The organism is Micromonospora rifamycinica (assembly GCF_900090265.1).
GTDB classification, from domain to species: Bacteria; Actinomycetota; Actinomycetes; order Mycobacteriales; family Micromonosporaceae; genus Micromonospora; species Micromonospora rifamycinica.
The window spans coordinates 5,691,171-5,917,600 of the sequence record NZ_LT607752.1; the positions used below are offsets into that span (position 1 = coordinate 5,691,171).

Sequence of the window (226,430 nt, forward strand, 5' to 3'; positions counted from 1 at the left end):
TCAGCTGGAGGGCGGCGACCACCGGGATGGCGATCAGCGCGCCGACCACCCCCATCAGGGCCACCCCGAGCAGCGCGGCGAGCAGCGCGGCCACCTCGTTGACCTGCACCGAGCGCCGCATGATCTTGGGGTAGATGAGGTAGTTCTCCACCTGCTGGTAGAGCACGAAGAAGACCGCGCAGGCGATACCGATCGGCAGCCCGGTGGCGAACCCGACCAGACTGACGATCACCGCGCCGAGGGTGGCCCCGATCTGCGGGATCAGGTCGGTCACCGCCACCACCACGGCCAGCGCGAACGGGTAGGGCAGCTCGACCACCAGCGCGAAGACGAAGGTGCTCGCACCGGCCAGGACCGCGATGCTCAGCGCCCCCACCATGTACGCGCCGACCTTGGCCAGGATCTCGTCGCCGATCAGGCTGACCCGCTGCCGGCGTGACCTCGGCACCAGGGCGTAACCGAGGTCGCGCAGCCGGTCGAAGTAGGCCAGGAAGTAGATCGTCAGCACCAGCACGGTGAGCACCCGGAAGATGGTCCCGAAGATCAACTGTGCGCCGCCGAGGACCCCGCCGAGCGCCCGGCCGACGGTGTCCGCGTTCGCCAGTTCCTGCACCCGCTGCATCACGTCGTACCGCACCACGAGGTCGTTGACCGTTCGGTTGCGGCGCAGCTCCTCGACGTAGCTGGGCAACTGGTCGATGAACTGCCCGGTCTGCGTCAACACCGGCGGCACCAGCGCCACCAACCCGGCGACGATCAGCAGGATCAGGGTCAGCACCACCACCGTCACGGCCAGGCCGTGCGGCAGCCCCCAACGCCGCAACCGGACCACGGCCGGGTTGAGCCCCACCGCCAGGAAGAGCGCGATCACCACCAGGACCAGGATCCCGTCGGCGTTGCGGATCCCCAGGAACACGGTGTACGCCAGCAGCACGCCGAGCGCGCCGGTGAAGCCGACCAGGAAACTGCTGCGGCGCAACGGTCGACCGGGCCGACCGAACCGCCCCGAGCCGAGGGCGGTCGATTCGGCGGACCGGTGGTCCTCCCGGTCGCCGCCCACCGCCACATCGCCCGGCCCGACCTCCGCTGTGCGGGTGACGCCGCCCCCGTGCCTGGTCGGGGCGTCGCCCGCCGGCCCGGCCGGGGTGTCGCCGTGCCCGGTCGGAGTGTCGCTCATCGGTCCCGTCATGGTGCCCCCCTGCCGGGTCGGGGTGTGGCCGCCTTGCTCGGTCGGGGTGGCGTCCGCCGGCCCGGTCGGGGTTCCGCCGTCCGGCCGGGTCGGTGGGGTCGACCGGCCGGGTCGGCCCGACGCCGGCTCCGGGCCGGGCCGGGGCGCCGGCAGGCCCCGGGAGGCGTCGTCCCGGGTCACGTCGTCGCGCGCCGGGTCCTGCTGTGTCACCGAGCCTCCCTGCCGTACCCGGACCGCCGCCGGCGCTCCGGTCTCGCTCCGGTGCCGCGCACCGGGGCAGCCCGCCCGGTCCAGGTTGCTGGACACCTACCGTACGAGCCCCTGCCCGCAGGGTAGTGGCCGCCCGCCGGCACCGGCCACCCGGCCCGTCGGGGCAGCCGACCCGGCCACCCGGCCCGTCGGGGCAGCCGACCCGGCCACCCGGCCCGTCGGGGCAGCCGACCGGCCGCCGCGGGTCACTCCGACTCGACTGTCACCGTGCTCGGTGTGGCGCTGCGTTCGTCGGTGGTCGGCTTGGTGGGCCGCTTGCCGTTCTCACCGGTGCTGGTGATCTTCGTCGGGGTGGCCTCCCGGCCGGCGGTGCCCGGCACCGCGGCGACGGTCGGCTCGCCGTCCACCCCGGCGCTGGCCGTCCCTCCGTCCACCGTGGTCACCGGCTCCGCCTTCGGTTTCCTGCCGTTGCCGCGGGAACCCGTCCCGGGCCGGCCGCCGTCCGGCACCGCCGCGTCGAGGACCGCCGGTGCGGTGGCGCGCACCCGGAGCTCGGTGACCTCCCGCTGGAGTTCGTCGTGCTCCTGCCGCGCCTGCCAGGTCTCCTGACGCAGGTCGGCCAGCTGCTGCTGGGCCTGGGCGATCTCCAGCATCACCCGGGCGAGCTGCTGCCGGCCCGCCGCCGCCTCCTGCTGGGTGGCGGCGAGGTGCTGCTGGGTGGTGGCCAGGTGCTGCTGGGTGGTGGCCGCGTACTCGTCGAACTGCCGGCGCGAGGCGGCGACGTGCTCGTCGGCCTGGCGACGCTTGTCGGCGGTCTCCCGCTCGGCCCGGTCGCGCAGCTCGGCGGTCTCCTGTTCCACCCGCCGACGCAGCTCGGTGGTCTCCTGCTCGGCCGTGCGGCGCAGCGTCGCCGCGTCCGCCTCGGCGGCCCGGCGGATCTCCGCCGCGCCCTGCTCGATCTCGTCGCGCCGGGCGGTCCACTCCCGCTCCAGCTCCGCCTGCCGGGCCTGGTGCTGCTGCGCCAACTCGTCGTGCCGGGCCTGGTGCTTGCGGTCCAGCTCGTCGCGGCGCTTGGCGAACTCCTGCTCGACGGCGGCGCGACGCTGGGCCAGCTCCCGGTCGGCGGCCTCCCGCCGACCGTTGACCTCCTGCTCCACCCCCGCGCGCCAGGCGCCCAGCTCCTGCTGCGTCTGGGCACGGGACTGCCGGACGTACTCCTCGGTCTCGGTGTGCATCCGCTGCACGTACGCCTCGGCCTCGGCCCGGCTGCGCTTTGCCGCCTCGGTCGCCTCGGTGACCAGCCGGTGCGCCTCCTGGCGGGCCTGGTTCCGGGTCGCCTTCGCCGCCTCGCCGGCGTCGTCGGTGACCTGCTTCGCCTCCTGCTGCGCCCTGGCGTGGGTGGCCCGGCTGGTCTCGGTGGCCGTCTCGGTGAGCCGCCTGGCCTCCTGCTGCGCCTTGGTGTGCACCTCCTTGGCGGCGTCCCGCAGGTCGGTGGCCTCCTTCTGGGCCTTGGCCAGCGCCGCCTTGGCCATCTCGCGGAGCTTGGCGGCCTCCTGCTGGGCCCGGCTGTGGATCTCCCGAGCGGTGTCGCGGAGCTGGGTGGCCTCCTGCTTGGCCTTCTCCAGGGCCTCCCGGGCGGTGCTCCGCAGCCGGTTCGACTCCTCCTCGGCGGCGGCGCGCAGCCGGTTCGACTCCTCTTCGGCGGTGGCGCGCAGCAGGGTCGACTCGTCCCTGGCGGTGGCGCGCAGCCGGCCGGCCTCCTGCTTGGCCGTACGCACGGCGGCGTCCGCCTCGGCCTTGCGGGCGCTCGTGTGCCGCTCCTCCTCGGCCCGCCGGGCGGCAAGCGCGATCTCGAAGTCCTTGAGTGCCCTGGCGGCCTGCTCGCGGGCCTCGACGATGATGTGCTCGGCGGCGGCCCGGCGGGCCTCGATCTCCTCGTTGGCGGCGACCAGGATGGCGTCCGCCTGCTCCTCGGCGAGGGCGAGGATCTGCTCGACCCGGGGGCCGAGATGTTTGAAGGAGGCCCGGTCCACCACGCCGACCTGCTTGCGCACCTGGGCGAGATCCCGCTGGAGGTGCTCGACCTGGCCGGCCAGCTTGTGGATCTGGGTGTACGCCTGTTCCCGCTCACCCGTGAGGGTGGTGATCTCGTGCTCCGCGCGAGCGACGTACCGGTCGACCTGTCGTTTGTCGTATCCCCGCAGGGCGGACTCGAAGCTGGGCTCCGTGGTCACATCCCCGCCGAGAGCGAACAGTTCCTCGCCGTGCGACATGCCCCCATCCTCACACGCATCCGGCCCTCCTGGGGCGATACGGACGCCGCTGTGGGGAGCTGTTTCACTGTGGTCGCGCGACAGGGTGTCACAGCGGGAAAACGGGCGCGGCGCGGGGGTCCACCGGTCTTCCGGTGTCCGCCCGCGCCGCGACACATGCCCCGTCGATGCAGTCGGTCAGCTGGCGGTCTCCGCGGTGGCCCGGGACTCGGCGTCGGCCTTGGCCGGCTCCGCCTTGGCCGGCGCGGCGGCCGGCTGCTGGGCCGGCACACCCGGCACGATCCCGGCCAGGCCGGAGAGCATCTGGCCGAGCTGGGAGGTGACCGCGTCCTTCTGGCGGGTGAGGTCCTCCACCTCGCGGCGGGCCGCCTGGGTGGTCAGGTCCGCCTCGGTACGCGCCTCGGTGAGCAGCCGCTTCGCCTCGGCCTTGGCCTCGTTGAGGGTCTTCTCGGACAGCGCCTTGGCCTTGTCGACGGTCTCGTTGGCGGTGCGCTCGGACTCGATCCGGCGGGCCTCGGCGCGCTGCTCGATCTCCTTGGCGCGCTCCTGGGCGGCCCGTGCCCGCTGCTCGGCCTCGCCGACCAGCTTCTGGGTCTGCGCCACCTGGGCGGCGTGCCGCTCCGACTCCTCGCGCTCGGCCTTCTCCCGGCGCTCGGCGAGCTGCAGCTCCAGGGCCTGGAGGTCCTTGTCCCGCTTGTCGCGGGCGTCGGTGAGCAGCTTGGTCGCCTCGGCGCGCTTCTCCTCGGCCTCCCGGGCCGCCTTCGCCCGCTGCTGGGTGATCTCCCGCTCGGCGGTGGCGCGCAGGGTGGCGACCTCACGCTCGACGGTCGACTTCAGCTCGGCCACCTCGTGCGCGGTGACCGTACGCAGCTGCTTGGTCTCCCGGTCGGCGTCGGCGCGCAGCGTGTCGGCCTCCCGACGGGCCTGCACCCGGGCCTCGGCGGCCTCCCGCTCGGCGGCGGTACGGACGGTGCCGGCCTCCCGCTCGGCGGTGGCCTTCATCGCGGCGGCCTCCGCGCGGGCCTTGTCGGTGATCTCCCGCGCCTCCAGCCGGGCGGCGGAGAGGATCCCCTCGGATTCGCGCTTGGCCTCGTTGCGGTGGTCGTTGGCCTGCTCCTCGGCCAGCCGGAGAATCTGCTCGACCCGGGTGCCGAGACCGGAGAGGGTCGGCCGGCTGTTCTCCTCGAGCTGCTTGTTGGTGTCGGTGAGCTTCTGCTCGAGCGCGGCCTGCCGCTGCTCGGCCTGGCGGAGCCGACGCTGGGCGTCGTTCATCCGCTGCTCGGCCTCGGCGCGGGCCTGCTCCGACTGGGTCAGCGCGGCCGTCATCCGGCCGAGGAAGTCGTCGACCTGGTGGGTGTTGTATCCGCGCAGGCCGACCGTGAAGTCCGGCTGAGAGTTCGCGTTATCGAAGAACGCGAGAGGGGAGGACTGCTGCTGGGGCATTGGGACATACTCGCAGACCCACCGGGGTCGTTCGCAAGAGCGGTGCCGAGCTTTCGTGTCCTCTTTACAGGGTCTGCCGGATCGTCGCCCCGATCCGGCCCATAGGGCGATCTTGCCAGGTCCCGGCAGTGCCCCGAGCCCTCATCGGGACGACGGAACACGTCACCTGCGGCCCCTTTACCACCACTCTCCCGAACCCTACTCCCACCAATCCCCCACCCCTCATGCCTCAGCCCCCAACCCCGCTCACCCGCGCCGCGCCCGCGCGCGCCCCACCGCTCGGTTGATCAAGAGGTTCGCGTCAGGCCGATCGGAAAACCTGACGTAAACCTCTTGATCAACGTCGACGGGCGCGGGCGGGCGGGCGGGGGCGGGGCGGGGGCGAGGGCGGGCGGTAGCGGGGGTGGGGGTCAGTGGGGGGTGGGGGCGGGTTCCACGAGTTCTATGAGGACGCCGCCGGCGGCCTTCGGGTGGACAAAGTTGACCCGGGAGTTGGCGGTGCCGCGCTTCGGGGTGTCGTAGAGGAGCCGGACGCCGCGTTCGCGCAGCGTCGCGCAGGCGGCGTCGATGTCGGCCACGGTGTAGGCGAGCTGTTGCAGGCCGGGGCCGTTGCGGTTGAGGAACTTGGCGATGGTCGACTCCGGCGTGAGCGGGGCGAGCAGCTGCACGCAGCCGCCCTCGGCGGTCGGGCCGACCGCCATCATCGCCTCGCGGACACCCTGCTCGGTGTTGGTCTCCTCGTGGATGCAGCGCATCCCGAAGGTGCGCTGGTAGAAGTCGATCGCGACGTCCAGGTCGGGGACCGCCACGCCGACGTGGTCGATACGGCGCAGCCCGATGTCTGTGACGCAGTCGGCAGCGGGCTCGACGGGGGAGTTCTCAGCCATGAGGCTAGTCTGGCCGAACAGCCGTTAAGGCGTACAGTTCGGTACCCCCTCGGAGGCAGGCAGTGGCATCGGTGATCGTCAGCGGCGCGCGGACCCCGATGGGCCGGCTGCTGGGCAACCTCAAGGACCTCCCGGCGACGAAGCTCGGCGGGATCGCGATCAAGGCGGCCCTGGAGCGCGCCGGGGTCGCCCCCGACCAGGTGCAGTACGTGATCATGGGCCAGGTGCTCCAGGCGGGTACCGGGCAGATCCCGGCCCGGCAGGCGGCCGTCGAGGCCGGCGTCCCGATGTCGGTGCCCGCGCTGACCATCAACAAGGTGTGCCTCTCCGGCCTGGACGCGATCGCCCTGGCCGACCAGCTCATCCGGGCCGGCGAGTTCGACATCGTGGTGGCCGGCGGCATGGAGTCGATGACCAACGCCCCGCACCTGCTGCTCGGCCAGCGCACCGGTTACAAGTACGGCGACGTCACGATCAAGGACCACATGGCCCACGACGGCCTCAGCGACGCCTGGGACTGCTGCTCGATGGGCGAGTCCACCGAGCGGCTCGGCGCCCGGCACGGCATCACCCGGACGGAACAGGACGCGTTCGCCGCGGCCAGCCACCAGCGGGCCGCGGCCGCCCAGAAGAACGGGCACTTCGCCGACGAGATCACCCCGGTGGTCATCCCGCAGCGCAAGGGTGAGCCGCTGGTGATCACCGAGGACGAGGGCATCCGGCCGGACACCACCGTCGAGTCGCTGGCCAAGCTGCGGCCGGCGTTCGCCACCGACGGCACGATCACCGCCGGCTCCTCGTCGCCGATCTCGGACGGCGCGGCGGCGGTCGTGGTGATGAGCAAGGCCAAGGCGAACGAGCTGGGCCTGACCTGGCTGGCCGAGGTCGGCGCGCACGGCAACGTGGCCGGCCCGGACAACTCCCTGCACTCGCAGCCGTCGAACGCCATCCAGCACGCCCTGAAGAAGGGGGGCCTGAGCATCGAGGACCTCGACCTGATCGAGATCAACGAGGCGTTCGCCCAGGTCGGCATCCAGTCCGCGCGGGACCTCGGGGTCAGCACCGACAAGATCAACGTCAACGGCGGGGCCATCGCGCTCGGTCACCCCATCGGGATGTCCGGCGCCCGGCTGGTGCTCACCCTCGCGCTGGAACTCCAGCGGCGCGGCGGCGGCACCGGCGCGGCGGCGCTCTGCGGCGGCGGCGGCCAGGGCGACGCGCTGATCATCCACGTCCCCGCCGACGCCCGGAGCTGACCGGCCGTCGAGCCTGGCAGTGAGGGTTGGCGAGCACCGCAGTCGTGAGTGAAGGTGACCCAGTGAGTGTCGAGAACGCCCCCACCGTGGCCGCCGTCGGGGTGCGCCGAAGTCGGGACGTACCGATGCTGGTGCGACGGGCGCGCGAGGGTGACCCCCGGGCGGTGGCCCGGCTGATCACCCTGGTCGAGTCCGGTGACGCGGTGCTGCCGCAGGTGGCGGCGGCGCTCGCGCCGTACGCCGGGCAGGCCCAGGTGGTCGGGTTGACCGGCTCTCCGGGGGTGGGCAAGTCGACCACCACCAACGAGCTGGTCCGGGCGCTGCGGGCGGCCGGGCGGCGGGTCGGGGTGCTGGCCATCGACCCGTCCAGCCCGTTCACCGGCGGGGCGATCCTCGGCGACCGGGTGCGGATGCAGGACCACGCCACCGACCCGGGCGTCTACATCCGGTCGATGTCCAGCCGGGGCCACCTCGGCGGGCTCTCCGCGGCGACCCCGCAGGCGGTCCGGGTGCTGGAGGGCGCCGGCTGCGACGTGGTGCTTGTGGAGACCGTCGGCGTCGGCCAGGCCGAGGTGGAGGTGGCCTCCCTCGCCGACACCACGCTGGTGCTGCTCGCCCCGGGCATGGGTGACGCGATCCAGGCGGTCAAGGCGGGCATCCTGGAGATCGCCGACGTCTTCGTGGTCAACAAGGCCGACCGGGACGGCGTTGACGCCACCGTCCGCGACATCCAGGGCATGATCGCGCTGGGCGAGCGTGGGCCGGGCGAGTGGCGTCCGCAGGTGGTCCGGTCGGTCGCCGCGCGCGGCGAGGGGATCGACGACGTCGCCGCCGCGATCGACAAGCACCGCGCCTGGCTGGAGCAGCACGACCAGCTCCGCCTACGTCGGGAGAAGCGGGCCGCCGCCGAGATCGAGGCGATCGCGCTGGGCGCCCTGCGCGCCCGCATCGGTTCCCTGCGCGACGGTACGCAGCTGAGCACGCTCGCCGCGAAGGTGGCCGAGGGTGCCCTCGACCCGTACGCGGCGGCGGACGAGTTGTTGGCCCAGCTCAGCTCCTGACCCACCGCCCCCTGCCCATCCTCGCTCCCACCCCGCCCCCACCGCGGCGATCATGGAGTTGTGGTGCCAGAAGAAAGCCGCGAAAGCAGGCATCCGCGGCACCATAACTCCATGATCGTCGGCTGGGGTGGTGGCTTGTAGGGTTCGGGGGTCATTGGGTGCGGGTGGGGGAGGGGCAGGGGTGTCGATGGATCACGAGGCGACGCAGGAGTTGTCGGTGACGGCGGACGCGGTGGCGGGCGGGACCACGCAGGTCTCCGACGAGGTGGTGGAGAAGATCGCGGTGGCCGCCGCGAAGTCCGTCCCCGGGGTGGCCGAGCTGGGTGGTGACGTGGCCCGGTTCTTCAACGCCGTGCTCGACAGGGTTGGGTTGGACCGGGTGGGCGACGCCCGACGGGGCTGCTCGGCGCATGTCACCAACGGCGCGGTCGTGGTCAACCTGGTCCTGGTGATCTCTGCAGGCCACCCGGTACCCCAGGTCACCGACGCGGTCCGGGCTGCCGTCACGGCAGCCGTCGAGTCGTACGGCCTCCGCGCCGACGAGATCAACATCCGGGTCGACGACGTAGCCTTGAGCGATTCAGGAGCATCCGTCGCCTGAGTGGCCGGGTGTGCAACGGCGAAGCCCCCTGTCTCCGCGAGGGAGGCCAGGGGGCTGCGTTGGTCCGGTCAGCTTGGTTGCAACTCGCGGATGTGCTGCTGGCTCGGCGCGAACCGTGGCCACTCCGCCGTGTTGCAGCCAGCCGCATGCAGGGCGGTGCGCAGGTCCATCATGAAGCCGGCACCAGCGATGTTGAAGTCGGCCGCCTCCACCGTCGTCTCGAACTCGGCGTACCGCTCGGTCAGTCTGGCGGCGAGGTCGACGTCCGCACGTCCGATGGCACCCAGTTGATCCATCACCTCGTCCAGGAACGCCTCGAACTGCTCGTCGGTGCCCTCCGGGTCGGAGAAGAAGGTCATCTCGGCAGCGAGACGAATCTCGATCTTCATTTGTCCTCCCAACAAGTCACTCGATGGAGCTGTGCCCGCATGTTCCGCAGGTAGTTTGGGTCAGATGGCGTCGTCGACATGGTCTTCATGCACTTGCACGGATTCGGGCACTTCAGCTTGAAGTGCTTGTTTCCCCCACCTGCGACGGTCCAACCGGCCCGCTCTGCCTCCTTCAGTAGATCCTCGTATGCACCGCCCTTAGCGTGACGTGGTCGTGTCACTGGGTAAACGCCTTCTCTGCTGCAATGGTGGCACGGGCGCTACGCCAGGGGAACCGCCATCCGGCTATGTCACGCTGAGTGGTGAAGCCTTCCTGGGCAGGGGTCTGGCCAGGCACTCTCTGTGTGCGGGCGATGGCATGCATAGATCAGCCTCCCTGAAGTCTGGCGAAGTTGGTCGGACATGGGCCTGCCCCAGGGCAGCCCGGCCGAGTGATGCCGGCGAGGTAGCAACCGCCGAACCCGGCAAGAGAGGCCATTATTCAGACACCAGGGTCGCAGTCGCAATATTCTTCCCTGTCGGGTAGCTGTCGCTCAGCCGGCCCGATGTCGGTCGACGGCCTACCGGCCGACGAGATCAACATGGCCGATGTGGTGCTGAAATTGGTTCAGGTGCATTAGCCGGCTGGGTGGTCTGAACGGGAAGCCCAGATGGTGGCCCTGTCGCAGTCCCCTGGATGGATTCCCTGTCTACGCGAACCGGTAAGCTCTTTCCTTCGGCGAGGGGCGACGGAGGCGGCGTGGGCGACCGGGTGATTGACAACCCCATCATCAACTCGCCCTACGAGGCACCCAGCCGATACTTCGATTTTGACCGGGACGGCATCACCGATCGGGTGCTCGATGGTCGCCGTCCGTCCAGCTTCTTCATTCCGGTGCCCCGGCCACGCAAGCGCGGCGGCCAGATGGAGCTGACCGTCTTCACCCAGGACGACATCACCCAGAACCGGCAGGTGAACGAGGTAGGACTTCGCGACGGTTGCCGAGCAGCGTCAGGTCGGCCGGCTGCCGATCCTCATGGTCCGGATGAACGCGGACCTCGCCATGGGCGACACGCTGCTCAAGAAGACCGGCACGGCCAACCTCTTTACGGTGTTCGGTGAGCCGGACATCGCCACCGACTCGACCCGGGACGGGCTGGTGGTCGACATCCGGGGAGTGGACGTCTACAACCCCACCACCGGCGAGCTACGCGGCGACGGCGGCACCGACGACATCGCCATGTGGATGCTCGACACCGCCTATGACGAGGAAGAGTTCTTCGTCCGGCACATCTACTTCGCCGGCAGCGAGGGCAAGCCGGATGCCCTTGATCCCTACACTCGACTGCGCAAGGCGCTCCGGAACGACATCGACGAGTCGGCGTGGGCGTCGCTCTACTCCACCCGCTCCCGCCCCTTCCCGCGCCCCGACTCCGGCAAGATCGCGGTAAAGGTCATCAACCACTACGGCGACGAGGTACTCAAGGTCTACGACGTCTGACGGATCAGGATGGTCGCCGCAGCAGCGGCCACCCTCTCGGTCGCTTGGGCCAGCTCGGTCCGGCGGCTCAGTCGTGTTTCGGTCGGATCAGTTCGACCTCGTCGCCCGGTAGCAGTTCCACGTCGCCCTGCGGGCCGTGGACTTCGAGGATCGGTACGCCCTCGTCGAGCTGCATGCTGCGCCGCTCCGCACCACTCGGCATCCGCGTGATCACCCTCGCGCCTCCCGCCAACTCCACCCTCCTGCGCTGTGGCAGATCGCGAACCCGTGTTCCGAAGGGTCGGCTGGTGGTGACCAGTCCCTCCGATCGCAGCAGCGCGATGGCCATCCGGACGGCGTCACGGCCGATCCCGTACTCCTGGCTCAACCGGGTCTCGCTGCCGACGCTCGACCCAGCCGGCAGGTCACCGGATTCGATCTGCCCCCGAAGGAGTTCGGCGAGCTGCACGTAGACCGGCGTGTGTGAGCGCGGATCGATGGTCATCCCGCAAGCCTTATGCCCCCGTTGCCGCCTTCGAACAAGGCTTCATTGCAATGATGGATTGTGGCCACGTTGAATCGTTGCTACTTTCTCTTGTGGCAACGCGTGCTCGTGAGGTTACGAAGGGTGTTCACTCCTTCGGGTTCGCTGGCTGGTTGAGCTGCTCCGCCGCCGTACTGCCGACGAGGGCTGCGGTCGCGGGGCGGGGTGGGTCCGCCCGTGCGAGGCGGGCGGGCGGACCCACCCCTTCCAGCCCGTGCGACCCCAATCCCTGCGACTGTGCGTCTTTGGATGGCGAACCCCTGTGGCAGTGAATTCCCAGCGACACAACCCAACCCCCAATACAGAGAGGTGGATCGTCGTGCGGTTGATCCTCCGTTTACTCGGTCGACCCGGGTGGACCCGGCACCCCCGCCGGCCGCGCTGCTACCGCTCGGCTGCCTACCGCCCGCTGCGGCCGTGGCAGGTGCGGGAGTGGCAGTTCCGCTGGACCCGATTCGGTCGGCGTGGGCTCGACCCGGCGGAGGTGCAGGAGTTCCTCGACCGGGTCGCCGTCGACCTGGCCGCCGCCTACCAGGCGCTCGGCGACAGCCGGCACGAGGCCGCCCGGGTTCGGGACGCGCTGCGCCGCTGGCAGTCCGCGCAGTTCCGGCAGCGGGTGAACGAGGGGTGGTACCGGTGACCGCCGGCCGGGAGCGGTTCGTCGTCCACCTGCCCGTGGTCGCCGTGGACCTGCCCGGTGCCGTCCGGCTGGCCCGGGTGCTGGCCCGCTGGGCGGGGGTGCTCGCCCAGGCCGACCCCGGCGAGACCACCGTGTCGGCGGAGGACGAGCAGGGCGTACACCATCGGGTCTTCTGTGACCTGCGGCTGGACACCGGCCGACGCTGCCTGCTGCGCGCCGACCACGACGGCCCCTGCTCCCGCCGACCGGCTACCGTCCGGTACGAGTTTCCTTAGCGATCGTTCAGGTTTTCGTTCTACACTCGGGGCTCGGTCGAGGACTCGAGGAGGAGCCCCGCGGATGAACGCCGACGAGATCGCCGCCGGACGGGCGCGCTGGCAGGCCCGGTACGACGCCGCGCGCAAGCGGGACGCGGACTTCACCACCCTGTCCGGGGCCACCGTGCAACCGGTGTACGGACCACCCGAGGGGACCGCGTACCCCGGGTTCGAGCGGATCGGCTGGCCGGGCGAGTTCCCGTACACCCGGGGGTTGCATCCGACCGGCTACCGGGGTCGGGCCTGGACGATCCGGCAGTTCGCCGGGTTCGGCAACGCCCAGCAGACCAACGAGCGGTACAAGATGATCCTGGGCGCCGGCGGCGGTGGGCTCTCCGTCGCGTTCGACATGCCGACCCTGATGGGGCGCGACTCCGACGACCCGCAGGCGCTCGGCGAGGTCGGGCACTGCGGGGTCGCGGTGGACACCGCCGCCGACATGGAAGCGCTCTTCGACGGCATCGACCTGGCCGGCGTCACCACCTCGATGACCATCTCCGGCCCGGCGGTGCCGGTCTTCTGCATGTACCTGGTCGCCGCCGAGCGGCAGGGCGTCGACCCGTCCCGGCTGGACGGCACGTTGCAGACCGACATCTTCAAGGAGTACATCGCGCAGAAGGAATGGCTGTTCGACCCCGAGCCGCACCTGCGCCTGATCGGCGACCTGATGGAGTACTGCGCCGCGGAGATCCCGCGCTACAAGCCGTTGTCGGTCTCGGGCTACCACATCCGCGAGGCCGGCTCGACCGCCGCGCAGGAGTTGGCGTACACCCTGGCCGACGGGTTCGGCTACGTCGAGCTGGGGCTCTCGCGCGGGCTCGACGTCAACGTCTTCGCCCCGGGGCTAAGCTTCTTCTTCGACGCGCACCTGGACTTCTTCGAGGAGATCGCCAAGTTCCGGGCCGCCCGCCGGATCTGGGCCCGCTGGCTGCGCGACGTCTACGGCGCCACCAGCGAGAAGGCCCTCTGGCTGCGGTTCCACACCCAGACCGCCGGGGTGTCGCTGACCGCGCAACAGCCGGTCAACAACGTGGTACGCACCGCGGTGGAGGCTCTCGCGGCGGTGCTCGGCGGCACCAACTCGCTGCACACCAACGCCCTCGACGAGACGTTGGCCCTGCCCACCGACGAGTCCGCTGAGATCGCCCTGCGCACCCAGCAGGTGCTGATGGAGGAGATCGGGGTGACCAACGTGGCCGACCCGCTCGGCGGCTCCTGGTACGTCGAGGCGCTCACCGACGCCATCGAGGCCGAGGCGGAGGAGATCTTCGCCCGGATCCGCCAACTCGGCGGCGACGGGCCGCACCGGATCGGCCCGATGACCTCCGGCATCCTGCGCGGCATCGAGGACGGCTGGTTCACCGGCCACATCGCCGAATCGGCCTTCGTCTACCAGCAGGCCCTCGAAAAGGGCGACAAGAAGATCGTCGGGGTCAACTGCCACACCGGTACTGTCGCCAAGGAGCTGGAGATCCTGCGTATCTCGCACGAGGTGGAGCTGGAGCAGCGCCGGGTCCTCGCCGGGCGTAAGGCCGCCCGCGACGACGCGGCGGTGACGGCGGCGGTGACCCGGATGATCGAGGTCAGCCGCACCGGCGGCAACATGATCCCGCCCATGCTCGACGCCGTCCGCGCCGAAGCCACCCTCGGTGAAATCTGCGACGCCCTACGCGCCGAATGGGGCACCTACCGCGAACCCCCCCGCTTCTGACCCCCACCCGCCCTCCCCTCTCCACCCTCCCCACCCTCTCCACTCTCCCCACCCTCCCCACACCCGCCCCCCTCACCCAACCTCCCTACTCGCCCCGCCCGCCGCACCCTCCCTGCGCCCCACCCTCCCCACCCGCCGCACCCTCCCATTGCCCCGCCCGCCCCCGCCCCCGGCCCCGCCCGCCCCACCCGCCCTACGGTCGATCATGGAGTTGTGGCGGCGGCAGATCCGGATAAAAGGGGCGCTGCGCCCACCGCAACTCCATGATCGACGGAGTGGGGGGTGGGGGAGGGTGCGGGGTGGGGGGAGAGGGGGAGGGCGCGGGGTGGGCGGGGAGGGGGAAAGGAGGAAGGGGGAGAGGAGGAAGGGCGAGGGGAGGGGAGAGGAGGAAGGGCGAGGGGAGGGGAGAGGAGGAAGGGCGAGGGGAGGGGAGAGGAGGAAGGGGGAGGGGGAGGTGAGAGTGGCAACTGTGGGCGTTGCGGCTGAGCTGAGAACGCTGGGGCTCGTGCGAGACTAGGTAACCATGAGCGACCCACGGATCACCTCGTCGATCTTCACCCGCGGCGCGGTCGACCTCAGCGCGCTGCGCGGCACCGCCCCGGCCAGTTCCCGTCCCGCCACACCGAGCCAGACCGGCGCACCCACCGGGGTGCCGGGTGGCCCCGCCGCAGCTGGCGGCGCCCTCGACGTGACCGAGGCGAACATCCAGGCCGAGGTGCTCGAACGATCGTTGACCACCCCGGTGGTGGTCTTCTTCGGCGCGGCCGGCTACCCCGACAGCGACCAGTTCGCCCCGGTGCTGGAGCGGTTGGCGGCCGAGGGCGCCGGCCAGTGGGTTCTCGCCCGGGTGGACGTCCAGGAGAATCCCCGGATCGCGCAGATGTTCCAGATCCAGGCGATCCCGACCGTCTACGCGGTCGTCGGTGGGCGGCCGATCGACGCCTTCCCCGGCGTGATCCCCGAGCCGCAGCTGCGCCAGTGGCTCGCCGCCGTGCTGAAGGCCGGTGGGGTCACCGTGGCCGAGCCGGAGGACCCGCGCCTCGACGAGGCCGACGACGCGTTGATGAGCGGCGACCTGGACGCCGCCGAGCAGGCGTACCGCAAGATCCTGGCCGAGTCCCCGGCGGACGCCGCGGCCGAGGCCGGGCTGGCCCAGGTCGGGGTGGCCCGGCGGGTCGCGGGTGCGGACCCGCAGGCCGCGCTGGCCGCCGCGCAGGCCAACCCCGACGACGTCGACGCGCAGCTGCTCGCCGCCGACATCGAGGTGCTCAGCGGGATGGCCGAGCAGGCGTACGCCCGGCTGGTCGGGCTGGTCCGCCGGAGCAGCGGCGACGACCGGGACCGGGCCCGCCAGCACCTGGTCTCGCTGTTCAGCATCGCCGGCCCGGACGACCCCGCCGTGGCCTCCGCCCGACGTGCCCTGGCCAGCGCCCTGTTCTGAACCCCTGACACCCGTGCGGGCCGGCCACCCGGCCGGCCCGCCGACCATCGAGGACGGGAGCCTGTGATGCGCCGAATCGCCGTCCTCGACGCGCCGACCAATCTCGGTCTGCGCCCGCCCACCGCCACCTCCGTCCCCGGCTGTGGCAAGGCCCCCGGGGCGCTGCGCGACCACGGCCTGCTGGCCCGGCTGGGCGCGCGGGACGCCGGCTGCCTCACCGCCCCCCGGTACGACCCGGGCGACTGGCGGCCCGGCGACGGGGTCTGTCACGCCCGGGAGATCTCCGGCTACTCGACGGTGCTCGCCGACCGGATCGGCGCGATCATCGACCGGGGCGAGTTCCCCCTGGTCCTCGGTGGGGACTGTTCGGTGCTGCTCGGTTCGGCCCTGGCCATGCACCGGCTCGGCGAGGCCGTCGGCGGGCGGATCGGGCTGGTCTTCGTCGACGGCCACTCCGACTTCCGGCACCCCGGCAACGCCTCGTACGTCGGTGCGGCGGCCGGCGAGGACCTGGCCCTGGTCACCGGGCGCGGGCAGGCCGACCTGGCCGCCATCGAGGGCCGCCGACCGTACTTCCGGGACATCGACGTGGTGGTGCTCGGCATCCGGGCGCAGGACGAGTACCGCCTCGACCTCCAGGCCGCCGGGATCACCACCCGACCGGTGCCGGCGCTGCGCGCCGAGGGGGCCGCCCGCAGCGCCCAGTGGGCGCACGAGCAACTGGCCGACTGCGCCGGTTACTGGGTGCACATCGACGTGGACGTGCTGGACCCGGCGGTGATGCCGGCGGTGGACGCCCCCGACCCCGGCGGGATCGCCTTCGCCGAGCTGGAGATCCTGCTCGCCGGGCTGGTGGACACCCCGCACTGCCTCGGTGTGGAGCTGACCGTCTTCGATCCCGACTACGACCCGGACGGCGCGTACGCCGCCGAGATCGTCAACACCGTCGTCGCCGGGCTGGCCCCGGTCGTCGCCCCGGACGCGGTCGCGCCCCGCCTGCTGCCACCCCGGGCGGCCCACCCCGACCCGGTCCCGGCGCAGCCGGACCCGAGCGGGAGCGCAGGGCTGGCCGGCGGCGCAGGGCTGGCCGGCGGCGCAGGGCTGGCCGGCGGCGCAGGGCTGGCCGGCGGCGCAGGGCTGGCCGGCGGCGCAGGGCTGGCCGGCGGCGCAGGGCTGGCCGGCGGCGCAGGGCTGGCCGGGGAGCCGAACCCGGCCTGGGAGTCGGGGCGGGCCGGGCAGTTGGGTCGGGTCGAGGGGCAGGACCGGGCCGGGGAGCCGGGCGGCCGGGCCGAAGGGGCGGGCCGGGCCGAGGAGCCGGTGGCCTGACCGCCGGGTCAGCTCAGGGCGCGGAGGAAGCGTTCGGCGATCGGGACGGCGCTGGCCGTGCTCGATCCACCCTGCTCGACGAAGACGGCGAACGCGACGTCCCCCCGCCAACCGACGAACCAGGCGTGGGTGTGCGTCGGGTCGTTGTCGTACTCGGCGGTGCCGGTCTTGCCGTACACCGGATCCCCCGGCACGTCGGCCAGCGTCCTACCGGAACCGGCGGTGACCACCTCGCGCATCATCGTCTTCAGCCCGGCCACCGACTCGGCCTTCAGCGGCGGGCCGGACCCGGCGGGCGCGGCCGGGGCCGGGTCGAGCACCAGCTTGGGCTGCTCCCACCGGCCGCGGGCGACGGCGGCGGTCGCCCCGGCCATGGCCAGCGGGCTGACCACTGTGGTGCCCTGGCCGATCGCCGCGGCGGCCTGCTCGGTCGGGCCGCCGCCGGTGGAGACCTTGCCGGTGAAGACGTCGGCGCCGAGGTCCCAGCGGCCCTCCAGGCCCAGGGTACGGCCGGTGGCGGCCAGCCCGTCCGGACCGAGCTGCGGGGCCAGCGCGACGAACGCGGTGTTGCAGGACTTCGCGAAGTCGGTCCGGAACGGCACCCGGCCGAGGACGAAGTCGTCGGAGTTCTTGAACGACCGACCGTCCACCACGCGGGTCTTCGGGCAGTCGACGACGGTCTGCGGGGTCACCGCGCCCCGGTCCAGCAGGCCGAGGGCGCTGACCGTCTTGAAGGTGGAGCCCGGCGGCACCTGGGCGGTGAAGGCGAGGTTCTCGCCGGCCGCCCCGGGGCCGTTGGCGGCGGCGAGCACCGCGCCGTCGCTGATCCGTAGCGCCACCACCGCCGACCGTCGCTTCTCGGCCCGCAACGCGGCGTCGGCGGCGTTCTGGGTGGCCACGTCGAGGCTGGTGCGTACCGGCTGACCGGCGGTGGGCTCCTGCCGGAACGCCTCGGTGACCACCGTGCTGCCCCCCTCGGGGGTGGGCCGGCGGATCTCCACGGTCGTCCCGGGGGCGCCGCGCAGCCGCTCGTCGTAGCGGCCCTGGAGGCCGCCGTGCCCCACCAGGTCACCCTTGGCGTAGAGGTCGGGGTGGGCGGCCAGGTCGTCGGCCTGCGCCTGGTCGACCGTGCCGAGCAGGGCGCGGGCGAACTCCCGGGTGGGGGCCAGGTCGAGCTTCTCGGCCCGGAACGTCGTCCCCGGCAGGTCGTAGATCCGGGACCGGATCTGCCGGTACGCCTCGTCGCGCAACGTCACCACCTCGACGAAGGCGTCGGGGTCGGCCGCGCTGAGCCGCTGCGGCAGATCGGTCAGGTCGACCGGTGGGCTGATCGGCGGCCGAACCGCCTTGAACGCCGCGTCCAGCCGGGCGACCAGGGCCTTGACGTCGCCGGCCTCGCTCGGCTGCACCCCGATCCGGACCACCGGCCGGGGCGTCACGATCGGTTGGCCCGCGCCGTCGAGCACCCCCGCCCGGGGCGCGGCGGTCCGCCGCAGCGCCAGCCGGTCGCCTCTGGCCAGCTGCTCGTGCAGCACCTGGGGCTCCCAGATCACCTGCCACTGGTCGCCGCTGTTCTGGCGCAACCGGACCGGCCGCTGGTAGGCCCAGGTCGCCCCGCCCGGCAGCGCCCACCGGATGTCGACCCGGGCGGTGGCCAGGTTCTTGGTGATCTCGACGTCACCGACGCGGTCCAGGGTGGGTGGGGTGGCGGCGAGGTCACCGGAGAGCTTCTTGATCTCCTCGGCGACGGTGGCGGCGGGCACCCTGGCCCCGGTGGCCTCGACGAAGCCCACCTCGTCGAGCTTGCCGGAGCGCCAACCCGCGAGGAACGCGTCCACGCTGTCGTCCAGCCCGTCGTCGCCGGAGCAGCCGACGAGGGTGGCCGCCGCCAGCGCGCAGGCGGCCAGGGCGGCGAGCCACCGCCGAGGGGGAGTGCCAGGGCGGCGGTACGGGTACGACAGGGGCATGGAGCTGCACCTTCCGGAGGGCGGGCTGCCCTGCACGCTAGTACGCGCCCGCCGCCGGCACTGCCCCGCGCCACCGGCCCGGCCGCCGGGGCGCACCTGACGGCTGCCGGATCCGGGCGCTCCGTGACCGCCCGGTGGGCGGATCGCGACGGGCCGGCGGCGGGCGGGGACGCGGACCCGCGGGTGTTCGGCGGCGGGCGAAGACGCGGACCCGCAGGTGTGATGAACATCCCGAGACGGGGTACTCGGCACCCGGCCGCTCGGGCATCTGCAACGGATGCCAGGCCAGCGTCTCGAACCGGACGTCCCACCGGTGGTCCGCCGACGCAGACACGCAACGGCAGGGCCTATGGTGGGGCGGCAGAGTGACCCACAACGCGGTGGGTCGTCGAGGGGAGTGGCACCGATGGACCGGCGTCCGGCGATCAAACCGGTACCCGACCTCCGGCAGGGCGACACGGGCCGGGACGACAGCTTCGATTCGGCGACCGACGGGGACAGCCCGCCCGCCGGGGACGGCTACGGTCGACTCGACACAGGCGTGACCGGGATGACCGGTTCGAGTATCGACACCCTCTACGACCTGGGGCTTCCGGTGGAAGCGCTCGGCGACGACGTGGAGGACGCGGCACTCGACGAGCCGGTGCCCAACGCGGAACGCCTGGTCGCCCAGGCGGTGGCGCTGGCCGGCGACGACCACGACGCGGCGACCCTGGTGGGGCGGTTCTGGCGGTTCGCGCCGGACGAGGAGCTGATCGGGTTCACCGCCGAGGAGATGCTCGACGCGGCCCGCGCGCACCGGGACCTGGCCCAGCAGCGGGTGCCGGGCGAGCTGAAGCTGCGCATCCACTCGCCCGACGCCGACCAGCACCACACCGTCGTCGAGATCGTCACCGACGACATGCCGTTCCTGGTGGACTCGGTGACCGCCCTGCTCAACGCGCACCACCTCGACGTACACCTGCTGGTGCACCCGCTGGTGGTGGTCCGGCGGGAGCCGCTGGGCCGGCTGACCGAGGTCTCCGCCGACGTGGAGCCGGACGACGCGATCGCCGGTGACCTGGTCGAGAGCTGGATGCGGATCGAGATCGACCCGGTCCGCGACGCGGACCAGCGCGACCAGTTGCGCCGCGAGTTGCAGCGGGTGCTCACCGACGTGCGGGAGGCCGTCGAGGACTGGCCCAAGATGCGTCAGCGGGCGCTGGCCCTGGCCGACGAGCTGGCCGCGGCCCGGACGGCGGACGACCGCCCGCCGGTGCCGGAGAAGGACATCACCGACTCGGTGGAGCTGCTGCGCTGGCTGGCCCACGACCACTTCACCTTCCTCGGCTACCGGGAGTACCGGCTGGTCGACTCCGGTGGTCAGGGCGGCCCGGCGCTGGAGGCGGTGCTCGGCACCGGCCTGGGCATCCTGCGGTCGGACTCGCCGGAGGCGCGGGCGCTGTCGTCGATGACGCCGGAGGCGCACGAGAAGGTGATGGAGAAGCGGCTGCTGATCATCACCAAGGCGAACTCCCGGGCCACCGTGCACCGTTCGGCCTACCTGGACTACATCGGGTTCAAGATCTTCGATGAGGCCGGCGAGGTGGTCGGCGAGCGGCGGTTCCTGGGCCTGTTCTCCACCGCGGCGTACCGGACCAGCGTGCGGGAACTGCCGGTGGTCCGCCGCAAGGTGGCCGAGGTGCTGGACCGCTCCGGCCTGAGCCAGCGCAGCCACTCCGGCAAGGACCTGCTCCAGATCCTGGAGACCTACCCGCGTGACGAGTTGTTCCAGATCAAGACCGACGACCTGTACCACGCGGTGGTCGGCGTGCTGCGGATGGCCGGCCGCCGGCAGCTGCGGGTGTTCCTGCGCCGCGACGCGTACGGGCGGTTCATCTCCTGCCTGATCTACCTGCCCCGGGACCGGTTCACCACCCAGAACCGGCTACGCATGCAGGACATCCTGCTGCGCGAGCTGAACGGCGTCGGGGTGGACTACACCACCCGGGTCACCGAGTCGATGCTGGCCCGGGTGCACTTCATCGTCCGGACCGACCCGAACCGGCCGCCGGGGGAGATCGACGCCGACCTGCTCGCCGAGGAGCTGGCCGACGCCACCCGGCTCTGGGACGACGACTACCGCCTGGTGCTGGAGCGCAAGCTCGGCGACGAGCAGTCGAAGCACCTGTTCACCCGGTACGCCGACGCGTTCCCGGAGGGCTACAAGGACGGGCACACGCCGTACGAGGCGATGAAGGATCTGGCCAAGCTGGAGCTGCTGGAGGAGCCCGGCCAGCTGGAGATGCACCTGTTCCGCAAGCAGTGGGCGCCCCGGCCGGGGCAGCGCGACACCGGCGCGGACGAGGCGATGGACGTGCGGTTCAAGGTCTACCGCTACGGCGAGCCGATGATGCTCTCCGCCGTGCTGCCGGTGCTGCACTCGTTGGGCGTCCGGGTGGTCGACGAGCACCCGTACGAGGTGGACCGGATCGACGGCCGGGTCTTCCTGTACGACTTCGGGCTGCGGCTGCCCGAGGGGCACCAGGAGCTGGCCGAGGTGCGCCCGCACGTGGAGAACGCCTTCGCCGCCGCCTGGCGGGGTGAGGCCGAGGTGGACGGCTTCAACGAGCTGGTGCTGCGCGGCGGTCTCACCTGGCGGCAGGTGGTGGTGCTGCGGGCCTACGCGAAGTACCTGCGGCAGACCGGGGCGGTGTTCTCGCAGGAGTACATGGAGCAGACCTTCATCGCGTACCCGCGGATCGCGGCGCTGCTGGTGGAGCTGTTCGAGGTGCGGTTCGCCCCGGACGGGCGCGACGCCGGGCAGCGCCGGGAGCGCAGCGGCGAACTGGTCGACGCGGTCGGCGTCGCCCTGGACGACGTGGCCAGCCTCGACCAGGACCGCATCCTGCGCGCCTACCTGACGCTGATCCAGGCCACCCTGCGGACCAGCTTCTACCAGAAGCGCGCCGACGGGCGGCCCAAGCCGTACGTGGCGTTCAAGCTGGACCCGCAGTCCATTCCGGACCTGCCGGCGCCCCGGCCCAAGTTCGAGATCTTCGTGTACTCGCCCCGGTTCGAGGGCGTGCACCTGCGGTACGGGCCGGTGGCCCGGGGCGGGCTGCGCTGGTCCGACCGGCGGGAGGACTTCCGGACCGAGGTGCTCGGCCTGGTCAAGGCGCAGATGGTGAAGAACGCGGTGATCGTGCCGGTGGGCGCCAAGGGCGGCTTCGTGCTCAAGCAGAAGCCGGGCGACCGGGACGAGGCGGTCGCCTGCTACCAGGAGTTCGTCGGCGCGATGCTCGACGTCACCGACAACATCGTCGCCGGGGAGATCGTCCCCCCGGCGGACGTGGTGCGGCACGACCCGGACGACCCCTACCTGGTGGTCGCGGCGGACAAGGGCACCGCCACGTTCTCCGACATCGCCAACCAGATCTCGGCGGCGCACGGCTTCTGGCTGGGCGACGCGTTCGCCTCCGGTGGCTCCGCCGGCTACGACCACAAGAAGATGGGCATCACCGCCCGGGGCGCCTGGGAGTCGGTCAAGCGGCACTTCCGCGAGCTGGGCCACGACACCCAGACGGCTGACTTCACCGTGGTCGGGGTCGGCGACATGTCCGGCGACGTGTTCGGCAACGGGATGCTGCTCTCCGAGCACATCCGGCTGGTGGCCGCGTTCGACCACCGGCACATCTTCCTCGACCCGGATCCGGACGCCGCGACGTCGTTCCGGGAGCGCAAGCGCCTGTTCGACCTGCCCCGCTCGTCCTGGGAGGACTACGACCGCGCGCTGATCAGCGAGGGTGGCGGGATCTACCCGCGTACCGCCAAGTCGGTGCCGCTCTCGCCGCAGGTGCGCGCGGTGCTCGGCCTCGACGACGACGTCACGCAGCTCAGCCCGGCGGAGCTGATGAAGGCGATCCTCACCGCGCCGGTGGACCTGTTCTGGAACGGCGGCATCGGCACCTACGTCAAGGCGTCCAGCCAGACCAACGCCGAGGTCGGCGACAAGTCCAACGACGCGATCCGGGTGGACGGCAGGAGCCTGCGGTGCCGGGTCGTCGGCGAGGGCGGCAACCTGGGCTGCACCCAGCACGGCCGGATCGAGTACGCGGCTGGCGGCGGCCGGATCTACACCGACTTCATCGACAACGCGGCCGGGGTGGACTGCTCCGACCACGAGGTGAACATCAAGATCCTGCTCAACACGGCGGTCGCCGACGGCGCGCTGGACGTCCCCGCCCGCGACGAGCTGCTGGCCCAGATGACCGACGAGGTCGCCGAGCTGGTGCTGCGGGACAACTACGACCAGGCGCGGGCGATCAACAACTCGCAGGCCCAGGCCGCCTCGCTGCTGCCGGTGCACCGCCGGATGATCAGCGAGCTGGAACGGGCCGGCCAGCTCGACCGGGCGCTGGAGGCGCTGCCCCCGGACGAGGAGCTGGCGGTACGCACCGAGTCCGGGTTGACCGCGCCGGAGTTCGCCGTGCTCCTGGCGTACGTGAAGATCGTGCTGGAGCGGGAGATCCTCGCCGAGGGCCTCGCGGACGAGGAGTGGACGACCAGGGTGCTGGTCGACTACTTCCCCACGCCGATGCGCGAGCGGTTCGCCGACCGGATGGCCCAGCACCGGCTGCGCCGGGACATCGTCACCACCGTCCTGGTCAACGAGGCGATCAACCGGGGCGGCATCTCGTTCGTCTTCCGGGTCGTCGAGGAGACGGCCGCGTCGGCGGCCGACGTGATCCGGGCGTACGTGGTGGTCCGGGAGGTCTTCGGGCTGCGGGAGCTGTGGGACGCCGTCGAGGCGCTGGACAACCGGGTCTCGCCGGAGCTGCAGACCAGCGTCTACCTGGACACCCGGCGGCTGCTCGACCGGGCGGTGCGCTGGCTGGTGAGCAACCGGCGCTCGCCGATCGACGTGCCGGCCGAGATCGAGCGGCTCCGCGACGGGGTGGCCCGGCTGCTGCCCGACCTGGAGGACCGGTTCCACGGCAGCGAACGGGAGTCGCTGCGGGCGCACATCGACGCGATGACCGCCCGGGGTCTGCCGTCCGGCCTGGCCGAGCAGGCGACCCGGCTGATGTACAGCTTCGGGTTGCTGGACGTGGTGGAGACGGCGCGCACCAGCGGGCGGGACGTCGGCGAGGTGGCCTCGGTCTACTTCGTGCTCTCCGACCGGTTCCGGGTGGATTCGCTGCTGTCGAAGATCTCCCTGCTGCCCCGGGAGGACCGCTGGCAGACGCTGGCCCGGATGGCGCTGCGGTACGACCTGTACGCCGCGTTGGCCGCGCTCACCGGGGAGGTGCTCGACTCCACGGCCGGCGACCTGTCGCCGCAGGAGCGGGTGCTCCAGTGGGAGCAGTCGAACGCCACCTCGATCCACCGGGCGCACCGGGCGATGGGGGAGTTCGACGAGTCGCGGGCCGACCTCGCGTCGCTGTCGGTGCTGCTCCGGCAGATCCGTACCCTGGTGCGGACGTCGGCGGCGGCCTGACGGTACGGCGACCCGCGCCCCCGGTTCGTCACCGGGGACGCGGGTCGGTGTGCTGCCTCGGGGTGCGGTGCCCACGCGGCGGTGGACGGGTGCCGGGTCAGGACGTCAGCGTCGCGAAGACGATCACGTTGTCCCGGTAGCTGGCGGCGCTCTCGTCGAACTGGCCGCCGCAGGTCACCACCCGCAGTCCGGGCCGGTCGTTCGGGCCGTACACCAGCTCGGTGGGGAACTGCTCCTTGGGGTAGGACCGCACCTCGTCGACGGTGAAGGTGGCCGTGCTGCCGTCGGCCCGGGAGACCGCGACGAGGTCGCCCGGCAGGAGCGCGCCGAGTTGGAAGAAGACCGCCGGCCCGAGCTTCGCCGAGTCGACGTGCCCGACGATCACCGCGTTGCCGGTCTCGCCGGGGCTGGTGCCGGGCTCGTACCAGCCGGCCCGCTGGGCCTGCTCCAGCGGGGGCACCTGGACCGTGCCGTCCGGGTTGGTGCCCAGCGGCATGATCTCCGCGTTCACCCCGATCTTCGGGATCGTGATGGTGGTGGGGGCGGACCGGGGCAGCGGGTCGGGGCCCGCCGGCGCGCCGGCGTCGGCCGGGATCCCGGCGTCCGGGTCGTCGACCGGCCCGGCGTCCGGGTCGGTGGCCGCCGGGGCGGTCTGCGGCGCGGCCTGGGCCGCCGGCTGCGGCGGACGCGGCGGGGGCGTGGTACGCAGGGACGCGCCGACGAGGCCGGAACCGGCCATGGCGAGCAGGACGACGACGGCCGCGCCGGCGGCTCGCCACGGTCTCCCGTGACGGCCGCCGGCCCGTGTCGCCGTCAGGTCAGCCGAGCTCATCGACCCGACGCCGACGCATCAGCACGATGCCGCCGAGGGCAGCCGCGCCGATCATGCCCGCCCCGCCGGCGACCATGCTCCGGTCGGCACCGGTGGTGGTCATCCCACCGTCGCCGCCGTCGACGTGCCCCCTCGGCAGGACGACGAGTTCGCCCTCGCCGCACGAGCCGTTCAGCTCGTACCGGCCCGGACGGGCGTCCCGGGAGACCTCGGCCTCGCCGTAGTAGACGAAGTCCTTCTTGTGCTCCCAGCCGCCCTCGTCCTTGCCGTGGTCGTACTCCTCGTCCTCGCCGTACCCGTCGTGGCCCAGCCAGTCGTCCTCGTCGGACTCCTCGCCGTAGCCCGGCTTGCCGTGTTCGCCGGACTCTTCGCCGGGCTTGCCGTGCTCTTCACCGGGCTTGCCGTGCTCTTCGCCGGGCTTGCCGTGCTCACCGGACTCCTCGCCGGGCTTGCCGTGCTCTTCGCCGGGCTTGCCGTGCTCGTCGCCCTTGCCCTCGTCGCCCTTGCCGCCGTGGTCCGGACCCTGGTCGGCGGCCATGAAGCCACCGCCCCGGCCGCCGGCCGGTGGCTGCCCGCCGTCGGCCGGCGGCTGTCCACCCTCGGCCGGCGGTTGCGGCTTGGGGCCGTTGTCGTCGGGGCCCTTGCCGTCAGGACCCTTGCCGTGGTCCTCGCCCTTGCCTTCTTCGCCCTTGCCGTGGTCCTCGCCCTTGCCGTGGTCCTCGCCCTTGCCGTGGTCCTCGCCCTTGCCTTCGTCGTCCTTCCAGTCACCGTGGTCCTCACCCCGGCCCTCAGCCGGCTTGAGCTTGACCTTGCCGGTGACCTTGGACCAGACGAAGGCGTGCTCCTGCGCCTCCGGGCAGATCTCGATGAGCTTGACCTCTTCGCCGGGCTTGACGACGTGCGGCTTGGCGAAGACCTTGCCGTCCCGGCTCTCGCCGTCGTGGTGACCGTCCGCGAACGCGATCCCCGGCGTGAATACCAGAAGGGACGCGCCACCGAGAGCGGCACCCGCGACGACCTTCCCGAGCATCTTGTTAGCCATGACCTGCGTCACTCCATCCCCTGTTGTCCTGAGCCCGACGACAGTCGAGCTATGACCAACGTTAGACGGTTTCACGACTTATTCGGGGAAAGATTCGTGTTTTCGGCTTTAACGATGGTGCGGGGCATAAGGGGGCTAGGGGGCTTGTGTTGGCATTTGCCACCCCGACGCGCGGTTGGTGCGCTGCCGGCCGAGCTGGGCGGGGATACCCTCGTCGGGGGCCGGAGTGCCGGTCCGGGCGTTGCGGGCAGGTTGCCGCAAGGTATCGAGCCATTGCCATGGAAGCGCTCCCATGCAAGAATCCCTACACGCGGTTCGGGGAGCCACACCGCGCACGGCAGAGGTCGAGGGCAACCGGTGCACCGGACGACATCGCCGCCGACCGGTCCCACGGGGCCGGTGCAGCTCGCCACCACCACGCCCGCCCCCCGGGTCGGGCACCCCCCGAGATGTCCCGTTGGCGCCGGGCTCGTCCGTACCCCAGGACGCTCACGCGCCACTTGCCGGTCCCCATGCGGTGCCGGTCTCGCCCAAGGAGTGCAAAAGGCATGAATCTGTGGAGAAGTATGTCCGCCCGACGCCGGGCGTTCGCCCTCACCGGGGCGAGCGTGCTGGTCGCGGGCGGGCTGGTGACCATCCCGGTCACCGCGGCGCAGGCCGCCACCCAGTGCAGCATCGACTACACCACCAACGACTGGTCCGGCGGCTTCACCGCGAACGTCACCATCCGCAACGTGGGTGACCCGATCAGCAACTGGACCCTCGGCTTCACCTTCCCCAACAGCAGCCAGCGGGTGACCCAGGGCTGGTCGGCCAAGTGGTCGCAGAGCGGCCAGAACGTGACCGCCACCAACGAGTCCTACAACGGCTCGCTGGGTCGCGGCGGCAGCACCACCCTCGGCTTCAACGGCTCGTGGAGCGGCAGCAACCCCAAGCCGACCTCGTTCACCCTGAACGGGGTGGTCTGCGGCGGTGTCACGCCGACGACGCCTCCGCCCACCACGCCTCCGCCGACGACGCCCCCGCCCACCACGCCCCCGCCGACCACGCCTCCGCCGACGACGCCCCCGCCCACCACGCCCCCGCCGGGGCAGAAGGTGGACAACCCGTACGCCGGGGTCAAGGGTTACGTGAACCCGGAGTGGAAGGCCAAGGCGGACGCCGAGGCCGGTGGCAGCCGGGTCTCCAACAACCCGACCGCCGTGTGGCTGGACCGGATCGCCGCGATCAACGGGACCCCGGACAGCAGCTCCAACGGCGCGATGGGCGTCAAGGACCACCTGGACGCCGCCCTCGCCCAGGGTGCCGGCTACATCCAGTTCGTGATCTACAACCTGCCCGGCCGGGACTGCTCGGCGCTCGCCTCCAACGGTGAGCTGGCCGCCGACGAACTGCCGCGCTACAAGGCGGAGTACATCGACCCGATCGCCGCGATCCAGAGCCAGGCCAAGTACGCCAGCCTGCGGATCATCAACATCATCGAGATCGACTCGCTGCCGAACCTGGTCACCAACACCTCCGGCAACGCCGGTGGCACGGTGCAGTGTGACGTGGTGAAGGCCAACGGCGCGTACGTCAACGGTGTCGGCTACGCCCTGGCCAAGCTGGGCCCGATCGGCAACGTGTACAACTACATCGACGCCGGCCACCACGGCTGGCTGGGTTGGGACACCAACTTCGGCCCGACCGCCGACATCCTGAAGACCGCCGCGGTCGCCTCCGGCAGCACCGTGAACAACGTGCACGGCTTCATCACCAACACGGCGAACTACTCCGCCCTGAAGGAGCCGTACGTCAAGATCACCGACACGGTGAACGGCCAGACCGTCCGGCAGTCCAAGTGGATCGACTGGAACTACTACGTCGACGAGCTGTCGTTCGCCCAGGCGTTCCGCACCAAGCTGGTCTCGGTCGGCTTCAACAGCAACATCGGCATGCTGATCGACACCTCCCGTAACGGCTGGGGCGGCACCGCCCGGCCCACCGGCCCGGGCGCGACGACCAGCGTCGACACCTATGTCAACGGTGGCCGTGTCGACCGCCGCTTCCACGCCGGCAACTGGTGCAACCAGGCCGGTGCGGGTCTGGGCGAGCGGCCGAAGGCCAACCCCGAGCCGGGCATCGACGCCTACGTCTGGGTCAAGCCCCCGGGTGAGTCCGACGGCTCCAGCTCGCTCATCCCGAACAACGAGGGCAAGGGCTTCGACCGGATGTGCGACCCGACCTACACCGGTAACGCCCGTAACGGCAACAGCATGAGCGGCGCACTGCCCAACGCGCCGATCTCCGGTGCCTGGTTCTCCGCTCAGTTCCAGGAGCTCATGAAGAACGCCTACCCGGCGCTCTGACGGACCTGCCCGCCGCGGCTGGAGTGAGGCACTGACGCGGTAGGGCGCACCCGGGCCCCCGGTCCGACCGAGAGGTCGGACCGGGGGCCCACCCGTGGTACCGGCGTCCCCGTGGGGTGATGGATGGCGCGCGGGCACGCCGTGGCACGGACCCGGCGCGAAGCCCGCAGCGGAGCCGGATCCGCCCGGCGCGACGCCCGCAGCGGAGCCGCATGCGCCCCGGCGCGGCAGCGCCCGCAGCGGAGCGGGATCCGCAGGGTCAGGGCACCGTCCGCTCCACCGCGGCCCGGCCCAGTTCGGCCAGGTCACGGCGAGCCCGTTCCAGGTTCGCGGGCGTCAGGTCCTGACCGCGTGCCATCACCAGGTCCTCCGGCTCCCAGGGCTGTTCGGCCCCGGTGCGGATCTCGTCCCCACCGGCCCCGGTGCCGGTGCCGGTCGCCCCGGTGCCGGCGGCGTACGGGTCACCGATCAGGTCCGCGGTCGGAGCGTCGGCCGCCGCCGTCGGGCCGTCCGGCTCGACGAACGACGGGTTCGCCGGGTCGACGCCACCGGCCCGGGTCATCCGTGGCACGGTGGAGTCGTCGTCCACCGCGGCGGCCACCTCCGGGCGCTCCTCCAGCGGTCGGTTCGGGTCGCGATCGGTCATGGTGCCGCCCTCCTGTCCCAGACGCGTTGCCGCGCCCCGGGTACCCCGTCCGGGCGACCCCATGCCGGGCGCGGATCAGACCTCCCGGGCCTCCTCGGCGGTGGGCGGCACGACCGGGCGCAGCCACTGCCAGGCCAGCATGAGCAGTCCGAAGACCAGCATCGCCAGCCCGGCCCACAGGTTGATCCGGACGCCCTGCGCCTTGTCGATCTCGGCAGCCGAGTCGAAGAGGCCGACCAGCCCGACGATCACGCCGTACGCGACGAAGAGGCCACCGATCACCCGGCGGATGTCGAACAGCCGGGCGGCGGCGGACCGCTTCCGTTCGTTCTCGGTCTCGGCGACCTGCGGGTCGTCCGCCCGCTCGCTGTGCTGGTCCATGGCCTACGCCTCCCTCTCGTGACGGACCGGGCTCAGAAGACCGGGATGTAGAAGAGCACGGCCAGCACCAGCGCGATCGCACCGAGCAGCACCGGCGACCGCCACCAGACCTGGTCCCCGGCGAGCACGTCGCCCTTCAGGTCGATCCCGCCCATCCCGTAGACCAGGCCGTGCAACTCCTCGGCCCGCTTGGGGCGGGTCAGTGGGGTGACCACCGCCGCCACCACGGCGACCGTGACGAACGCGATGCCCGCGCCCCAGAAGCTCTCCTCCAGGTCGGAGTTGAAGTGCACCACGCCGGCCTTGTAGAGCAGGTAGGTCGCCAGCGCGGCCAGCGTGCCCGCCAGCAGCGACCAGAAACCGGCCAACGCGCTCATCCGCCGCCAGAACATGCCGATGATGAACGTCGCGAAGAGCGGGGCGTTGAACAGCGAGAAGAGCGCCTGGATGTAGTTCATGATGTTGCTGAACCCGGCGGCGATGAACGCGGTGCCAATGCCGACCACCACGCCGACGACGGTGGCGATCCGGCCGATCCGGATGTAGTACTCGTCGGACCGCTCCCTGCGGACGTACGCCTGCCAGATGTCGTAGGTGAAGACGGTGTTGAAGCCGCTGATGTTGGCCGCCATGCCGGCCATGAACGAGGCGACCAGGCCGGTGACCGCGATCCCGAGCACCCCGTTGGGCAGCAGGTCGCGCATCAGCAGCGGGATCGCGTTGTTGTAGACCAGGTCACCGGACTCGGCACCGAGCCCCTTGACGGTGACCAGCGCGATCAGGCCGGGGATCACGGTGACCACCGGGATGACCAGCTTCGGGTACGCGGCGATGATCGGCGTACGCCGGGCGGCGCTCATGTTCTTGGCCGACAACGCCCGCTGCACCTCGGCGAAGTTGGTGGTCCAGTAGCCGAAGGAGAGCACGAAACCGAGCCCGAACACGATGCCCAGCCAGTGCGCGCCGAGCGGGTTGGCGGTGCTGCCGGTGCCCTCCCAGGCGTGCAGCCCGGCCTCACCCAGCTTGGAGTCGCGGACCGACGCCATCAGGCCGGACCAGCCGCCCACCTTGACCAGGCCGATGACGGTGATCGGCACCAGGCCGGCGATGATGACGAAGAACTGGAGCACCTCGTTGTAGATCGCGCCGGAGAGCCCGCCGACGGTGATGTAGGCCAGCACGATCGCCGCGCCGACGACGATCGCCAGCCAGAGCGGCCAGCCGAGCAGCGCCTGCATGATCAGCGCCAGCGCGTACAGGTTGACCCCGGCGATCAGCACCTGGGCCACCGCGAAGCTGATCGCGTTCAGCAGGTGGGTCGGGCGGTTGAACCGCAGCCGCAGGTACTCCGGGACGCTGCGGACCCGGGAGCCGTAGTAGAACGGCATCATCACGATGCCCAGGAAGATCATCGCCGGTACGGCGCCGATCCAGTAGTAGTGGACCGTCATGATGCCGTACTGCGCGCCGTTGGCGGCCATCCCGATGATCTCCAGGGCGCCCAGGTTGGCCGAGACGAAGGCCAGACCGGTCACCCAGGCGGGTAGCGAGCGCCCGGAGAGGAAGAAGTCGACGCTGGTACGGATCGCCCGGCGGGCGGCGAAGCCGACGCCCAGCACGGTGACGAAGTAGAGCGCCAGGATCCCGTAGTCCAGCGCGTTCATGTCGAGTCTGAGCCCGGCACCGTCCATCGCCCGCCACCCTTCCGCCGCGTCGTCGGCACTCGCCGGGCGCGCTATTACCCTCCGTGCGGGCTTTCATGCCGTCCGTCCGGGTCGATTCGGCGTCGATCCGGCGACGCCCCGGCCGGGAGTGGCTCCGGCCGGGGCGTCGCGTGTCGGTGTCGTCGGTCCGGCGCCGGTCAGCGACCCAGCACCCGGTCCAGGAAGTCGCGGTACTGGCGGACCGCCACCCGGAGCTGCTCGGTGTCGGCCTCGCCGGCACCCTGCCAGCCACCCAGCTTCTCCTTCTGCGCGGCGAGCGCCTCGGAGAGGGAGCGGATGGCCTCCTCGACGAGCGACTGCGCCTCGCCGGCGGCGGCCCGGGGGTCGTCGACGAACCGGAGCTGCACGTCGCGCCACCGGTCCCGGAAGCCCTGCGCGGCGTCCGTCTCGAACAGGGTGGCGGCGTCGCTGGGCACGTTCCCGGTGCCGGGTCCGTCGGTCTCCGCCGCGCCGCCGGCCGCCGCTGTCGCCGTCACCCCGGCGGGGGTCGGGTCCGGGTCGGCCACGACCGGGGTGGCGCTGCCGTCATCGGCCAGGTCGGTGGTGTCCCGGTCGGGCGTCGCCGGGGCGCCGCCGCCGGCCGTCCACCGGTCCCGGTCGTGGATCCGGTCCGCCGCGGTGGGGTCGGCCCGCTCGTCGTCGAACGGCCCGGTCCGCCCCGGAGCCCCGTCGCCGGGCAGCGCGGTGTGCTCGTCCCGGGCGTCCCGCTCGTCCTGCGCTCCGCCGGCCAGGGCCGACGCGGCGACCGCGTCGCCCACGCTGGTCGCCCCGAAGGCGGTCGGCAGCGGGGCCGGCTCGTGGAACTCCGGCCGCCGGTCCCCGTCGCGGTCGGCCACACCGTCGCGCTCGGCCGGGGCATCCCGTTCGCCCACGGCGTCCCGGTCGACCACGATGTCCCGGTCGCCGGTGCGCTCCCGGTCGTGCGCGTCGTCCCGGTCGACCACGGTGTCCGGGTCGTTCGCTCGGTGCCGGTCGTGCGCGTCGTCCCGGTCGGCGTCGTCCAGCGGGTACGGGCGGGTGCCGTCCCGGTCGTCGTCGGTCCCCGGCCCGTCGAAGGTGCCCCGGTCGTCGAGCGCGTCCTCGGGCGTCCCGGCGTGCCGGTCCCGGCCGTGCCGGCCGGTGGTGGCGTCCCCGGCGGCCGGCGGCGGAACCGCCACCGGAGTGGACCGGACGACCTCCGGGTGGTCGTTGTTGAGCTGCTGCTCGTCCTGGCGCATGGCGGTGGTCTCCTCAGCGGGTGGTGGCGTCCTGCGGGCTGTCCGGGTGCGGCTGCTGCTGGGGGCGGGGTCCGACCGGTTCCTCACCCAGCAGGTCGGCGAAGAGCGCCCGGTAGTGGACGACGGCCTGGCGGAGGTCCTCGGTGCCGGCCTCGCCGCGCTCGTTGCGCAGCCGGATCTCGTGCGCCTCCCGGTAGTGGGTCAGCGTGCGGGCGTGCTCCACGGAGAGGTGGGCGACCTGCTCGGAGAACTCGCCGGTCGGGTAGCCGCGATCGGCGATCAGCCGGCTGACCAGCTCGTCGGCGTCGGCGACGGTCTCGGCCGGGGCGTCGACGAAACGGACCTGGAGCTCCTCCCAGGCGGCGGCGTAGCGGGCGCGGTCCTGCGGGTCGAGCGGGGTGAGTTCCAGCTCCGCGTGGCGGCGCTCCCGCTCGCGCAGCTCCCGTTCGGCGGCGCCCCGGCTGTCCTGCTCCGCGACCACCCGGTCGTACTCCGGGCCGAACCGGGACCTCAGGGCACGTCGGCGGTTGGCCACCACGGCCACGGCGACCAGCGCCGCCACCACCAGTACGACGAGAACCAGTAGGACTATCTGCGTGGGCGACATGGCTCCTCCTTCGCCCCGGGGTATTCCCTCCCCGCACTGATCACCAATCCCGATCCGGCGAATTTCCTCCGCCGCCCGCCCACCGGAGCATGACGAACCGGGCACGGCGCCCGTCCGCGGGCGATCGGGTGACGAATGCCCGGCAGGTTTTTCCGCCGCTCCGCACGGACGGACGGCGGCCGTCGCGTGGGCCGACGGGCCGCCGCCGATGCCTGATCAGCCCGGCTGCGGCCGGCTCCGGTGTCAGGAACCGGGCGTTGCGGCACCAACGACGCAGCGGTGACGCCGGGGGACGCACGGTAGTGCTGGGCGTCAGGATTACGTATTCTGCCCACGGTGCCGCGCCGGTGCCCGGCGCCGATGCCGGACCCGCCCGGTCGGTGCCGGCGTCACCGCCGACACACCCGCCCAGGCGAGGATTCATGGACACCCGCGACTGGCCGATCCGCGCCAAGCTGACCGCCCTGGTCGTCACCCCGGTGGCCGCCCTGCTGGCGCTCTGGATCTTCGCCACCACGCTGACCTTCGGGCCGGCGCTGGATCTGCTCGCCGCCCGTACCCTGCTGGCGGACTTCGGCCGCCCCGGCGAACGGGTGGTGGCCGAGCTGCAACGCGAGCGCCGGGCCTCGGTGATCCAACTGGCCGGCACCGACACTCTGCCCGCCCTCGCCGAGCAGCGGCGACGGACCGACGAGGCGATCGTCGAGCTGCGTCGGCGGATGGATAGCGAGGCGCTCCGCGACGCGGCCGGCGACCTGCTCGACGCCCGGCTCACCGCGCTCGGGGCCGCTCTGGAGGCGCTGCCGGCCGGTCGGGGCTTCATCGACCGCCGACAGGTCGACCGGGCCGGCGTGATCGGCCTGTACAGCGGCATGATCTCGTCGGCGTTCCAGGCGTTCGCCGCCACCGCGGCCCTGCCCGACGCCGAGCTGAACCGGCAGGCGCTCGCCCTGACCGCGATCGGCCGTTCCCGCGAGCTGCTCGGCCAGACCGACGCGGTGCTGGCCGGCGCGCTGGTCACCGGCCGGTTCACCGAGGGGGAGCACCTGCGGCTGGTCCGGACCATCGCCAACGAGAGGTTCCTCGCCGAGACGGCCGTGGCCGACCTGCCGCCCGCCGGTCGGGCCGCCTACCAGCGGCTGGTGGCGGGGGAGGCGTTCGTCCGGCTGCGCACCATGCAGGAGCGGGTGCTGAGCGCCGGCCCGTCCGCCGCCCCGCCGGTCGACGCGCGGGAGTGGCAGACCAGTCAGGAGGCGGTCCAGCAGGAGCTGCGCGACTTCGAGCTGAGCCAGGCCGACCGGCTGGCCGAGCGCTCCGTGCCGGTCGCCGTGACGATCCTGGTCCGGCTCGGTGTCGCCGGGGTGCTGGGGCTGGCCGCGATCGTGGTCTCGCTGCTGGTCGCCTTCCGGGTCGGCCGGACGCTGGCCCGCCGGTTGACCGCGGTACGCGGGGCCGCGCTGGAGCTGGCCGAGCACCGGCTGCCCGACGTGGTGGCCCGGTTGCGCCGGGGCGAGCAGGTCGACGTGGCCCGGGAGGCCCCGCCGCTGTCCTACGGCGCGGACGAGATCGGCGACGTCAGCCGGGCGTTCACCGACGTCAGCCGGGTGGCGGTCCGGTCGGCGATCGACGAGGTGACGCTGCGCCGGGGGTTGAACGAGGTCTTCCTCAACCTCGCCCGGCGCAGCCAGGGGCTGGTGCACCGGCAGCTCGCCGTGCTCGACCGGATGGAGCGCCGCGCCGAGGATCCGGACGAGCTGGCCGAGCTGTTCCGGGTCGACCACCTGGCCACCCGGCTGCGCCGGCACGCCGAGGACCTGGTCATCCTGGCCGGGGCCGCGCCGGGGCGGGGCTGGCGACAGCCGGTCGCCCTGCTGGACGTGCTGCGGGGCGCGACCTCCGAGGTCGAGGCGTACGAGCGGGTGGACATCGGTCGGGTCGAGCCGGCCGGGCTGCTCGGCCGGGCCGTCGCCGACGTCATCCACCTGCTCGCCGAGCTGATCGAGAACGCCACCGCGTTCTCGCCGCCGGAGCGCCGGGTCGAGGTGACCGGGACGGCGACGGTCGACGGCTACCTGGTCGAGATCGTCGACCACGGGCTCGGGATGTCCCCGCAGGCCGTCGAGGACGCCAACCGCCGACTGGCCACGCCGCCGGAGTTCGACCCGGCCGACAGCGCCCGGCTCGGCCTGTTCGTGGTGTCCCGGCTGGCCGCCCGGCACGACGTCGGGGTCACCCTGCGCGCCGGGATGCCGGTCGGGCTCACCGCGCTGGTGCGCCTCCCGGCCGACCTGATCACCGAGGAACCGGAGATCTCCCCGCCGGCCCGGGACCGGCCGGCGACGTCGGTGTCCCGGCTGACCACCCTGCCCCGGCCGCCCCGCACCGCCCCGGACCGGGCGGAGCAGACTGCGCTGCCGTTCGCCCCGGCCGGTACCTCGTCGGTGGAGGCCGCCGTCGACGGTGACAGCCTGCCCCGGCGGGTCCGGCGGCGCGGGCCGGCGGCCCGGCCGCGTACCCCGGCCGGGCACGACACGCCCAGCGCCCGGTCGCCCGAGGAGGTGCGGCGGCAGATGTCGGCCCTCCAGGCCGGCACCGCCCGGGGACGCCTGGACAGCAGCGGCGTCCACCCGGTGTCGACGGCCCGGCCCGGCCCGGCCGGCGGCGACCCGGGGCGGGCCGGCGACGCCGGGCCACCCCTGCCGCCTTCCGGCGACGCCGGAGCATCCCCGCCGCCTTCCGGCCCGGCGGCGACGCCCGATTCGACCGCGACTGAGAGGGACGCCTAGTGGTGCACACGACACGGCAGAACGCCGACCTCGGCTGGTTGCTCGACGAACTGGTGGACCGGGTGCCGGCGGCCCGGCAGGCGGTGGTCCTCTCCGCCGACGGCCTGCTGCTCGGCGCGTCCGCCGGGCTGGAACGCTCGGACGCCGAGCACCTCTGTGCGCTGGCGTCGGGCTTCTCCAGCCTGGCCAAGGGGGCCAGCCGGCAGCTCGCCGCCGGGGGCGTCCGGCAGACGGTGGTGGAGATGGAGGAGGCGTACCTCTTCGTGACCGCCGCCGGGCAGGGTGCCTGCCTGGCGGTGGCCTGCGCGGCGGACGCCGACATCGGCCTGGTGGCGTACGAGATGGCGATGCTGGTCGTCCGGGTCGGCGAGAACCTGACCGCACCGACCAGAGCGGCGGCGGGGATCGCCGATGCGGGCTGAGCAGCCGGGTTCCCAGCACGAGTGGCTGGACGCCGCGGCCGGCCCGGTCGTCCGCCCGTACACCCTCACCGGCGGTCGGGTGCGGCCCGCCGTCGGTGGCTTCGACCTGGTGGCCTTCGTCCTGGCCGCGAGCAGTGTCGACCCGTACGGCCAGTCGGGTCTGCAACCGGAGCACCGCCGGCTGGTGGAGTGCGCCCGGCAGCCGGTGGCGGTCGTGGATCTCGCCGCCGACCTGGACCTCGCCCTCGGGGTGGTCCAGGTCCTCCTCGGTGACCTGATCGCCCGCGGGCTGGTCACCGTGCACCAACCGCCGGCCGCCGCCGGCCTTCCCGACGACGACATTCTCAAGGCGGTGGTCAGTGGACTACGTGCGCTCTGATCGCGACTCCTCAGCGGGCCGGCTCCCCCTGGCTCTCAAGATCCTCATTGCCGGTGGCTTCGGTGCCGGCAAGACGACGCTGGTGAGTGCGCTCAGCGAGGTACGGCCGTTGCAGACCGAGGAGGTGCTGACCGACGCCGGCATCGGCACCGACGACCTCTCCGGGGTGGAGGGGAAGTCGACCACCACGGTGGCGATGGACTTCGGTCGGATCACCATCACCGACGATCTCCAGGTCTACCTGTTCGGCACCCCGGGGCAGGACCGGTTCTGGTTCCTCTGGGACGAGTTGGCCTTCGGCGCGCTCGGCGCGGTGGTGCTGGCCGACACCCGCCGGCTGGCCGACTGCTTCCCGTCGATCGACTACTTCGAGCAGCGTGGCATCCCGTTCGTGGTTGGGGTCAACTGCTTCGAGGACACCCGCCGGTTCGGCGCCGAAGCGGTCCGGCAGGCGCTGGACATCGAACCGGATGTGCCGGTGGTGCTCTGCGACGCGCGGGACCGGCAGTCCGGCAAACTGGTGTTGATCTCGCTGGTGGAGCACGTGGCCCGGCAGCGCGGCGAACCGGTGCCGGTAGGCTGACCCGCCCGGCCTCCCGGCCCCGGCCCGGCGCTGCGTGGTGCGGTGGGGCCGGGCGGGCCGGCCGCCGGTGCGGCGGGGAAATCCGGGAATCAGGGGTGACGGCCGGCGATTCCGGGAAGCCTGGGGGTCGACGGCGCGGATCGACGGAGGGTGGTTCGGTGACGGGCACGATCGTCCACATCGGCGGTTACACGGCGGACATGGGTGGACGCGGGGAGGGTATCGTCGCCGCCCGGCGGGATCCGGAGTCGGGAAGGCTGACCCCGCTCGGCACGGTCGCGGTGACCCCGGCGCCGTCCTTCCTCGTGCGGCATCCCGCCCGGCCGGTGCTGTACGCGGTCAACGAGCTGCCCGAGGGGCAGGTCAGCGCCTTCGACGTCGACCCCGACGGCGGCCTGACCCCGCTGGGGGTGTGGTCCACCGGGGGCGCCGAGCCGGCCCACCTGGCGGTCGCCCCCGACGGCGGGCACCTCTTCGTCGCCAACTACGGCGGGGGCAGCGTCGCCGTCCTGCCGCTGGACGCCCGGGGGGTGCCCGGGGAGCGCACCGACCTGCTGGTCCACCAGGGGCACGGCCCGGATCCGGAGCGTCAGGAGCAGGCGCACTGCCACATGGTGTCGCCCGACCCCGGCGGCGGCCCGCTGCTCGCCGTCGACCTGGGCACCGATTCGATCTACCGGTACGACCTGGACGCCGTCACCGGCCGGCTCGTCCCGCGTGATCCCCGGGTACGGACGGTCCCCGGCACCGGCCCCCGTCATCTGGCCCGGCACCCGGACGGGCGGCGCTGCTGGCTCGCCGGTGAGCTGGACGCGACGGTGACCGCCTACCAGCTGACCGACGAGGCGACGCTGCACCAGCGGGGGCGGGTGGACGCCAGCGCGCGGACCGGTCACGTCCAGCCGTCGGAGATCCTGGTCGGGCCGGACGGCCGGTTCCTCTACCTGGGCAACCGCGGGGTGGGCACGGTGGCGGTCTTCGCCCTCGACGGGGAGCTGCCCCGACTGGTCGACGAGGTGGAGACCGGCGGGGAGTGGCCCCGGCACTTCGCGCTGACCGGCGGGCACCTCTATGTGGCCGACGAGCGGGCTGACATGATCCGGGTGTTTTGGGTCGACCCCGACTCGGGCGTGCCGTCACCGGTGGGCGAGCCGGTGTCCGTTCCCAGCCCGACCTGCGTGCTGCCCTGACGTACGGCCGTCTGACGTGCGGCCGCCCGGTTTGGACCGGGCCACGTCACGAGATGGCTCGATTACGCAGAGTGCCAAATTAGTGATCAACTGTTTCTCCTGCGTAACTTTCGTCCGAACGGTCATGGCAGAAAGCGAACGAGATACGCAAGATGGTCAGCGTGTCTGGCCGCCATCGCATGCGAACAAGTATCCGTGGAGCAGGCGCCGCCGCGGCGGCGACCGCGCTCGTCGTCGTGGTCGGCGGCTCCTGGGTCGGTTACCAGCAGTTGGCCGGACCGTCCTGTTCCGGTGAGATCCAGCTCGGCGTGGCCGCCGCGCCCGAGGTCGCCCCGGCCGTCGAGGGGGCGGCGGCCCAGTGGGTGGCCGACGGGGCGGCGGTCGGTGGCACCTGCATCAAGGTGAACGTCACCGCCTCCGAGCCGGTCGAGGTGGCCGCCGCGGTGGCCAGCAAGCACGGGGCCAGCCTCGCCGGGGTGGGGCAGGCGAGCGGCACCGCGGTCACCCCCGACGTCTGGATCCCCGACTCGTCGACCTGGCTGCTGCGCCTCAAGAGCGGCGGCGCCACCGCGTTCGCCCCGGGCAACGGGGCCTCGATCGCCCGCAGCCCGGTCGTGGTGGCCGTGCCGCAGCCGGTGGCCACCACCAAGTTCGGCTGGCCCGACAAGAAGCTCACCTGGAACGACATGCTGCGGGCCGTCCGCAGCGACAAGCCGCTGCGGGCCGGCATCGTCGAGCCCACCCAGGACGCCGCCGGGCTCTCCGGCCTGCTCTCCCTGACCGCCGCCGCCAGTGGTGGTGGCGGCGACGCCCAGCAGGCCACCACGGCCGCCCTGCGGGCGCTGGCCACCGGCCGTTCCGCACTGCGGCAGGACCTGCTGGCCCGGTTCCCGCGCTCCAACGACCCGACGTCCATCGCCAGCGCGCTCGGTGCCGCCGCGCTCTCCGAGGAAGACGTCATCGCGTACAACAACACCAAGCCGCCGATCCCGCTGGCCGCGCTCTACCTGGAGCCGTCGCCGATGCCGTTGGACTACCCGTACGCGGTGCTGCCCGGGATCGACCAGGCCAAGTCGTCGGCCGCGAAGGTGCTCTTCGAACTGCTCACCACGCAGGGCTTCAAGAACCGGCTGGCCGTCCAGTCGTTGCGCGCCCCGGACGGCAACTGGGGTGACGGCTTCAAGGCCCCGCCGGGTGCGCCGAGCCCGGCCGGTGGCGGTACGGCGGTGCCCCCGTCGGGCGGGACCGCCGCCGGTGGCCTGGACCCGGTGGCCATAGACCGTGCGGTCTCCGGCTGGTCGATCGCCACCCAGTCCGGGCGGATGCTCTGCGTCATCGACGTCTCCGGCTCGATGAAGACCCCCGTCCCGTCGGCCAACAACGCCAGCCGGGAACAGGTGACCGTGGCGGCGGCCAGCCGGGGCCTGAACCTGTTCGACGACTCCTGGTCGATCGGGCTGTGGACCTTCTCCACCGAGCTGGTCGGCTCGCGGGACTGGCGGGAGATCGAGCCGATCAACCCGCTCTCCGGCAACCGGGGCAAGCTGGAGCAGGGGCTCGCCGGCATCCGCCCGTCCAGCGGCGACACCGGCCTGTACGACACCATGCTGGCGGCCTACAAGAACGTCCGGGACGGCTGGGAGCCCGGCCGGGTGAACTCGGTGGTGCTCTTCACCGACGGCAAGAACGAGGACAAGAACGGCATCTCGCAGTCCGCTCTGGTCAGTCGGCTCAAGGAGCTCAACGACCCGGAGCGGCCGGTGCAGGTGGTCATTATCGGTATCGGTAGCGAGGTCTCCAAGACCGAACTCCAATCGATCACCAACGTCACCGGTGGCGGCGCGTTCGTCACCGAGGACCCGTCCAAGATCGGTGACATCTTCCTGAAGGCCATCGCGTTGCGTCCTAACGCACCCCGCTGAGCCCTTGCACAGTGCACATAGGCCACCGCATTCGGTGAGAATTGGTGCGGCGGTGGGATTTCTCCACCTCGGCGGCGAAAGAAAACTGACAGTAATGCGTCCGAAGCAATAGGTGAGCATCATTGTGGGGCAGGATGTCGGGAGCGCTCCGGCCGGCGGCCCTCTCCAGAGGTGAGCATCGGGCTCGGAGCCGACCAGTGTGATGTGGGGGAGGTTGGGTGACCTCGGCGACGCTGTCCACGCCTGTCCGCACCCCGTCGTCGGCGCCCGGTGGCCGGTCGACGGGTACCCGGTCCCGGGTGAGCCAACGGAGCTACGTACGAACGCTGGTGGTGCTGGACACCGCCGTGCTGTCGTTCGCCGTCCTCGCCGGCTACGCCACCCGGTTCGGCGACGCGGTGCCGCGCGGCTCCGAGATCCCGTACGTGCTGGTCGCGCCGGCCCTGGTGCTGGTCTGGCTGATCTCGCTGAAGGCGCTGCGCTGCTACGACGACCGGGTGCTCGGCTACGGCGCGGACGAGTACCGCCGGGTCAGCGGGGCCAGTTTGCGACTGGCCGGCGGGGTGGCCATCGCCGGCTACATCTTCGACGTCGGGGTCTCCCGGGGCTTCCTCGGCATCTCCTTCGCCGTCGGCACGGTGGGCCTGGTGGCCACCCGGTTCGCCGCTCGCAAGGCACTGCACCGGGCCCGCTGCCGGGGCGACGGTTGGTCCCGCCGGGTCCTGGTGGTGGGGGACACCGCGCACGTGCTGGAGCTGGTGCACACCCTGCGGCGGGAGCCCTACGCCGGCTACGCCGTGGTCGGCGCGTGCATCCCCGACGCCCTGCTCGCCCCGGTGCCGCAGCGGCTCAGCGACGTACCGGTGGTGGGCTCCCTGCGGGGCATCCCGGAGGCGGCCTGCGCGATCGGCGCGGACACCGTGGCGGTCACCGCGTCCGGTGAGCTGACCGCGACCCGGCTGCGCCGGCTGGGCTGGCAGTTGGAGGGCACCGGAATCGACCTGGTCGTCGCGCCCGCCCTCACCGACGTCGCCGGTCCCCGGATCCACACCCGGCCGGTGGCCGGTCTGCCGCTGATCCACGTCGAGGCGCCCGAGTTCCGGGGTGCCCGCAAGGTGGTCAAGGAGTTCGTCGACCGGTCCGCCGCCGCGCTGGCGCTGGCGCTGCTGCTGCCGCTGGTGGCGGTGATCGCGCTGGCCGTCAAGCTGGACAGCCGGGGGCCGGTGCTGTTCCGGCAGACCCGGGTGGGGCAGGGCGGCCGGGAGTTCGGGGTGCTGAAGTTCCGCACCATGGTGGTCAACGCCGACGCCCTCCTCGCCGAGCTGGTCGCCCGCAACGAGACCAACGGGCTGATGTTCAAGATGCGCGACGACCCGCGGGTCACCCGGATCGGGCGGCTGCTGCGCAAGTGGTCGCTCGACGAGCTGCCCCAACTGGTCAACGTGTTGCTCGGTCAGATGAGCCTGGTCGGCCCCCGCCCGCCGCTGCCCTCCGAGGTGGCCCGCTACGACGGCGACGTGGCCCGCCGGCTGCTGGTCAAGCCCGGCATGACCGGCCTCTGGCAGGTCAGTGGCCGGTCCGACCTGAGCTGGGAGGACGGCATCCGGCTGGATCTCTACTACGTGGAGAACTGGTCGCTCGCCGCCGACCTGACCATCCTGTGGAAGACCTTCGGCGCGGTGCTGCGGGGCCGCGGGGCCTACTGACCCCCGCCCCCGCCGCCCGGCGTCGGACCGGCCTTGTCCGGCGTCGGACCCGGCCCGGCCCGGCGTCGGAGCGACCCCGCCCGGCGTCGGACCGGACCCGCCCGGACCGGTTCACGGCTGCGGGCCGGTCCAGTCCAGGCAGACCACCACCGCGTCGTCGATCAGGTCACCGGCGACGAAGGCGCGCAGGTCGCCGATGAGCGAGCGGACCGCGTCCAACGGCGTCATCGGGCCGGTCCGCCGTAGGAAACGGTCCAGCGCCGTCTCCCCGTAGCGGACGTGCTGGTCGGTCGCGTCGATCACACCGTCGCTGAGCACGAAGAGCCGGTCGTCACGGCGCAGGTCGAAGCGCTGCGCCCGGTAGTCGGTGTCCTCGAACATGCCCAGCGGGAACTGCTTGTCCAGCGTCTGCTCGCTGACCTCGCCGCCCCGCAGCAGCACCAGCCTCGGCGAGCCGGCGTCCACCACCGTCAACACCCCGGAGGCCAGGTCCAGCTCCATCACCAGGGCGGACAGGTGCTGCTCGCCCCGGTGCAGGGCGTAGATCGCCTGGTCGGCCAGGGCAACCTGGTCGGCGAGGTCGAGCCCGCCCCGGCGCGCGTTGCGCAGGGCGTGGGTGGCCAGTGCGGTGAGCATCGAGGCGGCCACCCCCTCACCCGTGCCGTTGATGGTCGACAACCACAACCGGTCACCGTCGTCGGACCAGTCGAAGCTGTCCCCGCGCACCGCGTACGCCGGTTCGAGCTGGCCGGCGAGGCGGAACGAGGGCCGGTCCCGACTGCGCCCCGGCAGCAGCTCCCACTGCATCTCGGCGGCCAGGGTGAGCCGGCGGGCTCGGCGGGAGGCGCGGTAGACGTCGGTGCCGGCGGTGACCGCGGCCAGCTCGTGCCCCAGGGCGGTGGCGATGCGGGTCAGCTCCCCGACGGTCGTCCGGTCGTCCGGCACCGGGCTCAACCGCAGCACTCCGCGCCGTTCACCCCGCATCCCGACCGGGAACCAGCCGGTGCCGTCGACGAGCACCGGCTGCTGGTGGTCGAAGCAGCGCCAGGCCGGGTGGCCGGGTGCGGTCAGCGGCTCGCCGTCCCCGAGCGGCAGCAGCACCGACAGCCGGTAGTCGACCTGGAACAGCTCCACCCCGGTGATCCGGTGGGACCGTGCCAGCTCGTCGGCGAGCCGGTCCAGCAACAGGTCCGCCGGTGCCTCGGTCAGCACCCGGCGGGCCTGGGCCTCGCCTCCGCTGGTCATCACGCCTCCTGACAGCGTAGATCCCCTGGTAAGGGGGGTAGTCTCAAGCTCACCATGGCCGAAGAAAATGGTCCGCACGGACCAGACGTGAGTATGGTCGCCGAGCTGGACGCCGCGACGGGAGCCCTGCTGTCCGTCTGGGAGGCGGCCCGGGAGAGCACCACCAGCCGGCTGTCCAGCGCGCAGCTGCGCGCCGTCATGGCGGTCGAACGGCACGACGGGATCAACCTGCGCCGGCTCGCCACCCTGCTGGACATGCTGCTCTCGTCGGCGAGCCGGCTCTGCGACCGGTTGGTCGCCGCCGGCATGTTGGAGCGGGAGCCGGGTCGGGTGGACCGGCGGGAGATCGCCCTGCACCTGACCCCGGAGGCGGCTCGCCTCCTCGCCGAGCTGCGCCGGGACCGCCGGCAGCGGCTCGCCGAGGTGCTGGCCGAGATGAGCGGCGAGGGACGACAGGCGTTGCTGCACGGTCTGGTGGAGTTCGACCGGGTGGCGCGGGCGCGCAAGCGGGGCACCGGCCCGGTGGCCGACTTCCGGGCGGCGGCGTCCCCGCCGGTCCGTCCCCGCCGTTCCCCGGACGGCCCGTCGGCGGTCCGCTCGGCCTGACCCCGACGGAGCCGGTCAGGCACCGTCGGCCGCGCAGATGGCCAGCATCGCGATGTCGTCGTGGCTCTCTCCGCCCAGCCACTCGTCGACCAGGCGCAACAGCCGGTCGACCACGGTGCCGGGCGGCAGCCCGGAGAGGGTGGCGAGCGCCCGGCGCAACCGGTGCTCACCGAACATCTCGACCGCCGCCGCGCCGCCGCGGGCCTCGGTCACCCCGTCGGTGTACGCCAACAGCAGCTCCCCCGGGGCGAGCCGGACCTCGGCCTGGGCGAAAGTCGCCGAGGCGAACGCCCCGATCGGCATCCCGCCCACCCGGACCTCGACCACGCTCCCGTCGGCGCGCACCACCAGCGGGGACGGGTGCCCACCACCGGCGACGCGGACCAGCACACCACCGCCGGGCTCCGGCTCGGTGGTACCCAGCAGCAGGGTGGTGAACTGCCCGCGCCGGGCGGTGTCGGGGAAGTCGAACAGCGCCCGGTTGAGCAGTTCGACGAGTTCCCGGGGGCGCTGCTCGACCAGCCGCAGGGTCTGCAACGACTGGCGGACCCGCCCGGTGAGCACGGCCGCGCCGACCCCCTTGCCGCAGACGTCCCCGAGGGCGAACAGCGCGCCGCTGGCGGTGGGGAAGACCTCGTAGAAGTCGCCGCCGATCCGCAGGGTGTCCCCGGCGGCCCGGTAACCGCCGGCGAGGGTGACCCCCGGCACCCGGGGCAGCCGCGGCGGCAGCAGGCTGTGCTGGAGCACCCTGGCCAGGTGCGCCTGCTCGCCGTAGAGCTCGGCGGCGGCGATCGCCGACCCGGCGCGGGCGGTGAACTCCCTGACCAGGCCGATGTCGCGCTGGTCGAAGCCGGCCCGGTCCGCCCGGCGGACCAAAAGCAACGCGCCGACCGGCCCGCCGGCGCTGGGCATCGGGGCGACGAGTACGGCGTCGGGGCGGCCGAAGGTCGTCGGCAGCACGGTGCCCAGCGCCGCCGGGTCGGTGTCGAGCCAGGGAGCACCGGTGGTCTCGCCCCCGAGCGCCTCGCCGAGCCGGGGGACCGCACCGGCCAGCTCCGCGCCGCCGGAGACCTCGACCGGGCCGGGTTCGCCGTCGGTGTACCGGAGCCAGCTCGGCGGGTCTCCGCTGGCGTGCGGAGGGCGGTGCACGACCAGTGCGGCGTCTGCCAGGTAGGGCACCGGCAGGGTGACCACGGCCTGCAGCGTCTGCTCCCGGTGCAGGGAGAGGCCGAGCCTGCTGCCGGCGCGGGCCAGGAATGCGGTGCGGTGCCGTTCGGCGAGCAGCGCGTCGGCACGGGCCTGGTCGTCGGTGACGTCCCGCACGTACCAGGCGTAGCCACCGGCGGCCAGGGGGCGGCAGGTGCCCCGTAACCGGCGGCCGTGGTGCTCGGCGTCGAACGTCCCGGTGCCCTGGGCGACCGCCCGGGCGAGTGCCGGCACGCCGCCACGGGCCAGGTCGGTGCCGGAAGGCAGCTCCGGGAGCAGCCGTCCGGCCATCGCGTTGGTCAGGGTGACCCGGCCGGCGTGGTCGGTGGTGAGCACCGCCTCGGCGAGGCCGTCGAGCAGCTCACGGGCGAGTTGCGGGTCGTTCGGTGCCGGTCGGCCCGGTGGCGGGTCGGCCGGCGTACGCGCCGCCCGGGCGGCTGCGCTCACCGGATCGGCGGACCCGTCCCGGTGGGTCGCCGTCACCGCCGGTGGCCGGGCGCGTCGGCCTGTCGACCTTTGCGCATGCTGGAAGTGCTCTCCTCGGTGGAAAACCGTTGCCGGAGGGAAAGCGTACCGAGGCGGGGCGACGATCGCCCAGCACCCGGTGGGTTCAGCCGGGGCGGGACAGCCACCCGGAGGGGCGGGCGATGATCCGACGGACCACCGAACCGGCCCCGCCGACGGCGGCGGACTCGGCACCGAGCGCCGCCGGACGGACCGTCACCGGGGACCAGCCGCTGGTGAGCACCCGGTCGTCGAGTTCGGCCAGCACCGGCGGGCACAGCCACGGCGCGAGGGTCGCGTATCCGCCGCCGAGCACGACGGTGTCCAGGTCGAGCAGGTTCACCACGCCGGAGACGGCGACCCCGAGGGCGGTGCCGGCGGACCGGAGCGCGGCGAGCGTGGCCGGATCGCCGGAGCCGGCCAGGTCGGCCAGCCGGTGGGCGGCGGTGTCGGCGGGCAGGTCCGCGCCGGCCAGCCCGGCCGCCGCCAGCACGGCCTCCTGCCCGGCGTACGTCTCCAGGCAGCCCCGGGCGCCGCAGCGACAGGTGGGGCCGCCCGGATCCACAGGTACGTGGCCCAGCTCGCCGCTCCAGCCCCGCGAGCCCCGGAACAGCGCACCGTCGAGCACGATCCCGGCACCGATGCCGATCTCGCCGGAGACGTGCAGGAAACTCTCCGGTCCGCCCGGGCGGGCGTGCAGTTCGCCCAGCGCGGCGAGGTTCGCCTCGTTCTCCACCACCAGCGGCGGCACCCCGTCGACCGGGACGGTGAGGGCGGGGTGACCGGCGAGCAGGGCCGGCACGTCGACGTCCCGCCAGCCGAGGTTGGGGGCGAGCCGGACCAGCCCCCGGGAGTCGACCAGCCCCGGCACGGCCAGGGCCGCCCCGGCCAGTCCGAGCCCGGCGGCGTCGGCGACGGCGTGCGCCCGCCGGGCCAGGGCGACCAGGGCGGTGAGCGCATCGGCGGGGGAGAGGGGGCGCAGGTCGAGCCGGCGAACCTCGTGGTGCCGGACCGCGCCGGTGAGGTCGACCACGCAGGCGGCCAGGTAGTCGACGTTGACCTCGAGGCCGAGCCCGGCCGGGCCGGTGTCGCCGAGCAGCAGCCCGCGGGCGGGTCGGCCGGCGCCGGTGCGGGGTGCGGGGTCGGCCTCGGTGACCAGTCGGCCGGCGATGAGGTCGTCGACGACGGCCGACACGGTGGCCCGGGTCAGCCCGGTGTCGGCGGCGATCTCGGCCCGGGAGGGCGGCCGGGCGGTGTTGGCGATCCGCCGCAGCACCACGGCGAGGTTGAGTTCGCGCAGGCTTCCCTGGCGGACCGCGCCGGCGGTCCGGGTGTCGGTCACCCCTTGACAGTGCCACAGCCCGGCCATTTAATTCAACCACTGAACAAATTGCGTCACCACACCACCGCCACCATCATCACCGGAGGTCTGCCATGGCACCCCGTCCCACTCCCGCCGACAAGTTCTCCTTCGGGCTCTGGACGGTGGGCTGGCAGGCCCGTGACCCGTTCGGTGACGCCACCCGCCCCGAGCTGGACGCCGTCGAGGCGGTGCACCGGCTCGCCGAGCTGGGCGCGTACGGCATCACCTTCCACGACGACGACCTGATCCCGTTCGGCGCCGACAACGCCGCCCGGGAGGCCCAGCTCGCCCGGTTCCGTAAGGCGCTCGACGAGACCGGCCTGGTCGTGCCGATGGTCACCACCAACCTCTTCACCCACCCGGTGTTCAAGGACGGCGGCTTCACCAGCAACGACCGCGACGTCCGCCGCTACGCGCTGCGCAAGGTACTGCGCAACGTCGACCTCGCCGCCGAGCTGGGTGCCAAGACCTTCGTCATGTGGGGCGGCCGGGAGGGCTCCGAGTACGACGTGGCCAAGGACATCCGGGCCGCGCTGGACCGCTACCGCGAGGCCGTCGACGTGCTCTGCCAGTACGTCGTCGACCAGGGCTACGACCTGCGGTTCGCCATCGAGCCCAAGCCGAACGAGCCGCGCGGTGACATCCTGCTCCCCACCGTCGGTCACGCGCTGGCGTTCATCTCCGAGCTGGAGCGCCCCGAGATGGTCGGTCTCAACCCGGAGGTCGGGCACGAGCAGATGGCCGGCCTCAACTACGCCCACGGCATCGCCCAGGCGCTCTGGCAGGGCAAGCTGTTCCACCTCGACCTCAACGGCCAGCGGGGCATCAAGTACGACCAGGACCTGGTCTTCGGCCACGGCGACCTGATGAACGCGTTCGCCCTGGTCGACCTGCTCGAGAACGGCGGCCCCGGCGGCGGCCCGGCGTACGACGGCCCGCGTCACTTCGACTACAAGCCCTCCCGCACCGAGGACATCGCCGGGGTGTGGGCGTCGGCCGAGGCCAACATGGCGACCTACCTGCTGCTCAAGGAGCGGGCGGCCGCGTTCCGGGCCGACCCGGAGGTGGTCGAGGCGCTCGCCGCCAGCAAGGTCGGCGAGTTGGCCAGCCCCACGCTGGGCGAGGGTGAGGGCTACGCCGGGCTGCTCGCCGACCGGTCCGCGTTCGAGGAGTTCGACGTGGACGCGACGGCCGCCAAGGGCTTCGGCTTCGTCCGGCTCAACCAGCTCGCCGTCGAGCACCTGCTCGGCGCACGCTGAGGCGGGCCGGCATGCCGCTCGTCGCCGGGGTGGACTCGTCCACCCAGTCCTGCAAGGTGGTGATCCGGGACGCGGAGACCGGCGCGCTGGTCCGGCAGGGCCGCGCGCCGCACCCGGACGGCACCGAGGTCGACCCACGGGCCTGGTGGGATGCCCTGCTGGCCGCCGTCGAGGCGGCCGGCGGGCTGGCCGACGTGGTGGCCGTGTCGGTCGCCGGCCAGCAGCACGGCATGGTCTGCCTGGACGGGTCGGGCGAGGTCGTCCGGCCGGCGCTGCTGTGGAACGACACCCGGTCGGCCGACGCCGCCCGGGAGCTGATCGCCGAGGCCGGCGACGGGGAGGCCGGCCGCCGGTTCTGGGCCGACGCGGTCGGCCTGGTCCCGGTGGCCAGCTTCACCGCCACCAAGCTGCGTTGGCTGGCCCGGCACGAGCCGGAGCACGCCGACCGGGTCGCCGCCGTCTGCCTGCCGCACGACTGGCTGACCTGGCGGTTGGCGGGTGCCCCCGGCCTGGCGGCGCTGCGCACCGACCGGGGCGACGCCAGTGGCACCGGCTACTGGTCCCCGGCGACCGGTCAGTACCGACCCGACCTGCTGGAACGGGCGTTCGGTCGGGTCGTCGAGGTGCCCACGGTGCTCGGCCCGGCCGAGCGGGCCGGCGTGCTCGACCCGGCCGTGCTGCCCGGCGGCCCGGCGGCCCCGGTCGGAGCCGCCGGCCCCGGCAGCGGGGAGATCCTGCTCGGCCCCGGTACCGGGGACAACGCCGCCGCCGCGCTGGGCGTGGGGGCCGGTCCGGGCGACGTGGTCGTCTCGATCGGCACCTCCGGCACGGTCTTCGCGGTGGCGGACACCCCGGCCGCCGACGCCGGTGGCGCGGTGGCCGGCTTCGCCGACGCGACGGGCCGGTTCCTGCCGCTGGTCTGCACGCTCAACGCGGCCCGGGTGCTCGACTCGGCGGCGACGCTGCTCGGCGTCGACCTCGACGAGCTGTCCGCGCTGGCGCTGGACGCCCCGCCCGGGGCGGACGGCCTGGTCATGGTCCCCTACCTGGAGGGGGAGCGGACCCCGGACCGCCCCACCGCCACCGGCTCGGTGCACGGGCTGACCCTGCGCACCGCCACCCCGGCCCACCTGGCCCGGGCGGCGGTGGAGGGGATGCTCTGCGCGCTGGCCGACGGGCTCGACGCGCTGGTCGCCCAGGGGGCCACGGTCGAGCGGGTGATCCTGGTCGGCGGCGGGGCCCGCTCGGCGGCGGTCCGCCGGATCGCACCGCAGGTCTTCGGCCGTCCGGTGGTCGTCCCCCCGCCCGGGGAGTACGTCGCGGACGGCGCGGCCCGCCAGGCCGCCTGGGTCGCCCTGGGCGGGGAGCAGCCGCCCACCTGGGCGGTGCAGGACACCGAGGAGTACGTGGCGGAGCCCGTCCCCGCCATCCGGCAGCGGTACGCCGAGGCCCGCGACCACGTCCTCGACCGGGTCGCCCCGGCCGGGAAGCCCGACGAGGTGGGTGCGCCCGGGGAGTGAGTCCCCCGAACGACGTCGCCGGCCGGTGACCGACGCACGGGGGTCGGTCACCGGCCGACGACCGGGGCCGCCCCCGGTGGGCCGGTCCCCGGGGCGGTGCCGCCGGTCCGGCGGGGGCGCTCGCGGGGCCGGTGTCCCCACCTGGTTGGCTGCCCGACATGACCGGTAGCAGGTTCCCCCGGCGCGGGAACGCGGCGCACCGCATCTACAGCGTCGTGGTGTTCGTGGTGCTCGCCTCGCTGGACAACGTGGCGATCGGCCTGGTGCCCCCGTTGTACGGGCCGATCTCCGGGGCGCTGGGGGTGCCGCAGCGGATGCTCGGCCTGGTCACGGCGGTGAGCTTCCTGGTCAGCGCGGTCGCGGCGGTGGGCTGGGCGTACGTCGGCGACCGGGGCAACCGCAAGCCGCTGCTGATGGTGGGCACGCTGGTCTGGGCGGCGGGCACCGGTGGCAGCGCGTTCGCCACCGGGTTCCCGACCTTCCTCGCCGCGCAACTGGTCGCCGCGGTCGGGTTGGGCGCGGTCGGCTCGGTCGGGTTCTCCGTGGTCACCGACCTGATCTCGCCGCGTCGCCGGGGCCTGGTGATGAGCTTCTGGGGGCTGTCCCAGGGGGTCGGCACCCTGGCCGGCACGCTCACCGGCGGGCTGCTCGGTGCCGCCGACTGGCGACGCCCGTTCCTGCTGCTCACCGTGGTCGGCCTGGCCGCCACGGTGGCCTACCTGCTGACGTACGACATCCGGCGCGGGCAGAGCGAGCCGGAGCTGGCCGGGGCGATCGACGCCGGCGTCGAGTACGACTACCGGATCACCCGGGCCGACCTGCCGCGCATCCTGGGCCGGCGGACCAACCGGTGGCTGATCCTCCAGGGGCTCACCGCGCAGGCGGCGTTCGGCTCGCTGGTGTGGCTGCCGGTGCTGTTCGCCGAGCGGGCGCAGGGGCAGGGCTACTCGGCGGCGACGGCGGTCGTGGTGGGCAGCGTCTTCGCCACCCTCTTCCAGCTCGGCGGGGTGTTCTCCATCGTCGGCGGGCTGGTCGGGGACGCGCTGCAACGGCGTACCCCGAGGGGCCGGGCGCTGGTCGCGGCGGTGGGTGTGCTCGCGGCGCTGCCGTTCTACCTGGTGCTGTTCTTCGTGCCGATCCGGATCGACGTGCCCGACGGCGGCGGCACCGGCGCGGTGGTGGGTGCCGTGCTGGCCAGCGTGGTGACCGAGCCGACGGTCGGGCTGAGCCTGCTGACCGCCCTGGTGGCGTTGGCGCTGACCTCGGCGAACTCGCCGAACTGGTTCGCTCTGATCGCCGACGTCAACCCGCCGGAGCACCGGGGCACCGTGTACAGCCTGGGCAACCTGGTGAACGGGGTCGGCCGGGCGGCCGGCAACGGGCTGGTCGGGGCGGTCTTCCACAGCCTGCGGGCGGCCTTCCCGCCGCCGCTCAACTACGCCGTCGGGCTGGCGGCGTTCCAGCTCTTCTTCATCCCCACCGGGCTGATGTACTGGCTGGCCTCCCGCACCTCGCCGCACGACATCGCGGCGGTACGCGACCTGCTGCACGACCGCGCCGACCGCCGCTGAGCCCGCCGTCCGCACTCCGCCGTGCCGGCCGACCGGTCCGTGCCGACCGCTCCCGGTCGGTCCGTGCCTGACCGCACCGGCCCCGGACGAGCGTCGCGTCGTCCGGGGCCGGGCGTCGGTCAGTGGCGGACCCAGACCGTCACGTCGGTGGGCACCCGGCCGTCGGCGTCCAGCGGGGCGCTGCCGTGCAGCAGCTCCCCGGCCGGCGGCGGCACCGCGGCGGCGCCGAAGTTGGTCAGCACGGTCAGCCCGCCGTTGCGGAAGACCAGCGTCTCGTCGCCGGAGGAGAGCCATTCCAGGGTGCCCCGCCCCAGGCCGTGCTCGCGGCGCAGCCGCAACGCGGTGCGGTACGTCTCATAGGTCGAGCCGGCCACCCCCTGCTGCCGGTCCAGCGCGTACTCGGCCCACAGGGACGGCTGCGGCAGCCAGCTGGCGTCGGTCGGGCCGAAGCCGTACGACGGGGCGTCGGCCTCCCACGGGATCGGCACCCGGCAGCCGTCCCGGCCGCGCTGGGTGTGGCCGCTGCGTTCCCAGGTCGGGTCCTGCCGGGCCTCGTCGGGCAGCGTGGTGTGCTCGGGGAGCCCCAGCTCCTCGCCCTGGTAGAGGTAGGCCGAGCCGGGCAGGGCCAGCATCAGCAGGGTGGCCGCCCTGGCCCGGCGCAGGCCCAGCGCGGCGTCCGGCTGCGGGTCGCCGATGCCGATGCCGTTGGGTCGGCCGCCCTTGGCCGACAGGCCCATCCGGGAGGCGTGCCGGATGACGTCGTGGTTGGAGAGCACCCAGGTGGTGGGGGCGCCGACGGCGTCGGTGGCCTCCAGCGAGCGGGTGATCACCGCGTACTGGGCGGGGGCCGTCCACGCGGCGAGCAGGTACTCGAAGTTGAACGCCTGGTGCATCTCGTCGGGGCGGACGTAGCGGGCGATCCGCTCGGCCGGCTCCACCCACGCCTCGGCGACCAGGATCCGGTCGCCGTCGTAGGAGTCCAGCACCCGCCGCCAGTCCCGGTAGATCTCGTGCACGCCGTCCTGGTCCCACATGGGCGGGCGGGGCTTGTCCGCCTCGTTGCCGGAGAGGATCTCCTGCGGCTCCTCCCAGTTGGCCAGGTCGGCCTGCTTGATCAGGCCGTGCGCCACGTCCACCCGGAAGCCGTCGACGCCCCGGTCCAGCCAGAACCGGAGCACGTCGAGGAACTCGGCGCGGATCTCCGGGTTGTCCCAGTTGAGGTCCGGCTGGGCGGTGTCGAACAGGTGCAGGTACCACTGGCCGGGCCGGCCGTCGGGCTCGACGAGCCGGGTCCAGGCGGGACCGCCGAAGACGCTCTGCCAGTCGTTCGGCGGTTCCGCGCCGTCCGGGCCGAGGCCGTCGCGGAAGACGTACCGGTCCCGTTCCGGGCTGCCGGGGGCGGCGGCGACGGCGGCCTGGAACCACCGGTGCGCCGACGAGGTGTGGTTGGGCACCAGGTCGACGATGACCTTCAACCCCTTGGCCCGGGCCTCGGCGATCAGCGTGTCGGCGTCCGCCAGGCTCCCGAACAGCGGGTCGACGTCGCGGTAGTCGGCGACGTCGTACCCGGCGTCGGCCTGCGGCGACGGGTAGAACGGCGACAGCCAGACGGCGTCGACGCCCAGCTCGGCCAGGTGGCCCAACCGGGCCGTGATGCCGGGCAGGTCACCGATGCCGTCGCCGTCGGAGTCGGCGAAGGAACGCGGGTAGATCTGGTAGATGACGGCCTCGGTCCACCATCCGGGGGGCACGCCCACGGACTGGTCCTGCTGCCTCGCGTCGGTGTTCAGAGCCTTCTCCCTGTGTCGAGCCGGGTGTCGTGTCGAGCCGGTCGCGTCCTGCCGGACCGTGCGGTCGAATCCGTTCAGTGTGCCCGGGGCGGCGCGGTCGATTCCCGTACCACCAGTCGAGTGGGCAGGATCACCGGCGGGCTCGTCGTGGCGTCGTCGGCGCCGGCTCCGCGGGGGGTGGGCACCCGGCCGGCGTACGGCTCGACGGTGCCGGCGACCAGCGGGTCGAGCAGCAGTCGGGCGGCGAGCCGGCCCTGTTCGGCGGCGGGCTGGGCGATGGTGCTCAACCCGAGTACGCCGGACAGGTCGTGGTCGTCCACGCCGATCACGCTGACGTCCTGCGGAACCCGCAGCCCGGCGTCGCGCAGCGCGGTCAGCGCGCCCATCGCGATCTCGTCGCAGGCCGCGAAGATCGCCGTCGGCGGTTCGCCCCGGGCCAGTAGCTCGGTGGTCGCCTGGTTGCCGCCGGCGATGGTGAACTGCGACTCCATGTCCAGGCTGGGGTCGGGGCGCAGACCGGCGTGGCGCAGCGCCTCCTGGTAGCCCCGACGACGGTCGGTGTGGGTGGTGAACGCCAGTTCGTCGGTCGGATCGCCGGAGATGTGGGCGATCCGCCGGTGGCCGAGGTCGAGCAGGTGCCGGGTGGCCGTCCGGGCCGCCGCCACGTCGTCGATCCGGACGCAGGGCCAGCCGGGCACCGTGCTGCCGGAGCTGATCGTGATGCCGGGCAGGTCCAGCTCGGCCAGGGCGGTCAGGTCGGCCGGTCGCAGCGGGGTGGCGACCAGCATGATCGCGTCGACCCGCTTGTGCAGGTTGGCGGTGCGCAGCACCCGTTGCCGGACCTGCTCGCGCCCGCCGAGGTTGTAGAGCAGCAGGTCGTAGCCGGCCTGGTGGAGGAACTCCTCGACCGCCTCCACGACGGTGCCGAAGAACCAGCGGGTGATCCGGGGCACCACCACGGCGACCGTGCCGGTCCGGCCGCCGGCCAGCCGGGACGCGCTCGGCGAGACCGCGTACTGGAGCTGTTCGGCGGCGGCGAGCACCCGGCGGCGCGTCGCGGCCGACACCGTCGGCAGGCCGCGCAACGCCCGGGAGACGGTGGCGGTGGAGACCCCGGCCAGCCGGGCCACGTCGTCGATCCTCGTCACGCTGTCGTTCCCCCGCTCCGCGCCGACCTCCCGCCGCCACCCGGTGCTGCCGGGCGGCGGCGGGACGGCCGTCAACCCTTGACGCTGCCGGCGAGCAGGCCGCGCACGAAGAAGCGCTGCAACGACAGGAACACGACCAGCGGTACGACGATCGAGACGAACGCGCCGGCCGTGAGCCGCTGCCACTCGTTGCCCCGGGTGCCGGCCATCTCGGCCAGCCGGACGGTGAGCGGGGCGGTCTCGTTGCCGCCCCCGGCGAAGATCAGCGCGACCAACAGGTCGTTCCAGACCCAGAGGAACTGGAAGATGCCGAACGCCGCCAGCGCCGGGGTGATCAGCGGCAGCACGATGGTGCGGAAGATCTTGGGGTGGGTGGCCCCGTCGACCCGGGCCGCCTCCATCAGGTCCCGGGGGAGCTGCGAGACGAAGTTGTGCAGCAGGAACACCGCGAAGGGCAGGGCGAAACAGGTGTGCGCGAACCACACCTGGGCGAACTTCTGCTCGTCGACCAGGTTCCAGGCCGGCATCAGCTGCACGCCGGCCACGGTGACCCCGGTGGAGAAGAACTTCAGCAGCGGCACCAGGGCCATCTGCAACGGCACGATCTGCATCGCGAAGATCGCGATGTAGAGCCAGTCCCGCCCCCGGAAGTTGATCCAGGCCAGCGCGTACGCGGCGAGCGAGGCGAAGGCCAGCGGGAACAGCACCGACGGGATGGTGATGGCCAGCGAGTTGATGAAGTAGCTGGCCAGCTGCCCCGACGAGGAGGAGGACCCGAAGAGCACGTCCTGGTAGTTCTCCAGGGTGAACTCCGGGTTGGTGAAGAACGTCCACCAGCCGGTGGACTTGATGTCGGCCTCGGGGCGGAACGAGGAGACGAACAGGCCGAAGGTCGGGATCGTCCAGAGCAGCGCGATCACGATCGAGACCAGGGTGGCGGTGCGGCTGTTCAGCCGGTTGCGGACCCGGCCGGCCGTGGTGGTGGGCTTCCCGGCGGCCTGGGCGCCGGCTCCGACGGTGGGCGTGGCGGTGGTCATCTCAGCCCTCCCGCTGCTGACGCAGGTTGCGGATCTGGTAGATCACGATCGGGATGACCAGGATGAAGAGGAAGACCGCCAGGGCGGAGCCCTGCCCGTTCTCGCCGTACCGGAAAGCCTGGTTGTACATCTCGTTGGCGATCACGCTGGTGTCGTAGTTGCCGTTGGTGGCGGTCCGGACGATGTCGAAGACCTTGAGGGTGGCGATCGACAGGGTCACCACCACCACGATCAGCGCCGGCCGGATGCTGGGCATGGTGATCTGCCAGAACATCTGCCACGGGGTGACCCCGTCGAGGCGGGCCGCCTCCACGATGTCGCCGGGGATCGCCTTGATCGCGGCGGCGAGCACCACCATGGCGAAACCGGCCTGGATCCAGACCATGATGACGATGAGCAGGAAGGTGTTCAGCGGTGAGTCCAGCAGCCACTGCCTCGGCTCGCCGCCTAGGGTGACCACGATCTGGTTGAGCAGGCCGATCTGGTCCTGGTCCTCGCTGCGGTAGGCGTAGACGAACTTCCAGATGATGCTGGCCCCGACGAACGAGATCGCCATCGGCAGGAAGATCAGTGACTTGGCGACCGACTCGAACCGCGCCTTGTCCACCATGACGGCGTAGAGCAGGCCGAACGTGGTGGCCACCAGCGGCACCAGCAGCACCCAGATCAGGGTGTTGAGCAGGACCCGGACGATCGAGTCCTCGGAGAACATCCAGCTGTAGTTGCGCAGCCCCACCCACTCGGTGCTGCCGGAGTCCATGAACGAGAGCAGGACGGTCCGCAGCGCCGGCACCACCAGGCCGATGGTGAGCAGCAGCAGCGTCGGCAGCAGGAAGAAGAGCGCGAACAGCCCCTCCCGGGGCTTGCGCCGGCGGGGCAGGGGGCCACCGCCGGTCGAGGCGGCGACCAGCTGCGCCTCCCGACGGCGGGCGAACCAGGCCGGCACCACGTCGAGGAGCAGGAGCAGACCGCCCACCACCGCGACGAAAGCGATCAGCCCGTACATCAGCATGAGGAACTTCGGCTGTTCCTCAGCGAAGTCGAACTCCATCGACCCTCCCTCTCAAGGGCTCGGGATCAGACGGTGGCCCGGTCCGTGGGTACGGACCGGGCCACCGTCTCAGCTCACTTCCAGGTGGTCTCGATGCCGTTCAGCACCGTGTTGGTGTCCTTGCCGTTGATCCAGTCGACCATGCCCTTCCAGAAGGTGCCGTTGCCGACGGCGGCCGGCATCAGGTCGGAACCGTCGAAGCGGAACACGGTCTTCGGGTCCTGGAGGATGCCCACGGAGAGCTTGTCCACCGGGTTGGGCACGTTGGCCAGGTCGAGCTTCTTGTTCGCCGACACCCAGTCGCCGATCTTGGCGCGGCTGTTGGCGTACTCGCCGGAGGCGAGGTAGGTCTGCACCGCCTGGACCTCGGGGCGGTCGGTGAAGGCCGCGACGAACTCGCCGCCGCCCAGCACCGGCTTGCCCTTGGCCGCGTCGATGGCCGGGAAGTAGAACGCGAAGACGTCGCCGTCCTCGGCCACCTTGGTGCCCTCGGGCCACTGGTTGGCGTAGAAGGACGCCTGCCGGTGCAGGGCGCACTTGCCGGTGGTGATCGGGACGCCGGCCTCCTGGAAGGAGGTGGTGGCGATGCTCTTCACGCCGCCGAAGCCGCCGTTGACGTACTTGTCGTTCTTGAGGATGGTGCCGGCCCGGTTGAGCGCGTCGACGACCTGCGGGTCGTTGAACGGGATGCCGTGGGTGGTCCACTGGTCGTAGACCTCGGGGCCGGCCGTACGCAGCAGCACGTCCTCGATCCAGTCGGTGGCCGGCCAGCCGGTGGCGTCACCGGACTCGATGCCGGCGCACCACGGCTTGGTGCCGCTGGCCGCGATGGTGTCGGAGAGCTTGATCAGCTCGTCCCAGGTGGTGGGGGTCTGCCAGCCCTTCTCCTTGAAGGTCTTCGGCGAGTACCAGACGAACGACTTGACGTTCGAGCCCAACGGGGCACCGTAGAACTGGCCGTTGATGGTGGTGTACTTCAGCCAGTCGGGGGAGTAGTTCGCCTCGGCCTCGGCCTTGGTGGCGGCGGCGACCGGCTTGAGGTTGTTGCCGTCGACGAAGCGCTTGATCAGGCCCGGCTGCGGGATGAAGGCGATGTCGGGCGCGTTGCCACCCTGCACCCGGACGGGGAGCTGGGCCTCGAACTCGCCGGAGCCCTCGTGGTCGATCTCGACGCCGGTGCAGTCCTCGAACTGCTTCCAGGACTGGGCCAGCCGGTCGGCCTCGATGTCCCGGATCGACGAGTAGGCGGTGACCTTCTTGCCGTCGAGGTCGCCGTACTTCTCATATGCGGCGCACTCGGCCGAGCCCGCGTCGCTGCTCTTCTTGTCATTGCCGGTGCCACAGGCGGTGGCGCCGAGCGCCAGCCCCAGCACGCCGGCGATCGCGAGAGCCTGGCGTGATCTGGCAAACGCCATGCCGTTCTCCTTCCTTGCCGGCGCGCCCACAGGTGGGGGAAACCCGACGCCGGTCCGATGAGTCGTCCCCACATGTAAGCGCTTGCATCCCGATCGGTCCACCCCCTGGCGGACACGGCCCGGTAACAATCACGAAACCCCCTCACCGCTGCTGGGTGCGCTCCCAGTCGCCCGGGTCGGATCGCGGTGGCCAGCGGGTTCGGAAGCTTCCCATCGATGGAGATATCTGCCAAGCTCGGCACAGGTGATCGAAGGATCTCGACATCGGAGGTGTTGGATGCGTCAACGGTGGTGGAGCCTGACGGCGGCAGCCCTGCTGGTCGCCGGGGCGGTGGTCCCGGCGAGCCCGGCGTGGGCCGCCGCGCCCACGTTCAAGGTGCCGTTCCCCTGCAACCAGTCCTGGTCCGGCCAGACCCGCTCGGACCACAGCCCGGCGAACGCGATCGACTTCAACCGCACCGACGATCTCGGTGACCCGGTGGTCGCCAGCGCCCCGGGCACCGTCGACCGGGTGACCGACCTCGGCGGGACGAGCTACGGCAAGTACGTCCGGATCGACCACGGCGGCGGCTACACGACCTACTACGCCCACCTCAACGGCTTCAACGTCTCGGTCGGCCAACAGGTCGGCTACGGCAAGGTGATCGGCTGGGTCGGCTCCACCGGCGGCTCCACCGGCCCGCACCTGCACTACGAGCAGCGCCTCGACGGCGCGGACATCAAGGTCAAGTTCAACGGCACGGTCGCGCTGTACTGGGGCACCAAGACGTACACCAGCGGGAACGGCTGCTCCAGCGGCACCGGGTCGGGCACTGTCGACACCGCCGGCTCCCCGCTGACCGTGCGCTCCGGGCCGGGCACCGGCTACTCGTCGGTCGGCACGGTCGCCGACGGCGCCACGGTCACCATCGGCTGCCAGACCAGCGGCACCACGGTCACCGGCACCTTCGGCACCAGCTCGATCTGGGACCGGATCGGCTCCGGCCGGTTCATCGCCGACGCCTACGTCTACACCGGCCACGACGGGTACATTCCGAACGTGCCCCGCTGCTGAGACGCGACCCGTCGGGCCGGGGGCGGACCCGCCCCCGGCCCGACGACGACCCGGAGCGGCGGGTGGGCGGCGCCGTCAGCGGTTGAGCTGCCAGATCGAGAGGTTCAGCGCGGCGGCGAAGGTGACCCAGGCCCAGTAGGGCAGCAGCAGCGCCGCCGCCGGTCGGGAGACCCGCCGGAAGGCGACCACCGTCGCCGCGATCGCCAGCCACATCAGCACGATCTCGGCGAACGCCAGCCCGTACCGGCCGGCACCGAAGAAGAGCGGGGTCCAGATCGCGTTCAGCACCAGCTGGACCGACCAGGCCCAGAGCGCGGGGCCGAAGCCGACCCGCCGCCAGACCAGCCAGCCGGCGACCGCGATCGTCGCGTAGAGCAGGGTCCAGACCGGGCCGAACAGCCACGAGGGCGGAGCCCAGACCGGTTGCCGCAGGCTGGCGTACTCGTCGCTGGTGCCGGACACTCCCAGCCCGCCGATCGCGGCGGCGACGGCGACCGCCGCGCCGAAGCCGAGCAGCGCCCACCAGGTCCGCGCGGTGCCGGTCCGCCGGCCGCTCCGGGTTGTCTCCATGGTCAAGATATTTCCCGGGTACGCCGCCGCAAAACCGTCATCCGCGCCGGTCGCGGGTCACCGGCGGACCCCGGACGACAGAACGCCGGGACCGTCGGCACCGGAGGCCCCAGTCTGGGAGGACGAGGCTTCCGGGAGCGACGGTCCCGGCGGGTCAGGTGCGGGTACCGGCGTCAATTGAAGATGCTGACACCACCCGGGCCGACCAGAAGGCCTACCACGATGAGGACGATGCCCCACAGAATCTGCCGCCGGAACAGCGCGAGGATGCCGGCGACCACGAGGACGACTGCGAGAATCCAGAGAATCAGCTCCATGGCCGCTGAATACCCGGCCGTCCGATCCTGAAAACCTGCTTCTCAGTCGACCTGATCTCCCAGGTGGAAGACGCTGTACGCCTGCTTGATCACCGGATGGGCGACGTTGCGTACCCGTACCCCGCCGGGGGTGACCCCCCGCTCGGTGCCGGCGTGCGCGTGCCCGTGCAGGGCGAGCGCCGTCGGCGCCGAGTCGATCGCCTGCCCGAGCTGGTACGACCCGAGGAACGGGTAGATCTCCAACGGCTCGCCGGCCAGGGTGTCCGGCACCGGGGCGTAGTGGGTCAGCGCGACCAGCAGGTCGCAGTCCAGCCCGCGCAGCGCCTCGCCCAACGCCGCCGCGCTCTCGTTGCTGGTGCGGACGAAGGACTTCATCTCCGGCTCGCCGAAGTCGCTGGCGCACCGGCCGGCGAACCCGCCACCGAAGCCCTTGACCCCGGCCACGCCGAGCCGGCCGCCGGGGCACTCCAGCACCGTGCCGGTCCCCTCCAGCACCGTGATGCCGGCGTCCTGGAGCACCTTGACCACCTGCGGCACCTGGTCGCACTGGTGGTCGTGGTTGCCCAGCACGGTGATCACCGGCACCCCCAGGCCGCCGAACTCCTGGGCGACGCAGCGGGCCTCGGCCTCGGTGCCGTGCCGGGTCAGGTCGCCGGCGAGCAGCAGCACGTCGGCGCAGTCGGGCAGCTCCTCCAGGGCCGGGCGGAACCGGCCCAGCACGTCGGCGTCCAGGTGCACGTCGCCGACGGCGGCGATCCTGATCATCGGGTCCTCCTCACGGCAGCTCCTCCACCTGGGCCGGCGCCTGGGCGCGGATCACCCCGATGTCGCTGGTGACCGCCTCGTCCGGGAACCGTTCGGCCACCCGCCGCAGGATCTCCGCCCGCCGGTGCGGGCTCTCCACCTCGCCGGTGAGGACCAGGCCCCGCTCCCGGCGGACCACGGTGATCCCCTGCTCGGCGACGTCCGGGTCCTCGGCCAGCAGCCGCTGGATCGCCGCCTCGACGTACTCGTCCGGTGGGCCGGCGCTCTGCTCGGTCACGGGATCTCCTTCCCCTCGGGGATGCGCGCGTACGGCACCGGCGTGCCCCCGTAGGGGACGACGTCGAGCCGGTCCAGCAGCATCAGGAACGCTTCGGCGTACGGCGAGTGCTGGGTCTCCTTGCGGACCCGCTCCCAGTCGATCTGCTCCCGCAACGACCGCGCCAGCGGCAGCCCCCGGGCGAAGTCGCAGTAGTGCTGGGAGAAGCTGAGCAGCTTGTGCACCATCAGCCGGGTCGCCGACAGCACCGGCATCCGGATGGCGTCCACCGGGCGGACCACCGTGTCGGCCAGGGTCTCGTGGGTCACCGGGGTCTCCACCGGCCGGTGGATCAGGTCCACCATCCGCCCGTCGTCGTAGACCTTGACCAGCCAGTCCTCCGGGGGGCGCTCGGCGGTGAAGCCCTCGTCGGTCAGCGCCTGGAGGGCCCGCTCGACGTCCGCCTCCTGGAGCAGGAAGTCCACGTCGTGCTCGCTGGAGTGGCCGCCGTGCGCGTAGACGGCGAAGCTGCCGCCGAGGGCGAAGGGAATCTCGTTCTGCTTGAGCACGGCCGCGACCCGCTTGAGGGTGTGCAGGAGGCTGACGTCCCCGCGCTCGGCCATCTGGTCTCTCCTGTCGTGGATGGTCGGTGGGAAATGACGTTGCGTACCCGGCTGTCCGCCCCTCCACACCTGCGCCCGGCCGACGATCCGGTCACCGGGTGAGGAAAGCGGATCAAACAGACAGCGGGGAGCGCGGGTCGGATAGCCTGTGGAGGGTGGCCAGCACACGGCGCGCGACCGACCGTCCGGCCCGGCTGCGTCGTGTCGCGCTGATCGGCATCGACGGTTCGGGCAAGACCACCCAGGCTCACCGGCTCGCCGTCGCCCTCACCTCGGCCGGGCGGCCGGCCACCTACCACCGCAACGCCGGCGGCCGACGCTGGCTGGGCCGGCTCGCCCAGCGGTTCGGCCGGGCCGACCCGCAACTGCTGCTGGGCCGTAACGGGCTGCTCGCGGCGGAGTCCGTGCTGCGCTGGCTGGCCATCGCCGCCGCGCTGCTGAGTTGCCTGGCGACCGGTCGCACCGCGGTGATGGACCGCTACTCCGCCTGCCAGTACGCCAGTATCCGGGCGCACGGTGGGCAGCGCTGGGAACGGCTGGCCCGGGTCGGCTACCGGGTCTTCCCCGCGCCGCAGGTCACCTTCCTGCTCGCCGTCGACCCGGTCGAGGCCTACCAGCGGATCGAGCGGCGGGGTGAGGACCACGAGACGATGGGCTGGCTGACCGCCGCCGACGCGGCGTACCGGTCGCTGCCCGAGTACCCGGCCTTCGTGGTGATCGACGCCGGTGGCGGGCCGGACGAGGTGTCCCGGCGGATCCGGGCGCACCTGAGCCGGTGGCTGCCGCCGGAGGGGACCGGACCGGTGGTCGGCGGTCCACCGGACGGCGGCGGCGGTTCGTCCGCCGCGGAGCCCGACGACGTGGCCCGGGAGCCGGTCGTGGCCCAGGCCGGACCGTAGACCGGCCGATTCCACCGGACCGGCCGAGGTCGCCCGGGCCGGGGAAGTGGCACTCTGGGCCGGAACATCCCCACGTCAGGGGGATACTTCCGGTCGGATCCGCGTGGTCGTGGTTGACGCTCGCGGCTCATGAAAGTAAGTTTCATCCGTGGCGAATAGTCCGAAGATTTCTGCGAGTCACGAGCCGGGTGGGCTGATCGTCCACATCAGTGGCCTGCTCCCCTCGCTGTCCCCCGCCGAGCAGCGGGTCGCCCGGCTGGTCGTCGCGGACCCGGCCGATGCCGCCCGACGGACCATCACCGACCTCGCCACCGCCGCCGAGACCTCCGAGGCCACCGTCATCCGGTTCTGCCGGTCCGTCGGTATGGACGGCTACCCGCAGCTACGGATCCGCCTCGCGGCCGAGGCGGCCCGCCGGATCGAGCCGCCGGACGCCCGGGTGGTCGGCGGCGACATCCCGCCCGGAGCCGACCTGGCGCAGATCATCGCCACCATCGCCTTCAACGACGCGCGGGCGGTCGAGGAGACCGCCCAGCAGCTCGACCCCGCCGTCTGCGAGCAGGTCGTCGAGGCGATCGTCGGCGCCGGCCGGATCGAGGTCTACGGCGCCGGCGCGAGCGGCTTCGTCGCCTCCGACTTCCAGCAGAAACTGCACCGCATCGGCCGGGTCGCCTTCTCCTTCCCCGACGTGCACAGCGCGCTGACCTCCGCCGCGCTGCTCGGCAAGAGCGACGTGGCGGTCGGCATCTCCCACACCGGCACCACCTCCGACGTGATCGAGGTGCTCGAACAGGCCCGCTCCCGGGGTGCGGTGACCGTCGCGCTGACCAACTTCCCCCGGTCGCCGATCACCGAGGTCGCCGACTTCGTCCTCACCACCGCCGCCCGCGAGACGACGTACCGCGCGGGGGCGATGGCCAGCCGGCTCGCCCAGCTCACCGTGGTCGACTGCCTCTTCGTCGGGGTGGCCGCCCGGAACCGGACCCGGGCCCGCCGGGCGCTGGAGGTCACCGCCGAGGCGGTCCGCACGCACCGGGTGGGCGGCAGCCGGAGGCGGTCGTGACCGGCGGTCCGGCCGGGCCGGACGACGGGGTCGAGCGGCCCGCCGACGACAGCGTCGTTGAGCTGCACCCGGTGGTCCTCGTCGGTGCCCCCACCGAGCGGCGCAACCCGCGCAGCACCGACCTCGACCTGATGTCGACCCGGGACGTGCTCACCGTCATCAACGACGACGACCGGCGGGTGCCGGCGGCGGTGGCCGCCGTGCTGGACGAGATCGCGGTCACCGTCGACCTGGCGGTGACCGCGCTGCGCACCGGGCACCGGGTGCACTACTTCGGTGCGGGCACCTCCGGTCGGCTCGGGGTGATCGACGCCGCCGAACTGGTCCCCACCTTCAACTCCCCGGACGGCTGGTTCTGCGCGCACCTGGCCGGCGGCCCCGGCGCCATGTGGCGGGCCGTCGAGGACGCCGAGGACGACCTGCGCGGCGGCGCGGCCGAGGCCGCCCGCTGCGTGGCCGCCGGTGACCTGGTGGTGGGTCTGGCGGCCAGCGGACGCACACCGTACGTCCTCGGGGCGCTCGGCGCGGCCGGGGAGCGGGGGGCGGCGACGGTGCTGCTCTGCGCCAATCCGGAGGTTCGGCCCACGGTCCGCCTCGACGTGGTCATCGGGGTCGACACCGGCCCGGAGGTGGTGACCGGTTCGACGCGGATGAAGGCGGGCACCGCGCAGAAGCTGGTGCTGAACGCCTTCTCCACGGCCGTGATGGTGCGCCTGGGCCGGGTCTACTCCAACCTGATGATCGACATGATGGCCACCAACGCCAAGCTGCGGGGTCGCATGATCTCCATCCTGATCGAGGCGACCGGGTGTGGCGAGGAGGTCTCCCGGCGGGCCCTGCACGAGGCGGACGGCGACCTGAAGACCGCCCTCGTCTCGCTGCTGTCCGGGGCCGGGACCGACGCGGCCCGGTCGGCGCTGGCCCGCACCGCGCACCAGGTCCGTGGCGCCCTCGCCCTGCTCGCCTCCTGAACCTGTCGCCGGGCGGCCACCGGCCCCGGTGCCCGGCACGCCGCTCCGGCGTCGCCGCGCCTCCGCCGGGCGGAGTGACCGGAAACACCCCCGGCGGGGGACGTCCACCACGCCCCGGATTGTTGTTCGGGGCGTGGGGTAATCCAGGAGAGCCGGATGAACCAACCGGTCCACCGGCCCGTATCTGGCAATGACCAGGATCGCCGCCGGGTGGTGACGCGGGTCGCTGTGTCCCGGGATGTCGCAATGGTGCGGCGCTTCGGAATCGGCCGACGACCCCCGTGCCACCAGCGGTTGTCGCGGGTCGGCAGGGCGTCCCGAGCGGGCGCTGACAGCAAACGTGGACCGGGCTTTCAGCTGGTACTCAGGCATTCGTGACACTTTCGACTCACGACATGGAATCCCCGACCCGTCCCGACTGTTGTGCAGGTGTCAGCACCGGTGGGCAGCGTGGACGTTGCGGGGGAGGGCTGATGGACGTGGGGATGGCAAGGAACCGGGCAACCGGCGCGAGCGAGGGGACCGTGGACACCGTGGACAAGAACATCGGCATGCGAACCGACGAGGTCGCCGAGGAGCGCGACCTGGTCGGCGTCTACCTTCACGAGATCTCCCGGACGCCACTGCTGGACGCCGCCAAGGAGGTCGATCTCTCCAAGGCGATCGAGGCCGGGCTCTACGCCGAGCACCTGCTCGGTGAGGACCGCGTCCCTGCCGGCGTCGACCGGGAGGACCTGGATCGGCTGGTCGCCGAGGGTGAGCGGGCGAAGGATCTCTTCATCCGCGCCAACCTGCGGCTGGTCGTCTCGATCGCCCGCCGCTACGTGCGGTCGGGCATGCCCATGCTGGACCTGATCCAGGAGGGCAACACCGGTCTCGTCCGGGCGGTCGAGAAGTTCGACTACGAGCGCGGTTACAAGTTCTCCACCTACGCCACCTGGTGGATCCGGCAGGCGATCAGCCGGGCGATCGCCCAGCAGGAGCGCACGGTGCGGCTGCCCGTGCACCTGGTCGAGGACGTCAACCGGATGCGCAACGTGGCCCGCCAGCTCACCCGTGAGCTGGGCAGCGACCCGGAGCCGGAGCAGATCGCGGCGGCGCTCGGCGTCACCGTCGAGCGGGTCAACGAGCTGCGCCGCTGGTCCCAGGACACCGTGTCGCTGGACACGCCGGTCGGCGACGACGGCGACACCAACCTCGGTGACCTGGTCGCCGACAGCGACGCCCCGTCACCGGAGGACATCGTCCTCACCGGGCTGGAGCGGCAGCGCATCGAGGGTCTGCTGAACCACCTCGACGACCGCTCCGCCGGCATCATGCGGGCCCGCTACGGCCTGGAGGACGGGCGGGAGCACTCGCTGACCGAGGTCGCGTCGCGCTTCTCGCTCTCCCGGGAGCGGATCCGGCAGCTGGAGATCCAGGCGCTCGGCCGGCTCCGTGAGCTGGCCCGCGCGGAGGGTCTCCAGGCGGCCTGAGCTGGTATCAATGACGGCGAGCGGCCGGCGTCCGATAGGGGGACGCCGGCCGCTCGCCGTCGTGGTGGTGCCGGTCAGCGGACCCGGCCGTAGCCGGCGATGCTCATCATGTTCATCTTCCGCTTGAGCACGTTGCGACCGGCGCTCGGCGCGTCGATCACCTGACCGCCGCCGACGTAGAGCGCGACGTGCCCCAGCCCCGAATAGAACACCAGGTCACCGGGGCGCAACTCGCTACGGCTGACCCGGGAGGTGGCGTTCCACTGCATCGCCGCGTTGTGCGGCAGCCGCTTGCCGGCCGCCCGCCAGGCGGCCAGGGTCAGGCCGGAGCAGTCGTACCCGTTGGGGCCCTCGGCCCCCCAGACGTACGGCTTGCCGATCGCCCCGTACGCGTACCGGACGGCGGCACCGGCGCTGCCGGAGACGGCCGGTGCGTCGGGGGTGTCGGCGGAGCCGGAGCCGGAACTCTTCGGCTTCTTCACCGGGGCCTCGGTGGCCCGCCCGTACGCCGCCCGGCGCATCTCGTAGAGCTTCGCCAGGTCCTGTTCGATCCGCTTCTTGGTCTTGACCACCGCCCGGGACTGGGCGGCCTGCTTGGCCAGCGTGGCGTCGAGCCGGGCCTTCTGGTCCAGCAGCGCCCGCTGGTCGGCGGTGTACCCGTCGATCTGCTGCTGGCGGTGCCGGGTGAGCTGGTCGAGGGTGCCGAGCCGGTCGACCAGTGAGCCACCGGCCGGGTCGAGGATCGCCTCGGCGGTACGCAGCCCGCCGGTCTTGTAGGCGGTGGCGGCGATCTGGCCCACCGCGGCCCGGCTCTGGGCGGCCTGGGCCTCCAGCGGACCGATCCGCGCGTGCAGGCCGGCCGCGGCGGTCTGGTTCGTCTTGATCTCCTCGGTGAGCTTGTTGTAGGACTCGACGATCCGTTCCAGCTCCGCCGAGGAACTCTCGATCCGGGCGGTGAGGTCGGCGACCGAGGGCTCGGCCCGGACCGGCGCCGACGGGGCGACCAGGGCGGCCGACAGACCGACGACCGCCAGGGTGCGCAGCAGCATCCGTAAGGACGACAAGAGCGGAAGACTCCTCTCCCACCGGTCACCGGAGGATGCTGACGCCTCCGGTGACACCGGCCGGGCCCGTCCGGATGGACGGCCGTTTACCGTGCCGGCCCGCTCAACCTAACCCGTGACGGGAGTGACGCGCAGACAAAGCAGCGGCGAATGTTGCCGGAGCGGTCCGGCGTGTCGTTGTGGCAGGTGGCAACCGGCGCGGCGGGGGAGTGGTCGACGGGTCACTCCTGGGCGTTTGACGAGGAAGGTGGTTTTCGTCGTTCCAGGCGGATACCGATATGGATCGCGGTGGAAAAAAGTGATAAAACCGAAATGGTGGCCAGATGTCGGCGGCGTCGGTAGGCCGCCTCGCCGGAAGTGTCGGAAATCGGGGAGCGACCCGGGCGGTCCGGCAACAGAATGAAGCCTCGGCCGGGAATCCCGTCGCACGCGGGTGGCGTCGCGTGCGGGTCCACCCGGTTCCGTCGGCCCCTCGGAGGACGCCGTGCAGGCAGACCGCGCGAGCACCCGACCACCACGCTGGTCCCGACCCACCACGTTGCTGTACGCCCGGCCCGGGATCGTGGTGACCACCGAACGGTTCACCGCCGGCCGGAGCAGTTACGCCGTGGCCGACCTCACCCACCTGCGCACCGGACGCGGACCGCACGACCGGCTCGCCGCCCGGATCGTCACCCTGGCCGCCCTCGGTGCCGGCGCGACCGGCGTGCTGCTCGGCTTCACCGGCGGGCTGGAACGGCTCACCGCCGGGGCGTACCTGGGGCTGGGCGCGGTGTGCCTGCTGCCCGTGCTGCTGGTGCTGGCCGGGGACCGCTGGCGGCCCCCGCCCCACGAACTGCACGGCCACTGCCACGGCACCGAGCTGCTGCTGTTCAGCAGCGACGACCGGGAGCAGTTCGACCAGGTGGTCGACGCCCTGCGCCAGGCCCGCGAGCAGCACCGCTACGCCGACGCCGACGACCCGTCACCGACCGCCACCTACTGGCGGCCGACCCGCCGGTAGGCGTCGCTCAGCGGACGGCCGGCTCCGGGACGCGGGGACGCGCGCCGGTCGCCAGCTCCCGGGTCACCTTGCGCTCCGCCACGAACGACACGAACGGCACCGTGCCGGCGAGCATCACCAGCAGCATCCGCTTCAGCGGCCAGTCCACCCGCCGGCCCAGGTCGAAGGTGGCGGCCAGGTAGAGCAGGTAGAGCCACCCGTGCGCGGTGCCGACGACCGCCACCACGAGCGGCTCGTCGAACGCGTACTTCAGTGGCATGCCGATCAGCACCAGCACGGCCAGCGCCACGCCCACGATCCAGGCGATCACGCGGTACCGGGTAAGGGCTCCGCCCACCGTCGTCCGTCCTTCCGACCGGCCTCAGCCGGGATAGTCGCCGGGCCTCGCGCCCGGATTGGCGTTCAACCAGGTCAGATAGCGGTTGTACGCGGCCAGGTCGGCGTCGTCCGCGCCGTCGACCGGTGCCGCCGGAACCCGGGCGACCCGCACCGGGCGCCGTACCGCCGGGGTGGTCGGACCGGCGGTCGTGCCGGCCGGTGCCGGCCCGCCCGGCGCGACGGCCGGCGGGGGGACCGCGCGCGTGCCGCGCAGCGCGTGCCGGACCTCCCGCCACCAGACGAAGACCACGAAGCCGGCGAAGATCGGCCACTCCACCGCGTACGCCCAGCTCAGCGTGTTGCCGGAAGCGGCCCGGCTGATCTGCCACCAGCCCAGCGCCAAAAAGCCCGTCACCAGGACGACCAGGGCCACGTGGCGGAGGATCCACGCCGGTGTCCAGAGCCGCTTCATGCCGTCGAGGGTACCGGGACGGGCCGGCGTCTCCGACGCGACGTCGTAGTCACCGCGCCGGAGGGTTTGGTGCCACTCCGGCTGGGCATCCGTCTAGACAGCCAGCGCAGTCGAACCCGAGGGGGCGACATGACCGAATCACTACACCGCTCCGGCGAGGCCAGTCCCGAACAGCTGATGCCCGAGTGGGACGGCGACCACGTCCACCGCACCGACCCCGCGGTCCCCGGAGCCGACGGTGAGCTGATCGGGGTGGACCCGGCCGAACTCGACGAGGCCGACCTGATCCGCGAGCTGCGGAGCCTGCACCGCACCCGGCTGGACACCCTCCGGCACGCCGCCGACGCGGCGCTCGCCAACCACCTGCGCCGCACCGCGGAGCTGGAGACCGAGTACCTGGCCCGGCACCCCGGCCGCGAGGTCGATCCGCACCGGCTGCGGGACGCCTGATGGCTGTGCTCGCCGAGCGCGGCATGTCGGCGCCGCCCGAGGTGGTGTTCAGCACCGCCACCGACCCCGACCGGATCGACGCCTGGTTGCCCGCGCCGTTGCGGGTCGACGGCGCGGCCCCCGCCAGCCGCTCCGACGACGAGCTGAAGGCCCGCTGGGACGGCCCGGACGGCGCGGCCGAACTGCGGGTCGTGGCGGGCGACGCCGGGGGCGCCCGGGTCCGGCTGGAGCTGCCCGCCGGATCGGCCGCCGGACTGGCCGACGAGTCACTGGCCAACCTCGAACGCGAGGTCGCCGAGAACCTGACCGCCGGCTGACCCGCCCCGAGCGGGGCGACGGACATCCCACCGATGCGAACGACTGACCGAGGAGACCCGGTGACGGAGAGCGGCCTGAAGCAGAAGGTGACCCGGTTGCGCCAGGCGTACGCCCCGCACGAGCACCGGCCGCTGGGCGGCTACCTGGCCGCGATGGGCACCTACGCCGGGGTGACCGCGTCGATCGCGGCACTGGTCAGGGCGACCGGCCGACCGGTGCCCGAGCGGCCCGCCCCGGGCGACGTGGTGCTGCTCGCCGTGGCCACCCACAAGCTGAGCCGGCTGCTGTCCAAGGACGCGGTGACCAGCCCGCTGCGCGCCCCGTTCACCCGCTACGACCGCCCCAGCGGCAGCGGTGAGGTGATGGAGCAGGTGCGTGACCAGGGCAGCGCCACCCGGCACGCGATCGGCGAGCTGCTGAGCTGCCCGTTCTGCCTGGCCGTCTGGGTGGCCACCGGGCTCACCGGCGGCCTGGTGCTGGCCCCCCGGCTGACCCGGCTGGTGGCGACCGCGCTGACCGCCGTCGCGGCGTCCGACTTCCTCCAGATGGGCTACGCGATGGCCCAGCAGGCCGCCGAGGGCGGACGGCACGCCGAGGCGTGACCCGGGTACCGGAAGGGGCCGGCGGATCGTGTCCGCCGGCCCCTTTCCGTGTTCCGTCGCCGCTCAGGTGGGGGTGGTGCCGTGGTCCTCCCCGGCCCAACCGCGGGACGTCTCCGGTTCCCGCTCGTCGGCGTCCGCTCCGGTGATCACCTCGCGGTCGACGGCGGTCTGCTCGTGCTCGTTGGCGAAGTCCGGCTCGGGCAGGGTGTCCTGCCCCTCGGGGGGTTGGCCGAGCGCCGGCACCCGCTCGTGGTGCTCCTGCTGGTCGGACATCTCGATCTCCTCTCGCCGGCCGGGGCCGGTCAGCCCGCCGACCCGCCCAGCAGGTCGGCCACCTCGTCGACCGCGTACTCCCCCTCGGGGAGCGCGGCGACCCGGGTGAGCAGCTCCGCAGGCAGGTCCGCGCTGACCGCCGAGCGGTAGATGTCGGCCTGGCTGAGCCGTTCCTGGCCGTGGTAGATCTCGTCCAGCAACTCGTCGAGCTGCCGGAGGTCCGGCTGGTCGGCGCCGGGCAGGTCGCCGGCACCGGGCGCGGCCTGGGTCACGGGTGCGTCGTCGGTCACCCCGCCCTGCTACCCGGGGCCGAAACGGTCAAACCCGTCAGGCCGGGGTGGGCAGGGTGGCCCGGCGGGCACGGACGGCGGCACCGAGGTGCTCCAGCACCTCCGCGGTGGTCTCCCAGTCGATGCAGGCGTCGGTGACCGACTGGCCGTAGGTCAGCTCCCGGGTCGGGTCCAGGTCCTGTCGGCCGGCCAGCAGGAAACTCTCCAGCATGATGCCGACGATGCCGCGCTGCCCGGCGGCGAGCTGGGCGGCCACGTCGGCGGCCACCCGAGGCTGGTTGCGGTGGTCCTTGCCGCTGTTGGCGTGGCTGGCGTCGACCACCAGCCGCTCCGGCAGCCCGGCCGCCCGCAGCAGGTCCAGCGCCCCCGCCACCGACTCGGCGTCGTAGTTCGGCCGACCGCCGCCGCCGCGCAGCACCAGGTGCCCGTCGGCGTTGCCCCGGGTGTGCATGATCGCCGGGGTGCCGGAGACGTCGATGCCGGGGAAGACGTGCGGCACGCCGGCGGCCCGGATCGCGTCCACGGCGGTGCCGATGCTGCCGTCGGGGCGGTTCTTCATCCCGATCGGCATCGACAGGCCGGAGGCGAGCTGCCGGTGCACCTGGCTCTCCACCGTCCGGGCGCCGATCGCGCCCCAGGCCACCGTGTCGGCGATGTACTGCGGGGTGATCGGGTCGAGGAACTCGCAGCCCACCGGGAGGCCCAACCGGACCACGTCGCGCAGCAGCGCCCGCGCGGTCCGCAGGCCGGTGTTCACGTCGCCGGAGCCGTCCAGCGCCGGGTCGTTGATCAGGCCCTTCCAGCCGACCGTGGAACGCGGCTTCTCGAAGTAGACCCGCATCACCACCAGCAGGTCGTCGGCGTGCCGGTCGGCGGCCTCGCGCAGCCGGTGCGCGTAGTCCAGCGCCGCCGCCGGGTCGTGCACCGAGCACGGGCCGACCACCACCAGCAGCCGGTCGTCGGCGCGGTCCAGCACCCGGCCGACCGCGCGTCGACCGGCCAGCACGGCCGAGGCGAGCGGCGGATCCAGCGGCAGCTCGTGCAGGAGCAGGGCGGGGGTGGTCAGCGGCACGACACGGTCGATCCGCTGGTCGATGACCGCGCCGTTGTCCGGGGTGGGCCCGTTGTCCGGGGTCGTCACGGGGGGAGTCCTTCCGCCGACCGTGCCCGGGGCCGGTGCCCGGGTCGAGCCGGCTGCTCGTAAACAGAAGGGCAGGAAGCTGAAGGCTCCTGCCCGGCCGGCTCGAAACGCGGTGACGTCAGCTCATGGTGAGGTCACCGGCTCCGCAGCCGGCTGCCTAAACCATCGATACGAGCGCGTCACGCCGACCAGCGTACCCGACCGGAGGCAAGGACTCATCCGCTCGTCGGTCGACCCTCGCCTGACGTTCACCTCCGTCACTGCCACCGTCGGTAACTTCGGCGGCACCGCTCGCTTCCCCCGGAGGTTCCGATGGACCGTCGTACCGTCCTGCGCGCCACCGTCGCCGGTGGGGCCGCCGCCTTCGCCGGCAGCCTCTGGTCCGGCGCCGCGCTCGCCGCCCCGGCCCAGCCCGGCACCGGCCCCTACGGGCCGCTCGGCAGCGCCGACGGCAACGGCCTCCAGCTCCCCGCCGGCTTCACCAGCCGGGTGATCGCCCGCTCCCGGCAGACGGTGCCCGGCACCTCGTACACCTGGCATCCCGCGCCCGACGGCGGGGCCTGCTTCGCCGCCGGCACCGGCTGGATCTACGTCTCGAACTCGGAGGTCACCCCCGGTGGCGGCGCGTCGGCGGTGCGGTTCGCCGCCGACGGCACGGTCACCGCGGCGTACCGCATCCTCTCCGGGACCAACCAGAACTGCGCCGGCGGCGCGACGCCGTGGGGGACCTGGCTCTCCTGCGAGGAGACCAGCCGGGGCTTCGTCTACGAGACCTACCCGCAGGGCGGCACCCCCGCCGCGCAGCGCCCGGCGCTGGGCCGGTTCAAGCACGAGGCGGCGGCGGCCGATCCGGTCCGCCAGGTGATCTACCTGACCGAGGACGAGACCGACGGCTGCTTCTACCGGTTCCGCCCCACCGTCTGGGGCGACCTCTCCGCCGGCACCCTGGAGGTGCTGGTCGCCGGCGCCGCCACCGACGGCCCGGTGAGCTGGGCCCGGGTTCCCGACCCGGACGGCCTGCCGACGGCGACCCGCAACCAGGTCGCCGGGGCGAAGCGGTTCACCGGCGGCGAGGGCTGCTGGTACGCCGACGGCACCTGCTGGTTCACCACCAAGGGCGACAACCGGGTCTGGGCGTACGACGTGGTCGGCCAGCGCATCGACCTGGCGTACGACGACTCGCTGGTGACCGGTGGCGCCGCCCCGCTGACCGGGGTGGACAACATCACCGGCACCCGCTCCGGCGACCTCTACGTCGCCGAGGACGGCGGCGACATGGAGATCAACCTGATCACCCCGACCGGGGTGGTGACGCCGTTCCTGCGGATCACCGGGCAGTCCTCGTCGGAGATCACCGGGCCGGCGTTCTCGCCGGACGGCAGCCGGCTCTACTTCTCCTCCCAGCGCGGCACGTCCGGCGTCCCCGGCGGTGGCATCACCTACGAGGTGCGCGGCCCGTTCCGCTGACGCCGGGGATCCCGCCGTATCCGGCGTGGCGGACGGGTCGGCGGGGTAACAGGATCCGCATGACGTACGAGCAGAGCGACCAGGAACGGGTGGAATCCCGCGCCCACCTGCTGCCCGAGGAGGCAGCGGTCGGCAGCGACGACCCGCAGGCCCAGGCCGAGGCGATCCTCGCCGAGTCGGACCGCCGCTTGGCCGACCAGCGGGCCGCCCCCGACACGGTGCTGGAGCACCGCACCTCCGCCGAGACCGTCCCCCCGGTCGAACCCCCCGACTGACCCGCACCGACCGACCGTCGCGGTGCCGCCGGGCCACGCCCGGCCGGCACCCCGACGGGACGTCGCCGCGCCGACGTGACCGGGAGGTGACACGTCGCCACGGTCGCGCGGAGATCGGATAGCGTCGGGTCATGCCCGACAGCGGTTACCCCTGGCCCATCGAGACGACCCGACTGGACAACGGCCTGCGCGTGGTGGTGAGCGAGGACCGCACCGCCCCGGCGGTCGCGGTCAACCTCTGGTACGACGTGGGCTCCCGGCACGAGCCGGCCGGCCAGACCGGCTTCGCCCACCTCTTCGAGCACCTGATGTTCGAGGGCTCGGTCAACGTCGCCAAGACCGAACACATGAAGCTGATCCAGGGTTCCGGTGGCTCGCTCAACGCCACCACCAACCCGGACCGGACGAACTACTTCGAGACGGTCCCGGCCGAACACCTGGAACTGGCCCTGTGGCTGGAGGCCGACCGGATGGGCGGGCTGGTCCCCGCGCTGACCCAGGAGACGCTGGACAACCAGCGGGACGTGGTCAAGAACGAGCGGCGGCAGCGCTACGAGAACGTCCCGTACGGCGACGCCTGGCTGCGGCTGCTCCCGCTGCTCTACCCGCCCGGTCACCCGTACCACCACGCGACGATCGGGTCGATGGCCGACCTGAACGCCGCCGACCTGGCCACCTTCCAGGCGTTCCACCAGACGTACTACGCGCCGGACAACGCCGTGCTGACCGTGGTCGGCGACGCCACCGCCGCCGAGGTGTTCGCGCTGGCGCGGCGGTACTTCGGGGCGATCCCGGCACGCGGTGACATCCCCGCCGCGCCGGACGGGCACACCGTCACCGGCACCGGCCGGCCCGCCGTCGAGACGGTCACCGCCGAGGTGCCGGCCGCCCGGGTCTACGTCGCCCACCGCACCCACCCGTTCGGCAGCACCGGCTACGACGTGGCCACGGTGGCCGCGACCGTGCTCGGCAGCGGCCGGGGCAGCCGGCTCTACCAGCGGCTCGCCGACGGCGAACGGCTCGCCCAACCGGACCTGGTCGGCGCGTACGGGGTGGACCTGGCGCACGCCCCGGCACCGCTGATCGCGACCGCCACCGCCCGCCCCGGGGTGAGCGCGCAACAGCTCGCCGCCGGGGTCGCCGAGGTGGTCGACGAACTCGCCACCGTGCCGGTCACCAGCGCCGAGCTGGACCGGGCCAAGGCGCTGCTCAGCACCGCCTGGTGGCGGCAGATGGCCACGGTGGACGGTCGGGCCGACGCGCTCGGCCGGTACGCCACCCAGTTCGGTGACCCGGCGAAGACCGCCGACCGGCTGTCCGGCTGGCTGTCGGTCACCGCCGGGCAGATCGCCGAGCTGGCCGCCGACGTGCTCACCCCGGCCGACCGGGTGACCCTGACCTACCTGCCGGAGGAGACCTCATGACGCTGATCACCACCCGGCCGGGTCCGGGGAACGCCCGCCCGTACCGGTTCCCGACGGTGGTCCGGCGCGACGTCGCCGGGGGCCGGGTGGTCGCCGCGCACCTGCCCGGCCAGACTCTCGCCGTCGCGTTGCTGCTGCTCGACGCGGGTGCCGGCCGGGAGCCGGTCGGCAAGGAGGGGCTCGGCGCGGTGCTGGCCAAGGCGCTGGAGGAGGGCACCGTCCAGCGGGACGCCACCGGTTTCGCGTTGGCCCTGGAGGGCCTGGGCACCGAGCTGGCCACCGGGCTGGACTGGGACAGCTTCCAGGTCAGCGTGCAGGTGCCGGTGGACCGGCTGGTGGCGGCGGTGCGACTGCTCGGCGAGGCGGTGCGGACGCCCCGGCTCGACCCGGACGACGTGCGCCGGGTCCGCGACGACGAGGCGACCGGGCTGCGGATGGACTGGGCCAACCCCGGGCCGCGTGCCGACGCGGTGCTGCGCGCCGACCTGTTCGGCGCGGCGAACCGGTGGGGTCGACCGCTGTACGGCGATCCCGACTCGGTGGCCGGGCTGGACGTGGAGGACGTCACCGTCTTCCACTCCGAGTGGTTCCTCCGCCCCGGCACCCTGATCGTCGCCGGTGACCTGGACCGGCTCAACCTGGACACGCTGGGCGCGGCGGCGTTCGCCGGCACCGGCGGCGGTCCCGCCGAGCGGGGCGGCCCGATCGACGTGCCGCTGCCCGCCGGCCGGCGGATCATCCTGGTGGACCGGCCCGGGTCGGTGCAGTCCACGTTGCGGCTCGGGCACCCGTCGCCGCACCGCGCCCACCCCGACCACGTGCCGATGACGCTCGCCGGCACGGTGCTGGGCGGGGCGTTCACCTCCCGGCTCAACCACCTGATCCGCGAGGTGCGCGGCTACACGTACGGCATCCGGGGCGACTTCGCCTCGTCCCGCCGGTTCGGTCGGTTCGCGGTCAGCTCCGGGGTGCAGACGGCGGTGACCGCTCCGGCCCTGGTCGAGGCGGTCGGCGAGATCGCCCGTACCCGGGAGGGCGGGGTGACCGAGGACGAGTTGGCGGTGGCCCGTTCCTGGCGGGCCGGTCAGCTCTCGGTCGAGTTGCAGAGCCCCCGGGCGATCGCCTCGGCGCTTACCACCCTGGTGGTGCACGACCTGCCGGACGACTACCACGCCCGGTTGCGGGAGGAGCTGCTCGCCGCCGACGTGGCGCAGGTCTCCGCGGCCGCCGCCACCCACCTGCACCCGGACGCGCTGACCCTGGTCATCGAGGGCGACGCGGCGGTGATCCGCGACGACCTGGTCGCCTCCGGGCTCGGCGAGGTGACCGACCACGCGGGCTGACCGGCCCTCGGCGAGGTGACCGACCACGCGGGCTGACCGGCCCCGGGCGGGGTGGCCGGCCCTCGGCGTGACGGCCGGCCACGCGGGTCGAGTGGTTCTCCCTTCCCGGGGCGGTGTGATTCCGGTCGCGCCGCCCCGGGAGCGCCGGGCCGGACCGGCGGTGCGGATGCTGCGGCCGGACGGCCCGGTCGCGGGGGATCTTCCGGGGGTTCCGGGCGTACCGTCGGGTGGTTTGCGGGGCGGGCGGCCGGCACGGGCGGCGGGCGGTGGCCCGGGCGGTGGGAAAGGCTTCCCGTCGTGGGCCTGCGGCTGGGTAGCCTCGCGGGCATGAGGATCGGCATTGTGGGAGCCACCGGCCAGGTCGGTGGCGTCATGCGGCAGGTGCTGGCGGAACGCGAGTTCCCGGCGGAGCAGGTGCGGTTGTTCGCCTCGGCGCGGTCGGCCGGGCGCACGGTGGCCTGGCGGGGCGGCGAGGTCACGGTGGAGGACGCGGCGACGGCCGACTACTCCGGGCTGGACATCGTGCTCTTCTCCGCGGGCAAGGGCACCGCGAAGGAGCTGGCCCCCCGGGTCGCCGCGACCGGTGCGGTGGTGATCGACAACTCGTCGGCGTTCCGCACCGACCCGCAGGTGCCGCTGGTCGTCGCCGAGGTCAACCCGCACGCCCTGGCCGACCGGCCGAAGGGCATCGTCGCCAACCCGAACTGCACCACGATGGCCGCGATGCCGGTGCTGCGCCCGCTGCACGACGAGGCCGGGCTGGTCAGCCTGGTCGTCGCCACCTACCAGGCGGTGTCCGGGGCCGGCCTGGCCGGCGTCGCCGAGCTGGACGAGCAGGTCCGCAAGGTCGTCGAGGGGGCCACCGCGCTGACCCACGACGGGTCGGCCGTCGAGTTCCCCGCGCCGCGTTCCTTCGCCCGGCCGATCGCCTTCAACGTGCTCCCGCTGGCCGGTTCGATCGTCGACGACGGCTCGTTCGAGACCGACGAGGAGCAGAAGCTCCGCCACGAGAGCCGCAAGATCCTGGAGATCCCCGAGCTGAAGGTCTCCGGCACCTGCGTGCGGGTGCCCGTCTTCACCGGCCACTCGTTGCAGATCAACGCCCGGTTCGCCCGGCCGATCACTCCGCAGCGGGCCCGGGAGCTGCTGGACGGTGCGCCCGGGGTGGCGCTGTCGGACGTGCCGACCCCGCTGCAGGCGGCCGGTCAGGACCCGACCTACGTGGGCCGGCTGCGGGCCGACGAGACCGTGGAGCACGGCCTGGCGTTGTTCTGCTCCAACGACAACCTGCGCAAGGGCGCCGCGCTGAACGCGGTGCAGCTCGCCGAGCTGGTCGCCGCCGAGCTGCGCTGACCGGCCCCGGCCCCGGCGCGGGTGCGTTACCTGCGGGTCGGCGGCGGGTAGACGGCGGTGCCGACACCGAGAGGAGAGCGCCATGACGACGGTCGGAGAGTTCATGACGACCCGGCTGGTGACGATGGACGGCGACGACACGCTCACCGCCGCGGCGCAGGAGATGCGGAACAGCGCGATCGGCGACGTGGTGGTGACCAACGGTGACGACGTGATCGGCATCGTGACGGACCGGGACATCGCGGTCCGCGGCGTGGCGGAGAACCGCGACCCGGACCGCACCACGCTCGGCGAGATCACCAGCCGGGACGTGATCACGGTCAGCCAGCACGACGACGCGGTCGCCGCCGCGGACCTGATGCGTACCTACGCCGTGCGCCGGCTGCCGGTGATCGACGACGGCCGGCTGGTGGGCCTGGTGTCGATGGGTGACCTCGCGGTGGAGCGGGAACCCCAGTCGGTGCTGGCGGACATCAGCGCCGACGAGCCCAACAACTGACGCCACGACCACGACGCCGGCCCCCGGATCACCACGGGGGGCCGGCGTCGTCGTCCGCGCCGCCCGCCGTCTTTGTCGCCCGCCGCCCGCCGGCCGGGGGCGCTCACCCGATCCGGGTGAGGTTGACGACGGGCCGGCCGGGGACACCCCTGCGGTCACTGGCAGGCGGACAGGGGAGAGGCCCGATGGTGGACGCGACCACGAGGTTCTTCGAGGGCCTGGACCGGCGGGGTTACGAACCGCTGCTGGACAAGGCCGTCGGGACGCTGCGCTTCGACCTGCACGAGGGGGCGCACACCACCCACTGGCTGCTCCGGGTGGACCGGGGCGAGGTGGCGGTCAGCCAGGAGGACCGGGAGGCCGACACGGTCATCGGGACGACACCGGCGCTGTTCGAGGAGATGGCGGCGGGTCGGGAGGACGGCCTGGCGGCGCTGCTGCGCGGTGACATGACGGTGACCGGGGACGCCCGGCTGGTGGTGCAGATCGAACGGATCTTCCCCGGCCCGCCGGACGCCCAGGGGCCGCGTCGGCTCCACCAGCGGGAGGTGCGGTGATGGGACAGGGCAACACGGTCCGGATCCTGGACGGCAACACGTTCGTCGTCTCCGAGGAGACCGGTGACATCGAGGCGACGCCGAGCGAGCCGACCGGCCTGTTCTCCCTGGACGTCCGGTTCCTGTCCCGCTGGGTGCTGACCGTCAACGGGGAACGGCTCAACGCCCTGTCCTACGACGACCTCCAGTACTTCGAGGCGCGGTTCTTCCTGGTGCCCGGGATGGCCACCCACTATGTCGACGCCAAGCTGTCGATCATCCGGGAGCGCGCGGTCGGCGGCAGCTTCCGCGAGCAGCTGACCATCCTCAACCACGACGAGAAGGCGGTCGACCTGGAGGTCCGGATGGATGCCGGGGCCGACTTCGCCGACCTCTTCCAGGTCAAGGACGAGATCCTCAACAAGAAGGGCGAGCTGTACGCCGAGGCGGAGTCCGACCGGCTGCGACTGGGCTACCGGCGGGGCAACTTCCGCCGCGAGACGGTCATCTCGTCGTCCCGGCCGGCCCGGTACGACCGGAACGGCTTCGCGTACTCGGTGCACCTGGAGCCCAACGAGGAGTGGACCGCCGAGATCGACGTGCAGACCTTCGCGATCGGCCCGGGCGGGCGGGACCTGCGGCTGGGGGTGACGGTGCACGGCCACGAGCGGCTCGCCCTCCAGCACGACCTGGAGGAGTGGATCGCCAAGGCCCCCAAGGTCAACAGTGAGCACGACCAGGTGGCCGCCACCTACCGGCGCAGCCTGGTCGACCTGGCGGCGCTGCGCTTCGCGCCGCTGTCGCTCGGCGGCCAGACCCTGCCCGCCGCCGGCCTGCCCTGGTTCATGACCATGTTCGGCCGGGACAGCATCCTCACCTGCCTCCAGGTGCTGCCGTTCGCCCCGCAGCTGTCCAAGACCACCCTGCGGATCCTGGCGTCCCTCCAGGGCACCCGGTTCGACGACTTCCGCGACGAGGACCCCGGCCGGATCCTGCACGAGATGCGCTACGGCGAGACCGCCGCCTTCGAGGAGCAGCCGCACTCGCCGTACTACGGTTCGGTGGACGCCACCCCGCTCTTCGTCGTCCTGCTCGACGAGTACGAGCGGTGGAGCGGCGACGTCGCACTGGTCAGGGAGCTGGAACGGGAGTGCCGGGCCGCGCTGCGATGGATCGACGACTACGCCGACCTGGCCGGCAACGGCTACATCTGGTACGAACGGCGCAACACCGACACCGGCCTGGAGAACCAGTGCTGGAAGGACTCCTGGGACTCCATCTCGTACGCCGACGGCAGCCTGCCGCCGTTCCCCCGGGCCACCTGCGAGGTGCAGGGGTACGCGTACGACGCGAAGCTGCGGGCGGCCCGGATGGCCCGGGAGTTCTGGGACGACCCGGCGTTCGCCGACCGGCTGGAACGGGAGGCCGCCGCGCTGAAGGAGCGCTTCAACCGGGACTGGTGGGTCGCCGACGGGGAGTACTACGCGCTGGCCCTCGACCCGGACGGCCGGCAGTGCGACGTGCTCACCTCCAACATCGGACACCTGCTGTGGAGCGGGATCGTCGACCCCGACCGGGCCGAGCGGATCGCCGAGCACCTGGTCGGGCCGCGGCTGTTCACCGGCTGGGGCGTACGCACCCTCGCCGAGGGGGAGGTGCGGTACAACCCGATCGGCTACCACAACGGCACGATCTGGCCGTTCGACAACTCCTTCATCGCCTGGGGCCTGCGCCGGTACGGCTTCGCCGAGGAGGCCGCCGTGATCGCCAACGGCATCCTCGACGCGGCCACCTACTTCGACGGGCGGCTGCCCGAGGCGTTCGGTGGCTACCGTCGGGAGCAGACCAAGTTCCCGGTCGAGTACCCGACGGCGTGCAGCCCGCAGGCCTGGTCGACGGGGGCACCGCTGCTGCTGCTGCGGACGATGCTCGGCCTGGAGCCGCACGAGGGGCACCTGGCGGTGGAGCCGGTGCTGCCGGTCGGGATGGGCCGGATCGAGGTGCTGGACATCCCCGGTCGGTGGGGACGGGTCGACGCCTTCGCCCGGGGCCGCCTCGATCTGCACAAGCTGGCCGACTGACCGGAGCGCCGCCGGTACGCCGGCTGTGTCCCTGCGCCGGCTGTGTCCCTGCGCAGGCTGTGTCCCTGAAGCCGGCTGCGCCCCTACGGCGGTGTCGCTCACGCGGGGTAAAGTGCCCGGATGCCGGAACTCGTGTACCCGCCCGTGATCGCCACCGCCAAGACGCTGTTCCGGGTCCTCGACCTGCGGCTGACCGTCGACGGGAGCCACCACGTGCCCCGGACCGGTGGGGCGGTGCTGGCCAGCAACCACGTCAGCTACCTCGACTTCATCTTCTGCGGGTACGGGGCACACGCCTCGCGGCGGCTGGTCCGGTTCATGGCCAAGCACGACGTGTTCGCGCACAAAATCTCCGGCCCGCTGATGCGCGGCATGAAGCACATCCCGGTGAACCGTTCGGCGGGGGTCGGGTCGTACAACACGGCGGTGGACGCGCTGCGGCGCGGCGAGGTGGTGGGGGTCTTCCCGGAGGCGACGATCAGCCGGTCCTTCACGGTCAAGGAGTTGAAGAGCGGGGCGGCCCGGATGGCGCAGACGGCCGGGGTGCCGCTGCTGCCGGTGGCGCTGTGGGGCACCCAGCGGCTGTGGACCAAGGGCCGGCCGAAGACCCTCACCCGGCGGCACACCCCGATCACCATCCTGCTCGGCGAGCCGATGGACCCGGCCGCCTATCCGGACGCCAACACGATGACGGCGGAGCTGAAGACCCGGCTGAGCGCGCTGGTCGACCGGGCCCAGCAGGAGTACCCCGACAAGCCGTCCGGCCCGGACGACACCTGGTGGCAGCCGGCCCACCTGGGCGGCACCGCGCCCAGCCCGCAGGAGGCCGCCGAGCTGGACCGTCGCCCCCGCCGCTCCACCGCCTCCTGACCAGTCCCCACCGCGGCCCGGGTCGTCCGGCCGGTGGCTCAGCTACCGACCGCGGCCCGGTCGGCCCGGCTCAGCTACCGACGGCGTCCCGGCCGGCCGGTTGCGGGCGACGGTAGTAGTCGTCGCGGGACAGGAACTCCACCGGCAGGGAACCCGGCAGGGTCACCCGGGCCTCCCCGGTCATCGGGGCAGCGGTGGCCCGGCGGATCAGCACGTCCCGCTCCGGCGGTGCCAGCTCCACCAGCTCGGGGCGGGAGATCCGGAAGCAGGCCACCGTCCGGCGGATCAGCCGGGCCAGCTCGGTCACCGGGCCGAGCTGACCGCGGAGGGCCAGGGTGGGCTGCTGGATGGTCCGCAGCGCGTCGCAGACCACCAGCAGCTCCGCCTCCTGGGGCGGACCGTCCGTGCCGGACGAGGGGGTGGGCCGCAGCTCCAGCCGGGACGGCCACTGCCAGCAGACCTGCCCGCTGACCAGGCGGGGCAGCCGGACGTTCCGGCGGTGCCGGACCCCTGTCGAGTCGATCTTGCCGGCGACCAGCGCCAGGTCACCGGCGAGGCAGACGTACGCGAGGCGTCGGTCGGTGACGGTGACCGAGGCGGGCGCCGGCAACACCCACTGCCCGCGGGTGCCGGTCGGGCTGAGCAGGCAGCCGGCCACCGACGTGAGGTACCGGCCGAGCACCCGTTCACCGGGCTCCGGGACCACCTCGTGGTGCCTGTCGAGCACCGGGGCGAAGTTGTCCTCCGGTGCGTCGAACCGATGTGGTGCGATGAAGAACGGGGACATGTCCTCGCGCATCGTCACGACCTCTCCCCCGCGCAGTGGTCTTCGACGTTCAGCCTTGTCGACCGGTGACGCACTGTCATGACACCCGTTAGGGGGTCGGCCGGTCGGAGGACGCCTGTGACCGGTAGGTGCCGATCTCCTCCGGCCGGATGAGTCCGTCCTCGATCGCGCGGGCCAGCAGCGCGGCCTTCGTGGCGGCCGGGCGACCCGCACGGGTGTACTTGATCCGCGCCCGGTCGACATATTGTTTGACGGTGTGCTCGCTGATCTGCATCCGGCGGGCCACCGACGCCTTCGACATCGACTGGAACCACAGCAGCAGCGCTTCCCGTTCCTTGTCCGACAGGGCGGGCCGGTCCGGTCGCGGATCCCCCACCATCGCCCCGGCCAGGGTCGGCGGCACGTACGGGCGGTCGCTGGCGGCGGCCAGCACGGTCGCCACGCAGTGCTCCCGCCCCTCGTGCTTGGCCAGGAACGCGGTCGCCCCGGCGTCGAGCGCGGCGAGCATCGTCGCCGGATCGGTGTGTTCGGAGTAGACCACCACCCGGTGGCCGGCGGCGCTCAGCTCGGCCAGCTTGTCGAGCACCATCCGGCCGCGCAGCCGCAGATCCAGCAGGATCACGTCGGCCTGCGGCGCGGTGCGCAGCACCAGGTCGGGGTCGTCACCGGTGGCGAGCACCCGGAGCCGGGGCTCGGTGGTCAGCCACGCCCGTACCCCGTCGATCACCACCGGGTGGTCGTCCACGATCGACACCCCGACGGGCCGCTCCCCGCTCATGGCCTGCGCCATCGGGTCTGCGTCCACCTGATCTCCCCGTCCCGCTCGTGTAGGTGTTCCACCTGCTCGTCGTCGCCGGCCGTCCCGATCGACGGCCCGCTCGTCGCTCCCGGTCCGGCCGCTCGCGGGCCGGTCACGTCGGGGGCGACCAGGCTGACCGCCACCTCGTCCGGACCGGCCACCACGGTCAGCCGCGCCCAGCCGGTGGCGTCCGCCAGCGCGGCGGCGAGCGGATCGGCCAGCCGGCGCCGGACCTCCACCGGCAGCGGCGGCGGCGTGCCGACGGCGATCAGCTCGATCGGCAGGCCGTTGCGTTCGGCCAGGTCGGCGGCGGCCCGCAACTCGTGTAGGAGGGGGTCCGGCACGTCGTCGGCCTCGGCGATCAGCCGGCGCAGCCGGGTCGCGGCCAGCACGCACCGCCGCTGCACGAACGGGTCGGCCGGGTCGGCGCGACCGTCGGCCAGCTCCGCCAGCACCTGCTCGGCGGCCCCGCCGACCAGCGCCAGCCGGCTGCGGCGGTCCGCCCAGGCCCGTTCGGCGGCATCCTGTTCGGCGCGTACGGCCAGGGTCGCCGCCGCCGTGCCGGCCCGGTCCCGGGCGAGGGTGGCGATCACCGCGGCCCCGGTGAAGACCGCCACCGGCAGCGACGACGTGCCGTAGACGTACATCGTGAAGCGGGTCAGGTCGGCGGGGGCGGTCGCGCCGTCGCCGACGAGCGTGGCGAGCGCGATCAGCGCGTGACCGACCAGCAGGAGGATCATCCAGCGGATCGGGCGACCCCAGAGCACCACCACGAGGAACCAGGCCAGCCCGGTCCACGCCCAGTTCGCGGCGGCGAAGAGCTGCCGTTCGCCGGCCGCCGCGAAGACCGCCGCGTCCACCGCCAGCAACACCGTCGCCAGCGGCAACGCCGGTGGCAGCGCGCCGTGCAGCAGCCGGTGCGCGGCGTACCCGCCGACGAGGCCGGCGGTCAGCCAGCCCGCCGCGACCACCGCCGGCGCGGCCAGCTCGGACCACGCACCGAGCACGGCCGGCAGCCCGACGGCGGTGTGCCAGACCAGGGCGATGGCCACCGCCGCGATCCGGGCACCCCGGTCGGAGAACCGGGCCACGTCCGCCGCCGGCCCGTCCACTGCCGGCCCGTCCACCGCTGCCGGCCCGTCGACTGCCGGCCCGTCGACCACTGCCGGGTCCGCCGCCCCGGGCACCGGCCGGAGTACGCGGACCGGTGCCGGCGCGCGGAGGTCAGTCGACATGCGGCCATTCCAACCGGATCCGGGTGCCCTCGCCAGGGGCGGAGGTCACCTCCGCGCGCCCGCCGACGTCGGCCAGCCGGCCCCGGATCGACTCGCGTAGCCCGTACCGGTGGGCCGGGACGGTGGCCGGGTCGAAACCGGGACCGTCGTCGACCACCTCGACCACGACGCCGCCGTCTTCCCGACCCAGCCGCACGGTCACGGCGGCGTCCGGTGCGTGCCGGGCCACGTTGGCCAGTGCGGCGGCGGTGGCGTCGACCAGTGCGGCGGTCACCCCCGCCGGGGCCGAGCAGGGCGGCAACGTGGCGGTCACCCGCAGCTCGGGGTGGGTGTCGAGCACCGCGCGCAGGCCGGCGTCGACACCGGACGGGCCGACCGTGGCCCCGGACGACCCGCCCGCCGCTTCCGGGCCGGCGGCGGCCGGGGGAGGGCCGGCGAGGACGCCGACCGGGCCGGTCGACAGTGCGGACCGGGCGTTCGCGAGCCCGACCAGGGTACGCAGGTCGGCGGCGGCCCGTCGGCGCAGCGCCGCCGAGCCGGCGGCCGGCAGGGCACCCAGCCCGACCATGGTCAACGTGGACAGCACGGTGTCGTGCAGGTCCCGGTTCTGCCGCCGTTCCACCTCGCGGATCGTCCGGGCCAGCACCGCCTCCCGGCGCAGCCGCTGGAACTCGGTGAAGGCGGCGTCGGCCCGGCTGATCCACCGGCGCATCACCGCCGCCATCATCGCCGCGCACCCCGTCTGCACCAGCAGGGTCGCCGCGTGCGCGGACGCCTCGACGGTGTTGCCGGCGGCCGAGGTGCCGACCGCGTACCCGGCGGTGACCAGCAGGCCGGCGGGCACCGACCAGCGGACCGGGGCGGTGGCCTGCGCGTTGATCACGGTGGTGCTGGCCAGCACGGCGAGCCAGCTACCCTCGCCCGGCAGCACCTCCGGGGCGACCAGCAGCGGGGCCAGCAGGCTCGCCGCCACGGTGAGCGCGACGTCCCCGGCGACCATCCCGGGGCCGATGCCGACCCACAGCGCCCGCGCGGCGTAGAAGACCGACCAGCCGGTCAGCACGACCACCGCCGCCAGCAGCAACGGCACCCGGACCGGCGTGGTACGCACCGCCAGCGCGGTCACCGCGCCGAACAGGCCGCAGGTCAACCGGAGCATCGCCGGCAGGGTGGTGAAGATGAGCTGCAACGCGCCACCCGCCGGCCGATCCAGCAACGACGGTGACGAGGTCGGAGCGGAAACGGCCGACATCAAGGGAAGTGCGTCCTTCGGGCGGTGACCCGTCCGGGTCTGCTCGGCGGTGCATCGACGCCGGAGAATAACACGAGCAGCCCTAAATGTTCACCAATGGTATGCGGCGTGTCGCGTTGCGTCCGCTTCCCCGGGTCGTCCGTCGTCGCTGGTCAGTGGCGCAGCCACGCCAGGGTGGCCGCGGGTGGCTCACTGCTCCGCCCAGCCCGCCGGGTTGCTGAACGACTCCCGGGAGATGCCGGAGCCGGTCCGGGGCCAGTCGCCGAACCGCTGGTCGTGCAGGTGGGCGAAGAGGTAGCAGATGCCCTGGAGGTGGCCGTCGGGCACCGCCCGCGTCGGGTCGGCCCGGACCGCCTCGTAGAACTCCCGGCCCAGCGCCACGATGTGCCCCCGGCCGTAGAGGAAACCGTCGTCGGAGCCGTCGATCACCGTGTGCACGTCGGCCCGGTCGATGTCGTACAGCTTGCGCTCGACCACCCGGTCGAGGTCGGTGAGGTCGGGGCTGGACAGGTCGGCGCAGAGCTGGCCCAACTGGTCGAGGAAGGCGTCCCGCCAGGTGTCGAGCGCGGAGGCGCTGTCGTCGTCGGCGGCCGGGTCGCGGGTGAGCAGCGCCCGGCGCAGTGCGGCGGCCTCGGGGCCGAGCTGCTGCCAGGCGGCCTCCACCAGGCCCCAGAACCGGGCCTCCTCCTCGGCCGTGGGCAGGCGGTTCGCGGTCTCCGTGTCACTCATGGGCCGCACGGTAGCGGGCCGCCCCGACGTTTCCGCCCCCGTTCCCGGTGCGGGCAGGGTCGTTGCCGGTGCGGGCGGGGGCGTGCCGGTGGGGGAGTTGCCGGTGCGGGCGGGGCCGCCCGTTGGCGGGCGGCCCCGGAGGCACTCAGCGCAGCCCGTGGCGTGCCTGGTGGACGAAGGCGGACCAGGCGGTCGGGGAGAACCGCAGCGCCGGACCGGCCTGGTCCTTGCTGTCCCGTACGCCGATCACGCCGGGCAGGTTGTCGGCCACCTCGACGCAGTCGCCGCCGCTCCCGCCGCTGCGGGTGCTCTTGCGCCAGACGGCACCGGCCAGGTCGTTCATGCTCGCTCCTCGATGATCGCTGTGATCATTTTCTCTGATGCCGCCTCGTCCGCCGCGAGGGTCTCCAGGTCGACCCAGACGCGGTCGTAGGCGGCGACCTCTGCCGGCTTGTCCAGGTAGAGCGCGCCGGTGATGTTCTCCAGATAGACGGTAGTCGGCTCGGTCGATGCCCGCCCGAACGCCTGCGGGAAGTCCAGCAGGACGAAGGTGCCCGTCTCGCTGGCCAGCGGCGGGCCGGCGGTGAACGGGAGGACGCGCAGGCTGACGTTCGGCAGGGCGGTCATGTCGAGCAGGTGGCGTAACTGCCCGGCCATCGCCTGGCGGTCGGGGATGGTGCGCCGCAGCACCGCCTCGCTCAGCACCACCCTGAGGGTGGGCGCGCTGGGCAGCCGGCGCACCAGGACGTGCTGGCGCTGCATCCGTACCTCGACGAGCTTTTCCCGTTCCTCCGCGCTCATCGTGGGATTCTTGCGGCGGAATAGTTCTGCCGCGTACTCGCGGGTTTGGAGCAGACCCGGTATCAGTTCCGAGTCGTATCGGCGCATGAGTGCGGCAGACGATTCCAGGCCGACGTAGAGCGAGAACCACGATGGGACGACATCGCCGTAGGAATGCCACCAGCCCTTGGCGCGGGTCTCCTTGGCGAGGCCGGCGACGATCGACGTCATCTCTTCCGGCACACGGTACATCGCGCACATGGCGCGGGCGTCCACCACCCGGACCGGCACCAGGCCCTTCTCGATCCGCCACACCTTCTGCCGCGAGCAGTCCAACCCCTCGGCGGCGCTGTCCAGCGAGACCGAGGCGTCCTCGCGGAGCTGGGTGAGCAGCCGGCCGAGCTGCCGGCGGGGGACGGTGGAGCCGCTTGTTTCATCCGTCATGCAACATCACCGCACCGCTGGTGCAACAGCAGTTGTTTCTCCTCCGCTATTTCTCTCCTCCGTTCCTCGTGCGTCAAATCGACCCGACATTAGGGGGAGGGTGAGGTGTTGCGCAAGGTGTTGGTCGTGTCGCAGTGTGTGAATCACCGGACGGGGATCCGGGGGCGTCAGAAAAGGCGCCGACAATAGCCCGCTGTCCCGCTCGTTGCGAATAGCGCGCGGGCGGGGCGGCGCTATTTCCGGGGAAGGAAACCCGATGTGTGCCACCCATGAGGACCCTCTCGTCGCCGCCGCCCTGACCTTGACCCTGGTCCGACGGCACCGGCCGACCCGGAGCCCGACCCGGTGGCGCAGGGTGTGCCGCTGCGGCGCGGAGTTGCCCTACCGTGCGGAGTTGCCCTGCCGCGTCGGCCGCCGCGCTCTGCCCGGCCGCGCCCTGCTCGGCCGCGCCCTGCCCGGTGGCGGAGACCGGCCCGGGGTGGCGTCGTGACGGCCCGAGGCGAGGTGCCGCTGCTGGTCTGGCTGGCGTGGGACTGCCTGGACCAGCACCGGCGCAGCCGTTGCGGGAAGTGTGCCGAGGCCGGGTACTGCCCGGTCGCGGAGGCCGCCCGGCACCGGATCAGGCAGTGGCGCAGGTTCCGGCACGTCTGGGGGCGACGGTGAGCGCGCCGCTGCCCAAGGCGGGTGACCTGGTGATCGTGGGGCGGGCGGCCAGTGTGCAGTTCCTCCGGCCGATCAGTTGCCGGGTGATCCGGGTACTCGACTGGATCACCTATGACGGGTGGTGTTGGCTCGACGTCTACCAGCTCAACGCCAAGGGGGACGCGGTGGCCCGGCGCTCGATCTACGTACAACCGGCGGGGTTGGAGGTGGTGCAGCCCGCGCCGGTAGCTCGCGTGCCGCGCCGGGTGGGGGTGCCGCCCAACGTACGCCGGGGGCCTGCTCCGGCCGGGATGACGGCCGGCGGGCGGGGTGCGGTCGGGGTGCCGGCGGTACGGCGGCCCTCGGACGGCGGGCGGGGTGCGGCCGGTAGAGGGTGATGGAGCGTCAGGGTGTGTCCGCGCTGGCGAAGTGGGGCTCGGCCGCCTCCAGTCGGGGTACCCGCACGCCCAGCCTGCGGGCCTCGGCGAGGGTGTCTCGGCAGACCGCGCGCAACTCCTCGGGGTTGGCGTGGGCCTGCATCACCCTGCGCATCGGCGGGAAACGACTGAACAGCAGGGAGAGCGCCGGTGCCGCCAGCCAGATCGGCGCGGTGAAGGGCCGTAGCTCGGCGCGGTGCCGCCGCAGGTCGACGCCGCGTGCCTCGACGAGCGGTAGCAGCTCGCGGGTGGCGAGGATCGCCTCGCGTACGTCGGCGGTCGTCAGCATGGACAGCGAGCCCCGCCGCAGGCTCTGGGTGTGCAGGCCCGCGTTCTGGGCGAAGTGGACCGACAGCCAGCCCCGGAAGTCGGAGTTCTCCCGGATCCTGAGCCCCGCCCCGCGAAACACCTGGCGGACGGCCTGCTCACGGCCGGTCGGCGGCCGGTCCATGGTGCCGAGGAAGACCACGGGCAGCAGTGCCGCGCGCAGCACCCCGTCGTCGCCGAACCCGCCGCCCGCCCCGGGAAAGCCCCAGGCCACCTGGTCGGCGGGGAGGTGTGCCGTCGCGGTCGACGGCTCGACCCACAGGTTGTTGAAGACGAGCACCGTGGCCCCGCCCACCCGTGGCCCCAGGTAGGCCGCAGCCTCCGCGAAGTGGTAGTGCTGCACGCTCAGCACGATCAGGTCGAAGTCGTGGTCCGGCTCCACCGACTCGCGGTAGTGCACCGGCCACTTCTCGACGACCCGCTTGCCCCACGGCCGCCGCCGCACGTCGAGCAGGTCGAGGTCGATCGAGTCGCCGTACGCCGCCGCCCGCCCGGGTCGGACGTAGAACTCGACCTGGTGCCCGGCCTGCTCCAACGCCCATCCGTACGTCGCGCTGATCACGCCCCGGCCGAACATCAAGATCTTCACGCGCACCTCACCGGTATAATCGGAGGCTATCTCCACTTTCAAAATATGGAGACAGTCTCCACTTGTCAACGTGAGGCCCCGCATGACCGATGCCAAGCCAGTGCGCGCCGACGCCAAGCCGCTGCGGGCCGACGCGCGCCGCAACCGCGAGGCCCTGATCGCCAAGGCCCGCGAACTCTTCGCCGACGGCTGCTTCGACCTGCGCTTCGACGACTTCGCCAAGCTGGCCGGGGTCGGCACCGGCACCCTCTACCGGCACTTCCCCACCCGGGAAGCTCTCGCCGAAGCGGTCTACCGGGAAGAACTCCGGGCCATCTGCGACCGGGCACGGGAGTTGCAGGCCACGCTCCCCGCCGACGAGGCGCTGGAGACCTTCCTGCGCGGCTTCGTCGACCACCTCCACATTCACGAAGGGCTCGCCCGCACCCTGTCGACGCTGATGGCCACCCAGTCGGGCGTCGTGGCCGAGGGTGCCCAGGCGCTGGGGGAGGTCATCGACAACCTGCTGGGGGCCGCCGTCAGGGCGGGGAGCATCCGGGACGACGTGGGTGCGGGTGCGGTCATGATGGCTGTTCAGGGGATTTGTGCGGCGTACGGGCACCCGGCGTATCGGGCCGATGCGGAGGGTGTGGTCACCGTCGTGCTCGCCGGCCTCCGCTGCCGGGCGGGCTGAGGGGGGCCGCCCCTGGGTGGCTCTGTCGGTGGTCTGTTGGTCGAGGTGTCCCGGGTTTAGGGCGTGTGTCGAAGTCGGTCATAGCCACTCGTTGATGGCGGCGAGGTGGATATGGTGGCTTCGTAGCGGACGGCGAGTTTGTCGAATCGGGTGGCCACGGCTCGGTTGCGCTTGAGGCGGTTGATGCCGCACTCCACGGCGTGACGTTGCTGGTAGAGGTGCGGGTCGAAGGCCGGCGGCCGGCCGCCCTTGGACCCTTTGGCCCGCCGGTGGGCGTCCTGGTCGGCCTTGCTCGGGATGGTCGCGGCGATGCCTCGCTGGCGTAGGTAGGCCCGGTTCGCCTTCGACGTGTACGCCCTGTCGGCCAGGACCCGGTCCGGACGGGTCCTCGGCCGGCCAGTAACCAGGCGAGGAACACGGATAGCGGTCAGGACGGGGATGAACTGAGGGCTGTCACCTCGTTGCCCGGCCGTCAGCACGATCGCCAGGGGTTTCTGGCCCTGCTCGCAGCCCAGATGCACCTTCGTGGTCAACCCACCCCGCGACCGGCCGAGCGCGTGGTCTGCCGGCTCGACACTGACCCCACCAGGCGGTTCAACCTGCAGATCCCCCTTTTCCTCGCCCCGGCCGCATGCTGATGGGCCCGAGCGCTGGTGGAGTCCACGGACACGTCCCAGGTGATCCGCCCAGCCGCGTCGGCCAAGGCCTGCAACGCGACAAGCACCTGCTTCCAGGTCCCGTCACGCTGCCACCGCCGGAACAGGGCATACACCGCCGACCAGGACCCGTACTGCGGCGGCACGTCCCGCCACGGAGCACCCACCCGAATCCGCCACCGGATCCCATCGATCAACTGCCGCCTGGTCCAAGACGACGGTCGACCCGGCCGCTTCGGCGCTGGCAGCAACGGCTCCAGCACCGCCCACTGCACATCGGTCAGGTCGAACCGCCTCGTCACCGCTCGGGCACGCCGACCCGTCCGTCACGCTGAAGGTGTACGGGCACGTCCTCGACCACCAGGGCAGCGACGTGTCGGCCGCGTTCGCCGAGCTGCGGGCTACGGCTCGCCAGCAGGTAGCCGCAGCCACCCCGGCACCCGTTCAGCCCGCAGCGTCGACTACAGCGGGCGGCGTCGTTGACCTGGCCGCGTACCGCAGGCGCAGAGCGGTCTAAGAAACCTCTTGAGAAAACTTTAGAAGTTTGTCAGGATCTTCTAAAGCCTGAGGAGGTTCAGTGGCGAAGGAAGCGGTAGGGAAGACCCTCGATGTCCGGATCTGGCTCGATTTGACCGGCGGAGGACATGCCAACGAGCCGCGAATGCGGAGAGTGGTCGAGAAGATCCGACAGGCGGCGCTGGACGCAGCCGAAGAAGAGAGCTTGTCCGTCCAGGAGGTGGGCGGCGATTGGACCTTCTACTACCAGCAGTCCTGGGATGACATCGCCCCGCTCAAGAAGCGGGCCACGAAAGCCCAGTCGGCGGGCTAGCGCCCGAAGGGTTGGCATCGAGGCCGTCCGCCGCTGGTGGACGGCCTTCTTGCTGCCCAGAAAAGATCGCTGGACGGGCCTACTTCATCCATAGCCTTCAAGGCGTGCCGCCACCTGCGGCCTCCGCCGCCCCGATGAGGGCACGTCCAACGAGACAGGAGATAGGCGATGCTCGGTGATGTCGTCCACTACACCTTTGACGCCACGCAGGCGCAGTACGTCCGGATGCGCGGGGCGTCAACCGGCGTGACCCGCTTCCCCGGTGTCCCCGACCCGGAAGCCGGCACCACCCTCCCGGCCGAGGTCGTCCACGAGTACGGCGACGGGACCGTGGATCTGCGGGTGAGCCTGCGCGGTCCCGGCCTCCACTTCGTTCAGAACGTGCCGCAGGGCACGGCCGGGCAGCAGGGCCGTTGGGCGGTGGCCGCCTGATGGACACCAACGAGATGCTCCAGGAGTTCATCACCGCCTTCCCACAGGTCATCGGGGAGCACGTCCGGGCGCAGCTCGGGAAGCCGGTACAGCACACGCTGACCGCAGCGCAGGCGGAGCGGCTCAACCGCTGGCCCGGCCGCAGCTACTCGGCAGGACAGGTCGTGGAGGCCCAGATCTCCGGAATGAAGATTGGCGCCGACTCGGACGGAGCTGTTCGCGAGTACATCGATCTGCGCCTGGCCGGCGGCACTGAGCTCACCACCGTCCCGCGCCCGTGGACGGAGGAGCTGTGACACCCGCCGAACTGGAAGCCATCAGGACCAGCGACCCCGAGCGGTACGAGGCGCTGACCGGGCCGCAGCGTGACCGGCAGTTGGCGGCAGCCGCCGCGCGGCGGGGTGACCCGCTCTACAGCAGCGAGTACGATCCCTGCCGCCCCACGCCCTACGAGCGGCAGGCCAGGGCCGAACGCGAAGCCGCACGCGCGATCGGTGAACCCGAACCGCCGGTTTACGGAGGCAGGTTATAGAACTGATGTTCGATTTTGCGATGCGCCTAGGCTGACAACGAATCAGCCGCAGCCCCACTGTCGGAAATCTGAATCATTTTACTGCCTCTATGTCGCGGTGCTGCACTCCTTCCGAACCTGGGGCTAGCATCTTGCGATGAGGGTCGTTGCCTTCGTCGTCAAGTAATGACCGAAGTGGAGTGCGCACGAGTGGCGGAACCAACGAAGCGAGTGAGCGCTGACAATCCTGACGTTGCCGGGCCGGCACCCGACCCCAAGAGGCAGCGATCACGAGTGTCGCAGGAGGACGTGCCTAGCTACTCCCTTGAGCAGGCTCTCCGTGTGCCAAGAGCAATCGCGGACAACTATGCCTACAAGCCGACCCGGCCGCTGAGCGTGGCGGAAGCGATGCGGATGACCCCGTCGTCTGGGCCGTTCCGGATGATCACGGGTGCTGCAGTCGCATACGGACTGACGACCGGCGGCGCGAAGGCACCCGAGATCGGGATTACACCCCTCGGGATGAGGATTGTCCGGCCCACGAGCGAGGGTGATGACATAGCGGCGATGCGTGAGGCGTTGCTTCGGCCGAAGGTTGTCGGCGAGTTCCTACGTATGTACGACGGCGGTGCCCTTCCGCCGGAGGCAATTGGCAAGAATGTGCTCAAGGAGAAGGGCGTTCCGGCTGACCGAGTGGACGGCGTGCTTGAACTGATCGTTGAAGGGGCGCAAACCCTCGGCTTTCTGAAGGAGTGGGGTGGGAAGCGATACATCGACCTCACTGGGTCAACCGCCACGGCGGACCAAGCTGACGCCGCCGAGGTGGGGCAGACGGACGTGCCGCAAAACGATTCTGTGCCGGTTCCTCCGCAGCGCGACCCCTCGGAGGCGACCAGGGCGGCGGCGGGGACCGCGGGTGGGGTTTCGGTTGCGCCAGGCGTTCACATCAACATTGAGATCCACATCGCGGCCGATGCCTCTTCCGAGACGATCGAGGAGATTTTCCGAAACATGCGCCGGTACGTCCTGACCGGCGACGGGCAGGCTGATGACGTCCAACGGACGAGGTGAAGCACCCGACCCTGACCTGCTGCGGCGGTTGAGGGAGTTCCAGTTGCGAGTACGACAGTCGCGGCGAAGGGTCGACGCTGTCGTACCGGCTAGAGGACCGCTCTCCGGGCGGGACGCAGACATCCTCGCGCGGCTGCGGCACCACGCGCCCACATTGGCCGATTCCCTAGAGCAGGCGCTTAGGGACTTAAACGATCACACCAGGCTGAGCTACGTAGGACCAGCGGGCGAGGCGCGCGAGGTGATGCGGGCAACAGTCCAAATGTTCGCGCCGGACGACGAAGTCCGGAAGCAACCGTGGTATGTGGGGATTGAGCAGGGCGGCAAGCGGAACCCAAGCCAGACTGAGAGGGTTCGCTACGCCGTCCAGCAGCGCGGCGGTAATAAGGACCAGGTCAAGGGCGTGGACGAGCTCATCGACCAGTTAGTGGGCCAGATTGGACGGCAGACCTACTCGACGGGCAGCAGCGCTCTCCATGCAGGCACCATTCAGGCTAAGGTCCGCAAAATGATCGGTTGGGTCTTCGCGATCCTCGATGAAGTTCTCCCGGAGTGACGGGCCAGGACTCCATGCTGGCGGATGGCCGCGAACCCCAGGCATCGGGGCCGTCCCGCCATCCAGGCAGGGGCGGCCCGATCGCATTCAGCGCTGCTCGGCTGGCTCGTGGAGGATGTCCCCGTGCTCGTACCGGAGCTGCGTCAACAGCAGGCTCCCGAGGCCGAGCACGCCGAGGGCGTACCGCTTGGCGTCATCCCGGGTCTGAATCCGGTGCCGGTCAACGTTGCTGAGCGCTTGGGCGAAGCCCATCCCGAGGTACCGCCAGCCCTCCCGCTCGCTGGCCTGTCGGCCGAGCCGGTAGTCGCTGGCGTCGTCGAACACCTTCAGGTATAGAGCCTTGCCGACGAGGTTGTTGTCGTTCCGGTCCTGCGGGTTCCCTGCCCACGTCCGGACGTGGTTTTCAACAAAGATCGCCGTTTGGCTGGCGACCTTGCCCCACTCCCCGTCCTCAACCTCGGTCTTGATGTACGCCCAGAGCTCGGGGTCGTACGCGTGCTCATCCACCGGCTCGTCACCGCCGGTCAGTCCGAGTTCCCAGATAGCGGCATCTATGAGTTCGCACGCTTTCCTGACGCCACGCCGAGTTGCCTCCTGGAAGGCGGCGTCCGGAGTGAGATCCGTGAACACGCCGAGGCTGTACCGAACTTTGTCGAAACGGTCTACCAGGTTGTTGTCAGAGCCGAGCGCACGGACGAAGACCGCACGGGTCCGAGCCTTCCAGGAGTCGAACCCAGGCTTGCGGCCGAAGTAGTCAGCCTCAGCGGCATCCACCTTGAGCTTCTCAAGTTCGGCGATGGCGACAGCAGGGCGCATGGACGCGAGCCTACTTCTCCCCTGCGACATAGACCCCGCGCCCCGGCTGCCCCACGACCAGATCTCTGTCGTGCAGGAGCGAGACGGCGCGATACGCGGTGGCCGGGCTGACGTTGAACTGGTCGGCAAGCTCGCTCGTGCTGGGCAGCTTCGTCCCCGGCGTGAGCTCGCCGCTCTTGATCTTCGTGGTCAGTTCGTCGGCAATACGTCGATATTCGGCAGGTGCAGAGGGCATGGCTTCGTTCCCTTGGTTCGGCCCTGCCATCTGACCATGACCCAACCATCGTCAGCAAGTGATGCAAGAGAATCACGCGCCGTGGCTTTACCTACGTCAGATAGTGACGTAGCTTGCTCTGTGGCTGCCCTTGGTTCGGCAAACGAAGGTCAGCCCCGTCAGGGCGGCGTGGATCCCGTCGCCCTGACGGTCCACGTGGCCTGACCGCCTGGAGTGCTGATGAGTCGGATCCGCTATGAGGACTACCTGATAGCCACCGCGCTGACGCTGGCCCGCCGGCACCGACCGGTCTGGAGTTGGAAGCGCTGGCGCAGGGTGTGCCGCTGCGGCGCGGAACTGCCCTGCCGAGCCCGCCACCGCATCCCGATCAACCGTGGGCACTGGCCCGGCGGTGAGTCGTGATCGATGTCCGCCAAGTGCCGTTCCTGGTTGAGGTGGCCTGGTTCGTGATCGATGACCACCACGTGAAGCCCTGCCGCCGCTGCTACCCGGACGGCTGGTGCCCGCGCTACGCGGCAGCGCGTGCGCGGCTGCTGGTCTGGCGGCTGGCCGGTGATCCGCAATGAGCGCGCAGCTACCGAAGGCCGGCGACCTGGTGCACGTGACCCGCGCGGCCAGCGTGCAGTTCGTCAACCCGATCATGTGCCGAGTCATCCGGGTGCTTGACTGGATCACCTACGACCGGTGGTGCTGGCTCGACGTGTACCAATTGGACGCCAAGGGCGACGCGGTGGCCCGACGGTCGATCTTCGTGCAACCGGCCGGGTTACAGATACAGCGCCCCGCCCCCACGCCCCGCAAGCCGACGCGGTCGGCTGCCATCCCGAACGTGCGCCAAGATCGCCGCCCCGCCGGGGTGCCGGCCACTCCGCAGCGCCGGGCGGCGCAGGCTCGGCGTACGGCTGGCCACGGGTGACGTGGTGGGGCCGAGGTGGGTCCGGTGCTGGTCGAAGATCAGAGGCTAGGGTCGTTTCTCCTGGCAGATATGGGTGCGCCCGGCAGGATTCGAACCTGCGGCCTTGGGATTAGAAGTCCCCTGCTCTATCCGCTGAGCTACGGGCGCGCGGCGTACGTGTCGCGCCAAGAGGGTACCGCCGACCCCCCGCCGTACGGCGGAACGGGTCGCTTCCGGACACGCGTGATCAGCGTCGCACGGCACCCCCGGTCGGGGCACCCCTCATCCGGCTGGCGCGTCGGGCCGTACCCTCGGGTCGTGCTGCTGGAGCCGGATGTCGAGAACGAGGTCGCCTACGAGCTGTGCCAGCTCCTGGGCCGGGCCATCCTGCCGGTCGACGCGGCGGGCGACCCGGGTACCGCCTTCTTCCTCGCGCGTCCCGACGGCGAGTTCCTGCTGACCGCCGACGCCGTGGCGGGGCGGGCGCGGCGGCTCGGCCTGCGGCCCAGCGTCACCGAGCCGGCCGGCGTGGCCGGTGGGTCGGTGCCGCTGGCGGAGCTTGCGGCGCGGTGGGCACGTGACGCGCGGCTCGGGGTGGCGGTCCTGCCGACCGGCGGGCTGCACGCGTTCGCCGACGGGCAGGGCTGGCGGTGGCGGGTGCAGCCGGTGCCGGCCTCCGTGGCCGTGGGGGCGGACGACCTTGCCGGGTTCGGGGCCGGGCCGGTCACCGCGATCGTGTTGGCCCTCGGCGTCGGCGGCGACGGCAGCCGTCCCCTGGAGGTCGCCGTCGAGCGGGCCGTCCGCGACGACGACCGGCTGCGGGTCACCGCCGCGCTCCCCGCCGGCTATCTGGGCGCTCCCGTCTTCGGGGTACGCCCCGACGCCGCCGGGGAGCTTGGCCTGCGCTGCCTGGGCGTGGTGCTGCCCGCCGACGACGGCGGGACCGGACCCGGCCATCCGGTGGCCACCCTCGACCGGGTGCTCGCCGCGCTGCCCGCCACCTGAGTGCCGGCCGGCACCCGTCAGGCGGTCGGGAGGGCGCTGGCGGCCGGGGTCTCGTCGGCGCTGGGGGCGCGGGTGCCGGGCACCGGGGCTTCCGCGTCCGCCGGTGCGGTGTCGGCGGGGCGGGTCGGGCCGGCGCCCAGGAAGGCCTCGGCCCAGCGCCCGACCTCGGTGAAGACCTGCTCGCGTACGGTCGGGCCGGAGAGGACCAGGTCGTGCTTGCCGCCGTCGAAGCGGGCCACGGTGACGTGCCGGCCGAGCCGGGGTGCCCAGCGGACCATGTGCTCCACGTCCAGCACCGCGTCGGCCAGGGCCGCCGAGTCGTGCCAGCGGGTGCCCCGGAAGCTCCGGGTCGAGCAGGCCAGCAGCACCGGGACGCGGATGTCCAGCCCGGCGCGGAGCTGCCGTTGGGCGGTGCGGATCGCGGCCAGCCAACCGGCCCGCACCGGGAACCCGGCGAGCGGCTTCCAGGTCAGGTCGTACGTCCACTCGCCGCGATGGTCGGCGTGCAGGCTCTCGCCGTACACGGTGCCGAGGCCGAAGGGCAGGGCGCGGTGCGGCGCGCGACGGCCCAGCCGGGCGACGGCCGCCGCGAGGGGTCGACGGACCAGCCAGGGGGCGTTGATGTCGAAGAAGGGGCTGTTCAGGACGAGCCCGTCGACCAGGCCGGCGTCGCGGCGGGCGTGTGCCCAGAGCGAGATGATCAGGCCGCCGGTGGAGTGGCCCATGACGAGCAGGGTGTCGTGCCCGTCCCCGGCACGGATGATCTCTGCGGCGGCGTCCAGCTCGGGGAAGTAGTCGCTCAGGTCGCGGCAGAAGTTCGGGGTCTGGTGGGGCAGCAGGCTGCGGCCGTACTTGCGCAGGTCGAGGGCGTAGAAGTCCCAGCCCCGGGCGGCGTAGAAGTCGGCCAGGTGGGTCTGGAAGAAGTAGTCGACGAAGCCGTGCACGTAGAGCACCGCCCGGCCCGTCGGGCGGTCCGCCCGCCGCCGGACCAGCGTCGCGACCACCGGCCCCTCGTCGTCGGTGCCCAGGTCGATCGTCTGCCGCTCGTACGGCGGCCCCAGCACGTCCTGTTCCACAACCGCGACGCTACGCCCGTCGGCCTACCCGGCGGTAGCCCCGGCCCCGGCGGCGCGGGCGACGGCAGCGGTGGGGGTGGGGGCGACGCGGCGGTGCGGGCGACGGCGGCGGGTCGCCGGGGAGCGTCCCCGTCCGGTGGGTACGCGGACGGGGACGCTCCGGTGAGCGGTCAGGCGGTCTCGGCGTCCACCCGGTCGGCGTCGTTGTCGGAGTCGAGGTCCGGCAGCGGAGCGGGCACGGGCGGGGCGGCCATCTCCCGGATGTGCTTGTTGTGCCGGGGCTCCTGCCGGGTCTTGGAGTCGTTGAGCTTGCGGCGCAGGTCGTCCCGGGCGTCGTTGAGGGCGGCCCGCAGGTCCTCCTCGCTCGACGTGGTGACGATCTTCTGCCGGCCGGCGATCCAGCACTCCAGGGTGACCTTCTGCCCGCGGGCCTCCCGGTCCTTGACCGACACCTCCAGCTCGGTGGCGTCGGCGTGGAAGGCGGCCAGCCGGGCGTCCAGGGTGCCGAACTGCTCGACGATCCAGTTCCGGTCGCCCTGGGAGAAGCCCGCGCCCATCCGCAGACACTCGGCCACGGTCGCCGGGTTGGCCACCGCGCTCATCGCCGCCCCTCCCGCTCGGTGCGGACGGAGCCGGTCATGCGGAGCGGGGTCCGAATCATCAGCACTGCCTTTCTCGTCGGACGTCGTGCCTGGTGGCGCTTGGTTGATCAACTCAATACCCAGTCGGGGTCGACCTCACTCCGGGTGATGCCGCCTTCTCGACCCTGCTGTTCCCGATCCCACTGGCCTCCCTCGGTCTCTGGTGGTTTCAGCCTGGTCCGATCCCGGGGCCGCCTCCAGGGCCGGTCGGCCTAGCACACCGGGACCTTGATCAGGTTGTCGTCCACAGCCCGTCCGGTTGTCCACAGGACGGGGTCGGGTGTTCGCGCCGGCATGCCGCGCCGGGCCAGGCTCGGTCCCGAGTCGACTCGGCACCATATCCGCCGGACCCTGGAGAGGGAACGATGTTTGACACCTACGTAACGATCGTCGGCAATGTGCTGACCGCGCCGGAATGGCGTCGTACCGCCCAGAGCAACACCCTGGTCGCCAACTTCAAGGTGGCCTCGACCGCCCGCCGCCTGAACCGGGACAGCGGTCGTTGGGTGGACGGCAACAGCCTCCGCGTCCGGGTCAACTGCTGGCGCAGGCTGGCCGAGGGGGTGGCCGCCTCGATCATGGTCGGCGACCCGGTGGTGGTCGCCGGGCGGCTCTACACCCGCGACTGGACCGACGACGCCGGCAACCACCGGGTCCTCTACGAGTTGGAGGCGGTCGCGGTCGGGCACGACCTCTCCCGGGGCCGGTCCCGCTTCCTGCGCAACCGGCCGAGCATGGCCACCAGCTCCGTGGAGGACGACGAGACGGCCCACCGGGTGCAGGGCGAACCGACCGAGCCGGTGCCGCCGGGGCAGGCCCCCGCCGGGCCGGACGACCGCCCCCTGGACGACGACTTCGGGTTGTCCGGCTTCGGTTTCCCGCGCGCCGGCCACGATCTGCCCGGCACCGGGTACGCCCCGACGGTCGACCCGCTCGACGACGAGCCCGACGACGACCTGACCCCGCTACCCGACGACGAGAGCCGGCCGGATGACGAGGGTCGGCCGGGCGACGAGGGGGAGCCCGGCGACGACCGCCCGTCGGGCGGCCCGGCCGCCCCGACGCCGGCCGAGGTGGCCGGCGGCCCGGCGGGTCGGGGCCGGCGGGGCCGGGGCCGGGTGCCGGTCCCGGCCTGAGAACTCGGCCCCGCGCCGGGGAAGGGACGCGGGGCCGGGTTCGTACGGGCGGGGGCGGGGTGGCGACGGCGACGTGGCCACCCCGCCCAGGGGCTAGGCTGGCCGGCCGGAGGTGGTGCGGGTGGGGCGGCGCACAGCGGCGGCGAACGCGGTCGGACTGGTGGCCGGGTATGCGCTGGACAGCCTGCTCGGCGATCCCCGGCGCGGGCATCCGGTGGCCGGCTTCGGGCGGGCCGCCGGCATCCTGGAACGTCGGGTCTACCGGGCCGATCGCCGCGCGGGAGCGGTCTTCACCGCCGTCGCGGTGGGTGCGCCGGTGCTGCTCGGCGTGGCCGTCGACCGGGCCACCCGGCGGCACCCGGTGGCCCGGGTCCTGGTCGTGGCCGTCGGCACCTGGACGGTGCTCGGCGGTCGGACGCTGCGCCACGAGGCGACGGTGATGGGTAACGCCCTGCGCGCCGGTGACCTGCCGGCGGCCCGCCACCGGCTCGGGCATCTCTGCGGTCGGGATCCGTCCCGCCTCGACGAGGGCGAGTTGGCCCGCGCCACCGTCGAGTCGGTCGCCGAGAACACCTCCGACGCCGTGGTCGCCCCCCTGGTCTGGGGTGCCCTCGCCGGCCTGCCCGGCCTGCTCGGCTACCGGGCGGCGAACACCCTGGACGCGATGGTCGGGCACCGCTCACCCCGCTACGCCCGGTTCGGCACCCCCGCTGCCCGCCTCGACGACCTGCTCAACCTGCTGCCGGCCCGACTGACCGGGCTGCTCACCGTCGCCGCCGCGCCCAGCGTCCACGGCGACCGGGAGCGGGCCTGGCAGGTCTGGCGACGGGACCGCCACGACCACCCCAGCCCCAACGCCGGCCAGTGCGAGGCGGCCATGGCCGGGGCGCTCGGTGTCCGGCTCGGCGGCCGGAACGTCTACTTCGGACGCTCCGAGGTGCGGCCGTTCCTCGGCGACGGCCCGCGCCCCGAGGCCCGGCACCTGAAACGGGCCGCCCGGCTCTCCGGCCGGGTCGGCCTGGCCGCGCTCGCCCTGGCCGCCCTCTGGCCGCTGACCGGTGGCCGGCTGGTCGCCGCCACCGGCCGTAGCCTGCTGCGGCAACCGGTCCGCCGGCTCACCGCCCGCCTCGGCACCCCCGGCCGGGGGAGCGGCCGATGAGCGGCGGGCTGCTCGTCGCGGGCACCACGTCCGACGCGGGCAAGAGCGTGCTCACCGCCGGCATCTGCCGCTGGCTGCACCGGCAGGGCGTCGCCGTCGCGCCGTTCAAGGCGCAGAACATGTCCAACAACTCCGCCGTGGTGGTCGGCCCGGACGGGCGGGGCGGCGAGATCGGTCGGGCCCAGGCGATGCAGGCTGCCGCCTGCGGGATCGCCCCCGACCTGCGGTTCAACCCGGTGCTGCTCAAGCCGGGTAGCGACCTGGCCAGTCAGGTGGTGCTGCTCGGCGAGGCCGTCGACACGGTCACCGCCGGCAACTTCCGCACCCTGCGCCCGAAGCTCGCCGAGACGGCGTACGCGGCCCTGGCCGAGCTGCGGGCGGCGTACGACGTGGTGATCTGTGAGGGGGCCGGCAGCCCCGCCGAGATCAACCTACGGGCCGGTGACTACGTCAACATGGGGCTGGCCCGGCACGCCGAACTCCCCACCATCGTGGTCGGCGACATCGACCGGGGTGGCGTGTTCGCCTCGATGTTCGGCACGGTCGCCCTGCTCGACCCGGCCGACCAGGCCCTGGTCGCCGGCTTCGTGATCAACAAGTTCCGGGGTGACCTGGGCCTGCTCCGCCCCGGGCTGGACATGCTGCACCGGGTGACCGGCCGCCCCACCTACGGGGTGCTGCCCTGGCACCTCGACCTCTGGCTCGACGCCGAGGACTCGCTCGCCTACGGGCGGGTGCTCGGCCGACCCGCCGCCCCGTACGGCACCGCATGGCTCGACGTCGCCGTGGTCCGGCTGCCCCGGATCAGCAACGCCACCGACGTGGAGGCCCTGGCCACCGAGCCGGGCGTCCGGGTCCGGCTCACCGTCGAGCCCGCCGAGCTGGCCGCCGCCGACCTGGTCGTCCTGCCCGGCTCCAAGTCCACCGTCGCCGACCTGGCCTGGCTGCGGGAGACCGGGCTCGCCGAGGCGGTCACCGCGCACGCCGCCGCCGGTCGGCCGCTGCTCGGCATCTGCGGCGGCTTCCAGATGCTGGCCACCGCCATCCACGACCCGGTGGAGAGTCGGCGGGGCAGCGTCCCCGGCCTGGGCCTGCTGCCCATCGAGATCACCTTCGACCCGGCCAAGACCGTCCGGCCCGCCGTCGGCACCGCCGCCCCCGACGTCCCGGTGCGCGGCTACGAGATCCACCACGGGTACGTCTCCACCGCCGACCCGGCGCTGCCCCCGCTGCTGCACCACGCCGACGGTCGCCCCGAAGGAGCCCGGCTCGGCGCGGTTTACGGCACCCACTGGCACGGCGCCTTCGAGTCCGACGAGTTCCGCCGCCGGTTCCTGACCGGGGTGGCCCGGTCGGCCGGCCGGCACGGGTTCACCGTCGCCCCGGACACCACCTTCGCCGCCGCCCGCGAACGCTCCCTCGACCTGCTCGGCGATCTGGTCGAGGAGCACCTCGACACCACCGTGTTGTGGCGGCTCATCGAGGCCGGTCCGCCGGCCGACCTGCCGTTCGTGCCACCCGGTGCCCCACCCACCGCCTGACCGCGCCGCCGCCTGCCGGTCGGGCGTCAGAGACGGAGGTCGGCGGGCTGGTCGGACAGGGGCAGCCCGGCCTCCCGCCACGCCTGCACGCCGCCGGTCATGTCGGTGGCGTTGCGCAGGCCCAGCGCCTGGAGGCTGGCCGCCGCCAGACTGGAGCTGTAGCCGTGCCGGCACACCACCACGATCTCCCGGTCGTAGCCGGTCGCCTCGGGGATCCGCCACTCGCTGGCCGGGTCCAGCCGCCACTCCAGCACCGTGCGGTCGATGACGATCGCGCCGGGCAGCTCCCCCTGCTCACGACGTTGCCTCTCGGTGCGGGTGTCGACCAGCAGCGCACCCGCCCGTACCGCCTCGACCGTCTGCTGAGGACTCAACCGCCGCAGCCCGGCTCGGGCCTGTTCCAGCAGGGCGTCCACGCCGGGACTCATCACGTCATTGAGCACGTCCAGATCATGCCCCGGCACCCTGACCACCGCCCGACGAACAGCACTCCCCGCGGCGGAACCAGGCTCACGGGGGACACCCACTAGCGTCACCGGTGTGACGGTGGTGCTGGTCGAGGCGTACGCGACGCTGGCCCGGCGGGTGCTCGCCGGTCCGGCGCGGTTGGGGCGTACCCGACTGGTGGCCGTCGACGGACCCAGCGGCGCGGGCAAGAGCGCCTTCACCGCGCGCCTCGCGGACGCCCTCGCCGCGCTGCCCGGCGGCGGGCGGCCACCGGTGGTGCACACCGACGACCTGCTCGACGGCTGGGACGACCAGCTCACCTTCTGGACCCGCCTGGAGGAGCGGGTGCTCGCCCCGCTGCGGGCCGGCCGGGCCGGGTCCTACCGGCGTTACAGCTGGGTGCGGCGGGAGTTCCTGCCCCGCGAGGTGCCGGTGCCGGTCGCGCCGGTGCTGCTGCTGGAGGGGGTGAGCGCGGCACGGGCGGCGATCCGGCCGGAGCTGACCCTGTCGGTGCAGGTCACCGCGCCGGCCGGGCTGCGGCTGCGCCGCGCGCTGGACCGGGACGGGCCGCAGCTGCTGCCGGAGCTGCGGCGCTGGCACGCGGGGGAGGAGGCCCACTTCGCGGCCGACCGGACCGCCACCGCCGTCGACCTGGTGGTCGACGGGGCACCGACCCTGCCGCACGACCGCGACCGCTACTACGTCCGCCGCCGGGTGCCGCCTCCGGCCCAGGTCCCGGTTCCGGTCCCGTGAGCCGAGCCCGACCCTGATCCGGTCCCCCGGCTGCGGGTTCCCGCTCGCCGGGTACCGCCCGGTAAGGCCGGCATACGATGCCGGTCATGACCTCTCCGATCATGTCCGAGTCCGAGGTGCGGGCCGCCGTCGCGCGGGAGATGCCCGGCGTCCGTGCCGATCTGGAACGCCTCGTCCGCATTCCCGGCATCGCCTTCGAGGGCTTCGACCACTCCCACGTCGAGCGGTCCGCCGAGGCGGTCGCCGAGCTGCTGCGCGGTTGCGGTCTCGACGTGCGGATCGTGCGCTCCGGCGGTCAGCCTGCGGTGATCGGGACGCGGCCCGCCCCGCCCGGCGCACCCACCGTGCTGCTGTACGCCCACCACGACGTCCAGCCCGTCGGCGACCTGTCGCTGTGGGAGTCCGCGCCGTTCGAGCCGGTCGAGCGGGAGGGTCGCCTCTACGGGCGCGGTGCCGCCGACGACAAGGCCGGCATCATGGCGCACGTCGCCGCCCTGCGCGCCTTCGGCGACCAGCTCCCGGTCGGCGTGGTGCTGTTCATCGAGGGGGAGGAGGAGTACGGCTCCGACTCGCTGGAGCGGCTCCTCACCGAGCACCGCGAGGAGATCGCCTCGGACGTCATCGTGATCGCCGACTCCGCGAACTGGGACGTGGGCGTACCGGCCCTGACCACCTCGCTGCGCGGCCTGGTCAACCTGTTCGTCGAGGTTCGCACCCTGGACCACGCGGTGCACAGCGGGATGTTCGGCGGTGCCGTCCCGGACGCGGTGACCGCCCTGGTCCGGCTGCTGGCCACGCTGCACGACGCCGCCGGGGACGTGGCCGTCGCGGGCCTGGCCGGCCGCACGGGCGCTCCCGTCGACTATCCGGAGGACCGGTTCCGGGCCGAGGCCGGCGTGGTCGACGGGGTGTCGCTGATCGGCACCGGCCGGATCACCGACCGGCTCTGGACCAAACCGGCGGTGGCGGTGCTCGGAATCGACGCCCCGGCCACCGGCGAGGCACCGAACGCGCTGGTCCCGGCCGCGAAGGCCAAGCTGAGCGTACGGCTCGCGCCGGGTGACGACCCCCGGCGGGCGTACGACGCGGTCCGTGCCCACCTGGAGGAGCACGCGCCGTGGGGTGCCCGGGTGACGGTGACCCTGGAGAGCGGCGGCGATCCGTGTGTCATCGACGCCTCGGGGCCGGTGTTCGACGCCGCCCGCGCGGCGTTCCGGGCCGCCTGGGACGGGACCGAGCCGGTGGACATCGGCATCGGGGGCTCGATCCCGTTCATCGCCACCTTCCAGGAGATGTTTCCGCAGGCGGCGATCCTGGTCACCGGGGTGGAGGACCCGCACGCGCGGGCGCACGGCCCGAACGAGAGCCTGCACCTGGGCGAGTTCGCCCGGGTCTGCCTCGCCGAGGCGTTGCTGTTGGCGAAGGTGGCCGGGCAGCGGCAGCCGGCCGGTCAGGTCGCGGAACGGTAACTTCGGGGCCGATGTCGGAGTTTGCGGCGTGTCGGAAGACCACCTGGTATAGCCTTTCGAACATGCGTACGAACGACGTGATGACGCGGCTGGAAGCCGCCGTGAGCGCTCTGGGGGACGTCGACGTCTCCGCGTGGCCCGAGGACACGCTCAAGGAACAGCTCGGCGAGCTTTCGGCGGTGCTGGTCGCCCTGGACGGCGTGCTGTCCCGGGTCGCCGACGGGGTCCGCGCCCGTGGCCTGCGCGTCGAGGAGCCCGTCTCGGCCTGAGCGGGCGGTCCGGGGTGCACCCCGTCGCCGGGGTCGGCCCGGCCGGCCGTCCCGTGCGGACGTGCCCGGCCGGCGACCGGGCGGGGCGTGCCGTGCCCGGACAGGCAGACGGCCCGGGTACGGCAATGCCCGGGTGGTGTCGGGGGTGGCTGGCAGGATGAGGTGCGTGCGGTTCCTCGACCTGGCAGCCACCTCCGCGGCCGTCTCGGCCACCACCGGCCGACGCGCCAAGGTGGAGCTGCTGGCCGGTGCGCTGCGGGCGCTCGACCCGTCCGAGGTGGCGGTCGGCTCCGGCTATCTCGCCGGTGAGCTGCGCCAGCGGCAGACCGGCGTGGGCTGGGCCAGCCTGCGTGACCTGCCGCCGCCGGCCGCGGAGCCGACGCTGACCGTGACCGCCGTCGACGCGGCCGTCGACGGGATCGCCGCCGTGCACGGCCCCGGCTCCCAGGCCCGCCGCCGGCAGCTGCTCACCGCTCTGCTCGGTGCCGCCACCGCCGACGAGCAGCGGTTCCTGGTCGACCTGTTCCGGGGCGAGCTGCGCCAGGGTGCCCAGGCCGGCCTGCTCGCCGACGCCATCGCCCGGGCCGCCGAGGTGCCGGTGGCGGCGGTACGTCGGGCGCTGCTGCTCGTCGGTGACCTGCGGGCGGTCGCGGTGGCCGCCCGCACCGGCGGTGCCGCCGCGCTGGCCGGCTTCGGGCTCCGGGTGGGCCGTCCGCTCGCACCGATGCTGGCGTCGAGCGCCCCGTCGGTCGACGCCGCGCTCGCGGTCACCGGGGTGCCGGCGGTGGTCGACGTGAAACTCGACGGCATCCGTATCCAGGTGCACCGCTCCGGTGACGACGTCGCGGTCTTCACCCGCAGCCTGGACGAGATCACCGCGCGGGTGCCAGAGGTGGTCGCCGCGGTTCGGGCGTTGCCGGTCCGGGAGCTGGTGCTCGACGGCGAGGCGATCGGGCTGGACGCCGCCGGTCGCCCGCTGCCGTTCCCGCAGACCTCCAGCCGGGCCGCCCGCAGGTCTCCCGGCAGGGCGACCGTTCCCGCTGGTCCCGACCCGACCGATCCGGCCGCCACTGATCCGGCCGCCACTGATCCGGCCGCCACTGATCCGGCCGCCACCGATCCGGCCGACCTGGCGGTGCAGGCCGCCACGGACCCGGCCGACCCCGCCGTGCTCACGCCGTACTTCTTCGATCTGTTGCACCTCGACGGCGACGATCTGATCGACCTGCCCGGCCGGCAGCGGTGGACCCGGCTCGCCGAGGTGGTCGACGGGTCGTTGCTGGTGGGCCGGGTCGAGGTCGATGATCCGGGGCAGGCCGGTGCGGCGTTCGCCGCCGCGCTCGACGCCGGCCAGGAGGGGGTCGTGGTCAAGTCGCCGGACGCCCCCTACGACGCCGGTCGGCGCGGTTCGGCCTGGGTCAAGGTCAAGCCCCGGCACACCCTCGACCTGGTGGTGCTGGCGGTCGAGTGGGGCAGTGGCCGGCGGCAGGGTTGGCTGTCCAACCTGCACCTCGGTGCCCGGGATCCGCGTACCGGTGACTTCGTGATGCTCGGCAAGACCTTCAAGGGCCTGACCGACGAGGTGCTGCGCTGGCAGACCGAACGTTTCCTCGGGCTGGCCGTGGAGCGCGGCGACTGGGTGGTGCGGGTGCGTCCCGAGCAGGTGGTCGAGGTCGCCTTCGACGGCGTGCTCGCCAGCAGCCGCTACCCGGGCGGGGTGGCCCTCCGGTTCGCCCGGGTGCTGCGCTACCGCGACGACAAGTCGGCTGCCGAGGCCGACACCATCGACACGGTCCGCGCCCTGCACGCGGGGCGTTCCGCCGGCTGAGCCGGACACCGCGCGCCGGGCAGGTCACCCGCTGAACCGGGCACCGCACGCCGGCTGAGCTGTCGGAAGGTGCCTGCCGAGGGCGGTGCCGGCACCGTTCAGGCGGGGGTGGCGGGTTCGGCGGCCCGGTCGACGGGGAGTTTCGGCGCGTCCAGGCCGGCGGCGCGGCGGGCCTCCCGGCGGGCCACCCAGCCGTAGCCGAACAGCGTCATCACGGCGAACAGCCACCACTGGACGACGTAGCCGAAGTTCTGCCAGTTGTTCGCGTGCCCGATCGGCACCGCCCGGAACGCCGGATCGTTCGCCGGGGTCTGCTCGTCGAGCAGCAGGTACGCCCCGTGCAGCGGGTACGGCAGCTCCCGGGCCAGCTTGTCGACGGTCACCCGACGGGTCTCCAGCCGGCCGTCGCGCCGGTCGACGCCGCTGCCGCCGGTCTCGGTGGGGTGCACCCGGCCGATGACGGTCACCTCCCCGGTCGGCAGCGCGGGCACCTGGGGCACGGCCAGCGCGCCGCCGGGGGCCGGGGGAACCCAGCCCCGGTCGACCAGCACCGCCGTGCCGTCGTCCAGCACCAGCGGGGCGAGCACCTCGAAGCCGACCCGGCTCTCCACCGTCCGGCCCCGGACCAGGACGACGTGCGCGGGGTCGTACCGGCCGGTGGCGGTGACCCTGCTCCACTCGGCCTGCTCGGCGGGGGGCGGGCCGACCGTGCCCGCGCCGCCGGTCGGGGCGGGCAGGGTGGACCGCAGCGGCGCGGGCGTGCCCGCGGTGCCGGCGTCGATGCGTTCGTTGACCGCGGTGCGTTCCCGGTAACGGTCCAGCTGCCAGTTGCCGAGCAGCACCATGACGGCGGCGGCGGCCAGGGTCAGCGCGAGGATGCCCAACCAGCGTGGGGTCAGCAGGAACCGGTACACGGCACGAGGCTACCCGTATGACGGGCACCACCCTCCGCGACGGCCCGGGACCGGTCCGTGCGACGCCGGTTCGGCGGACTTCCGCCGCCGGTGCGGGCGGGTATGGTCACGCGAGCGGATCGCCGCCGGTGTTCCTCCCGGCCGTCCGCGCACCACTGTCCGTCACCACCGAGGAGTCGATGATGACCGCCGTGCCGCGCCTCGTGTTCAGCGCGCCGTCCTCCGGTCACGGCACCAACGCGCTCTCCGTGGGCCTGCTCGCGGCCCTCGCCGACCGGGGGCTGGACGTCGCCGGCTTCAAGGTCGGCCCGGACCACGTCGACGCCGCGTACCTCGGGCTGGCCGCCGGCCGACCCGGGCGCAACCTCGACCCCCGGCTGACCGGCGCCGACCAGCTCGGGCCGCTCTTCGCGCACGGCGCCCAGGGTGCCGCGCTGGCCCTGGTCCAGGGCACCATGGGCCTGTACGACTCGGTCGCCGGCCGTCCCGAGGCGGAGTCCACCGCCGCCGTCGCGACCGCGCTGCGCAGCCCCGTCGTGCTGGCGGTGGACGTGGCGGCGATGGGGCAGTCGGTGGCCGCCCTGGTGCACGGCTTCCGCTCGTACGACGAGCAGCTCTGGCTGGGTGGGGTGATCCTCACCCAGGTGGCGTCCGGCCGGCACGAGGCCATGCTCCGGGAGGCGCTCGACGACGTCGGGGTGCCGGTCTACGGCGCGCTGCGTCGCCACGAGCTGCCCCCGGTGTTGCCCGCCCGCCGGCACGGTGTGGTGCCGGTGCTCGCCCGCGACACGGAGGCGACCCGGGCGGTCCGCCGGCTCGGTGAGGCGGTCGCCGGCACGGTCGACCTGGAGCGCCTGCTCGCGCTGGCCCGCTCCGCCCCGGCGCTCTCCGTCGCGCCGTGGTCGCCGGCCCCCGGGGCTCCGGGCGGGGACGCGCCGGTGGTGGCGCTGGCCGGGGGGCCGGGCGGCAGTTACGGCCACCCGGAGGTCGCCGAGCTGCTCCGGGCCGCCGGGGCGCAGGTGGTCACGGTCGACCCGCTGCGCGACGAGGCACTGCCCGCCGGCACCCGCGCGCTGGTGGTCGGCGGCGCGCTGCCCGAGTCGTACGCGCGGGACCTGTCGGCCAACCGGCGGCTCTGCATCGCGGTGGCGGAGCTGGCCCGCACCGGGCGGCCGGTGATCGCCGAGGGCACCGGCCTGCTGTGGCTGGCCCGCGAGCTGGACGGCCTGCCGATGTGCGGGGTGCTGGACGCGATCGGGGCCAGCCGGGACGGCCTGGTGGTGGGCTACCGGGAGGCGGTCGCCCAGTCCGACAGCGTGGTCGCCGCCGCCGGGACGACGGTGGTGGGTTACAAGCAGCACGGTGCCGTGCTCACGCCCCGGTCGGGTCAGCGGGCCGCGTGGAGCTGGGAGGGCGGCTCGCCCGAGGGCTTCGTCTGGCGGGGCGTGCACGCCTCCCAGCTCGGCCTGCACTGGGCGGCGTACCCCGGGATCGCGACCCGGCTGGTGACGGCGGCGGCGCTGCCGTCGCCGGTCGAGGGTGTCGCCGCCCCGGCCTGACCGCGTCGCGTTCCGGCCGGGCGTCGCCTGGCGGGTCAGCCGACGATGGCGTCCGACGGTGGGGTGAACTGGCGGGTCGGGGTGCCCTTGAGGCCGTCCCGCAGAGTCTGGGCGACCGCGTTGACCGGGATCTGCGACTGTCCGTCGCCGACCGCGTTGAACGGGTTGTCCGGGTCGGCGATGAAGCTCGCCGCCGCCAGCTCCGGGGTGTAGCCGACGAACCAGGCCGACCGGGTGCTGTCGGTGGTGCCGGTCTTGCCGGCCACCGGGCGGCCCACCGTGCGGCGCACGCTGTCCGCCGTCGACCAGCCCCCGCAGCTTCCCTTGGCCGGGGTGTCCCCGGTGGGGCAGCGCGCCGCGTCGGTGGCGGCCCGCGCCGCGTCGGCGTTCACCACCTGCCGGCAGCGGGGCTTGGCGACCTCCCGTTCGATGCCGCCGGCGGTACGGTAGGTGGCCGGGGTGCCGTCCCGGTTGGTGATCGAGTTCACCGGCATCGCCTCGCAGTACCGGCCGTCGGCGGCGATCGCGGCGTACGCGTTGGCCATCTCCAACGGGGTGGCGTCGGAGACGCCCAGGGTGAACGCGCCCCACTTCTTCGCCTTGGCGGGTGACGCCTGCTCCTTGTCGACGTCGGTCCGCCAGCGCAGGCCCAACTGCTCGGCGAGGTGCACCCCCCGGTCCGCGCCGATCTTCTCCTCCAGCTGGACGAAGTAGGTGTTGACCGACTTGCCGAACCCGGACCACATGGTCTGCCGGCCGGTCATCGCCCCGCTGGCGTTGGACGGCGCCCACCCGTCGTAGACGGCGGACCGGTACCGGTACGGCGAGTCGAACGCGGTGGACAGCGGCATGCCGGCGTCGAGCGCGGCCAGCATCGGGAACATCTTGAACGTCGAGCCGGCCTGGTACCCGGGGAGGGTGCCGCCGCCGAGCAGCGGGGCGACCGTGTTCGGGTAGTTCGCCTTCGTCTTCGGGTCGGCCTCCGGGTTCGAGCTGGGGCCGTTGTCGCCGACGTCCAGGGAGTAGGTCCGGTTCACCGCCATCGCCTTGATCCGTCCGGTGCCCGGTTCGGCGACCACGATCCCGTTGGCGAAGGGGCTGCCGACCCGCTCCTTCGCGCCGACGTTCTTCTCGGCGGCGGCCTGGACCTTCGGGTCGAGGCTCAGCACGATCCGGTAGCCGCCCCGGCGCAGCTTGTCCATCCGTTCCAGCCGGTTCTCCCCGAACGCGGGCTGCGCGCTCCACCAGTTCTTCACGTAGTCGCAGGCGAAGCCCCAGGCGTTGTACGCGCCGGGGATCGAGGCGCAGTCGTTGGCCGGGGTGGTGGGTCGGGTCCGGATCGGTTCGTTCTTCGCCACCGCGGCGGCGTCCGGGGACAGGTAGTGGAGCTGGGCCATCTTGTCGAGCACGTAGTTGCGCCGGTCGGTGGCGTCCTTCTGGTCGGAGCTGAGCGGGTCGTACTCGGAGGGGGACTTGACCAGCCCGGCGAGGGTGGCCGCCTCGACCGGGCTGAGGGTGGCCGGGGTCTTGGAGAAGAAGATCTGGGCCGCTGCGTAGATGCCGTACGCCCGGTGGCCGAAGTACGCCGAGTTGAGGTAGCGCTCCAGGATCTGCTCCTTGGTCAGCTCCTTCTCGATGTCGAGCGCCATCCGCATCTCCTTGACCTTGCGCAGGCTGGTCTGCTGGGTGGCCTCCTGCACCTCCTCGGGTGTCTGCGCGCTGTCCCGCAGCGCCATCCGGACGTACTGCATGGTCAGTGTCGACGCGCCCTGGGAGACGCCGCTGGAGCGGGCGTTGGCCACGAAGGCGCGGGCGACGCCCTTGGGGTCGACGCCCGAGTGCTGGTAGAAGCGGTTGTCCTCGGCGGCGACGATGGCCTGCTGGATGTTCGGCGACATGTCCGACAACTTGGTGTACTGCCGGTACTCCTCGTAGAACATGGTCAGGATCGTCTTGCCGTCCGGGGCGTAGAGGTAGGACGTCTCGGCGGGCAGCGCGGTGCGCAGGATGTTCGTCTTGTGCTCCACGGCGTGCGCGGTGGCCTTGGCGCCGAGGCCGGTCACGGCGGCCAGCGGGTACGCCACGGCGGCGAGCACGACGCCGGCGATCAGCCCGGCGCGGAGGAGAGGAACGGAACGACCTGCGGCGGCAAGGGGTCGATTGCTCACCCGGTCAAGTTATGACATTTCCGAATCATTCATGAGAAGAATTCATGAACGCCGTCGGTGTCCCATCGGTGGCCGTGATGTGTCCCACGCCGGGTTCGGCTGTCCACCGCGCCGGCTTCCCGGCAGGATCGCGGTCATGCACGGGCAACCGACCGGCGTCGCGCCGACCACCACCGGCGAACCGGATCTCGCCCACCACGGGGACGTCGAGGCCACCCCCGGCCTGGTCGACCTGGCCGTCAACGTCCGCCGGGATCCGATGCCGGACTGGCTGGCCGCCCCGGTCACCGCCGCCCTGGCCGGGCTGGCCAGCTACCCCGACCCCCGACCGGCCCGGGCCGCCGTCGCCGCCCGGCACGGCCGCCCGCCGGAGGAGGTGCTGCTCACCGCCGGTGCCGCCGAGGGCTTCGTGCTGCTCGCCCGCGCCCTGTCCGGGGTCCACCGGCCGGTGGTGGTGCACCCGCAGTTCACCGAGCCGGAGGCCGCGCTGCGGGCCGCCGGACACCGCGTCGAGCGGGTGCTCCTCGACCCGGACGACGGCTTCCGGCTCGACCCGGCCCTGGTGCCGGCCGACGCCGGGCTGGTCATGATCGGCAACCCGACCAACCCGACCTCGGTGCTGCATCCCGCCACCGACCTGGCCGCGCTGGCCCGGCCGGGCCGGGTGCTCGTCGTCGACGAGGCGTTCGCCGACACCACCGGCGCGCCCGGTGTCCGGGGTGAGCCGGAATCGCTCGCCGGCCGGCGCGACCTGCCCGGCCTGGTGGTGGTGCGCAGCCTCACCAAGACCTGGGGCCTGGCCGGTCTGCGGATCGGCTACCTGCTGGGTGCGCCCGCCCTGCTGGAGCGCCTCGCCGCCGTCCAGCCGCTCTGGCCCGTCTCCACCCCGGCGCTGGCCGCCGCCACGGCCGTCGCGTCGCCGACCGCCGTCGCCGCCGAGCGCGCCATCGCCGCCCGGCTCGCCGCCGACCGCGACCACCTGGTGAGCCGCCTGTCGGCCCTGCCCGGGGTGCGCGTCGCGGGCCGCCCGGCCAGCGCCTTCGTCCTGATCCACCGACCCGGCGGCGACCGGGTACGCGAGGCGTTGCGCGACCGGGGCTGGGCCGTCCGCCGGGGCGACACCTTTCCCGGGCTGGGGCCGGACTGGCTGCGGATCGCCGTGCGCGACCCGGCGACCACCGACGCGTTCATCGAGGTACTGGCGGAGATCCTGGAGGCATGATGGTGGAGACGACGATCGCGGCGATCGGCCCGCCCGACAGGGCGGCGATGACGGCCGCCCGGGACCTCCAGGCCCGGCTCACCAAACCTGCCGGCTCACTCGGTGCCCTGGAGGAGCTGTCGGTACGCCTGGCCGGGCTGGCCGGGACCTGCCCGCCCCCGCTGCCCGAACCGGCGGCGGTGGCGATCTTCGCCGGTGACCACGGCGTGCACGCCCAGCGGGTCACCCCGTGGCCGCAGGAGGTCACCGCCCAGATGATCGGGAACTTCCTGGCCGGCGGGGCGGTGGTCAACGCGTTCGCCCGGCAGGCCGGCGCGTCGGTCACCGTGGTCGACGTCGGGGTGGCCACCCCGCTGCCGTTCCCGACCGTCGGCCCCGCCGACCTGGCCGGCGAGCCCACCGACGTGGCCGCCACCGTGGCGGGCGTGTCCGGCGACCCCGCCCACCGCAGCGGACCCGACCGGACGGCGTCGCGCCTGGTCGACGCGAACGTCCGGCGGGGTACCCGGGACATGACGGTCACCGCCGCGCTCACCCGGGACGAGGCGCGGGCGGCGGTCGAGGTCGGCATCCGGGTCGCCGGTGCGCTGATCGACGCCGGGGCGGGCGTGCTGCTCACCGGGGACATGGGGATCGCCAACACCACGCCGTCCGCCGCGCTGGTCGCCGTGTTCACCGGGGTCGACCCGGCCGGTACGACCGGCCGGGGGACCGGGGTCGACGACGAGACGTACCGGCGCAAGGTCGCGGTGGTGCGGACGGCCCTGGACCGGCACCGGCCCGACCCGGCCGATCCGCTGGGGGTGCTGGCCGCCGTCGGTGGCCTGGAGCACGCGGCGCTGGCCGGGCTGATCCTCGGCGCGGCGGCCCGTCGGGTGCCGGTGCTGCTCGACGGGGTGATCGCGGCCAGCGCCGCACTCGCCGCCACCGCCTTCGCCCCCGACGCGGTCGGCGCGATGGTCGCCGGGCACCGGTCCGCCGAGCCGGGCGCCACCGTGGCGCTGCGGCACCTCGGTCTCGACCCGCTGGTCGACCTGGGCCTGCGGCTCGGCGAGGGCACCGGCGCGCTGCTGGCGCTGCCGGTGGTCACCGGCGCGGTCCGGGTGCTGCACGAGGTGGCCACCTTCGACGCGGCGGGGGTCTCCGAGAAGTGAGCGCCAACCCGTACCCCCTCGGCCTGCGGCTCGCCGGGCGGCGGGTGGTCGTGGTGGGCGGCGGCGCGGTGGCCACCCGCCGGGTGCCCGCTCTGCTGGACGCCGACGCCGAGGTCCTGCTCGTCGCGCCCGAGGTGACCCCGGCGCTGCAAGCGCACGTCGACGCCGGGCGGCTGCACTGGCGACCCCGCCGGTTCGTCCCCGAGGACCTCGACGGCGCGTGGCTGGTGCAGGTCGCGGTGGACGATCCGCACGCCGCCGCCGCGGTCAGCGCGGTCGCCGCCGAACGCCGGATCTTCTGCGTCCGGGCCGACGACCGGGCGGCGGCCACCGCGTGGACGCCGGCGGTCACCCGGCACGGGCCGGTCACCGTCGCCGTGCTCGGCGGGGGCGACCCGCGCCGGGCGGTGGGCGTCCGGGACGCCGTGCGGGAACTGCTCAACGCGCAGGCCGCGGCCGGTGTCGGCCCGGTGGCCGGGGTCGGCGTCGGCCCGCCGGTGCCGGTCGGGTCGGGAGACGCGGTGACGCCGCCCGCCGGCCCGGTCGGGCGGGTGGCGCTCGTCGGCGCGGGACCGGGTGACCCGGAGCTGATCACGGTGAAGGGATGGCGGCTGCTGACCGAGGCGGAGGTGGTGGTCGCCGACCGGCTGGTGCCCGGACTCCTCCTGGACGAGCTGCGCCCCGACGTCGAGCTGGTCGACGCCGCCAAGATCCCCTACGGCCCGTCGCGGACCCAGGAGGAGATCAACCGGATCCTGGTCGACCGGGCGCTCGCCGGGAAGGTGGTGGTCCGGCTCAAGGGCGGCGACCCGTACGTCTTCGGCCGGGGCGGGGAGGAGTTGCTGGCCTGCGCGGCGGCCGGGGTGCCGGTGACCGTGGTGCCGGGGGTGACCAGTGCGATCGCCGTGCCGGCGGCGGCCGGTGTCCCGGTCACCCACCGGGCGGTGGCGCACGAGTTCACCGTGGTCTCCGGGCACGTCGCCCCGGACTCGCCGGCCTCCCTGGTGCGCTGGGAGGCGCTCGCCGGCCTGCGCGGCACCCTGGTGGTGCTGATGGGGCTGAAGAACCTGGCCGCCATCACGGCCACCCTGACCCGGCACGGCCGGGACGCGGCCACCCCGGTCGCGGTGGTCCAGGAGGGCACCACGGGCGCGCAGCGCAGCCTCCGGTCGACCCTCGGCACGGTGGCGGCGGACGTGGCCGGGGCGGGCCTGCGTCCGCCGGCCATCGTGGTGATCGGCGAGGTGGTCGACGCCCTCACCGGCTGACCGCCCGCACCCGGGGCGCGGCGGTGTCGCCTCCCGTGCGCCGAGGTGGCGGTGTCCCCGGCCGGGGACACCGCCACCTCGAACGCGTCCGGGCCGGGTTACTGCTTGAGCATGTTGTCCAGCAGCAGGGCGCAGCGGATCAGCCCGAGATGGCTGTACGCCTGCGGGTGGTTGCCCAGCCCCCGCTCGGCCAGCGGGTCGTACTGCTCGGGGAGCAGCCCGGTCGGGCCGGCGGTGTCGATCATCTGGGCGAACAGCTCCTCAGCGTCGGTGCGTCGACCGGTGCGCAGGTACGCCTCGATCAGCCACGCCGTGCAGATGTGGAAGCCGCCCTCCCGGCCGGGCAGGCCGTCGTCCCAGTGGTAGCGGTAGACGACCGGACCGCTGCGCAGATCCGCCTCGATCCTGAGCACGGTGGAGAGGAAGCGCGGGTCGTCCCCCGGGAGCAGGCCGGAGAGCCCGATCCAGAGCGAGGAGGCGTCCATGTCCTCGTCGCCGTACGCGACGCTGTACGCCTCGACCTCCTCGTGCCAGCCGTTCTCCAGCACGTTGGCGCCGATCCGGTCGCGCAGCTCCACCCACTCCGGCCGGTCCTCGCCGTCGTGCTGGCGTACCACGTGCAGGGCCCGGTCGACGGTCATCCAGCACATCACCTTCGAGAAGATGTGGTGCCGGGGTGGGAGGCGGGCCTCCCAGATGCCGTGGTCGGGCTCGTGCCAGCGGCGGCGGACCGCCTCGACCATGTTGTCCAGCACCCGCCACTCGTCGTCGCGGACCGAGCCCCGGGCGTCGGCGACGGCCGCGATCAGGTCGGCGATCGGGCCGAAGACGTCCAGTTGGAGCTGGTGGTTGGCGAGGTTGCCGACCCGGACCGGCCGGGAGCCGGCGTACCCGGGGAGGGTGTCGATGACCGCCTCGGCGCCCAGCTCGTAGCCGTCCACCGTGTAGAGCGGGTGCAGCCGCTCGGGGTGCCCGCCGGTGCGCTCGATGCAGCCGTCCACCCAGCGCAGCAGCGCCTCGGCCTCCTCGATCGAGCCGAGGTCGACCAGGGCCCGGGCGGTCATCGCCGCGTCCCGTAGCCAGCAGTACCGGTAGTCCCAGTTGCGGACGCCGCCCAGCTCCTCCGGCAGCGAGGTGGTCGCCGCCGCCAGGATCGAGCCGGTCGCCTCGTGGCAGAGCCCGCGCAGGGTGAGCGCGCTACGGGCGACCAGGTCCCGGGCGGTGGCGGGCAGCTTCAGCGAGGCCACCCACTCCTTCCAGGGCTGCTCGGCCTTGGCCTGCCGGTCGTGGATGGCGACCGTGTGGTCCTCCAGGCTGTGCGTGCCGAAGCGCAGCTCCAGCACCACCTGGCCGCCGGTGGCGGAGAGGTCGACCACGGCGTGCGCGGTCTCGTACCCGCCGTCGTTGCGGACCTGCCAGGTCACCCCGGGGGAGTAGAGCGCGACGGGCTCGTTGGAGCCGAGCACCAGCAGGCCGTCCTTCTTCGGCTGGAGCTGGGTGGCGACCTGCCCGAACTCGGGGCGCGGGGCGAACTCGACGCGGGCCCGGCCGGAGCCGCTGAGTACCCGGACCAGGGTGGAGTCGCCGGTGACGACGGCCGGGCCGTCCGGGGTGGTCTCCCGGGCCGGCAGGTCCAGCCAGTCGGTGACGGTGAGCCCGGACCAGCGGGTCTCCACGGTCATCGTGCCGTTGCGGTAGCGCTGGCCCAGCGGGATGCCGCCGCGCTCCGGCCCGACGGTGAAGTGCCCGGCCGGGCTGCCGCCGACCAGGTCGGCGAAGATCGCCGCCGAGTCGGGCTTGGGGTGGCAGAGCCAGCTCACCTTGGCCTCGGGGGTGAGCAGCGCGACGGTACGGCCGTTGGCCAGCATCGAGTGCCGTTCGATCGGCACCGCCCGCTCGCCGAAGAGCCAGTGCCGGCGGGTCTCCAGCAGCAGACCGAGGGCGCGGGCCGCCTCGATCGGCTCGGCCACCCGGTAGTGCGCCTGGGTGTCGCCGGGACCGATCTTGATGCCCAGGTCGGGTCCGTGCAGGTTGCCGAAGGCGTTCTCGTCGGTGACGTCGTCGCCGATGAAGAGCACCGCGCTGGCCGAGAGCTGGGTCCGGAGCTGGTCGACCGCGGTGCCCTTGTGGGTGGCGACCACCGACAGCTCGATGACCTCCTTGCCCTGGGTGACGGTGACGTCGTCCCACGTCGCCGGCCCGGCGCGGACGGCCTCGACGGCGGCGGCGGCGACCTGCGGGTCGACCCCGCGGGTGTGCACCGCGACGCTGGCCGGCTTGCGTTCCAGCCGTACCCCCGGGTGGGCGGCGGCGATCTCGCGCAGCGCGTCGCGCAGCCGGGTGCGGACCGCGACCAGCTCGGGGGAGAGTCGTTCGACGAAGCCGATGTCGAACTCGGAGCCGTGGCTGCCGACGAGGTGGATCTCGTTGGGCAGCCGGGAGAGCGCGGCCAGGTCGCGCAGCGCCCGGCCGGAGACCACCGCGACGGTGGTCTGCGGCAGCGCCGCCAGCGCCCGGACGGCGGCGACCGACTCGGGCAGCGGCACGGCCTTGCTCGGGTCCTCGACGATCGGCGCGAGGGTGCCGTCGTAGTCGCACGCGACCAGGAGCTGTGGTACGCGGGCGATCCGGCCGATCGCGGCGAGCAGCTCCGGGTCCATCGTCCCGGCGGCGGGGGTGACGATCTCGGCGGTGGGGGCGTTCACTCGACCTCCGTCCCCGGTGCGCCCAACTCGGTCAGAAAGGACTTCGCCCAGTGCCCCACGTCGTGGGTGCGCAGATGACGTTGCATGATCCGCATGCGTCTGCGGGCCTCCGGCTTCTCTACGTGTACAGCCCGCAGGAGGGCGTCCTTGACGGCGTCGGGGTCGTGCGGATTGCACAGGAACGCCTGGCGCAGCTCGGTGGCGGCGCCGGCGAACTCGCTGAGCACGAGCGCACCGCCCTGGTCGGCGCGCGATGCGACGTACTCCTTGGCCACCAGGTTCATTCCGTCTCGCAGCGGGGTCACCATCATCACGTCGGCCGCGACGTACATCGCGGCCAGTTCGGAGCGACTGTACGACTGATGCAGATAATGCACCGCCGGCACGCCGACCCTGCCGAATTCGCCATTAATCCGACCAACCTCGCGTTCCACCTTGACACGAAGTGCCTGGTAGTGCTCGACGCGCTCGCGGCTCGGCGTGGCGACCTGCACCATAACCGCGTCCGGAACTGTCAACTTTCCGTCAGCAAGAAGTTCGCGGAAGGCCTTGAGTCGAAGCTCGATGCCCTTCGTGTAGTCGAGCCGGTCCACGCCCAGGATGATCGTCTTCGGGTTGCCCAGCTCCTCGCGGATCTGCTTGGCCCGCGCCTGGATCGCCGGGTCCTCGGCCAGCCGCTCCATCTCCCGGGTCTCGATGGAGATCGGGAACGCGCCGGCCTTCACCTGCCGCCCGTCGACCTGGATCATCTGGCCCTCGTAGCGCAGGCCGAGCAGGTGCCGGGCCAGCCGGACGAAGTTCTGCGCGGCCAGCCGCTGCTGGAAACCGACCAGGTCGCTGCCGAGCAGGCCGCGCAGGATCTCGGTGCGGAACGGCATCTGCATGAACAGCTCGATCGGCGGGAACGGGATGTGCAGGAAGAAGCCGATCTTGAGATCCGGCCGCAGCTCGCGCAGCATCGCCGGGACCAGCTGGAGCTGGTAGTCCTGCACCCAGACCGTCGCCCCCTCGGCCGCCACGTCCGCGGCGGCCTCCGCGAACCGGGCGTTGACCAGCCGGTACGCCTCCCGCCAGCGGCGCTTGTAGGCGGGGGTCTCGACGGCGTCGTGATAGAGCGGCCAGATGGTCGCGTTGGACTGGCCTTCGTAGTAGCGTTCCAACTCCTCGGCACTCAACGGCACCGGGTGCAGTCGGATGCCCTCCAGGTCGAACGGCTCCGGGGCGGCGCCGGTGCCACCGGCCCAGCCGACCCAGGTGCCCCGGTGCTCGGCGAGGACAGGGTGCAGCGCGGTGACCAGCCCACCCGGGCTACGTCGCCACTGCCGCCCCTCGGGTGTGCTCACCTCGTCGACCGGCAGTCGGTTGGCCACAACGACAAAGGAGCTACGGACGGTCACGATCGGCCACCTCCGGGTGCTGACGGGTCCACCGCGATGAGCGTACTGAGCGTAGCTGCGGCCTCTGGGACCCCGTGCCGCAGTTACCTACCCTTCCCGCGTCGGCTGAACCCGTACCGTGATCTTGACGACACCCGCTCCCACCTGGCGGGCCGGACCGCGGCCGGGGCGGGGTGATGTGGGCGCGGCGGGCCCCACCTGTCAGGATTGACGGCGGCGTGCGCGTGGCCGGCCGCCGGCCGGCGGCGGATGGCGGTCGTCACCCGCGCCGCGCCGCCCACGACGACAACCGACGGAGGTAGCCCGCACCGTGGCCCAGTTCATCTACGTCCTGGAAAAGGCGCGCAAGGCGCACGGCGACAAGGTCGTGCTCGACAACGTGACGCTGAACTTCCTGCCGGGGGCCAAGATCGGTGTGGTCGGCCCGAACGGCGCCGGTAAGTCCAGCCTCCTCAAGATCATGGCAGGGCTGGACAAGCCGAGCAACGGCGAGGCCCGGCTGATGCCCGGCTACACCGTCGGGATGCTCGCCCAGGAGCCCCCGCTCAACGACGCGAAGACCGTGCTCGGCAACGTCGAGGAGGCGGTCGCCGAGACCAAGGCCAAGCTGGAGCGGTTCAACGCCATCGCCGAGCAGATGGCCACCGACTACTCCGACGAGCTGATGGAGGAGATGGGCAAGCTCCAGGAGGAGCTGGACCACCTCGACGCCTGGGACATCGACTCCAAGCTCGAACTGGCCATGGACGCGCTGCGCTGCCCGCCGCCGGACGCCGACGTCACCCAGCTCTCCGGCGGTGAGCGCCGCCGGGTCGCGCTGTGCAAGCTGCTGCTGGAGGCGCCCGACCTGCTGCTGCTCGACGAGCCCACCAACCACCTCGACGCGGAGAGCGTCTCCTGGCTGGAGCAGCACCTGGCCAAGTACGCCGGCACCGTCATGGCGATCACCCACGACCGGTACTTCCTGGACAACGTGGCCAACTGGATCCTGGAGCTGGACCGCGGCCGGACGTACCCCTACGAGGGCAACTACTCCACCTACCTGGAGAAGAAGGCCGCCCGGCTGGCCGTCGAGGGTCGCCGTGACGCCAAGATGAAGAAGCGGCTCACCGAGGAGCTGGAGTGGGTCCGCTCCAACGCCAAGGCGCGGCAGACCAAGTCGAAGGCCCGGCTGGACCGCTACGACGAGATGGCCGCCGAGGCGGAGAAGACCCGCAAGCTGGACTTCGAGGAGATCCAGATCCCGCCGGGTCCGCGCCTGGGCAACACCGTCATCGAGGCCAACCACCTCAGCAAGGGCTTCGACGACCGGCTGCTCATCGACGACCTGTCCTTCTCGCTGCCGCGCAACGGCATCGTCGGCATCATCGGCCCGAACGGCGTCGGCAAGACCACCCTGTTCAAGACCATCGTCGGGCTGGAGCAGCCGACCGACGGCCAGGTCCGGGTCGGCGAGACGGTCTCCCTGTCGTACGTCGACCAGAACCGCGAGGGCCTCAACGGCGACAAGACGGTCTGGGAGGTCGTCTCCGACGGGCTGGACCACCTCATGGTCGGCAAGGTCGAGATGCCGTCCCGGGCGTACATCGCCGCGTTCGGGTTCAAGGGGCCGGACCAGCAGAAGCCGACCAAGGTGCTCTCCGGCGGCGAGCGCAACCGGCTCAACCTGGCGCTGACCCTCAAGATCGGCGGCAACGTGATCCTGCTCGACGAGCCGACCAACGACCTCGACGTCGAGACGCTGTCCAGCCTGGAGAACGCGCTGCTGGAGTTCCCCGGCTGCGCGGTGGTCATCTCGCACGACCGGATGTTCCTCGACCGGGTCGCCACCCACATCCTGGCCTGGGAGGGCGACGACGAGAACCCGGCGAAGTGGTTCTGGTTCGAGGGCAACTTCGAAGCGTACGAGAAGAACAAGATCGACCGGCTCGGTGCCGAGGCGGCCCGCCCGCACCGGGTGACCTACCGCAAGCTGACCCGCGACTGAGCATGGCGGAGCGTTTCGTCTACCACTGCACCCTGCGCTGGTCCGACCTGGACGCGTACGGCCACGTCAACAACTCGCGCTTCCTCACCCTGTACGAGGAGGCGCGGGTGGCGTTGATGTTCGCCGGCGGCAAGGCGTGGGGGGTCGGCTCGTTCGCCGACGGGGTGGTCATCCGTCGACACGAGGTCGACTACCTGCGTCCGGTCGACTACGCGCTCGGCCGGGCCACCGCCGAGGCCGCGCCGACCGTCCGGATCGAGCTGTGGGTGGAGCGCATCCGGGCCGCCTCGTTCACCGTCGCCTACGAGCTGTACGACGGGGCGGTGCTGGCCAGCACCGCCCGTTCGGTGCTGGTCCCGTTCGACCTGTTCGAGAAGCGGCCCCGACGGCTCAGTGACGAGGAACGGGCCTTCCTGGAGGCGTGGGCCGTGGCCGACGGGTCGGCGTGACCGGCGGACCGGCCGCCCACCCCGGGGGTGGGGACGCCGTGGACTCCGGGCGCGGGGGCATTGCCGGCCCGGGCCACGAGGGTGTCGCCGACGCGGGGGCCTTCCTCGCCCGGCTGGTGCGTCTCGACCCGGCCGGGGTGGTCCGGATGCGTCCGCTGGCCGACGTCGGCCGTACCGCCCTGTGGGCCCGGTTGCCGTGGGACGTGCTGGTGGTCCGGACGGTGACCGGCCGGGCGCCGGCCGACGTGACCGTGGTCGCCGCCGAGCTGCTGGCCCGGTTGGCGGCGGCCGACCCCGCGCTGCCCCCGGCCCGGGACGACCGCTGGCGCTGGCCGCTGCCACCGGCGGCGAGCCGACCCGTCGAGGTGCTGCCCGCCGCCGAGCTGCGGCGGATCGCCGAGGCCGCGGCGGGCACCCTGCGCACCGCCGCCGCCGAGGGGGTGGGCGGTCGCGCGGTGGGGCAGCGGGTGCTGCGGGACGCGCTGCTCGACCACGTGGCGGTGACCGTCACGCCGGATGCCGCGCCGACCGAGCCGGTGGAGATCACCCAACGGTTGGTGCAGGGTCTGGTCCGGATGGGATTCCTCGGTCCGGCCGGGGCCGGCGGGGCGGGGGAGGTCCAGGTGCGGGTGGCCGGCCGTTGGGTCGGTCTGGTGGGGCCGTACGGAGCCGCCTGGTCGCGGAAAGTCTCGGATCTCGCAATTCGTCCGGCGCGGGATCAGCCGAAAGGATGACCCTGCATCATTCTTCCGGTCTGGTGCTGCCGTTGGGGGGGTGTCTCAACCCGGCTGTCCGGGTACCGTCCATCCTCGGATCCAACGCACCGTAGGCGATTGGATCCGCTGGGGAGTGAGGTGCGCGAGCGATGCCGTGGTGGTCATGGCGCCCTGGTCCCGCCGCTGGCGGCGACACGGAAACTCGAAGCGGGATCACGGTGGACAGTGTCCGGATGGGGCCACCGTCCCCCCGCCAACCGGCGGACGACTGCCCTGTCACCGAGCGACCGGCCGTGACCGACCGGCCGGTCTCCGTGGCACCGGTCACCCTGGCCCGGGTCTGTGACGCGCTCGACCTGCTCGACGTGCGTTACCTGGCCGACGGGGACGGCAACCTGCTGGCCATGTGGGAACGGCACGCGGTGCTGGTCACCCTCGAAGGCCCCGAGGACGAGATCCTGGTGATGCGGGCACGTCCACACGCGACCGTCCCGCCGGACTGGGCCGACCGGGCCTACCGGGTGGTCAACGAGTGGAACCACACCCGCCGGTTCTGCAAGGCCTACATCGGTGACCCGACCGAGCGCGGCCAGCTTCCCATCTACGCCGAGCTGCAGGTGCCGCTCGGCGCCGGGGCACACGACGCGCTGCTGGTGGAGATGCTGGACTGCGGAGCGGCGGTGGCCACCACGTTCGTCGACTGGCTGCACGACGAGGGCGCCCTGCTCTGAGCGGACGCCCGTCGGCCCGAACGGCTGACGAGGAGAGGGGCACGCCGCCCCGGGGCGGACCGGCTGACCCGCGTCGGCCCGGGGTGTCAGCCGGCGGCCGGGTCCTCCATGACGTTGACCATGAAGTAGGCCGAGCGCTCCAGGTAGTCCCAGAGGGCGGTGCCGGTCTCCGGCGGCAGCGCCAGCTCGTCCACCGCGCGCCGCATGTGGCGCAGCCAGGCGTCCCGCTCGGCCGGGCCGATCCGGAACGGCGCGTGCCGCATCCGCAGCCGGGGGTGCCCCCGCTGGGCGGAGTAGGTGGTCGGGCCGCCCCAGTACTGCATCAGGAAGAGCGTCATCCGCTCGGCGGCCGGCCCGAGGTCGCCCTCCGGGTACATCGGCCGCAGCAGCGGGTCGGTGGCGATGCCGGCGTAGAACCTGTCGACCAACCTGCGGAAGGTGGGCTCACCACCGACGGCCTCGAAGAGGGTCGTCGACGGAACGGGCCGGGGCTCGCCTGCGGAATTCACCGTTCCATCCTGCCAGGTGTGGCGGTGCCCCGACCGCCGCCCGTCCGCCGATCACGTCACAGCGTGCCGGTGACCGCTCCGCTCGCCGGCCCGGGCCGCCGCGGGTGAGCCGTCCGGCTGCGGACCGGTGGCGACGTTGGTCAGGTCGGCGGCCGCCACCGCGGCGTCGACGGTGGCCCGGTTCGGCCAGCGCAGCGCGGTGCACAGCATCAGCAGCACCCCCGCGGCGCTCCACACCCCGACCACCGTGGGCACCGAGAAGCGGTCGGCGAGCAGACCGGTGACCAGCACCGCGCCACCCTGGATCACCTGGATCCCGGTCGCCATCACACCGAAGGCGCGGGCCCGGTAGCCGTTGGGCAGTGCCCGCACGAAGAGGCCGTTCGCCGTCGGGATCAGACCCGCGACCGCGAAACCGCAGGCCGCCGCGAGCAGGGCGACCACCACCGGTGGGGGATTCAGCAGCGCCGGCACCAGGGCCAGCGGGGCGAGCACCGCGAGGGGCCGCATCAGGCTGAGCCGGCCGGCGGGCGACACCAACCGCCCCACGAGCAGGCCGCCGACGATGAATCCGACCGGATTGGCCGCCATGATGACGGCCTGGGCGGCACCGGAGTCCAGACCGTTGCCGGAGCGCTCCGCGGCCCAGGCCGCGGCCAGCCCCTCCGGCACGATCGAGAAGAGCATCGCGCTGAACACCAGCAGGCTGATCGCCCGCAGGACCGGGTTGCCGAAGACGATCCGGAAGCCCTCAGCGGTCTCCCGCAGCAGGTGGGTACGGTGTGCCTCGCTGAGCGTCGGCTCCCGGTCGCGGACGCCGAGCCGGACGAGCAGGGCCGACAGGCCGAAGGTGGCCGCGTTGAGCAGCAGCGCCGCCGTCGGGCTGAACACGGCGACCGCCGCCCCAGCCAGATAGCCGACCACCTGGGCGGCCTGGCTGGCGCTGGCGTTGAGCGACAGGCCCAGCACCAACCGGTCGCCGGTGAGGATCGCCGGCAGCAGCGCCGACCGGGCCGCCTGCCCGGGCGGGTTGGCGAGGGTGGCGGCGAAGAGCAGGGCCAGGATCGCCCAGACCGGCAGGTCGGGCAGCACGATCAGGGCGGTCAGCACCATCCGGATCACGTCGCAGGTGACCATCACCTGCCGGTGCCGGTGCCGTTCGGCGAGCGCGGCCAGCAGCGGACCGCCGACCAGCCACGGCAGGTAGCTGACCGCGAACGCGGCGGCGGAGAGGGCGACGGACTGGCTCTCCTGGTAGACCAGCACGGTGACCGCGGCCTTGGCGACGTAGTCGCCGATCCAGGACAGGACGCTGGCGGCGAAGACCGCACGGAACTCGACCCGGCCGAACACCTCACGGAAGGTGGCCGGTCGGTCCGGGCCGGGTCGCTGGTCGGACACCGTGGCCTCCATCGTGCCCCGACACCGGCCACTTGTGGTGGCCCGGCGGGGCGCCGTCGTCAGATTCGCGGATCAGCGATGACGCGATCACGCTCCCGGGAACGCGTGTACCGGATTCTGCCCGATCGTCTGACAACTGACTAGGGCGAACGGATTGATCGTCGCATCCCCGACTGAACGAACGGACGATACCCGAGGGGCCGGCCGGTGCGCGAGTACCGCCCATCGGGCCGCCGCCGTGGTGCGCCTGGCGCCCGTGACCTGCTACCGCCCGTGGGCGCCGCCGGGTCCGGTGCTGCCTGCTCCGGTGGTGCCGGGTCCGGTGCTGCCTGGTCCGCTGCCGGCTGGCCCGGGGGTGTCGGACGGCTCGTGGGTGCCCGTACCGGTGCCGGTCGGGGCGGGGGTGCCGGTCAGGGTGGCGTAGGTGGGGCCGGCCGAGGTGACCGCAGTGGCGCTCGGCGGGGTGGTCGGGGTGGTGAGGACGCCGTTGGGCGGCAGTCCCGGATAGAGCCGGGCCGCGGCGATCCGGGCGGTGATGCCGGAGTTCTCCAGCGCCTCGGCGAGCCGGCGACGCAGCTCCCGACCGACCGCGAACTGCCCCTCCGCCGTGGTCTTGACCACCGTACGGAGCACCGCGCCGTCGACCGTCATCTGCTCCACCCCCAGCACCTCGGGTGGCTCGACGATCTCCGGGGCCAGGTCCGGGTCCATCGCCACCGAGGCGGCGGCCGTCCGCAGCACCGCGTTGGCCTCCTCGGTGCCGGCGAACCCGATCGGCAGGTCGATCACGACCAGCGCCCAGCCCTGGCTCTTGTTGCCCACCCGGATGATCTCGCCGTTGCGGATGTACCAGAGCACCCCCCGGCCGTCGCGGACCGTGGTGACCCGCAGCCCCACCGACTCCACCACCCCGGTCGCCTCGCCCAGGTCGACCGTGTCGCCGACGCCGTACTGGTCCTCGATGAGCATGAACAACCCGGCGATCAGGTCCTTCACCAGGCTCTGCGCGCCGAAACCGAGGGCCACCCCGGCGATCCCGGCGCTGGCCAGCAGCGGGGCCAGGTCGAAGCTGAACTCGCGCAGGATCATCAGCAGGGCGATGCCGAAGACGAACGCGGTGACCATGCTGCGCAGCACCGAACCGATCGCCTCGGCGCGCTGGCGACGTCGTTCGGGGACGAACTCGGTCGGGTCGAGCGCGGCGCTGGGCACCCGCTCACGCAGCGGGCGCAGCAGGGTGGGCACCGACCCGTGCGCGGTGGTGCGGACCAGCCGGTTGATCGTCCGGTGCAGCGCCCAGCGGGCGACGAGCGCCAGCAGCAGGATCAGCACCACCCGCAGCGGCTTGAGCAGGATCCAGTAGCTGCCCTCGGCGAACCAGGCCGATCCGGTCACCCGGTACAGGTACTCGCAGGAGGTGCTGCCCAGACAGTCGGCGCCCGAGCCGCCCCCGGAACCCGGGCTGCTGCCCGGTGTCGGGCTCGGGGCGGCGGACAGGACGACGGACGACAGGCTGACGACGCTCACCCTGTCTTCGTACCGCAGGGGGCCGGACGGCCGACGGCCGACCCTCCACGCCCGTTCCGTCCCATGATCGTACGACGCCGAACCGGACATCTTCCTACACGGCGCGGAGCGTTCAGCGGGTACCCCGGATTAGTACGTGCAATCCCGGGTCCGATCAGGGACGATTGGCGCAGCGGATGACGGTGATCCCGCCGGAGCCGGTCGGTGTTCCCTGCTGCCCGAGGGTCGACCGGTGCTGCCAGCGGTGGGAGCGGCTGGACCGGGAGGGTGAGCACGATGCCTGACATACGACCCACGGTGGGCTCCGGCGCGCTGGTTCTCAACGCCACCTACGAGCCGCTGTGTGTCGTGTCCGTGCGTCGAGCCGCGATCCTGGTGCTCTCCGCCAAGGCGGTCTGCGTCGCCGACGGCGACGGCATCCTGCACAGCGCCCACGACGCGCTGCCCGTCCCCTCGGTGGTGCGGCTGACCCGGTTCGTCCGGGTGCCCTACCGCACCCACGTCGGGCTCTCCCGGCGGGCGATCTTCGCCCGCGACGGCAACCGCTGCGCCTACTGCCGGGGCCCGGCCGAGACCATCGACCACGTCTTCCCGCGCAGCCGGGGTGGCCGGCACGCCTGGGAGAACGTGGTCGCCGCGTGCGCCCGGTGCAACCACACCAAGGGCGACAAGACCCCGGCCGAGCTGGGCTGGCGGCTGCACAGCCTGCCGGCCGCCCCGAAGGGCACCGCCTGGCGGGTGCTCGGCCACCGCGCACCGGATCCGCGCTGGGCGGACTGGCTCGACCTGCGCGACCCGTTCCGCGAGGCCGAGGCGGCCTGACCGACCGCGCCGTCGGTCACGCCCTCGCGCCGCCGGGTCGGGCCGCCGTGCGGTGCCGCTGGCCTGGGCCGGGACCGGTGAGCCGGCCCGGGCCGGTCAGTCGGCCCGGACCAGGGTGGCGTAGACCACCAGGTTGTCGGCGTAACCGGTCGCACCCCCGACCCAGCGCCCGCCGCAGGTGATCAACCGCAGGCGGGGACGGCTGAAGTCACCGTAGATCTGGTCGACCGGCAACCGTTCCTTGCGGTACCGCTGGATCTCGTCGACCTCGAAGACGGCCACCCGGCGGTCGGCGCGGGTCACCTCGATCTCGTCGCCGTCGTGCAGTTCCTTGAGGCCGTGGAAGACCGCCGGACCGGTGGTGGTGTCCACGTGGCCGACGATCACCGCCGGGCCGTACTGGCCGGGGGTGGGGCCCTGGTCGTACCAGCCGGCCTCCTGGGCGCGGGCGGTGTCCGGGACGGCGATGCTGCCGTCCGGGGCGATGCCGACCCGGTGCACCGTCGCCCGGAGGTCGATCCGGGAGATGGCGATCTGGGTCGGTGGACTCCCGGACAACACCGGGAACTTCTTCGGCGGCGGGCGCAGGCCGGCGACGAACCGGTCCGGCAGCACGCTGCGCCCGGTGACCCGTTCCACCCCGAGCATCGTCACGATCAGCAGCATCACGGCGGCTATCGCCAGGACGGGCAACCCCGGCCCGCCTGAGGCGAACCGACCGCCGAAGGCCGGCTGCCGGGGCACCGGGCGTACCGGCCGGGCCTGGGTGACCGGGTCGGCGGTGGTCACGCTGGCGGAGAACGCCTGGCCGGCGACCCGGCGGAACCGGGCCGCGGCCCGGCGGGACCGGCGGTGGATCCGGGCGGCGAGCCGGCGGGACCGGCGGTGGATCCGGGCGGCGGCCCGCATGGTCCGGCGGGCCGCCGCCCGCAGCCGGCGGCCGGCCGGCCGGGACCGGCGGTGACGGGTACGGGCCATGGCGACCGGTGGTCAGGCACCGGGACGGGTCCGTCGGCGGTTGCCGCCGAAGACGCCGAGCCCGGCGGCCACGGCCACCACGGCGAGGCCGCCGACCAGCAGCAGTGAACCGGTGCCCCGGTCGCCCACCGTCCCGCCCCCACCGGTGGCCGGTCCCTTGCTCGGCTGCGCCATGTTGAGCACGGTCAGCATGGTCGAGGCGGTGCTGCCGTTGGGGCACCGCAGGTCGACCGGGTAGTCACCGGGCTGCTTGTTGCCGGCGATGGTGACCGCGCCGGTGAGGAAGCCGTTGTCGGGCCGCAGCACCACCCGCCCGAAGGCGTCCGAGTGCACGGTGGCCTGCTGGTTGTTGGTGTTGTCGCAGCTGGCCCGGACGGTGACCCGGGTGCCGGCCGGCGCGCTGTTCGGCGTGACCTCGACGAAGATGTTCTCGCCGGCCCGCGCTGCTGGTGCCGCGACCAGGACGAACGCCCCGACCAGGGCGAACATCGCCAGTACGGCGAGGACGGCGTGACGGTGCAGAGTGAGCCCCCGCATGATTCCCCCCTCCCGGCGACGGTGCGCCGGAATCCTGCGACGGGTGTGCGGGCCTGCATTCCCGCTGGCCGGGGGGCAAACCCGGAGTCAGCGTTGCCGGGGACCGAGGGCGGCCGGTCCGGGCGGCAACGGCGTGACCGGGTGCCACTGCAACGGGGTGGAGAGCACCATCGTGCTGGACGGCTGCCCGTACGGGGCGAGCCGGTCGATGACCGCCTCGAACTGCCCGATCGACCCGGCGGCGACCTTGAGCACGCTGCACGCGTCCCCGGTGATCCGGTGGATCTCCTGGATCTCCGGCCAGTCGACGACCTGCGGGTCGTGCAGGATGCAGCGGGAGCCGTAACAGGACATCCGGATCAGCGCCACCACCGGACGGCCGGCGCGGGCAAGGTCGACGTGGGCGTGGTACCCGGTGATCACCCCGGACTCCTCCAGCCGGCGGACCCGCTCGGCGACCGCCGGTGGGGACAGGTGCACCCGCCGGGACAGCTCGCTGAACGACAGCCGCGCGTCGGCCTGCAACTCGCGGAGCAGCGCCCAGTCCATCTCGTCCATCCGGCGACCTTACCGGCGGCAGGTCAGAATGCCGAAGCGCCTTCAGGAGTGAAAGTGATCGGTGGGTACCGCCGTCGAATCGGCATTCCGTCACCGGCCCACGCCGGGAGATCATGACGGGACCGGTATCCGGAGGAGGCGAGACGATGGAACAGACGGACCTGCGGGCGCGTACGCCGACCCCGGCGGTGCGTCCGGTCACCCCGCAGCAGCGTCGGGCGCGGGCCGCCCGCAACGGCGGCGAACCCACCCTGGAGTTCGCCGACCGGGTGCCCTACGACGCGTACGTGCACGCCAGCACCCTGCACACCCTCCAGCAGCCGCTCAGCTCCGATCCGGGCGAGATGTCCTTCCTGATGGTCAGCCAGATCATGGAGCTGTACTTCGGGCTGACCTGCCACGAGCTGCGGCAGGCCCGGCACGACCTGCGGGCCGATCGGGTATGGGAGGCGCTCGCCCCGTTGCGCCGGGCCGCCCTGCACCTGGAGGGGCTCAACGCCGCCTGGCGCGGGCTGCGCTGGATGACCCCCGCCGACTTCAACCGGTTCCGCAACCTGCTCGGTGAGGGTTCCGGCTTCCAGTCCGCGATGTACCGGCAGCTCGAGTTCCTGCTCGGGCTGCGCGACCCGGCGCTGATCCGCCCCTTCCGCCGGCAGAGCCAGGTCTACGACGAGCTGCGCGCCGCACTGGCCGTACCGAGCCTCTGGGACGAGGTGGTCGCCCTGCTCGGCCGGCACGGGCACGACCTGCCCGCCGAGCTGCTCGACCGGGACGTCGCCGTCGAGCACCTGCCGCACCCCCGGGTCGAGGCGGCCTGGCTGGCGGTCTACGACGACGACGGACCCGACAACCACCTGCGGCAGCTCGGCGAGGCGTTGGTCGAGGTGGCCGAGCAGTTCGGCGACTGGCGCTGGAACCACGTCAAGGCCGTCCAGCGCACCATGGGCGCGAAGGTCGGCAGTGGCGGGTCGGCCGGGCTGGCCTGGTTGCAGCGCAGCATGTCCCGGGTGGTCTTTCCCGAGCTGTGGTCGGCCCGTACCGCGATGTGATCCTCCCGACGGTCGGACCCGCCGCCTGCCGCGGCGGGTCCGACCGGTGGGGATCAGGAGTGCGGGCAGGTGTCCCGGTACTCCTCGATCGCGCTGCCCCGGGGAGCCGGGCAGAGGAACTGCTCGTAGCGGGTGTCGTCGTCGACGAACCGCTTCAGCCAGGAGATGCTGTACTTCGCCACCGTGACGTTCGCCGAGGTGGGCGCGGAGTGGCCGGCGGCGTTCAGCTCCAGGTACGCCTTGTCCAGGCTGGCCGGCAGGCTGGTGTAGAACGGCTCCGAGTGCGACGACACCGGCGCGGTCGAGTCGTTCTCCGCGCCGACCACCAGCGTCGGCACCCGTACCGACGACCAGTTCTTGACCGTGTGCCAGCCGGTCAGCGGGATGGCCGCCTGCAACGTCGGCCGGGTGTTGGCCGCCGACAGGCTGCCTCCGCCGCCCATCGAGTGCCCCATCACCGCGAGCCGGTTCCGGTCGATCCGGGTACGCACCGCGCTGCTGCCGGTCAGGTAGTCCAGGGCGGCGAGCAGCTGGGTGCCCCGGGAGGCCGGCTGGTCGTACACCGAGAGGGTGTCGATGGTGATCACCACGAAGCCCTGCGAGGCCAGCCGGGGGCCGAGCCAGGCGACGCTGGACTGGCTGGCGGTGTAGCCGGGGGAGATGGCCACCGCGCCGAAGGTGCCCTCGGCGGTGCTGGTGGGGTAGTAGACGGTGCCGCCCCGGAAGCCGCTCACCGCGGACGCGGCGACGGTGCTCTGGGCGATGGCGAACGGACCACGGGCGGCCTCGATGCTGCTCACCGTGGGGGCGGGACCGCGCTCGTACGGGTTGGCGGCGACCGCGGCGGCGCTTCGGCCGTCGCCGGCCGCGGCCGGCGCGCCCGGCGCGGCGAGCGCCCCGCCGCCGACCAGGGCGAGCGCCAGCAGGGGACGGGCGACCAGCCGGGGCCAGGGCCGACGGGGGCCGGACCGGGCGGGGTGGGGGTGCAGGGCGGGCACAGGTTGCACGGGTACTCCCTGGGGTGGCGGGACCGGACGCGACCGACCTCGGTCGATCGACTGGGGTCATCCTCCGCGCCCCGTCGCGCCGTCCGGCAATCCCGATCGGGTCATGTCAGCGGAAGATGGGGCGGACGCCACACCCACCCCGCCCGTGTCGCCCCAGCGCACCGCGCGCCGAACCGGCAGGATGGAGGCGCGCGACACCGGCAGGACGGGGCGCGCGACCCGACTCGTCGCCACCGCGAGGTCACTGGGACACTGGAGTGACAGGTGGGATCGGCACCCCGCAGGCTCGCGGGGGGCCGGCTCCGCTAACGTGAATGGCAGCGGACTCGGGAGCTCGATGCCATGCTCGTCCACCCGACCCGGAAGCTCTGGTCTCTCTTACCGCCTGGGGGCGTTGGGATTGTCTGTCACTGACACGTTGCTGATCTTCGTCGGCATCCCGGCGGCGGTGGTGCTGGTGATCGTCGGGCTGGTCTACGCCGCCAACCACGGCAGCGGCGGCGGCGCCAAGCGCTACCGCCCCGGCCGACGCTTCGACTTCACGCCCGTCTGGTTCCTGGGCCGCCCGGAGCAGCTGGCCGACTCGGCCGGCACCGCCCTGGCCGCCGGTGCCCAGGCGCCGGCGCTGACCAGCCACAAGCAGCAGCAGGCCGGCATCGAGGCGCCGGCCGGTGGAACCGGAGGCGCAAGTGACCGTTGGTGAGCAGGTCGACCAGGCCGGTACGGGCACCCCGCCCGAGGTGCTGGACGGGCCGTTCTCGACCCGCCAGCTGCTGCGGATCGACGAGGCGCTGCGCCTGGCCGACCAGGGCAGCGGCCTGGTCTTCTCGGTCTACGTCGGCGGCCTCGACGAGCCGGTCCGGGAGCACGCCGAGCGGCTGCACCGCCAGCTCGCCGAGCCGGACAGGTCGGTGCTGATCGCCGTGTCGCCCAACCAGCGCCAGCTCGAGGTCGTCACCGGCCGGTACGCCCGCAAGCGCATCCCCGACACGTACGTGAAGCTGGCCGCGCTGTCCATGGTGGCGTCGTTCGGCGGCGGGGACCTGGCCGGCGGCATCATCCAGGGCCTCGACCAGCTCGCCAGCCACGCCGGCCGGGGCTGAGCCCCACCCGCACGTCCCGAACAGCCCGGAGCCCGGCCCGCACCCCGCGGACCGGGCTCCGTCGCGTCCGTTGGTGCCGAAGCGGCCGGCTGCCGGTCAGCGGGGCCAGTCGCGGGGATCGAGTCGCATCGGCCACGGCTCGTCGACCGGTACCGGCTCATCCGGGCCGACGGTGCCGAGCAGGTTGTAGTGCACTCCCTTGACCAGGGTGTACCGGTAGACGACGGGACCGAAGTCGCTCCGCTCCACCCGCCAGTAGGCGGGAATGCCGGACTCCGCGTAGAGCGCCGGTTTGGTCAGGCGGTCGTGGCGACGGCTGTTGGGCGATTCCACCTCGACGACCAGAGCGACGTCCGACGGGTCGGCCCACATCCGGTCCCGGGGGGCACCCGGCCGGAGCACGGTGACGTCCGGGATGAGGTTACCGGCCGGCACCCGGACCCCGATCTCGCGGATCACCCGCCAGTCGGCGGGCGCGCTCTGCCGCAGCGCCATCCGGATGTCGTCCGCGAGTTCGTGATGGTACGGGCCGGCCGGAGGGGTCACGTGCAGACTCCCGTCGATGATCTCGTAGCGGTTCCCGTCCTCGGGCAGCTCGTACAGGTCCTGTTCGCGCCAGTCCCGCTCGGGTGGCCGCCACTCGTACGTCGGCTGTGCCATCGCTCACCTCCTCGGCCCACGATAACGGCCCGGGGCCGGCGTGGGCTCGCACCCGCGCCGGCCCCGGGCCGTGCACCTCGACGTCAGCCGCTGCGGGCGTCCCGGGCGCGGGCCTTCAACGCGCGGACCACCCCGTCGCGCCCCTCGGCCACCAGCCGGCGCAGCGGGGCCGGGTGGCCGTCCCCGGCGAGCCAGGCGTCGGTGGCCGCCACCGTCTCCTCCTCGACCAGATAGGCCGGGTACGCGAGCTGCACGAACTCCTGCGCCGGCTCGCTGTCCCGCTGCGCCCACACCTGCGCCACGGTGGCGAAGTAGCGCTCGCGGTACGGCGCGGTCAGCGCGACCTGCGCCGGGTGGGTCAGCCCCTGCAACAGCGCCCGGTTGCGCCAGTTCGGCAGCGCGTCGGCACCGGTCAGCAGGGACCACACCGCCGCCTTGTTCTCCTCGGTCGGCACCAGCGCGTGCGCGTACGCGGCCTCCCGCTCACCGGAGGCCGTCCGGTCGCCGGCCAGCTCCGCCTCGATCTCGGCGGTGCCGGCGGCCCCGTTGGCCACCAGCGACTGCAACACCGTCCACCGCAGTTCGGTGTCGATGGTCAGCCCGGCCGGCACGCCGGTGCCGGCCAGCCAACCGCGTAACGTCGCCAGGTCCTCGTCGGAGCGGGCCGCCGAGGCGTACGCGCGGGCCCAGGCGAGCTGGAAGCCGCTGCCCGGTTCGGCCGCCGCCAGGGTCGCCTTCGCGGTCCGCGACAGCGCGGCCCAGCCGGTCGGCGCCCAGGCCGGATCGGCGTAGAAGACCAGCGCGGTGCTGGCCTGCCGCAGGGTGGCGGTGACCAGGTTGATGTCGGCCTCGGCGGGCAGGCCGGCCAGCACCAGCGCCACGTAGTCGCGGGCGGACAGCTCGGCGTCCCGGAGCATGTCCCAGGCCGCCGTCCAGCACAGCGCGCGGGCCAGCGACGACTCGAAGCCGGCGATGTGCGGCACCACGGTGGCCATCGACCGCTCGTCGAGCCGCAGCTTGGTGTACGTCAGGTCGTCGTCGTTGAGCAGCAGCACGTCGGCGGCGGGCCGGCCGTGCAGCGCCGACAGCTCGGTCTTCTCGCCGGTGACGTCCACCTCGATCCGTTCCCGGCGGACCAGCCGGCCGTCGGTGAGGTCGTACAGGCCGACCCCGATCCGGTGGGTGCGCAGTGTCGGGTGGCCGGCGGGTGCCTCCTGCCGGACCAGCACCCGCTCGTAGCCGCCGTCGGCCCCGATGGTCACCTCGGGACGCAGGGTGTTGACCTGGGCGGTCTCCAGCCACTGGGCGGCGAACTTGCGCAGCTCCCGGCCGGAGGCCGTCTCCAGCTCGGTGAGCAGGTCGTCGAAGGTGGCGTTGCCCCAGGCGTACTTGGCGAAGTACGCCCGCAGCCCGGCCAGGAACGGCTCCTCGCCGACGTACGCCACGAGCTGCTTGAGCACGCTGGCGCCCTTGGCGTACGTGATGCCGTCGAAGTTGACCTCGACCGCCTCCAGGTCCGGCATCTCGCAGTAGACCGGGTGGGTGGAGGAGAGCTGGTCCTGCCGGTAACCCCAGTTCTTGCGGATCGACAGGAAGGTCGTCCACGCCTCGGAGAACCGGGTGGCGTGGGTGTTGCACCAGTGGCTGGCCCACTCGGCGAACGACTCGTTGAGCCACAGGTCGTTCCACCAGCGCATGGTGACCAGGTCGCCGAACCACATGTGGGCCAGCTCGTGCAGGATCGTGTTGGCCCGCTGCTCGTACTCGAAGTCGGTGACCTGCGAGCGGAACAGGTAGTGCGACTCGGCGTGGGTGACGCAGCCGAAGTTCTCCATCGCGCCGGCGTTGAAGTCGGGCACCCAGAGCTGGTCGTACTTGGGCAGCGGGTAGCGCACCCCGAACTGCTGGTGGAAGAAGTCGAAGCCCTGCCGGGTGACCAGGAACAGGTCGTCGGCGTCCAGGTGGGGCGCCATCGAGGCCCGGCAGAAGACCCCCAGGTCGATGCCGTCGTGGCTGTCCCGCACCTCGTGGTACGGGCCGGCGCAGAGCGCGGTGATGTAGGTGCTCATCCGCGCCGAGGTGGTGAAGTGGACGGTCTTGAGCCCCTCGCCGGCCGGCTCCTCCCGCTCGGCGGGCATGTTGGAGACCACCCGCCAGTGCGTCGGGACGGTGGCGTGCCAGGTGTACACGCTCTTGAGGTCGGGCTGGTCGAAACAGGCGAACACCTTCTGCGCGTCGGCGGTCTCGAACTGGCTGTAGAGGTACGTCTCACCGTCGACCGGGTCGACCGTGCGGTGCAGGCCCTGGCCGCTGTTGGAGTAGCCGAACTCGGCGTCCACCACGAGCACGTTCTCGGCGGCCAGCCCGGTCAGCGCCAGGCCCTTCTCGGCCGACCAGTCGGCGAGGTCCACCGGCTCGCCGTTCAACGTGGCCGCGTGCACCGACTCGGCGGCGGTCTCGATGAAGGTGCCGGCGCCGGGTTCGGCACAGCGGAACCTGACCTCGGTCACCGACCGGAAGGTGCGGCCCTCGGCCTGCACCGCGGTCGACAGGTCGAGGTCGATGTCGTACCCGGTGACCTCCAGCAGGCGGGCCCGCTCGGTGGCCTCGGCCTGGGTCAGGTTGCGCACTCCTGGCACTTTCGTCTCCATCCCACTCTCGCCGCCTCACGGCTGCGCCAGCCCCTGCCGGCCGCTCGTGGCGGCGACCCGAGCCGAGTCTTCCATGCACCGACCGTGCGGTGGTCGACGTCACGCTCTCATTCCGCTACCGATCGGTGCCGTCCGGGGTGAGGATCGAAAGGCCAGCCTGTCGGGCCTGCCGGCCGGCCTGGCCCGAGGAAGGGACCTGACCGTGACCGAACGTGTCGCCGTCGACATGTGGTTCGACCCGCTGTGCCCGTGGGCCTGGATCACCTCCCGCTGGCTCCTGGAGGTCGAGCAGGTCCGGGACGTGGAGATCAGCTATCACGTGATGAGCCTGGCGGTGCTCAACGAGGGCCGGGAGCTGCCCGAGCAGTACCGGGAGATGATGGAGCGGGGCTGGGGGCCGGTGCGGGTCTGCATCGCCGTCGAGCAGGCGCACGGCGGCGCGACCCTGGCGCGGCTCTACACCGCGATGGGCACCCGGATCCACCTCGGCAAGGAACCGCTCGGCCGGGAGATGATCACCGCCGCGCTGGCCGACGTCGGGCTGGACCCGGCTTTCGCCGACGCCGCCGACTCCACCGGGTACGACGAGGCGCTGCGGGCCAGTCACGAGGCCGGCATGCGGCCGGTCGGCACCGACGTCGGCACCCCCGTGGTGCACGCCCCCGGCCCGGACGGCGGCACTGTCGCCTTCTTCGGCCCGGTGGTCACCCCGACCCCGAAGGGCGAGGCCGCCGGCCGGCTCTGGGACGGCGTCCTGCTGGTCGCCGGCACCCCCGGCTTCTACGAGCTGAAGCGCTCCCGCACGCTGGGGCCCATCTTCGAGTGACCCGGCCCGGGGCGGGCCCGGACGACGGGACGGTTCATCTGGTGGACCGGCCCCGGGGTCGGCGTGATGGTGGGTGCCCGCGCCGGTAGCGTCAAGCCCCATGACGGTCGTGCATCCGATCACCCGGGCCTGGATCACCACTGGCGGCACCGGCGCGCAGAACTACGACGAGTTCGCCGACGACGCGGAGATCACCGCGATCATCGAGGCGAACCCGCACAGTGCCCTCGGCATCGAGATGCCCCACCGGGCGCCGGAGAGTCTCGGGAAGTCCTTCCTCGATGCGCTCGGCGACGCGGTGGCCCGGCTCACCGAGGCGAAGGCCGACGGCAGCTACACCCCGGCCGAGCAGGTCGTCGTCCTCTACCGGATCAGCGCCCCGGGCGAGGAGCCGGCGTACGGGCTGTTCGCGATGGTCGACACCGACCAGATCTCCACCAGCGCCGACGAGCCCGGCCTGGTCATCCGCAACGAGGACGTCTTCATCGCCAAGGTGCGGGAGCGGGTCGCCCTGGCCGAGGCGCTGGGTCACCTGCTCTCGCCCGTGCTCCTGTTGCAGACCGGGCGGGGCGACGAGCTGCACGCCGCGCTCGCGGCGGCGACCGACGCGGCGGGCGTGCCGGCGGCCACCGACACCGACCAGGCCGGCCGGACGCACGCCATCTGGCTGCTCGGCCCCGGCCCCGACCAGGACGCGCTGACCGCGCTGGCCGGCGGCGGCGAACTGGTGGTCGCCGACGGCAACCACCGCAGCCTGGCCGCGCAGACCGGCGGCTTCCCGCGCTTCCTCGCGGTGGTCACCACGCCGGCATCGGTCGCCATCCAGCCCTACAACCGGCTGGTCAGCGAGCTGACCAGCACCCCCGACGAGCTGCTCGACCGGCTCCGCGCCGCCGGGGCGCAGCTCGCCCCGATCGACGGCCCGGTCGAGGTCCCGGCGGCCGGCGGCACCGTGCACCTCCGGCTCGCCGGCCAGGGGTACGCGGTGACCCTGCCGCACGACGCCGACGCCGCCCGGCTGGAGAACCTCGACCACGCCCTGGTCGAACGGCTGCTGCTGCGCGACGCCCTCGGCCTCGACCCGGGCGACAAGCGGATCACCTACGTCGGCGGCGACTACCCGGCGAGCTGGCTCACCGGCGAGGTCGACGCCGGCCGGGCCGAGCTGGCCGTCCTGATCGCCCCGGTGACCGTGGACGACTTCGTCGCGGTGAACCTGGCCCGGGAGAAGATGCCCCGCAAGAGCACCTGGTTCACCCCGAAGGCGCGCGGCGGTCTGGTCGTCGCCGAACTGCCCCGCTGACCGTGTGACGAATCCGCCCCGGCACGCCGCCCCCACGGCGGGCCGGGGCGCGGCCCTGACAGACTGCCCGGTATGCGCGTCTACCTGGGATCCGATCACGCCGGCTTCGAGTTGAAGGTGCACCTGGCCAATCACCTGGCCAAGCAGGGATACGAGCTGGTCGACCTCGGCCCGCACGCCTTCGACCCCGACGACGACTACCCGACCTTCTGCCTGCACACCGGGGACCGGGTGGTGGCCGACCCGGGCAGCCTGGGCGTGGTCATCGGCGGCTCCGGCAACGGCGAGCAGATCGCCGCCAACAAGGTCGTCGGCGTCCGGGCAGCGCTGGCCTGGAGCGTCGAGACCGCCCAGCTCGGTCGGCAGCACAACGACGCCAACGTGGTGGCCGTCGGTGCCCGCCAGCACACCCTGGACGAGGCCGCCGCCATCGTCGAGGCGTTCCTCACCACCCCGTTCTCCGGCAACGAGCGGCACGGTCGGCGGATCGCCCAGGTGGCCGAGTACGAGCGCACCCGCGAACTGCCCGACCTGCCCTGACCCGCCCCCGGCACACCGACCGGGCCGGCCGCCGGCTGGCCCGGTCCCGGCCCGCCGCCCGGCCCGGGTGACGCCGGTCACCGTCCCGACCGGTCCTCCGGGTCAGGCCCGGTCACTGGCCCGAGCCGTCCCCGGTGACGCCGGTCACCGGCCCGAGCGGGGCAGGTCCTCCCGGGGCACCCAGTTCCGTCGGATGATCACCAGCCGTTCCTCGGCCTCGGCCAGGTCCCGCTCGGTGGGCCGGGCCGCGTCCCGGGCGCGCAGCGCCGCGCTCACCCCGACCTGCGACGAGCCGGAACCGACCAGCCCCCGCAGCCCCCGCTCGCCGTCCTCGCCGCCCGGGGCGGACCGCCGGGGTCGGGGCGCGGCAACCCCGTCGTGCACCTCCGCGGTGACCGCCGCCGGTGGCCCGTCCGTGCCGTCCCCCGGCTGGGGTGAGTGCCGTAACCGGCGTCGTCGCCGCTCCGCATCCGCCATCTGCCGACCGTACCGCCCGGCGGCCCCGGGCCGGGCCGGCCGCGGCGGTTTGTCCGCTCGCTACCCTCGAAGACGGTGGACCGGTCGACGGCCGGCACCGGTCATGGGGAGGAAACGAAATGGCAGACCAGACACAGCCGTGGGCCGAGCGGACCGTCGAGGTGCCGCCCCAGCCCGGTGTCGGGGTGCCGCCGCAGCGGGATCCGTTCCGCCGGGGCGTCGCCTCGGTGGGGCAGCCCCGGGCTCCGCGCACCGAGCCGTTCCCGGTGGTCGACCACGACGACTCCGGCTGGGCCGAGCCGGCCGCGCCGCGCCGGCCGATGAGCTGGCACGTCGAGCAGTTGCGCCGGGGCGGTGAGTGGAGCGCGGCCGGCGCGCTTTTCGCCTTCGTCTGCTGGGGCATCTGGGCCATCTCCGGCCGGGGCGACCTGGGCGCCCCGCTGCTCGCCTTCCTGCTCAGCCTGCTGGTGGCGGCCGGCCTCTTCGCGCTCTCCCGGCTGCTCGGCCGGGTCGTCCTGGAGCGCCAACTGGGCCGCGTCCGCCGCAGCGCACGCGGTGCCCACCTGGTGACGGGGATCTTCCTGGCCGGGGTCGGCATCGCCTACCTCCAGCAGACCCAGTGGGTGATGGACGCCTGGAACTTCGTCACCGGCAACTGAGTGCCCCCGGCCGCCGGTGACCGGCTGCCCCGCCCGTCGCTGATCGCCTGTCCCGCCGCCGGTGACCGACCGCGCCGCCGGCCGGGCGCGGGTGGTGGCCCGGTACGGCGGGCGGGCCGGGTGGTGTACCCGGTCCGCCCGCGTCCGGTCGCGGGCTGACCCACGACTCCGGTCGACTCCACCAGGCCGGACGCTGTCTTACCCCGCCGAACCCTCTTCATCCCCCTCCGCCGGGTGACCCCACACCCGCGTCGGTGCTGCCCACGGGCGGGGACGTGGTCGTATGACCTCATCAGTATGTTGAGCTTCGTCGATCTATCGCTCTAGGCTCCCGCCATCGAACCGGCGCTCCACCGGCGCCGCCGAGGGTTGGAGGCCCAGTGAACCGTTGGCGCAGTCTCATCGGCCGGACGGCCGCCGCGATGGTGGCGATCACCGCCGGGTCGCTCGTCCTGACCGCCCCGGCCACCGCCGCGCCCATCGCCGACCCCGCGCCGTCGGTCGTCGGCGGCACCCGGGCGGCCCAGGGCGAGTTCCCGTTCATGGTCCGGCTCTCCATGGGCTGCGGCGGGGCGCTCTACAGCCCCCGGCTGGTGCTCACCGCCGCCCACTGCGTGAACCGCACCGGCAACAACACCAGCATCACCGCGACCCTCGGCGCGGTCGACCTCCAGTCGAGCAGCCGGATCCAGGTCAAGTCCAACTACGTCTACCGGGCCCCCGGCTACAACGGCAGCGGCAAGGACTGGGCGCTCATCCGGCTCGCCACCCCGGTCACGTCGCAGGCCACCCTGCCCATCGCCACCACCACCGCGTACGACAGCGGCACCTTCACCGTCGCCGGCTGGGGCGCGGCCCGCGAGGGTGGGGCGCAGCAGCGTTACCTGCTCAAGGCCACCGTGCCCTTCGTCAGTGACGCGAGCTGCTCCGCCTCCTACCCCGGTGAGCTGATCGCCGCCGAGGAGATCTGCGCCGGCTACGCCAGCGGTGGCACCGACACCTGCCAGGGTGACTCCGGTGGCCCGATGTTCCGTCGGGACGCCGCGAACGCCTGGATCCAGGTGGGCATCGTGAGCTGGGGCGACGGCTGTGCCCGGCCCAACGCCCCCGGCGTCTACACCCAGGTGAGCACGTTCGCCGCGTCGATCGCCTCGGCCGCCGCCAGCCTCGGCGGCTGACCGGCCCGGCACCCGTACCCGTTTCCCGCCGCGCCACCGACCGTCACCCCGGCGGTCGGTGGCGCGACGGCGTCCGGTGCTCCGGCCGGCACCCGCACCGGCCGGCTCTCCCGCTCGGCTGTCTTCCGCTCAGCCGTCGCCGGCGAAGCGGTACAGCACGAAGTCGCGCTCGGCCCCGCACACGATCGTCGAGGTGTTCCACGAACACGACTCGCTGCGGACGCCCTGGAGCTGCCCCATCTCGGTCAGGTCACCGGCGGTCGACACCCCGGCGATGCTGCGGTCGTCCTCGAAGCTGCTCGGGGTCTCCGCGAAGACCAGCAGGTTGCCGGCGTCGACCCGGGCCGCCGTACCCTTCCGGTCGGCCAGCACCGTCTTGCCGGCCGGGTCGAAGAGGCTCACCGTGGTCTTCGGCGAATCCCGCCGGACGAGCAGGTGCTCACCCACCGGCACCAGGTCGCGGCCACCCGCCGCCGGCCACCGACGGCTGCCCTTGCCCTCGGTGGCGGCGACCACCTCGGTCCGCTCGGCCTCCCCGTCCGGCACCTCGAGCAGGCAGGCCCGGTGCTCGCCGCAGGCCACCAGCCCGGTGACCCGCCGCTGGTCGCCCGCGCTGTAGAGCACCGTCGGCTCGGCGAGGCTGCCCAGGTCGTACCCGAGGAGCTTGTACCCCCGGTCCTCCTCGACGAGGTACAGCCGGTCGGCGTGGGCGACCATCCGGTCGGTGACGTCGGCGACCCCGTCCCGGCGGCGCAGCACCTTGCCGCTGTTCATGTCGAGCACCCGGACCGACCGGTCGGCCCCCACCTGCACGAGCCGGTCGGCGTCCCCCCGCCAGGGGGTGCGTGGAGCGCCGTCGAACTGGGCGGGACCGGCCGCGCCCGCCCCGGTGCCGACCGGCAGCACCGTGGTCCGGGTGTCGCCGTACTCGCTGCGCGGGTTGGGCTGCTCCCACTGCTGCCTGCCGTCGCGCAGCCGCAGGCCGACCAGGCGGCTGCCGCCGCCGTCCACCCACACCAGGGTGTCGGCGGTGACGTGCACCGCGTCGTCCCCGTGCACCGGCAGCCGCCACCGTTCCCTGCCGGACCCGGCGTCGAGCACCACCACGTCCCGTGGCGTGCTGTCGCCGGCCGCGTCCGCGACGGCCAGCACCGCCCCGGGCACCGCCCGGACCCCGGTCCACCGCTGGGCGCCCGCCGCGATGGTGTTCCGCCACGCCTGTTTCCCGGTGCCGGCGTCGACCGCGACCACCGTCAACCGGTCGTCAGGGAGCTGATAGGCCAGGTACGCACGGTCGTCGGCCACGGCGGTGAACATCGCCGTCGGCCGGTCCCCGTCGGCGGCGGGCCGGGCCACCTCGGTCAGGATGTGGAAGTCGAGCGCCGGGTAGCGGTCCCGGGTGAACCAGAGTGCCGCCGCGCCCAGCACCCCGGCCAGCGCCAGGCCCGCGCCGAGCCCGATCCACCACCTCCGACGTTCGCGCCGCACCGGCCCCACCGGCTGGCCGCCGGCCTCCGGCGACGTCGGCGATCCCGTCCCGGGTACGCCCGGCCAGCCCGTCCCCGCCGGGTGTCCGCCCTGACCCGGCACGCCGACCGGCGTGGGAGCGACCGGTGTGGCCAGCAGCGTCCCGCCGGTCGCCGCAGCCGGCAGCGTGCCGCTCGGCCCGGCGGGGAGGGTGCCGCCCGGTGCCGCGGGAGTGCCGTCGTCCGGTCCGGTCGGAGTGGTGCCGGGCGGTCCGGCGGGCGGGGCGAGGGCCGCCGCGCCGGCCGGTGCGGGACGCCGGCTGCGGCGGGGCAGCGGCAGGTCGGTGAGCGCGCCCTCGGCCACCGGCAGCTCAGGCTGCTCCAGCACGGTCGGCGCGACGCCCAGCTCGGTGTGCAGCAGCCGGGCGACCAGCGGAACCCGGGACGAGCCACCGACCAGGAAGAGCCCGGCGAGCCGGTCCGGCGTGAGCCCCGCCTCGGCGATCACCTCGCGGGTACGGGCGACGGCCCGGGTCAGCAGGGGAGTGGCCAGCCGCTCCAGGTCCTCCCGGGTGAGTGGCACGGTGGCCTCCAGGCCGGGTACCGCGACCGGCGCGACGCTCACCCGGGACAGCATCTCCTTCGCCCCGCGTACGGCGTCCCGGAGCTGCTGCCGGTCCCGCCACTGGCCGGTCGTCTCCGGCCGGGTCAGCCGGCCCCAGAGCGCCGGCTGCTCCCCGCCGACCAGCTCACCGAGCCGGCCGAGCAGGGCCTCGTCGAGGTCGAGCCCACCGAGGTCGGCCATCCCGCCGGTGGCGATGACCGTGAATCCCGAGTCGCCCCACGGGTCGGCGCCCTCGTTGCGGACGACCGCCACGTCCAGCGTGCCGCCGCCGAAGTCGAACACCGCGACCGACTCGCCCACCGGCACCGGTCGGCGCAGCACCTCGGTGTAGTAGCGGGCCGCCGCGACCGGTTCCCGCAGCAGCCGGGTGCCGACCGGCACCGGGCCGGACATCGTGTGCTCGGCCGCCGACGGCCACCCGGCCAGGCTCAACGCGTCGTGCAGGACCTGTCGCCGGGGTGCCTGCCAGGCGGCGGGATAGGTGACCACCGCCGGGGGCAGGAAACCCACCGTCGCCACCGCCTGCTCGGCGATCGCCCACAGGGTCGCGGCGAGCAGCTCCGCCGGGGCGTACGACCGGTCGCCGAGGGGTACCGTCGGCTCGTCCACCCGACGCTTCGGGTTCGGCTCGTAGCGGGTCGGGTCCGCCTGGGCCAGCCGTTGGGCGTCCCGGCCGACGTGTAACCGGCCGTCGGTGTCGGCGTAGACCCCGGAGGGGAGGACCGGCTGGCCGTCGACGAGCAGCGGCCGGGTCCGCCCGTCCGGCCAGCGCAGCACGGCCACGGTGTTGGAGGTGCCCAGGTCGACCCCGAGGGCGTATCCGTCCTGCTGGCCTGCCATCCGTCGCTACCTCCGCCGGGACGAGGGGATGCCCGGTCCCGCATGGTACGTCTCCCGCGCCGCCCCGGGCTCCGGCCGGTCCGTCGCGGGGTGGCGGCACGGCTCGGGGGCGGCCCCGGCGGCCCGGACCGGAGTCGGCCCCGGCGGCCCGGACCGGAGTCGGCCCCGGCGGCCCGGACCGGGCTCAGCCCCGGCGGCCCGGCTCGCGGGGCGGGATCGCGTCGGCGTAGGAGCCGGCCGGCCCCGCGTAGCGCCTCCCGTCGCGGTACGGCCAGGCGTTCGCGGTGCAGCCGTGCAGGCCCAGCGTCTGCTGCTGCATCACCGGTGCGGGTCGGCCCCGCCCCGGGCACCGCTCGTGGCCGTGGCCGAGCCGGTGCCCGACCTCGTGGTTGACCACGTACCGCCGGTAGGTCTCCAGGCTCGCGCCGTAGCCCGGCACGCCCTTCACCCAGCGGGCCACGTTGACCACCACCCGGTCGCCGTTGCGGCACGAGGTGTAGCCGTCCGCGGCGTCCCCGCACAGCTCGTCGCGGGTGCCCGGGGTGGCCAGGTGCACGGTGAAGTCGGCGGGTCCGCCGGGGCCGACCCGCCACAGGCGCAGCCTCCCACCCGAGGCCCAGCCCTGCGGGGCGGTCAACGTCGCGCCGACCTCGGCCGCGAACCCGGCCACCGGCAGCCCCCGGATGTCCCGCTCCACCGCCACCCGGTACCGCACCAGCCGGCCGGTGCCCGTCGGGGCCGCCGGCTCCCCGGCCGCGACCTGCCAGCGGTTGCTCCCGTCCGCCGGATAGCTGACCGGGGCGGTCCCGGCCCGGCCCGCCGTCGTCCCGCCACCCGCCGCTACAGGTCCGCCGGTCGCCGCGAGCGGTACGCCGCCGACCGCTGCCGCAGGTCCGCCGCTCGCCGTCGGCCCGGCCGCCGCTGCCGGGTCGGCCGGTCCCGCCGCAGCCCGGTCCGCCGTCGTGGGCACCCCGCAGCCGGCCAACCAGCCGGCCACCAGCAGCGCCGCCGCCGGCCGTCGGAACCGGCCGCTGCCCCGGTGGGGGCTACCCTTCGTCGCCATGACGCTCCCTCCGCCCGGCGCCGGTCGGCGACGGGTAGCGGGAAGGACGGGCGGCCCGCCGCCATAGTTGATCCGTCCCGGACTCAACCTTTCGGTGGCCCGGCCCGTCCTGTGTGTCGTGAGATGCGGGAAGTGCGGGCCGGGATGCGGGAAGAGCGGGCATGGCCCGGGGTGACGCCGAGTTCGTCGAGTTCGCCCGGTCGGCCTCCGGGCGGTTGACGCATGCCGCCTTCCTGATGACCGGCAACCACCACCAGGCCGAGGACGCCGCGCAGACCGCGCTGGTCCGCACGTACGCGTCGTGGTCGCGGATCCGCGACGAGGACGCCTACGGGTACGCCCGGACGGTCCTGGTCAACCACCTCGTCGACGGGTGGCGGCGGCCGATCCGCGAGTACCCCACCGACGAGCTGCCCGAGCAGCGGCACGGTGATGTCGCCGAGGACGTCGCCACCCGCCGCTGGCTGCTCGCCATCCTCGGCGCGCTCAGCCCCCGCGAGCGGGCCATCGTCGTGCTCCGCTACTACTTCGACCTCCCGGAGGCGCAGGTGGCCCGCGAACTGGGCGTATCGCTCGGCACGGTGAAGAGCACCAGCTCCCGGGCGTTGCAGAAGCTGCGCGCCACCGGTACCCCGACGACCCAGGGCGCCCCCCGGTGAACGAGCTGGAGCAGCTCCGCCGGGCGATGCGGGCGACCGAGGGGCCGTACCACGACGATCTCGACCTGACCGCGATCATGCGCGACGGCCGGCGGCTGCGCCGACGCCGCCGGTTCGTCGGTGCGGGCGCGACGGCGCTGGTCACCGTGCTGGTGGCCGGCGGCGTCGGGTTGGGCGTGCGGTGGGTACGGCCGCCGGCCCCGGACCGGCCGCCCGTCGGCGGCGTCGCCGCCCCCACCGGTGCGTCCCCGGCCACCCCGCCGCCGCCGGGATCCGCCCCTACCCGTATGCCCCCGGCCACCCCGCCGGGATCCGTCCCCACCGGTGCGCCCCCGGCCACCCCGCCGGAAACCGATTCCCACCGGCGGCCGGTCGGCGACGTAGTGGAGACCGGCATCTGGTACGGCGGCGGCCAGCGGGTGTACTACATGGTGGCGGTCGACCTGCCGGAGGCGCCCGGGGTGCGGATCGGACTGATGGCCGGTCGCCGTACCCCCGCCGGGGACCTGACCGACGACATCGTCGTCAACGACGTGCGGGGCAGCGACCGACGACCGGGTTTCCACGAGATCGGGTACGACGACGCGACCCCCTCGGCGACCCGCCCGCCGGTGCCGACCTTCGGCTACTTCGTCGGTCCGGTGAGCCGGATCGTCGGCACCGTCGACGGTCGACAGGTCGAGGCCCGGCTGGCCCGGTGGAGCACCGACCCGGAACTGGTGATCTTCTGGTTCAACCCGGCCGACCTCGCCCCCGGCGTGCGCCTCGACGGCATCGTCGCCCGGGACCGGACCGGTCGGCCGCTCTGACCCGGCCGCCGACCGGGCCGGGGCGGCCGGGAGCTTGTACCGTCGCGGGCATGACAGGTGGCGACTGGTCGGACGTCCGGGGACGGCTCGCGCGGCTGGCTGCGACGCCCGGTGCCGGCGCGGTGTTCGGCTCCTCCGACCACGGGTGGGAGCTCGAACCGCCGCTGACCGCCGGGGAACTGGCCGAGGTGGAGGCGCAGCTCCAGGTGGAGCTGCCCGCCGAGTACCGGTCCTTCCTCCGGGAGGCGGGCCGGGGCGGCGCGGGACCGGCCTACGGGCTGTTCCCGCTGCGCCGGCGCGACGGGCGGTGGCAGTGGGAGGGCGACGGCGCCGACCTGACCACGCTGGAGGCCCTGGGGCAGCCGTTCGCCCACGTCGAGGCGTTCAACCCGGCCGACGGCCTCCCCGCCCACCCCGACGAGGACGACTACGACTCGCCGGAGGCGTTCGCCGCCGCGCAGGACGCCCACTGGGAGCAGCACGAGCGGATCGTCCTCACCCCGGAGCACTCGGTCGGCCTGCTGTACCTGTGCCATCTCGGCTGTGCGCTGCGGGAGGCACTCGTGGTCAGTGGTCCCGCCCGGGGCCGGATGTGGGCCGACGACATCGCCGAGGGCGGCGGCTTCCGGCCGCTGTACGACGACGACGGCACCCCGCTCGGTTTCGCCCGCTGGTACCGGCGCTGGCTGGTGGCCGCCGAGGGCGAGGCCGCATCCGGTGGGACCGACGTCCGGCAGCGCGCCTCGGCGCGGTAGGGGAACTCGGCGCGGTAGGGGAACAGGTGGCGGCGGCGGACCGCTGCGATCACGCCGCGCGGGTCTGCGGTCAGGTGGACGATGACCCCGTGCCGTCAGGGGGTACGGCCCCGGGCGGGTACTCCTCGGGCAGGGGCGGCCGGACGTGCCTGCGGTCCCTCGGATCGGCCGCCGCGTGCACGGCGAAGTTGCGGCGGGCGTCGAGCAGGCTCAGGTCCCGGTTGGGGCCGCCGCGTACCCGGTCGGCGTCCTGGTCGTCCTGACCGTCGTCCTCCCAGAAGCAGACGTCGCAGATCTCGAAGCAGCCCCGCTCGCCCAGGGTGAGATAGCCGCAGCACGGGCAGGCGTACAGCCCGGCCGCCGGCCCCCGGTCGACGAACGTCCCCTCGTCATGACGCGCCACGACGTCGAGCCTTCCACAGGACGCCGCAACGAGCACGGCCCAGACAGTGATCATGCCGCTGACCTGGGCTGGATGGTGTGGAGCGGGCGACGGGAATCGAACCCGCACCGTCAGTTTGGAAGACTGAAGCTCTGCCATTGAGCTACGCCCGCGTACGCCCGGCATCCCGGGACGCGCCGCCAGCCTACCCCCACCCCCGGCCCCCCGCGCACCGGCATTCCCACCCACCCCACCCCTCCTCCGCCCCTCCTCCGCTCCGCCCTCGCTCCGCCCTCGCCCCGCCCTCCTCCGCCCTCGCTCCGCCCTCGCTCCGCCCTCGCTCCGGTGATCAAGAGGTTTGCGTCGCTCCGGGGCGATCCCCGTGACGCAAACCTCTTGATCACCGGGGCGAGGCGCATCGGGCGAGGCGCACCGGGGCGAGGCGCATCGGGGGGAGGCGCATCGGGGCGAGGCGGTGGGGATGCCCCGGGGTACCGGGTGGGGCGCGACGGCATACACTTCTTTGGCCACGGGGTGTGGCGCAGCTTGGTAGCGCACTCGCTTTGGGAGCGAGGGGCCGTGGGTTCAAATCCCGCCACCCCGACTGCGTGCGCGTCCGGGTGACCCGGGACGACGCCGATTCCGCGCGGTACGCCGGGCGCTGCCGGGGCAGCGTCCCGGCTCGCCTACACTCGATGGGCACAATCACGCCCAGATCCAACCCGCCCAGACCCAAACTGAGATCCGTCAAGGAGTACGCCTGTGAAGAGCACCGTCGAGACTCTGAGCCCGACGCGCGTGCGGCTCGCCATCGAGGTGCCGTTCGTCGAGCTCGAGCCGAGCCTCAAGAAGGCGTACCGGGAGATCGGCCAGCAGGTCCAGGTTCCCGGCTTCCGTCGGGGCAAGATCCCGGCCGCCGTCATCGACCAGCGGGTGGGCCGGGGCACCGTGCTCAACGAGGCGGTGCAGGAGGCCATCCCGCAGAACATCCTCGCCGCGGTCCGCGAGCACGACCTCAAGACGCTCGGTCGCCCCGAGGTCGAGATCACCGAGTTCAACGACGGTGACTCGCTCAACTTCACCGCCGAGGTCGACGTCCGGCCGGAGCTGACCCTGCCGGACCCGGCCACCGTCGAGGTGACCGTCGACGAGCTCCAGATCGACGAGAGCGAGATCGACGAGCAGATCAAGAACCTGCGCGAGCGGTTCGCCACGCTGAAGACCGTCGAGCGGGCCGCCGCCGAGGGCGACTACGTGCAGATCGACCTGAACGCGACGGTCGACGGCGAGGACGTGCCGGGCGGGTCGGCGAGCAACATCTCGCACGAGGTCGGCAGCAAGCAGCTCCTGCCGGGACTGGACGAGGCCCTGGTCGGTCTCGCCGCCGGTGACGACACCACCTTCACCACCCAGCTGGTGGGCGGCGACTTCGCCGGCCGCGACGCCGAGGTGGCGGTGACCGTCCGTACGGTCAAGGAGAAGGAGCTGCCCGAGCTGGACGACGACTTCGCCCAGATGGCCAGCGAGTTCGACACCATCGACGAGCTCCGTGCCGACCTGCGGGAGAAGGTCAGCCGGGGCAAGCGGGTCGAGCAGATCTACGCCGCCCGGGACAAGGCCCTGGAGCAGCTGGTCGCGGCCGCCGAGGTGCCCGCCCCGGAGGGCGTCGTCCGCGAGGAGGTCGAGAGCCGTAAGCAGGCGATGGTCGACCAGCTGGAGCGGATCGGCGCCTCGATGGAGGAGTACCTCGCCGCCGAGGAGAAGACCGAGGAGCAGATCGACGCCGAGCTGGCCGAGGCGGCGACCGAGGGTGTCAAGATCCAGCTGCTGCTGGACACCCTGGCCGACGCCGAGGACACCCAGGTCTCCGACGACGAGTTCGGGCACGAGATCGTCCACCGGGCGCAGCGCGCCGGGATGGCCCCTCAGCAGTACTACGACCAGCTGGTCCGCTCCGGTGCCGCCGGCGCCGTCTTCGGCGACGTGCGGCGCGGCAAGGCGCTCGCCGCCATGATGGAGAAGATCACTATCAAGGACTCGGCCGGCAACGAGGTCACCCTCGACGCGCTGCGGGCCGAGAGCGAGCAGGCGCACGACCACGACCACGAGCACTGATCCACACCCGGTAGGCCGCCGTCCGCCCGTTGCGGCAGACGGCGGCCGAACCCCTTTTCCGGGTACGTCCCGAGCCAGCTGCGCTGAGAGCGAACAGTGCCGCGACCGGGAGTCGATCACCCGGTCGAGCGGTTAATGTCGGGGACGACGGTACGGAGAGCGAAGGGCTGCCATGACCGACATGCACATCCCAGCGAAGCCGCTCCGGGCGATCGAAGCCCGCGGTGGCGACACCATTGGCAACCTCGACGACTCGGTCTACAACCGGTTGCTCAAGGAACGCATCATCTTCCTCGGCAGCGAGGTGAACGACCAGGTCGCCAACCGCATCTGCGCCCAGCTGCTGCTGCTCGCCGCGGAGGACCCGGACCGCGACATCTTCCTCTGGATCAACTCGCCGGGTGGCTCGGTCTACTCCGGCATGGCGATCTACGACACCATGCAGTACATCGACAACGACGTGTCGACCGTGGCGATGGGCATGGCCGCCTCGATGGGTCAGCTGCTGCTCTGCGCGGGCACCAAGGGCAAGCGGTACGCCCTCCCGCACGCGCGGATCATGATGCACCAGCCGTCCGGTGGCCTCGGCGGCACCGCGTCGGACATCGCGATCCAGGCCGAGCAGATGCTCTACACCAAGCGGATGTTCCAGGAGCGGGTCGCCCACCACACCGGGCAGAGCCAGGCGCAGATCGAGGCCGACTCGGACCGGGACCGTTGGTTCACCGCCCAGGAGGCGATGGACTACGGCTTCATCGACAAGGTGATCATCGGAGCCACGCAGGTTCCGGATGGCGCCGGGACCTTGAGCTGAGGAGCTGACGATGACCGACCTGAGCCTGCCGCCCCAGTTCGCGGGCGTGCACAACCGTTACGTCCTGCCGTCGTTCGTCGAGCGCACCTCGTACGGGGTCAAGGAGTCCAACCCGTACAACAAGCTCTTCGAGGACCGGATCATCTTCCTCGGCGTCCAGGTCGACGACGCGTCCGCCAACGACGTGATGGCGCAGCTGCTGACGCTCGAGGGCACCGACCCGGACCGCGACATCATCATGTACATCAACTCGCCCGGTGGTTCGTTCACCGCCATGACGGCGATCTACGACACCATGCAGTACGTCCGGCCGGACATCTCCACGGTCTGCCTGGGCCAGGCGGCCAGCGCGGCGGCGGTGCTGCTGGCGGCGGGCACGCCGGGCAAGCGGATGGCGCTGCCCAACTCGCGGATCATCATCCACCAGCCGGCCACCGAGGGCGGCTACGGGCAGGGCTCGGACATCGAGATCCAGGCCCGGGAGATCCTGCGGATGCGTACCCAGCTGGAGGACATGCTCTCCCGGCACTGCAACCGCCCGATCGAGCAGGTTCGCAAGGACATCGACCGTGACAAGATCATGACGGCCGAGGAGTCCAAGGAGTACGGGCTGGTCGACACCATCCTGACCAGCCGCAAGAAGGGCCTGCTGGCCGCCAACGCGGCCCGCTGAGCATCATCGGGTCGGGGGTCGGCCGGGCGGCACATTCCGGCCGACCTCTGACACGCCCGTTTTGGGGGTCGGAGAAACCTCCGCCAGCGGGTAACGTCGGGTCCGTACGGCGTGGCCGGGTCGGACCGGCGGAACGGATTTCACCACGGACGGGCGCCCCGCGCCCGCGGTTCAGGGCCGGGTTCCGGTCGACGAGTGCAGGGAGAACGTAGGTGGCACGGATCGGTGACGGCGGCGACCTACTGAAGTGCTCGTTCTGCGGCAAGTCGCAGAAGCAGGTCAAGAAGCTCATCGCAGGGCCAGGTGTCTACATCTGCGACGAGTGCATCGATCTCTGCAACGAGATCATCGAGGAAGAGCTGGCCGAGTCGGGCGAAGTGAAGTGGGAAGAGCTTCCCAAGCCGATGGAGATCTGCCAGTTCCTCGACAACTATGTCGTCGGTCAGGACCAGGCCAAGAAGGCGCTCGCGGTCGCGGTCTACAACCACTACAAGCGGATCCAGGCCGAGGCGGCCAACGCCCCGGGTTCCGGCAACGACGCGGTCGAGCTGGCCAAGTCCAACATCCTGCTGCTCGGCCCGACCGGCTGCGGCAAGACACACCTCGCGCAGACCCTGGCCCGGATGCTGAACGTGCCGTTCGCGATCGCCGACGCCACCGCGCTGACCGAGGCGGGCTACGTCGGCGAGGACGTGGAGAACATCCTCCTCAAGCTGATCCAGGCCGCCGACTACGACATCAAGCGCGCCGAGACCGGCATCATCTACATCGACGAGGTCGACAAGATCGCCCGTAAGTCCGAGAACCCGTCGATCACCCGGGACGTCTCCGGCGAGGGCGTCCAGCAGGCCCTGCTCAAGATGCTGGAGGGCACGGTGTCGAACGTGCCGCCGCAGGGCGGACGCAAGCACCCCCACCAGGAGTTCATCCAGATCGACACCACCAACGTGCTGTTCATCTGCGGTGGTGCCTTCGCCGGTCTCGACCAGATCATCGAGTCCCGCACCGGTTCCGGCGGCACCGGCTTCGGTGCCCGGCTCCGCTCGGTCTCGGAGCGTTCCACCGACGACATCTTCAGCCAGGTGATGCCGGAGGACATGCTCAAGTTCGGGCTGATCCCCGAGTTCATCGGCCGGCTGCCGGTCATCACCAACGTGCGCAGCCTGGACCGCTCCGCCCTGGTCCGGATCCTCACCGAGCCGCGCAACGCCCTGGTCCGGCAGTACCAGCGGCTCTTCGAGCTGGACGGCGTCGAGCTGGAGTTCGAGCCGCCGGCGCTGGAGGCGATCGCCGACCAGGCCATGCTCCGCGGCACCGGTGCCCGTGGTCTGCGCGCGATCATGGAGGAGGTCCTCCTCTCCGTGATGTACGAGGTGCCGAGCAACCCGGACGCCGCCCGGGTGCTGATCACCCGTGAGGCGGTCCTGGAGAACGTCAATCCGACGATCGTGCCGCGCGAGTTCACCGGCCGGCGGGCCCGCCGCGACCGCGAGGAGAAGTCGGCCTGACCGGCCTCCGCACCACCGTTCGGCAGCACGGCCTCGACGCCCGGGGCCGTGCTGCTGCGTGTGCCGGGCGGCGACACCTGCGCTGAACCTGCCGTCGCCTTCCTGCGGACCGGCCCGTCACCCGCTGTTCCCGGCCGCCTTCCGCCCGTACCCTGATCATCATGCGTGTCGCCGTCTGTCAGCTCAACGCCCGCGACGACCGGCGGGCGAACCTGGCCGCCGCCGAGGCCCTGCTGGTCCGCGCCGCGGCGGCCGGTGCCGACCTGGCGGTCCTTCCCGAGTACGTCGACTATCTCGGCCGTACCGACGGGATGCCGGAGGCGGAGGGGGTGGACGGCACGGTGGGGACGTTCTTCGCCGAGGTGGCCCGCCGGCTCGGAATCTGGCTGGTCGCCGGCTCCTTCCACGAGGTCGGGCCGGACCCGGCGCACACCTGGAACACGTCGCTGGTCTTCGACCGGTCCGGCACGCTCGCCGCCAGCTACCGGAAGATCCACCTGTACGACGTGGAGATTCCCGGTCGGGTGTCCTACCGCGAGTCCGCCACGGTCGCCGCGGGGCGGGAACCGGTGGTGGTCGACGTGGAAGGCCTGCGGGTGGGCCTGTCCATCTGTTACGACCTGCGTTTCCCGGAGCTGTACCGCCGGCTGGCCACCGACGGTGGGGCGCACCTGCTGGTCGTTCCGGCGGCCTTCATGGCACACACCGGGCGGGACCACTGGGAGGTGCTGCTGCGGGCGCGGGCGATCGAGAACCAGTGCTTCGTGGCCGCCGCCGGGCAGACCGGTGACCATGATCCGGGCCGGACCTGTTTCGGGCGCAGCATGGTGGTCGACCCCTGGGGCACGGTCCTCGGCCAGGTGCCCGACGGGCCGGGCCTGACCGTGGTCGAGCTGGACCTCGACCGGTTGCGGACGATCCGGGCCGAGCTGCCCAGCCTGGCGAACCGTCGTCTCTGACCGGCTCGCTCGGTCAGGTCACGCGGAGCGGGTCCGGTGTGCCGGGTCTGTCCGGTCCCGGCAGGCACCTCACACGGAGTTGCTCGGCTGCGCGGAGTCCGTCCGTACCCGGCACGCCCGTCACCCGGCGTGCGTCGGTGTTGCGGGGCCGGTCAGCTCAGCAGGACGCCCGCGACGGCGAGCCCGATGATCGCCGCCGCCGTGACCAGCAGGGCGGTTCCCATCCTGGACGGCCCACGCCGGGCGAGCCGAACGACCGACAGAACGACGACGACGAGTACGACGGCCGCGATCACCAGCTGCCAGAAGGGCAGCAGGAGCCCCAGCAACGCGTCGTCGGCGAGGGTGGCCGTGGGGGATCGGGACGCCTCATCCATGGCAGCCACTCTGGCACGGATCGGCCACCTCGTCGTCGTTTCCGGTGCCCGGTACCGCACCGCGGACGACGGGGACGGTGGCCGGGGGCGCGCGGGAGGCGTGGCGGAGGAGCCCTTCACCTGGTACGGGGGACCGGGCACCCGCGGTACCGGACCATCAGGCACTTGCGGCCACCGGGCACCCGCGGCACCGGGCCACCGGGCACCCGCGGCACCGGGCCACCGGGCACCCGCGGCCCGGTCGCGCGGGTCGCAAAAGCGGTCGGTGCAGACCGGCACGCTGACAGTGATGATCGCTGATTTGCCTTCGGGTGGGGCGTCCGCGTAACTTCCTTTCTGCACACGGAAGGCCGGACGAACCGGCCGGAAGTGGGCATCAGGATCGTGGCGGAAGCGCCGAGCGATGCTGGAACCGGGTGGTGCGAAGTTTCCCAGAACTTGGGGTTGCGAACGCGAAGCCGACCGGGTAGATTACCAAAGCCGGCAGGGAGCCGGGCGAGCGTAGCGCGAGCGAACGCTGGCCGGTCTGCCGATCCCACGACAGTAACGACCGCCGATCACGGCGTGCGTAAAACGTGGAAATGGCTGAGTAGAACTGAAGGATCGCGAAAGCGAATTTGACAGTGAAAGCCAGTCGCAGTAACTTAGAGAAGTTGCCCCGGAAGGGAAGCCGCTAAAGCGGTGGCCGGACGGTGTGTGGTTGTTCTTTGAGAACTCAACAGGGTGCTTGATAAGCCAGTGCCAATTTGTTTATACCCCGTGCTGACTGGGCTTTCGGGTTTGGTTGGTGGGGATTCCTTTGGCAACATGTTGTTTGTTGTCGGGATGTGCTGTTCGACAAGATTTTTGTTGGAGAGTTTGATCCTGGCTCAGGACGAACGCTGGCGGCGTGCTTAACACATGCAAGTCGAGCGGAAAGGCCCTTCGGGGTACTCGAGCGGCGAACGGGTGAGTAACACGTGAGTAACCTGCCCTAGGCTTTGGGATAACCCTCGGAAACGGGGGCTAATACCGGATATGACCTTCTTCCGCATGGTGGGGGGTGGAAAGTTTTTCGGCCTGGGATGGGCTCGCGGCCTATCAGCTTGTTGGTGGGGTGATGGCCTACCAAGGCGACGACGGGTAGCCGGCCTGAGAGGGCGACCGGCCACACTGGGACTGAGACACGGCCCAGACTCCTACGGGAGGCAGCAGTGGGGAATATTGCACAATGGGCGGAAGCCTGATGCAGCGACGCCGCGTGAGGGATGACGGCCTTCGGGTTGTAAACCTCTTTCAGCAGGGACGAAGCGCAAGTGACGGTACCTGCAGAAGAAGCACCGGCCAACTACGTGCCAGCAGCCGCGGTAAGACGTAGGGTGCGAGCGTTGTCCGGATTTATTGGGCGTAAAGAGCTCGTAGGCGGCTTGTCGCGTCGACCGTGAAAACTTGGGGCTCAACCCCAAGCCTGCGGTCGATACGGGCAGGCTAGAGTTCGGTAGGGGAGACTGGAATTCCTGGTGTAGCGGTGAAATGCGCAGATATCAGGAGGAACACCGGTGGCGAAGGCGGGTCTCTGGGCCGATACTGACGCTGAGGAGCGAAAGCGTGGGGAGCGAACAGGATTAGATACCCTGGTAGTCCACGCTGTAAACGTTGGGCGCTAGGTGTGGGGGGCCTCTCCGGTTTCCTGTGCCGCAGCTAACGCATTAAGCGCCCCGCCTGGGGAGTACGGCCGCAAGGCTAAAACTCAAAGGAATTGACGGGGGCCCGCACAAGCGGCGGAGCATGCGGATTAATTCGATGCAACGCGAAGAACCTTACCTGGGTTTGACATGGCCGCAAAACTTCCAGAGATGGGAGGTCCTTCGGGGGCGGTCACAGGTGGTGCATGGCTGTCGTCAGCTCGTGTCGTGAGATGTTGGGTTAAGTCCCGCAACGAGCGCAACCCTCGTTCGATGTTGCCAGCGCGTTATGGCGGGGACTCATCGAAGACTGCCGGGGTCAACTCGGAGGAAGGTGGGGATGACGTCAAGTCATCATGCCCCTTATGTCCAGGGCTTCACGCATGCTACAATGGCCGGTACAATGGGTTGCGATGCCGTGAGGTGGAGCGAATCCCAAAAAGCCGGTCTCAGTTCGGATCGGGGTCTGCAACTCGACCCCGTGAAGTCGGAGTCGCTAGTAATCGCAGATCAGCAACGCTGCGGTGAATACGTTCCCGGGCCTTGTACACACCGCCCGTCACGTCACGAAAGTCGGCAACACCCGAAGCCGGTGGCCCAACCCTTGTGGAGGGAGCCGTCGAAGGTGGGGCTGGCGATTGGGACGAAGTCGTAACAAGGTAGCCGTACCGGAAGGTGCGGCTGGATCACCTCCTTTCTAAGGAGCACCATCCAGTGAAAGCTGGTATGGAGCCCGCGGCCTGCGGATGTCGGGTCGGGGTGCTCGAATGGCGGAGACACTGGTGAGTTTTTTCCTGGCAACGGCCGTGATGATCTAGTACAGCTGCTTTCGGGTGGTGGGAACGGTCGGGTCGGTGCGGCTGGGAAGGGACGGAGAGCACCCTGTTGGGTCCTGAAGGAACAATCCTCGTGGTTGTTTTTTCGGAGCCTTTGGATGAGCGGAAGCTTGTTGAAGGTTGCCAGGCATGGCCTGGCCTTGCATACCGGATTCTGTTCTGCCTGTGGGTGGGGTGGGGTTGCTGGTGTGGGGTCGTGGGGTTGTGGGTTGGTTGTTTGTTGAGAATTGCACAGTGGACGCGAGCATCTTTGTGGTCAAGTTGTCAAGGGCGAACGGTGGATGCCTTGGCACCAGGAGCCGATGAAGGACGTGGGAGGCCGCGATAGGCCTGGGGGAGCTGTCAACCGAGCTGTGATCCCAGGGTGTCCGAATGGGGAAACCTGGCACCAGTCATGTGGTGTCACCTGCATCTGAACACATAGGGTGTATGGGGGGAACGCGGGGAAGTGAAACATCTCAGTACCCGTAGGAAGAGAAAACAAATAGTGATTCCGTGAGTAGTGGCGAGCGAAAGCGGATGTAGGCTAAACCGGTTGCGTGTGATACCTGTCAGGGGTTGCGTGGTCGGGGTTGTGGGACCCTGCTGAACAGGCTGACACTTGTTCGAGGAGTTATCAAGTTGGTGGCTAGCCGAACAGTCTGGAATGGCTGACCGTAGGCGGTGAGAGTCCGGTAGGTGAAAGTTGCTGACCTTCTGTGGGTGTTCCCGAGTAGCGGCGGACTCCTGAAATCTGCCGTGAATCTGCCAGGACCACCTGGTAAGCCTAAATACTTCCTGGTGACCGATAGCGGACGAGTACCGTGAGGGAATGGTGAAAAGTACCCCGGGAGGGGAGTGAAATAGTACCTGAAACCGTTCGCCTACAATCCGTCGGAGCCTTGCGGGGTGACGGCGTGCCTTTTGAAGAATGAGCCTGCGAGTTAGTGGCATGTGGCGAGGTTAACCCGTGTGGGGTAGCCGTAGCGAAAGCGAGTCTGAAGAGGGCGTTGTAGTCGCATGTTCTAGACCCGAAGCGGAGTGATCTAGCCATGGGCAGGCTGAAGCGCGGGTAAGACCGCGTGGAGGGCCGAACCCACCAACGTTGAAAAGTTGGGGGATGATCTGTGGTTAGGGGTGAAAGGCCAATCAAACTCCGTGATAGCTGGTTCTCCCCGAAATGCATTTAGGTGCAGCGTCGTGTGTTTCTTGCCGGAGGTAGAGCACTGGATGGTCTAGGGGGCCTACAAGCTTACCGAAATCAGCCAAACTCCGAATGCCGGTAAGTGAGAGCGCGGCAGTGAGACTGCGGGGGATAAGCTTCGTAGTCGAGAGGGAAACAGCCCAGATCACCAGCTAAGGCCCCTAAGCGTGTGCTAAGTGGAAAAGGATGTGGGGTCGCATAGACAACCAGGAGGTTGGCTTAGAAGCAGCCATCCTTTAAAGAGTGCGTAATAGCTCACTGGTCAAGTGGTTCCGCGCCGACAATGTAGCGGGGCTCAAGCACACCGCCGAAGCTGTGGCACTCACATGATACTTCGTCAGGCATTTTGGTGTCTGGTGCAGGTGTGTGGGTGGGTAGGGGAGCGTCGTGCCGGGGGTGAAGCAGCGGGGTGACCTAGTTGTGGACGCGGCACGAGTGAGAATGCAGGCATGAGTAGCGAAAGAAGGGTGAGAAACCCTTCCGCCGGATGACCAAGGGTTCCAGGGCCAGGCTAATCCGCCCTGGGTGAGTCGGGACCTAAGGCGAGGCCGAGAGGCGTAGTCGATGGACAACGGGTTGATATTCCCGTACCCGCGAAGGAGCGCCCGTGATGAACCTTGCTGTGCTAACCACCTGAACTGTTGGCGGTCTTCGGACCGAGAATGGGGAGGCTGGGAACCTGGTGGGTAGTAGTCAAGCGATGGGGTGACGCAGGAAGGTAGCTGAGCCCGGCCGGTGGTTGTGCCGGGGTAAGCGTGTAGGCCGTGCCGTAGGTAAATCCGCGGTACACAGGGCTGAGACGTGATGCCGAGCCGATTCAGGTGAAGTCAGTGATCCTATGCTGCCGAGAAAAGCCTCTAGCGAGTTCTTAGCGGCCCGTACCCCAAACCGACACAGGTGGTCAGGTAGAGAATACCGAGGCGATCGGGCGAACTGTGGTTAAGGAACTCGGCAAATTGCCCCCGTAACTTAGGGAGAAGGGGGGCCGGAGACGTGAAGCCCCGTGCGGGTGGAGCGTTGTATGGCCGCAGAGAGCAGGGGGAAGCGACTGTTTACTAAAAACACAGGTCCATGCGAAGAAGTAATTCGATGTATATGGACTGACGCCTGCCCGGTGCTGGAACGTTAAGGGGACCTGTTAGCTCCTTTTGGGGGCGAGGCGGAGAACTTAAGCGCCAGTAAACGGCGGTGGTAACTATAACCATCCTAAGGTAGCGAAATTCCTTGTCGGGTAAGTTCCGACCTGCACGAATGGCGTAACGACTTCCCCACTGTCTCAACCACAGGCCCGGCGAAATTGCAGTACGAGTAAAGATGCTCGTTACGCGCGGCAGGACGGAAAGACCCCGGGACCTTTACTATAGCTTGACATTGGTATCTGAATGGGCTTGTGTAGGATAGGTGGGAGCCGGTGAAACCTGTACGCCAGTATGGGTGGAGGCAATCTTGAAATACCACTCTGGTTGATTTGGGTATCTAACTTCGGACCGTTATCCGGTTCAGGGACAGTGTCTGGTGGGTAGTTTAACTGGGGCGGTTGCCTCCTAAAGGGTAACGGAGGCGCCCAAAGGTTCCCTCAGCCTGGTTGGCAATCAGGTGTTGAGTGCAAGTACACAAGGGAGCTTGACTGTGAGACTGACAGGTCGAGCAGGGACGAAAGTCGGGACTAGTGATCCGGCACTTGCGTGTGGAAGCGGTGTCGCTCAACGGATAAAAGGTACCCCGGGGATAACAGGCTGATCTTCCCCAAGAGTCCATATCGACGGGATGGTTTGGCACCTCGATGTCGGCTCGTCGCATCCTGGGGCTGTAGCAGGTCCCAAGGGTTGGGCTGTTCGCCCATTAAAGCGGTACGCGAGCTGGGTTTAGAACGTCGTGAGACAGTTCGGTCCCTATCCGCCGTGCGCGTAGGATACTTGAGAAGGGCTGTCCCTAGTACGAGAGGACCGGGACGGACGAACCTCTGGTGTGCCAGTTGTCCCGCCAGGGGCACGGCTGGTTAGCTACGTTCGGAAGGGATAACCGCTGAAAGCATCTAAGCGGGAAGCCTGCTTCAAGATGAGGTATCCCATCCCACTTTGTGGGGGTAAGGCCCCCAGCTAGACGACTGGGTTGATAGGCCGGAAATGTAAGCTCGGTAACGGGTTCAGTTGACCGGTACTAATAGGCCGAGGACTTGACAACAAGGCTGCTACGCGTCCACTGTGCAACTCTGAACAAATACCAGACAACCCTCCGCACGCTGGGTGTGGGTGTGTGTGTTGTTTGATATGTTCATAAGGTTACGGCGGTCATGGCGGAGGGGAAACGCCCGGTTACATTCCGAACCCGGAAGCTAAGCCCTCCAGCGCCGATGGTACTGCACTCGGGAGGGTGTGGGAGAGTAGGACACCGCCGGACAATCACTGTGGAATGCCCACCCCTTTACGGGGGTGGGCATTCTGCATTTCCGGCCGGCTATCCGACGTCGACCCGCCGTGGACCGGGCAACCCCCGGTCCGCACACCGTTGCGGATCTGCCGCATCAGCCCCGGGTCTGCACGCCGTCGCGGATCTGGCGGAACAGGTCGGCCGACTCGTCGACGGAACGGTTGGCGAACATGCCCATCGCGACGCTGCCGTGATCGGCCCAGCCGCAGACCGCGAAGTCGCCTCCGTCGCCGCTGGTCCGCCCGCACTTCATCACACCGCCGTACCTCCCGGCAGGCACCCCGCGCAGGTCGGTCACCCGGCCGGTCTCGTCCGCCATCAGACCGAAGAGGCTGTCCAGGTCGCGTTCCGGCTGCCAGAGCAGGGTGGTGCCGCCGAAGAACAGCACCGCCCGCTTCTCGTCGGCGGGGTCGCTGTACACCGTGCCGACGCTGCGGTCCAGTTCGATGTCGGCGGCGAAACCGCTGCGCAGGTAGTCGGCGGTGCTGCGGGCCCGGTCCGAGTCGTCACGGGTGAGACCGGCCACCCGGTCGGGGGTGCCGAGCCGGACGTCCTTCTCCCGGGCGATCCGCCAGCCGGCGGTGCCCAGCGCGGCGGCACCGGCCAGGCCGACCACCAGGGCGACGGTCAGCGCGATCCGCCGCCGTCGGGACGCCGGACCCTTCGGCGGTGAGCCGCCTGCCGGGTCGTGGGTGCTCAGCGTGATCGGTTCGTCGGTCAGCTCGACCGGCTCCGGCCCCTCGACGAGCTGCCGCTCGGTGAGATGTGCGTCGGACATGTTCGCCACCGTACGCGAATGACCGGTGGCGCACGTCAGCTCCGCGGAAGCGCTCCGTAGACTTTTGCGGGTGACCGAGAGACTGGATGCCCGACGCCCCGACGCCCCGACCCTTGCCGGCCAGTACCAGCCCGGTGAGGTAGAGCAGCGACGGTACGAGCAGTGGGTAGCCGCCGGCCACTTCCGGGCGTCGGCGCAGAGTGACCGGCCGGCCTTCACCATCGTCATCCCCCCGCCGAACGTGACAGGCGTTCTGCACATGGGGCATGCCCTGGACCACACCGTCCAGGACTCCCTGGTGCGCCGCAAGCGGATGCAGGGGTACGAGGCGCTCTGGCTGCCCGGCATGGACCACGCCGGTATCGCCACCCAGAACGTGGTGGAGCGGCAGCTCGCCGGTCAGGGGTTGTCCCGGCACGACCTCGGCCGGGAGAAGTTCGTCGAGCGGGTCTGGCAGTGGAAGGCGGAGTCCGGTGGGGCGATCCTCGGCCAGATGCGCCGCCTCGGCGACTCGGTCGACTGGGACCGCGAGCGCTTCACCATGGACGAGGGCCTGTCCCGGGCCGTGCAGACCATGTTCAAGAAGCTCTACGACGACGGCCTGATCTACCGGGCCAACCGGATCATCAACTGGTGCCCGCGCTGCCTGACCGCGCTGTCCGACATCGAGGTCGAGCACACCGAGGACGAGGGCGAGTTGGTCTCGATCCGGTACAGCGACGACGTGGTGGTCGCCACCACCCGGGCCGAGACGATGCTCGGGGACACCGCTGTGGCCGTGCACCCGGACGACGAGCGGTACCGGCACCTGGTCGGCACCGAGGTCGAGGTGCCGCTGACCGGCCGGCGCATCCCGATCGTGGCCGACGAGCACGTCGACCCCGCGTTCGGTACCGGCATGGTCAAGGTCACCCCGGCGCACGACCCGAACGACTTCGAGATCGGCCAGCGGCACGACCTGCCCGCACTGACGATCATGGACGAGCGGGGTGTCATCACCGCGCCCGGCCCGTTCCAGGGCCTGGACCGGTACGAGGCCCGCCCGGCCATCGTCGCCGCCCTGCGCGAACAGGGCCGGGTCGTGGCCGAGAAGCGGCCGTACCTGCACGCGGTGGGGCACTGCTCGCGGTGCCGTACCACGGTCGAGCCCCGGCTGTCGTTGCAGTGGTTCGTCAACACCACCCCGCTCGCCAAGGCGGCCGGCGACGCGGTGCGCGACGGGCGGGTGAGGATCGAGCCGGCCGAGCTGGCCAAGCGCTACTTCGCCTGGGTCGACAACATGCACGACTGGTGCATCTCCCGGCAGCTCTGGTGGGGACACCGCATCCCCGTCTGGTACGGCCCGACCGGCGAGATCGTCTGCGTCGGCCCCGACGACACGCCCCCCACCGGCGAGGGCTGGCGGCAGGACGAGGACGTCCTGGACACCTGGTTCTCCAGCGGCCTGTGGCCGTTCTCCACCCTCGGCTGGCCGGAGCAGACCCCGGACCTGGCGAAGTTCTACCCCACGACCGTGCTGGTCACCGGCTACGACATCCTCTTCTTCTGGGTCGCCCGGATGATGATGTTCGGCCTGTACGCGATGGACGGCCGGCCGCCGTTCGCCACTGTCGCCCTGCACGGCATGGTGCGCGACCAGCACGGCAAGAAGATGTCGAAGTCGTTCGGCAACGTGGTCGACCCGCTGGACTGGATCGACCGGTACGGCGCCGACGCGACCCGGTTCACCCTGGCCCGGGGCGCGAACCCCGGCGGGGACGTGCCGGTCAGCGAGGAGTGGTGCCAGGGCTCCCGCAACTTCTGCAACAAGCTCTGGAACGCCACCCGGTTCGCGTTGCTCAACGGCGCGCACACCACCGGTCCGCTGCCTGCGGCCGACCGGCTCTCCACCGTCGACCGGTGGATCCTGTCCCGGCTGGCGCACGTGACCGCCGAGGTGGACGAGCAGTTCGAGGCGTACGAGTTCGCGAAGGTGTGCGACCTGCTCTACCACTTCGCCTGGGACGACGTCTGCGACTGGTACGTGGAGCTGGGCAAGCCGGTGCTCGCCGCGGGCGGACCGGCCGCCGACGCCACCCGCCGGGTCCTCGGGCACGTGCTGGACCAGCTGCTGCGGCTGCTGCACCCGGTCGTCCCGTTCGTCACCGAGGAGCTGTGGACCGCGTTGACCGGCGGCGACACCGTCGTGACGGCGGCCTGGCCGGTCGCCGACCGTACCCTGGTGGACGACGCCGCGGAGCGCGAGGTCGGCACCGTCCAGCGGGTGGTGACCGAGATCCGGCGGTTCCGCTCCGACCAGGGGCTGCGGCCCACCCAACGGGTGGCCGCCCGGCTGGACGGGCTGGCCGGGGCGGGCATCGCGACGCACGAGCCGCTGATCCGCTCGCTGGTCCGGCTGGACGCCCCGACGGACGACTTCCAGGCCAGCGCCACCCTCGCCATGCCCGGCGAGGTCAGCGTGGCGCTGGACACCCGGGGGTCGATCGACGTGGCCGCGGAGCGGGCCCGGCTCACCAAGGACCGGGCGGCCGCCGAGAAGGAGGTCGCGCAGGCCCGCGCGAAGCTCGACAACCCGGCGTTCGTCGGCAAGGCGCCGGAACCGGTGGTCGCCAAGATCCGCGACCGGCTGGCGGTCGCCGAGGCCGACCTGGTCCGGATCGACACCGCTCTGGAGGCGCTTCCCTCGTGACCGACCGCACCGACCGCACCGACCACACCAGCCGGCCCGGGGCCGGCGAGTTCGCCGCCGTCGACGCCGAGCTGGCCGCGCGCGGGTTCACCCGGATGCACTTCGAGCTGGACCGGATCGAGACGCTGCTTGACCTGCTGGGCAGCCCGCAGCGGGCGTACCCGTCGATCCACCTCACCGGGACGAACGGCAAGACGTCCACGGCCCGGATGATCGACTCGCTGCTGCGGGCCTTCGGCCTGCACACCGGTCGCTACACCAGCCCGCACCTGGAGACCGTCCGGGAGCGGATCAGCCTGGACGGGGAGCCGGTCGACGAGGCCCGCTTCGTCGCCACGTACCGCGAGGTGAAGCCGCTGGCCGACCTGGTCGACCAGCGGTCGGCCGAGCCGCTCACCTACTTCGACCTGACCACCGCGCTGGCCTTCGCCACGTTCGCCGACGCGCCGGTCGACGTGGCGGTGGTGGAGGTGGGTCTGGGCGGTGCCGAGGACGCCACCAACGTGCTCCAGGCCGGGGTGGCGGTGCTCACCCCGATCGGGTTGGACCACACCGAGTGGCTCGGCGACACCCTGGAGGACATCGCCCTGCACAAGGCCGGCATCATCCACTCCGGCGCGACGGTGATCGCCGCCGCCCAGGAGGAGGAGGCGGCCCGGCCGATCCTGGAACGGTGCGCCGAGGTCGGTGCCACCGTCGCCCGGGAGGGCGCGGAGTTCGGGGTGCTGCGCCGGGCGGTCGCCGTCGGTGGCCAGGTACTGACCATCCAGGGCCTCGGTGGGGTGTACGAGGAGGTCTTCGTCCCGCTGCACGGCGCGCACCAGGCGCAGAACGCCGCGGTGGCGCTCGCCGCCGTCGAGGCGTTCCTCGGGGCCGGGGCGAAGCGGCAGCTCGACATCGAGGCGGTCCGGGAGGGCTTCGCCTCGACCAGCTCCCCGGGGCGGTTGGAGAAGGTCCGCAACGCCCCGACGGTGCTCCTGGACGGGGCGCACAACCCGCACGGGATGGCGGCCACGGTCACCGCGCTCCAGGAGGAGTTCGCGTTCAGCAAGCTGGTCGGGGTGCTCGCCGTGCTCGGCGACAAGGACGCCGCCGGCCTGGTGGAGCTGCTGGAGCCGGTGCTCGACTCGCTCGTGGTCACCCGTAACACCTCGCCCCGGGCGATGCCCGCCGACGAGCTGGCCGAGCTGGCCCGGGAGGTCTTCGGACCGGACCGGGTGCAGGTGGCCGCCGACATGCCGGACGCCATCGAGGCGGCCGTCGCCGAGGCCGAGGCCGACGTCCCCGGGGAGTTGTCCGGGGTGGGGGTGCTGGTCACCGGCTCGGTGGTGACGGTGGCCGACGCCCGACGGCTGCTCAAGCGATGACCGGGCCGGGGCCGGACCGCCCGGACCCGGTCACCCCGGGCGACCGGTCGTCCCCGCCCGGGACGACCCGACCCGGGGACACCCGGCCGGGAGGAGCGCCGACCGGGGACCTCCCGTCGGGGGAGGCCCCGGCCGGGGATGGCGGGGCGTCGGCGGGGCACCCCGGGCGGCGTTCCGGGCTGCGTAACCCGGAGGCGGCCGTCCGTGGCCTCGGTGCCGGGACGCTCGGGCTGGAGGCGCTGGTCCTGCTGCTCGCCATCCAGCCGATCCGGGTGGTCGGCGGGGACTTCGGCGGCGCGGCGATCGCGGCCACCGTGGCGCTGGCCGTGGCGGCGGTGCTGCTGGCCGGGCTGATACGCCGCCGGTGGGCCTGGTCGGCGGGCACCGTGCTCCAGGGGTTGCTGCTGCTCGCCGGCCTGCTGCACTGGTCGCTGTTCGGCCTGGGCGTGATCTTCGCGCTGGTGTGGGCGTACGCGCTGCACGTGCGCCGGGTCATCCTCGGCTGAGCGGGTGCCGGGGTCATCCTCGGTTGACCGCGCGCCGGGTCGTCCCCGGCTGAGCGGGTACCGCCGGGTCGTCCCCGGCTGAGCGGGTCAGGCGTCGGCGCGTTCCCGCCACTGGGTCAGCGCGATGCCGTGCCCGTCCGGGTCGCGGAAGGCGGCGGCCCACACCTCCACCCGGGAACCCCGGTTGACCACCCGGGGCGCGTAGGTGAACCGCAGGCCGGTGTCCTTGAGCCGCCGGTAGGCCGCCTCGATGTCGTCCACCTCCAGGTTGACGTGGACCAGCCGGCGGCTCATCGGGGCCGCCCCGGTCACCTCGCGCAGCACCAGCCGGGTCGCCCCGGAGGCGAGCACCGCGTTGCCGGAGCCCCGGTCGAACTCCTCGAAGCCGAGCATGTCGCGGTAGAACTCCAGGGACCGGGCCAGGTCGGTGACCAGCAGGGTCAGCCCGACGCCACTGATCGGGGCGGCCGGGTCCTCCCGGTCGTCCCCGTCGTCCGGCGCGGTGGTCGGGTCGTACCCGAAGATCGCCTCGTCGAGCTCCGGGTCGAGCCGGCCCTCGGTGGCGGCGGGGGCGTCGAGGGGTACGTCGACCGGGTCGAGGATCGGCTCGTCGAACCGCTCCTCGGCGGGCGGGCGGGGGGTGGGCGCGGTGGTGACGGTGGCCCGGCGGGGCAACCCACCGGACGCCGGCTGCTCGACCACGGTGCCCTCCAGCACCACCGGACCGCCGGGCCGCTGGTGCACGACCACCGGCTTGCGGTCGTCGGTCAGCATCCCGAGGTCGTCCCGCAGCGACTCGGCCCGCGCCGGCTCCGGGCGGGACGCCGCCGGCCGCAGCGGGTCGGCCTGCGGCGGGTCGGCGGGCGGCGGGTCGGTGGGCAGCGGGTCGTCCCGGAACTCGTCCCGGAAGTCGTCGTCGGCCGTCCGCCCCGCCCACGGCGGTGCCTCCTGCTGGATGAGCAGGTCGTCGAGCGGCTCGGCCCCGGCGTACTCCGGCGGCAGGTCGGCCAGCGTGGAGGCCGACTCGGTGTGGGTCGGCACCTCGTCCCAGAGGACGCGGACGTGCCGCTGGTCGTCCAGGGCCACCCGGATCGGCAGGGTCTGCCCCAGCGACGGCCACTTCGCCACCGGCACCCGGGGCTCGATGATCTTCTTGGACCGGGGCGGCATGCCCGGCGCGTCGATCACGAGCTGAAGTTCGCACCGGCCGAAGGAATACTGGGTGGGCGGCTCGGAGGCGCTGTGCACGTGGCCGACGCCGACCACCCAGGTGCGCCCGCCGCCGCGCACGGTGCCCAGGGCGATGGCGAGCACCACCAGGGCCACCCCCAGCGCGACGATGGCCCAGCTGGTCATGCCCAGCCCGAACAGGACGACGAAGGTCGCCACGGTGCCGAGCACGGCGGCGATCAACTTTCGTACCGGCGCGATGGTGCGGTTCCCGCCATTCGCCACAGTGGACCTCCCAGGGGTCAGAGCCAGGCTAGGCCGGTCGGCGACCGAGGGAAAGAGCAGCCGCCGCGTCGGTGCCGGGACCGGGTCGCTAGGCTGACCGTACCCAGCCGAACCGCCATGCGCGCACAGGAGGAACCCAGCGTGTCCAACAGCAGCCCGGATGAGCGCACCCTCGTACTGATCAAGCCGGACGCGGTGCGTCGCGGCCTGGTCGGCGAGATCATCTCCCGCTTCGAGCGGAAGGGCCTGCGGATCGAGGCGCTGGAGACCCGGACGCTGGACGGCGGCTTCGCCGACCAGCACTACGCCGAGCACGTGGACAAGCCGTTCTACCCGCCGCTGAAGACGTTCATGACCAGTGGGCCGCTGGTCTCGCTGGTGCTCTCCGGCGACCAGGTGATCGACGTGGTCCGCGCGATGATCGGCAGCACCGACGGGCGTCGGGCCGCCGCCGGCACGATCCGGGGCGACCTGTCGCTGTCCAACCGGGAGAACCTGGTGCACGCCTCGGACTCGGTCGACAGCGCCAAGCGCGAGATCGCGCTCTGGTTCCCCGCCCTGGGCTGACCGTCCGCCACCCCGGTCACCCGCCGGAGCCGACCCACGGGGCCGGGCAGCAGGCGGAGCCGACCCACGGGGCCGGGCAGCAGGCGGAGCCGACCCACGGGGCCGGGCAGCGGGCGGAGCCGACCCTCCGGGCCGGGCAGCGGGCGCTACCGGGTGGGGCGGTCGCTGAAGGGGCGGCCCCGGCCGAGGGCGTCGGCGTACCCCCAGCGACCCCTGATGTCGAGCAGTTCGATCTGCCCCAGCTCCTCCGGCATCGCGGCGTCGACGGCGAGGTGGTCCTCGTACGGTTCGAGGCCGAGCAGCGCCCGCAGCAGCATCAGGGGTGCTCCGGCCGACGGCGCGTACGGGCTGTCGGTGAAGCCGTGCGGGACCGGGACGTGGGTGATGGCCCGGTCGTAGCCGGTGAGGTACGCCGGCAGCCGGCCCTGGAAGTGCCGGGCGGCGTCGAGCAGCCCGGTGGCGATCCGGCCGGCGTGTGCCCGGAAACCGGCCCGGCGCAGCCCCCAGGCGATCATCGAGTTCTCCCACGGCCAGACCGCGCCGGTGTGGTGCCCGAGCGGGTTGTACTCGGCCGCGGTGCTGGCCAGCGTGCGGATGCCCCAGCCGGAGTAGAGCGCCGGGGAGAACAGGTGCGCCACCACCTGCTCGGCGCGGTGGTCGGCGACGATGCCGGTACAGAGCAGGTGGCCCATGTTGGACGTCAGCGAGTCCAGCGGGGTGCCGTCGCCCTGCAACGCCACCGCGTAGTGGCCGCGTTCGGGCAGCCAGAAGTCCCGGTCGAACCGCTCCCGTAGCGTGGCGGCGTCGCGTTCCAGCCGGTCGGCCCAGGCCGGGTCGGCCCAGAAGCGGCGGGCCATCCGGGCGGCCCGTCGGCGGGCATCGTAGGCGTACCCCTGGATCTCGCAGATCGCCTGCGGGAAGGTGGCCGGGCGGCCGTCGTGGAAGCAGATCGCCTCGGCCGAGTTGCGCCAGCTCTCGTTCTGCGGCCCGGTGCGGGTGGGGTGGCGGGCGGACCAGACGTAGCCGGTGCCGTCCGGGTCGGCGTCGGTGTCGAGCCAGTCCAGGGCGGCCCGGACCTCGAACTCGAAGCGGCGTACCAGGTCCTCGTCACCGGTCCAGCGTTCGTACTCGTCGAGGAGGATGACGAAGAGGGCGGTGGTGTCGGCCGCGGTGAAACTGGCGGCCTCCGGGGTGTCGTTGAACGCGCCGGAGTCGCCGTAGCGGCTCTCCTGGACGATCTTGCCGGGCTGCTCGCCCCGGAACGGGTCCTGCCGGACGCCCTGGCTGAGCGCCAGGATGCGCAGCGTGTTGACCGCCCGGTCGGGCATGAAGGGCAGCGCCTGGAAGCTGCTGATCAGGCTTTCCCGGCCGAGCAGGGCCATCGACCAGGGCAGTCCGGTGGCGGGAAGGGCGGTCTGGAAGTTCAGCCCGGGGTAGTGCAGCGCGGCCAGGTCCCGGACGCCGTACTCGTACGCCTGCTGCAACGGTTTGTGGTCGGCGCGCAGCCGGGGCACCACGGCGGTCCGGTCGGCGATGTCCCGGCCCCGCTGGTGGTGGTTGCGGCCGACCGAGCTGGTCAGTCGTTCCCGCAGGTCACGGCGGTGCAGGTCGCGCAGCAGGGCGAGCACCCGCAGCCGGGTGGACCAGGTGTCGTGGGGTGCCATGGTGAACGTCCAGGTCAGGCCGCGTTCGTCGAACCGGGCCGGCGTGCTGGAGGTGATCACCGTCTCCCGGTGCAGGCCGCCCCGCTTGTAGTGCAGCCGGAGGGTGTCCTCGGCGACGGTGGCGGTCACCGGCCGGGACCGGCGGAAGCCGTCGCGCACCTCCAGCACCTCGGCGAAGTCCGCCGCCGCGTCGAGCCGGACGACGTAGCGCACCGGCTCCGGCGCGTAGTTGAACAGGGTGATCTCCTCTTCGAACTCCGGACCCACCCAGCGGTGGCGCAGCACGGAGGTGGTGGCGTTGACGTAGTGGGTGGGTTCGCCGGGCACCAGTCCGAACTTCGCCTCGTAGGTGGCGACGTCGTCGACGGAGAGCACCGAGAGGGGTTCGGCGTTGACGGTCAGCCGCCAGGTCGACAGGAACCGGGTGTCGAAGGAGAAGAGCCCGAGCGGGGTGGTCGGCTCGGTCAGCACGTCCCCGTTCTGGGCGCTGATCATGAACAGGTTGCCGGCGAAGACGCTGGTGGTCTCGTGCAGCCCGATGAAGTGGGGGGCGGTGTGCGGGACCAGATCGGCCGACGGGTCCGTCCCGGTGCTGTCGGCGGGCACCGGCAGCAGCCGCCGGAAGGTGAACAGCAGGGCGAGGTCGCCGACGACCGAGACGCTTCCCCGCAGCAGCATCGCCACGAGGTTGTCCCGCCCCGCCAGCAGCCGGGCGAACGCCGCCGGCCGGACCTCCACGGTGCAGTCGGGTCGGTCACCGGTCCGGGTGACCTGTGGCCGGCCGGCGGCGAGCCGGACGAACCAGGTGGCCGTCTCCCCGTCCTCGGCGGTGAGGTCGAAGCGGAGCAGCCCGGCGGGGGCGGCGGGCAACCGCCCCCGGCAGTCGGTGGTCAGACCGGCGAAGAACTCGTCGATCAACCCGTCCACCGGCCGCGCCCCCGTCCACCGTCACCCGCGCCCACAAAAAGGTCTAGGCGTGCTAAAAGGAACAATACGCCGCGACAGAATCGGGTGGGCGCGCTTAGGTGGAAGGAAGACCACGCTGCGTACACCTCGGGGAGGACTCGACGATGGACGGGCAGACGGCCGCCGGGATGCGGTACTGGACGCACGGGCACGGCCGGCGCGACACCTTCCTGCTGGTGCACGGCTGGTGCTGTGACCACGACTTCATGACCCCGCTGGCCCGGCACCTGGTCGACCGGGAGGCCCGGGCGATCACCGTCGACATGCCCGGCCACGGGGCCAGCCCGCCCCCCGCCGACGGCTACGGCGTGACCGCGATGGCGGACCGTCTGCGGGCCTTCGCCCACGCCCTGGACCTGCACCGGGTCTTCGTGATCGGGCACAGCCTGGGCGGCGTCTGGTCGCTGGTGGCCGCCGCCGGCGACCGGACCCGGTTCACCGGGTCGGGGCTGCTCGACTCCGCGGTGGCCGGGCCGCCCGGCGCCGCCGCCGCGATCGGCCAGGTGGCGGCCTCGCTGCGGGACGACACCTCGGGCGCGGTCCGGGAGTCGATCATCCGGTCCTACTTCCCGCCCTACTCCGACCCGCGCCTGGTGGAGCGGGTGGTGGCGGCCACGGCCCGACCCTCCACCGAGGTGGCGTACGCGCCGATCGCCGGGCTGGCCGACTGGATCGCCGCCGACGGGGACGGGACCGCCCTGCGCCGCTGGGACCGCCCGCTGCTCTTCGTGGGCAGCAACGCCCCGTTCGCCGACTACGCCCGGCTGGCCGAACTCGCCCCGCAGGCGTTCATCGGGCAGACCGTGGGCTCCGGACACTTCGTGCAGCTCCAGGTGCCGACCCAGGTGGACGCGATGCTCGACCGCTACCGGGAGGTCACCGGCTGACCCGTGACCGGGCGGCGGTCCGCCGGCCCGCGCCTAGAGGGTGTCCAGCGAGGCGCGGCGACGGGACTCCGCCTCGAACACCGTCAGCAGCCCGGCCGCCAGCACGGCGTAGCCGATCCCGACGGCCAGCTCGACGCCGATCGCCGGCAGGACGTCGGCCAGCGTGGCCCCGCCGGCCAGCCGCCGGGCCGCGTCGGCGGCATGGGTGACCGGCAGCACCGCGCCGACCGCGCGCACCCCGGCCGGCAGGTCGCCGGCCGGCACGTTCACCCCGGTGAACAGCAGCAGCAGCGCCACCGCCACGTTCGAGATCAGGAAGACGTCCCGGAAGCGCAGCCCCAACGCCCCCAGGGTCAGCCCGAAGAAGCCGCAGGCCAGCGACGCCGTGGCCAGGGCCAGCAGCAGGCCGGGCAGCGCGGTGGGCGCGATCCGCAGGTCGAGCAGGAGCGCGGCCACGGTGAGCGTGCTCACCGCGATCAGCAGACCGTTGCCGGCGTACGGCAGCACCCGGCCGAGGAAGATCGCGGTGCGGCTGCGCGGCGAGAGCAGCACGTGCCCGAGGGTGCCGAAGCGCCGCTCGTTGGCCACCGCCATGGTGCCGCCGAAGACGCAGGCCAGCGAGGCGGTGAGCACCGCGTTGCCGACGACGTAGAACCGGTCGTCGGCGACCCCGAACTCCCGCCCCAGGTAGGCGAAGAAGAAGAGCTGGAACAGCGGACCCACCAGCAGCGTGCCCACGAAGATCGACGGGGTGGTCCAGTTGAACAGGGCCCGGTAGGCGATCACCCCGCCGACGCCGACCAGCCGGAACAGCGCACTCACCGGGAACCTCCGTCGACCGGTCGGGGCAGGGCGGTCACCGGTGCCCCCTCAGGCCAGGGCCAGGGTCGCGGCGACCCGGGCCCGGTGCTCGACGTACGTCATCAACACCCAGCCGGCGGCCAGGCAGGCCAGGCTGATCGCCAGGCAGACGCCCAGCGCCGGCCAGACCGGGCCGCCGGCCGCGGCCTCGTGCACCGCGCGGGCGCCCCAGGTGGTCGGGAGCACCGCGGCGACCGGCCCGGTCCAGCCGGGCAGCGCGGTGACCGGCACGAGCATCCCGGACACCAGCCAGATCGGGTACTCCAGCATGTTCGCCAGCGCGTTGGCGTGCCGCAGCAGCACGAAGCTGGACGCCAGCAGCAGCCCGAACATGCCCAGCCCGGCGACGCAGCCGGCCACGGCGACCGGGAAGGCCACCGGATGGGCGAAGTCGAGCGGGATGCCGTAGAGCAGCCGGCCCCAGGCCAGCGTGGCGAGCATCGCGTACGTGCCGGTGATGCCGGTGGCGAGGGTGACCGGCAGCAGCACCAGCGCCGGCGACCGGGGCGCCAACATGATCATTTCCAGGGTGCCCTGCCAGCGCTGGTTCTGGATCGCCCCACCGGAGCCGAACAGCACCGTCGACCAGACCCCCATCAGGCCCGCGCCCACCGCCGCCTCCAGCAACCGGTCCGGCGCACCGCCGGCCCGGAACAGGTAGACCGCCAGGGTCGCCTGCACCACCGGGACGACCAGCGCGACGGCGATCTCGAACGGGGACCGGCTGAACTGCTTGACGTGCAGCAGCGCGCCGACCGCGATCATCCGCACGGTGTTCACGCCGGCACCCGCCCGTCCAGCGTCGCCGGCCCCGCAGCCCGGTTGACGATCGCCACGTAGGCGTCCTCCAGGGTGGGCTGCCGGGAGGTCACCCGGCCCAGCCGTACCCCGTCCAGCTCCCGCAGCACGGCGGCCTGCACGTCCACCCCCGCGTCGGACTGCACCCCGAGCAGCTGCGCCGCCCCGTGCACCGCCAGGCTCACCTCGCGGACGCCGGGCCTGGCCCGGATGGCGGCCACCTGTCCGTCGGTCACCCCGTACGCCTCCACCTCCAGCACCCGCCGGCCGTCGGCGTGGTGACGCAGCTCGGCGGGGGTGCCCAGGGCCTGGATCCGGCCGCCCGCGAGCACCGCGATCCGGCCGCACAGCTCGTCGGCCTCGGCCATGTAGTGCGTGGTCAGCAGCACGGTGGTGCCGGTGGCGGCCAGGTCGGCGACGGTCTGCCGCAGCTCGCGGGCGGCCACCGGGTCGACCCCGATCGACGGTTCGTCGAGGAAGAGCACCCGGGGCCGGTGCAGCAGCCCCCGGGCGATGTGCAGCCGCTGGCGCATCCCCCGGGAGTAGCCCTCGACCCGGTCGTCCTCCCGGCCGGTCAGCCGGACCAGCTCGAACAGCTCGGCGATCCGCCGCTTCTGCTCCCGGCCCGGGACGCCGTACAGCTCGGCGAAGTAACGCAGGTTGTCCCGGGCGGAGAGCCGGTCGTAGAGACCCCGGTCGCCGCCGAAGACGTACCCGATCCGGCGGCGCACCTCACGGGTCTGCCGGACCACGTCGAAGCCGCAGATCCGGGCCTCGCCTTCGGTCGGGACGAGCAGGGTGTTGAGCAGCTTGATGGTGGTGGTCTTGCCGGCGCCGTTCGGGCCGAGCAGGCCGAACAGCTCACCGTGGCCCACCGCGAGGTCGACCCCGGCGACGGCGTGCACCTCCCGGCGCCGGGGCCGTAACCAACCGGTCCGGCTGCGGTAGCGGCGACACAGCCCCACCGCCTCGATCGCGTGCTCACCCATGGCCGCGAATCTATGGGTCGGCGGGGCCGGCCGCACCCCCGTTACTCGGCGGCGGTGGCCCGCACCGGTCGAGTATCCTTGCCGGTACAGGCGACGACCCGGCCATCACCGGTGAGCCTCCGGAAGAAACGGTGGCGACACCCGAGTAGAACCGGACGGGGCGGCCCGTCACAGCCGGCCAACGAGCGGGCGGTCGATCCTGACCGTCAAGCGGGGTGGTACCGCGGGCCCGGCCCGGGGCGTCGACGACGGCGTACCTGACCAGGCTCGTCCTCGCAGACCACGACTGAGTGAGCTGCCAGAGGAGAGCGACCCCCGATGGGCTATCCGCTGCACGACCCGACCGCCGCCGGCGTCCCGGCGAGCCCGGACCTGCCCGCGGTCGAACGCCGTGTCCTGGAGCACTGGACCGCCGACCGCACCTTCGAGGCCTCGGTGGCGGCCCGGCCGGCCGGCGACGACGGCAAGAACGAGTACGTCTTCTACGACGGTCCGCCGTTCGCCAACGGCCTGCCGCACTACGGCCACCTGTTCACCGGGTACGTCAAGGACGTGGTGCCGCGCTACCAGACCATGCGCGGCCGGCACGTCGAGCGGCGCTTCGGCTGGGACTGCCACGGCCTGCCCGCCGAGGTGGTGGCCGAGAAGCAGCTCGGCATCACCAGCAAGGCGGAGATCCTCGACCTCGGGGTGGCCCGGTTCAACGACGCGTGCCGCTCGTCGGTGCTGGAGTTCACCCAGGACTGGGAGCGGTACGTCACCCGGCAGGCCCGCTGGGTCGACTTCACCAACGACTACAAGACCCTCGACCTGGACTACATGGAAAGCGTCATGTGGGCCTTCAAGACCCTGCACGACAAGGGTCTGGTCTACGAGGGCTTCCGGGTGCTGGCGTACTGCTGGCGGTGCGAGACGCCGCTGTCGAACACCGAGACCCGGATGGACGACGTCTACCGCGACCGGCACGACCCGACGCTGACCGTGTGGTTCGAGCTGACCCCGGACGAGCGGGCACCGGAGCTGGTCCGTGGGCCGGTGAGGCTGGGCGTCTGGACCACCACGCCGTGGACCCTGCCGTCCAACCTCGCGCTCGCCGTCGGCCCGGACATCCGGTACGCGGTGCTGGAGCGCGACGGCCAGCGGTACGTGGTCGGGGAGTCCCGGCTCGGGGCGTACGCCAAGGAGCTGGAGGGGTACGAGCAGGTCGGCTGGGTGACCGGCAAGGCCCTGGTCGGACGCCGTTACACCCCGCTCTACGACTTCCTCGTCGAGCAGGCCGGCCCGAACGCCTACCAGGTGCTCGGCGCGGAGTTCGTCACCACCGAGGACGGCACCGGGATCGTGCACCTCGCCCCGGCGTTCGGCGAGGACGACCAGAACGTCTGCAACGCCGCCGGCATCCCCACCATCGTCACCGTGGACGACCACACCCGGTTCACCGCGCTGGTCCCGCCATACCAGGGCGAGCAGGTCTTCGACGTCAACAAGCCGGTGATCCGGGAGCTCAAGGAGCGGGGGGTGGTGCTGCGGCAGGACACCTACACCCACTCCTACCCGCACTGCTGGCGCTGCGACACCCCGCTGGTCTACAAGGCGGTGTCGTCGTGGTTCGTCGCGGTGACGCAGTTCCGGGACCGGATGGTCGAGCTGAACCAGCAGATCGACTGGACCCCCGGCCACATCAAGGACGGCTCGTTCGGCAAGTGGCTGGCCAACGCCCGGGACTGGTCGATCAGCCGCAACCGGTTCTGGGGCTCGCCGATCCCGGCCTGGAAGTCCGACGACCCGAACTACCCCCGGCTGGACGTCTACGGCTCGCTGGCCGAGATCGAACGGGACTTCGGCGTCCGCCTGACCGACCTGCACCGGCCGGCCGTCGACGACCTGACCCGCCCCAACCCGGACGACCCGACCGGGAAGTCGGTGATGCGTCGGGTGCCGGAGGTGCTGGACTGCTGGTTCGAGTCCGGGTCGATGCCGTTCGCCCAGGTGCACTACCCGTTCGAGAACGCCGACTGGTTCGAGCACCACTACCCGGGCGACTTCATCGTCGAGTACATCGGGCAGACCCGGGGCTGGTTCTACACCATGCACGTGCTGGCCACCGCGCTGTTCGACAGGCCGGCGTTCCGCAACTGCCTCAGCCACGGCATCCTGCTCGGCTCCGACGGGCGCAAGATGTCCAAGAGCCTGCGCAACTACCCGGACGTCTACCACGTCTTCGACGCGTACGGCTCGGACGCGATGCGCTGGATGCTGATGTCCTCGCCGGTGCTGCGCGGCGGCGACATGGCGGTGACCGAGCCGGCGATCCGCGACGCCGTACGCCAGGTGCTGCTGCCGCTGTGGAACGTCTGGTACTTCTTCTCGCTCTATGCCAACGCCGACGGGCACACCGCCCGGCGGCGGGTGGACAGCACGCACCTGCTCGACCGGTACGTGCTGGCCAAGACCCGCGAGCTGGTGGAGACGGCCGGCACGCAGATGGACGCGTACGACATCTCCGGGGCGTGCGCCACCGTCCGGTCCTACCTCGACGCGCTGACCAACTGGTACGTGCGCCGCTCGCGGGACCGGTTCTGGTCGGGTGACGCCGACGCGTTCGACACCCTGTGGACGGTGCTGGAGACGCTCTGCCGGGTGGTGGCGCCACTGGCCCCGCTGACCGCCGAGGAGATCTGGCGCGGGCTGACCGGCGGACGGTCGGTGCACCTGACCGACTGGCCGTCGGCGCAGGATCTGCCCGCCGACCACGACCTGGTCGCGGCGATGGACGCCACCCGGGACGTCTGCTCGGCGGCGCTGTCGCTGCGCAAGGCCAAGGGGCTGCGGGTCCGGTTGCCGCTGCCGAGGCTGACCGTGGCCTCGCCGGTCGCCGACCAGCTGCGGCCCTTCGCCGACCTGGTCGCCGACGAGGTCAACGTGAAGGCGGTGGAGTTCTCCGGGCAGGTCGCCGACTACTGCCAGCAGGTGCTGACGGTGGTGCCCCGGGCGCTCGGCCCCCGGGTCGGCAAGCAGGTGCAGCAGGTGATCAGGGCGGTCAAGGCGGGGGAGTGGGAGCTGCGCGACGGCGCTCCCGTCGCCGCCGGGGTCACCCTCGCCGAGGGCGAGTACGAGCTGCGGCTGGTCGCCGCCGACGCCGAGCACTCCGCGCCGCTGCCCGGTGGTGAGGGCGTGGTGGTGCTCGACACCGGGGTCACCCCGGAGCTGGCCGCCGAGGGGCTGGCCCGGGACGTGGTCCGGGTCGTGCAGCAGGCCCGCCGGGACGCCGACCTGGACATCTCGGACCGGATCGTGCTGGCGGTGTCGGCCTCCGGGGACGTCCGGGCGGCGGTGTCGGCGTACACCGGGTTCGTCGCCCGGGAGGTGCTCGCGGACACGGTGGACTTCGTCGACGACCTGACCGGCTTCACCGGCGAGGTCGGCGACGGCGAGCCGGTGACGGTGCGCGTCCGACCGGTCTGAACGGTGCGGGGAGGACCCCGGGCCCGCGCTGCCCTGGCGTGCCCGGGGTCCTCGCCGATATCCGGAATCCAGTGGGCGGACGCGCCCACACCCGTTGGGTCGCGCGGGCGTGCGTCCGCTACCGTGACACCGCCTGTCACCGTACGACCGTCGGAGGACCCGTGCCGCTGCTCTACACCATCGGCAAACTCACCGTGGGCCCCACGATGCGGCTGGCCTTCCGCCCGGTCGTGGAGGGTCTGGAGCACGTCCCGGCGAGCGGCGGCGCGATCTTCGCGGGCAACCATCTCTCCGTCGCCGACGAGCTGCTGCTCGCCACCGTCGTCCCCCGGCACCTCGCCTTCTGGGCCAAGTCGGAGTACTTCACCGGCACCGGTCCGAAGGGCACCCTGTCCCGGGTCGTGCTCACCGGCCTGGGTGCCATCCCGGTCGAGCGGTCCGGTGGGCGGGCCGCGCTGTCGGCGTTCGACGCCGCCATCCCGGCACTGCGCGCCGGTGACCTGGTCGCCGTCTATCCTGAGGGAACCCGCTCGCCCGACGGGCGGCTCTACCGGGGACGGACCGGCACCGCCCGGTTGGCGGTGGCGGCCGGCGTGCCGGTGATCCCGGTGGGGGTGACCGGCACCGACAAGGCCCAGCCGATCGGCACCCGGATCCCCCGCCCCGGCCGGGGCAAGATCGTCATCCGGTTCGGCAAGCCGCTCGACTTCACCGGCCGCTCCGACGACCGCACCTCGCTGCGGGAGATGACCGACGAGATGATGGCCGAGATCCAGAAGCTCACCGGTCAGGAGTACGTCCCCCGGTACGCCCCCCGCCGGGTCGAGCCGACCGCGGGCGGGACGCCGGCCTGACCGGCGCACCACCCGTCGCGCCGACGGGTGGTGCCGACGCCGCGGTCAGCCCTGCTTCGGGGTGACGATCTGGGCGCGCATCCTGGCGAGCAACCGGGCGCTGTCGTCCACCGAGAGCCGGGTGAAGACCCCGGTCGCGCTGCTGCCGTGGTCGACCGAGGTGCAGACCACCACGTCGGTGCCGTCCGAGGACCCGGTCGCGCAGCGGTCGTACCGGCCCCGGACACCGCTGTCCACCGGCTGTGGCGTGCCGAGCCGGAAGGTGTCGGTCAGTCGCACCATGGCGTCGTCCGCGTCGGACTCCGGCCTGAGCCGGAAGCCGGTGTCACCGAAGACGATCACCCGTTTGCCGTCGGACGTGCCGTAGACCCCGGCGTAGACATCCTCGGCCAGCAGGTTCGCCTTGCGGACCTCGGTCTTGAGCTTCTCGACCTCGGGGCCCGAGTCCGCCCGCAGGGTCAGGTCGGCCACCTGGGCGGGCAGCGCGGCGTCGGCCGGGTACTGCTGCCAGGCCGGCCTGCCGAACCAGGCGGGGCAGCCGCAGCAGCAGGCCAGGGTGAGCAGCAGCACCCACGGCCAGCGCCGACGCTTGCGACGGACGTACCCCTTGGGGGGCCTGCCGGGGTTCGGCGGTGGCGGGGCGACGGGCTCCGGACGGCCCCGACGCTGCTTCGGTTGCCGGGGCGGCGCCGCCGGCCGGGCCTGCGGCGGTGGTGCCGGCCGGGCCTGCGGGGGCGGTGGGAGGGCCGGGCGGGCCGCCGGGGGCGGTGCCGGGTGGGCCTGTGGTGGTGGGGACACCGGCCGCGCGGTGGGCACCGGCGCGATCGGGTACGGCCGGGTCGGCGAGGGTGTCGCCGGAGCAGGTGACACCGCCGGTGGGTACGGCGGGGTCGGGGTGTGCTGGTGGGCCGGGGCCGGGTCGGCGGCGGACGGGTAGGGGCGGGTCGGCGGTGACGCCGGGTGGGGCGTCGGCGGCGGCAGCAGGGCCAGCTCGGGGTGGTGCAGGTCCCAGCCGCCGGTGTCCGCCCCCGCCCACGGATCCACCGGGGTGCGGTGTTCGGGCAGCTCCGGCGACGGGGGAGGCGGTGGCGGGGGCGGCGGTGCCGGGGTGAACTCGACCGACTCACCCCACCCCGGGCGGCGCGGTGGTGGTGCGGGCACAGCGGCAGAGCCGCTCCACCGGGGGACGACCGGCTCCTCCAGCGTCCGGTCGGGCCGCTGCTCCAGGCGGGTGGCGTCGGGGCGGGGTTCGATCCGGGTGGCGTCGGGGCGCTGCTCGATCCGGGTGGCGTCGGGGCGCTGTGCCGGACGGATCGGGTCGGGCTGAGCGGGTGTCGGCGGCTCGGGTGGTGCGCCCCGGCCGGGAACAGCGGCCGATCCCCGGGCCGGGGTGACCGGACCGGGTGCGACCCCGCGCACCGGACCGACCGGCTCCGGCGGGTGGCTCGGCACGACCGGCTCGGCCGGGACGACCGGTGTGACTGGATCGGCCGGTGTGACTGGCTCGGCCGACTCCGGCGGGTGGCTCGGCACGACCGGATCGGCCGGCTCCGGCGGGCCGGCTGGTGCTGATCGGTGGGATGGTTCAGGAGAGCCGGCCTGCCCGTCACTGCTGGTTTGTGCCGGGACGTCGCTGTTTGTCTGCCCCGGGTCGGGGTTGCCGGCCGGCTCCGGTGGGCGGGGCGGCTCAGCGGAGCCGGTCTGTTCCGGCGGGCTGGTGGGCTCGGTAGGGCTGGCCTGTTCCGGCGGGATGGTGGGCTCCGGCTTCGTGGCGGGCTCCGGCGCGGGGGCGGGCCGGACCGGGGTGGCCGAGTCGACGCCGGTGCCGGCACCGGCGGTGTCGCCCGACGGGTGCGCGGGGCCGCCCGGGTTCACCGGAGCGGGCGGTTCGTCCGGCCCAGCGGGGTCGCCTGATGGCGGTACCGGGAGGTCGTCCGGGGCGGTGGGGTCGCCGGGTGGCGGTACCGGGAGGTCGGGCGGCCCGGTGGTGACCACCGGATCCTGCTGCCGACCCGGGACCGGGTCACCCCCGTCGGCCGGCCGGTCTGCTCCCGGCTGCGGCTCCGGCATCGCGGCAATCTCCTCTCGCACCGGTTGCGAGGTTAGTACCGGGGCGCCACCTCGACCAATCGGCGGTCCCGCGCCCGCCCACCCCCGGCCCCGGAAAGTCCCGAACGCACCCCCGGCCCCGCAGCCACCTGACTCTTGCGGGCCACCCGAGCAACACATGATCGTCTACGCGTGGCCGACCCGACACGCCGGACGTTGTGTTGCTGGGGCGTAGGTGATCATGAGTACGCCCGTGCCGCGCCCGAGGGGAGAAGGAGAGAGCGGGGGAGGGGGTGGGGGAGGCGGGCGGTGCGACGAGCCGTCCGATGGTGGACGCGTACCCTTGGGCTCCATGAGTGTTCCGTCCACCACGCCGCGCCCGGCCGCGGCCATGACCGATGACGCGGTGGGTCTGTCGCCGCACCACGACTCGGAGCTGTCGGTCTGGCCCCGGCTGGAGGAGCTGCTGCCCCAGGTGACCAAGCCCATCCAGTACGTCGGTGGCGAGCTGGGCGCGGTGGTCAAGGACTGGGATGCGGCGACCGTACGGTGGGCGCTGATGTACCCCGACGCGTACGAGGTGGGCCTGCCCAACCAGGGCGTGCAGATCCTCTACGAGGTGCTCAACGAGCTGCCCGACGTGCTGGCCGAGCGGACGTACGCGGTCTGGCCGGACCTGGAAGCGCTGATGCGTGCCCACGGGGTGCCGCAGTTCACCGTCGACGCGCACCGTTCGGTGCGCCGCTTCGACGTGTTCGGGGTCTCGTTCTCCACCGAGCTGGGCTACACCAACCTGCTCACCGCGATCGACCTCGCCGGCATCCCGATGCGCGCCGCCGACCGTACCGACGCCGACCCGGTGATCGTGGCCGGGGGGCACGCCGCGTTCAACCCGGAGCCGATCGCCGACTTCATCGACGCCGCCGTGCTCGGCGACGGCGAGGAGGCGGTCCTGGAGATCACCACGATCGTCCGGGAGTGGAAGGCGGAGGGCTGTCCTGGTGGCCGGGACGAGCTGCTGCTGCGGCTGGCCCGCACCGAGAGCGTCTACGTGCCGCGCTTCTACGACGTGGACTACCTGCCCGACGGCCGGATCCAGCGGGTCGTGCCGAACCGCCCGGACGTGCCGTTCCGGGTGCACAAGCGCACCACCATGGACCTGGACGCCTGGCCGTACCCGAAGAAGCCGCTGGTGCCGCTGGCCGAGACGGTGCACGAGCGGTACGCGGTGGAGATCTTCCGGGGCTGCACCCGGGGCTGCCGGTTCTGCCAGGCCGGCATGATCACCCGGCCGGTCCGGGAGCGGTCGATCACCACCGTGGGGCAGATGGTCCAGCAGGGCCTGGAGTTCTCCGGCTTCCACGAGGTGGGTCTGCTGTCGCTGTCGTCGGCCGACCACTCCGAGATCGGCGACATGTGCTCCGGCCTGGCCGAGCAGTACACCGGCACCAACGTCTCGCTGTCGCTGCCGTCGACCCGGGTGGACGCGTTCAACATCGAGCTGGCGCAGGAGCTGTCCCGCAACGGCCGGCGGACCGGGCTGACCTTCGCCCCGGAGGGCGGGTCGGAGCGGATCCGCAAGGTCATCAACAAGATGGTGTCGAAGGAAGACCTGATCCGCACGGTGGTCACCGCGTACACCAACGGCTGGCGGCAGGTGAAGCTGTACTTCATGTGCGGGCTGCCCACCGAGACCGACGCCGACGTCCTCGAGATCGCCGACATGGCGCACGAGGTGATCCGGGCCGGTCGGGCGGCCACCGGCTCCAAGGACATCCGCTGCACCGTCTCGATCGGCGGGTTCGTGCCGAAGCCGCACACCCCGTTCCAGTGGGCGTCGATGTCCCCGCCGGAGGTCATCGACCACCGGCTCAAGCTGCTCAAGCAGGCGATCAACGCGGACCGCTCGCTCGGCCGGGCGATCGGCTACCGCTACCACGACGGCGAGCCGTCGCTGATCGAGGGCCTGCTCAGCCGGGGGGACCGCCGGGTCGGCGCGGTGATCCACGAGGTGTGGCGCGACGGGGGCCGGTTCGACGGGTGGAGCGAGCACTTCTCCTACCGGCGCTGGGTGGACGCCGCCGCGAGGGTGCTCCCGGGTTTCGGCGTGGACCTGGACTGGTACACCACCCGCGAGCGCGACGAGCTGGAGGTGCTGCCCTGGGACCACCTCGACTCGGGCCTGGACAAGGACTGGCTCTGGCAGGACTGGCAGGACTCGATGAGCGAGTACGAGCAGGACGACTGCCGGTGGACCCCGTGCTTCGACTGCGGCGTCTGCCCGTCGATGGACACCGAGATCCAGATCGGCCCCACCGGCCGCAAGCTCCTGCCGCTCACCCCGGTCACCGCGTTGAAGGTGCCCACCGGCGCCCAGCAGTGACCGTCGCCGGGGCGGGTCGGCGTGCCGCCCGCCCCGCGGCGACGATCATGGGGCTATCGTCACCGGCAGCCGGGCCGCGGGGACGCTCGGCCGGTTCGAGACCGAGGAGTACGACGATCAGCAGGAAACCACAGCCGGAGGGCGGGCAGGCGCCGGTCGTCCAGCGTGTCCGGATCCGGTACGCCAAGCGCGGGCCGTTGCGGTTCACCTCCCACCGGGACTTCGCCCGTGCCTTCGAGCGCGCCCTGCGCCGGGCCGCCGTGCCGGTGGCCTTCTCCCAGGGCTTCACCCCGCACCCGAAGATCTCCTACGCCAGTGCCGCCCCCACCGGGGTCGCCAGCGAGGCGGAGTACCTGGAGGTCGGCCTCCAGGCGGTGGTCGACCCGGAGCAGCTACGGCTCGCCCTCGACGCGGCCCTGTCGCCCGGCCTCGACGTGCTGGAGGTGGTGGTCGCCGCCGGGGGGAGTCTGGCCGAGCGGATCGAGGCGTCGTCCTGGCGGATCGAGCTGCCCGGGGTCGACCCGGCGGAGGCGGGACGGGCGGTTTCCGCCTTCCTGTCCGCCGAGGAGGTGCAGGTCGAGCGGATGACCAAGCAGGGCCGACGGACGTTCGACGCGCGGGCGGCGGTGGCGTACATCGATGTGCTGCCTCCGGTGGAGACGCCTTCCGGGGCGACGGACTCGTCGTGTGCGATACTCGAACTGGTCGTACGGCAGGTCACCCCGTCCGTACGACCCGATGACGTCCTTTCCGGCCTCCGCGTGGTGGCCGCCCTGGAGCCGCCGGTCTCCCCGAGGGTGATCCGGCTGGCGCAGGGCACGTTGACCGCGCAGGGTGCGATCGTGGATCCGTTGGAAGCGGACCGCGACGGGGCAGCCATCGGAGAACGCTGACCGTCGGTCAGGGTTCTGGCAGGCAGACTTCGGCGGTCGCGCACGTCGCGCGCCCGGCGGAAACACTTTGCGGCGATCCTGCGTGGCAGCGCTCACCCGCGCCCGGGGCCGCCAGAACTGGAGAACGTCCATGCTCGAGAACGAGCCCGAGGGCGGCGAACGGACCGGTTCCCAGCCGGCCGGCGACACCGCCGACACCACCATCGACGGCGGTCCGGGTGCGGGCGGCGCACCGCCGGCCGCCACGTCGCCCGGCGAGGGTGCCGCGGCACCTGCCGAGGAGGCCCCGGCGGCACCGACCCGGCGGCGGACCACCCGCCGACGGGTCGCGCCACTGAGTCAGCCGGAGCTGACCGGGGCGCCCGCCGAGGCCTCCGACAGCGCCGCCTCGGCGACCGACGAGTCGCAGCAGGCCGAGGTGATCGTCCCGGTCGCCGGTGAACTCGACGCCGCGCCGAAGACCACCCGGCGTCGCCGCAAGGCCACCCCGGCGAAGGCGGTCGAGGAGCCGGTCGTCGCCGACGGGGTGGAGGAGGGCGCCGCCGACCTGGTGGCACCGGTCAAGGCGACCCGTACCCGGCGTAAGAAGGCCGCCCCGCCGGCGGCGACCGAGCCGCCCGTCGAGGTGCCGACCGCGTCGCTCCCGCCGGCCGAGGTGCCGACCGCGTCGCTCCCACCGGCCGAGGTGCCGACCGGCCGGGTCACCGGCAGCCGCCGGGCCACCCGCCGGGTGTCGACCGCCGAGGTTCCCGCCGCGCCGGGGCCGTCCGCCGCAGCGGAGGAGCCGGCCGTGGAGGCGGCGGCCCCGACCGAGCCGACCGTCGTCGACCAGGCGGTGGAGGAGCCCGTCGAGGAGGCCGACCAGCCGACCGGGGAGGTGCCGCCCGGTGTCGCCGTGCCGGCCGCCGACGAGCCGGTGGAGCCGGCCGAGCCGCAGCCGCGGACCCGGCGGCGACGGGCCGCGATCGCCGCGCCGACGGTGCTCTTCATGGCCCCGCAGCCGGAGGAGCTGCCCACCTTCCGGGTGGTCGAGCCCGGCCCGGTCGTCGAGGAGCCCGTCGAGGAGCCCGTCGAGACCGGGCGGCGGCGTCGCCGTGCCCGCCGTGAGGCCGAGCCGGCCGAGGTCGTCGAGGTCGTCGAGGAGGAGCCGACCGGCGAGGCCGAGGAGGGCGTCGACGACGAGAGCGAGGACGAGGACGACGAGTCGGCCGCCGCGCGTCGCCGTCGTCGCCGGGGTCGCCGGGGCCGGGGCCGGGGCAAGGGCGGCGCGGACGACACCGACGAGGACGAGACCGAGGAGCCGGCCGCGGCCGAGGCCGAGGGCGACGACTCCGAGGACGAGGGTGAGGGCGAGGGCGACGGGTTGACCCGTCGTCGGCGGCGGCGTCGCCGTCGGGGCGCCGGGGACGCCGAGGGCAGCGCCGACGACGGCGTGCCCACGGTGGTGAAGATCCGGGAACCCCGCAAGGCCGTCGACGAGGTGCAGGGCGTCTCCGGCTCGACCCGGCTGGAGGCCAAGCGCCAGCGTCGCCGGGACGGTCGGGAGCAGCGCCGGACCCGCCCGCCGATCCTGAGCGAGTCGGAGTTCCTGGCCCGCCGGGAGGCGGTCGACCGGGTGATGGCGGTCCGCCAGCGCGGCGACCGCACCCAGATCGCCGTCCTGGAGGACGGCGTCCTGGTCGAGCACTACGTCACCCGCAACTCCTCCGGCACCATGGCCGGCAACGTCTACCTGGGGAAGGTACAGAACGTCCTGCCCAGCATGGAGGCGGCCTTCGTCGACGTCGGGCGGGGACGCAACGCCGTCCTGTACGCCGGTGAGGTCAACTGGGACACCAGCGGCCTGGAGGGGCGGTCCCGCTCGATCGAGCAGGCGCTGCGCTCCGGCGACTCGGTGCTGGTCCAGGTCACCAAGGACCCGATCGGGCACAAGGGCGCCCGGTTGACCAGCCACGTGGCGCTCTCCGGCCGGCACCTGGTCTACGTGCCCAACGGCAACGCCTCCGGGATCAGCCGCAAGCTGCCCGACACCGAGCGCAAGCGGCTGCGTGACGTGCTCAAGAAGCTGGTCCCCGACGGCGCGGGCGTGATCGTCCGGACCGCCGCCGAGGGGGCCAGCGAGGACGAGCTGGCCCGGGACGTCAAGCGCCTGCAGGCCCAGTGGGAGGACATCCAGGCCAAGGCGACCGCCGGCGGTGCCCCGGTGCTGCTGTACGAGGAGCCCGACCTGGTGATCCGGGTGGTCCGGGACCTGTTCAACGAGGACTTCCGCGAGTTGGTGATCGAGGGCGAGCAGTCGTACGGCATGGTCGAGTCGTACCTGTCGCACGTCTCGCCGGACCTGGTCGACCGGGTGCGCCGGTACGTCGGCACCGCCGACGTGTTCACCGAGTACCGGATCGACGAGCAGATCATCAAGGGGCTGGACCGCAAGGTCTTCCTGCCCTCCGGTGGCTCGCTGGTGATCGACCGTACCGAGGCGATGACCGTCATCGACGTCAACACCGGCAAGTACACCGGCTCCGGCGGCAACCTGGAGGAGACGGTCACCCGCAACAACCTGGAGGCGGCCGAGGAGATCGTCCGTCAGCTCCGGCTGCGCGACATCGGCGGCATCGTGGTGATCGACTTCATCGACATGGTGTTGGAGTCCAACCGTGAGCTGGTGCTGCGCCGGCTCACCGAGTGCCTGGGCCGGGACCGGACCAAGCACCAGGTGACCGAGATCACCTCGCTCGGCCTGGTGCAGATGACCCGCAAGCGGATCGGCGCCGGCCTGCTGGAGGCGTTCAGCGAGCCCTGCGAGTGCTGCAAGGGCCGTGGCCTGGTCATCCACACCGAGCCGGTGCCGGAGAAGCCGCGTGCCGCGACCGGCGCGGGCGAGCGGGTCAAGGCGGTCGCCTCGACGGTGACCACCCCGGCGGCCGAGCCGGCGGCCAGCGCGTCGTCGCGGCGGCGGGCCCGCAAGGCGGCCACGGCGGAGCGGGCGGCGGTCGAGACGACCGACCCCACCGACGTCGCGGTCACCGCACCGGCGGCCGACGCCGGCTACGACGACACCATGGGCTACGACCTGTCCCGGTACGAGACGCCGACGTCGCCCGCCCCGGCGGTGGCCGACGCTCCGGCCGGCGAGTCGGCCCGGCTCGCCGGGGCGGACGACCCGGACGCGGTCGGCGAGCACGACGGGGACGACGACGGTGGGGAGGGCGGCACCGGCCGGCGGCGCTCCCGCCGGGGTGGCGCCCGCCGCCGGACCCGTCCGTGACGGGCTGACCCCACCACGTGCCACCGGACCCCTCCCACCGCGTACCGCGGCGGGTGGGAGGGGTCCTGCCGTGCGGGTGACCGGCGATACGATCGCCGCACCCCCGGCTAGGAGAAGAACATGCGCCGCCTGCCCGTCGCCCTCGTGCTGACCACCGCCCTGCTGGCCGGTGCCGGCTGTTCGGCCGACCGGAGCGACGGGTCGGCCCCGGCCGACCGGCCGACCGGCACGGTGGCCCCTGCCAGCGTGGTCCCGTCCGCGGTGGTGAGCGGTTCACCGGCGGGTGGCAACGGACCGCAGGTGTGCGGCGTCGCCGAGGCCGCCTCGACCACCGCCGTCCGCACCTACGTCGAGGAACTCGGCAGGATGATCGCGGCGGTCGGCGCGAACGACAGCACGGCGGCGGACGCCGCCCGGAAGCGGGCCGAGGCGGCGTTGACCACCTGGCGGACGGTGTTGCGGCAGCAGTCCGGCCTGGCCACCGATCCCCAGCTGAAGACCCTGCTGACCGAGCTGGCCACCGAGCTCGGTCGGCTCGGCACCGACGTCGACTCGATCGACGAGACCGAGCTGGACCGGCTCCAGCAGCGGCTGGACCAGCTCTGCGCCCGCTGACGGCGGTCCGGGTCCGCCCGACCGGCGGGCGGCGTCCGCCGGGAGGTCCCGTCGGCCGGGGGAGGTGGCCCGGTCCACCGGGGGTCGGTTTGGGCGGCGGGTGGGGGATGGCGTACTCTTTCCTGCGGCACACTCTGGTGTGCCGAGTTCCCGCGTGCCCGCGCTGCCGGTGTCACAGCTACCCGGCAAGTTGCTATGGGAACGACCGCCAGCAGCCTCAACGACAGGGAGTCCGCCTCCGATGTACGCGATCGTCAAGACCGGCGGCAAGCAGTACAAGGTCGCCGAGGGCGACGTGATCGAGGTCGAGAAGCTCACCGGTGCCCCCGGTGACGCGGTGAAGCTCACCGCGGTGCTCCTCGTCGACGGTGACGACCTGGTGACCGATGCGGCGAAGCTCGCCAAGGTCGCGGTGTCCGGCGAGATCGCCGCGCACACCAAGGGCCCGAAGATCCGGATCCACAAGTTCAAGAACAAGACCGGCTACCACAAGCGCCAGGGTCACCGCCAGCCGTTGACCCAGGTCAAGGTGACCGGCATCTCCAGCGGGAAGTAGGTCGTCCTCCAATGGCTCACAAAAAGGGTGCGTCCAGCTCGCGTAACGGCCGTGACTCCGCGGCCCAGCGACTCGGCGTGAAGCGCTTCGGTGGTCAGGTCGTCGGCGCGGGTGAGATCATCATCCGGCAGCGTGGCACCAAGTTCCACCCCGGCGACCTGGTCGGCCGCGGCGGCGACGACACGCTGTTCGCGCTGGCCGCCGGTGCGGTCCAGTTCGGCACCAAGCGGGGTCGTAAGACCGTCAGCATCGTGCCGCAGTAGCTCGACAGCGAAGCGGGCCGCGGACCTGGAGGTCCCGGCCCGCTTCGCCGTTTCCCGCGCGGGGTGTTCCCGCCGGCGGGTGCTCCTGCCCCGCCGGGTGACCCCGGGTGGGGTGTTTTCAGGTGCGGAGCGTGACTCCGCTGGAAGGATTGGCGTCGTGACGACGTTCGTTGACCGGGTCGTCCTGCACATGCAGGCCGGCGACGGCGGGCACGGCTGTGTCTCCATCCACCGGGAGAAGTTCAAGCCCTTCGGCGGCCCGGACGGGGGCGACGGCGGGCACGGCGGCAGTGTCTCCCTGGTGGTCGACCCGCAGGTGACCACGCTGCTGGACTTCCACTTCCGCCCGCACCTGAAGGCCGAGAACGGCAAGGGCGGCGCCGGCTCGAACCGGGACGGCGCGAACGGCCACGACCTGCTGATCAAGGTGCCCAACGGCACCGTCGTGCAGACCCTCGACGGCACGGTGCTGGCCGATCTGGTCGGCGCGGGCACCACCTTCGAGGCGGCCCGGGGTGGGCGTGGTGGCCGGGGGAACGCCTCACTGGCCAACTCCCGGCGCAAGGCGCCCGGCTTCGCCGAACTGGGGGAGCCCGGCGACCAGCTGGACGTGGTGCTGGAGCTCAAGAGCGTCGCCGACGTCGGCCTGGTGGGCTTCCCGTCGGCCGGGAAGTCGTCGCTGATCTCGGTGATCTCCGCCGCCAAGCCGAAGATCGCCGACTACCCGTTCACCACGCTGGTGCCCAACCTGGGCGTGGTCCGGGTGGACAACCACACCTTCACCGTCGCCGACGTGCCGGGTCTGATCCCGGGGGCGGCCACCGGCAAGGGGCTGGGCCTGGAGTTCCTCCGCCACGTCGAGCGGTGCGCGGTGCTGGTGCACGTGGTCGACACGGCGACCCTGGAGCCGGGCCGGGATCCGCTGGCCGACATCGACACCATCGAGGCCGAGCTGGCCGAGTACGGCGGGCTGGCCGACCGGCCCCGGCTGGTGGCGCTGAACAAGGTCGACGTGCCGGACGGCCAGGACCTCGCCGACATCGTCCGCCCCGATCTCGAAGCACGTGGTTTCCGGGTGTTCGACGTCTCGGCGGCCACCCGGGTGGGGCTCAAGGAGCTGACGTACGCGATGGCGGAGCTGGTCGACGAGTCCCGCCGGGCCGCGCCGCCGGCCGAGCCGACCCGGATCGTGATCCGTCCCAAGGCGGTCGACGACGCCGGCTTCACCATCGAGGCGGCGGCGGACGGGTCGTTCACCGTGCGGGGCTCCCGGCCCGAGCGGTGGGTCCGGCAGACGAACTTCGACAACGACGAGGCGGTCGGCTTCCTCGCCGACCGGCTGGCCCGGCTCGGCGTGGAGGAGAAGCTGGCCAAGGCCGGCGCACACCCCGGCGACCTGGTCCGCATCGGTGAGCGGGAGTTCGACTGGCAACCGACCCTGTACGCCGGGGTCGACTTCATCCCCGGCAACCGGGGCACCGACGTCCGGCTGGAGGAGAAGTCGTCGCGCCCGGCGGCGGCCGAGCGGCTGGCCGCCCGCAAGGCCCGCCGGCAGCGCCCCGAGGACGAGTTGGTGGGTGCCGACGGCGACGACGTCCTGGGCGCCGACGGCGACGCCCCGGACGAGGGATAGCCCCTTACCGGTCGGGTCCGGGTCGTTTCCTGGAAACCTTCGCGAAACGGACCCGACCTATCGTGGGCTGATGCTGATCGAGCCCCGTCCCGCCACCGATCCGGAGGTCGACACGCTGGTCGCTGCCCAGCAGAGGGAGCTGCGCGCGGCCGACGGCGGGCTGGACGGTCAGGCCACGGTGGTCCACGACGGCATCCGCTATCTGGTGGTGGTGGACGGCGGCCGGGTGGTCGCCTGCGGCGGCCTCCAGTGGATCGACGCGGACACCGGCGAGGTGAAGCGGATGTACGTCCGCCCGGCGTACCGGGGGCGGGGGCTCGCCCGGCAGTTGCTCAGCGCGCTGGAGGACCTGGCCTTCCACCGGGGTCACTCGGTGCTCTGCCTGGAGACGGGCACCTACCTGCCGGCGGCGATCGGCCTCTACACCTCCTGCGGCTACCAGCCGATCCCGGTCTACGGTGAGTACGTCGGCAACCCGTACAGCGTCTGCTTCGCCAAGCGGCTGCCGGTGGCGGCCTGAGCCGTCGCCGGACACCGCGCCCTGCCCGGTGCGGGTCAGCCGGTCCGCTGGACGCCGGTGAGCACCAGGCCGCTGGGCGGCATCGTCGGCACCCGGGTCAGGTCCAGGTGCAGGTCCTGCGGCGGCACCTGGTAGTCCATCGCCCCGGTCAGCACCCCCACCGCCTGCTTCATCAGCTCGATCGTGATCCACTCCCCGGCGCAGCGGTGCCCGCCCAGGTGGTACCCGCCGCCCTGCGGCACGAAGCCGTACGGATCGTCGCGCCAGCCGGCGAACCGCTCCGGGCGGAACCGCTCCGGTTCGGGCCAGAGCTGTGGGTGGTGGTTGGTGCCGTACAGGTCGAGCAGCACCCGGCGGCCCGCCGGGAAGTGGTGGCCCTGCCAGTCGAAGGAGTGCCGGACCCGGGCCGTGGCGACCGGGAAGAACGGGTAGTAGCGGCGTACCTCCTGGACGAACCACTCGGTCGGCTCGTCACCGGCGCGGACCCGTTCCTGCCACTCCGGATGCTCGTGCAGGGCCAGGGCGGCGAAGACCACGTACCGGTCGACGGCCACGGTGGGCCGTAGCACGTTGATCAGTTCCACCGCGGCGATCCGGCGGGGGAGCAGCCGACCCTCGGTGTCCCGGTGTTCGGCGATCACCGCGAGCGCGCTGTCCGCCGGTGCGGTCAGGGTGCCCGTCCGGACCCGTTCCACCAGGTCACCGGCCCAACGCTCGGCCCGGCGGCGGGCGAACACGCCACGCCAGTGCCGCAGCCCCAGCGCGGCCGGTCCGTCGATCATGGCGTGCATCTGCGCGGTACGTCGGGCCACCTCGCCGCGGGGCAGCGGCACCCCGGCCCAGGCGCAGACGGCCCGCATGATGATCGGGCCGACCTCGTCGCGCAGCACCAGCGGCCCGGAGCCGGCCCAGCCGGCCAGCCGGGTGCGCCATTCGTCGGCGAAGAGCCGGCCGAGCCGCTGCACGGCCGAGGGCGTCATGATCGACATGAACATGGCCTTGCGGTCGGCGTGGCCCGGGCCGTCCAGCCCCTGCACGCCGCCCTCCCCGGTCAGCGTCCGCTGTCCCCGCTTCGGCGCCGCTCCAGCCCGCCGGAACCGTTCGACGTCGTAGAAGAGCTCCACCGCGGGCCGTCCGCGCAGGCAGATCGTCGGTTCCAGCATCAGCCGGGCGGTGAAGACGTCGCTGCCGTAGCGCTCGCACCGGGTGCTGATGAACCGGTAGCCCTCGCGCAGGAACGCCAGCGTGCTCTCCGGGCTGCGGTCGGCCGGGGTGGTGGTGGCCATCTGGCTCTCCTGACGGGCGCGACGGTGGGCGGACCCGGCCGACGGGTCGGCCGTGGGTGGTCTACCCGGGTATGGGGGGATAATTCCCGCCTGACACCCCGGATCGGGAACCCCCGGCCTGTCTGTCCCCCCGGCCCGTCTGTCCCCGGCCCGTCTGTCCCCCGGCCCGCCTTTGCGCCGGCCCCCGGGCGGAGGTGGTTGTCGCCCTGCCCGGGGGCCGGCGTCCGGCGCTCAGTCCAGGTCGAACTCGCCGTCCTGGGCGCCCGCGACGAACGCGTCCCACTCGGCCTGGGTGAAGACCAGCACCGGACCGTCCGGCTCGGCCGAGTTGCGCATCCCGATCAGGTCGTCCACGAAAGCCACCTCGACCGCGCTGTCGGAGGTGTCACCCTCGGCTCGCTGCCAGACCGCCCGGGACAGGTCGAAGTCGCCCTTGGGGTGCTGACCCATTGTTGATCCTCCATTGCCACGCGTATCGGGGAGCCCGGCCGGCTCCCCGTCGGGCAGGATAAGCGGATGCCGAGCCTGACCCGTGTAGAGGCGACCGCGCGTCGCGCGCTGATCGATGTCGCGTCCTATCAGGTGGACCTGGAGCTGACCGACGGCGACGACGGCTTCCGTTCCACGACCACCATCCGGTTCCGGGCCACCACCGGCGCCGCGACCTTCGTCGAGGTCCGGCCCGCCCTGCTGGAGGGGGTACGGCTCAACGACCGGGAACTGGACCCGGGGGCGCTCGTCGACGGCCGGTTCCCGCTCACCGGCCTGGCGGCGGAGAACACCCTCACGGTCACCGGCCGGATGGCGTACTCCCACACCGGCGAGGGGATGCACCGCTTCGTCGACCCGGCCGACGGGGAGACGTACCTCTACGCGATGTCCTTCCTGGACGAGGCGCCGAGCATCTTCGCCTGCTTCGACCAGCCCGACCTCAAGGCCCCGGTGACCCTGGCGGTGACCGCACCGCCACACTGGACGGTCGCCGGCAACGGCCCGCTCGCCGGCAACCCGGCCCCCGGCCGCTGGGAGTTCGCCCCCACCCCGCCGCTGGCCAGCTACCTCGTCTCGCTGATCGCCGGCCCCTGGCACGTCCGGCGGGACAGCCACGACGGCGTCCCGCTCGGCGTCTACTGCCGGCGGTCGCTGGCCGCGCACCTCGACGCCGACCTGGACGAGATCCTCACCGTCACCCGGCAGTGCCTGGACCGCTTCCACCAGCTCTTCGCCGAGCGGTACCCGTTCACCAAGTACGACCAGGCGTTCGTGCCGGAACTCAACGCCGGCGCGATGGAGAACCCGGGCCTGGTCACCATCCGCGACGACGCCGTCTTCCGCTCGGCGGTCACCGACACCCAGCGGGAGCAGCGGGCCACCACGATCGCCCACGAGATGGCCCACATGTGGTTCGGTGACCTGGTCACCATGCGGTGGTGGGACGACCTGTGGTTGAACGAGTCCTTCGCCGAGTACCTGGGCACCCGGGTCGCCGCCGAGGCGACCCGGTTCGACCGGGCCTGGACGACCTTCGCGATCCGCCGCAAGGCCTGGGGGTACGCCGCCGACCAGCGCCCGTCCACCCACCCGGTCGCCCCCGAGGAGGTCGCCGACGCGGCCCAGGCCCTGCTCAACTTCGACGGCATCTCGTACGCCAAGGGCGCCAGCGTGCTCCGCCAGCTCGTCGCCTGGCTCGGCGACGACGCCTTCCTGGCCGGGCTCAACCGGCACTTCGCCGCCCACCGCTTCGGCAACGCCACCCTGGCCGACCTGCTCGCCAACCTCGGCGCCGCCAGCGGGCGGGACCTCACCGGCTGGGCCGACCGCTGGCTGCGCCGACCACAGGTCAACACGCTGCGGACGGAGACCTCGGTGGACGCCGACGGCCGGTGGACCTCGGTGGCGGTGGTGCAGACCGCGCCGGAGGGGCACCCGGTGCTGCGCCCGCACCGGATCGCCGTGGGCCGGTACACCCCCGAGGGCGCGGTCGAGCGGATCGAGGTCGATCTCGATCCGGACGCCGACCGGGGCCGTACCGTGCTGCCCGAGCTGACCGGCCGGTCAGCTCGCGGGCTGCTGCTGCCCAACGACGGCGACCTCACCTTCGCCAAGATCCGGCTCGACCCGGCGTCGACGGACGCGGTCGCCACCGTGCTGCCCGGACTCGCCGACCCGCTGGCCCGCGCCCTGCTCTGGGAGGAGTCGCTGGACGCCGCGACCGACGGCGACCGGCCGGTGTCGTCGGTGGTGTCGCTGGTCACGGTGGCCCTGCCCACCGAGACCGAGGTCACCATCGCCGAGAGCGTGCTGGCCCGCAGCCGGAGCCTGATCGACCGTTACCTCGACCCGGCGGCCCGGGACGCGGCGCTGCTGCGGACCGCCGGGGCCTGCGCCGCCCTGCTCGCCACCGCCCCGGCCGGCGGCTCGCTGCAACTGGCCGCGGCCCGGGGGCTGCTCGCCGCCACCGCCGACGCCGACCTGCTGGCCGGCTGGCTCGTCGGTCGGGACGTGCCCGCCGGGCTGGCCGTCGACGCCGAGCTGCGCTGGTCGCTGCTGCGGCGGCTGGTGGTGCTGGGCGCGGCCGGCGAGGCCGAGATCGCCGCCGAGGCGTCCGCCGACCGCAGCGCCACCGGTGCCGAGCGGGCGACGCTGTGCCGGGCGGCCCGGCCCGAGCTGGCCGCGAAGGACGCCGCCTGGGAGATCATCACCCGGGACACCAGCCGGTCCAACCGGCTCGTCGAGGCGGCGGCGGAGGGGTTCTGGCAGCCGGAGCAGGCCGAGCTGACCGCCAGCTACGTCGACCGGTACTTCACCGAGATGCCGGCGGCGGCCCGGCGGCGTACGGCGTGGGTGGCCGAACAGGTCGCCCGGCTGGCCTTCCCCCGCTACGCCGTGGCGCAACCCACCCTGGACTCGGCCGCGACCCTGCTCACCCGGGACGACCTCACCCCCGGGTTGCGCCGGGCCGTCACCGACGCCGCCGACGACCTGCGCCGCGCGCTGGCCGCCCGGACGGAGCTGGCCGCCGCTGCCGCCGCCTGACCGGCGGGCGTCCCGGGTCGGCGGTACGGCCGCCCCGGCCCGGGCGCGGCGGGAGGCGGCCTACGATCATCGGGTGGCGGAAGAGATCAGGCGGATCGGCATCATGGGCGGCACCTTCGACCCGATCCATCACGGCCACCTCGTGGCGGCCAGCGAGGTGGCGGACCGGTTCGGCCTGGACGAGGTGGTCTTCGTGCCGACCGGTCAGCCGTGGCAGAAGGCGGACACCCCGGTCAGCCCGGCCGAGGACCGCTACCTGATGACGGTGATCGCCACCGCCTCCAACCCCCGGTTCCAGGTCAGCCGGGTCGACATCGACCGCGGCGGCCCCACCTACACCGTCGACACCCTGCGTGACCTGCACCACGAGTACGGTCCGACGGCGCAGCTGCACTTCATCACCGGGGCCGACGCGCTGGAGCGGATCCTCTCCTGGAAGGACCTGGACGAGATCTTCGCGCTGGCCCACTTCATCGGGGTGACCCGGCCCGGCTTCGCGCTGACCGACGAGCACCTGCCCGCCGACACGGTCAGCCTGGTGCAGGTGCCCGCGATGGCGATCTCCTCGACCGACTGCCGGGACCGGGTGGGCCGGGGGGAACCGGTCTGGTATCTGGTGCCCGACGGTGTGGTGCAGTACATCGCGAAACGGCGGCTCTACCAGCGGGAGTCACGCCCGGTAACTCCCACTTCGCCCCAGTAAGCGGCCAGAACTGGCAAGTCGTCTCCGCGCCGGGTGTGAGACGCTTGACGGGTCGCACTGTGGATCGAAGGAGAACGGTGACAGTTTCCGAACGCGCTCACGAGCTGGCGATGGCCGCCGCCCAGGCCGCGGCCGACAAGAAGGCGCAGGACATCGTCCTCATCGACGTGGGCGAGCAGCTCGCCATCACCGACGTGTTCCTGGTCGCCTCGGCCCCGAACGAGCGCCAGGTGATGGCCATCGTCGACGCCATCGAGGAGCGTCTACTGGAGCTGCCCGAGAAGGCCAAGCCGCTCCGCCGCGAGGGCGAGCGGGGTGGCCGCTGGGTGCTGCTCGACTACGTCGACATGGTGGTCCACGTCCAGCACACCGAGGAGCGCGAGTTCTACGCCCTCGACCGGCTCTGGAAGGACTGCCCCCAGCTCCCGTTCGTCGACCGCGACCTGGTCGACGCCGAGGCCGCCGGTTCCGCCGCCGAATGACCCGCCTGATCGTCTGGCGGCACGGCAACACCGACTGGAACGCCACCGGCCGGGTCCAGGGGCAGACCGACGTACCCCTCAACGACCTCGGCCGGGAGCAGGCCCGCACCGCCGCGCCGCTGCTCGCGGCGCTGCGCCCGGACGTCGTGGTCGCCTCCGACCTGCTCCGTGCGGCCGACACCGCCGCCGCGCTCGCCCAGCTCACCGGCCATCCGGTACGCCCCGACGCCCGGCTGCGGGAACGGCACTTCGGGCAGTGGCAGGGCCTCGCCCTGACCGACGCCGCCGAGCGGTTCCCCACCGAGTACGCCCGCTGGCGGGCCGGTGACCCGGATCCGGGAGCGGGCATCGAACCCCTCGACGACCTCGGCAAGCGCGTCGGCGAGGCGCTGCTGGCCGCCGCCGAGCTGGCCGACGGCGGCACGGTCGTGGTCGCCACCCACGGCGGCGCGGCCCGGCAGGGCGTCGGCCGGCTGCTCGACTGGGACCACTCCGTGCTGCGCAGCGTCGGCTCGCTGGCCAACTGCCACTGGACCGAACTACGGCGCAACGACGTCCGGGGCTGGCACCTGCGCGCCCACAACGTCGGCCCGATCGGCCGGCCGGCGCAGCCCGAACCGGTCTGACCCGTCCGACCGCGACGGGCCTGCCCGGCATCGGCTAGCGTGCCGGGCATGCCCGTCGCGGTCGTCACCGACTCCACCGCCTATCTGCCCCCCGAGCCGGCGCGGGCGCATCGGCTGACCGTGGTGCCGCTGACCGTCGTGCTCAACGGCGCGGAAGGGCTGGAAGGGGTGGAGACCTTCCCCGCCGACGCCACCCGGGCACTCGGCGGGCGGCGGGTCTCGGTGAGCACGTCCCGGCCGTCACCCGCGCAGTTCGTCACGACGTACCGGCGGCTGCTGGCCGACGGGGCGGACGGGGTGGTGTCGGTGCACCTGTCGGCCGAGCTGTCCGGCACGGTGGAGTCGGCCCGGCTGGCCGCCGCCGAGGTCGGTGACCGGGTCGCGGTGGTCGACAGCCGGGCCACCGGGATGGGGCTCGGGTTCCCGGCGCTCGCCGCCGCCACCGCCGCGGAGACCGGCGTCGACCTGGCCGGGGTACGCGCCGCGGCGTTGGCCGCCGTCGAACGGACCACCATCTACTTCTACGTCGACACGCTGGAGTTCCTGCGTCGGGGCGGCCGGATCAACGCGGCGGAGGCGCTGCTCGGCACCGCCCTGTCGGTCAAGCCGATCATGCACATGCCGGACGGCACGATCGTGGTACGCGACAAGGTGCGTACCGCCAGCCGGGGGATGGCCCGCCTGATCGACCTGGCGGTCGAGGCCGCCGCCGAGGCAGACGTGGATCTCGGGGTGCACCACCTCGCCGCCCCGCACCGCGCGGAACACCTCGTCGAGGCGCTCAGCGCCCGGCTCGGTGACCGCCTGCACGACACGTACGTCTCCGAGGCCGGCGCGGTGGTCGCCGCCCACGCCGGGCCGGGCCTGGCCAGCGTCGTGGTCCACCGCCGGCCGATTTGAGCGCGGGCGGGCATCGGTCGTTCGACCTGGTCGGACCGTCCCCACTGGGTCCGTCATAGCAGATTCGGCCATGATCAGGCGGTCGTCCACAGCCGACGCCGTCGTCCACAGCCGGCCGCCGCTGGGCTGACCGGGTGCCGTGCTCCGGCCTAGCCTCGCGCCGTGTCCGAGGATGACGAGACCATGGTGCGGCGACGGCTGTACCGGCTGACCGACGGGGTGTCGGCGCTGCGGACGGCGGGGCCGCCGGGTCAACCACCCGGCCCTGGCCGGTCCCCGGGTCGGCCCTCCGATCCTGGCCGGTCCCCGGGTCGGCCCTCCGATCCTGGCCGGTCCCCGGGTCGGCCCTCCGATCCTGGCTGGTCCCCGGGTCGGCCCCTCGGGCCGGGCGGGCTGGGCGATGACGTGGGCGGGTTGGCGATCCGCCCGCCCGCTCTGACCGCGGATGCCGATCCGGTGCCGGGGGGCGGGCTGCCCGGCCCCGGGGTCTTCGACCCCGGACGGCGCGGCGTCCGGGCATTGGCTGCCGTGGCGGTGGTCGTGGTGCTCGGTGCGGGATTCTGGGCCTGGCGGTCCCGACCGCAGGCCGAACCGGTCCGCCCGACGCCCACCGTGGCCGGGCCGGAGGCGTCCGGCGGTTCCGTCCCGGGGCCGGCCGGGCAGCCCACCGGTGAGGTGGTGGTGGCGGTGGCCGGCAGGGTCCGCCGCCCCGGGCTCGTCCGGGTGCCGGCGGGGGCACGGGTCGCCGACGCGGTCGAGGCGGCCGGCGGTGCCCTGCCCGGGGTGGACGTGGCACTGCTCAACCCGGCACGGAAGGTCGCCGACGGGGAGCTGATCCTGGTCGGGGTCACCGCACCACCAGGCGCGGCCGGGGAGGGCTCCGCCCCGGCGGCAGCGCCGGGCGGGGGAGTGCCGAGCGGCAAGGTCAACCTCAACTCCGCCACGTTGGCGCAGCTCGACACGTTGCCCGGGGTCGGCCCGGTGCTCGCCCAACGCATCCTCACCCACCGCGACCAGCAGGGCGGCTTCCGCAGCGTGGGCGACCTGCGCCAGGTCGACGGGATCGGCGACGCCCGGTACGAACAGCTCAAGGACCTGGTGACGGTGTGACCGGCGGCCCCGGCCCGGTGCCCGGCGGCACGCCGACCGCCGACCGGGCTTTCGACCTGCGGCTGGCCGGGCTGGCGGTGGCGGTCTGGCTGACCGCGCTGACCTGCCTGCCCCGCACCGCCCCGACGGCGGTCCTGCTCGCTTTCGGCGCCGCCGTCCTGGCCGCTCTGTTCGCCGCGCACCTGCTCGCGGTCGTGGGCACCCCGGCCGCCCCGGTCCGCCGGTACGGCTGGATCGCCGTCGCCGTGCTGCTCGGGGTGGTCTGCGGCGGCACCGCCACCGCGGCCCGCCTGCACGTCCGCGACGCCGCCCCGGTGCGCGCCCTGGTCGACGACCGCGCCCGGGTCACCGCCGACCTGGTGCTCCGCGACGATCCCCGCCCGGTGCGCGGGGCACCCGGCCGGCCGGCGACCCTGCTCGTCACCGCCGAGTCGACCGCGCTCACCGGCCCCGATGGCCACCGCCTGCGGGTGCCCGTACGCCTGCTGGTGCTCGCCACCGATCCGGCGTGGCGGGGCCTGCTGCCCGGCCAGCGGCTGACCGCGCAGGGCCGGTTGGCGTCGTCCCGCGGTGGTGATCTCACCGCTGCGGTGCTGACCGTGACCGGTCCACCGGTCCGGCGCGGGTCGCCGCCCTGGCTCCAACGCGCCGCCGGCACCCTCCGGGCCGGTCTGCACTCCGCCTGCGCGCCGCTCCCACCCGAGCAGGGCGGTCTGCTGCCCGGCCTGGTCGTCGGCGACACCAGTCGCCTGCCGGCCACCGTGGAGGAGGACTTCCGGGCCACCGGGATGACCCACCTCAACGCGGTGTCCGGTGCGAACGTGGCGATCGTGGTCGGTGCGGTGCTGCTGCTGGCCCGGTGGGTCCGAGCTGGTCCCCGGCTCGCGGCGGTGCTCTGCGGGCTCGCCGTGATCGGCTTCGTCGTCCTGGTCCGCCCCTCGCCCAGCGTGGTCCGGGCGGCCACCATGGGAGCGATCGGGCTGGCCGCGCTGGCCGTCGGGCGTCCCCGGGCGACGCTACCGGCGTTGGCCGCGGCGGTGGCCGTACTCCTGCTGCTCGATCCGGAGCTGGCCGGGGACGCCGGTTTCGCGCTGTCCGTCCTGGCCACCGGTGGACTGCTGCTGCTCGCCCCCGGCTGGCGGGACGGGCTGCGCCGCCGGGGCGTACCGGCCGGGTTGGCCGAGGCGGTCGCCGTTCCGGCGGCGGCGCAGCTCGCCTGCGGGCCGGTGGTGGCGGGCATCTCGGGCACGGTGAGCCTGGTGGCGGTGCCGGCCAATCTGCTGGTGGTGCCGGCCATCGCCCCGGCCACCGTGCTCGGGGTGGCGGCGGCGGTCGTCTCGCCGGTGTGGCCGTCCGGGGCGGAGTTCGCCGCCTGGCTGGCGAGCTGGCCGGTGTGGTGGCTGGTCACCGTGGCCCGGGTCGGCGCCCGGCTGCCGGCGGGCACCCTGCCCTGGCCGGGTGGGGTGCCGGGCGCGTTGCTGCTGGCCGGGGTGACGCTGGGGCTGCTGCTGGCCGTCCGCCGTCCGCTGGTCCGTCGGCTGGTGGCGGTCGGGGCGGTGGCGGTGGTGCTGGGTGTCCTTCCGGTCCGGTTGGTCGCTGGCGGCTGGCCGCCGGACGGCTGGGTGGTGGTGGCGTGCGCCGTCGGTCAGGGCGACGCCCTCGTGCTACCGGAGGCAGCCGGCCGGGCGGTGGTGGTGGACGCCGGGCCGGAACCGTCGGCCGTGGACGGCTGCCTGCGCCGGCTCGGGGTGCGCGAGGTGCCGTTGCTGGTGGTGAGCCACTTCCACGCCGACCACGTCGGTGGGGTGGCCGGGGTGGCCCGGGGGCGGCGGGTGGCCATGGTGCTCGCCCCGGCCATGGTCGAGCCGGTGGCGGGTCGGGAGATGGTGACGGCCGCCGCCGGGACGGCCCGGCGGGTGGTCCCGGCGGCCGGCTGGTCGTACCGGTCGGGAGGGGTCGACCTCGTCGTCCTCGGTCCGCCCTACCTCCTGCGGGGCACCAGGTCCGACCCGAACAACAACTCGCTGGTGCTACGGGCCACGGTGGCTGGTGTCCGGATCGTGCTCTCCGGGGACGCGGAGACGGAGGAGCAGCGGGCGCTGCTGGAACAGGTCCCGCCGGAGGCGCTGCGGGCCGAGGTGCTCAAGGTGGCCCACCACGGCAGCGCCTATCAGGATCCGGCCTTCCTCGACGCGGTCCGGCCGACGGTGGCGCTGGTGCCGGTGGGGGCGGACAACGACTACGGACACCCCAGCGCGGTGATCCTCGACCGGCTCACCCGGTCGGGTACCCGGGTGCTGCGTACCGACACCGACGGCGACGTGGCGGTGGTGCGCCGGGCCGATGGTCGACTGGCGGTGGTCGGCCGGGGACTGCCACCGGGTCGCCGATGACGGCGACCCGCAGTGACCTGCGGCGGATCGCGGCACTAGACCAACAATAGAGGCAAATGTCCATATTTGCGCTGAGTGCGGGGTGGGCCGTCGCCGCCGCTGTCGAGCAGGCACGATCCGTCGCCGGCCGTGCCAAGATGGGCGACGTGACCGGCGTCGACTTCGCTCCTATTCTGCTCGTCCTCGGCGACGAGGAGCTGCTCGCCACGCGCGCGGTGACCGAAGCCGTGGCGAAAGCCCGCAGCGTCGACCCGGACGTCGACGTCCGGGAGTACCAGGCCGGGGCGCTGACAGTCGGTGAGATCGCCGAGATGCTCAGCCCGTCGTTGTTCGGTGGGCGGCGGGTGCTGGTGCTCCGGTCCGCCCAGGACGCCCGCAAGGACCTGGTCGCCGCGCTGCTCGGGTACGCCAGGAACCCCGACCCGGACGTCCAGCTGGTGGCACTGCACCTGGGCGGGGGCAAGGGCAAGGCGTTCGCGGACGGGCTACGCGCCGCCGGTGCGACGGTCGTCCCGGCGGCGAAGGTGAAGGGGCACCGCGAGCGGGTGGCGTTCGTCCGCGAGGAGATCCGCCGGGGCGGGGGTAGATGCACCGACGACGCGGCCGACGCGCTGATCGCCGCCGTCGGTGCCGACCTGCGCGAACTGGCTGCCGCCTGCTCACAGCTGATCGCCGACACCGACGGGAGGATCGGTGCCGAGACGGTGGCCCGGTACTACCGGGGCCGGGTCGAGGTGAGCGGTTTCACCGTGGCCGACGCCACGATGATCGGCGACGTTCCGGCCGCGCTGGAGGCGCTGCGCTGGGCGTTGCACGTCGGGGTCGATCCGGTGCCGATCGCCGACGCCCTCGCCGACGGGGTCCGGACGGTGGCCCGGGTCGCCGCCGCCGGCCGGGGTGACCCCTACCAGCTGGCCAGCAGCCTCGGCATGCCCCCCTGGAAGGTCAAGAACGCCCAGCAACGGTCCCGGGGCTGGACGCCGGAAGGGCTGGTCGAGGCGATGCGGGCGGCGGCGGAGTGCAACGCGGCGGTCAAGGGCGGTGCCGACGACCGGGGGTACGCCCTGGAGAAGGCGGTCTTCTCGGTCGCTGCCGCCCGGCGGGGCAGCGCCCGGTGACCCGCCCCGCCCGCCCGCCGACGGACCTGGCCCGTCCGGTGACCGGGCACGGCCGGCGGGGGTGGTCGACCGTGCCGACGGACGACCAGCGCTACCGACCGCTCTACGCCCGGCTGCTCGGGCTGCGCTTCGTCAACCCTGGTGGGGTGCTCTGCTTCGTCTTCTTCGAGGGCGCGGTGGCGCTGGCGGTGCTGCTCGCCCTGGCCGAGCTGGTGAACTGGTGGGCCGTCCCGGTGCTGCCGCTGGCGGTGGCCGTCATGGTGAAACTCAACGACGTCGTCGCCGAGCGGGTGATCCACTCGGCGGCGTTGGTGCCGGAGCAGGAGCGGGACCGGTTCCGGCGGCAGGTCGAGCCGGTGATCGGCCGCGCCCGGGTGCCGACCACCCGCCCCGGCGTGCTGCTCACCACCGCGCGTGCGCCGTGGGAGCCGGCCGACCCCGCCCCCCGCGCACTTCCCGGCAGCACCGCTGAGGGTGCCCGGCGCGGTCACCGGCCGTCGTGGTGATCGATCGCCGGCTAGGGCGATGGTCACCGACCGTGGTGGTAATGCCGGCGGGATGATGGCGATCGGCGATGGTCACCGACCGCCGTCATGATGCCGGTGACGGTGTGGAGGCCGGCGTTGGTGGTGGTCGCCGGCCGAGGGGACGGCCGTGAGCCCCGGAGCAGCGCTCCGGGGCTCACGATCAGGTCTGGGTCGCTCGGTCAGGCCGAGAGCGAGCCGACGCGCTTCGAGATGGCCGACTTCCGGTTGGCCGCCTGGTTGGCGTGGATGACGCCCTTGCTGGCGGCCTTGTCGAGCTTGCGGGCGGCGTCACGCATCAGGGCGGTGGCCTTCTCGGCGTCACCGGCCTCCGCAGCCTCGTGGAACTTCCGGATGGCGGTCTTCAGCGACGACTTGACCGACTTGTTACGCAGCCGGCGCTTCTCGTTCTGCCGGTTGCGCTTGATCTGGGACTTGATGTTCGCCACGCGACAGCCTCGTCTTGATAGCTCGGTTTGGTCTGCAACTTCCGCGCGCGACGAGCATGCGTCATCGCCACGCGAAAACCCAGGCTACCAGGTCGCCGAGCGGAAGTGAAAACGCCCCCACCGGCGGCCGGTGGGCCAGCGCCAGGGCCTGTCGGGCCAGCGCCAGGCCGCCGGGCCAGCGCCACCGAGGCCCGGGCGGTGAGCGCCGGGCCAGCGCCACCGAGGCCCGGGCGGTGGGCGCCGGGCCGCCCCCTGTGGGTCAGCGCCAGCCCTGGCGGGCGGCGAGCCAGCCGAGCGCCTGCTCCCCGCTGAACCGCCGGTGCGCCCACAGCAGCGGGGACGCCCCTGCCGGATCCGGGACGGCGACCTGCCCGCCCGGTGACGTGCCAGCCACCGGGGGCGGGCCGGCGGCGGTGAGGTAGTAGCCGGCGAGCGCGGCCAGCGTCACGTCCAGGGCGTCGGGCGGAGCGCCGGCCGCTGCCGGGTGGGTGGCGAAGACCGCGTCCAGGTCCACCCCGGCGGCGTACCCGGTGATCAGGAGGCCGGCCAGGTCGAACCAGGCCGGGCCGTGGCAGAGCCAGTTCCAGTCGCAGAACCAGGCCCGCCCGGCCGGGTCCAGCAGCACGTTGTCCACCCGCAGGTCGCCGTGGACCAGGCCGGACGCGGCCGCCGCGTACCCGGGGAGCCGGGATTCCAGCGCGACGAGTTCGGGCAGCCGGTGGCGGGCCGGCGGGGGGAGCGGGGGCACCGGCTCGCGCCCGGCGGCCACCTCACCCCACCAGAGGATGTCGGTGCGGGCCAGGTCGGCCAGCCGGGGCAGGCCGAGCCCGGTCAGCGCGGGCGGCGGGGCGGCCAGCGCGGCGGCGACCTCGGCGTACCCGTCGAGCACGGCGGTCAGCTCGGCCGGTTCCCAGGGCAGTCGGGGCGTCCGCCCGTCCAGGGCGTCCAGGCCGACCGCGTACCAGCCGGCCGCGGCGAGCGCCCAGTGCGGCCGGGGGACCGGCAACCCGGCCGGCAACCGGTCCAGGACGGCCAGCTCCCGGGCGTACCAGTCGGCCAGGTGGCGCTGGCGGGCCAGATCGGCGGCCTTGACGAAGATCCGCTCACCGGTGGCCGTCTCCAGCACGGCGGCGAAGCCGCCGGTGAAGCCCGCGGTGGCGGTCCGGGCGGTGACCACCGTCGCGCCGAGTCGGGCGGTGACCGCCTGCCGGAGGTCGTCGGGCAGGTCACGCCAGTCGGGTCGCACGGCGGTCCGGTGGTACGGCGGCAGGGTGGCGGACACCCCACCATCGTGCCCGCTGCGGCCCGGCGCGGGCAGGGCCGGCGCGGGCAGGGCCGGCGCGACCCGGCGCGGGTAGGGCCGGCGCGACCCGGATGGGGTGGGTACGGCCCGGGGTGGGACGGGACCGGTCGGGGCGGGGTTCTGGGAGACTGCGGGGCCATGAGGACCGATGACTTCTGGCAGTTGATCGACCAGGCCCGCAGCGGGGCCGGGGGAGAGGCGGACGCGGTCGCCGCCCGTGCGGTCGCCCTGCTCGCCGAGCGCGCCCCCGAGGACATCGTCGGATACGCGCACCACCAGCAGCGGGTGCTGGCGGCGTCCTACCGGGTCGACCTGTGGGGGGCGGCCTACCTGATCAACGGGGGCGCCTCCGACGACGGGTTCGAGTATTTCCGGGGCTGGCTGATGACCCAGGGGCGGGCGGTCTTCGCCGCCGCGGTGGCGGCCCCCGACTCGTTGGCGGAGCTGCCCCGGGTCCGGTCGGCCGCGCTCAGCGGCGAGGAGTTCGAGTGCGAGGACATGCTGGCGGTGCCGTGGGAGGCGTACCGGAAGGCCACCGCGACCGACCTGCCGGCGGAACGGGACCGGGTGCCGGTGCCCGACCTCAACGACTTCTGGGACTTCGACGACGAGGAGGAGGCCCGCCGCCGGTTGCCGAAGCTCGCCGCCCTCTTCGTCGAGCCACCCGAGGAGTGAGCCACCCGGCACGTCGAGCCACCCGAGGAGTGACCGGACCGGTTCCGGAGCGACGTGGGAGCATAGAGGGGGCCGGCGGCGTGCCGGCCCGTCCACGTCAGCCGACCAGAACGGACCGCTGTGCCACCGACGCTCGATCCCGGCGCGAACGCTCCTGGTGCCACCGACCCGGCGCGCATCCGGAACTTCTGCATCATCGCTCACATCGACCACGGCAAGTCGACCCTGGCTGACCGGATGTTGCAGCTCACCGGTGTGGTCGACCCGCGACAGATGCGTGCGCAGTACCTCGACCGGATGGACATCGAGCGCGAGCGCGGCATCACCATCAAGAGTCAGGCCGTCCGGATGCCGTGGACGATCCGGGAGGGCGAGCGGGCCGGTGAGCAGGCCGTCCTCAACATGATCGACACCCCCGGCCACGTCGACTTCACCTACGAGGTCTCCCGGTCGCTGGCCGCCTGCGAGGGGGCGTTGCTGCTGGTCGACGCCGCCCAGGGCATCGAGGCGCAGACGCTGGCCAACCTCTACCTCGCGCTGGAGAACGATCTCCGGATCATCCCGGTGCTCAACAAGATCGACCTGCCGGCGGCCCAGCCGGAGAAGTACGCCGAGGAGCTGGCCCACCTGATCGGCGGCGACCCGGCCGACTGCATCAGGGTCTCCGGCAAGACCGGCGACGGGGTGCCGTACCTGCTCGACGAGATCGTCCGGCAGTTCGTCCCGCCGGTCGGTGACGCCGACGCCCCGGCCCGCGCGATGATCTTCGATTCGGTGTACGACGTCTACCGGGGCGTGGTCACCTACGTCCGGGTCATCGACGGCCGGATCGGCGCCCGGGACCGGATCAAGATGATGTCCACCGCCGCCGTGCACGAGCTGCTGGAGATCGGGGTCATCTCCCCCGAGATGGTCAAGGCCGACGCGCTCGGTGTCGGCGAGGTGGGCTACCTGATCACCGGCGTGAAGGACGTCCGCCAGTCCCGGGTCGGTGACACCGTCACCATCAACGCCCGGCCGGCGACCGAGGCGCTCGGCGGTTACAAGGACCCGAGGCCGATGGTCTACTCCGGCCTCTACCCGATCGACGGTTCGGACTATCCCAACCTGCGCGAGGCGCTGGACAAGCTCAAGCTCAACGACGCCGCGCTCGACTACGAGCCGGAGACCTCCGGGGCGCTCGGCTTCGGCTTCCGCTGCGGCTTCCTCGGCCTGCTGCACCTGGAGATCATCCGGGAGCGGCTGGAGCGGGAGTACAACCTCGACCTGATCTCCACCGCGCCGAACGTGGTCTACCGGGCCATCACCGACGACGGCCAGGAGATCGTGGTGACCAACCCGAGCGAGTACCCCACCGGCAAGATCGCCGAGGTGTACGAACCGATCGTGCGGGCCACCGTACTCACCCCGAACGACTACGTCGGCGCGGTGATGGAGCTGTGCCAGGGCCGGCGGGGCAGCCTGCTCGGGATGGACTACCTCTCGGCCGACCGGGTGGAGCTGCGCTACACCCTCCCGCTCGCCGAGATCATCTACGACTTCTTCGACCAGCTCAAGAGCCGTACCAAGGGCTACGCCTCGCTGGACTACGAGCCCTCCGGCGAGCAGGCGTCCGACCTGGTCAAGGTGGACATCCTGCTGCACGGCGAGCCGGTGGACGCGTTCAGCGCGATCGTGCACAAGGACAAGGCGTACACCTACGGCACGACGATCGCGGCGAAGCTGCGCAACCTGATCCCGCGCCAGCAGTTCGAGGTGCCGATCCAGGCGGCGATCGGCAGCCGGGTGATCGCCCGGGAGACCATCCGCGCCATCCGCAAGGACGTGCTCGCCAAGTGCTACGGCGGTGACATCAGCCGTAAGCGCAAGCTGCTGGAGAAGCAGAAGGAGGGCAAGAAGCGGATGAAGATGGTGGGCCGGGTGGAGGTGCCCCAGGAGGCCTTCATCGCCGCGCTCTCCTCGGACTCCGGCGACGCCAAGCCGGCCGGCAAGAAGTAGCAGGCCGGCCGTCGGCACGCGCCTGCCCGGTGTCGTACGGATGAATTTCGCTGCCCGCCGTGGCGCTGCGCGCGGGCCGGTGTGGGCCTTCTGAGCTGCGCGGAAATCAACGTGCGGCGAACCGACGCAGCGGTGTCGGATCGACGTGCGGCGACATGGGTGGTGCTGAGTCGGTTTGGTTTTCCGGCGGGTCGGGAACCTAGCTGTCACGACAGGAACCACACATACCGTGTGACTCAATCTTCAGGAGGAGGGCGACCGTGGAGTTCACCGTCTGGGGCATCATCACCGCGCTCGTTGTTGGTCTCATCGTCGGCGCTCTGGGCCGTCTGGTCGTGCCGGGCCGCCAGAACATGCCGATCTGGCTGCACATGCTGATCGGCGTGGGCGCCGCCCTGCTGGGCACCGTGCTGGCCCGGGCGATGGGCATCGCCACGGAGACCGCCGGCATCGACTGGACCGAGCTGCTGGTGCAGGTCGTCCTCGCCGCCATCGCCGTGGCCCTGGTGGCCGGCGTGGGTCGCCGCCGCGGCGTCAGCCACCGCTGACCAGTCGTACCGCATCCGCTCAGCGGGCGCCCGCACCCCTCGGGGTCGGGCGCCCGTCCGCGTCCGCGCCCGGGTGCCGGCCGGCGCCTGACGATCTCGACCGGATCGTTATCCGAGCCGGTTTGGAAATTCTCCGCTTCGGGAACCTAACGATCACCACAGCACCAACAACTCACCGAATGACATATCGAGAGAAGGAGGACGGTCGTGGAGTTCACCGTCTGGGGCATCATCACCGCGCTCGTCGTCGGCCTCATCGTCGGCGCGCTGGGCCGCCTGGTCGTGCCGGGTCGGCAGAACATGCCGATCTGGATGCACCTGCTGATCGGCGTGGGCGCCGCGCTGCTGGGCACCGTGCTGGCGCGGGCGATGGGCATCGCGACCGTCACCGCCGGGATCGACTGGGCCGAGCTGCTGGTGCAGGTCGTCCTCGCCGCGATCGCGGTGGCCCTGGTGGCCGGCGTGGGCCGGCGTCGGGGTGTCAGCCACCGCTGACCCGCCCGCCGGTCGCTGACCGGCCGCCACGTACCACCCAGCGGATGCCCGCCCCCGGTTCGGGGGCGGGCATCCGCTCGTCCGCGTCCGGCTGCCGGGTCCGACCGGCTCTGGCGGGGCTGCCTGAGCGACCCCCGGCTGCGATACCGTCGCCTCGCCGGACGCTCCCGGCGGGCGTCAGCGGCGGCCGGCAACGGTCCGTAGCCGGACGGGCACCACCCCCTGTCGTAAAGGAAATTTTCCTACTAGGGTGCGGCTGAGAAGGTTAGTGCCGGACGGTGCGAGGGAGAAGTGGCGTGAACAGGTGGAAACGGCTGGCTCCGGTCACCGCCGTCGTGGCCTCGGCCGCGATGGTGCTCGCCGGTTGCGGTGGTTCCGGCGACGACGAGGCCGCCGACGACAGCAAGCTGACGGTCTGGATGATGGGCGAGGGCAGCGCCGCCCAGACGTCGTTCCTCGACGACGTGGAGACCGAGTTCCGGCAGCGGCACCCCGACACCGACGTGGTGGTCCAGTACGTCCCCTGGTTGGAAGCGCCGAAGAAGTTCCAGGCGGCGCTCGCCGGCGGCGACGGCCCGGACGTCACCGAGCTGGGCAACACCGAGACCCAGGGCTGGGCGGCCCAGGAGGCGCTCGCCGACGTCTCCGGCCGCTTCGGCAGCTGGGCCGAGGGCAAGGACGTCCTGCCCGACCTGGTGCGCAACGCCCAGCTCGACGGCAAGCAGTACGGCGTCCCCTGGTACGCCGGCGTGCGTGCCGTCTACTACCGCACCGACTGGTTCGCCGAGGCCGGCGTGCAGCCGCCGAAGACCTGGGACGAGCTGGTCTCGGTCGCCAAGGCGGTGCAGGCCAGCAAGCCCGGCACCTACGGCATCGCCCTGCCCGGCAACTCCGAGCTGCCGTTCTACTCCTTCCTCTGGGGCGCCGGCGGCGAGATCGCCACCGACCAGGGCGGCACCTGGAAGTCCGGTTACACCAGCCCGCAGGCGCAGCGGGCGGTGAAGTTCTGGACCGACCTGGTGACCGTGCACAAGGTCGCCCCGCCCGCCGCCGCCGGCTGGAACGAGATCGACGCGCGGACCCAGTTCGCCACCGGCAAGGCGGCGATGGCCTTCGCCGGTAGCTGGCAGGCCGGTGCGATCAAGAAGGACAACCCCGAGATCGAGAAGGTCTGGGGCACGTTCCCGATCCCCGGCCCGGACGGCGAGCCGGCCCCGGCCTTCGCCGGTGGCTCCGACCTCGCCCTCTGGCGGGACAGCAAGCGGCAGGATCTGGCCTGGGACTACCTGACCGTGCTGCTGAACAAGAAGAACGCCCAGACCTTCGCCAGCAGCCTGGGATTCTTCCCGGTCTATGCCGACCTGGTACGGGGCGGGAGCTACGCCGACGACAAGCTGATGGCGGCGTTCGCCAGCACCATGCAGCGCACCCGGGTGACCCCGCTGACCCCGAAGTGGGTGGAGGTCAGTCGGACCAGGACGGTCACCCAGGCGATGAACAGCTCGGTGATCAAGGGGCAGAAGTCGGTCGAGCGGGCCACCGCCGACGCCGCCGCCGAGATGGAAAGCATCCTCAACGCCAAGTGAGCACCCTGACCGAGCGCACCCGGACGGACGCCGCGCGGGAGACCCCCGCGCGGCGGCGGTCCCGGGTGGACCGCCTGCCGTACCTGCTCCTGCTGCCCTGCCTGGTGGTGGTCGGGGTGCTGCTGCTCTGGCCGTTGGGCCAGGTGGTGGTGATGTCGTTCTTCAAGCTGGACAACGTCCGGCAGCTGCGCGGCGACCGGGAGTGGCCGTTCGTCGGGTGGGCCAACTACACCCAGATCCTCGGTGACCCGTTCTTCCGTACGGTGCTGCGTAACACGGTGCTCTTCGCGGCGGCGAACGTGCTGCTGACGATGGTGCTGGGCACCCTGGTCGGGCTGCTGCTGCACCGGCTCGGCCGCCGGATGGCCACCTTCGTGGCCAGCTGCGTGATGCTGGCCTGGGCCACCCCGGCGCTGACCGGCACCATCGTCTGGAAGTGGATCTTCGATGACACCTCCGGCCTGGTCACCTGGGCGTTCAACGCCCTGCCGGACAGGACGTCGCAGGCGCTCTTCGGCCGCACCGACTGGTCCGGCTACGGCTGGTTCAACGCGCCGCTGCTGTTCTTCGCGATCCTGACCCTGGTGGTGGTCTGGCACTCGTTCCCGTTCATCGCGGTGAGCGTGCTCGCCGGGCTCAAGAGCGTGCCGGACGAGCTGCACGAGGCGGCCCGGGTCGACGGGGCCGGGCCGTGGACGGTGTTCTGGAAGATCACCTTCCCGTTGCTGCGACCGGTCTTCGGCATCCTCGTGGTGCTCTCCACGATCTGGGACTTCAAGGTCTTCACCCAGCAGTTCGTGCTGGCCGGCGGCACCCAGGACCGGCCGACGTTCATGCTCTCCCTCTACTCGTACGCCGAGGCGTTCTCGCCGCCGCCCAGGTACGGCGTGGGTTCGGCCATCGCGGTCATCCTCACGCTGATCCTGCTGCTGGTGACCGGCCTCTACGTCCGGATGGTGCTCAGGCAGGAGGACGGGCCGTGAAGAAGGAGGACGGGCCGTGAAGAAGGAGGACGGGTCGTGAAGAAGGTCGCCCTCAACGGCGCCGGCCTGCTGGTGGCGCTGTTCGCCGCGTTCCCGGTCTACTGGATGGTCGCCACCTCGCTGAAGCCGAACCGGGAGATCTTCTCGGCCACCCCCCGGCCGGTGCCGGCGCACCCCACCCTGGAGCACTACCGGGAGATCCTCACCGGCAACCTGATCCCCGGCGTGACCTTCGCCGACTTCTTCGGCAACAGCGTGCTGGTGGCGGTGAGCACCGTCCTGCTCAGCGGCCTGGTCGCGCTGCTGGCGGCGACGGCGGTGGCCCGGTTCCGGTTCCGGCTGCGGACCAGCTTCCTGATCATGCTGCTGGTGGTCCAGATGATCCCGCTGGAGGCGCTGGTCATCCCGCTGTTCCTGATGATCCAGCGGCTCGGCCTCTACAACACCCTGCCCAGCCTGGTCCTGACCTACCTGGGCTTCTCGCTGCCGTTCGCGGTGTGGATGCTGCGCGGCTTCGTCGCGGCGGTGCCGAAGGAACTGGAGGAGGCCGCCGCGATCGACGGGGCGAGCCGGTCGCAGATCTTCCGGAAGGTCCTCTTTCCGCTGGTCGCGCCCGGACTGGTGGCGACCAGCATCTTCTCCTTCATCACCGCCTGGAACGAGCTGATCTTCGCGCTGACCTTCGTCAACGACCAGAGCCGGTACACCCTGCCGGTGGCGATGACGTTCTTCTTCGGCCGGGACGACACCGCCTGGGGTTCGGTGATGGCGGCCTCCACCCTGTTCACCCTGCCGGTGATCGTCTTCTTCCTGCTGGTCCAGCGGCGGATGGTCACCGGCCTGGTGGCCGGCGCCGTCAAGGGCTGAGATGGCCACCGGCCTGGTGGCGCGCCGTCAAGGGCTGAGGTGGCCACCGGCCTGCTGGCCGACGCCGTCGAGGGCTGAGGCGCACGGCGGCCGACCGCCGGGGGTCGTAGGCTGAGATCATGACGGGCAGGGTGGCGGCGGTGAATATCGGCGTGGTGACCGAGGCGCGGTGGGCGGGCGCCGCGAGCGGGCGCAGCGGCATCGACAAACGGCCGGTCGACGGCCCGGTGTCGGTGCGCGCCGACGGCGTGGCCGGTGACTTCATCGGCGAGCGTGCCCACCACGGCGGCCCCGACCAGGCGGTCTACGCCTACGCGCAGGAGGACGCGCGGTGGTGGGCGGCCGAGCTGGGCCGCGACGTCCGCCCCGGCGGGTTCGGGGAGAACCTGACCACCTGGGCGGTGGACGTGACCGACGCGGTGATCGGTGAACGCTGGGCGGTCGGGTCGACGCTGCTCCAGGTGACCAAGCCGCGTACCCCGTGCACCACCTTCGCCGGCTTCTGGGGGGTGCCCGACCTGATCAGGCGGTTCACCGTCGGGGCCAGGCCGGGAGCGTACCTGCGGGTGCTGCGGGCGGGCGTGGTCACCGCCGGGGATCCGGTCGAGGTGGTGGACCGCCCGGCGCACGGGGTGACCGTCGGCGAGGTGTTCCGGGCGATGAGCCTGGAGCCGGAGCTGCTGCCCCGGCTGCTCACCGCCGACGAGCTGCCCGGGCCGACGATGGACAAGGTCCGCCGCCGGTTGAAGGCCCCCGGCTGACCACACCGCACCGGCCCGCCACCGGGCTCAGGCCCGCCGCCGGCTTCAGGAAAACCGCCGGCTTCAGGAAAACCGCCGGCCTCAGGAGCGCCGCCGGTTTCAGGCCGGGTCGGCGAAGACCTCGGCCAGCACCCGGGCGCCGGTGGGCCGGTCGTCGGACACCTTCGCCCACCGGCCGTTGTCGGCGCTCCACTCCAGGCCGTCGAAGCGGACCCGCTTCACCCCGTGGTCGGGGGCGTGCGAGACCAGCCAGTGCGCGTACCGCCAGCCGTCGCGGGCGTCCGTCGCGGGCACCGTCACGTCGGTCAGCTCGGCCACCACACCGGCGTCGGGCAACCCCCAGTCCAGGGTGAGGCCGCGGGTCAGCTCGGCCGCCGCCGCCTGCCCGCGCATCACCGGGGTACGCCCGACCGTGCAGGCCACCGCGCCGGTCGCCTCGCCGAGCAGTGCCCGGGCCAGCACCTGGGACTCGTCCGCCCACTTCTGGTACGCCTTCGGGTACGCCGACCGCTGCACCGCCTGGGCGGCGTCGGTGACCTCCATCCGCTCCCAGCCACGGACCTTCTTCAACGCCTGGTAGAACCGCTTCGCCGCGTACCGTTCGTCGCGGATCTGGTCCGGGGTGCCCCAGCCCTGGCTGGGGCGCTGCTGGAACAGGCCGAGCGAGTCCCGGTCACCGTGGGCGAGGTTACGCAGCCCCGACTCCTGGTACGCGGTGGCCAGGGCGACCACCACGGCCTGCTCGGGCATCTGCCGCTGCATGCCGATCGCGGCGATGGTGGCCGCGTTGGCCATCTGCTCGGCGTCCAACCGGACGGTGCCGTCGGCCTGGACGGTGCAGCTACGGCCCGCGAGAGGAAGCCGCAGCTCCCCGTCGAGCTGTCGGACTCCCCAGCCTCCGACGATGGCGAACAACGCCACCACGACACCGGCTGCCACGAATGTCCGCGTCCGCACCCGCACCTCCTGTTTCGGCGTTCGCCTAGCGTACGTCGCCGAGTCGCGCTCCCGGGTCGGTCGACCGGTTCACGTTCCCGCGCGGAATCGGAAGAAACCAGGTCATTCCCGGGGCACCCAGGCCGCGTCCCGCTTCTCCCGGAACGCCGCCACCCCCTCCCGGCCCTCAGCCGACAGGAAGTAACCGGTGGACCGGGCGGACAGCTCGGCGACCTCCGCGCGCAGGTCGGTGGCGGCCGGCCGGCGTAGCAGCTCCTTCGTCCCCGCCAGCGCCCCCGGCGCTCCCCGGACCAGCGAGGCGCAGTACCGGGCCACCGCCGCGTCCAGCTCGTCGGCCGGCACGGCGGCGGTCACCAGGCCCACCTCGGCGGCCCGCCGGCCGTCGAAGGTGTCGCCGGTCAGGTAGAGCTCGGCGGCGGCCCGGGGGTGCAGCCGGGGCAGCACGGTCGCCGAGATCACCGCCGGGATCACCCCGATCCGCACCTCGGTGAAGGCGAACGTCGCCTCCTGGGCGCAGACCGCCAGGTCGGCCGCCGCGATCAGGCCCAGCCCGCCGGCCCGTGCCGGCCCGGCCACCCGCGCGAGCACCGGCTTCGGGCACTCCCGGACCGCCACCAGCACGTCACCGAGCATCCCGGCCGGTACCGACCCGCTGGCGTACGCGGCCGCCGTCTCCTTCAGGTCGGCCCCGGAGCAGAAGACCGGGCCGGTGTGGTCCAGCACGACCATCCGGACCGCGTCGTCGGCGACCGCCGTGGCGATCCCGGCCAGCAGCTCGGTCATCAGCGCGGTGGACAGCGCGTTGCGGTTGTGCGGGCTGTCCAGGGTGAGCGTGGTCACCCCACGGGCCGTGGCGACCCGCACGAGTCGGTCGGGAGAGGTCATGCCGGGCACACTAGTGGCCATGCCCGGCGTCCTTCCAGATGGTGAGACCGTTCCCGTCGACGGTGCGCTGCCCGGCACCGCGCTGCGGGCCGTCGGTGAGCGCGGTTTCGGTGTCTACCTGCACGTGCCGTTCTGCGCCAGCCGCTGCGGCTACTGCGACTTCAACACCTACACGGCCGCCGAGCTGGGCGGGGGCGTCGGCCGGGAGTCGTACGCCGACACGGTGCTGGCCGAGCTGGCGCTCGCCGCCCGGGTGCTCGGCGACACCCCGCCGCCCCGGGTCGACACGGTCTTCGTCGGCGGCGGCACCCCGACCCTGCTGCCCGCCGACGACCTGGCCCGGCTGCTCGACGGCATCGACCGCACCTGGGGGCTGGCCGCCGACGCCGAGGTGACCACCGAGGCCAACCCCGAGTCGGTCACCCCCGGATCGCTGAAGACCCTGCGGGCCGCCGGCTACACCCGGATCTCGCTCGGCATGCAGTCCGCCGCCGCCGGAGTGCTCGCGGTCCTCGACCGCACCCACCGCCCCGGGCGGGCCGCCGAGGCCGCCCGGGAGGCCCGTGACGCCGGGTTCGACCACGTCAACCTGGATCTGATCTACGGTACGCCGGGGGAGCGCGCCGAGGACTTCGCCGCCTCGCTCGACCAGGTGGTCGCCGCCGGGGCCGACCACGTCAGCGCGTACGCCCTGATCGTGGAGGACGGCACCCGGCTGGCCGCCCGGATGCGGCGCGGTGAGCTGCCGTACCCCTCCGACGACGTGGCGGCGGACCGCTACCTGGCCGCGGAGGCCGCCCTCGACGCCGCCGGCTTCTCCTGGTACGAGGTGTCCAACTGGGCACGCACCGAGGCGGCCCGGTGCCGGCACAACCTGCTCTACTGGACCGGCGCCGACTGGTGGGGCCTCGGCCCCGGGGCGCACAGCCACGTCGGCGGGGTGCGCTGGTGGAACGTCAAGCACCCCACGACGTACGCGCAGCGGCTCGCCGCCGGCCACTCACCCGGCCTGGCCCGCGAGGTGCTCACCCCGGACGAGATGCACACGGAGGACGTGATGCTGCGGCTGCGGCTCGCGTCCGGGCTGCCGTTGGCCGCGCTGGACGACGCGGGCCGGGCCGGTGCCGACCGGGCGCTCGCCGCCGGGCTGCTGGACCCGGTGGCCTACCCGCGGGGGCGGGCGGTGCTCACCCTGCGTGGCCGGCTGCTGGCCGACGCGGTGGTCCGCGACCTGCTGCCCTGAGCGCGCCACCGGACCGGCCGGCGGCGACACCGGGCCGACCCGGCGAGACGGCCACCCGTCGACCCGCACCACCGGCCCCGGCCGGGGCCGGCGCGCAGGCGGTACCCGGCCGGCCGGGGGAGCGGCCGGCCGGGGCTCACTTGATGAAGTTGGCGGACATCGGGTAGCGGTAGGCCTGACCCTCGTTCGCCTTCATGCCGGCGATGATCCCGAACAGGATCTGGATCACCACGACCGCGATGCTGGGCAGGAAGAGCAGGCACCAGCTCACGAAGAGCAGCACGAACGCGATGATCGACCAGAGGATCTGGAAGTTCAGCGCGGCCAGCGCCTGCGCCCGGACGGCGGGCGACTGCTGCCCGCGTACCAGGTAGGCGATCAGCGGGGCGACGAAGCCGAGCGGGCCGAAGCTGATCAGCGCACCGGCGGCCCCGCCGAAGTGCGCGACCAGCGCCCAGGTCTTGTCCTCGCTGTTGGCGTACCCGCCGGTCGGTGCGCCGTACGTGCCGGCGGTCGGATATCCGCCACCCGCCGGCGGGTAGCCGCCCGGCGGGCCGTAGCCGCCCGACGGCGGCTGGTCACCGGGGGGTGGGGGATACCCCCCGGGTGGGGGATAGCCGCCCGACCCCGGAGCACCGGACAGTGGTGCGGTGGGCGGCTCGTATGGCGAGCCCTGGCCAGCGGTCGGGTCCGGCGGGAAGCCGTCCCCCGCGCCGGGCGGGCGAGGTGGTTCAGTCATGCCGTCACGGTAGGGGCTGCCGGCAAGGGCGCACCAGAGCGACACTGGTGACGTTGGCCTCGACGCTCGGTCAGCGACCGGTCCGGCCGCCCGCCGGAGCCGGCCGGACCGACGGTCCGTCGTTGATCATCGCGGCGGCGGTACTGCCGACGTAGACTGGCACTCGCTACAGTCGAGTGCCAGAGCGGTTGCCGGGGCAGCGGCTGCCCCGGTCGACGTGCACCAGGAGGTGGGAGATGGGTCTCGACGACCGCAAGCTGGCCGTGTTGCGGGCGATCGTCGAGGACTACGTCGCCACGCAGGAGCCTGTCGGCAGCAAGACGCTGGTCGAGCGGCACCAGCTCGGGGTCTCCCCGGCGACCGTCCGCAACGACATGGCGGTGCTGGAGGAAGAGGGCTACATCCGGCAGCCGCACACCAGCGCGGGCCGGGTGCCCACCGACCGCGGCTACCGCCTCTTCGTCGACCGGCTCTCCCGGGTCAAGCCGCTCAGCCCGGCCGAGCGCCGGGCCATCGAGCGCTTCCTGGTCGGTGCGGTCGACCTGGACGACGTGGTGCACCGCACCGTACGCCTGCTGGCGCAGCTCACCCGGCAGGTCGCCGTGGTGCAGTACCCGTCGCTGGCCCGGTCGTCGGTGCGCCACCTGGAACTGGTGCCGATCTCCACCACCCGGCTGATGCTGGTCATGATCGCCGACACCGGGCGGGTCGAGCAGCGGCTGGTCGAGCTGCCCGCACCGGTTCCCGCCGACGACGTCACCGACCTGCGCCGGCTGGTCAACGAAAAACTGGTCGGGAGTCGGTTGTCCGACACTCCGCCGCTGGTGCAGGCACTGGTCGACGAGAGCGCGCCGCACCTGCGCGGCGCGATGACCACCCTCTCCACCGTGCTGCTGGAAACCCTGGTGGAGCGCACCGAGGAGCGGCTCGCGCTGGCCGGCACCGCCAACCTCACCCGGGGTGGCCTGCTCGACTTCCAGGGCTCGCTGCGACCCATCCTGGAGGCGCTCGAAGAGGAGGTCGTGCTGCTCAAGCTGATCGGCGAGGCGGAACCGAGCACCACCCGGGTACTGATCGGCGACGAGAATGAGGTGGACAACCTCCGCGCCGCCTCGGTGGTCAGCACCGGGTACGGCCCGGGCAGCACCATCGTCGGCGGGCTGGGCGTGCTCGGCCCGACCCGGATGGACTACCCCGGCACCATCGCCACGGTGCGTGCCGTGGCACGCTACGTGGGCGAGCTGCTGGCCCAGAACTGACCAGTCAGGGCCGACGGCCGGCTCCGGCCGCCGACCGGCGCAACGCGAGACGAACATGAGGACACGGAACGCAGTGGCCAGGGACTACTACGGCATTCTCGGGGTGAGCCGGGAAGCCTCCGACGACGAGATCAAGCGCGCCTACCGCAAGCTGGCGCGGCAGTTCCACCCGGACGTCAATCCGGATCCGGAGGCACAGGAGAAGTTCAAGGACATCAACGCCGCGTACGAGGTCCTCTCGGACGACCGGAAGCGGCAGATCGTCGACCTGGGCGGCGACCCGCTCGCCCCGGGCGGCGGGGGCGCGGGCGGCCCCGGTGGCCCCGGCGGGGCGGGACCGTTCGTCGGCTTCCAGGACATCATGGACGCCTTCTTCGGCGGCGCGGCCGGTGGCGCGCGGGGTCCACGCCCGCGTACCCGGCCGGGCGCCGACGCGATCCTGCGGCTGGAACTGGACCTGCACGAGACCGCCTTCGGCGTCGAGGCACCGATCACCGTCGACACCGCCGTGCTCTGCACCACCTGCTCCGGGGCGGGCGCCGCGGCCGGCACCCACCTGGCGACCTGCGAGGCGTGCGGTGGCCGGGGCGAGGTGCAATCGGTGCAGCGCACCTTCCTCGGCCAGGTGGTCTCGGCCCGGCCGTGCACCGTCTGCCAGGGCTACGGCACCACCATCCCGCACCCCTGCCCCACCTGCGCCGGCGACGGCCGGGTGCGGACCCGCCGCTCGCTGACCGTCAAGATCCCGGCCGGGGTCGAGGACGGCATGCGGATCCGGCTGGCCCAGCAGGGCGAGGTCGGCCCGGGCGGCGGCACCGCCGGTGACCTGTACGTCGAGATCCACGAGCGCCCGCACGACGTCTACTCCCGCAAGGGCGACGACCTGCACTGCCGGGTCACCGTCCCGATGACCGCCGCCGCGCTGGGCACCCGGCTCACCATCAAGACGCTGGACAGCGAGGAGACCGTCGACGTCAAGGCCGGCACCCAGCCCGGCAGCACACTGCGGCTGCGCGCCCGGGGCGTACCGCACCTGCGCGGCACCGGCCGGGGTGACCTCTACGTCCACCTCGACGTGCGGACCCCCACCAAGCTCGACGCCGACCAGGAGAAGATGCTGCGGGACTTCGCCAAGACCCGGGGCGAGGAGGTCGCCGAGCTGAGCAAGCAGGGCGGCTTCTTCTCCCGGATGCGCGACGCCTTCAACGGCCACGCCTGACCGCTCCGGTTTCCGGGTGCGCCCCGGCCGTGCCTGCCCGGCCCGGAGCCGGGTCGACCCGGGTGCGCCCCGGCCGGTTAGCCTGACCGTCGTGTCCGCGTCACTGTTCCTGGTCGAGTCGCTGCCCGCCGCCGACCAGTTCACCCTGGACGGCCCCGAGGGGCATCACGCCGCCACCGTGCAGCGGGTGCACGTCGGTGAGGAACTGCTGCTCGCCGACGGTCGGGGCGGCACCGCAGCCGCCGTGGTCACCGCCGTCGGCCGGGGCACCCTCAACCTCTCCGTCACCTCCCGGGGGTACGTCGACGCGGACGTCCCCCGGCTGGTCGTGGTGCAGGGCATCGCCAAGGGCGACCGGGGCGAGCTGGCGGTACAGGCGATGACCGAGGTGGGGGTGGACGAGATCGTGCCCTGGTCGGCGTCCCGCTCGGTGGTGCAGTGGCGCGGTGACCGGGGCGTACGGGCTCGGGCGAAGTGGGTGGCGACGGCGCGGGAGGCGACCAAGCAGGCCCGTCGGGCACGGCTGCCGGTGATCGCCGGGGCACCGGACGAGTCGACCACCGTGGTGGCCCGACGGATCGCCGGGGCGGCAGCGGCGTTCGTGCTGCACGAAGAGGCCGACGAACGTCTCACCACGGTCGAGTTGCCGGCCACCGGCGAGATCGTCCTGGTGGTCGGCCCGGAAGGCGGCGTCGCCCCGACCGAACTGGCCGTCTTTACCGAGGCCGGTGCCCGTCCGGTACGCCTCGGCCCGACCGTGCTGCGCACCTCTACCGCCGGCGTAGCCGCCCTCAGCGTCCTCGCCACCCGCCTCTCCCGCTGGTAACCCCACCCGCCCCCGGCTCCTCCCCGCCCGGCCTCGCCTCGTCTCCCGGCCCGGCCCCATCTCCCGGCCCGGCCCCATCTCCCGGCCCGGCCCCATCTCCCGGCCCGGCCCCGGCTCCTCCCGCCTGGCCCGGCTCCCCGCCCGGCCCCGCCCTCCCCGGTGATCAAGAGGTTTAAGTCACCCCACCACGCCCACTCCGCCCCAAATCTCTTGATCACCAACCATCGACGCCGACTGCCGCGAGGTAGCCCCGGTGATCAAGAGGTTTGGGTCGTCCTGAGGGCTTGAGGTTGACGTAAACCTCTTGATCACCGGGGAGGGGAGGGCGGGGAGGGGAGGGCGGGGCGTGCCGGGGCCGGGGGAGGGAGGGCGAGGGGGATGGGGTGGGGCCGGGGGAGGGAGGGGGATGGGGTGGGGCCGGGGGAGGGAGGGGGAGGGGGTGGGGCCGGGGGAGGAGGGGTGTGGGTGGGGGAGTGGGGGGAGTGGAGGTGGTACCTAGACTGGGTGGATGGGAGACGACTGTCTGTTCTGCCGCATTGTCGCCGGGGAGATTCCGGCCACCATCGTCCGGGAGACCGGCACCACCCTCGCCTTCCGCGACATCGGCCCGAAGGCGCCGGTGCACGTGTTGATCATCCCCAAGGAGCACTACGTCGACGTGGCGACGCTCGCCCAGGGCGACCCGGGGCTGGCCGGCGAAGTGCTGGCCACGGCCGCTGCGGTGGCCGAGGACGAGGGACTGACCGGCGACGGCTTCCGACTGATGTTCAACACCGGCCCGTACGGCGGCCAAGAAGTCTTCCACGTGCACGCCCACCTGCTCGGCGGTGCCCCCCTCGGCCCGATGCTGGCCCGGGACCTGGCGTGACCCCCGCCGGGCGGGGATCTCTGCAGATCGCCGGGCGCGGGCACGTGACGCCCGCCGGGCGCGGGCACGTGACGACCGGTCGGGCGGGGGACGTGACGGTCGAGGGTCGGGGCAGGTGACGGCCGGTGGCCCGGAATCCGGGGTGACCGCCGGGGCGGGAGTGGACGTCGCCGGGCCGGGCGTGCACCAGCGGATGGTGCGGATGGTGCAGCGGGTCCAGGCGCAGGCCAGGGTGCCCGCCCTGGCGGTGGCGTTGCACCGGGCCGACCGTCCGCTCTGGGCGTACCAGGTGGGCGGGACCGGCACCGACGCCGCGCTCGGCCCGGCGACCCGGTTCCGGATCGGCTCGGTCACCAAGACCTTCACGTCGGTGCTGGTGATGCAGTGCCGGGACGCCGGCCTGCTCGACCTGGACGATCCGCTGGGCCGGCACCTGGAGCTGCCGGCGCACGGCGAGCTGACGGTACGCCGGCTGCTGTCGCACACCGCCGGGCTGCAACGCGAGCCGTACGGCGACGTCTGGGACACCCTGCGTGCGCCGCAGCTGGACGAGCTGGTCGCCGACCTGTCCCGGGTCGAGCGGGTGCTGCCCGCCGGCCGTCGCTACCACTACTCCAACCTGGGGATGGCGCTGCTCGGCCGGCTGGTCGGCGTGCTGCGCGGTGGGACCTGGGCCGAGGTGCTGGCCGAGCGGGTGCTCACCCCGCTGGGGCTGGCCGACACCTCGGTCGACCCGGGGCCGTCGGCGGCGACCGGATTCCTGGTCGACGCGTACTCCGACGAGGCGCATCCGGAGCCGCCGACCGACTTCGGTGCGGTCGGCCCGGCCGCCCAGCTGTGGAGCACCGCCACGGACATGGCCCGGTGGGCGGCGTTCCTGGCCGACCCGGCGGCGCTGGACCCGACCGGGGCGGTGCTCGCCCCGACCACCCTGGACGAGATGCGCTGGCCGGTGACCACCACCGACGAGACCGCCTGGTCGGCGGGCTTCGGGCTGGGACTGATCCTGGTCCCGTACCCGGAGCGGGTGGTGCACGTGGGGCACGACGGGGCGATGCCCGGCTTCCTGGCCGGGGTCTACGGCCGGCGGGGCGGCGACGGTACGGCGGGGGCGATGGGCTGTGCGGTGCTCGCCTCCTCGGGCACCGCCGCCGAGGCGTTGGAGCTGCCGCACCGGCTGCTGGCCGCCGCCGCCGAGCACGATCCGGCGGACATCGTTCCGTGGCGTCCCGGTCCGGGTGCGCCCGGACCGTTGCGCGGGTTGCTCGGCCGGTGGTGGGGCGAGGGCTTCGAGTACGTCTTCTCCTGGCACGACGGGGCGTTGCGGGCCTGGGGAGCGGACGACCCGGCGGGCAGGCCGCCGGCGGTCTTCGCACCGGTGCCCGGCTCGGCGGACGTGTTCCGGACCGTCTCCGGGCGGGAGACCGGGGAGCTGCTACGGCTCACCCGGGACGCCGACGGGACGGTGGTCGGGATGCACTGGGCGACCTACCGCTTCACCCGCCGTCAGGAGACCTTCGACCGGTACGACTTCCGGGTCTGACGGCCCCGCGGGCCGGGCAGGTGGGCCGGGCGGGCTGGCCGGGAAGGTGGGCCGGGCAGGCGGGGCGACTGGGCGGGCCGCTGGACGGGGAAATGGACACGGTGCCGCCGGTGCGGAGCGGATACGATGGGGGTATCGTCCGCACGCCGCGCCAGTAGGGCACGGCGCGAGATGGAAGCAGGTGGCGCAGGGCCCCACGGCCCGATCTATGACCGGCACCCCACCTCCCGGCCCGCCCCGGGTGCAGACCAGGATCACGGTCCCCGACGCCAAGATCATGGTCAACCTGCTCGGCGCGGGCGACGAGATCCTCCGACTCGTCGAACGCTCGGTCACCAGTGACGTGCACGTCCGCGGCAACGAGATCACCATCACCGGTGCGCCCGCGGACAACGCGCTCGCCGAGCGGCTCTTCGGCGAGCTGCTCGAACTGATCGAGAAGGGCGAGACCCTGACCACTGACGCTGTCCGGCGTACCGTCGGCATGCTCGAACAGGGCGGCACCGAGCGGCCCGCCGAGGTGCTCACCCTCAACATCCTCTCCCGGCGCGGGCGCACCATCCGCCCCAAGACGCTGGGGCAGAAGACCTACGTCGACTCGATCGACGCGAACACGATCGTCTTCGGCATCGGCCCGGCCGGCACCGGCAAGACCTACCTGGCGATGGCGAAGGCCGTCCAGGCGCTCCAGGCCAAGCAGGTCAGCCGGATCATCCTGACCCGCCCGGCGGTCGAGGCCGGCGAGCGGCTGGGCTTCCTGCCGGGCACCCTGAACGAGAAGATCGACCCCTACCTGCGCCCGCTCTACGACGCGCTGCACGACATGCTCGACCCGGATTCCATCCCGAAGCTGATGGCCGCCGGCACCATCGAGGTGGCGCCGCTGGCCTATATGCGGGGTCGCGCGCAGCCGTACGACGCACGGGTGCTGACTCCGGAAGGTTTCCAGCCGTTCGGTTCGTTGCGGGTCGGTGACCTGGTCATCGGCTCGAATGGGACGCCCACGCCGGTGATCGGCATCTATCCGCAGGGGCCCAAGCAGGTCTACCGGGTCACGACCCAGGACGGTGCCTCCACCCTCTGCTGCGGTGAACACCTCTGGACCGTGGCCACCCCGGAGGACAAGCGGCGCGGCGGTCGGCGCACCCTCGAGACGCGCGAGATGATCGGCAAGGAGTGGCGGGGCCACGTCCGCCGGTACGAACTTCCGGTCGTGGCACCTGTGCAGCTCGAGTCGCAGGAGGTGCCGCTCGACCCGTACGCCCTCGGTCTGCTGCTCGGCGACGGTGCCATCTCGTCGCGGACCACCCCGGCCTTCAGCACCGCCGACCCGGAGCTGGCCGACGCGCTCGCTGCGGCACTGCCCGGCATCGAGCCGGTGCGCAAGAACGACTACGACTACGTACTCCGACACGTCGACGGTCACCGGGGCGGGGTGATCGTCGCCAACCCGGTGACGCTCGTCCTTCGTGAACTGGGTCTAGCCGGTGCGAAGTCGGCGACCAAGTTCGTGCCGGACGTCTACCTGCAGAACGGCGTCGACGTGCGGCTGGCCGTCCTGCAGGGGCTGCTGGACACCGACGGGGGGCCGGTCGTCCAGGCGGGGCGCACCTGTCGGGTGCAGTACTCGACGACGTCGGCCCGGTTGCGCGACGACGTCGTCTACCTGGTCCAGTCACTTGGTGGGGTGGCGACCTGGCGGGTGCGGGAGGCTGAGGGACGCACGCCCGGTCGGGCCAACGGGCATCCGGTTCCGCACCGCGCCGACGCCTACGTCGTGGAGATCCGGCTGCCGGCCGGTGTGCCGCCGTTTCGGCTGGCCCGCAAGCGCCAGCGGTACGACGAGCACGGCAGCGGACGGCCGATGCGGTTCATCGACTCAATCATCCCGGCCGGGGTGCAGGAGACGATGTGCATCCAGGTCGCGGCGGAGGACTCGCTGTATGTCACCGACGACTTCCTGGTCACCCACAACACCCTCAACGATGCGTTCATCATCCTGGACGAGGCGCAGAACACCACGCCCGAGCAGATGAAGATGTTCCTCACCCGGCTCGGCTTCGGCTCCAAGATCGTGGTGACCGGTGACGTCACCCAGGTGGACCTTCCCGGCGGGACGGCCAGCGGGCTGCGGGTGGTCCGGGAGATCCTGGCAAACGTCGAGGACGTGCACTTCGCCCAGCTCTCCAGCTCGGATGTGGTGCGGCACCGGCTGGTCGGGGAGATCGTCGACGCGTACGCCCGCTGGGACGAGCGGGAGAACCAGCAGGCGCAGGGCGTGCACGCCGTGCCGGGGCGGACCGCCCAGGGCGGCCGGGCCGGCCGGCGCCGCTAACCGAGCAGAGGAAGACAGTGTCCATCGAGATCGCCAACGAGTCCGGTGCCGAGGTCGACACCGACGCGGTGCTCGCCGTGGCCCGGCACGCCCTCGACGAGATGGGGGTCAACCCGCTCGCCGAGCTGTCAGTGCTGCTGGTCGACATCGGGTACATGACCGAGCTGAACCATCGCTGGATGGGCGGCGACGGCCCGACCGACGTGCTCGCCTTCCCCATGGACGAGGGCAGTGTCGACCACGGCCCGGGGGAGAGCGCCACGGCCGGCGGTGAGCCGGCCCTGCTCGGCGATATCGTGCTCTGTCCGGAGGTGGCGGCCAAGCAGGCGGCCACCGCCGGGCACAGCGCCGCCGACGAGCTGCACCTGCTCACCGTGCACGGCGTGTTGCACCTGCTCGGCTACGACCATGCCGAGCCGGAGGAGGAGCGGGAGATGTTCGCCCTCCAGGCCCGGCTGCTGGCCAGCTGGCGGTCGACCCGGTCCCGGTGATGGACATAGTCGCGGCCGGCCCGACCGCCGGCCTTCCCGATCTCCAGCTGATCTTCTTCGCGGCCGGGCTGGTGGTGCTCGCCGGTCTGATCGCGATGACCGAGGCCGCGCTGGCCGCGGTCTCCCCGGCCCGTGCCGCCGAGCTGGCCCGCGACGGTGCGCGCGGGGCGCGTACCCTCCAGGCCGTCGCCGGTGACGTGGTCCGCCACCTCAACCTGCTGCTGCTGCTCCGGCTGCTCGCCGAGCTGACCGCTACCACCCTGGTCGCCCTGGTGGCGGTGGACAGCTTCGGTGCCGGCTGGCGGGCGGCGCTGGTGACCGCCGGGGCGATGACCGTGGTCAGCTTCGTGGTGGTCGGGGTGGCCCCGCGCACCCTGGGCCGGCAGCACGCCTACGCGGTGGGCCGGGCGGTGGCGCCGCTGGTCCGTTGGCTGGGCCGGGCGCTCAACCCGCTCGCCTCGCTGCTGATCCTGATCGGCAACGCGGTCACCCCGGGGCGCGGTTTCCGGGAGGGGCCGTTCGCCACCCAGGTCGAGCTGCGCGAGCTGGTCGACCTCGCCGAGCAGCGGGGCGTGGTGGAGCACGGCGAACGGCAGATGATCCACTCCGTCTTCGCGCTCGGCGACACCATCGCCCGCGAGGTGATGGTGCCGCGCACCGAGATGGTGTGGATCGAGGAGGGCAAGACGCTCTCCCAGGCGCTGGCGCTGTTCCTGCGTTCCGGCTTCTCCCGGATCCCGGTGATCGGCGAGAGCGTCGACGACGTGCTCGGCGTGCTCTACCTCAAGGACCTCATCCGGCGTACCCGGGGTGGCGACCTGCGGGCGCACCAGACCCCGGTGGCCGAGCTGATGCGACCGGCCACCTTCGTGCCGGAGTCCAAGCCGGTCGACGACCTGCTGTCGGAGATGCAGGCCGCCCGCAACCACCTGGTCATCGTCGTCGACGAGTACGGCGGCACCGGCGGGCTGGTCACCATCGAGGACATCCTGGAGGAGATCGTCGGCGAGATCACCGACGAGTACGATGTCGAGCGCCCGCCGGTGGAGCACCTGGCCGACGGCGCGGTCCGGGTCACCGCCCGGCTGCCGGTGGAGAACCTGGGCGAGTTGTTCGACACCGAGCTGCCCACCGACGAGGTGGAGACGGTCGGCGGACTGCTGGCCCAGGCCCTGGGCCGGGTGCCGATCCCGGGTGCCGACGCCGAGGTGGCCGGCCTGAAGCTGGTCGCCGAGGGCACCACCGGCCGGCGTAACCGGATAGACAGTGTGCTGGTCAGCCGGGTGCCGTCGACCGGCGGCCCCGATTCCCGTGACCACCAGAACAGCGCCGAGGAGAGGCAACCCGCCGATGCCTGAGACACCCGCCGTGCCGGCCGCCCGGCCCACCCCGTCCGACCCGGCCGAGTTGAGCGCCGAGGACGGCAAGCTGGTCGTGCTGGCCCGTGGCGCCCGGGCCCGGGTGGCCGCCGTGGAGGGCGCGGCGGTCCGCGACCAGG

At 72.7% G+C, this 226,430-nt stretch carries 202 protein-coding genes, 3 tRNA genes, 3 rRNA genes and 7 pseudogenes (2 of these 215 cut by a window edge); 134 read left to right on the forward strand and 81 right to left on the reverse strand.

Features of this window, described 5'->3' with window-relative positions:
- The 4 genes from GA0070623_RS24030 to mce form a co-directional block, all read right to left on the reverse strand.
- Positions 1-1,189: the 5' portion of an AI-2E family transporter gene (locus GA0070623_RS24030; protein WP_084261614.1), read on the reverse strand. Its footprint begins 41 nt before the window's first position; 1,189 of the gene's 1,230 nt are visible here — the first part of the coding sequence; the start codon lies at positions 1,187-1,189; its stop codon lies beyond the left edge, outside the window.
- A gap of 455 nt (positions 1,190-1,644) precedes the next feature.
- The gene (locus GA0070623_RS24035; protein WP_067314057.1) at positions 1,645-3,672 is read right to left on the reverse strand and encodes a coiled-coil domain-containing protein; all 2,028 of its coding nucleotides are present in this window, start codon (positions 3,670-3,672) and stop codon (positions 1,645-1,647) included.
- A 177-nt stretch (positions 3,673-3,849) separates the two neighbouring features.
- Positions 3,850-5,115 carry a DivIVA domain-containing protein gene (locus tag GA0070623_RS24040; protein WP_067314055.1) on the reverse strand — a complete coding sequence of 422 codons (1,266 nt, stop codon included), beginning with the start codon at positions 5,113-5,115 and terminating at the stop codon, positions 3,850-3,852.
- A 410-nt stretch (positions 5,116-5,525) separates the two neighbouring features.
- Positions 5,526-6,002 carry a methylmalonyl-CoA epimerase gene (gene mce / locus GA0070623_RS24045; RefSeq protein ID WP_089004172.1) on the reverse strand — a complete coding sequence of 159 codons (477 nt, stop codon included), beginning with the start codon at positions 6,000-6,002 and terminating at the stop codon, positions 5,526-5,528.
- 62 nt (positions 6,003-6,064) lie between these two features.
- On the opposite strand from mce, the gene GA0070623_RS24050 reads away from it, so the two are divergent.
- The 3 genes from GA0070623_RS24050 (at position 6,065) to GA0070623_RS24060 (ending at position 8,920) form a co-directional block, all read left to right on the forward strand.
- Entirely contained in the window at positions 6,065-7,258 is a 1,194-nt protein-coding gene (locus GA0070623_RS24050) for an acetyl-CoA C-acetyltransferase (RefSeq protein ID WP_067314049.1), read from the forward strand.
- Positions 7,259-7,383: 125 nt separating this feature from the next.
- Positions 7,384-8,319: a methylmalonyl Co-A mutase-associated GTPase MeaB gene (gene meaB, locus GA0070623_RS24055; protein WP_231932862.1), complete on the forward strand. Its 936-nt coding sequence runs from the start codon at positions 7,384-7,386 to the stop codon at positions 8,317-8,319.
- Between the two features lie 187 nt (positions 8,320-8,506).
- Complete coding sequence (locus GA0070623_RS24060; RefSeq protein ID WP_067314064.1) at positions 8,507-8,920, forward strand: Asp23/Gls24 family envelope stress response protein; 414 nt, start codon at positions 8,507-8,509, stop codon at positions 8,918-8,920.
- A 68-nt stretch (positions 8,921-8,988) separates the two neighbouring features.
- On the opposite strand, the gene GA0070623_RS24065 is transcribed toward GA0070623_RS24060, so the two are convergent.
- Positions 8,989-9,309, reverse strand: coding sequence for a hypothetical protein (locus tag GA0070623_RS24065; RefSeq protein ID WP_067314045.1), 321 nt, complete (start codon positions 9,307-9,309; stop codon positions 8,989-8,991).
- Positions 9,310-10,048: 739 nt separating this feature from the next.
- Here GA0070623_RS24065 and GA0070623_RS30115 point away from each other — a divergent pair.
- Positions 10,049-10,411 (forward strand): hypothetical protein, encoded by a 363-nt coding sequence (locus GA0070623_RS30115; protein ID WP_157746991.1) that lies wholly within the window; start codon positions 10,049-10,051, stop codon positions 10,409-10,411.
- Positions 10,335-10,790, forward strand: coding sequence for a hypothetical protein (locus tag GA0070623_RS24070; RefSeq protein WP_157517637.1), 456 nt, complete (start codon positions 10,335-10,337; stop codon positions 10,788-10,790). Before GA0070623_RS30115 ends, GA0070623_RS24070 begins: the two co-directional genes overlap by 77 nt.
- A gap of 67 nt (positions 10,791-10,857) precedes the next feature.
- Here GA0070623_RS24070 and GA0070623_RS24075 read toward each other — a convergent pair whose 3' ends face one another.
- The gene (locus GA0070623_RS24075; RefSeq protein ID WP_067314041.1) at positions 10,858-11,274 is read right to left on the reverse strand and encodes a GntR family transcriptional regulator; all 417 of its coding nucleotides are present in this window, start codon (positions 11,272-11,274) and stop codon (positions 10,858-10,860) included.
- A 358-nt stretch (positions 11,275-11,632) separates the two neighbouring features.
- Here GA0070623_RS24075 and GA0070623_RS24080 point away from each other — a divergent pair, with 358 nt between their 5' ends.
- The 5 genes and pseudogenes from GA0070623_RS24080 to GA0070623_RS24100 all read left to right on the forward strand — a co-directional run.
- Entirely contained in the window at positions 11,633-11,953 is a 321-nt protein-coding gene (locus GA0070623_RS24080; RefSeq protein ID WP_084261559.1) for a DivIVA domain-containing protein, read from the forward strand.
- Positions 11,950-12,228 (forward strand): hypothetical protein, encoded by a 279-nt coding sequence (locus GA0070623_RS24085; protein ID WP_067314060.1) that lies wholly within the window; start codon positions 11,950-11,952, stop codon positions 12,226-12,228. The genes GA0070623_RS24080 and GA0070623_RS24085 overlap by 4 nt, the downstream gene beginning before the upstream one ends.
- A gap of 64 nt (positions 12,229-12,292) precedes the next feature.
- Positions 12,293-13,981 carry an acyl-CoA mutase large subunit family protein gene (locus tag GA0070623_RS24090; RefSeq protein WP_067314039.1) on the forward strand — a complete coding sequence of 563 codons (1,689 nt, stop codon included), beginning with the start codon at positions 12,293-12,295 and terminating at the stop codon, positions 13,979-13,981.
- Positions 13,982-14,504: 523 nt separating this feature from the next.
- Entirely contained in the window at positions 14,505-15,422 is a 918-nt protein-coding gene (locus tag GA0070623_RS24095; RefSeq protein WP_067315845.1) for a tetratricopeptide repeat protein, read from the forward strand.
- A 63-nt stretch (positions 15,423-15,485) separates the two neighbouring features.
- A pseudogene (locus GA0070623_RS24100) lies at positions 15,486-16,425 on the forward strand (arginase family protein); the annotation flags it as partial.
- A 331-nt stretch (positions 16,426-16,756) separates the two neighbouring features.
- Here GA0070623_RS24100 and GA0070623_RS24105 read toward each other — a convergent pair.
- Positions 16,757-18,715: a penicillin-binding transpeptidase domain-containing protein gene (locus GA0070623_RS24105; protein ID WP_067314188.1), complete on the reverse strand. Its 1,959-nt coding sequence runs from the start codon at positions 18,713-18,715 to the stop codon at positions 16,757-16,759.
- Between the two features lie 406 nt (positions 18,716-19,121).
- Here GA0070623_RS24105 and GA0070623_RS24110 point away from each other — a divergent pair, with 406 nt between their 5' ends.
- Positions 19,122-24,194, forward strand: coding sequence for an NAD-glutamate dehydrogenase (locus tag GA0070623_RS24110; RefSeq protein ID WP_067314186.1), 5,073 nt, complete (start codon positions 19,122-19,124; stop codon positions 24,192-24,194).
- A gap of 97 nt (positions 24,195-24,291) precedes the next feature.
- On the opposite strand, the gene GA0070623_RS24115 is transcribed toward GA0070623_RS24110, so the two are convergent.
- Together GA0070623_RS24115 and GA0070623_RS24120 are read right to left on the reverse strand one after the other, a co-directional pair.
- A complete protein-coding gene (locus GA0070623_RS24115) occupies positions 24,292-25,011 on the reverse strand; it encodes a class F sortase (protein ID WP_067314192.1) in 720 nt (239 codons plus the stop codon).
- A 1-nt stretch (position 25,012) separates the two neighbouring features.
- Positions 25,013-26,068 (reverse strand): putative sodium/potassium/calcium exchanger, encoded by a 1,056-nt coding sequence (locus tag GA0070623_RS24120; protein WP_067314190.1) that lies wholly within the window; start codon positions 26,066-26,068, stop codon positions 25,013-25,015.
- Between the two features lie 548 nt (positions 26,069-26,616).
- On the opposite strand from GA0070623_RS24120, the gene GA0070623_RS24125 reads away from it, so the two are divergent.
- Positions 26,617-28,416 carry a glycoside hydrolase family 6 protein gene (locus GA0070623_RS24125; RefSeq protein ID WP_067314184.1) on the forward strand — a complete coding sequence of 600 codons (1,800 nt, stop codon included), beginning with the start codon at positions 26,617-26,619 and terminating at the stop codon, positions 28,414-28,416.
- A gap of 259 nt (positions 28,417-28,675) precedes the next feature.
- Here the strand turns inward: GA0070623_RS24125 and GA0070623_RS24130 are convergent, their stop codons facing one another.
- The 5 genes from GA0070623_RS24130 to GA0070623_RS24150 all read right to left on the reverse strand — a co-directional run bounded on the left by GA0070623_RS24130 (position 28,676) and on the right by GA0070623_RS24150 (position 32,991).
- Positions 28,676-29,062 carry a hypothetical protein gene (locus GA0070623_RS24130; protein ID WP_067302955.1) on the reverse strand — a complete coding sequence of 129 codons (387 nt, stop codon included), beginning with the start codon at positions 29,060-29,062 and terminating at the stop codon, positions 28,676-28,678.
- A gap of 75 nt (positions 29,063-29,137) precedes the next feature.
- Positions 29,138-29,443, reverse strand: coding sequence for a hypothetical protein (locus GA0070623_RS24135; RefSeq protein WP_067302959.1), 306 nt, complete (start codon positions 29,441-29,443; stop codon positions 29,138-29,140).
- Between the two features lie 32 nt (positions 29,444-29,475).
- Positions 29,476-31,134 (reverse strand): sodium:solute symporter family protein, encoded by a 1,659-nt coding sequence (locus GA0070623_RS24140; RefSeq protein WP_067302962.1) that lies wholly within the window; start codon positions 31,132-31,134, stop codon positions 29,476-29,478.
- A 170-nt stretch (positions 31,135-31,304) separates the two neighbouring features.
- Positions 31,305-32,384 (reverse strand): hypothetical protein, encoded by a 1,080-nt coding sequence (locus GA0070623_RS31720; RefSeq protein ID WP_067302965.1) that lies wholly within the window; start codon positions 32,382-32,384, stop codon positions 31,305-31,307.
- Between the two features lie 13 nt (positions 32,385-32,397).
- Positions 32,398-32,991: a hypothetical protein gene (locus GA0070623_RS24150; RefSeq protein WP_067302969.1), complete on the reverse strand. Its 594-nt coding sequence runs from the start codon at positions 32,989-32,991 to the stop codon at positions 32,398-32,400.
- Between the two features lie 422 nt (positions 32,992-33,413).
- Here GA0070623_RS24150 and GA0070623_RS24155 point away from each other — a divergent pair, with 422 nt between their 5' ends.
- The 7 genes from GA0070623_RS24155 (at position 33,414) to GA0070623_RS24185 (ending at position 41,979) form a co-directional block, all read left to right on the forward strand.
- The gene (locus tag GA0070623_RS24155; RefSeq protein ID WP_067302972.1) at positions 33,414-35,777 is read left to right on the forward strand and encodes a sensor histidine kinase; all 2,364 of its coding nucleotides are present in this window, start codon (positions 33,414-33,416) and stop codon (positions 35,775-35,777) included.
- Positions 35,777-36,199 carry a roadblock/LC7 domain-containing protein gene (locus GA0070623_RS24160; protein WP_067302975.1) on the forward strand — a complete coding sequence of 141 codons (423 nt, stop codon included), beginning with the start codon at positions 35,777-35,779 and terminating at the stop codon, positions 36,197-36,199. Before GA0070623_RS24155 ends, GA0070623_RS24160 begins: the two co-directional genes overlap by 1 nt.
- The gene (locus GA0070623_RS24165; protein WP_067302977.1) at positions 36,189-36,578 is read left to right on the forward strand and encodes a DUF742 domain-containing protein; all 390 of its coding nucleotides are present in this window, start codon (positions 36,189-36,191) and stop codon (positions 36,576-36,578) included. The genes GA0070623_RS24160 and GA0070623_RS24165 overlap by 11 nt, the downstream gene beginning before the upstream one ends.
- Positions 36,559-37,161 carry a GTP-binding protein gene (locus GA0070623_RS24170; protein ID WP_067302980.1) on the forward strand — a complete coding sequence of 201 codons (603 nt, stop codon included), beginning with the start codon at positions 36,559-36,561 and terminating at the stop codon, positions 37,159-37,161. The genes GA0070623_RS24165 and GA0070623_RS24170 overlap by 20 nt, the downstream gene beginning before the upstream one ends.
- Positions 37,162-37,361: 200 nt before the next feature.
- The gene (locus tag GA0070623_RS24175; protein ID WP_067303110.1) at positions 37,362-38,351 is read left to right on the forward strand and encodes a lactonase family protein; all 990 of its coding nucleotides are present in this window, start codon (positions 37,362-37,364) and stop codon (positions 38,349-38,351) included.
- Positions 38,352-38,530: 179 nt separating this feature from the next.
- Positions 38,531-40,273 carry a VWA domain-containing protein gene (locus tag GA0070623_RS24180; RefSeq protein ID WP_067302981.1) on the forward strand — a complete coding sequence of 581 codons (1,743 nt, stop codon included), beginning with the start codon at positions 38,531-38,533 and terminating at the stop codon, positions 40,271-40,273.
- Positions 40,274-40,491: 218 nt separating this feature from the next.
- Positions 40,492-41,979, forward strand: a complete 1,488-nt coding sequence (locus GA0070623_RS24185) for a sugar transferase (protein ID WP_067302983.1) — start codon at positions 40,492-40,494, stop codon at positions 41,977-41,979.
- A gap of 111 nt (positions 41,980-42,090) precedes the next feature.
- On the opposite strand, the gene GA0070623_RS24190 is transcribed toward GA0070623_RS24185, so the two are convergent.
- On the reverse strand, positions 42,091-43,224 hold the full coding sequence (locus tag GA0070623_RS24190) for a PP2C family protein-serine/threonine phosphatase (RefSeq protein ID WP_067302985.1): 1,134 nt from the start codon (positions 43,222-43,224) through the stop codon (positions 42,091-42,093).
- Positions 43,225-43,317: 93 nt separating this feature from the next.
- Between GA0070623_RS24190 and GA0070623_RS24195 the strand changes: the two genes are divergently transcribed.
- On the forward strand, positions 43,318-43,830 hold the full coding sequence (locus GA0070623_RS24195) for a MarR family winged helix-turn-helix transcriptional regulator (protein WP_084261080.1): 513 nt from the start codon (positions 43,318-43,320) through the stop codon (positions 43,828-43,830).
- A gap of 15 nt (positions 43,831-43,845) precedes the next feature.
- Here GA0070623_RS24195 and GA0070623_RS24200 read toward each other — a convergent pair whose 3' ends face one another.
- A complete protein-coding gene (locus tag GA0070623_RS24200) occupies positions 43,846-45,483 on the reverse strand; it encodes a PP2C family protein-serine/threonine phosphatase (RefSeq protein ID WP_231932535.1) in 1,638 nt (545 codons plus the stop codon).
- Between the two features lie 163 nt (positions 45,484-45,646).
- On the reverse strand, positions 45,647-46,909 hold the full coding sequence (locus GA0070623_RS24205) for an ROK family protein (protein ID WP_067302987.1): 1,263 nt from the start codon (positions 46,907-46,909) through the stop codon (positions 45,647-45,649).
- A 65-nt stretch (positions 46,910-46,974) separates the two neighbouring features.
- Here GA0070623_RS24205 and xylA point away from each other — a divergent pair, with 65 nt between their 5' ends.
- From xylA to GA0070623_RS24220, 3 genes are all read left to right on the forward strand, one after another.
- Entirely contained in the window at positions 46,975-48,162 is a 1,188-nt protein-coding gene (gene xylA / locus GA0070623_RS24210) for a xylose isomerase (protein ID WP_067302990.1), read from the forward strand.
- Positions 48,163-48,173: 11 nt separating this feature from the next.
- Positions 48,174-49,682, forward strand: a complete 1,509-nt coding sequence (gene xylB, locus GA0070623_RS24215) for a xylulokinase (RefSeq protein ID WP_067302992.1) — start codon at positions 48,174-48,176, stop codon at positions 49,680-49,682.
- A gap of 158 nt (positions 49,683-49,840) precedes the next feature.
- Positions 49,841-51,253, forward strand: coding sequence for an MFS transporter (locus tag GA0070623_RS24220; RefSeq protein ID WP_067302994.1), 1,413 nt, complete (start codon positions 49,841-49,843; stop codon positions 51,251-51,253).
- Positions 51,254-51,372: 119 nt separating this feature from the next.
- On the opposite strand, the gene GA0070623_RS24225 is transcribed toward GA0070623_RS24220, so the two are convergent.
- The 5 genes from GA0070623_RS24225 to GA0070623_RS24245 all read right to left on the reverse strand — a co-directional run bounded on the left by GA0070623_RS24225 (position 51,373) and on the right by GA0070623_RS24245 (position 57,694).
- A complete protein-coding gene (locus GA0070623_RS24225; protein WP_067303116.1) occupies positions 51,373-53,043 on the reverse strand; it encodes a glycoside hydrolase family 13 protein in 1,671 nt (556 codons plus the stop codon).
- 74 nt (positions 53,044-53,117) lie between these two features.
- Positions 53,118-54,191: a LacI family DNA-binding transcriptional regulator gene (locus GA0070623_RS24230; protein ID WP_067303119.1), complete on the reverse strand. Its 1,074-nt coding sequence runs from the start codon at positions 54,189-54,191 to the stop codon at positions 53,118-53,120.
- A gap of 71 nt (positions 54,192-54,262) precedes the next feature.
- Entirely contained in the window at positions 54,263-55,228 is a 966-nt protein-coding gene (locus GA0070623_RS24235; protein ID WP_067302997.1) for a carbohydrate ABC transporter permease, read from the reverse strand.
- 1 nt (position 55,229) lies between these two features.
- Positions 55,230-56,279 (reverse strand): carbohydrate ABC transporter permease, encoded by a 1,050-nt coding sequence (locus GA0070623_RS24240; protein ID WP_067303000.1) that lies wholly within the window; start codon positions 56,277-56,279, stop codon positions 55,230-55,232.
- 74 nt (positions 56,280-56,353) lie between these two features.
- Positions 56,354-57,694 (reverse strand): ABC transporter substrate-binding protein, encoded by a 1,341-nt coding sequence (locus GA0070623_RS24245; RefSeq protein ID WP_067303003.1) that lies wholly within the window; start codon positions 57,692-57,694, stop codon positions 56,354-56,356.
- A gap of 277 nt (positions 57,695-57,971) precedes the next feature.
- On the opposite strand from GA0070623_RS24245, the gene GA0070623_RS24250 reads away from it, so the two are divergent.
- Positions 57,972-58,748 carry a M23 family metallopeptidase gene (locus tag GA0070623_RS24250; protein ID WP_067303006.1) on the forward strand — a complete coding sequence of 259 codons (777 nt, stop codon included), beginning with the start codon at positions 57,972-57,974 and terminating at the stop codon, positions 58,746-58,748.
- Positions 58,749-58,823: 75 nt separating this feature from the next.
- Here GA0070623_RS24250 and GA0070623_RS24255 read toward each other — a convergent pair whose 3' ends face one another.
- The 5 genes from GA0070623_RS24255 to GA0070623_RS24270 all read right to left on the reverse strand — a co-directional run bounded on the left by GA0070623_RS24255 (position 58,824) and on the right by GA0070623_RS24270 (position 61,279).
- On the reverse strand, positions 58,824-59,318 hold the full coding sequence (locus GA0070623_RS24255; RefSeq protein WP_067303010.1) for a TspO/MBR family protein: 495 nt from the start codon (positions 59,316-59,318) through the stop codon (positions 58,824-58,826).
- 173 nt (positions 59,319-59,491) lie between these two features.
- A complete protein-coding gene (locus GA0070623_RS30460) occupies positions 59,492-59,635 on the reverse strand; it encodes a GPGG-motif small membrane protein (protein WP_007464364.1) in 144 nt (47 codons plus the stop codon).
- A gap of 42 nt (positions 59,636-59,677) precedes the next feature.
- On the reverse strand, positions 59,678-60,400 hold the full coding sequence (locus tag GA0070623_RS24260) for a metallophosphoesterase family protein (RefSeq protein WP_067303013.1): 723 nt from the start codon (positions 60,398-60,400) through the stop codon (positions 59,678-59,680).
- 10 nt (positions 60,401-60,410) lie between these two features.
- Positions 60,411-60,677, reverse strand: a complete 267-nt coding sequence (locus tag GA0070623_RS24265; protein ID WP_067303016.1) for a hypothetical protein — start codon at positions 60,675-60,677, stop codon at positions 60,411-60,413.
- Entirely contained in the window at positions 60,674-61,279 is a 606-nt protein-coding gene (locus GA0070623_RS24270; protein ID WP_067303019.1) for a nucleotidyltransferase, read from the reverse strand. Before GA0070623_RS24270 ends, GA0070623_RS24265 begins: the two co-directional genes overlap by 4 nt.
- 155 nt (positions 61,280-61,434) lie before the next feature.
- Here GA0070623_RS24270 and GA0070623_RS24275 point away from each other — a divergent pair, with 155 nt between their 5' ends.
- From GA0070623_RS24275 to GA0070623_RS24290, 4 genes are all read left to right on the forward strand, one after another.
- Positions 61,435-62,178: a dTMP kinase gene (locus tag GA0070623_RS24275; RefSeq protein WP_067303022.1), complete on the forward strand. Its 744-nt coding sequence runs from the start codon at positions 61,435-61,437 to the stop codon at positions 62,176-62,178.
- Between the two features lie 148 nt (positions 62,179-62,326).
- Positions 62,327-63,241, forward strand: coding sequence for a MurR/RpiR family transcriptional regulator (locus GA0070623_RS24280; protein WP_067303025.1), 915 nt, complete (start codon positions 62,327-62,329; stop codon positions 63,239-63,241).
- Complete coding sequence (locus GA0070623_RS24285; protein ID WP_067303028.1) at positions 63,238-64,212, forward strand: N-acetylmuramic acid 6-phosphate etherase; 975 nt, start codon at positions 63,238-63,240, stop codon at positions 64,210-64,212. Before GA0070623_RS24280 ends, GA0070623_RS24285 begins: the two co-directional genes overlap by 4 nt.
- A 485-nt stretch (positions 64,213-64,697) precedes the next feature.
- On the forward strand, positions 64,698-65,687 hold the full coding sequence (locus GA0070623_RS24290) for a sigma-70 family RNA polymerase sigma factor (RefSeq protein WP_067303122.1): 990 nt from the start codon (positions 64,698-64,700) through the stop codon (positions 65,685-65,687).
- Between the two features lie 74 nt (positions 65,688-65,761).
- Here GA0070623_RS24290 and GA0070623_RS24295 read toward each other — a convergent pair whose 3' ends face one another.
- Positions 65,762-66,751 (reverse strand): C40 family peptidase, encoded by a 990-nt coding sequence (locus tag GA0070623_RS24295; protein WP_067303030.1) that lies wholly within the window; start codon positions 66,749-66,751, stop codon positions 65,762-65,764.
- Between the two features lie 484 nt (positions 66,752-67,235).
- On the opposite strand from GA0070623_RS24295, the gene GA0070623_RS24300 reads away from it, so the two are divergent.
- A complete protein-coding gene (locus GA0070623_RS24300; protein ID WP_067303033.1) occupies positions 67,236-67,754 on the forward strand; it encodes a DUF6232 family protein in 519 nt (172 codons plus the stop codon).
- A gap of 7 nt (positions 67,755-67,761) precedes the next feature.
- Here the strand turns inward: GA0070623_RS24300 and GA0070623_RS24305 are convergent, their stop codons facing one another.
- Both GA0070623_RS24305 and GA0070623_RS24310 read right to left on the reverse strand, forming a co-directional pair.
- Complete coding sequence (locus GA0070623_RS24305) at positions 67,762-68,091, reverse strand: DUF3817 domain-containing protein (RefSeq protein ID WP_067303036.1); 330 nt, start codon at positions 68,089-68,091, stop codon at positions 67,762-67,764.
- Between the two features lie 24 nt (positions 68,092-68,115).
- Complete coding sequence (locus tag GA0070623_RS24310; RefSeq protein ID WP_067303038.1) at positions 68,116-68,544, reverse strand: hypothetical protein; 429 nt, start codon at positions 68,542-68,544, stop codon at positions 68,116-68,118.
- A gap of 129 nt (positions 68,545-68,673) precedes the next feature.
- Here GA0070623_RS24310 and GA0070623_RS24315 point away from each other — a divergent pair, with 129 nt between their 5' ends.
- From GA0070623_RS24315 to GA0070623_RS24325, 3 genes are read left to right on the forward strand one after another with little or no spacing between them, the layout of a single operon-like run.
- Positions 68,674-68,994 carry a DUF6158 family protein gene (locus GA0070623_RS24315; RefSeq protein WP_067303041.1) on the forward strand — a complete coding sequence of 107 codons (321 nt, stop codon included), beginning with the start codon at positions 68,674-68,676 and terminating at the stop codon, positions 68,992-68,994.
- Positions 68,994-69,311: a hypothetical protein gene (locus GA0070623_RS24320; protein ID WP_067303044.1), complete on the forward strand. Its 318-nt coding sequence runs from the start codon at positions 68,994-68,996 to the stop codon at positions 69,309-69,311. Before GA0070623_RS24315 ends, GA0070623_RS24320 begins: the two co-directional genes overlap by 1 nt.
- Positions 69,312-69,371: 60 nt before the next feature.
- Positions 69,372-69,914, forward strand: coding sequence for a DUF1360 domain-containing protein (locus tag GA0070623_RS24325; RefSeq protein WP_067303047.1), 543 nt, complete (start codon positions 69,372-69,374; stop codon positions 69,912-69,914).
- Between the two features lie 63 nt (positions 69,915-69,977).
- Here the strand turns inward: GA0070623_RS24325 and GA0070623_RS24330 are convergent, their stop codons facing one another.
- The 3 genes from GA0070623_RS24330 to GA0070623_RS24340 are packed head-to-tail and all read right to left on the reverse strand — an operon-like array spanning position 69,978 to position 71,618.
- Positions 69,978-70,187 (reverse strand): hypothetical protein, encoded by a 210-nt coding sequence (locus GA0070623_RS24330; RefSeq protein WP_067303050.1) that lies wholly within the window; start codon positions 70,185-70,187, stop codon positions 69,978-69,980.
- Positions 70,188-70,216: 29 nt separating this feature from the next.
- Positions 70,217-70,477, reverse strand: coding sequence for a hypothetical protein (locus GA0070623_RS24335; RefSeq protein ID WP_067303053.1), 261 nt, complete (start codon positions 70,475-70,477; stop codon positions 70,217-70,219).
- 37 nt (positions 70,478-70,514) lie between these two features.
- Positions 70,515-71,618, reverse strand: coding sequence for a 3-deoxy-7-phosphoheptulonate synthase (locus GA0070623_RS24340; RefSeq protein ID WP_067303056.1), 1,104 nt, complete (start codon positions 71,616-71,618; stop codon positions 70,515-70,517).
- Between the two features lie 312 nt (positions 71,619-71,930).
- Here GA0070623_RS24340 and GA0070623_RS24345 point away from each other — a divergent pair, with 312 nt between their 5' ends.
- From GA0070623_RS24345 to GA0070623_RS24385, 9 genes are all read left to right on the forward strand, one after another.
- Complete coding sequence (locus tag GA0070623_RS24345; RefSeq protein ID WP_067303060.1) at positions 71,931-73,085, forward strand: alkaline phosphatase PhoX; 1,155 nt, start codon at positions 71,931-71,933, stop codon at positions 73,083-73,085.
- Between the two features lie 59 nt (positions 73,086-73,144).
- Complete coding sequence (locus tag GA0070623_RS24350; protein WP_067303063.1) at positions 73,145-73,360, forward strand: hypothetical protein; 216 nt, start codon at positions 73,145-73,147, stop codon at positions 73,358-73,360.
- Positions 73,361-73,491: 131 nt separating this feature from the next.
- Positions 73,492-74,784 carry a M16 family metallopeptidase gene (locus GA0070623_RS24355; RefSeq protein ID WP_067303066.1) on the forward strand — a complete coding sequence of 431 codons (1,293 nt, stop codon included), beginning with the start codon at positions 73,492-73,494 and terminating at the stop codon, positions 74,782-74,784.
- The gene (locus GA0070623_RS24360) at positions 74,781-76,127 is read left to right on the forward strand and encodes a M16 family metallopeptidase (RefSeq protein ID WP_067303069.1); all 1,347 of its coding nucleotides are present in this window, start codon (positions 74,781-74,783) and stop codon (positions 76,125-76,127) included. Before GA0070623_RS24355 ends, GA0070623_RS24360 begins: the two co-directional genes overlap by 4 nt.
- 327 nt (positions 76,128-76,454) lie before the next feature.
- The gene (locus tag GA0070623_RS24365; RefSeq protein ID WP_067303125.1) at positions 76,455-77,480 is read left to right on the forward strand and encodes an aspartate-semialdehyde dehydrogenase; all 1,026 of its coding nucleotides are present in this window, start codon (positions 76,455-76,457) and stop codon (positions 77,478-77,480) included.
- Positions 77,481-77,562: 82 nt separating this feature from the next.
- Positions 77,563-77,979 (forward strand): CBS domain-containing protein, encoded by a 417-nt coding sequence (locus GA0070623_RS24370; protein WP_067303072.1) that lies wholly within the window; start codon positions 77,563-77,565, stop codon positions 77,977-77,979.
- 185 nt (positions 77,980-78,164) lie between these two features.
- On the forward strand, positions 78,165-78,536 hold the full coding sequence (locus GA0070623_RS24375) for an SCP2 sterol-binding domain-containing protein (protein WP_067303075.1): 372 nt from the start codon (positions 78,165-78,167) through the stop codon (positions 78,534-78,536).
- Positions 78,536-80,596, forward strand: coding sequence for an amylo-alpha-1,6-glucosidase (locus GA0070623_RS24380; RefSeq protein ID WP_067303078.1), 2,061 nt, complete (start codon positions 78,536-78,538; stop codon positions 80,594-80,596). The genes GA0070623_RS24375 and GA0070623_RS24380 overlap by 1 nt, the downstream gene beginning before the upstream one ends.
- Positions 80,597-80,716: 120 nt before the next feature.
- Positions 80,717-81,466 (forward strand): lysophospholipid acyltransferase family protein, encoded by a 750-nt coding sequence (locus GA0070623_RS24385; RefSeq protein ID WP_067303081.1) that lies wholly within the window; start codon positions 80,717-80,719, stop codon positions 81,464-81,466.
- A gap of 70 nt (positions 81,467-81,536) precedes the next feature.
- On the opposite strand, the gene GA0070623_RS24390 is transcribed toward GA0070623_RS24385, so the two are convergent.
- From GA0070623_RS24390 to GA0070623_RS24420, 7 genes are all read right to left on the reverse strand, one after another.
- Complete coding sequence (locus tag GA0070623_RS24390; protein ID WP_067303084.1) at positions 81,537-82,265, reverse strand: hypothetical protein; 729 nt, start codon at positions 82,263-82,265, stop codon at positions 81,537-81,539.
- A gap of 76 nt (positions 82,266-82,341) precedes the next feature.
- On the reverse strand, positions 82,342-83,058 hold the full coding sequence (locus tag GA0070623_RS24395) for a response regulator (protein WP_067303086.1): 717 nt from the start codon (positions 83,056-83,058) through the stop codon (positions 82,342-82,344).
- On the reverse strand, positions 83,028-84,287 hold the full coding sequence (locus GA0070623_RS24400) for a hypothetical protein (RefSeq protein ID WP_231932536.1): 1,260 nt from the start codon (positions 84,285-84,287) through the stop codon (positions 83,028-83,030). The genes GA0070623_RS24395 and GA0070623_RS24400 overlap by 31 nt, the downstream gene beginning before the upstream one ends.
- Positions 84,277-85,539 (reverse strand): ATP-binding protein, encoded by a 1,263-nt coding sequence (locus GA0070623_RS24405; protein WP_067303092.1) that lies wholly within the window; start codon positions 85,537-85,539, stop codon positions 84,277-84,279. The genes GA0070623_RS24400 and GA0070623_RS24405 overlap by 11 nt, the downstream gene beginning before the upstream one ends.
- Positions 85,540-85,728: 189 nt before the next feature.
- Positions 85,729-86,268, reverse strand: coding sequence for a DUF4240 domain-containing protein (locus tag GA0070623_RS24410; RefSeq protein WP_067303095.1), 540 nt, complete (start codon positions 86,266-86,268; stop codon positions 85,729-85,731).
- A 145-nt stretch (positions 86,269-86,413) separates the two neighbouring features.
- Positions 86,414-86,611 carry a DUF397 domain-containing protein gene (locus GA0070623_RS24415; RefSeq protein WP_067303098.1) on the reverse strand — a complete coding sequence of 66 codons (198 nt, stop codon included), beginning with the start codon at positions 86,609-86,611 and terminating at the stop codon, positions 86,414-86,416.
- Complete coding sequence (locus tag GA0070623_RS24420) at positions 86,608-87,492, reverse strand: helix-turn-helix domain-containing protein (protein WP_067303101.1); 885 nt, start codon at positions 87,490-87,492, stop codon at positions 86,608-86,610. Before GA0070623_RS24420 ends, GA0070623_RS24415 begins: the two co-directional genes overlap by 4 nt.
- A gap of 486 nt (positions 87,493-87,978) precedes the next feature.
- Here GA0070623_RS24420 and GA0070623_RS30120 point away from each other — a divergent pair, with 486 nt between their 5' ends.
- A complete protein-coding gene (locus GA0070623_RS30120) occupies positions 87,979-88,155 on the forward strand; it encodes a hypothetical protein (RefSeq protein ID WP_157517453.1) in 177 nt (58 codons plus the stop codon).
- A gap of 8 nt (positions 88,156-88,163) precedes the next feature.
- Positions 88,164-88,412 (forward strand): annotated as a pseudogene (locus GA0070623_RS24430) (hypothetical protein); the annotation flags it as partial.
- Positions 88,413-88,539: 127 nt separating this feature from the next.
- Here the strand turns inward: GA0070623_RS24430 and GA0070623_RS24435 are convergent.
- Positions 88,540-89,493, reverse strand: a complete 954-nt coding sequence (locus GA0070623_RS24435; protein ID WP_231932537.1) for a ketopantoate reductase family protein — start codon at positions 89,491-89,493, stop codon at positions 88,540-88,542.
- A gap of 76 nt (positions 89,494-89,569) precedes the next feature.
- Between GA0070623_RS24435 and GA0070623_RS24440 the strand changes: the two genes are divergently transcribed.
- Positions 89,570-90,160, forward strand: coding sequence for a TetR/AcrR family transcriptional regulator (locus tag GA0070623_RS24440; RefSeq protein WP_067303107.1), 591 nt, complete (start codon positions 89,570-89,572; stop codon positions 90,158-90,160).
- A gap of 56 nt (positions 90,161-90,216) precedes the next feature.
- On the opposite strand, the gene GA0070623_RS24445 is transcribed toward GA0070623_RS24440, so the two are convergent.
- A protein-coding gene (locus tag GA0070623_RS24445) for an IS5 family transposase (protein ID WP_407937949.1) occupies positions 90,217-91,118 on the reverse strand; the annotation gives its coding sequence in 2 pieces (ribosomal slippage) (positions 90,217-90,767 and positions 90,767-91,118; 903 coding nt in all).
- A gap of 275 nt (positions 91,119-91,393) precedes the next feature.
- On the opposite strand from GA0070623_RS24445, the gene GA0070623_RS30125 reads away from it, so the two are divergent.
- From GA0070623_RS30125 to GA0070623_RS24475, 6 genes are all read left to right on the forward strand, one after another.
- Positions 91,394-91,645, forward strand: coding sequence for a hypothetical protein (locus GA0070623_RS30125; RefSeq protein WP_157517649.1), 252 nt, complete (start codon positions 91,394-91,396; stop codon positions 91,643-91,645).
- Between the two features lie 168 nt (positions 91,646-91,813).
- On the forward strand, positions 91,814-92,077 hold the full coding sequence (locus GA0070623_RS24455; RefSeq protein ID WP_067314738.1) for a hypothetical protein: 264 nt from the start codon (positions 91,814-91,816) through the stop codon (positions 92,075-92,077).
- Positions 92,077-92,373: a hypothetical protein gene (locus GA0070623_RS24460; protein ID WP_067314741.1), complete on the forward strand. Its 297-nt coding sequence runs from the start codon at positions 92,077-92,079 to the stop codon at positions 92,371-92,373. Before GA0070623_RS24455 ends, GA0070623_RS24460 begins: the two co-directional genes overlap by 1 nt.
- Complete coding sequence (locus GA0070623_RS24465; protein ID WP_067314743.1) at positions 92,370-92,609, forward strand: hypothetical protein; 240 nt, start codon at positions 92,370-92,372, stop codon at positions 92,607-92,609. Before GA0070623_RS24460 ends, GA0070623_RS24465 begins: the two co-directional genes overlap by 4 nt.
- Positions 92,610-92,882: 273 nt before the next feature.
- Positions 92,883-93,659, forward strand: coding sequence for a hypothetical protein (locus GA0070623_RS24470; protein ID WP_067314745.1), 777 nt, complete (start codon positions 92,883-92,885; stop codon positions 93,657-93,659).
- Positions 93,637-94,215: a pPIWI-associating nuclease domain-containing protein gene (locus GA0070623_RS24475; RefSeq protein WP_231932538.1), complete on the forward strand. Its 579-nt coding sequence runs from the start codon at positions 93,637-93,639 to the stop codon at positions 94,213-94,215. The genes GA0070623_RS24470 and GA0070623_RS24475 overlap by 23 nt, the downstream gene beginning before the upstream one ends.
- Positions 94,216-94,302: 87 nt before the next feature.
- Here the strand turns inward: GA0070623_RS24475 and GA0070623_RS24480 are convergent, their stop codons facing one another.
- Positions 94,303-95,031 carry a TIGR02391 family protein gene (locus GA0070623_RS24480; protein WP_084261594.1) on the reverse strand — a complete coding sequence of 243 codons (729 nt, stop codon included), beginning with the start codon at positions 95,029-95,031 and terminating at the stop codon, positions 94,303-94,305.
- A 10-nt stretch (positions 95,032-95,041) separates the two neighbouring features.
- On the reverse strand, positions 95,042-95,266 hold the full coding sequence (locus tag GA0070623_RS24485; RefSeq protein WP_067314750.1) for a winged helix-turn-helix domain-containing protein: 225 nt from the start codon (positions 95,264-95,266) through the stop codon (positions 95,042-95,044).
- Positions 95,267-95,485: 219 nt separating this feature from the next.
- Here GA0070623_RS24485 and GA0070623_RS24490 point away from each other — a divergent pair, with 219 nt between their 5' ends.
- The 3 genes from GA0070623_RS24490 to GA0070623_RS24495 are packed head-to-tail and all read left to right on the forward strand — an operon-like array spanning position 95,486 to position 96,182.
- Positions 95,486-95,668, forward strand: a complete 183-nt coding sequence (locus tag GA0070623_RS24490; protein WP_084261595.1) for a hypothetical protein — start codon at positions 95,486-95,488, stop codon at positions 95,666-95,668.
- Positions 95,665-95,832 (forward strand): hypothetical protein, encoded by a 168-nt coding sequence (locus tag GA0070623_RS30130; RefSeq protein WP_157517651.1) that lies wholly within the window; start codon positions 95,665-95,667, stop codon positions 95,830-95,832. The genes GA0070623_RS24490 and GA0070623_RS30130 overlap by 4 nt, the downstream gene beginning before the upstream one ends.
- Positions 95,829-96,182, forward strand: coding sequence for a hypothetical protein (locus GA0070623_RS24495; RefSeq protein WP_084261593.1), 354 nt, complete (start codon positions 95,829-95,831; stop codon positions 96,180-96,182). Before GA0070623_RS30130 ends, GA0070623_RS24495 begins: the two co-directional genes overlap by 4 nt.
- Positions 96,183-96,256: 74 nt before the next feature.
- Here the strand turns inward: GA0070623_RS24495 and GA0070623_RS24500 are convergent.
- Positions 96,257-96,329: transfer RNA gene (locus GA0070623_RS24500), tRNA-Arg, on the reverse strand.
- A 150-nt stretch (positions 96,330-96,479) separates the two neighbouring features.
- On the opposite strand from GA0070623_RS24500, the gene GA0070623_RS24505 reads away from it, so the two are divergent.
- Positions 96,480-97,166 carry a hypothetical protein gene (locus GA0070623_RS24505; RefSeq protein ID WP_067314752.1) on the forward strand — a complete coding sequence of 229 codons (687 nt, stop codon included), beginning with the start codon at positions 96,480-96,482 and terminating at the stop codon, positions 97,164-97,166.
- A 17-nt stretch (positions 97,167-97,183) separates the two neighbouring features.
- On the opposite strand, the gene GA0070623_RS24510 is transcribed toward GA0070623_RS24505, so the two are convergent.
- Complete coding sequence (locus tag GA0070623_RS24510; protein WP_067314755.1) at positions 97,184-98,242, reverse strand: alpha/beta hydrolase; 1,059 nt, start codon at positions 98,240-98,242, stop codon at positions 97,184-97,186.
- Between the two features lie 170 nt (positions 98,243-98,412).
- On the reverse strand, positions 98,413-98,844 hold the full coding sequence (locus GA0070623_RS24515; protein ID WP_067314757.1) for an HPF/RaiA family ribosome-associated protein: 432 nt from the start codon (positions 98,842-98,844) through the stop codon (positions 98,413-98,415).
- Positions 98,845-99,248: 404 nt separating this feature from the next.
- Between GA0070623_RS24515 and GA0070623_RS24520 the strand changes: the two genes are divergently transcribed.
- The 3 genes from GA0070623_RS24520 (at position 99,249) to GA0070623_RS24530 (ending at position 102,719) form a co-directional block, all read left to right on the forward strand.
- Complete coding sequence (locus GA0070623_RS24520) at positions 99,249-100,019, forward strand: single-stranded DNA-binding protein (RefSeq protein WP_089004175.1); 771 nt, start codon at positions 99,249-99,251, stop codon at positions 100,017-100,019.
- A 121-nt stretch (positions 100,020-100,140) separates the two neighbouring features.
- Positions 100,141-101,178 carry a cobalamin biosynthesis protein gene (locus GA0070623_RS24525; protein WP_089004365.1) on the forward strand — a complete coding sequence of 346 codons (1,038 nt, stop codon included), beginning with the start codon at positions 100,141-100,143 and terminating at the stop codon, positions 101,176-101,178.
- On the forward strand, positions 101,175-102,719 hold the full coding sequence (locus GA0070623_RS24530; RefSeq protein ID WP_067308531.1) for a cobyric acid synthase: 1,545 nt from the start codon (positions 101,175-101,177) through the stop codon (positions 102,717-102,719). Before GA0070623_RS24525 ends, GA0070623_RS24530 begins: the two co-directional genes overlap by 4 nt.
- Before the next feature lie 26 nt (positions 102,720-102,745).
- Here GA0070623_RS24530 and GA0070623_RS24535 read toward each other — a convergent pair whose 3' ends face one another.
- A complete protein-coding gene (locus tag GA0070623_RS24535; RefSeq protein ID WP_067308583.1) occupies positions 102,746-103,147 on the reverse strand; it encodes a rhodanese-like domain-containing protein in 402 nt (133 codons plus the stop codon).
- Here GA0070623_RS24535 and GA0070623_RS24540 point away from each other — a divergent pair.
- The 4 genes and pseudogenes from GA0070623_RS24540 to GA0070623_RS24555 form a co-directional block, all read left to right on the forward strand.
- Positions 103,082-104,028, forward strand: a pseudogene (locus tag GA0070623_RS24540) (uridine kinase family protein); the annotation flags it as partial. The gene GA0070623_RS24535 and the pseudogene GA0070623_RS24540 sit on opposite strands and share 66 nt — an antisense overlap.
- Positions 104,021-105,388 carry a dipeptidase gene (locus tag GA0070623_RS24545; protein WP_172898549.1) on the forward strand — a complete coding sequence of 456 codons (1,368 nt, stop codon included), beginning with the start codon at positions 104,021-104,023 and terminating at the stop codon, positions 105,386-105,388. The pseudogene GA0070623_RS24540 and the gene GA0070623_RS24545, both read left to right, overlap by 8 nt.
- Before the next feature lie 62 nt (positions 105,389-105,450).
- Positions 105,451-105,657 (forward strand): hypothetical protein, encoded by a 207-nt coding sequence (locus GA0070623_RS24550; protein WP_067308586.1) that lies wholly within the window; start codon positions 105,451-105,453, stop codon positions 105,655-105,657.
- 157 nt (positions 105,658-105,814) lie between these two features.
- Positions 105,815-107,485 carry an ATP-dependent DNA ligase gene (locus GA0070623_RS24555; RefSeq protein ID WP_172898550.1) on the forward strand — a complete coding sequence of 557 codons (1,671 nt, stop codon included), beginning with the start codon at positions 105,815-105,817 and terminating at the stop codon, positions 107,483-107,485.
- Positions 107,486-107,583: 98 nt separating this feature from the next.
- Here GA0070623_RS24555 and GA0070623_RS24560 read toward each other — a convergent pair whose 3' ends face one another.
- Positions 107,584-108,399: an SURF1 family cytochrome oxidase biogenesis protein gene (locus GA0070623_RS24560; protein ID WP_067308543.1), complete on the reverse strand. Its 816-nt coding sequence runs from the start codon at positions 108,397-108,399 to the stop codon at positions 107,584-107,586.
- 182 nt (positions 108,400-108,581) lie between these two features.
- Here GA0070623_RS24560 and GA0070623_RS24565 point away from each other — a divergent pair, with 182 nt between their 5' ends.
- The gene (locus GA0070623_RS24565) at positions 108,582-109,958 is read left to right on the forward strand and encodes a cobyrinate a,c-diamide synthase (protein WP_067308589.1); all 1,377 of its coding nucleotides are present in this window, start codon (positions 108,582-108,584) and stop codon (positions 109,956-109,958) included.
- A 35-nt stretch (positions 109,959-109,993) separates the two neighbouring features.
- Here the strand turns inward: GA0070623_RS24565 and GA0070623_RS24570 are convergent, their stop codons facing one another.
- On the reverse strand, positions 109,994-112,126 hold the full coding sequence (locus GA0070623_RS24570; protein WP_067308546.1) for a transglycosylase domain-containing protein: 2,133 nt from the start codon (positions 112,124-112,126) through the stop codon (positions 109,994-109,996).
- A 136-nt stretch (positions 112,127-112,262) separates the two neighbouring features.
- Here GA0070623_RS24570 and cobC point away from each other — a divergent pair, with 136 nt between their 5' ends.
- Genes cobC through cobA form a run of 3 tightly spaced genes read left to right on the forward strand, consistent with a single transcriptional unit; the run spans position 112,263 to position 115,770 of the window.
- The gene (cobC, locus tag GA0070623_RS24575; protein ID WP_067308549.1) at positions 112,263-113,348 is read left to right on the forward strand and encodes an Rv2231c family pyridoxal phosphate-dependent protein CobC; all 1,086 of its coding nucleotides are present in this window, start codon (positions 112,263-112,265) and stop codon (positions 113,346-113,348) included.
- On the forward strand, positions 113,348-114,502 hold the full coding sequence (gene cobT / locus GA0070623_RS24580) for a nicotinate-nucleotide--dimethylbenzimidazole phosphoribosyltransferase (RefSeq protein ID WP_067308552.1): 1,155 nt from the start codon (positions 113,348-113,350) through the stop codon (positions 114,500-114,502). The genes cobC and cobT overlap by 1 nt, the downstream gene beginning before the upstream one ends.
- Complete coding sequence (gene cobA / locus GA0070623_RS24585) at positions 114,499-115,770, forward strand: uroporphyrinogen-III C-methyltransferase (protein WP_067308554.1); 1,272 nt, start codon at positions 114,499-114,501, stop codon at positions 115,768-115,770. The genes cobT and cobA overlap by 4 nt, the downstream gene beginning before the upstream one ends.
- A gap of 98 nt (positions 115,771-115,868) precedes the next feature.
- Here cobA and otsB read toward each other — a convergent pair whose 3' ends face one another.
- On the reverse strand, positions 115,869-118,430 hold the full coding sequence (gene otsB, locus GA0070623_RS24590; protein ID WP_067308592.1) for a trehalose-phosphatase: 2,562 nt from the start codon (positions 118,428-118,430) through the stop codon (positions 115,869-115,871).
- A 41-nt stretch (positions 118,431-118,471) separates the two neighbouring features.
- Positions 118,472-119,872, reverse strand: a complete 1,401-nt coding sequence (locus GA0070623_RS24595; protein WP_067308557.1) for an alpha,alpha-trehalose-phosphate synthase (UDP-forming) — start codon at positions 119,870-119,872, stop codon at positions 118,472-118,474.
- Between the two features lie 310 nt (positions 119,873-120,182).
- On the opposite strand from GA0070623_RS24595, the gene ettA reads away from it, so the two are divergent.
- From ettA to GA0070623_RS24615, 4 genes are all read left to right on the forward strand, one after another.
- Positions 120,183-121,859 carry an energy-dependent translational throttle protein EttA gene (gene ettA, locus GA0070623_RS24600; protein ID WP_067308560.1) on the forward strand — a complete coding sequence of 559 codons (1,677 nt, stop codon included), beginning with the start codon at positions 120,183-120,185 and terminating at the stop codon, positions 121,857-121,859.
- Between the two features lie 2 nt (positions 121,860-121,861).
- Positions 121,862-122,308 carry an acyl-CoA thioesterase gene (locus GA0070623_RS24605; RefSeq protein WP_067308563.1) on the forward strand — a complete coding sequence of 149 codons (447 nt, stop codon included), beginning with the start codon at positions 121,862-121,864 and terminating at the stop codon, positions 122,306-122,308.
- Entirely contained in the window at positions 122,305-123,042 is a 738-nt protein-coding gene (locus tag GA0070623_RS24610) for a hypothetical protein (protein ID WP_407937950.1), read from the forward strand. The genes GA0070623_RS24605 and GA0070623_RS24610 overlap by 4 nt, the downstream gene beginning before the upstream one ends.
- Before the next feature lie 131 nt (positions 123,043-123,173).
- Positions 123,174-123,755 carry a type III secretion system chaperone family protein gene (locus tag GA0070623_RS24615; protein ID WP_067308566.1) on the forward strand — a complete coding sequence of 194 codons (582 nt, stop codon included), beginning with the start codon at positions 123,174-123,176 and terminating at the stop codon, positions 123,753-123,755.
- Between the two features lie 86 nt (positions 123,756-123,841).
- On the opposite strand, the gene GA0070623_RS24620 is transcribed toward GA0070623_RS24615, so the two are convergent.
- The 3 genes and pseudogenes from GA0070623_RS24620 to GA0070623_RS24630 form a co-directional block, all read right to left on the reverse strand.
- Positions 123,842-124,264 (reverse strand): globin, encoded by a 423-nt coding sequence (locus GA0070623_RS24620; RefSeq protein WP_067308569.1) that lies wholly within the window; start codon positions 124,262-124,264, stop codon positions 123,842-123,844.
- 51 nt (positions 124,265-124,315) lie between these two features.
- Positions 124,316-125,677, reverse strand: a complete 1,362-nt coding sequence (locus GA0070623_RS24625; RefSeq protein WP_084261309.1) for an MFS transporter — start codon at positions 125,675-125,677, stop codon at positions 124,316-124,318.
- Between the two features lie 480 nt (positions 125,678-126,157).
- Positions 126,158-127,093: pseudogene (locus GA0070623_RS24630) on the reverse strand (mechanosensitive ion channel family protein); the annotation flags it as partial.
- Positions 127,094-127,468: 375 nt separating this feature from the next.
- On the opposite strand from GA0070623_RS24630, the gene GA0070623_RS24635 reads away from it, so the two are divergent.
- The gene (locus tag GA0070623_RS24635; protein ID WP_067308600.1) at positions 127,469-128,014 is read left to right on the forward strand and encodes an HNH endonuclease; all 546 of its coding nucleotides are present in this window, start codon (positions 127,469-127,471) and stop codon (positions 128,012-128,014) included.
- A 96-nt stretch (positions 128,015-128,110) separates the two neighbouring features.
- Here GA0070623_RS24635 and GA0070623_RS24640 read toward each other — a convergent pair whose 3' ends face one another.
- The 3 genes from GA0070623_RS24640 to GA0070623_RS24650 all read right to left on the reverse strand — a co-directional run bounded on the left by GA0070623_RS24640 (position 128,111) and on the right by GA0070623_RS24650 (position 130,087).
- Positions 128,111-128,923: a class F sortase gene (locus GA0070623_RS24640; RefSeq protein ID WP_407938010.1), complete on the reverse strand. Its 813-nt coding sequence runs from the start codon at positions 128,921-128,923 to the stop codon at positions 128,111-128,113.
- Between the two features lie 81 nt (positions 128,924-129,004).
- On the reverse strand, positions 129,005-129,529 hold the full coding sequence (locus GA0070623_RS24645) for a hypothetical protein (RefSeq protein ID WP_067308574.1): 525 nt from the start codon (positions 129,527-129,529) through the stop codon (positions 129,005-129,007).
- Between the two features lie 87 nt (positions 129,530-129,616).
- Positions 129,617-130,087 (reverse strand): Lrp/AsnC family transcriptional regulator, encoded by a 471-nt coding sequence (locus GA0070623_RS24650; RefSeq protein WP_067308577.1) that lies wholly within the window; start codon positions 130,085-130,087, stop codon positions 129,617-129,619.
- A 146-nt stretch (positions 130,088-130,233) separates the two neighbouring features.
- Here GA0070623_RS24650 and GA0070623_RS24655 point away from each other — a divergent pair, with 146 nt between their 5' ends.
- Positions 130,234-131,136 (forward strand): tryptophan 2,3-dioxygenase, encoded by a 903-nt coding sequence (locus GA0070623_RS24655; protein WP_067308580.1) that lies wholly within the window; start codon positions 130,234-130,236, stop codon positions 131,134-131,136.
- Positions 131,137-131,189: 53 nt separating this feature from the next.
- Here GA0070623_RS24655 and GA0070623_RS24660 read toward each other — a convergent pair whose 3' ends face one another.
- Entirely contained in the window at positions 131,190-132,134 is a 945-nt protein-coding gene (locus tag GA0070623_RS24660) for a poly(ethylene terephthalate) hydrolase family protein (RefSeq protein WP_231932863.1), read from the reverse strand.
- Positions 132,135-132,543: 409 nt separating this feature from the next.
- Between GA0070623_RS24660 and ctaJ the strand changes: the two genes are divergently transcribed.
- Both ctaJ and GA0070623_RS24670 read left to right on the forward strand, forming a co-directional pair.
- Complete coding sequence (ctaJ, locus tag GA0070623_RS24665; RefSeq protein ID WP_435872827.1) at positions 132,544-132,846, forward strand: aa3-type cytochrome oxidase subunit CtaJ; 303 nt, start codon at positions 132,544-132,546, stop codon at positions 132,844-132,846.
- Positions 132,833-133,246, forward strand: a complete 414-nt coding sequence (locus tag GA0070623_RS24670; RefSeq protein WP_067310697.1) for a DUF5130 family protein — start codon at positions 132,833-132,835, stop codon at positions 133,244-133,246. Before ctaJ ends, GA0070623_RS24670 begins: the two co-directional genes overlap by 14 nt.
- A gap of 96 nt (positions 133,247-133,342) precedes the next feature.
- Here GA0070623_RS24670 and GA0070623_RS24675 read toward each other — a convergent pair whose 3' ends face one another.
- Together GA0070623_RS24675 and pepN (GA0070623_RS24680) are read right to left on the reverse strand one after the other, a co-directional pair.
- Positions 133,343-133,906, reverse strand: coding sequence for a Uma2 family endonuclease (locus tag GA0070623_RS24675; protein ID WP_067310694.1), 564 nt, complete (start codon positions 133,904-133,906; stop codon positions 133,343-133,345).
- A gap of 83 nt (positions 133,907-133,989) precedes the next feature.
- On the reverse strand, positions 133,990-136,536 hold the full coding sequence (gene pepN / locus GA0070623_RS24680) for an aminopeptidase N (protein ID WP_067310691.1): 2,547 nt from the start codon (positions 136,534-136,536) through the stop codon (positions 133,990-133,992).
- Positions 136,537-136,759: 223 nt separating this feature from the next.
- On the opposite strand from pepN (GA0070623_RS24680), the gene GA0070623_RS24685 reads away from it, so the two are divergent.
- The 3 genes from GA0070623_RS24685 to GA0070623_RS24695 all read left to right on the forward strand — a co-directional run bounded on the left by GA0070623_RS24685 (position 136,760) and on the right by GA0070623_RS24695 (position 139,226).
- Positions 136,760-137,383 carry a mycothiol-dependent nitroreductase Rv2466c family protein gene (locus GA0070623_RS24685; protein ID WP_067310688.1) on the forward strand — a complete coding sequence of 208 codons (624 nt, stop codon included), beginning with the start codon at positions 136,760-136,762 and terminating at the stop codon, positions 137,381-137,383.
- A 100-nt stretch (positions 137,384-137,483) separates the two neighbouring features.
- Positions 137,484-138,686: a DUF1015 family protein gene (locus GA0070623_RS24690; RefSeq protein ID WP_067310684.1), complete on the forward strand. Its 1,203-nt coding sequence runs from the start codon at positions 137,484-137,486 to the stop codon at positions 138,684-138,686.
- A gap of 72 nt (positions 138,687-138,758) precedes the next feature.
- The gene (locus tag GA0070623_RS24695; protein WP_067310681.1) at positions 138,759-139,226 is read left to right on the forward strand and encodes a ribose-5-phosphate isomerase; all 468 of its coding nucleotides are present in this window, start codon (positions 138,759-138,761) and stop codon (positions 139,224-139,226) included.
- A 144-nt stretch (positions 139,227-139,370) separates the two neighbouring features.
- Here GA0070623_RS24695 and GA0070623_RS24700 read toward each other — a convergent pair whose 3' ends face one another.
- Positions 139,371-139,703 carry a hypothetical protein gene (locus GA0070623_RS24700; RefSeq protein WP_067310678.1) on the reverse strand — a complete coding sequence of 111 codons (333 nt, stop codon included), beginning with the start codon at positions 139,701-139,703 and terminating at the stop codon, positions 139,371-139,373.
- A 119-nt stretch (positions 139,704-139,822) separates the two neighbouring features.
- Here GA0070623_RS24700 and GA0070623_RS24705 point away from each other — a divergent pair, with 119 nt between their 5' ends.
- Together GA0070623_RS24705 and GA0070623_RS24710 are read left to right on the forward strand one after the other, a co-directional pair.
- Positions 139,823-140,362 (forward strand): hypothetical protein, encoded by a 540-nt coding sequence (locus GA0070623_RS24705; RefSeq protein ID WP_067310674.1) that lies wholly within the window; start codon positions 139,823-139,825, stop codon positions 140,360-140,362.
- A 380-nt stretch (positions 140,363-140,742) separates the two neighbouring features.
- Positions 140,743-141,540, forward strand: coding sequence for a S1 family peptidase (locus GA0070623_RS24710; RefSeq protein WP_067310671.1), 798 nt, complete (start codon positions 140,743-140,745; stop codon positions 141,538-141,540).
- A 129-nt stretch (positions 141,541-141,669) separates the two neighbouring features.
- Here the strand turns inward: GA0070623_RS24710 and GA0070623_RS24715 are convergent, their stop codons facing one another.
- Together GA0070623_RS24715 and GA0070623_RS24720 are read right to left on the reverse strand one after the other, a co-directional pair.
- Positions 141,670-144,471, reverse strand: coding sequence for an Hsp70 family protein (locus tag GA0070623_RS24715; protein WP_067310669.1), 2,802 nt, complete (start codon positions 144,469-144,471; stop codon positions 141,670-141,672).
- 184 nt (positions 144,472-144,655) lie between these two features.
- Positions 144,656-145,534: a DUF3152 domain-containing protein gene (locus GA0070623_RS24720; protein ID WP_067310666.1), complete on the reverse strand. Its 879-nt coding sequence runs from the start codon at positions 145,532-145,534 to the stop codon at positions 144,656-144,658.
- Positions 145,535-145,695: 161 nt separating this feature from the next.
- Between GA0070623_RS24720 and GA0070623_RS24725 the strand changes: the two genes are divergently transcribed.
- Genes GA0070623_RS24725 through GA0070623_RS24735 form a run of 3 tightly spaced genes read left to right on the forward strand, consistent with a single transcriptional unit; the run spans position 145,696 to position 147,757 of the window.
- Positions 145,696-146,193 (forward strand): SigE family RNA polymerase sigma factor, encoded by a 498-nt coding sequence (locus GA0070623_RS24725; protein WP_067310663.1) that lies wholly within the window; start codon positions 145,696-145,698, stop codon positions 146,191-146,193.
- Positions 146,190-147,002 carry a hypothetical protein gene (locus GA0070623_RS24730; RefSeq protein ID WP_067310659.1) on the forward strand — a complete coding sequence of 271 codons (813 nt, stop codon included), beginning with the start codon at positions 146,190-146,192 and terminating at the stop codon, positions 147,000-147,002. Before GA0070623_RS24725 ends, GA0070623_RS24730 begins: the two co-directional genes overlap by 4 nt.
- A gap of 50 nt (positions 147,003-147,052) precedes the next feature.
- Positions 147,053-147,757, forward strand: a complete 705-nt coding sequence (locus GA0070623_RS24735) for an SMI1/KNR4 family protein (protein ID WP_067310656.1) — start codon at positions 147,053-147,055, stop codon at positions 147,755-147,757.
- Positions 147,758-147,827: 70 nt separating this feature from the next.
- On the opposite strand, the gene GA0070623_RS24740 is transcribed toward GA0070623_RS24735, so the two are convergent.
- Both GA0070623_RS24740 and GA0070623_RS24745 read right to left on the reverse strand, forming a co-directional pair.
- Positions 147,828-148,214, reverse strand: a complete 387-nt coding sequence (locus GA0070623_RS24740; RefSeq protein WP_084261410.1) for a CPCC family cysteine-rich protein — start codon at positions 148,212-148,214, stop codon at positions 147,828-147,830.
- Between the two features lie 24 nt (positions 148,215-148,238).
- Positions 148,239-148,312: transfer RNA gene (locus GA0070623_RS24745), tRNA-Gly, on the reverse strand.
- Between the two features lie 357 nt (positions 148,313-148,669).
- Between GA0070623_RS24745 and GA0070623_RS24750 the strand changes: the two genes are divergently transcribed.
- From GA0070623_RS24750 to GA0070623_RS24775, 6 genes are all read left to right on the forward strand, one after another.
- Positions 148,670-148,743 (forward strand) — tRNA-Pro (locus GA0070623_RS24750).
- A 158-nt stretch (positions 148,744-148,901) separates the two neighbouring features.
- Positions 148,902-150,254: a trigger factor gene (gene tig / locus GA0070623_RS24755; RefSeq protein WP_067310653.1), complete on the forward strand. Its 1,353-nt coding sequence runs from the start codon at positions 148,902-148,904 to the stop codon at positions 150,252-150,254.
- 172 nt (positions 150,255-150,426) lie between these two features.
- Complete coding sequence (locus GA0070623_RS24760) at positions 150,427-151,068, forward strand: ATP-dependent Clp protease proteolytic subunit (protein ID WP_067310650.1); 642 nt, start codon at positions 150,427-150,429, stop codon at positions 151,066-151,068.
- A 10-nt stretch (positions 151,069-151,078) separates the two neighbouring features.
- Positions 151,079-151,741, forward strand: coding sequence for an ATP-dependent Clp protease proteolytic subunit (locus GA0070623_RS24765; RefSeq protein WP_067310647.1), 663 nt, complete (start codon positions 151,079-151,081; stop codon positions 151,739-151,741).
- A 212-nt stretch (positions 151,742-151,953) separates the two neighbouring features.
- Positions 151,954-153,249, forward strand: a complete 1,296-nt coding sequence (gene clpX / locus GA0070623_RS24770) for an ATP-dependent Clp protease ATP-binding subunit ClpX (RefSeq protein WP_067310644.1) — start codon at positions 151,954-151,956, stop codon at positions 153,247-153,249.
- Between the two features lie 161 nt (positions 153,250-153,410).
- Complete coding sequence (locus tag GA0070623_RS24775; protein WP_067310640.1) at positions 153,411-154,208, forward strand: carbon-nitrogen hydrolase family protein; 798 nt, start codon at positions 153,411-153,413, stop codon at positions 154,206-154,208.
- Between the two features lie 152 nt (positions 154,209-154,360).
- Here GA0070623_RS24775 and GA0070623_RS24780 read toward each other — a convergent pair whose 3' ends face one another.
- On the reverse strand, positions 154,361-154,585 hold the full coding sequence (locus GA0070623_RS24780) for a hypothetical protein (RefSeq protein WP_067310636.1): 225 nt from the start codon (positions 154,583-154,585) through the stop codon (positions 154,361-154,363).
- 846 nt (positions 154,586-155,431) lie between these two features.
- On the opposite strand from GA0070623_RS24780, the gene GA0070623_RS24785 reads away from it, so the two are divergent.
- From GA0070623_RS24785 to rrf, 3 genes are all read left to right on the forward strand, one after another.
- A 16S ribosomal RNA gene (locus tag GA0070623_RS24785) occupies positions 155,432-156,946 on the forward strand.
- Positions 156,947-157,339: 393 nt separating this feature from the next.
- Positions 157,340-160,452 (forward strand): 23S ribosomal RNA (locus GA0070623_RS24790).
- Positions 160,453-160,551: 99 nt separating this feature from the next.
- Positions 160,552-160,668, forward strand: a 5S ribosomal RNA gene (gene rrf, locus GA0070623_RS24795).
- The 16S, 23S and 5S rRNA genes sit together here, the layout of an rRNA operon.
- A 124-nt stretch (positions 160,669-160,792) precedes the next feature.
- Here rrf and GA0070623_RS24800 read toward each other — a convergent pair.
- Positions 160,793-161,476, reverse strand: a complete 684-nt coding sequence (locus GA0070623_RS24800) for a hypothetical protein (RefSeq protein WP_067315058.1) — start codon at positions 161,474-161,476, stop codon at positions 160,793-160,795.
- Between the two features lie 70 nt (positions 161,477-161,546).
- Between GA0070623_RS24800 and GA0070623_RS24805 the strand changes: the two genes are divergently transcribed.
- From GA0070623_RS24805 to GA0070623_RS24815, 3 genes are all read left to right on the forward strand, one after another.
- Entirely contained in the window at positions 161,547-164,165 is a 2,619-nt protein-coding gene (locus GA0070623_RS24805) for a valine--tRNA ligase (RefSeq protein WP_067315055.1), read from the forward strand.
- Between the two features lie 95 nt (positions 164,166-164,260).
- Positions 164,261-165,532 carry a bifunctional folylpolyglutamate synthase/dihydrofolate synthase gene (locus GA0070623_RS24810; RefSeq protein ID WP_231932864.1) on the forward strand — a complete coding sequence of 424 codons (1,272 nt, stop codon included), beginning with the start codon at positions 164,261-164,263 and terminating at the stop codon, positions 165,530-165,532.
- Positions 165,529-166,038, forward strand: coding sequence for a DUF4233 domain-containing protein (locus GA0070623_RS24815; protein ID WP_084261620.1), 510 nt, complete (start codon positions 165,529-165,531; stop codon positions 166,036-166,038). Before GA0070623_RS24810 ends, GA0070623_RS24815 begins: the two co-directional genes overlap by 4 nt.
- Before the next feature lie 87 nt (positions 166,039-166,125).
- Here GA0070623_RS24815 and GA0070623_RS24820 read toward each other — a convergent pair whose 3' ends face one another.
- The gene (locus tag GA0070623_RS24820) at positions 166,126-167,493 is read right to left on the reverse strand and encodes a VOC family protein (protein ID WP_067315050.1); all 1,368 of its coding nucleotides are present in this window, start codon (positions 167,491-167,493) and stop codon (positions 166,126-166,128) included.
- 141 nt (positions 167,494-167,634) lie between these two features.
- Between GA0070623_RS24820 and ndk the strand changes: the two genes are divergently transcribed.
- Positions 167,635-168,060 carry a nucleoside-diphosphate kinase gene (gene ndk / locus GA0070623_RS24825; RefSeq protein ID WP_067315060.1) on the forward strand — a complete coding sequence of 142 codons (426 nt, stop codon included), beginning with the start codon at positions 167,635-167,637 and terminating at the stop codon, positions 168,058-168,060.
- A gap of 146 nt (positions 168,061-168,206) precedes the next feature.
- Here the strand turns inward: ndk and GA0070623_RS24830 are convergent, their stop codons facing one another.
- Complete coding sequence (locus GA0070623_RS24830) at positions 168,207-170,651, reverse strand: glycogen debranching N-terminal domain-containing protein (RefSeq protein WP_084261573.1); 2,445 nt, start codon at positions 170,649-170,651, stop codon at positions 168,207-168,209.
- A gap of 143 nt (positions 170,652-170,794) precedes the next feature.
- Here GA0070623_RS24830 and GA0070623_RS24835 point away from each other — a divergent pair, with 143 nt between their 5' ends.
- Entirely contained in the window at positions 170,795-171,577 is a 783-nt protein-coding gene (locus GA0070623_RS24835) for an alpha/beta fold hydrolase (protein ID WP_067314276.1), read from the forward strand.
- 33 nt (positions 171,578-171,610) lie between these two features.
- Here GA0070623_RS24835 and GA0070623_RS24840 read toward each other — a convergent pair whose 3' ends face one another.
- Genes GA0070623_RS24840 through GA0070623_RS24850 form a run of 3 tightly spaced genes read right to left on the reverse strand, consistent with a single transcriptional unit; the run spans position 171,611 to position 174,225 of the window.
- Positions 171,611-172,399 (reverse strand): ABC transporter permease, encoded by a 789-nt coding sequence (locus GA0070623_RS24840; protein ID WP_067314275.1) that lies wholly within the window; start codon positions 172,397-172,399, stop codon positions 171,611-171,613.
- Positions 172,400-172,447: 48 nt separating this feature from the next.
- Positions 172,448-173,218, reverse strand: coding sequence for an ABC transporter permease (locus GA0070623_RS24845; RefSeq protein WP_231932539.1), 771 nt, complete (start codon positions 173,216-173,218; stop codon positions 172,448-172,450).
- The gene (locus tag GA0070623_RS24850; protein WP_067314272.1) at positions 173,215-174,225 is read right to left on the reverse strand and encodes an ABC transporter ATP-binding protein; all 1,011 of its coding nucleotides are present in this window, start codon (positions 174,223-174,225) and stop codon (positions 173,215-173,217) included. Before GA0070623_RS24850 ends, GA0070623_RS24845 begins: the two co-directional genes overlap by 4 nt.
- Before the next feature lie 318 nt (positions 174,226-174,543).
- Between GA0070623_RS24850 and ileS the strand changes: the two genes are divergently transcribed.
- Together ileS and GA0070623_RS24860 are read left to right on the forward strand one after the other, a co-directional pair.
- Positions 174,544-177,690 carry an isoleucine--tRNA ligase gene (gene ileS, locus GA0070623_RS24855; protein ID WP_067314270.1) on the forward strand — a complete coding sequence of 1,049 codons (3,147 nt, stop codon included), beginning with the start codon at positions 174,544-174,546 and terminating at the stop codon, positions 177,688-177,690.
- Between the two features lie 161 nt (positions 177,691-177,851).
- Positions 177,852-178,544, forward strand: coding sequence for a lysophospholipid acyltransferase family protein (locus tag GA0070623_RS24860; RefSeq protein WP_067314267.1), 693 nt, complete (start codon positions 177,852-177,854; stop codon positions 178,542-178,544).
- Positions 178,545-178,589: 45 nt separating this feature from the next.
- Here the strand turns inward: GA0070623_RS24860 and GA0070623_RS31160 are convergent, their stop codons facing one another.
- Positions 178,590-179,963, reverse strand: coding sequence for a hypothetical protein (locus tag GA0070623_RS31160; RefSeq protein WP_231932882.1), 1,374 nt, complete (start codon positions 179,961-179,963; stop codon positions 178,590-178,592).
- A 982-nt stretch (positions 179,964-180,945) separates the two neighbouring features.
- Between GA0070623_RS31160 and GA0070623_RS24870 the strand changes: the two genes are divergently transcribed.
- The 8 genes from GA0070623_RS24870 (at position 180,946) to GA0070623_RS24905 (ending at position 190,724) form a co-directional block, all read left to right on the forward strand.
- Positions 180,946-182,976, forward strand: coding sequence for a TIGR03960 family B12-binding radical SAM protein (locus GA0070623_RS24870; protein WP_084261479.1), 2,031 nt, complete (start codon positions 180,946-180,948; stop codon positions 182,974-182,976).
- Positions 182,977-183,173: 197 nt separating this feature from the next.
- Complete coding sequence (locus GA0070623_RS24875) at positions 183,174-183,869, forward strand: TIGR03936 family radical SAM-associated protein (protein WP_231932540.1); 696 nt, start codon at positions 183,174-183,176, stop codon at positions 183,867-183,869.
- A gap of 130 nt (positions 183,870-183,999) precedes the next feature.
- Positions 184,000-187,137, forward strand: coding sequence for an Rne/Rng family ribonuclease (locus GA0070623_RS24880; RefSeq protein WP_067312471.1), 3,138 nt, complete (start codon positions 184,000-184,002; stop codon positions 187,135-187,137).
- A 120-nt stretch (positions 187,138-187,257) separates the two neighbouring features.
- Complete coding sequence (locus tag GA0070623_RS24885; protein WP_067312474.1) at positions 187,258-187,752, forward strand: hypothetical protein; 495 nt, start codon at positions 187,258-187,260, stop codon at positions 187,750-187,752.
- 241 nt (positions 187,753-187,993) lie between these two features.
- Positions 187,994-188,308: a 50S ribosomal protein L21 gene (rplU, locus tag GA0070623_RS24890; protein ID WP_067312477.1), complete on the forward strand. Its 315-nt coding sequence runs from the start codon at positions 187,994-187,996 to the stop codon at positions 188,306-188,308.
- 11 nt (positions 188,309-188,319) lie between these two features.
- The gene (gene rpmA, locus GA0070623_RS24895; protein ID WP_067312480.1) at positions 188,320-188,571 is read left to right on the forward strand and encodes a 50S ribosomal protein L27; all 252 of its coding nucleotides are present in this window, start codon (positions 188,320-188,322) and stop codon (positions 188,569-188,571) included.
- Positions 188,572-188,728: 157 nt separating this feature from the next.
- Positions 188,729-190,204: a GTPase ObgE gene (gene obgE / locus GA0070623_RS24900; protein ID WP_067312483.1), complete on the forward strand. Its 1,476-nt coding sequence runs from the start codon at positions 188,729-188,731 to the stop codon at positions 190,202-190,204.
- A 70-nt stretch (positions 190,205-190,274) separates the two neighbouring features.
- Positions 190,275-190,724, forward strand: coding sequence for a GNAT family N-acetyltransferase (locus GA0070623_RS24905; protein ID WP_067312486.1), 450 nt, complete (start codon positions 190,275-190,277; stop codon positions 190,722-190,724).
- A gap of 35 nt (positions 190,725-190,759) precedes the next feature.
- On the opposite strand, the gene GA0070623_RS24910 is transcribed toward GA0070623_RS24905, so the two are convergent.
- On the reverse strand, positions 190,760-192,010 hold the full coding sequence (locus tag GA0070623_RS24910; protein ID WP_067312489.1) for a cytochrome P450: 1,251 nt from the start codon (positions 192,008-192,010) through the stop codon (positions 190,760-190,762).
- Between the two features lie 231 nt (positions 192,011-192,241).
- Positions 192,242-192,460, reverse strand: coding sequence for a DUF397 domain-containing protein (locus tag GA0070623_RS24915; RefSeq protein ID WP_067312494.1), 219 nt, complete (start codon positions 192,458-192,460; stop codon positions 192,242-192,244).
- Positions 192,461-192,526: 66 nt separating this feature from the next.
- On the opposite strand from GA0070623_RS24915, the gene pepN (GA0070623_RS24920) reads away from it, so the two are divergent.
- The 9 genes from pepN (GA0070623_RS24920) (at position 192,527) to GA0070623_RS24960 (ending at position 202,884) form a co-directional block, all read left to right on the forward strand.
- A complete protein-coding gene (gene pepN, locus GA0070623_RS24920; protein WP_067312496.1) occupies positions 192,527-195,046 on the forward strand; it encodes an aminopeptidase N in 2,520 nt (839 codons plus the stop codon).
- Positions 195,047-195,119: 73 nt separating this feature from the next.
- Positions 195,120-195,749 (forward strand): nicotinate-nucleotide adenylyltransferase, encoded by a 630-nt coding sequence (gene nadD / locus GA0070623_RS24925; RefSeq protein WP_067312498.1) that lies wholly within the window; start codon positions 195,120-195,122, stop codon positions 195,747-195,749.
- A gap of 77 nt (positions 195,750-195,826) precedes the next feature.
- Positions 195,827-196,231: a ribosome silencing factor gene (gene rsfS / locus GA0070623_RS24930; protein WP_067312500.1), complete on the forward strand. Its 405-nt coding sequence runs from the start codon at positions 195,827-195,829 to the stop codon at positions 196,229-196,231.
- On the forward strand, positions 196,228-196,857 hold the full coding sequence (locus tag GA0070623_RS24935; RefSeq protein WP_067312502.1) for a histidine phosphatase family protein: 630 nt from the start codon (positions 196,228-196,230) through the stop codon (positions 196,855-196,857). The genes rsfS and GA0070623_RS24935 overlap by 4 nt, the downstream gene beginning before the upstream one ends.
- Before the next feature lie 48 nt (positions 196,858-196,905).
- Entirely contained in the window at positions 196,906-197,757 is an 852-nt protein-coding gene (locus GA0070623_RS24940; RefSeq protein WP_067312504.1) for a DegV family protein, read from the forward strand.
- 162 nt (positions 197,758-197,919) lie between these two features.
- Positions 197,920-198,867 carry a ComEA family DNA-binding protein gene (locus GA0070623_RS24945; RefSeq protein ID WP_089004176.1) on the forward strand — a complete coding sequence of 316 codons (948 nt, stop codon included), beginning with the start codon at positions 197,920-197,922 and terminating at the stop codon, positions 198,865-198,867.
- The gene (locus GA0070623_RS24950) at positions 198,864-201,260 is read left to right on the forward strand and encodes a ComEC/Rec2 family competence protein (RefSeq protein WP_067311208.1); all 2,397 of its coding nucleotides are present in this window, start codon (positions 198,864-198,866) and stop codon (positions 201,258-201,260) included. The genes GA0070623_RS24945 and GA0070623_RS24950 overlap by 4 nt, the downstream gene beginning before the upstream one ends.
- Positions 201,261-201,397: 137 nt before the next feature.
- On the forward strand, positions 201,398-202,378 hold the full coding sequence (gene holA / locus GA0070623_RS24955; protein WP_067311210.1) for a DNA polymerase III subunit delta: 981 nt from the start codon (positions 201,398-201,400) through the stop codon (positions 202,376-202,378).
- Positions 202,379-202,449: 71 nt separating this feature from the next.
- Positions 202,450-202,884, forward strand: a complete 435-nt coding sequence (locus GA0070623_RS24960) for a hypothetical protein (RefSeq protein WP_231932541.1) — start codon at positions 202,450-202,452, stop codon at positions 202,882-202,884.
- A gap of 200 nt (positions 202,885-203,084) precedes the next feature.
- On the opposite strand, the gene rpsT is transcribed toward GA0070623_RS24960, so the two are convergent.
- Together rpsT and GA0070623_RS24970 are read right to left on the reverse strand one after the other, a co-directional pair.
- Positions 203,085-203,351, reverse strand: coding sequence for a 30S ribosomal protein S20 (gene rpsT / locus GA0070623_RS24965; protein WP_067311213.1), 267 nt, complete (start codon positions 203,349-203,351; stop codon positions 203,085-203,087).
- A 259-nt stretch (positions 203,352-203,610) separates the two neighbouring features.
- A complete protein-coding gene (locus tag GA0070623_RS24970; protein WP_067311216.1) occupies positions 203,611-204,633 on the reverse strand; it encodes a phosphotransferase family protein in 1,023 nt (340 codons plus the stop codon).
- Positions 204,634-204,792: 159 nt separating this feature from the next.
- Between GA0070623_RS24970 and GA0070623_RS24975 the strand changes: the two genes are divergently transcribed.
- From GA0070623_RS24975 to GA0070623_RS25010, 8 genes are all read left to right on the forward strand, one after another.
- The gene (locus GA0070623_RS24975; protein WP_067311219.1) at positions 204,793-205,329 is read left to right on the forward strand and encodes a DUF4240 domain-containing protein; all 537 of its coding nucleotides are present in this window, start codon (positions 204,793-204,795) and stop codon (positions 205,327-205,329) included.
- Positions 205,330-205,449: 120 nt separating this feature from the next.
- Positions 205,450-207,327 (forward strand): translation elongation factor 4, encoded by a 1,878-nt coding sequence (lepA, locus tag GA0070623_RS24980; RefSeq protein ID WP_067311222.1) that lies wholly within the window; start codon positions 205,450-205,452, stop codon positions 207,325-207,327.
- A gap of 260 nt (positions 207,328-207,587) precedes the next feature.
- Complete coding sequence (locus tag GA0070623_RS24985; RefSeq protein ID WP_067311224.1) at positions 207,588-207,875, forward strand: GlsB/YeaQ/YmgE family stress response membrane protein; 288 nt, start codon at positions 207,588-207,590, stop codon at positions 207,873-207,875.
- Between the two features lie 207 nt (positions 207,876-208,082).
- Positions 208,083-208,370, forward strand: a complete 288-nt coding sequence (locus tag GA0070623_RS24990) for a GlsB/YeaQ/YmgE family stress response membrane protein (RefSeq protein WP_067311227.1) — start codon at positions 208,083-208,085, stop codon at positions 208,368-208,370.
- Between the two features lie 296 nt (positions 208,371-208,666).
- A complete protein-coding gene (locus GA0070623_RS24995; protein ID WP_067311230.1) occupies positions 208,667-209,956 on the forward strand; it encodes a sugar ABC transporter substrate-binding protein in 1,290 nt (429 codons plus the stop codon).
- The gene (locus tag GA0070623_RS25000; RefSeq protein ID WP_067311233.1) at positions 209,953-210,939 is read left to right on the forward strand and encodes a carbohydrate ABC transporter permease; all 987 of its coding nucleotides are present in this window, start codon (positions 209,953-209,955) and stop codon (positions 210,937-210,939) included. The genes GA0070623_RS24995 and GA0070623_RS25000 overlap by 4 nt, the downstream gene beginning before the upstream one ends.
- 36 nt (positions 210,940-210,975) lie before the next feature.
- Entirely contained in the window at positions 210,976-211,806 is an 831-nt protein-coding gene (locus GA0070623_RS25005) for a carbohydrate ABC transporter permease (protein WP_067311237.1), read from the forward strand.
- A 119-nt stretch (positions 211,807-211,925) separates the two neighbouring features.
- Positions 211,926-212,567, forward strand: a complete 642-nt coding sequence (locus GA0070623_RS25010; protein ID WP_067311240.1) for an MOSC domain-containing protein — start codon at positions 211,926-211,928, stop codon at positions 212,565-212,567.
- 99 nt (positions 212,568-212,666) lie between these two features.
- Here GA0070623_RS25010 and GA0070623_RS25015 read toward each other — a convergent pair whose 3' ends face one another.
- The gene (locus tag GA0070623_RS25015; RefSeq protein WP_067311242.1) at positions 212,667-213,530 is read right to left on the reverse strand and encodes a hypothetical protein; all 864 of its coding nucleotides are present in this window, start codon (positions 213,528-213,530) and stop codon (positions 212,667-212,669) included.
- A 96-nt stretch (positions 213,531-213,626) separates the two neighbouring features.
- On the reverse strand, positions 213,627-214,409 hold the full coding sequence (locus GA0070623_RS25020; RefSeq protein WP_067311245.1) for an enoyl-CoA hydratase-related protein: 783 nt from the start codon (positions 214,407-214,409) through the stop codon (positions 213,627-213,629).
- A gap of 19 nt (positions 214,410-214,428) precedes the next feature.
- On the opposite strand from GA0070623_RS25020, the gene hemW reads away from it, so the two are divergent.
- Positions 214,429-215,652: a radical SAM family heme chaperone HemW gene (gene hemW, locus GA0070623_RS25025; RefSeq protein WP_172898553.1), complete on the forward strand. Its 1,224-nt coding sequence runs from the start codon at positions 214,429-214,431 to the stop codon at positions 215,650-215,652.
- A gap of 136 nt (positions 215,653-215,788) precedes the next feature.
- Here the strand turns inward: hemW and GA0070623_RS25030 are convergent, their stop codons facing one another.
- The gene (locus GA0070623_RS25030) at positions 215,789-216,391 is read right to left on the reverse strand and encodes a DUF4870 domain-containing protein (protein WP_067311264.1); all 603 of its coding nucleotides are present in this window, start codon (positions 216,389-216,391) and stop codon (positions 215,789-215,791) included.
- Positions 216,392-216,627: 236 nt separating this feature from the next.
- Between GA0070623_RS25030 and hrcA the strand changes: the two genes are divergently transcribed.
- The 11 genes and pseudogenes from hrcA to GA0070623_RS25075 all read left to right on the forward strand — a co-directional run.
- On the forward strand, positions 216,628-217,650 hold the full coding sequence (gene hrcA / locus GA0070623_RS25035; RefSeq protein ID WP_067311251.1) for a heat-inducible transcriptional repressor HrcA: 1,023 nt from the start codon (positions 216,628-216,630) through the stop codon (positions 217,648-217,650).
- A gap of 73 nt (positions 217,651-217,723) precedes the next feature.
- On the forward strand, positions 217,724-218,869 hold the full coding sequence (dnaJ, locus tag GA0070623_RS25040) for a molecular chaperone DnaJ (protein ID WP_172898554.1): 1,146 nt from the start codon (positions 217,724-217,726) through the stop codon (positions 218,867-218,869).
- Positions 218,870-218,960: 91 nt separating this feature from the next.
- Entirely contained in the window at positions 218,961-219,695 is a 735-nt protein-coding gene (locus tag GA0070623_RS25045) for a 16S rRNA (uracil(1498)-N(3))-methyltransferase (RefSeq protein WP_067311258.1), read from the forward strand.
- Positions 219,696-220,203: 508 nt separating this feature from the next.
- Positions 220,204-220,563 carry a histidine triad nucleotide-binding protein gene (locus tag GA0070623_RS25050; protein ID WP_067307960.1) on the forward strand — a complete coding sequence of 120 codons (360 nt, stop codon included), beginning with the start codon at positions 220,204-220,206 and terminating at the stop codon, positions 220,561-220,563.
- 193 nt (positions 220,564-220,756) lie between these two features.
- Positions 220,757-222,106, forward strand: coding sequence for a serine hydrolase domain-containing protein (locus GA0070623_RS25055; protein WP_067307969.1), 1,350 nt, complete (start codon positions 220,757-220,759; stop codon positions 222,104-222,106).
- 208 nt (positions 222,107-222,314) lie between these two features.
- Positions 222,315-223,010: pseudogene (locus GA0070623_RS31165) on the forward strand (PhoH family protein); the annotation flags it as partial.
- A 258-nt stretch (positions 223,011-223,268) separates the two neighbouring features.
- Positions 223,269-223,766 (forward strand): annotated as a pseudogene (locus tag GA0070623_RS31170) (PhoH family protein); the annotation flags it as partial.
- 315 nt (positions 223,767-224,081) lie between these two features.
- A pseudogene (locus GA0070623_RS31175) lies at positions 224,082-224,441 on the forward strand (PhoH family protein); the annotation flags it as partial.
- Between the two features lie 17 nt (positions 224,442-224,458).
- On the forward strand, positions 224,459-224,932 hold the full coding sequence (gene ybeY, locus GA0070623_RS25065) for an rRNA maturation RNase YbeY (protein WP_067307955.1): 474 nt from the start codon (positions 224,459-224,461) through the stop codon (positions 224,930-224,932).
- The gene (locus tag GA0070623_RS25070; RefSeq protein ID WP_172898555.1) at positions 224,908-226,290 is read left to right on the forward strand and encodes a hemolysin family protein; all 1,383 of its coding nucleotides are present in this window, start codon (positions 224,908-224,910) and stop codon (positions 226,288-226,290) included. The genes ybeY and GA0070623_RS25070 overlap by 25 nt, the downstream gene beginning before the upstream one ends.
- Positions 226,283-226,430, forward strand: partial view of a cytidine deaminase gene (locus tag GA0070623_RS25075; protein ID WP_067307949.1) — the 5' portion only. 239 nt of this gene lie beyond the right edge of the window; only the first 148 of its 387 coding nucleotides appear in the window; the start codon lies at positions 226,283-226,285; its stop codon lies beyond the right edge, outside the window. The genes GA0070623_RS25070 and GA0070623_RS25075 overlap by 8 nt, the downstream gene beginning before the upstream one ends.

What these genes read in the sequence shown, in the direction of transcription:
- GA0070623_RS25030 (WP_067311264.1), bottom strand. Translation starts at nt 216,391, where the DNA reads ATGACTGAACCACCTCGCCCGCCCGGCGCGGGGGACGGCTTCCCGCCG.
- GA0070623_RS24495 (WP_084261593.1), top strand. Translation starts at nt 95,829, where the DNA reads ATGAGCGCGCAGCTACCGAAGGCCGGCGACCTGGTGCACGTGACCCGC.
- GA0070623_RS24910 (WP_067312489.1), bottom strand. Translation starts at nt 192,010, where the DNA reads ATGGCCACCACCACCCCGGCCGACCGCAGCCCGGAGAGCACGCTGGCG.
- cobT (WP_067308552.1), top strand. Translation starts at nt 113,348, where the DNA reads ATGGTGGAGACGACGATCGCGGCGATCGGCCCGCCCGACAGGGCGGCG.
- GA0070623_RS25050 (WP_067307960.1), top strand. Translation starts at nt 220,204, where the DNA reads ATGGGAGACGACTGTCTGTTCTGCCGCATTGTCGCCGGGGAGATTCCG.
- GA0070623_RS24105 (WP_067314188.1), bottom strand. Translation starts at nt 18,715, where the DNA reads ATGCCCCTGTCGTACCCGTACCGCCGCCCTGGCACTCCCCCTCGGCGG.
- GA0070623_RS24290 (WP_067303122.1), top strand. Translation starts at nt 64,698, where the DNA reads ATGGCAAGGAACCGGGCAACCGGCGCGAGCGAGGGGACCGTGGACACC.
- GA0070623_RS24530 (WP_067308531.1), top strand. Translation starts at nt 101,175, where the DNA reads ATGAGCGGCGGGCTGCTCGTCGCGGGCACCACGTCCGACGCGGGCAAG.
- GA0070623_RS24420 (WP_067303101.1), bottom strand. Translation starts at nt 87,492, where the DNA reads ATGACGGATGAAACAAGCGGCTCCACCGTCCCCCGCCGGCAGCTCGGC.
- GA0070623_RS31720 (WP_067302965.1), bottom strand. Translation starts at nt 32,384, where the DNA reads ATGCGCCAGGACGAGCAGCAGCTCAACAACGACCACCCGGAGGTCGTC.
- cobC (WP_067308549.1), top strand. Translation starts at nt 112,263, where the DNA reads ATGCACGGGCAACCGACCGGCGTCGCGCCGACCACCACCGGCGAACCG.
- GA0070623_RS24245 (WP_067303003.1), bottom strand. Translation starts at nt 57,694, where the DNA reads ATGGCGTTTGCCAGATCACGCCAGGCTCTCGCGATCGCCGGCGTGCTG.
- GA0070623_RS24460 (WP_067314741.1), top strand. Translation starts at nt 92,077, where the DNA reads ATGGACACCAACGAGATGCTCCAGGAGTTCATCACCGCCTTCCCACAG.
- GA0070623_RS24375 (WP_067303075.1), top strand. Translation starts at nt 78,165, where the DNA reads ATGGTGGACGCGACCACGAGGTTCTTCGAGGGCCTGGACCGGCGGGGT.
- GA0070623_RS24905 (WP_067312486.1), top strand. Translation starts at nt 190,275, where the DNA reads ATGCTGATCGAGCCCCGTCCCGCCACCGATCCGGAGGTCGACACGCTG.
- GA0070623_RS24330 (WP_067303050.1), bottom strand. Translation starts at nt 70,187, where the DNA reads ATGTCCGACCAGCAGGAGCACCACGAGCGGGTGCCGGCGCTCGGCCAA.
- GA0070623_RS24035 (WP_067314057.1), bottom strand. Translation starts at nt 3,672, where the DNA reads ATGTCGCACGGCGAGGAACTGTTCGCTCTCGGCGGGGATGTGACCACG.
- GA0070623_RS24640 (WP_407938010.1), bottom strand. Translation starts at nt 128,923, where the DNA reads ATGCGGGCCGCCGCCCGGATCCACCGCCGGTCCCGCCGGCTCGCCGCC.
- otsB (WP_067308592.1), bottom strand. Translation starts at nt 118,430, where the DNA reads ATGGACCCGGAGCTGCTCGCCGCGATCGGCCGGATCGCCCGCGTACCA.
- GA0070623_RS24835 (WP_067314276.1), top strand. Translation starts at nt 170,795, where the DNA reads ATGGACGGGCAGACGGCCGCCGGGATGCGGTACTGGACGCACGGGCAC.
- GA0070623_RS25020 (WP_067311245.1), bottom strand. Translation starts at nt 214,409, where the DNA reads ATGACCTCTCCCGACCGACTCGTGCGGGTCGCCACGGCCCGTGGGGTG.
- GA0070623_RS24850 (WP_067314272.1), bottom strand. Translation starts at nt 174,225, where the DNA reads ATGGGTGAGCACGCGATCGAGGCGGTGGGGCTGTGTCGCCGCTACCGC.
- GA0070623_RS24545 (WP_172898549.1), top strand. Translation starts at nt 104,021, where the DNA reads ATGTCCGAGTCCGAGGTGCGGGCCGCCGTCGCGCGGGAGATGCCCGGC.
- GA0070623_RS24250 (WP_067303006.1), top strand. Translation starts at nt 57,972, where the DNA reads ATGCGTCAACGGTGGTGGAGCCTGACGGCGGCAGCCCTGCTGGTCGCC.
- GA0070623_RS24655 (WP_067308580.1), top strand. Translation starts at nt 130,234, where the DNA reads ATGGAACAGACGGACCTGCGGGCGCGTACGCCGACCCCGGCGGTGCGT.
- GA0070623_RS24190 (WP_067302985.1), bottom strand. Translation starts at nt 43,224, where the DNA reads ATGACCAGCGGAGGCGAGGCCCAGGCCCGCCGGGTGCTGACCGAGGCA.
- GA0070623_RS24675 (WP_067310694.1), bottom strand. Translation starts at nt 133,906, where the DNA reads ATGGCACAGCCGACGTACGAGTGGCGGCCACCCGAGCGGGACTGGCGC.
- GA0070623_RS24490 (WP_084261595.1), top strand. Translation starts at nt 95,486, where the DNA reads ATGAGTCGGATCCGCTATGAGGACTACCTGATAGCCACCGCGCTGACG.
- GA0070623_RS24705 (WP_067310674.1), top strand. Translation starts at nt 139,823, where the DNA reads ATGGCAGACCAGACACAGCCGTGGGCCGAGCGGACCGTCGAGGTGCCG.
- GA0070623_RS24440 (WP_067303107.1), top strand. Translation starts at nt 89,570, where the DNA reads ATGACCGATGCCAAGCCAGTGCGCGCCGACGCCAAGCCGCTGCGGGCC.
- ileS (WP_067314270.1), top strand. Translation starts at nt 174,544, where the DNA reads ATGGGCTATCCGCTGCACGACCCGACCGCCGCCGGCGTCCCGGCGAGC.
- GA0070623_RS24090 (WP_067314039.1), top strand. Translation starts at nt 12,293, where the DNA reads ATGAACGCCGACGAGATCGCCGCCGGACGGGCGCGCTGGCAGGCCCGG.
- GA0070623_RS24130 (WP_067302955.1), bottom strand. Translation starts at nt 29,062, where the DNA reads ATGACCGATCGCGACCCGAACCGACCGCTGGAGGAGCGCCCGGAGGTG.
- GA0070623_RS24520 (WP_089004175.1), top strand. Translation starts at nt 99,249, where the DNA reads ATGTTTGACACCTACGTAACGATCGTCGGCAATGTGCTGACCGCGCCG.
- GA0070623_RS24360 (WP_067303069.1), top strand. Translation starts at nt 74,781, where the DNA reads ATGACGCTGATCACCACCCGGCCGGGTCCGGGGAACGCCCGCCCGTAC.
- GA0070623_RS24915 (WP_067312494.1), bottom strand. Translation starts at nt 192,460, where the DNA reads ATGGGTCAGCACCCCAAGGGCGACTTCGACCTGTCCCGGGCGGTCTGG.
- GA0070623_RS24110 (WP_067314186.1), top strand. Translation starts at nt 19,122, where the DNA reads ATGGACCGGCGTCCGGCGATCAAACCGGTACCCGACCTCCGGCAGGGC.
- GA0070623_RS24480 (WP_084261594.1), bottom strand. Translation starts at nt 95,031, where the DNA reads ATGCGCCCTGCTGTCGCCATCGCCGAACTTGAGAAGCTCAAGGTGGAT.
- GA0070623_RS24615 (WP_067308566.1), top strand. Translation starts at nt 123,174, where the DNA reads ATGCCGTGGTGGTCATGGCGCCCTGGTCCCGCCGCTGGCGGCGACACG.
- GA0070623_RS24625 (WP_084261309.1), bottom strand. Translation starts at nt 125,677, where the DNA reads ATGGAGGCCACGGTGTCCGACCAGCGACCCGGCCCGGACCGACCGGCC.
- GA0070623_RS24635 (WP_067308600.1), top strand. Translation starts at nt 127,469, where the DNA reads ATGCCTGACATACGACCCACGGTGGGCTCCGGCGCGCTGGTTCTCAAC.
- hrcA (WP_067311251.1), top strand. Translation starts at nt 216,628, where the DNA reads ATGGGTCTCGACGACCGCAAGCTGGCCGTGTTGCGGGCGATCGTCGAG.
- GA0070623_RS24095 (WP_067315845.1), top strand. Translation starts at nt 14,505, where the DNA reads ATGAGCGACCCACGGATCACCTCGTCGATCTTCACCCGCGGCGCGGTC.
- GA0070623_RS24725 (WP_067310663.1), top strand. Translation starts at nt 145,696, where the DNA reads ATGGCCCGGGGTGACGCCGAGTTCGTCGAGTTCGCCCGGTCGGCCTCC.
- GA0070623_RS24880 (WP_067312471.1), top strand. Translation starts at nt 184,000, where the DNA reads ATGCTCGAGAACGAGCCCGAGGGCGGCGAACGGACCGGTTCCCAGCCG.
- GA0070623_RS24370 (WP_067303072.1), top strand. Translation starts at nt 77,563, where the DNA reads ATGACGACGGTCGGAGAGTTCATGACGACCCGGCTGGTGACGATGGAC.
- GA0070623_RS24700 (WP_067310678.1), bottom strand. Translation starts at nt 139,703, where the DNA reads ATGGCGGATGCGGAGCGGCGACGACGCCGGTTACGGCACTCACCCCAG.
- GA0070623_RS25010 (WP_067311240.1), top strand. Translation starts at nt 211,926, where the DNA reads ATGACGGGCAGGGTGGCGGCGGTGAATATCGGCGTGGTGACCGAGGCG.
- GA0070623_RS24605 (WP_067308563.1), top strand. Translation starts at nt 121,862, where the DNA reads ATGGCGGAGCGTTTCGTCTACCACTGCACCCTGCGCTGGTCCGACCTG.
- GA0070623_RS24650 (WP_067308577.1), bottom strand. Translation starts at nt 130,087, where the DNA reads ATGGACGAGATGGACTGGGCGCTGCTCCGCGAGTTGCAGGCCGACGCG.
- GA0070623_RS24535 (WP_067308583.1), bottom strand. Translation starts at nt 103,147, where the DNA reads ATGAGTCCCGGCGTGGACGCCCTGCTGGAACAGGCCCGAGCCGGGCTG.
- GA0070623_RS24195 (WP_084261080.1), top strand. Translation starts at nt 43,318, where the DNA reads ATGGTCGCCGAGCTGGACGCCGCGACGGGAGCCCTGCTGTCCGTCTGG.
- GA0070623_RS24810 (WP_231932864.1), top strand. Translation starts at nt 164,261, where the DNA reads ATGCACTTCGAGCTGGACCGGATCGAGACGCTGCTTGACCTGCTGGGC.
- GA0070623_RS24485 (WP_067314750.1), bottom strand. Translation starts at nt 95,266, where the DNA reads ATGCCCTCTGCACCTGCCGAATATCGACGTATTGCCGACGAACTGACC.
- GA0070623_RS24885 (WP_067312474.1), top strand. Translation starts at nt 187,258, where the DNA reads ATGCGCCGCCTGCCCGTCGCCCTCGTGCTGACCACCGCCCTGCTGGCC.
- GA0070623_RS24380 (WP_067303078.1), top strand. Translation starts at nt 78,536, where the DNA reads ATGGGACAGGGCAACACGGTCCGGATCCTGGACGGCAACACGTTCGTC.
- GA0070623_RS24140 (WP_067302962.1), bottom strand. Translation starts at nt 31,134, where the DNA reads ATGGACGGTGCCGGGCTCAGACTCGACATGAACGCGCTGGACTACGGG.
- GA0070623_RS24065 (WP_067314045.1), bottom strand. Translation starts at nt 9,309, where the DNA reads ATGAAGATCGAGATTCGTCTCGCTGCCGAGATGACCTTCTTCTCCGAC.
- GA0070623_RS24475 (WP_231932538.1), top strand. Translation starts at nt 93,637, where the DNA reads ATGACGTCCAACGGACGAGGTGAAGCACCCGACCCTGACCTGCTGCGG.
- GA0070623_RS24550 (WP_067308586.1), top strand. Translation starts at nt 105,451, where the DNA reads ATGCGTACGAACGACGTGATGACGCGGCTGGAAGCCGCCGTGAGCGCT.
- mce (WP_089004172.1), bottom strand. Translation starts at nt 6,002, where the DNA reads ATGGCTGAGAACTCCCCCGTCGAGCCCGCTGCCGACTGCGTCACAGAC.
- xylB (WP_067302992.1), top strand. Translation starts at nt 48,174, where the DNA reads ATGCCGCTCGTCGCCGGGGTGGACTCGTCCACCCAGTCCTGCAAGGTG.
- meaB (WP_231932862.1), top strand. Translation starts at nt 7,384, where the DNA reads ATGCTGGTGCGACGGGCGCGCGAGGGTGACCCCCGGGCGGTGGCCCGG.
- GA0070623_RS24760 (WP_067310650.1), top strand. Translation starts at nt 150,427, where the DNA reads ATGACCGACATGCACATCCCAGCGAAGCCGCTCCGGGCGATCGAAGCC.
- GA0070623_RS24735 (WP_067310656.1), top strand. Translation starts at nt 147,053, where the DNA reads ATGACAGGTGGCGACTGGTCGGACGTCCGGGGACGGCTCGCGCGGCTG.
- GA0070623_RS24075 (WP_067314041.1), bottom strand. Translation starts at nt 11,274, where the DNA reads ATGACCATCGATCCGCGCTCACACACGCCGGTCTACGTGCAGCTCGCC.
- GA0070623_RS24365 (WP_067303125.1), top strand. Translation starts at nt 76,455, where the DNA reads ATGAGGATCGGCATTGTGGGAGCCACCGGCCAGGTCGGTGGCGTCATG.
- GA0070623_RS24235 (WP_067302997.1), bottom strand. Translation starts at nt 55,228, where the DNA reads ATGACCACCGCCACGCCCACCGTCGGAGCCGGCGCCCAGGCCGCCGGG.
- GA0070623_RS24315 (WP_067303041.1), top strand. Translation starts at nt 68,674, where the DNA reads ATGACCGAATCACTACACCGCTCCGGCGAGGCCAGTCCCGAACAGCTG.
- GA0070623_RS24690 (WP_067310684.1), top strand. Translation starts at nt 137,484, where the DNA reads ATGACGGTCGTGCATCCGATCACCCGGGCCTGGATCACCACTGGCGGC.
- rpmA (WP_067312480.1), top strand. Translation starts at nt 188,320, where the DNA reads ATGGCTCACAAAAAGGGTGCGTCCAGCTCGCGTAACGGCCGTGACTCC.
- GA0070623_RS24715 (WP_067310669.1), bottom strand. Translation starts at nt 144,471, where the DNA reads ATGGCAGGCCAGCAGGACGGATACGCCCTCGGGGTCGACCTGGGCACC.
- GA0070623_RS24765 (WP_067310647.1), top strand. Translation starts at nt 151,079, where the DNA reads ATGACCGACCTGAGCCTGCCGCCCCAGTTCGCGGGCGTGCACAACCGT.
- GA0070623_RS24135 (WP_067302959.1), bottom strand. Translation starts at nt 29,443, where the DNA reads ATGGACCAGCACAGCGAGCGGGCGGACGACCCGCAGGTCGCCGAGACC.
- holA (WP_067311210.1), top strand. Translation starts at nt 201,398, where the DNA reads ATGGGCGACGTGACCGGCGTCGACTTCGCTCCTATTCTGCTCGTCCTC.
- GA0070623_RS24180 (WP_067302981.1), top strand. Translation starts at nt 38,531, where the DNA reads ATGCGAACAAGTATCCGTGGAGCAGGCGCCGCCGCGGCGGCGACCGCG.
- rplU (WP_067312477.1), top strand. Translation starts at nt 187,994, where the DNA reads ATGTACGCGATCGTCAAGACCGGCGGCAAGCAGTACAAGGTCGCCGAG.
- GA0070623_RS24870 (WP_084261479.1), top strand. Translation starts at nt 180,946, where the DNA reads ATGAGTGTTCCGTCCACCACGCCGCGCCCGGCCGCGGCCATGACCGAT.
- GA0070623_RS24935 (WP_067312502.1), top strand. Translation starts at nt 196,228, where the DNA reads ATGACCCGCCTGATCGTCTGGCGGCACGGCAACACCGACTGGAACGCC.
- GA0070623_RS24220 (WP_067302994.1), top strand. Translation starts at nt 49,841, where the DNA reads ATGACCGGTAGCAGGTTCCCCCGGCGCGGGAACGCGGCGCACCGCATC.
- GA0070623_RS24175 (WP_067303110.1), top strand. Translation starts at nt 37,362, where the DNA reads ATGGGTGGACGCGGGGAGGGTATCGTCGCCGCCCGGCGGGATCCGGAG.
- GA0070623_RS24455 (WP_067314738.1), top strand. Translation starts at nt 91,814, where the DNA reads ATGCTCGGTGATGTCGTCCACTACACCTTTGACGCCACGCAGGCGCAG.
- GA0070623_RS24060 (WP_067314064.1), top strand. Translation starts at nt 8,507, where the DNA reads ATGGATCACGAGGCGACGCAGGAGTTGTCGGTGACGGCGGACGCGGTG.
- GA0070623_RS24240 (WP_067303000.1), bottom strand. Translation starts at nt 56,279, where the DNA reads ATGGAGTTCGACTTCGCTGAGGAACAGCCGAAGTTCCTCATGCTGATG.
- GA0070623_RS24415 (WP_067303098.1), bottom strand. Translation starts at nt 86,611, where the DNA reads ATGAACGACCTGGCCGGTGCCGTCTGGCGCAAGAGCACCCGCAGCGGC.
- GA0070623_RS24125 (WP_067314184.1), top strand. Translation starts at nt 26,617, where the DNA reads ATGAATCTGTGGAGAAGTATGTCCGCCCGACGCCGGGCGTTCGCCCTC.
- GA0070623_RS24410 (WP_067303095.1), bottom strand. Translation starts at nt 86,268, where the DNA reads ATGAGTGACACGGAGACCGCGAACCGCCTGCCCACGGCCGAGGAGGAG.
- GA0070623_RS24355 (WP_067303066.1), top strand. Translation starts at nt 73,492, where the DNA reads ATGCCCGACAGCGGTTACCCCTGGCCCATCGAGACGACCCGACTGGAC.
- GA0070623_RS24400 (WP_231932536.1), bottom strand. Translation starts at nt 84,287, where the DNA reads ATGTCGACTGACCTCCGCGCGCCGGCACCGGTCCGCGTACTCCGGCCG.
- GA0070623_RS24645 (WP_067308574.1), bottom strand. Translation starts at nt 129,529, where the DNA reads ATGCGGGGGCTCACTCTGCACCGTCACGCCGTCCTCGCCGTACTGGCG.
- GA0070623_RS24555 (WP_172898550.1), top strand. Translation starts at nt 105,815, where the DNA reads ATGAGGTGCGTGCGGTTCCTCGACCTGGCAGCCACCTCCGCGGCCGTC.
- GA0070623_RS24345 (WP_067303060.1), top strand. Translation starts at nt 71,931, where the DNA reads ATGGACCGTCGTACCGTCCTGCGCGCCACCGTCGCCGGTGGGGCCGCC.
- GA0070623_RS24165 (WP_067302977.1), top strand. Translation starts at nt 36,189, where the DNA reads ATGCGGGCTGAGCAGCCGGGTTCCCAGCACGAGTGGCTGGACGCCGCG.
- GA0070623_RS24155 (WP_067302972.1), top strand. Translation starts at nt 33,414, where the DNA reads ATGGACACCCGCGACTGGCCGATCCGCGCCAAGCTGACCGCCCTGGTC.
- hemW (WP_172898553.1), top strand. Translation starts at nt 214,429, where the DNA reads ATGCCCGGCGTCCTTCCAGATGGTGAGACCGTTCCCGTCGACGGTGCG.
- GA0070623_RS24260 (WP_067303013.1), bottom strand. Translation starts at nt 60,400, where the DNA reads ATGATCAGGATCGCCGCCGTCGGCGACGTGCACCTGGACGCCGACGTG.
- GA0070623_RS24940 (WP_067312504.1), top strand. Translation starts at nt 196,906, where the DNA reads ATGCCCGTCGCGGTCGTCACCGACTCCACCGCCTATCTGCCCCCCGAG.
- GA0070623_RS24320 (WP_067303044.1), top strand. Translation starts at nt 68,994, where the DNA reads ATGGCTGTGCTCGCCGAGCGCGGCATGTCGGCGCCGCCCGAGGTGGTG.
- GA0070623_RS24565 (WP_067308589.1), top strand. Translation starts at nt 108,582, where the DNA reads ATGACCGCCGTGCCGCGCCTCGTGTTCAGCGCGCCGTCCTCCGGTCAC.
- xylA (WP_067302990.1), top strand. Translation starts at nt 46,975, where the DNA reads ATGGCACCCCGTCCCACTCCCGCCGACAAGTTCTCCTTCGGGCTCTGG.
- GA0070623_RS25055 (WP_067307969.1), top strand. Translation starts at nt 220,757, where the DNA reads ATGGTGCGGATGGTGCAGCGGGTCCAGGCGCAGGCCAGGGTGCCCGCC.
- GA0070623_RS24205 (WP_067302987.1), bottom strand. Translation starts at nt 46,909, where the DNA reads ATGGCCGGGCTGTGGCACTGTCAAGGGGTGACCGACACCCGGACCGCC.
- GA0070623_RS24975 (WP_067311219.1), top strand. Translation starts at nt 204,793, where the DNA reads ATGAGGACCGATGACTTCTGGCAGTTGATCGACCAGGCCCGCAGCGGG.
- GA0070623_RS24385 (WP_067303081.1), top strand. Translation starts at nt 80,717, where the DNA reads ATGCCGGAACTCGTGTACCCGCCCGTGATCGCCACCGCCAAGACGCTG.
- GA0070623_RS24815 (WP_084261620.1), top strand. Translation starts at nt 165,529, where the DNA reads ATGACCGGGCCGGGGCCGGACCGCCCGGACCCGGTCACCCCGGGCGAC.
- GA0070623_RS24780 (WP_067310636.1), bottom strand. Translation starts at nt 154,585, where the DNA reads ATGGATGAGGCGTCCCGATCCCCCACGGCCACCCTCGCCGACGACGCG.
- GA0070623_RS24405 (WP_067303092.1), bottom strand. Translation starts at nt 85,539, where the DNA reads ATGTCGGCCGTTTCCGCTCCGACCTCGTCACCGTCGTTGCTGGATCGG.
- pepN (WP_067312496.1), top strand. Translation starts at nt 192,527, where the DNA reads ATGCCGAGCCTGACCCGTGTAGAGGCGACCGCGCGTCGCGCGCTGATC.
- GA0070623_RS24740 (WP_084261410.1), bottom strand. Translation starts at nt 148,214, where the DNA reads ATGATCACTGTCTGGGCCGTGCTCGTTGCGGCGTCCTGTGGAAGGCTC.
- GA0070623_RS24350 (WP_067303063.1), top strand. Translation starts at nt 73,145, where the DNA reads ATGACGTACGAGCAGAGCGACCAGGAACGGGTGGAATCCCGCGCCCAC.
- GA0070623_RS30460 (WP_007464364.1), bottom strand. Translation starts at nt 59,635, where the DNA reads ATGGAGCTGATTCTCTGGATTCTCGCAGTCGTCCTCGTGGTCGCCGGC.
- GA0070623_RS24390 (WP_067303084.1), bottom strand. Translation starts at nt 82,265, where the DNA reads ATGCGCGAGGACATGTCCCCGTTCTTCATCGCACCACATCGGTTCGAC.
- GA0070623_RS24515 (WP_067314757.1), bottom strand. Translation starts at nt 98,844, where the DNA reads ATGAGCGCGGTGGCCAACCCGGCGACCGTGGCCGAGTGTCTGCGGATG.
- GA0070623_RS24800 (WP_067315058.1), bottom strand. Translation starts at nt 161,476, where the DNA reads ATGTCCGACGCACATCTCACCGAGCGGCAGCTCGTCGAGGGGCCGGAG.
- GA0070623_RS24310 (WP_067303038.1), bottom strand. Translation starts at nt 68,544, where the DNA reads ATGAAGCGGCTCTGGACACCGGCGTGGATCCTCCGCCACGTGGCCCTG.
- GA0070623_RS24120 (WP_067314190.1), bottom strand. Translation starts at nt 26,068, where the DNA reads ATGGCTAACAAGATGCTCGGGAAGGTCGTCGCGGGTGCCGCTCTCGGT.
- GA0070623_RS24270 (WP_067303019.1), bottom strand. Translation starts at nt 61,279, where the DNA reads ATGGCCGAGCGCGGGGACGTCAGCCTCCTGCACACCCTCAAGCGGGTC.
- GA0070623_RS24255 (WP_067303010.1), bottom strand. Translation starts at nt 59,318, where the DNA reads ATGGAGACAACCCGGAGCGGCCGGCGGACCGGCACCGCGCGGACCTGG.
- GA0070623_RS24150 (WP_067302969.1), bottom strand. Translation starts at nt 32,991, where the DNA reads ATGTCGCCCACGCAGATAGTCCTACTGGTTCTCGTCGTACTGGTGGTG.
- GA0070623_RS24775 (WP_067310640.1), top strand. Translation starts at nt 153,411, where the DNA reads ATGCGTGTCGCCGTCTGTCAGCTCAACGCCCGCGACGACCGGCGGGCG.
- GA0070623_RS24720 (WP_067310666.1), bottom strand. Translation starts at nt 145,534, where the DNA reads ATGGCGACGAAGGGTAGCCCCCACCGGGGCAGCGGCCGGTTCCGACGG.
- GA0070623_RS24695 (WP_067310681.1), top strand. Translation starts at nt 138,759, where the DNA reads ATGCGCGTCTACCTGGGATCCGATCACGCCGGCTTCGAGTTGAAGGTG.
- GA0070623_RS24070 (WP_157517637.1), top strand. Translation starts at nt 10,335, where the DNA reads ATGAACGCGGACCTCGCCATGGGCGACACGCTGCTCAAGAAGACCGGC.
- GA0070623_RS24040 (WP_067314055.1), bottom strand. Translation starts at nt 5,115, where the DNA reads ATGCCCCAGCAGCAGTCCTCCCCTCTCGCGTTCTTCGATAACGCGAAC.